The following is a 230,686-nucleotide window of genomic DNA, read 5'->3' as shown; positions in this document are numbered from 1 at the left end:
TAGGCGCCCAACAGTGCCCGGGCTTCGTCGCTTCGCAGTCCCTGTATTTTCACATCATCCGGTATGCGATTGCCCTGTCCTTGCTGATAAACATGCAGCGTGTCGGTATAAAGGTTGTAAACACCTTTGAAACCTTTGCCGTTACCCAAAGGCCAATAAACAGGCGCGCATTCAATATTCAGTACCGTCTCAATTTCATCCAGCAGCTCAATAGGGTCGCGTGTATCACGATCCAGCTTGTTCACAAATGTGAAAATTGGCGTGTCACGAAGTCGGCAGACGTCCATCAGTTTGATGGTTCGTTCTTCCACCCCTTTGGCCGCATCAACCACCATCAAGGCTGAGTCAACAGCAGTCAGAACCCGGTAGGTATCTTCTGAAAAGTCTTCGTGTCCCGGCGTATCGAGCAGGTTCACAATAGCGTCACGGTAAGGAAACTGCATTACCGACGATGTAACGGAGATACCACGCTGTTGCTCCATCGCCATCCAGTCCGAGGTAGCGTGTTTGTCATTACCCTTGCCTTTTACCGAGCCCGCCTTCTGAATGAGGCGTCCGAATAACAACAACTTCTCAGTGATCGTGGTTTTACCGGCATCCGGGTGACTGATAATGGCAAAGGTGCGGCGCGAGGCAACTTCCTGCGCGAGTAGTGAATTCGACATGAATGGTTTTCTGAGTCGTAAACTGAATAGGAAAATTAGACGCGTATTCTCGCTGATCTACCCTTTTTTAACAACGCATCATTGTTTTGGCTGGTTTCAGGCTCAACTTCCTGTGCTAGAATTGTCAACTTTTATTAATCGTAACAGTTAACAGAGTTGCGCAGTATGGGTTTGCTGGTTTTTGTCACACTGCTTTGGGCTTTTTCATTCAGTCTTATAGGCGAGTTTTTGTCCGGCAATGTCGACAATGACTTTGCAGTACTGACGCGTGTATTGCTTGGCGGACTGCTGTTCCTGCCATTTACGATCTGGCGTGGCGTACCTGCCAGGCTGATCAGCGGCATTATGCTCTGCGGTGCTCTGCAGTTTGGGGTCACCTATGCCTTGCTGTACCGATCTTTCAGTCTGCTGACGGTGCCTGAAGTGCTGCTGTTTACGGTTTTCACTCCCCTGTACGTGACCCTGATCGATGACGCACTGCACCGACAATTCTCGCCAGGCGCATTGATTGCCGCCGCCGTCGCCACGCTGGGCGCGGTTATCATTCGTTATGACGGACTGAGTCAGGACTATCTGACCGGTTTTTTTATGCTGCAGATTGCCAACATCTGTTTTGCCGCCGGGCAGGTTGGTTATAAGCACCTGATGATGCATGCCACTGTAACGGTACCGGCGTGGCGCACCTTCGGGCATTTTTTCATCGGCGCTCTGTTGGTGGCCCTACCCTCCTTCCTGCTGTTCGGCGACACCACTATGCTGCCGACTGGTGGTTTGCAGTGGGGCATACTGATCTGGCTGGGCCTGGTGGCTTCTGGTTTAGGCATGTATCTCTGGAATCGCGGCGGCTGTCAGGTGGATGCGGGCACCCTGGCTGTCATGAACAATGCTCTGGTACCCGCCGGATTGGTGGTCAATCTGACACTCTGGAATCACGACGCCGCGCTTGTGCCGCTGGTGATTGGGGGCGCCGTCATTGCCTCTTCTCTCTGGATCAATCAGCGACTGCGACCTCAACCGGTCTTCGCGCATCCGTAATCCATTCACTCCAGGAGCCCGCGTACAAGCGCGGCAGCGGCAGACCAGCGACCGCTGCCGCCAATATATTATGGCAGGCCGTCACGCCTGATCCGCAATAACTGACGACATCTCTGACGTCCCCCTGTCTTGCGAAGCGTGCCCGCAATTTATCAGGCGACAGAAAGTGGCCTCCGTCATCTACATTGTCAGTGCAGGGCATGCAGAGTGCGCCGGGAATATGTCCGGCTACCGGGTCGATCGGTTCCTGTTCACCCCTGAAGCGTTCCGGGGACCTGGCATCTATCAATAACCAGGGCGCCTGACCCAGTTGCGCCGCAATGTCATCAGCACCAATCAACATACGACTATCCGGACTGGCAACAAAGTTACCTGGCCAGGCGGCCACCGACTGTTGCTGTGTCAGCTCGCCGCCTGCTCTCTTCCAGGCTGCCAGACCACCATCCAGCACCTGCACCTGAGGGTGGCCCATCCAGACCAGCAACCACCAGGCGCGCGCGGCAAAAAAACCGGGACCATCGTCGTAGACAACCACTCTGTCCGTGGATCGCAATCCCAGTTCACGTAACCTGGCTTCCAGCAACGCAGTATCCGGCAAAGGATGGCGACCTGTGACACCAGGCACAATTTCTGACGACAGATCCTCATTGAGGTCCAGATAAAAAGCACCGGGAATGTGCCCTTCAGCAAAAGCGCCGGCTCCATATTCCGGATCGTCCAACCTGAAGCGGGCATCAATAACAAATAACCCGTCATGTCCGCTCAGCGCTTTCAGTTCCGACACCGACAGTAATGGAGATTGAGGTTTTTTTTCCATATTACACCTGTAGTTAGCTAATTATTTGTCATGCAAATGTCATATTAAAGACACAGCTTTGTCGTAAACCAGTGCCACACTGGCTGCGAATTGATCAACGGGGTACCCGTCATGACTGATCGAACCGCTGGTAAACTGCAACGTCTGGCCGATATGGATGCACGTCTTTTTCTGGCTCTGAACAGTGTACACCGCCATGTTCGCCTGGAACGATTAGTTCGTGCCATTTCATTTACCGGCGATGGATACCTCTATCTGCTACTGGCCTTCATACTGCCCATGATGTATCCGGTTCAGGGTCTCAACTTTCTTGTTGCGGGGCTGGTGGCGTTCCTCATTGAACTGCCAGTCTATTGGGCCTTGAAAAACGCGTTCAAGCGTCGACGCCCTTTTCGCGTGGTGCAGGCCATGGCTCCGGCACTGAACCCCTCTGATGAATTCAGCTTTCCCTCCGGACACACCACTGCAGCTTTCATGATGGCAGCTCTGCTCAGTACCTTCTTCCCCGCCCTGTCACTGATAGGCTACTGCTGGGCCTGCCTCATAGGGCTGTCACGCATTATGCTGCGCGTTCATTTCCTGTCTGACGTACTCGCTGGTGCCCTGCTGGGCACACTGATTGCGTATTTGAGTGTAAGCGGATTGTTATCATTATCAATTCTGGGGTAATCTTCAAAGCTCTAATTCTGAGGATTCCGGAGTACCAGTCATGAGAATATCGTTAGCCAGGACACTCTTTTCATCGGCACTTGCTTTGACAGTCGGTCTGTTTGCTGCCAGCCAGGGTTTTGCACAGAACAACGGTGAATTGATGGCGGCCATTCACGGCGACCATCGATCCAAAGCCAACAAATCCCGCGATGTCTACCGCAGCCCATATGAAACACTGACCTTCTTTGGTGTGGAATCTCACCACACGGTTATCGAAGCCTGGCCAGGTGGCGGTTGGTATACAGAAATTCTGGCACCTTACCTGAAAGAGAACGGCAAGCTGGTCGGAGCGACTTACGACCGCAGCGACAACCCCCTGCAAGGCTGGATGCGCGGCTCAAACCAGGGATATGACCGGCTGCTGGCCAGCAATCCGGACATTTACGGCGAGGTTGAAATCGCTGAACAACTGACTCAGGCACAATCAACAATCGTACCTGCGGGCACAGCCGATGTTGTTCTGGATTTCAGAAACGCTCATAACTGGCTCGGTATGGGTGCCGAGAATGTGGTCAAAGCCTGGTATGCCGCGCTAAAACCAGGCGGAGTAGTTGGTATCGTGGATCACCGCTGGCCGGCTGATCAGGCAGCGGTGCCCGGAAACGGCTACATCCACGAGCAGCAGTTAATCGACCTGATGACAGCCCACGGCTTTTCCTTCGCGGGCAAATCCGAAATCAATGCCAATCCGAATGATCCCAAGGATCACCCGAACGGCGTCTGGATGCTGCCACCTAACCTGCGCGGTCTGACCGATGAGCAGCGCGCACGTAACCTGTCGATCGGCGAAAGTGATCGCATGACCCTGAAGTTCATCAAGAACTGAGACAGTGACGCGGGGGACGGAGACCGTCTCTGACCCCCGTGCTCAAGTTCAGTGGTTATCCGCGCGTCGGCCCCCAGCGGGGCGGCATCCGGCCACAGCTACGGCCGGGATTTCCGGCGCTGCGGAACTCACCCTCGCCGCTTCGCGGCTCGGAGTTCAGACAGTCCTCGCGCTTTATCGGAAATCCCGGCCTACGCTAAACGTGGCCTGAATGGATGCCGCCCCGCTGGGGGCCGACGCGCTCAGGCGCTGCAAGTGGAAGGGGGGTCAGAGACGGTCTCCGTCCCCCTCCAGAAAGCTCAGCATCTGTTCTCGTACCTTGAGCCATGCGGCCACGCCGAGTGAATCCGGCCCGATGATCAGGTGGTTCAGTACGTTGGCGGCATCGTCGCTTTTTTCTACGTTCACATACTGCCAGCGCGTCAGATTATTATTTGCGATAAAGCCCCGGATGCGATTGTCGGATACAAGTTCATCGCGTGAGTGCATAAACAGCAGCACAGGCATATTCAGTGATTGATCTACAGAGTCATTGAATCGGTCAATGCCTTCGTACAAGGCCAGATATGCAGATACCGGTGCAAAATCATTCGCCCGGTAACCGTCGGGTGAAGTGCTGGGCAGCACGACTTCAGGAAATGCCTGTAATGGATAAAGTAAATAGGAGGACCAGCGTAGACTGATGGCCGGCGCGAAAAGGACCATTCGGTCTATCACTACAGAGTCGTTTGCAGCAAAGTGCAGCTGGTAATCGGCACTGAGCAGACCACCCAGTGAGAATCCCACCAGGTACAACGGCAACCCTGCCTCATTGGCATAGGCGCTGGCCTCCAGCACCGCGTTACGCACGTCGTTCTGCCACACCGAAAAGTCGGCCTCACCAAGTTGCACCAGACGCCCCTGTTGGTCCAGTTCGTCGGCATGACCGCTGAGGGATACGCCAAGAACATCAATATTGGCAGAGCTAAGTGCGTCCGCAATATCATCCATCGCATCAGGCAAAAGATTAAGACCGTGCACCAGTACCGCCACTGCTTTGGGCTGATCCGTTGTTATCCACTCATAGGTGTAGCTATCCGACTCCAGCGCCGCCAACTGCTCTGCAGTCAACTGCTGCCGGTCAATCGAAGCCGGATAGCCCGCGCAGCCACTTACCAGCAGCAGCAATGCGACGAACCACCGGACTACGCCTGTTTTGCGTGGCGATAATCCATCCATAACAGAAATTGCAGTCCAAATATGAGAGAAGCGCTCAGCAAATGTGTGGGCTGCACCAGCGCCGGCATGCCCAGATGACCAAGGGTAGCTCCGGACAACACAGCCAGCCCGACAACCACCAACAAACCAATAGCCAGACGGGTCAGGCTATGCTGCAGCCCCAGTGAGCGAAACAGCATCCAAACCAGCCAGGCATTGGCAATCAGAACCACTGCGGAGAAGGAGCGATGCACATAAAATACCCAGGGCAAGGCCGATACCCAAGCTGAACGTTCCGCACCTTCAGTATGGTTCAGGTAGTCAACCATCTCACGAACCTGGGTACCCATGGTAATCTGCAGGATAGTCATGATAATTACTGCATACAACAGGGGTTGAAAATGAGAATTTAATCCCGCTATCGATTTGCCTGCCATAATGCCGCGACGCGATCTTGCCAGAGCGAATAACAAGACCCCCACAATTGCCAGGGCCATCAACATATGCAGTGTAATCATCCCTGGTTGCAGATTGGATGCCACCACCCGTGAGCCCAACCAACCCTGATATATCACCATTAGCAGGGCAGCAACCGAAGCGATTGAGATCCAGCGATCATGCTGCCGCAATCCCAGTGACTTGAGTGCGGTGGTCAGAATCAGCAAACCGATTGTGACGCCTACCAGACGATTGACGTACTCTGTCCAGGTCTTAACGGGATTAAAACGTGTTTCCGCATAACCACGGTCCGCATATATTTCCTGATAGTTCGCCGGCAGTTGCGCTTCACTGGTCGGCGGTATCCAGCTGCCAAAGCAGGTCGGCCAATCCGGGCATCCCATTCCCGCGCCGGAAGCTCGCACAGACGCCCCCACCAGAATCAGAAAGTACACCGCACAAATCGTTATTACAGCAAGCCGGCGCCAGGACTTCAGGGCAGCCGTATCAGCAATCAGGCCAGAATCAGTCATCGTCTCTAGTGATCTCAAATAAAGAAATAGTCAGGAAGGTGTCAGGCGACACCTGATGCGGGCAAGTCTTGTTTGTTCCCGATTTTACTCCCCTTGCGGCTGGCTGGCAAAGGACTGTTGGCCCTTTGATGACCGCCAGACTGAGGGTGTGACTCCGTGAATATCCTTAAAAGCCTTATTAAATGATGAAAGAGAAAGATAACCAACATCCAGAGCAATGCTGGATATTGGGATATGCTCCTCTGCCGGATCAAGTAACCGTATGGCGGCCTCTTCGATCCGGTAATGATTCAGAAATTGATTAAAATTCCGATAATGCATGGTCTGGTTGATCAGCCGCCGCAGACGGTATTCCTGCAGCGACACACGCGCCGACAGATCACCGATAGTCAGACCCGCCTCTGCATAGAGTCTTTCTTGTTGCATCGCCTTCAGTACACGATCAATGAGTTGCTGATCCTGTCGACTGATCGTAGCAGGCAGGCCGGCGGCCGGCGCAACCGGGCCAGGTTGCTCAGCCGCCGTCTGTATGAGCTGGGGCGCATCTTTCTGCAATCTGAACATGGCCAGATTAACAAACAGGATGAGCGCAAAAATTACCAGAAAATAGAGGCTGTCCAATTGCGGGTTGCCAATCCAGAAAAACCCGGAGCCGATAATCAAGCCAACAATACTGCCCATACCAATAGCAAAGGGAACCCGAACCTGCCGCCGTGATTCAACCAGGTCACCATCGCGACCCTGATAGGCCATATAGACGACATGACAGGCAAGCAACAGCATGATCAACTGAGGCAGATAAAAATAAAACAGAAAAAACACACTGCCTCTTGGAACTGATCCGTCGTACATCAACAAACCCACTGTCCGTATAGCAATGTAAAACAGTATTAGCCCGCCCATCACGGGATGGATGCGAGCCTGATCCTCAAACAGGTTTCTGGCAATGACCCACAGGACAGCAGGAGCCAGGGTTGCCAGAATTGAAAAAACCGTCCGCAACTCCTGAGGCATGCTGGCTGAGGAACGAGACAATATGTAAGCGGTTATGCAGATACTGAACAGGATAATCAAACGCGACAGCAGTTTGCGCGGGAAATAAACCGCGTACAGGCAGGACAAAAATACCAGTTGAGAAATAGCCAAAAAACTACTGGCAGTGTGAATCCAGGGCATGATCGATAAGCTCTCCGTATGCCCACGGAACAATAAATGAGCACGTTCAACTATGCAAGCGCCATAAAAAAACCCCGGGCAGAGTACTCTGATCCGGGGTTAAAGACCACCTGAAGGCCCGTCGGGTCCCTCAGGTGACCACCACAACATCATTTCATACGTTGTGGTTTGTATTATGGATTAACATTTACTGTGACATATTGGTCATGGAACAGACCGCCGTCATCAGCTCGGGCCCAGAGTATATACTGACCGGGTTTGTCGAAGCTGACCTGGACTTCATAGATACCGTCCTCAGGAATGGCAGGCGGGACCCAGTAAGCTCCCCACGGCGAATTGGCACTGGCGCGGGTATCTTCCCAGGGTTTAACCTGCGGAGGGTAGAATTTGGCATTGCCATCTCCACTGCCTTCCGCACCCCGGTAAACATTCCAGGATAAAAACAGTCCATTGGTTTTACCGACAGTAATACGCGAGGGTGCTCGCATGAAGCGACGAATTTCACTGGTCGCCGTGCGGTTATCCAATCGCGTAAACCCGCCCTGACCCGCCGGGCCTGGGCGTGGCAGGCCATCGTCCTCAACCTGCGCACGCAACACCAAAGGTTCTCCGACCCGGACTGTGCGAACCGTATCTCCTAACACGGTGATGGTGGGAGGCGTGTTGGCCCGCGACTCGGGAGTACTGGTACCAGCCCCCAAAGAACCAGTTTCTGAGGCGATAACCACATTGTCGATAACATAGTCCTTCGCCAGAGTTGCATAGGCTGTCCTTGTCACGCCATTAGCCGTCACTGTCCATGCCAGCTCTTTGTCACCCCAGTCTGCCGGTACCTGCACCTTGAACGTAAACCGGTTACGCCGCGGTAAAAAATGCGTAGGCTGGCCACGGTCCGCTTCACCCGGGGAAAAGCGATTGTTTTCCCCAATTGGTATATCCAGCTTCTCTTCCCAGTTTTCATTATGGTAACCGAAAATAAAATTGTAAGAACCGTCCGGGTTTTGCTCCCAGCCTTCATAGGCCGGCTCAATGTGCTGGCCACGATGGTAGGTCTGAGCCTGCAGGGGCAATGATGCCCCCAGCAGACCAATACTCAGGATAATGGCAGTCAGCGCTGCCACACGTCGTTTTACTGCAAGTAACAACATCAGTTTGCCTCCGACTGGCTGACCATAATGTTTGATCCGGTCAGACCACTACGTTGTTTTTCTTCTTCTGTAAGCGTCAGGTAGTTGATCATGGCCTCAGACATCGTTTCTTTTTCTTCGTCAGTCAGTTCGACAGGCGCGACCAGCGGAGCCAGACACAATGGACAGCCGATCTGATGATCATTTGGTCCCAGACCCAACTTTTGACGGCGATTAGTCATTTCCTCGTAGAACTGATCTTCTGTCAGCGCCACCCGCATGCCCAGATCAATAAACATGTTGGTCACTGAGCGGTTGCCGGAACCCTGCCAGTTACGCGCATCAGGCACGTTCGGGTTGGAGTCGGTATTGTTCATGTAACCAACAATGTGCAGCACTGTGCCTTCGGGCAATAATGGCGCGGAGTCATTTTCAAAGGTATATCCGCGTACCCAGTTGTGGTCGTACCCCACACAGGACAAAGTCTCGACGGTATACCCCCAGATTGCCTCCAGACACATACGCTCACCGGGAGCATGCAGGTGCGGCTCAAACGTCACTATCTTGGTCGGCTGATGCAGCACGGCATAAGCATGCAACTCCTGCTGATCCTTATTGCCGGTAATAGAGATGTCTACTCCGTTGCCCAGACCGATGAATGCTGGTGGGTACTTTGGCTCATAGCCTCTGGGATGGAAGCGAAAACCAATCTCCAGATGACCTGTCGTATCGACGCCCGTTGAGTGCAAATGCACGGAGTTGGACACCAGATAGGAATTCGCGCGCAGCAAGCGACCTGAGTCCTCATCAAAAATATCCGGGTTACGGGCAATTTCGTGCACCGGCCAGGATACCTGTTGACCATCAGATGTGCCGTCTTCATTAAAGACCTGCGTGCTCCAGATCATGTGGTGAACGATGTTACGTGCACCGACCGTGCCACCAGCGGCACTGGTATCCACATCATTAATTTCCCGAATCTCGACCGATTTCACATAACGGTCTTCAGTCAATCCCGTCGGCACTGACGGGATATCACCCCACCAGTCAGGAGCTCCACCCGCCACAAAGATATCTTCGGTACGAATGATCAGATCCGGCTCACCGGCAGTCCACACGGCACCGCTGCCGAAATCCAGCGGCTCCGGGGCATCAGCTATATTGCCCTTTGGCACACCGCCTCGCGCCCATGAAGCCACCTTTTCAAGCTCTTCATCAGTCAGCGAAGGATCCTGCTTGTAGCTCTGAATCCCTACATCCTTTTCTGCATACCACGGAGGCATCGCACCGGCGCGATCACGCAGATGTGTTCTGTACTCAATAAGTCCCGCCCATGGCACCACTTCGTCGTAGGTCACCAGAGACATCGGTGCCACGCCTTCAGGACGGTGACAATTCTGGCAACTGCGCTGCAGAATGGGCTCGATATCTTTATGGAAAGTGACCTCTGAATTGCCTGACTGGGCATGGGCACTTAGCGGGAGGGCCAGTCCGATGACAGCTAACGCGCGTAACGCATAGTCGCCAAAAGGCACGGCCTTGCGGGGGAAATTCAGCATCCTCACAGGACACCTCCTATTTGTTGTTGTTAATATTGACGGAGCTATTGGAGCATGAAAACACACAAGCGTCTTGCTGATTCATAACAATAACTGACGGATTTCAAAAATCCAATGCAATTTGTCAAAAATTCACCAGACGTCGTGATATAAATCGGATATCGTTTTTTACAATAAAACTGACAACATAAGGCGACACGTTTGAAACTTTTTACCGCAATTTCTGGCGCACTGATAATATTTACTGTCAGTTCCATGGCGCATGCGCAACACTATTCGCACACCTATCGCTATACCGGCGATGTGGAAATAGAGCATATTCCTGACCATGATGAGGTGCTGCCTGCACTCCCGGAAAACCTGATACTCAGATTCAGCAATTTTGTCACACTGGTCAAATTAACGGTCAAAACTGCGGATGAAAAATTGGTCAATATCGATTTCCGCTACAACCCGGTAGCCAATCGGGTGTATATCTGGCCACTGCCGACGCTGCCACCTTCCGACTACTATATCGTGGACTGGGGAGTTGTGGATCCGGAGCGAAAGCTGATGCAGGGGCAGTTTCTGTTTTCGGCCGGCCCCGACGCCAAAGTACCGTCAAGCCTGGTGACCGAGGAAGACTTCGAACATATCATGGTTCCGGACTATCGCTTGGTGGATCCGTCAAGTTTTCGTCCGGTTCAATAGGAAAATGACAGGCCACAAAGTGATCTGAATCCTTTGCGCCTGCGTTTACTGCCCTCATCAGCGGTTCCTGCTCAGCGCAGATGGCAGATGCTTTGGGACAACGCGTCCGGAAGCGACATCCCGATGGTGGACTGGCTGGTGAAGGCAACTCTCCCTGTAATAGAGGAATGCTGCCACCGGCATTGTCATGACGACTGTCAATCTCGGGGATGGACGCCAGTAACGCCCGCGTGTAAGGATGAGATGGTCGGCTGTATACTGCATTGGTTTCGCCAATCTCGCACAGTTTACCCAGATACATCACGGCCACCCGGTCGCTGATGTTTTTGACCACCGCCAGATTATGCGCCACAAAAATCATGGTCAATTGGTAGCGCTGCTTCATATCCTCCAACAAATTCAATATCTGCGCCTGCACACTCACATCCAATGCTGACACAGGCTCGTCGCAGATGAGCACCTGCGGATCCAGCGCCAGCGAGCGGGCAATACAGATGCGCTGACACTGACCACCGGAGAACTGGTGCGGCCTGCGGTCACCCGCCGTTTCAGGATCAAGTCCAACAGCCTCCATTACCTCATCAACGCGCGCCGCCTGATCAGCGTGTTTCCAGATTTGCAGCCCTTCAGCAATGATTTCTTTGACCTTGCGCCTGGGATTCAGCGAAGAAATGGGATCCTGAAAGATCATCTGCAAACCAGTACGGGTCTGGCGTAATTGCTCACCCTTAAGCTCAGTGAGATCCTGGTCATCAAACAGGACACGACCACCGACAGGGGGTGGTAGCTGCATGATCGCCCGACCGACTGTCGACTTTCCACAGCCAGACTCTCCGACCAAACCCAGGGTTTCTCCGCGTGCCACATCAAAGCTGACCTCTGATACCGCCTGTATCTGCTTGTCACCGACCTCAAAAGTAACCAGCAGATTTTCCACACGCAGAACTATGTCTTCACGGTCACGCAACTGAGGCAGCTTACTGCAACTCATACCCACACCTCATTTGACTGCATTCCTGTCTGCTCAGATACCGGATAGAAACAGGCAAAGCGATGATTATCAGCCGCCGATGTCACCGGGGGCGTCTCCCGATGACAACGCTGACGAGCATAAGGACAACGGGGTGCAAAAGCACAACCAGGTGAGGGATTGATCAATTGTGGCGGGCGCCCGGAAATCGCCTGCAGACGGGTATGCGGCGGATCACTCAAGCGCGGAACAGATTTCAGCAGGGCCTGGGTGTAGGGATGTTGCATAGCACTGAACAATGTTTGCACCGGCGCATACTCAACAATTCGCCCTGCATACATGACCGCAATGTTATCAGCGCGATTGGCCACCACTCCCAGATCGTGGCTTATCAGAATCATGCCCATTTGCCGCTGCTGCTGCAGACCTGTCAGCAGATCCAGAATCTGTCGCTGTACTGTGACATCCAGGGCCGTGGTCGGCTCATCGGCGATCAGCAAACGCGGATTACAGGCCAGCGCAATTGCAATTACCACACGCTGCCGCATTCCTCCCGACAATTGATGTGGATACTGATTGATCCGGCTGGTCGGGTCAGGTAATCCCACCAAAGACAGCAGTTCAACGGCTCGTTCTGTCGCCTTTGCCCGATTCATTCGCAAATGCTGACGCAAGGGCTCAGTAATCTGAACGCCCAGGGTCAGCACTGGATTCAAAGCGGTCATCGGGTCCTGAAATACCATGGCCATATCACGTCCTCGCATTTCCCGCAGGGTCCGCTCAGACAAGGTCAGTATGTCAGTATTGCCAGCATCTGTTGCCAATAGAATCTGGCCATTTTTTTCGCGGGTCGCCCGGCGTGGCAACAGTCCCATCAATGCCCTGGCCATAACACTTTTGCCGGAACCTGACTCACCCACAACGCCCAGCGTTTGTCCGCGCTGCAGTGAAAATGATACATCCGACACGGCGTGTACCGTGCCAGTTTCTCCGCGCAGGCGAACACTCAGATCTTTGACCTGCAATAGCGAAACATCCGCATTCTCAATCTGTAAACTCACAGATTCGACTCCCTGACTTCAAAGCGGCTGCGCAAGCGGTCACCGACATAGTTCAATGACAGAACCGTCAGAAACATGGTTATCGAGGGCACCAGAGCCACATGCACTGCCGTGGCCAGGTGGCGTTTACCCTCTGAGATCATCCCGCCCCAGGTCGGTTGCGGCGCTTCCACACTCAAGCCCAGAAACGCCAGCGCACTTTCCACAATGATCACCAAGCCCATGGCCACCAGGCCATAGGCGAGCACCGGCAGGATCACATTGGGCAGCACTTCGCGCCACAGAATGCGCAGCGTGCTGGCACCCATTGCCCGCGCCGCCAGCACATACTCACGCTGAACCACGGACAGGGTATTGGCCCGCGCGACCCGCGCGTAAGCCGGTATCCACAATAAACCAATTGCCACAGAGATCGCGGTCAGACTCTGCCCGATAAACGCCACCAGCGCGAGCAACAATACCAGCCAGGGAAACGCCAGAATGACATCCAGCACAGCCATCAATGCCCGCTCAAAATGCCCCCGGAAAAAACCCGCCAGAATTCCCAGCGTGCCTCCGATAACCATGCCGATACTGACGGCCGTCAGAGATATGACAACAGACACTCGGGCACCATGCACCAGCCTGGCCAGCATATCCCTGCCAAGGCCATCTGCACCCAGCCAATTAGTGGTGAGAGGGGGATTCAAACGATTGGCAATAACAGGATCCAATGGGTCACGGACGGGCAGGAAATCAGCAAAAATCGCACAGCACAAGACAATTAACAGCCATGCTGCTGCCAGCCAGAACCCGGCACCGAAGCCACTGCCAAACACCTGTCTGACCGCCACCGAGAAGCTCAGCGCCCGACTGGTGCGCGCTGCAGACCCTCCGGACGATCGCCGTGGTGACAGAGGCTCAGCCGGTACGCGGGGGCTCCTGGAACGATCAACCGGCATGTCTCACCCTCGGATCAAGCAATGAATAACCCAGATCAACCAGGAAATTCACCACGACGTAAGCCGTCGCAATGAATAACACGATACCCTGCACCATCAGCAGATCACGCTGCAGGATTGATTGATAAAGCAAACGGCCAACGCCGGGCAACGCGAATATCTCTTCGATGATAATCGCACCGCTGATCACACCACCTAGCTGCAAACCTACCACCGTCATCAGAGAAAACGACGATGGTCGTAAAGCATGACGGAACATGATCAACCAGTTCGGCAAACCCTTGGACCGCGCCAGTGTGATGTAATCCTGTTGCAGTGTTGTAATCAGATCAGTGCGCAGCAGACGCATATAAAGCGCCAGCTCTATCATGGCCAGGGACAGCGCGGGTAACATGGCGCTTCGCAGATTTCCGGCAGGCGAAACCGAAAACGGTATCCAGCCAGTGGCGGGAAAAATATTCAGGGATACGGCAAAAATAAGAATCAGAAAAATTGCCATCATGAAACTGGGAATGGACATCAGGGCAAAACCCAGGCCACTGATCGCCCGGTCAAAGCGGCTGCCTGCAAAATAGGCGGACATCATGGCCAATGGGACGGCGAGCAGCAAGGCGATAATAATTGCCATCACGCCCAACTGAATCGTCACCGGCAAGCGGCTGAGAATGGCATCGGTCACCGCCTGACCGGTCATGGGAGATCGGCCCAGGTCACCGCTCAGGGCGCTGCCCAGCCAATCGAAGTACCGCACCAGAAGTGGCCGATCCAGCCCCATTTCAGCCCTTAAAGCCGCTACTGCTTCTGGCGACACGCCCCCGGCACCCAGAATCATGACTGCCGGATCACCGGGCAGCAGGCTGACCAGCAAAAAAGTAAAGAATGAGACTGCCAGCAAAGTCCCTGCCAACCATGGCAACTTACGCAGCAGCAATCCGCTCACTCACCAGCCTCCTCTGCTGCGGCACTGACAGCCGCCTGTTCCGCCAGCCAGCTCTCTTCATCGAGCATCCACACCTGCGCCCAGCTTACCTGAGCCACTGGCATGCCGTCGCCAAGACGACCGTCCGGAAAAGTCCAGTCCTTGATATTTCGTACACGGGGCTGGGTGGCGACGGCCGAAGGCGTGGATCCGGTCCAGGTATTGGGTACCTGCTCGGTGAGCAACATCATGACCTCTTCAACGGCAGCCTTGCGCTTGTCGAAATCCGGCTCCGTGCGCAGCACAGTCAACTTTTCATCGATCAAAGGGTGCGTAAAATTGGTGTAGTTCAGCGGCTGAACATCCGGCGGGCCAAAATCGTTGTTCAGAATAATATAGGGATCCTGCTCGTTACTGGTTCGCCAGCAGGTGGTCATATAGTCGCCGCTGATCACGCTCTGAATCTGTGTTGCCTGCTCAACCTGCCGCAGTCGCACATCAAATCCTACCGCATTCCAGAGCGCCTGATACATCTGCGCCAGGTCCACCAGACTCTGCTCCGGCAGGCACATAAGCTCCAGAGCAATTGGCTCGCCTACTGCCAGCCCATCTGAGCGCTGCGGATCATTAATGTACTCACTGACCAGCTCCCTGGCACGTTGCTGATCCTTTTGCGGCCAGGCCGCCGCAACCCTTGGCGAGTACCAGACGCTGTCTTCATTAAAGTACTGCGTCTGCACCGGGGAAATCCCCCGGCCACCCAACACTTCCACAAGCGCTTCCGGATCTACCGCCCAGGCCAGCGCCTGTCTGACCCTGTAATCATCCACCGGCGGGCGGTGGGCGTTAAAGATGGCACTGCCGCTGCTGTTGCCCAATTGCTCGTAGAGATAGATGCCGGACATACGTCGCAAGCGATCAACAATATGCTGGCGAAGTGTCTGCACAACATCCATGTCGCCGGAAATCAGACTGGCTACGCGGGCATCTTCATCTGGCAGCGGCCTGAAGGTGATGGCATCCAGATAAGGCAAACCCTCACGCCAGTAATTATCATTACGCCGCAGTTCCAGCCGGTCATCGCGGCGCCACTCAACCAGTTGAAAGGGGCCTGTGCCAACCGGATACAGCCCGGCTTCTTCGCCGTAACGCTGCACGGCCGTGGGTGATACCGGCCAGCCGACAGCCCGCGTGAGCATATCGGGAAACGGCACCACGCTGCGCGTCAGGAAATAATTAACGGTCAGGTCGTCAACAATCTCCATGCGATCGATATCACGAATCGACCCGAAAGTAACAGACCCTTGCCGTTTGTGCAGATTGTCGAAGTTCCACTTCAGGGCTTCCGCATCCAGCGCAGTTCCGTCGTGAAACTGCACACCTGGCCGCAGCCTGACAGTCCAGACATCAAAGTTTTCATTGGGGGTAACGGATTCTGCCAGATAGGGCTGAAAACGACCTTCATGATCCAGTCGGACAAGCGGATCGAACAAAGCCATGGCCACCGTCAAAGCGGCAGGTGCCACATGATTACCTCGCCCGGGCAGCCAGTTATTGGTTTCGCCTTCCAGCGCAACACGCAGATGGCCGCCATAGACAGGTTGACCAGGATCTGCTGGTGGCGCGTTGTCAACATATCCACCGCCCCCGGGGGAGCAGGCAGACAATAATAAAGTGATGGAAGTCAGACAGAGCAAAACGAAATATCGCGACAAGCTCCATGTCTGCAAATGCCTGAAGGCTGGCCTTTTGCCGGTCAAGCCTGTTAAGTCCGTCACCCGTCCCCCTTGGCAGAGTTATTAAACTGCAGGAATCCAGTGCCAGACGTTATCAGTAAATCTGTGATCGAGACAAGCGCTAAGCGACGAAACGAGTTAGCTGACGATCAGTGCAGTGTTGCACCTGGCGGGCGGATCAGCTGGCTGGCGAAATCAGGGTGAAGCAGATCAGTCTGTTTGACCATTAACAGATCGTGCCTGCTCAGCCGGTCATACTCACCGACTGAAACCACATCAACTTCCTCCAGCAGCACGCAGATAGCATCTTCACCATCTATGTCGACCACCACACAACGTTTAAATCCATCAACCGTGTTGAGTGCCGCGAAACTGCCAATGTCACAGGCATGCGGTGGGTAGCGTCCCACAGAATTTTGCAGAATGCCGTGAGACGAATAAGCTGTGCCGAATCCGGCGGCGGCCACAACATGAATGATTTCTATAATCTCCGGATCGGTCAGATCAACCCTGACAGATTCGGCGACCGGCGCATGCTCGCCCTGCTGTTGACTGGTAACCAGCTTGAGGAAGAGATTCATATCGTCCTGGTTCCACTCCAGGGTTTCTTCGGTCTCTGCCCGCATGCTGTCAGCGGAGAAACTGACCACGCTGGTCTCAATGGTCAGATCGCGGCGTTCCTGTTGCTCATCCTCGGGCTCAAACGGAACCACCATGGACACCATGCAAAATCCATCGCTGGATTCCGGACTGAGGCGCCAAAGAAAAGGGATATTGCTGGAGAGTTCTACCATGATGAGAAAGACCTGCGAGAATCATGTGGACTTACAATAGCATTTGTCTTAATTCAGCACCAGAAAAAAGACAGCTCTGATGCTTCTTATGGTAACTGTATGTGGGCACAACCGTAACAATTCAAGCCAGCATGAGTACGAGACTGAAAATAGTCTGATATTCCGGAAGACGGTTGTCCACAGAATCTGTGGATAAGTCAGTTGATAACTCGAAAAGAACGGCCTTAAACGCCTGAAATATGGCAGCTCAAGACAGATTGGTTATTTTTTAACCAACAAACATATCTATAAATATCAATGTTTTATGTGTTTTTTATAGCATAAAAATGGCTTTGCCATTATTTGACACATTCTGTTGACAGCTTTGACAACGATGTGCATAAAAAAGCAACTTTTTACGGAAAGCTGCAGTTTCGACTGATTTCTATATGATTTTTATTGGAATTTTATTTGTCCTATAATCAGCGTTCTGCTTCTTAATCTGACGGATTAAATCATGGCTCGCTGGCTTGGCATTTTTCTTCTGATTTGCATGCTCGCGACAGCTGGGTTTGCACTGTTCAATTCACTCCGCCATCAGCAACAGAAAACTGTTGCCGACACACTGGTCGTGGACGTCACCAGCACCTCACTGCGGCAATGGGATCCAGCACCGGTAATAGCCAGGACTCATCCGGACTTTTACCTTCAAAACTCAAACGAAGCCTTGATCAATCTGTTTGACGCCCTGCGCAGACTGGGAGATCTATCAGAGCTGAGAGACATTACCTTTGTCCAGGACGAACTTCGATGGTGGCAGTCCGTAACCGGCATGACTATTCATTACACGATGCAGGCGAACTTTGAGCGAGGCAATGCGGAAGTTCGAATCAGCATGATTTTCGATCAGGGTGAGTGGAAGATCGCCAACTACCAGGTACTTTCATCCATTATGGCTGCCTGAACCTGGCCACCAGGATCACGTCCGTCAGTCACGAGATGAACCGTTGAATAAGACGCCGCACCAAGGCAAGACTCAACTTGATAACAACTATCAGGAGAATGCCCCCCAGGGCGGCTCCGACCAATAGCATCAGGCTACCGGCCAAAAAACGCAGCAACTCCGCCTGCGGAATATCATAGGACACGGTCAACGCATAAAGTGATCCCACTGCGATAGCGACTCCGCCCAGCGTCGCCCGGGTCTTCACTGACAATAGTCGACGCCTGGCCATACTCAATTCCGTCCTGCAGACGTTTCAATTGCCTGTCTTAGCTGTTGTATTAATGCATCATTCTGCTCGGGCGTACCAACAGTGATTCGCAATTTGTCGCGCAATCTGGGTTGATCAAAATAACGTACGAGTATGCCCTGCTCTTTCAATTCAAGGTAGAACTCCCGGGCCTGATTTTCAGGATTTTCAGTGGAAGGCACTGTGACCAGCAGAAAATTGCTCTGACTCGGGATTACCGCAAATCCCAAAGCAGAAAGTTGCTCTGTCAGTCGGCTCCGCTCTCGCCGCACCTTTAACCAGGTTTCTGCCGCCTCCTCCCGAGCCGCCAGCGCTGCGGTCGCCAAACGCTGAGACAACAGGTCTGTGTTATAGCTGTCACGAGTCTTGTACAACATAGGTGCCAGTAATGATGCCGACCCGATACCGTAGGCGAAACGCAGCCCCGCTAATGAATAGCCCTTGCTCATTGTCCTTAACAGCAGCACGTTGTCGAACTCCCGGATCAATGGAACCGCATCGTAAGCCTGCTCCGGATCGATAAAATCCACATAAGCTTCATCAATGACCAGCACACCATTGAATGCGGCGGCCAGTGATCGCAAACGCTCAACCGGCAATAGCTGGCCGGTCGGCGCATGAGGATTGACCACAAATGCCAGCTGCGCCCCGGCAGTATTCAATTGTTCTGCAAAATCATCTGGCAATGACCAGTCATCGCGCAGTTCAACACGCGCCACATGGCAGCCCTGAATAGCCGCCAGCACCGGATAGAGTGAGTAACTCGGCTCAGCCATGCCCAGAGTATGCCCGGGTTCGACAAAGGTGGTAATGGCCAATCGCAGCAGTTCGTCTCCACCGTTGGTGGCGATTATGTTATCGCTGCTGACACCATGCGCTCTGGCGGCAACGTCACGAAACGAATCCGCAAACGGCTGTGGGTAACGTCGCAGCTCATCCACCGTCAATGCCGCCAGGGCCTTGCTGACAGAGGGGCCGGCCGGATAAGGGTTTTCGTTGGTATTCAGCTTTATCACCTGCTCGCGACTGGGTTGTTCACCCCAGCTGTAACCTTGCATATCGCGAATATTTTTGCGTTCGTAACTCATTTTGGTCTCGATTAATCGGGGATGTAGGTATATGTGCGATTATTCCAGCCGTCGCGCCAGCGCTCCTCACCTCGTTCGGGCGGGGCGTTGTCTATACGCCGCGCCAGCACGGCACGGGCCGCCGCAGCAAAACGCTCCAGCAGTTCTGGTTGAGATGGCACTCTGGGGGGATGATCAAGCATAAACTCAAGCACCTGCAACAGACCCCATCCTTCGCCCTGATAGCGCTCGTCTATTGAAGTCCCTTCGCCTTTGAAGTTCACATAATCAATGAGCGCATACATGCCATAAGGCAGATCCGCACCGGCAATCTGGTAGAACAGATTCTCGATCTGCTGCGGACGATCACTGGCCGCCATCAAACCTGGCAGACTCTGCGCCATCCGCCGGATAATATACTGCGCCTGCACCGCACGGGTCTGATACAAAAATTCCCGTAGTCCCTGAAGTCGCTCACCATCATAATCAGCCATAAATGCCGCCCGGTCGGGCCAGGGAGAATCCCATTCCGGCAAACCGGCCAGCCAGCCCGGCAAGTCCACTCCCTGCGCCACGTAAAAAGCCAGCAATCCGGGGAAGCTCTCCACAAATGGCTCCTGCTGTGCCTGTCGATACCATATAAAATGGCCAATACCCAGGGACGGAAAATCTTCACCGGCATTCCAGCTGGTCAGGCAGGACACCTGCTGTGCACACTCATTCTGAAAAATACGCTCCGCGACCCACTCGGCCCGCTCTTCGTCAAGCATCGGCAAACGGTCAGATGAGCTTTGGTTCTGAGCCTGCAAATGCGGCATGCCTGCGAGCATCAAGAATCCTGCAAGCAGAGCACCACTGAGCTGATACGTCATGATTCGCAACCACCTTCTCCTGTATGTCTGGTCACCTGATCCAGTCGGCAGGACAGGATCAATGCGTTTTCACGATCTGTACTGCCCTTCTCTGAAGGATAATAGTGCCGTCGCTCACCTACCTGTACAAAGCCAGCCGAGTAGTACAAGCTGCGCGCCGCCTGGTTGGAGGGACGAACCTCCAGGAAACAGGAATCAGCGCCCAGCCGACTTGCCTCTGCCAACAGATGCATCAACATTCTCCGCCCAAACGCTTGGCGCCGTGCCGATGGATGTACACACAAGGTCAGCAGATGACTTTCACCCAACGCAGCGCTCAGCACGCCGTGTGCCAGCACCTGATCCCGGGTAGCCAATACCCAGCATTCGTAACCAGCCCTCAGACAATCCAGGAAAATGCGCTTGCTCCAGGGATTGGCGTAGGAAATCTCTTCATTGTGCACAACCTGATCAAGATCGCTGGGTCTCATCCGGCGACAAACAAGCTGGCTGGTGTCCGGTTTATTCTGAAACATCAATGCTGCTATAACCGTGGAATAAGTATCTGCATGGCTTTCCAGGCGGTCCGTTTCAGTGCCGGCTGTTCTTGCATACTGTGCAAGGCATGCGTGCAAAGCACGCTAAAACCAAATTGTTCATCGGTATACAGACCGGCAACCTGGCTCTCCTCCTGACCACCAAGAAAAAAGGGTGGCTGCTCACTCAATACCAGCACATTTGCCACCGTCTGTTCTCGCATTCGACGGGCGATAAAGCCCCGCACCGTGTGGCGGGCGGCATCTCGATCCGCTGGCAAACCCAGATCATCCGGCAACGGCCAGTGAAAATTGTGCTCATTTAGCCGCAGAGTCCGGTAATCCTGACTGAGAGCTGCCAAAATCTTTTGTAACATATCACGACTACTGCCCGACAGGCGTGGCTGCCCTGCAGGCAACATAACCAGCACCGCCAGCCGATAATCCAGCGTGAACCAACTGAATGCAAATGCCTCCTGCTCCTGGCTGTCTGACTGATGGCTTTCAGCAACATCAGCATCATTGTCTGCCCGATCTGTATGTCCAACGGCAGGTGGCTTGACCGGTTGTGGCGCTTCGCTGACCGCTTCTTCTGTCTCCTGAAGAATCTGGCGGGTCATCGACAGAGCTTCTGCTTTGACCACTGGTCCGGCGCTCGACAAATCCGCACTGACTGGGCGTGCTTTCACACCAATCTCATCAGACGCCTGCAGTGGCAAAAAAATCTGCGGGTGAGATGGTCCAGCGCCAGGCAAGCGGCGACGCGCGAACAGACAGTGAATACCCATTTCAGCCAGCAGCTGACGGCGACACTGCTCGCGATGTGCTGACGTTTCTGGCGAACTCTGATTAACTGGTTTTTGCATGCGCCCATTATAGGGCAGGCCACCCTGTCAATACCAAAGCAATATTGTCTGACTCGGGTAAACATGATTGAATCACGCTCAAAGTTCACTTTTTAAGCTGCGAGGAAGTCATGAAAGCCCTGTTATGCAAATCTTACGGACCACCCGAGAATCTGGTCATCGAAGAAGTCAGCAACCTGGAACCTGATGCAGGCGAAGCTGTGGTAGATGTGTACGCGGCTTCACTGAACTTTCCTGATACCTTGCAGATTCAGGGCAAATATCAGTTCCAGCCACCCATGCCTTTTTCGCCGGGTTCTGAAGTGGGCGGAATCATCAGCAAAGTCGGCCCGGGTCTGGAAGGTTTCAAGGTGGGCGACCGGGTCATGGCAACGCCCTCGATAGGTGGTATGGCCGAGCAGGTTAAGTGTGCTGCGGCAGGTCTGCGAAAAATTCCAGACAACATGGACTTTAAAACTGCGGCGGGTTTCGCCATGGTCTATACGACCTCCTATCATGCACTCAAACAACGCGCCAATATCCAGCCCGGTGAAACCCTGCTGGTGCTGGGTGCCAGCGGAGGCGTGGGCATGGCGGCCGTGGAACTGGGCAAGATCATGGGTGCGCGCGTTATCGCGGCGGCCAGCAGCGACGAGAAGCTGGCCTTTGTGAAACAGGCCGGTCCGGACGAACTGCTGAATTATGGTGATGGTGAGCTGAAAGAGAAAGTGAAGGCTCTAACCGATGGCAAAGGTGCGGATGTCATTTACGATCCGGTTGGCGGCGATCTGTTTGATCAGGCTACCCGCTGCATTAACTGGAATGGCCGCCTGCTGGTGGTTGGTTTTACCAGTGGTCGTATTCCTTCATATCCGGCCAACCTGGCCCTGCTCAAAGGCAGCTCGATGGTGGGCGTATTCCTGGGACGCTTCCGCAAAGAGGAACCTGAAGCCTATGAGCAGAACTTCCGGGAGCTGCTTGATATGTACAAGTCCGGAAAAATCAAACCCATCGTCACTGAATCATTTGCTTTCGACGATTACGTTAATGCTTTTAATGTGTTCCGTGAGCGCCGCGTAATGGGCAAAGTGACCTTTGAGATCCGTTCTGAATAATATCTGCTGGACACACCGGGCGACTCAGAAATCTTGATTCCGCGTCGTCCGGACGTATAATGCTGCCATTTCGAGCGGACGATCGGTTCGCATTTCACCATATCAAAGACACCATAACGCTATGCTAACTGCCGAACAGATTACCGAGGACCTGATCGCCCTCAGAGATATTGTTATTCAACTGAAAGCGCCGGGCTCGCCACTTGCAACCAAAAAAGCCATCGTTAATGGCGTCGAAATCAATGTGTTTGCCAATGTTCCCGAGAATCTGAGAGGTGTCTACAAGCTGGGTCTGCAGGCTGCCGACAAGGACTTTCTGGTTTATGAGGACGAGCGATATACCTTTGCCGAAACCCTGAAGACGGCTGAATCCATGGCGCAGGTTTTGCTGAGCCGCTACCAGATCTGGAAAGGCGATCGCGTAGGCATTTGCTCAAGAAACTATCCTGAGTGGTGCCTTGCCTATATGGCGGTCACAATGATCGGAGCTGTAGTTGTGCCAATGAATTCCTGGTGGCAGAGCAGTGAGTTGGTATACGGCATTCAGGACAGTGGCACCCGCGTCCTGTTTGCTGACCAGGAGCGCATTGAGCAGCTTGCACCGGTCATGGATCAGGTTGACGTACAGATAATTGCCATTAAGCCAGCCGCTGGCGATGACCGCTTTCCAGAGTTTCATCAGCTGCTCAACGAGGCTAAAAATCTGCCACAGCAGGATCTGGATGCGATCAAGGTATCAGCAGATGACAATGCTTCCATCATGTACACCTCCGGATCTACCGGCCACCCCAAAGGCGTTCTCTCTACGCACCTGAACATTGTTAACGCCCTGTATAGCTGGATCTTTGGCAAAGCCGCGAATGACACGTTAAGGCCGGAACTGGTCGAGGATAATCCAGAGTTCGACCCGGCCATTCTGTCAAACGTCCCTCTTTTCCACGTGACCGGATGCCACGCCCAATTCCTGGTCAGCTTCATCATGTTGCGAAAATTCGTCATGATGTACAAATGGAATGCTGAAAAAGCACTGGAACTGATAGAGAAGGAGCGGCTGTCTGTTTTGCATGGCGTCCCGACCATGACATGGGAAGTCATGAACTCACCGATGTTCGACAAAACGGATCTGCGCAGCCTGCGCATCGTTCAGAGCGGTGGAGCGGCACGACCGCCTGGTCACCTGGCGATGATGGCCAAAAAATTCGACCCTGTTATTCAGCCCGGACTTGGCTACGGCCTGACCGAAACTAACGCCATTGGAGCCACCATTACCGGCGCCTTTTATCTGGCCAAACCGGAAAGCACCGGCCGCCCCACCCAACCTGTAACAGAAATTCGCATTGAAGATGAGCAGGGCAATGTTCTGGAAAACGGACAGATTGGCGAAATCTGCATCAAGGGCGCGACTATCATGAAAGCTTATTGGAACCGCCCCGAAGACACCGCCAAAGTCATCAATGACGGTTGGTTCCATACGGGCGATATCGGCCTGCTGGACGAGCATGGCTTTCTGGTCATTAAAGATCGCGCCAAGGATATTGTGATTCGCGGCGGCGAAAATGTGGCCTGCGCAGAAGTTGAATATGCGCTGTCAGAACACCCGGATGTATTTGAAGCGGCTGTATACGGTCTGCCGGATGAGCGACTTGGCGAAATCGTTGGCGCTTCAGTCATGATCAGGCCCGGTACAGCGCTGACTGAAGCAGATTTGCAGGTTTTTTTGCGCGATAAAATCGCCCATTACAAAGTTCCCAGTCATATTTTTTTGCAAACTGAGCAACTGGAACGCATCGCCAGCGGCAAAATTGCCAAAAAAATACTGAAAGAACAGTCGATTAGGGCGCTAAATCTAGCTTAAAATTTTTTTTCCACAGACTCTTGCATATTTAGCTTTAATCACGATAATTCGCAACTTGAACACCTTGTTCTCGTTGCAATTCCGGTGACGGAGTTTTTGAGAGAGTATTCATATGAAGAGTCATCCGTGGGACGAATTAAACGATAGTTCGAAAGACTTCTTTGATGCTGGTGGTTTTGTTTCTGAGGCTGATTTTGACGAAGAGCCGCAGGATAAACATATGCAACGACGTCGGCTGACCGAGTTGCGACGACGCACTGAAGAGCGTCTGGACTGGAAGCGCATGTATGGCGATCTCCAGTTTGACGACATGGACGACGACCGCTTCTTCCGCGACGACATTAACAGCGTCGACGATTACTACGACACAGACGATATTTCCGACGACTGAGGCGCGCCTGGCGCGCTCCATCGTCCAAGGCATCCTATGACATACTGCGTTGCCATTGCGGTCGACGCCGGCTTGGTATTCTGTTCTGATTCACGGACCAACGCCGGCATTGACCAGGTCAGCACTTACAGCAAAATGTACCGCTTTGGTGTTGAAGGACAGCGCCAGTTTGTCATCATGTCGGCGGGAAACTTGGGCACCACTCAGGCCACCATCAGCCGCATAAAACGGGATATAAAGGAGCGCGCAGCTACCAGTCTGCTGACTGTAGAATCGGTCAGTGAGGCGGCAGAATATCTTGGCGGCATCAGCCGTGAAGAGCAGGATAAACACGCTTCACGCGGCAGCGGCTTTGAAGCCAGCTTTATTATCGGCGGGCAGATTGCCGGTAAAAAACATCGCATCATGATGGTGTATCCTGAAGGCAATCACATCACCAGTTCACACGACACACCCTATTTGCAGATCGGCGAAAGCAAGTACGGAAAACCCATTCTTGACCGTATTCTGACACGCGATCTCGAACTGGATACCTGTGCACTGTGCGCCTTGGTCTCCATGGATTCGACCATGCGCAGCAATCTGAGCGTGGGCCCTCCTATCGAGGTGCTGGTGTATCGGACTGATACCTTGACCCTGGATGCGCCACTCAGGTTCGATGAGGACAGTGAGTTTCTACGCGAAGTCAAACGCAGCTGGGATCAGCGACTGAAAGAAGCCTTTCGGCAGATGCCGCGCTTTGCCTGGGCAGGTCAGTGGGACAGCCAGGCCCGTCTGGCCGCCGTCAATGACGACGACCGCGACTGACCGGCAATCCCTGACAGCAGCTATTAACGTGAGTTACGCAAAGCAGCGATCCGCTCTTCCAGCGGTGGATGGCTCATAAACAACTTTGAATAAACATCACGCGCCTTGTTATTGATACCAAAGGCCACCAGCTCATCCGGCAGATGCGTAGGCTGTCCTGCCTTGAGGCGCTCCAGCGCAGCAATCATGTTCTGCCGTCCCGCCAGCGATGCTCCACCGGCATCAGCGCGGAACTCGCGCTGCCGACTGAACCACATCACAATGACCGAGGCCAAAATGCCAAGCACCAGCTGCGCAATGATAGAGGTTATCCAGAAGGCAGGGCCATGACCCTGCTCTGTCTTGAATACCACCCGGTCGATAAAATGACCAATCACGCGAGAGAAGAAAATCACAAAGGTATTAACCACGCCTTGAATCAGCGTTAGTGTCACCATATCGCCATTGGCAACATGACTGATCTCATGCGCCAGCACTGCCTCGGCTTCCTGCTGCGTCATGGTATTCAGCAAACCGGCACTGACAGCGACCAGAGAACTGTTCTTTGTCGCCCCCGTAGCAAACGCATTAACTTCGGGTGACGGAAAAATAGCGACTTCCGGCATGGCAATGCCTGCCCGTTTTGCCTGATCGGCCACCGTCTTCAACAGCCACTGCTCGGTCGCATTACGCGGCTGTTTGATGACCTGAGCCCCCGTGGAGCGTTTGGCTACCCATTTGGACATGGCCAGCGACATAAACGAACCACCAAAGCCGATCACCGCAGAAAAAATCAACAAAGCATTCAGATCCAGTCCGCTGCCGGATTCATCCAGAATCCTTTCCACCCCCAGCAGGCGCAGCACGATGCTGAGCACCAACACAATGGCAATGTTCGTCAACAAAAACAGCGCTATTCGTTTCATAATGCAAAACCCTCAATCAACTGCGGAGTCAATAACCTTGTCATACAAAGGCGCTACTTTCGGTATATCACTGAACAGCTTGTGGAAATGTTTCTGTACACGCGCCATATTGATGACAGAAATTCCACTGGCAAATCCAAACCAGACATAGAGACCGTTTAAATCGCGAAACATCGCAGGGATATAATGGGGTCCCTCGATCGTTCCTTCAAGATAGTGCTCGTACAAAACCGGAATATCATCCAGGGTCACCTTGCCGACAAACAACATGGGCAGGATTTCCGGCACACCCGAGTGAATGCTGCTGCGAATGAAATTCACATTTTCAACAAAACCACGCAGATAGGACAGATCCTTGGTAAACACCGATCCACCGCGCAACGTCCCTCCCCGAAAAACGCGCTGCGTGATTTTATAGCTATCCGCAGGCGGAAGTCCACGCTCACAAAAAAAACGATAAACCTCTATAAAATCAGCACCTTGCTCAGCCATATCAACAGCTACCACCCGATCACTGACCTTCAGCGCGCGCCGCGGATAGGAGCTGAAAGTCAGCGTTTCCATCAACACAGCCAGACCTTCCTGACAGGCAGTGACCCGTGGTGAACCGACACTCAGCCAGCTGGCCCAGGGTTGCCGTCTGCCATTGATGGTGGTGCCTACATGCACCCAGCCCTCATGCACTTCCAGCACCTGCAGATCAAACTCGGTGAAGTCCACATCCTGATTGATCTTGATATAGTCACCGCCCGCCGCCGCATCAGAAACGATGCCATCGCTCAGAATGACGCGAATGTCACCCGGTTGAAAGTATTGGCCGAGCCGCTGACTGAGGATAGAGACCGCCTCAGTGGCTGGGATATTCTTCTCATAGGGTCGTGTCAGGTGACCAGCACCCGGTAAAGAAAAAATCTCACACAGTTTCTCACCCAACTGTCGCAATGATTTTCGGTCACCGCGCAGGTGATCGCGCGCCGAACCGTATAATTGTTGGCTATAGCGACCAAAGTCTGCAGAGCCGCGGGTACGAAGCAACTCAATGACCAGCAGATACTGATCGATGGTGCTGCACAGGATGCCTCCCAGACCATCATTGCGTCCCAGCTTGCGGCGCACCTCGCCACGCAGATTCAGAAACCGGTCACGCAGGATATCGGGGTCGAAACCCAGATCAATACCCTGATAATACCTCAGATCAGCAGGCGGCAAACTTGTACCGCCACTTGCCAGAAAGTCACGTTCAAAACGAGCCGGCCATTTAATGGCATCAAGAATACGGATGGGTTTCTGGAGCTCAATCAAACGATCAGAAAGGTGTTTTACCTGCCCCTGATAATTGGCCTTTGCCATATGTGTTTTCCGTCTAGGGGCTTAAAAGCAGGGACTTGATATTGGTAAATTCGCGGATACCGAACTCTGCCAGTTCACGTCCGTAGCCAGACGCCTTGACTCCACCAAATGGCATTCCGGGCTCTGATTTTACAAAGTCGTTAACAGCGCAGGCGCCGGCCTCCAGAGCCAATGCCACACGGTGCCCCCGTTCCGTATCACGTGTGAATACGGCCGCACCCAATCCGAACATTGACGCGTTGGCCAACTCGATGGCTTCCTGCTCGTTGCGGGCACGAATCAACGCCGCCACCGGTCCGAACAGCTCTTGATCAAAAGCCGGCATACCCGGTCGTACTTCACCCAGTACAGTTGGCCAGTAAGTGCTGCCTTCGCGCCGACCGCCGGTAACGAGCACAGCCCCCAGGCGAATACTTTCTTCAACCTGCGCGGCCAGCTCATCACACAAATCGGGCCGCGCCTGCGGACCGATGTCAGTGCCCTCCAGCATCGGATCGCCAACCACTTTTTTCGCCATGGCTGCCGTCATGGCCGCTGCAAATTCACCGTAAAGGCTGTCATGGACAATAAAGCGCTTGGCGGCAATACAGCTTTGCCCATTATTGAGCAGGCGACTGGTCACACACTTTTCAGCGGCCAGCGCGACATCGGCATCATCCAGAATCAGATAGGGGTCGCTGCCGCCCAGTTCCAGCACGGTCTTCTTAAGTTGCCCACCAGCAACAGATGCAATTTTGCGCCCTGCATCAGTGCTGCCAGTAAAGGTCACTGCCTTGATCAACGGGTGTTCGATCAAGACATTGGCCTGCTTACCCGAAACCAGTAATGTACGAAACAGATCATCAGGCACTCCCGCCTGCTGACAGACCGACTCAATCGCCAGCGCACAGCCAGGGACATTTGAAGCATGTTTCAGGATGGCACCATTGCCGGCCATCAGCGCCGGCGCCAGAAACCTGAATACCTGCCAGAAGGGAAAATTCCATGGCATGATCGCCAGCACCAGCCCCAGCGGCTGAAAACACACCAGCCGGGTATTGCCATCATCACTGTCAACCGCCTGATCAGCCAGCATCTGCTCACCATGCTCAGCATAGTATTCACACACCCAGGCACATTTTTCGACCTCGGCTTTTGCACTTGGCCGTGTCTTGCCCATTTCCTGACAAGCCAGGCTCGCCAATTCATCACTACGCTCGCTGAGCACCTGCGCCAGTTTATGCAACAGGGCCGCACGCTGGGACAACGAAGTCTGCCGCCAGCGCTGCTGAGCTAGATCACAACTGTGTAAAGTGGCATCCAGAAGTTTTAAATCAAAGGCCGGCCAGGTTTTTATAGTTTTACCGGTATAAGGGTTGATACTGCTGACTTCACTCATCTCGGTTTCACTCCTCAGCCGGGGCTGATCATATCCCTCGGGTTGATGTGCGCATCATACTCGGCAGCTTCCATCAGCTCCAGCGCCAACACAGCCTCTTTAAGACTGCAGGATTGTTCATCGGCATATTTGGCGGCACGAGCCGCATTTTCATATCCAATCAACGGACTCAAGGCCGTCACCAGCATCAGCGATCGCTTAACATATTGCTCAAGCTGAGTGGTATTGGCCTGAAGACCCTGCAGACAGCGGCTGTCGAAACTGCTCATGGCACCCGTCAATAACTGCAGGGACTCCATCAGCGAATGAATAATAACCGGCTTGAAGACGTTAAGCTGAAAATGTCCCTGACTGCCGGCCACACTGACTGTGGTCTGATTGCCCATGACACGCGTGCAAACCATGGTCAGGGCTTCCGACTGTGTGGGATTAACTTTGCCGGGCATGATGGAGCTGCCTGGTTCGTTTGCCGGGATTCTGACCTCCGCCAGGCCACAGCGCGGACCGCTGTTCATTAAACGGATATCATTGGCCATTTTGAACAGTGCTGTTGCCAGCGTATTGAGATGACCATGCAGGTTGACCAGCCCATCATGCGCGGCCAGGGCCATAAATTTATTGCTGGCTGGCATGAAACTCAGCCCGGTTTGTTCGCTGATTTGTGCAACGACTGTCTCTGCCCATTGCGGATGCGTATTCAGTCCAGTGCCCACGGCACTGCCACCGATAGCCAACTCTCTTACTCCAGCTCGGGCATTGATCAGTTGCTGCCCGGCAAAGTCCAGTTGTGCAAGATAGGCGGAAAACTCCTGCCCCAGAGTCATGGGCGTGGCATCCATCATATGAGTGCGCCCGCTTTTCAGGATATTCTTGAACTCATCGATTTTGGCCGCCAGGGTTTGACGAAGATCATCCAGTGACAACAACAGCTCTTCCAGCATTGCAGCACAAACCACATTCATTACGGTCGGAAAAACATCATTCGATGACTGCGACATGTTCACATGATCATTGGGGTGCAGGGGTCGGTAACTGCCCCGGGCATTCCCTGCCAGTTCATTACCGCGATTGGCTATCACTTCATTCAGATTCATGTTGGTCTGAGTACCGCTGCCAGTCTGCCAGACGCTGAGCGGAAACTGCTCAGCGTGTCGCCCCGCAATGATTTCGTCGCACACCGCAGCGATCAGCGCAGCGTTTTCGGGCGACAGTTTGCCAAGTTTTTGATTGGACAGAGCAGCGGCTTTTTTGACCTGTGCAAACGCCTTGATAAAGGGGCGCGGAAAGCGATGCTCGCCGATTGCAAAATTGATCAGGGAGCGCTGCGTTTGCGCACCCCAAAGACAATCAGCGGCAACCTCCACAGGCCCAAGGCTGTCTCTTTCTATGCGAAACGGCTGACTCATGCCTTCAGCAACTTATCTACAACAAAGGGCATAATGCCGCCGCTCTGGTAGTAGCTGACCTCGTCACCGGTATCCAGACGACACAGCAGATCCACTGTCTCCACCTGGCCATCAGCATGATGCACCTGCATGGTAACGGTCATGCCGGCCGTGACCTTGTCCAGCCCATGCAGATCTATGGTTTCACTTCCATCCAGCCCTAACGTGTGACGAGTGACCCCTTCAGGAAACTGCAGCGGCAACACGCCCATGCCGGCCAGATTGGAGCGATGAATGCGCTCGAAACTCTCGGCGATTACTGCCTGTATACCTAATAGCCGGGTGCCTTTGGCTGCCCAGTCGCGACTGGAACCGGTACCGTATTCCTTGCCGGCAATTACGACCAGCGGTGTCGCATTCTCATGATAAGTCATTGCCGCATCATAAATACTTATCTGCTCACCATCCGGCATCAGTCGCGTGTAGCCACCTTCGACATCATTAAGCATTTCATTGCGGATACGCACATTGGCAAATGTGCCACGCATCATGACTTCATGGTTGCCTCGACGTGATCCGTAAGAGTTGAAGTCCTTCGGGTCGACCCCTTTATCAACAAGATACTGACCGGCAGGCGTTGAGCGACCGATGGCACCGGCTGGCGAAATATGATCAGTGGTCACCGAATCGCCCAACAGGGCAAGTATGCGTGCACCGCTGATGTCGCCGGCAACCGGCGCCATATCCGGCGCAAAAAAAGGCGGATTCTGGATATAGGTTGAATTGTCATTCCAGGTGTACGTGGCACCTTCAGCGACCGGCATGGCATTCCAGGCTTCATTACCACTGAATACATCAGCATAGTCTTTGGTAAACATCTCTCGACTGACCAGAGCCACTGCCGCTTTGATCTGCTCTGTTGACGGCCATATATCTTTCAGAAACACGGGGTTGCCCTGCTGATCTTTGCCAATGGCATCTTGGGTCATATCAATTTCTGTGGTGCCGGCCAGCGCAAATGCCACAACCAACGGCGGAGACGCCAGCCAGTTGGCTCTGACTTTAGGGTGAATGCGGCCTTCGAAATTGCGGTTGCCTGACAATACCGAGCAGACTGTCAGTTTGCCCTTATCAATCGCGTGCTCAATCTCATCGGGCAACGGACCGGAGTTACCGATACAGGTCGTACAGCCGTATCCGACCAGATTAAAACCCAACTGATCAAGCGCAGCCTGCAGGCCGGCTTTCTCCAGATAATGCGTCACCACTTTTGATCCGGGTGCCAGTGAAGTTTTCACCCACGGTTTAACTTCCAGGCCTTTGGCCAGGGCATTACGAGCCAGCAGACCGGCCGCCATCATGACAGCCGGATTGGATGTGTTGGTGCAGGAAGTGATGGCGGCGATGACAACATCGCCGTTTTCAAGTGTCCAGTGCCCATGATCCATGGCAACCACATGTTTCTTGTGATCCGGGTATTGCTGTCGTGTCGCCTCTGCCATGTCCGGGAGAGCCACTCTGTCCTGCGGACGCCCCGGCCCGGCCAGGCTCGGCTCAACTGAACCAAGATCCAGGGCAACTTCGCTGCTGTAAACGGCCTGCGAATCACTCTGCCGCCACAGCCCCTGCGTCTTGCTGTACTCCCGGGTCAGTTCGATGGTTGTCGCATCACGCCCGCTCAGTTCCAGGTAGCGCAGAGTTTCCTCGTCTACCGCAAAAAAACAGCAGGTTGCCCCGTATTCCGGGGACATATTGGCGATAGTGGCACGATCAGCCAGAGTCAGATCATCCAGACCCTCGCCATAAAACTCCACAAACTTACCTACCACGCCGTGTTTACGCAGCATCTGTGCGACGGTCAGAACCAGATCTGTTGCCGTCACACCTTCTTTCAAACGCCCCTGCAAACGAACACCGACCACTTCGGGGATGCGCATTGAGATAGGCTGTCCAAGCATGGCTGCTTCCGCCTCGATACCACCCACACCCCAGCCAAGCACGGCCAGACCATTGACCATGGTGGTGTGACTGTCGGTGCCCACCAGTGTGTCAGGATAAGCTCTGAGCACACCCTCACTGTCCGACGACCAGACACACTTTGAAAGATATTCAAGATTGACCTGATGACAAATACCAGTGCCCGGCGGAACCACCCGGAAGTTATCAAAGGCTTCCTGCCCCCAGCGCAGAAATTCGTAACGCTCATTATTGCGCTCCATCTCAATTCGGACGTTGTCCTCGTAAGCGCTGTCAGATGCAAACCTGTCCACCATGACTGAGTGATCAATCACCAGGTCTACCGGATTCAAGGGATTGACGCGCTCCGGGTCACCGCCGCGGGCGGCAACCGCATCGCGCATGGCGGCCAGGTCCACAACCGCCGGCACGCCGGTAAAATCCTGCATCAGTACCCGCGCTGGCATAAATGAAATTTCATGATCGGATTGCCGCGTCTCAGCCCACTGCAGCAGTGTTTTAATGTCATTGGCCGTCGCGAAACCCTTTTCGACATGGCGAAGCAAATTCTCTAACAGAATCTTCAGGGTTACCGGCAGCCTCTCGGTCGACCCGAACCCGGCTTCTTGCAGTGCGGCAAGGCTGAAATATTCAAATGTCTGCTTGCCAATGGTCAACTGACGGCGGGTATCGGGGAGTGTTTCACGTGCAGTCATTGCGCTGATCTCCTTCATCCGAAGAATTGTGAAGTTACGTAGCATCATAACAGAGCCGGTTTAGCAGTCTACCCCGGCGTTCTGTCGCAGCCAGACAGCTAGCGGCTGGTATCAGTCAGCCGTTCGCGATAAGCTGTGCCATTGAATACTCGCCTCGCGCGGCCCAGATATCCAGACAATGTGGTTTGATTACAAGTTAAGCAGTACAGCAGTCATCCTGGCTTTGGTCATGGTTGTAATCCCTGCAGCCGGGAGCGCTCAGGAAACAGCGGCGGATAGCCCTGCGGATGCTGCCCCGAGAATTGATATTGTGGGCGCCAGCGGCACGCTGGTCGATAATATACGGGCGCATATCGGTGTCCCTGATGAACGCTGCAATGCCTCCCAGCGACGTTTAAACCGGCTTGTGCCGGGAATACGTAATGATGTCAGGCGGGCAGCACAGGCACTTGGTTTCTATCGGCTACAACAGCAGATTACAATAACCGCGGCACAGGCTTCGCAAACTTCAGCAGACACCAACGGCGCAGACACAGTCAACACCTGCTGGAACCTGACCATCACCCTGGTGCCCGGTGAGCCAGTGCGCTTTGGCGAGGTCAACATTGCCCTCAGTAACCCTGATTATCGTGAGCTGTTCGTACCAGTAATGAATAATTTGCCTGTCCGGCAAGGTGAGCAGCTTAACCACGGCAATTACGAGCGACTCAAAGCCAATCTGAGCAGTCACGCAGTCGAACTGGGCTTCTTTCAGGCTCGCTTTGTCAAGTCAGAACTGGCAATCAATATGAACAGCAATCTGGCAACTGTTGATATCGAGTTTGACCCGGGTGACCGCTATCGATTCGGCGACATTACCATCAACACACCTGATGCATTGTCTGAGGATTTTGTCGGGCGATTTCTTACATTTCAATCCGGCGAAAGTTACGCCAGTGAGACTCTGATTGAGCAGCGCAGACAGTTTAACGACAGCCAGTATTTTTCCAGAGTCGCGGTCACACCGCAGTTAACTGCCGCTGTGGATAATGCCGTACCGGTGACCATAGATCTGAGCATGCGCCCGCGCAAAGCCTATTCAGCAGGTATTGGTGTTAACACAGACACTGGACCACGGATGCGCTTAAATTACGAAGATCGGTACTTCAACAGGCGTGGACATCGCTTGTCGGGCGACCTGAGTCTTTCACCCTTGCAACAGGAACCCAGTCTCAGTTACGTCATTCCATTGCAGGATCCCGTCAATGACAGCCTTCGCTTCTCTGGCGGCTTTCAACGGCAGGAAAGCGACAGCTTCATTACCAGTACCTATCGGGTTGGCGTCACTTACCAGACGCTGCTCGACAATAACTGGGTGCAAAATATCTTCACCAACTACGAGCGGGAAGACTCGGAATTGACAGCCGTGGCTGATCGCTCAGAATTCATTGAACAGACCAATTCACTTATTTCCGGGATCAACTGGTCACGTACCCGCAGCAACGACGCCATATATCCTACCAACGGCTGGCGGCTTTTTGGCCAACTGAGCGGTGCCCACAACAATCTGTTATCCGATATGACCTTTGCACAGGTTTATGGTTCGGCCAAATACGTGCGCCAAACCGGCCCTGGTCGATTTTTGCTGCGAGCAGAAATGGCAACAACTTTTGCCGATGAGGTATTGGAACTGCCAATATCAGTCCGATTCTTCACGGGCGGCGATACCAGCGTGCGCGGATACCAGTTCGGTGAACTGGGTGCGACCAATGATCAAAACGAAGTGGTAGGTGGCAAACATATGCTGGTCGGCAGCATTGAGTATGACATGCGGGTGACGGGTAACTGGTTCGCAGCCGCTTTTATCGACAGCGGTAATTCCTTTGCAGCATTTAATGAGATGAACTTGAAACAGAGTGCTGGCCTGGGCGTGCGCTGGTTGTCTCCGATCGGCCCCATCAGGCTGGATATCGCCAAAGCGCTGGAAAGCGGTGGCCAATACCGACTGCATATAACCATGGGACCGGATCTGTGATGCGCTGGGCACTTAGAATTCTGGCGGGCCTGTTTTTGCTCATACTGCTCACAGTCAGCAGTGTAAGCGCCTTGCTGGCCACAGTTTCAGGCAGCGAGTGGCTGCTGGCCAGAATCAGTACAATACTGAATACCGACTCCCGACATTTCAGTTTCCGCCAATCGGAAGGCACCTTTCTGCGTGGCCTGAACCTGCAGGGTGTCCAGTGGCGTGATGCAGGCACTGAACTGCAGATCGCCCAATTACACAGCCGCTGGAATCCGCTTACCCTGTTGGAAGGAGAGTTTTATCTGGAGTCATTGCGACTATCTGCGTTCCAACTCAACATAATCGCCGCCGAACAGCCGGTCGAGGCCACTGCCCCCCTGGTGCTGGATGATCTGCTCGATAGTTTTTTGCCACTGCCGGTTGCCATTCGCGTGTCTAACGCCCGAATTGACGGCGCACGTATCACAACGGCCGACACTGAGTTCAATATCGACCTCCTGGCACTGAGCGCCCGACTGCAGGGACGTTCGCTGGTCATCGACCAACTGGAATTTGGCAGCACTCCGCTGAGCCTGAATGCTTCGCTGCAAATGCAATTGCAACGCCCCTACCCACTCCAGTTGACCGCTGACTGGCGCTATGACGAAATTCTGCTGGAAGGCACCGAGGCACCGCATGGACAACTCAGCCTTGATGGCAGTCTGGATCAATTTAATCTGCAGCACAGTCTGCATGGCCTGGCGGAACTGAGCAGCGCAGGCGAGATAACACTCAAGCTCGCCCAGCTCCTGAACGCCGACATCAATGCACTTGAACCGCAATTTAATCTGGAGCACACGCTGGCAACCCAGCCCCTGCCTGGCATGGAGAATTACGAGGTTCTTGCTCTGCGACTTCGAACTCAGGGTACGCCCGATGATCTGGGCCTGTTTGCTGCCGCGCAACTGGATATGGCGCTATCACATCAAATTCGTCTGGATGCGGATCTAAACCTGCGCGCCTATCTCAGAGGATCGGTTCTCGATGTACGGGAACTGGCATTCCGCACCGGCGAAGGCCAGATCGTTTTGCAGGGCCTGGTGGACTGGACCGATGAGCTAGAACTGAATCTGGACTATCAGCTGACAGATCCGGCTCCTGACAGCTACCTGGCAGGCGTACCGGACAGTCTTCGCTTACAGGACCTGAGTTCTGACGGATCGCTGTCATTGGCTTTGACAGAAGGACAATTACAGTCCATCAATTTCAACATGAACTCACTGACTGCCATGTTGAATGATTTTCCTGTCAACGGCGCAGGCGGGGTGAGATTTATCGACAACACCTGGCATCTGGAAAATTTACAACTGCGCAATGGCAACAATAGTCTTGCCGCCACCGCTACAGTGACAGCAGAGCAGGTAATTGAGGCAGCACTGTCAATTGATGCGCCGACTTTGAGTGTCCTCTATCCGGGCCTGGAAGGAAGGCTGCATGCTGACGCCTCCATTTCCGGGAGCTTTAGTGAACCTGTTATCGATATGGATCTGTCAGCTCAGCAAATCAGCTATGGAGACTATGTCATTCCGGAACTGACCGTCACCGGTCAGAATCGCGCCGGCATGAATGAGCTGGAACTGCTCAGTGGGAACATCGTTCTGCCTATTGCCGGCAGCGAGGAGACCATCAAGTCCATCCAATTGAGGCTGCGTGGTCAACCCGACGCTCATAATCTGCTGCTGCTCGCCGACGGCACGCCGGGTGCCCTGCGCATTAACGCCGACGGTGCTCTCGACGCTGGTGGATGGCGAGGCAGACTGCTCAGCAGCGAAGTCAACTCTGCCTATGGAAACTGGGTTCAGGAACAGTCCGGCAATATGAATTTTTCTGCCGAGACACTGTCAATCTCGCCGGTGTGCTGGATGATGGTTGACACTCGCTTGTGCCTTGACGCAAGTCTGGACAATCAAGAGCTGCTTGCAGCATCCATATCTGTCCAAAACTTTCCTCTCGACAGTGGCAATCTGCCTCAGACCGAGGCTCTGATCAGTCGGGACTCGGATATCCGGTTCCCGGACAATAACTCCTTCAGACTTCCTCAGACCTTGCCGGCAGACGTGGCGTTGTCTGGCTTGCTGTCTGCCAGCGCCACTATCAATGGTCCCATTACGACACCTGAGCTGATGGATGTCCAGGCCTCGGTTCAGAGCACGGCCGGCAACCTTTATTACATAGGTGAAGCACTTGGCGATGATGCCGATATCAATGACCCGGGCTCCATGACTCTGGAACCGGTCATCAACCATTTCACCTGGCCCGTATTACGTCTGACGGCGAATCAGTCGGCCGGCAGCTGGGCTGTGGATGGCGAATTGCAGTTTGCCCAGCAATATGACGAGACACCATCTACCATGCAGGGCACTGCGATGCTGGCCGCTACCGTTAACCCGGACCGGGAGCTGGCGGGTGGTTTACGTATCGACTTCGACAATCTTGGCTGGCTGGAGGCTCTTACACCGCAGTTGACACAGGTCAGTGGCGGACTGACGGGTCGCTTATCGCTGGCGGGCACACTGCAGTCGCCTCAAGTTGGTGGAGACATCATGCTGAGTCAGGCGGCGTTTAACATGCCGGCACTGAATCTCTCACTGTCCGGGATAGAGCTTACCCTCACCAGCGAAAACAGCGACCTGCTGGAGCTGTCCGGTTATGCCGAATCAGGTGCGGGCAGTCTGAATTTTATCAGCCGTATATCGGACCCGTTCTCTGGGGATCCGTCATTTAATGTACGCCTGGCAGGCAGTGAGTTTACCATTGCTGACCTGCCAGAACTGCAAGTCGCTATCTCTCCGGATCTGCAACTGCAAGGCAGTCAACAGGGCATCGACTTAAACGGGCAGCTTCATATCCCGTTGGTCAGCGCCACAATCAGCACACTGCCTGAATCAGCGGTTGACGTATCCAGCGACACCATTCTGATTACTGAGCCCGGTTCAGAAAACACCGTGCGTAACGCCGCTATCCGTGATGCCGGCCCATTAGGGAATATACCGCTATCCGGGGATCTGACGATCAGTCTGGGTGAGCAGGTGCGCATTGCCGGCTTCGGGCTGAATGCACGATTGCGCGGTGAACTCGACATAACACAACGACCAGGCGCAACACCGCTCAGTTATGGCGAGCTGGAAGTCGCCGAAGGAAACTTTGAAATCTATGGCCGGGTACTGACCATTGAGCAAGGCAAATTGTTGTTTATGGGCAGCTATGACAACCCGGCTATCGATATCCGAGCAGTGCGCGAGGTTGAGAATATGCGCGTCGGTGTGCAGATGAACGGCACAGTCCGCAATATGCGCAGCAGCCTGTTTTCAACACCCAGCCTCGCTGATGGAGACATTCTGTCTGTGATGATCACTGGCCGTCCCTTGTCAGAAATCGGTACGCAACAGGATGGCAATGCTCTGGTGGGTGCGGCAACATCGCTGGGTATCAGCCAAAGCGAGGGGATTGTTAATCAGATTCAGGGACAGCTCGGTCTGGACACTTTGAGTATAGACAGTCGCGGCGATGTTAATGACAGCAGCCTGATGCTGGGAAAATACATCACACCACGGATTTTTGTGCGCTACGCGGTCGGATTGTTTGAGACTGAAAATAGCCTGGCCATTGATTACAGTGTTAATGATCGTGTCAAATTACACGCCACCTCGGGCCAGAGCCAGAGCATTGATCTGACCTACACGGTTGAACAATAAAGCCGTCAGGAGCAACACGCTGTCGACCTGGAATCAGACGCCGACAACATCAACGGCCACAGTGAGCTCATGCTCGCCACCACCGGTCATAACACCTTTCAGCGGTGTCACATCGGCATAGTCCCGACCCCAGCCCAATACGATATAGCGCTCATCGGCCATACAGCCATTGGTCGGATCCAGCTCCAGCCAGCCCCAACCCGGTATAAAAGCGGCCACCCAGGCGTGAGTGGCATCAGCACCAAGTAGTTTACTCTGCCCCGGCGGTGGCAGGGTTTCCATGTAACCACTGACATATCGGGCCGGCAGCCCCAGAGTCCGTAAACTGGCAATCATCAAGTGAGCAAAGTCCTGGCACACGCCACGTTTATCTGCCAGCACCTCATGGACCGGAGTGGCTACTGTGGTCACATCAGGGTCATAGGTAAAGTCTGTAAAAATGCGCTGATTAAGGTCTGTTAGTGCCGTCACCAGATCGCAGCTGACTGAAAAACTTTCGTGAGCAAATTCCAGCAGCGAGTGTTGATGACGAATGAACGGAGACTCCAGGGCAAACAACCGGGCTTCAATACACTCCTCATCGCCCCTGATCATCCCGGCCTTTATCTCTGATACAGCCGCCTCCCAACTGATACTGGAAAAAATATCCTGTACAGGACGCGGCTGAATATCCACCTCGCTCTGCACAAGCACCTCCAGACTGTCATGAATTGTCTCGGTTGCAAAATATACAACCCGATTGCCAAAAAAATCCGTACGTTCACGCATGCGCACCGGGGCCGGAGTGATCTGCCACTGGTTACTCAGATTAAATTGCCAGGGAAGGTTGCGCGGCAGCATACGTGCTTCATTGTGACTGAGCGTAGCCTGCCCGCTATAGTCATAGCGAGTAAGGTGCCGGATCTGATACTTCATCGACGCTCCCCCCGACCAGGCACCCTGCCATCATCCAGGCCCGGACTGATCTGCATGGTCACCAACTGTCTGGGCGCCTCCACGTGACTGAAATGACTATGGGAGACAGCATTTGACAATGCCGACATTGGCGCAATCAGCCTGTCCAGCAAGTCATTGAGAGCCTCACGAGCTGATTCAGAATTCTCCAGGCCTGCCAATGAATCGATGTCAGCCAGGTGCAGTGTACTGCTGGCCTCGATAATCAGTCGATTCTCCTGGTTCCTGTACGATGTATTATCCTGATCCGGTAAGCGGGCCACCTGGCGCCCAATACGTTTCAGCATATAACCAACTGAACGCGGATTGGTTTCATCAAACAACAACAGATCCAGGATGGCCGAGGGATGCAACTGCGAGCGGAAGCGTCGGCGATAGACAGTAAAATTATCCGTTGTTGCCAGCACCACTTCCCATAGGGCAACGCCGGGTTGACGGGCCGTCAACAACGCCAGCTTCAGAAGCTCAAGTGTCGCCAGCACCCGCTCAATAAACCGGCCGATGTCCAGAAATCGCCAGCCGTAATGATGCGGCATGGTCTCGTTGCATAAACTGAAAAACGCTGCCAGATCCAGCACAACGGCTTCCAGTTCTCTCTGCCCGGCAACAACGCCTTTGCTGCGTGACATGGCATTGCAACGCTGTCGTACCTTGCTGATCGCACGCCAGCTATCATCACCCAGGTGATCACGCACCGCGCGACTGTTACGCTGGAAGCTGGCGAAAATTCCGGGCATGCCGCCCTGCCCCTGATCACTCAGAAGATTCAGCAATCGATCCCGCGCCAGCACGTGATACCTGGAAAAGCGCGGATGTTCCGCAATGTCTTGAAGAGCAGCGGCCAGCTTCTTTTCTTCTGGCGCAATGCCAAGCGCCGTCAACAGGTCAGGCAATAGACTGCTGGTTTCCGTTTGTGGGTCTTCCTGCAACAATTTGCTCAGTGACTCGCGCAGCAGGCGCGCGCGGATATCCAGACGCTCACCGTACCGTCCCAACCAGAACAGACTTTCTGCAACACGGCAGGGCAGATCCTTGCCGTCACGGGTAAACAATATGGGCCCGCCGGCCTGTCGCAGCATACTGATATGTGGCTGCGGCACTGGCGCCAGGACCCAGATATCTTTGACCACCGGGCTTTTCATCAGTGCCGAACCCGGCTCGCCAACCCATGCCACGCCACCCGGCATGGTCCGATAGTGCTGCTCGGTAACCGGACGTTGACAGTCGTCCGGTTCCAGGAGACTGAAAAATCGCATGGAGACCTGTTGCTTCTCAAATAACCCGGTCTGCGGACTGAAACCGGGCGTCGTGGCGGCTTTTAGCGGTCTCTGGGCCGTAAACAGATGCGGTCGGGCGTCAAGATCCATCCGCAGATGCCGGGCAGGTTCAAGCCCCATCTGATCCACATGAAACACTTTGCCAGGTTTGGTAATGTCTTTGATTACCCACTCCTCTGGTGCCTGTCGAACCCTCTTTAACGATGCATCATCACCGCACCAGAGTGTTTCGCGGCATGGTAACCGCAATGACTCGCCCAGTAAGCGTTCACACAGTTGTGGTAAAAATGCCATCAAGGCAGGATGTTCAAGCACACCGGCACCCAGCGCATTAACAATGTGCACCTCGCCATTACGAGCGGCCTGCAGCAGGCCCGGCACACCCAATAGAGAGTCCGGGCGCAGCTCAAGCGGATCACACCAGGGGTCGTTGATCTGTCTGAGGATCACATCAACTTTATCCAGGCCGCCAAGCGTCCGCACAGACACTTGCCCTTCCCGAACCAGCAGGTCATCACCCTCCACCAGTGGAATATTCATGTAATTGGCCAGCCAGGCATGTTCAAAATAACCCGCACTGCCCGGGCCGGGAGTCAGCAAGACGATATTGGCCTGATCCCGCTGCTTGGGCGCCAGGCTGGCCAGACAGCGATGCTGCGCCTGCAGGAAACCGGCCAGGCGCTGCAAAGGAGCGTCACGATATAAGCCCGGCAATGCCCGGGACAAAGTGATGCGGTTTTCCAGAGCATAACCAACGCCAGAAGGCGATTGTGTCCAGTCAGCCAGCGCTTGCCACTGCCCGGCTTCATCGCGCACAACATCGGTGCCATGGAAAATCAGCAGAGGCCGTTCGATCAGCGATGGCGAATCAGCTGCAGAAAACAGGAAACCCGGATGCGTGTAGACCAATTCAGGTGGCAGCCATCCTTCACGGATCAGGCGACGCTCCCCATACAGATCATCCAGCAGATGAGCCAGCAGGCGGCTGCGCTGCTGTAGCCCCTGCTCCAGACTCGCCCACTCCTGGGTATTGATGACCCAGGGCACACAATCGAGTCGCCAGGAGCGCAGCTGCCCGGGATCATCTTCATAAGGATTAAAAGTCACGCCGTTTTCATGCAGTCGACTTTGTGCTTCATCGCTGCGCTGCACAAGGATTTCCGGACCCAGCGCGGCATATTCACTCAGCAGATGTTGCCAGTGGGCTCGCGGTCGGCCCTCATCAAAAAGCTCATCAAAGCTTTGGCTGCCGGCATAGTCCCGCAGCAGGGCTTTAACGGAATCTGGCGATGAATCAGCTTGCATGGATGTCGAATTCAGTTGCGATGAAAGAGGCCGCTGATCTTGTCATGCCCGCTCAATTGAAACAAGCCCGAACCATCACAGGCCTCCCGCAGGCACATCGGCACGCCGCAGATCCAGTGTATGGGGGTATTCCTGCCCGGGAGCATTTTCAATGCGACAAACGTCGCCCTGAGTATGACCATGTGCCCAGAACCTGGCCATTCGTCGGGCCTCGGCTTCATTGGCATTGACAGGGAATGTTTCGTAGTTGCGCCCCGCCGGGTGCGAAACATGGTAGGTACAGCCGCCCAGCGATCGCGCATTCCAGGTATCGATCAGATCAAAAACCAGGGGCGCATGCACTTTGATCATCGGATGCAGGGCCGAGGGTGGTTGCCAGGCTCGAAAACGCACTGCCGCCACGGCCTCTCCCGGCACGCCGGTGGGCTGTAAAGGCACTCGATAACCGTTACAACTCAGCAAGTGACGGGCCGGATTGTAATCGATCAGTTTGACTTCTATCCGCTCAACGGAGGAGTCAACATAACGTGCCGTGCCACCCCCGCTGGCTTCCTCCCCCAATACATGCCAGGGTTCGATAGCCTGACGCAGCTGAAGATGCACGCCGTTGTAGCGCACCTCGCCGGCCAGTGGGAATCTGAACTCCTGAAACGGCGCAAACCACTCTGGCTCGAATTGAAAACCATGGTCACGCAGGTCTGCCAGCACATCACACAAGTCCTGCCAAATGAAGTGTGGCATCATCCATTTATCGTGCAGGGCCGTGCCCCAGCGCACCAGCGGCTTGCGGTAGGGCGAGGCGTAGAAACGCGCGACCAATGCACGAATCAGTAGTTGCTGCATCAGACTCATCTCGGCATGAGGCGGCATTTCAAAACCTCTCAGCTCCAGCAATCCCAACCGCCCCGTGGCTGAATCCGGCGAGTACAGCTTATCAATGCAGAACTCTGCCCGGTGGGTATTGCCCGTAATGTCAGTCAGCAAATGCCTGAGCAGGCGATCGACCAGCCAGGGCTCCGGAACCTCGCCAACAGGCATCTGGGACAGCGCGATCTCCAGCTCATAGAGAGCCTCATGTCTTGCTTCATCAACTCTGGGTGCCTGACTGGTCGGCCCCAGAAACATACCGGAAAACAGATACGACAGACTGGGATGGTGTTGCCAGAAAATCAGCATACTGGCCAGTAAATCGGGTCGGCGCAAAAAGGGTGAATCTGAGGGAGTGGCGCCGCCCAGCGTGACGTGATTGCCACCGCCGGTGCCGGTGTGACGGCCATCGAGCATAAATTTCTCTGTGCCCAGCCGGCTTTGCCGCGCCTCCTCATAAAGAATTCGCGTATTGGACACCAGATCATTCCAGCTGGACGCCGGCATCACATTGACTTCAATCACACCCGGATCCGGTGTAATCATGAATTTCTGCAGGCGCGGATCAGAAGGGGGCGGGTAGCCCTCTACACAGACTGGCAGTTGTCTGTCCGCTGCAGTCTGTTCAATAGCGCCCAGCAATGCCAGATAGTCTTCCAGTTTTGGCAGCGGCGGCATAAAAACGAATAATTTTCCATCACGTGGCTCTAGGCAAAGCGCCGTCCCGATCGCCTCTTCCTTGTCAGGCTCGGCGAACTGTTCCTGCCACTCCTGACTGCGCCCATGCACATGCAGCCCACCGGGAGTAACACCAGGCTGCAGGCGCGGCACCTCGCTGTACCATTGAGCGACCTGGCCATTATCCTCAGCCAACGGCGGAAGCTCTTCAAACCAGGATGGAGGCTGTTCTTCTTCGCGTTTATTAACCGGCAAGGCGCTCAACGGCAATCGCAGTCCCATGGGAGAATCGCCCGGGATAAGATACAGATGATCGCGCCGCACCGGCCAGCGACCGCTCAACCAGCCTCTGATGTCTTTGCGGCCATTCTCCGCCTTCTTGCCACCAGCGACAGACAGCGACTGTGCAGTCAGCGGCAAGGCCAGGCCCACCAGTTTATCCATGCCGCGCTCCAGCAACCTGGCCAGGCGAACACGATCTTCATCCTTGCCCAAATCCTCGCCGCGCAGATCGATATCGACGGGCTGCTGACGCTCCAGCCACAGATAGTAATAAGCATCCTCGTAGCAGGGAATCAGATACTTCTCATCCACCGCCAGCCGTTTGACCAGCGACCTCGCAAATGCCTGCAATTCGGTTTCTCCGACCGCATGATGCTCATCCATCTTCGCCAACCAGCGCTCATCGTGCCACATGGGCTTGCCATCAGTCCGCCAGTAGCAGGCCAGCGCCCAGCGCGGCAGTGGTTCTCCCGGATACCATTTGCCCTGTTGATAGTGAAGCAGTGAATTCGGTGCGTAATGCGGGCGCAATCGATGTAAAAGTGATTCCGCCAGTTTTCGTTTGGTAGGCCCCTGCGCGGCGATGGTCCATTCTGGTGCATCCATATCATCGATGGATACAAAAGTGGGCTCACCGCCCATGGTCAGCCGCACATCCAGCGCCTGCAGTTGCTCATCAACCTGCTGACCCAGCGCGTCAATCTGCTGCCATTGCGCTTCGGTATAAGGTTTGGTGACCCGCGGATCCTCATGGATACGCGTGACACTCATGGAGAAGTCAAATTCAACTTCACAGGGTGCTGTCGTCCCGGTTATAGCCGCCGCCGTTGACGGCTCCGGCGTTGCCGCCAGCGGCAGGTGCCCTTCCCCGGCAAACAGGCCGGAGGTCGGATCCAGACCGATCCAGCCAGCTCCCGGAATAAAAACTTCAGTCCAGGCATGCAGATCGGTGAAATCCACTTCAGTGCCGGAAGGCCCATCCAGTGCTTTGACATCGGCGGTCAACTGCACCAGATAACCGGACACAAAACGTGCCGCCAGCCCCAGGCGGCGCAGAATGTGCACCAGCAACCAGGCCGAATCACGGCAGGAGCCTTTGGCCCGCGCCAGTGTCTCTTCGGGCGTCTGCACACCCGGCTCCATGCGGATAAGGTACTCAATATCCTGACTCAATTGCTGATTCAGAACCACCAGAGCACTGGCGATTAACAGCTTGTCGCCGCTCAGCAGCTCCTTACGGGCGCGCTCCAACCAGGCCTGCAGCAATGGCCCGTCCTGTCCCTGCGAGTCCGGCTGGCCAGTTTCCAGATAGGGTGCCAGATCCTTCTTTAAAGCCTCCGGATAATTGAAGGGGAAATGCTCTGCGTACTCTTCCACAAAAAAATCGAAGGGGTTTATCACCGTCATCGGCGCGATGACTTCAACATCCACCTGCAGACTGGAGATTTTCTCCGGAAACACCAGCCGCGCAACGTGATTGCCAAACGGATCCTGTTGCCAGTTGATGAAGTACTCACCACCCGTGATCTTCATGCTGTAGGCCTCGACGGGCGTACGGCAATGAGGCGCGGGTTTCAGGCGAATGTGGTGAGGAAAAACCTGAACGGGTTTATCAAACTGATAACGGGTTGAATGTCTCAGTGCAACACGAATCGTCATAACAGAGTTCCGGCACGGGATAGTGCTTGGAGCATAGCAAGGGGAGTGCCAATTGCAATAGCTTTTCACGGGCCAGTTGCCGAATGTTCAGGCGCATGATACAAACAGGTAACACTGATACAAGGATTGCTGCTGATTTATGGCCGTTGCACCGTTGTCTGTTTTGGGCATACTGGCAAGGCTGGCAGCCTTAGGGCGGGCACACTCACCAATGATGGATACCTGACACTGAATGAGTAATGTTAACTGGGACGCTTATAATTTTGACGGATTCTATGATGAGTTGATTGCCTCGCCAGGCAAGCCTCGCCGGGAAGCGGCCATGCTGTGTGACTACCTGGCCCGACTGGACGCCAAAGAGCTCACAGAGCACAAGGCGGCTGCCGAACTGGCCATTCAACTGATGGGTATTACGTTCACGGTTTATACCGAGGGCAGCATGATTGACCGTGCCTGGCCCTTCGACATTGTGCCGCGCATTATTCCCCTGAAAGAGTGGCAGAAGACAGAAGCCGGACTCAAACAGCGGGTCCAGGCGCTCAATATGTTCATCAATGACTTGTATCATGACCAAAAAATAGTCAAAGACGGGGTCTTTCCGGCAGAGCTGCTGGCCCACTCGGTCAATTTTCGGCCACAGTGTGTGGGCATCAACACGCCGCACAATGTCTGGGCGCATATCTGTGGCTCCGATCTGGTGCGCGACAAGGACGGCACTCTGTACGTGCTGGAAGACAACCTGCGGGTGCCATCGGGCGTTTCCTATATGCTGGAAAACCGCAACGTCACCAAACGCGTCATGCCAGATCTGTTTGCCACCGGATTCATCCAGCCGGTCGACGACTATACGTCGCAGCTATACGATATGCTGGCCTCAATGAGCCCGCGCCCGGGTGACGATCCTTCAATTGTGATTCTGACCCCCGGCATCTATAACAGCGCCTATTATGAACACGCCTACCTGGCCCAACAGATGGGCGTGCAGCTGGTGGAGGGCTCTGACCTGGTCGTCGGGGATGATGATTGTGTTTACATGAGAATGGTAAACGGACTGCAGCGGGTGGATGTGATTTATCGTCGGGTCGACGATATGTTCCTGGATCCGGAAGTCTTTAATCCCGAGTCAGCGCTGGGTGCACGTGGTCTGATGCGCGCCTGGCGCAAAGGCAATGTTGCACTGGCCAATGCGCCCGGTGCCGGCGTGGCAGATGACAAGGTTGTCTACGCCTTTGTGCCCAAAATCATCAAATACTATCTCGATCAGGAACCACTGATCCCCAATGTGCCAAGCTATCTGTGCATGTTCGAAGACGACCGCAATTACGTTCTGGAGAATCTGGACAAACTGGTTGTCAAACCTGCCAATGAATCGGGCGGCTACGGCATGATGATCGGCCCGCACGTCAACAAAAAAGAGCGCAAGAAATTTGCCGAACTGATCAAGGCTGACCCGCGCAACTATATGGCCCAGCCAACACTGGCGCTGTCGACCTCGCCCACCCTGATTGGCAATGACATGGAGCCCCGGCACGTCGATTTACGGCCCTTTATCCTGTCCGGCGAGTCAACCTATGTCACCACAGGTGGCCTGACCCGCGTTGCTCTGGTCAAAGGCTCTCTGGTCGTCAACTCCTCTCAAGGCGGCGGCAGCAAAGACACCTGGATTGTTGATCTGGAGGGCCAGTAGCCATGTTATCCAGAGTCGCCGAAAATATATACTGGCTGGCGCGCTACATTGAACGGGCAGAAGGCACGGCTCGACTGCTCAGCGTTAACAGTAACCTGCTGCTGGATTTGCCGAGATCCACAAAGCTGGGCTGGACAGAAATTATCGCCATCACCGGCAATGCCGACCTGTTTGATGAGCTTTACAGCAATCATGATGAAAGCAGTGTGCTGTCCTTTATCTGCGGTGATCAACGCTATCCTGGCTCTATCATTCGGTCACTGGCCGCGGCTCGCGAGAATCTGCGCACCACGCGGGATGTGATTCCCAGAGAAATCTGGGAAGAAATCAATCAACTCTACCTGTCCGTACGTGATCAGGTTGAATCCGGCATCACACCTCGCAAGCGAGACGCGTTTTTGACACGAGTCATTCGCAGTTGCCAGACCGTCAACGGGCTGATCGAAGGCACACTGAGTTACACCCAGGCACGCACCTTTCTGATGCTGGGTCGCCAACTGGAACGCGCCGACATGATTACCCGAATCATCGATGTGCGCTCCGGCAACCTGCTACCCCGTAGTCCGGGAGAACTGACTCCTTTTGAGAACATCCAGTGGATGAGTGTACTGAAATCACTCAGCGGTTATCAGATGTATCGCCAGCACGTTCGCCTGCGTATTCGCGGACCGGATGTATTGAGTTTCCTGCTACAGGATCGGCAGTTCCCGCGCGCAGTCGGCACCTGTCTGGAACGTTTTGCCAATGCCCTGTTGACACTGCCGCGTCATGATCGCGTGTTAAATGAAGTGGAGACCTGCCGTCAGCATCTAGCGGCCGCCGACATCCCCTTGCTTGCCAGCGAGCCGGAACGGCTGCACGCCTTTGTTGATGACATTCAACTGGACTTTATTGAACTGCATGATGCGTTGGCTGCAACTTATTTCGCAAGCGTTCATGAGAGCCCGGCCGACAATTCACAAAGTCAAACAGCATAAGCGATGACCCATTTCAGCTCATACAGTCACCGCCAGCACTGCCAGTGCGGACAAGTGGTTTTCTTTGATAACAGTGTCTGCCTGCGCTGTGGCTCAGCACTGGCTTTCCATCCGGAACACGGACGTATTCACAGCCTGTTGCCTGCCGAGGAAGCCGGGCGCTGGATTCTGCATGATGACAAAAGCAGCAGCCTTAGAATAATTGATACTTATCGGCGTTGTGCCAACGTCGATTCACCTGCACAGTGCAACTGGCTGGTTACCGGCAGCCTTGACCAGAACAGTGCGGTTGACCTGTGTCTGGCCTGCGCCACCAATGTGACCATCCCTGACCTGACTCAAGCGGGTAACGCAGATTATTGGCGCTTGTGCGAGATAGCCAAGCGCCGCCTGATTGCACAGCTCTTGATCCTGGGGCTGCCGGTGCAGACGCGCCAGATGGATCCGGCCCATGGGCTTGGATTTGAATTATTGCGCTGGCAGCCAGGCCAGGATGTGCCCGTCACGGGTCATCAGGGCGGAATCATCACGCTCGATATCGCAGAAGCCGATCCTGCTTTCCGTGAACAGATTCGTCAGCAGATGCGTGAACCCTATAGAACACTGCTCGGTCATTTTCGCCACGAGTCAGGCCACTATTACTGGGACAGGCTGGTGCTGCATACTGATTGGCTGCCCATTTATCGAAACCTGTTCGGCGATGAACGCATGGATTATACGGAGGCTCTGCAGAATCACTACAACGCCGGACCGCCGTCAGACTGGCAAAGCCACTACATCAGCAGTTATGCCGCATCCCACCCCTGGGAGGACTGGGCAGAAACCTGGGCGCACTACCTGCATATGACGGACACCCTGAGCGCAGCTGAACAGTTTGGCATTGACGCCGCGGCGCTCAGTATTCAGACCGATCCCTTTACGGCCCGTGATCTTGCGAACTGCCCTTTTCACTCTGCCAATCCACAATCAATGTTGACGTTTCTGGAACGCGCAAACCAATGGGTCAGACTCAGCAGTGTGCTGAACGTACTGGCCCGCAGCATGGGACAGCCGGACAGCTATCCCTTCGTGCTGACCGTAGACTCGCTTCGCAAAATGTATATGGTGCATCGGGTCATTGAGTAGGCTTATGAAACACTCCCCTTTGACGCAACCCTAAGACACCCATGTATGTGATAAAAGGTCACAAAGCCAACCCTTTTCATTGACAACCTTAACCTTCGAGCATCAACAAAAATTACAGAAACGGCGACAACATCGGCCTGCCAATGCGTAACCAGATTTCGGACTCCACCATAAACAGACGCAGAAAAAATACCAGGAAGACGGCAAAACTGATCAGGTAAACCCTATGAACATGACGGCGACGATAGAGGTCGAATGCCATTCCCGCCAACAACGGCGATACCCAGACGAAGAAAAACAGCCACGGCGCCTGAATTTCCATGCGCGCAACAGCGGCGAATGCCAGTGCTATGGTTGCCGCCAGCATCAGGCGTTTATGTGCCTCACGCTGGCTGCGCCTGACAACGGCAGCGCCGAAAAATCCTGCAAACAGAATCATATCGCCCAACGGAAAGATCAGAAATCCGGCAGCCTGATCCAGTGACCAGTTACCAGACTGAACGTGCAGAGCCGGCGCAATAAAACTGACGGCAACTCCCAGCAATAGTACTGCAATACCATAAGCTATGCCGAATGTACCGACATTGCGATGGAGATCAACCCTTCCCATAGCCACCAACCCGACCTGAAGCAGCAAAAGCAGCATCCAGCCAGTAAAAATGACACCATGTACATGCATAATCAGGGGTCTCGCGACAGGCTCGCCGAAGATCAGAGAAAAATAGCTGGGCCAGAACCCCACCAGCACCATCATAAAAAGCGCCAGTGCGACGCCCATGTAAAAACGACGCTCCGGTTTATGCCTGCCGCCGGAGTTACCATCGCGATGGGCAGGAGGAACCATTTCCGGCGCGACTGTATCCGAAGTATCCATAGCCATCTCCTTTTTATTCTTGTTCAGAGAGTGCTGAATATAACCTTAAAGTCAATAACCTAACAACTAAGTTAAGCCATCTCTCGTTCGAACAGTATCTAATCTCGACTCTGTTGGGCACTCATGGTGGCAACCGGGCGCCAACAAAGCAACTGATGCGCGGCTGAATACAAGGCAGTCAACTGTCTGGTCAAACCGGCAACTTGTAAGAAACCCTTCCAATCGACTGTGATTCAAGAGCGAAACCTGGAGCATAATGATTTAGACTGATCGTTACTTCAAGGCACTACAGGACCCACCATTAACAAACTACAAATCGACATCGTCGCCGACGTCAGCACGGTCGTCACTGAATATCTGCTCAATCGGCAGGCCGAACAACCGCGCGGCCCGGAATGCCAGCGGCAGACTGGGATCGAACTTGCCCTTTTCGATGGCGTTGACGGTCTGACGTGATACCTGCAAAGCTTCCGCCAGTTGCGCCTGGGTCCAGTCCCGTTCCGCGCGCAACACTTTCAGCCGATTTTTCATCGAAAACTCCCGACACGCCAGATCGTTGAGACCAGATAGGTAAGTCCCATGATAATGACCAGATGGGCAATTTCCGCATCAAACGCGATCACGTCGTAGGCATCCATCAGTGAATACGGAATGCTGACAATAAGACCCACCCCCAGCGTGATACCCATTGACTCCAGAGTAATTTGCTTGTGCATTTCATCCAGACTGGCAATGTGCTTTTTGTTGGCAAGCACCATGGCGATGCCAGCCAGACCATTCAGCAATACAGCGGCCAGAGTGATTGCAGTGCTTTCTGCCCAGAGGAATCTGGGGCCAAAAGCCAGAACGGCACAGCTTGCCACCCAGATGCCCGTCCAGACAGCCAGGGTGCGGGTCATTGTTGCGATGCGAGATTCATAGGAACTATTCTGATTTGAATTCATGTCATCATCCTTTGCCTTGATGTAAAACAACCTTTACATTGAGACTGTATTCAGGCGCGCAACTGATGTCAAGTATATTTGACTTAAGGTAAAGTTTTATTGATGACATATTGGCTGCTGGTCGTTAATGATGGCGCAGCAGCGTTTCGAGTTTGTGCCGAGCATCGCAGGACAGACGTGTCGCAAACGCGCTTTCTGCTGAACAACTCTCCACAGGTATTGCCTGTGAACGGTATTACCGTGACAATCGGCAGTGTCTGGTTTGGTCTGGAATGAGAACGTATGAGAGTCGACCGTCAGTGCGTGCTGAGCGGCACAGTGGAGCAGGCCATTGCAGCGGTGCGCACGCCACGCTTGTTCAGGCACATCTCCACCCCAATGATCACCTTCACTGCGGTCGACCCGCCCACCTTTCCCGACACCTGGTCTGAAGGTACATACTGGGTCAAGCTGAAACTGTTCGGCCTGATTCCGTTTGGACGCCAGGCCATTGTCATCTCGCTGATCCCCTCGGACGACGCCTTTGTTGTACGCGACAATGGTTACAGCGGTCTGATTAAAACCTGGGATCACCGCATCACCATCTCACAGAAAGAAAACGGTGTGCACTATCGCGATACCGTGGATATTGATGCCGGCATACTGACGCCCCTGATCTGGCTGTATGCTCAGGGGTTTTATTGGCACCGGCAGCGCAAGTGGCAGGCATTGGCGAGAGATGGATACGAAGCCATTTCATAATTTGGACCCGGGAAAAACATCCACTTGCATCACCCGCCTTCACGGCACGATCCCCAGGACTAAATACCCTCGACACACATATTGACATCCCCCCACCAGCCGGTAGACTGACGATTATCAGGAAAATTTAGTTTTTCTGATATTTTCCAAATAATCTCAGCAATACGGATCCTGTATAGATTAACGAGACAAGATCAAAAACCCGGCACGACACCCAAAACAGATAAAAAAAAACGCATAAGAACTTATAAGAACGCATAAAAAGGTCGGTACACAATGAAAACATCAATCCTGTCGTGGCTGGCCCGGCCACTGACCTTCAGTTTGCTCGCGTCGACCGCATTGACAGCGCCCTCGCTTGCCGCGGACACAGAGGCAAACACCGCCACGCAGCCGACCGACAACACCCTGGTTGTTGCCACTCGCCGGCTTTCCGAAGCGCAATATCGCCAGAGCATTGCCGACATCTTCGGTGACGATATCGTGATCAATGCCCGCTTTGAACCTGAACGCCGCGAGCAGGGTCTGCTGGCCCTGGGCAGCGCCACGCTGTCAATGACCGCCGCGGGCTTTGAACAATTTTTCAGCCTGTCCCAGGACATTGCTGCGCAGGCGCTGACGGAGGCCAGGCGCGATGAGCTAATGCCCTGCACCCCTGCGGCCAATACTGACTTTGATGAAGCCTGTGCGGCGACCTTTATCAACCAATACGGTGAACTGCTGTTCCGCCGCCCCGTGACGCCGGCTGAACTGGATGCTCGTCTGACAACAGCTGCCACAGGAACCCGACAGACCGGCGACTTCCACACCGGGCTGCAACTGGCACTGGCCAGTCTGCTGACCGCACCGGAGTTCCTGTTCCGAATGGAGCGTGCGGAGCCAGATCCGCAGCAGGCCGGACAATGGCGACTGGACGCCTATACGCGGGCGGCGCGCCTGTCATTTTTATTCTGGAATTCGACCCCGGATGCCGCCCTGCTGGCAGCCGCGCGCAGCGGTGAACTGTTCACCGAACAGGGTCTGCAGGCCCAGGTAGAGCGGCTGAGCTCATCACCGCGTGTGGAGGATGGCATCACGGCGTTTCTGGTCGACATGATGCAGATTGACGGTTTTGACAGCATGGTCAAGGACGCGTCCATCTACCCCAAATTCAATCAGCTTGTCGCCGATAGTGCACGAGAGCAAATGGTGAAAACGCTGGTGGAGCTGCTGGTGACCCGCGAGCGCGACTATCGAGAAATTTTCACCTCTAATGATACCTTCCTGAACCGGCCACTGGCTGCAGTCTATCAGGTGCCGTTTACCTCTAGCGAAGAATGGGCGCCCTATACGTTTCCGGATTCTGCCGAGCGCTCTGGCATTTTCTCCCAGGTCGGTTTTTTATCCCAATACGCCCACCCCGGCAGCTCCTCTCCGACATTACGGGGTATCAAGCTGCATGAGATATTCCTGTGTGAGCACACGCCTGAACCACCCGCCGATGTGGATTTTTCTGCGGTCGTTGACAGTGATGCAGCCACTTCACGGGAAAGGCTGCTGGATCACATGAGTAATCCAGGCTGCATCGTTTGCCATCAGCGCAGTGACCCGCCCGGCCTGGCGCTGGAACACTTTGATGGTCTGGGACAGATTCGCAAGTATGAAAATGGTCAACTGATAGACGTCAGCGCGGATCTGTTTGGTAATAAATTTGTGGGTGCGCAGGGTCTTGGTGAGTTTTTATATAACGATCCGCGTGCCTCCTCCTGCCTGGTCAGAAATGTTTATGCTTATGGGACCGCGCGGATGCCCGGCGGCTCACAACGCGCCTATATCAACGACCAGGTCGCACAGTTTGCGGAGAACGGTCATAAAGTACCGGCGTTATTCAAGCAGATCGCCAGTACGCCCGCATTCTTTGCGGTCACTCTGCCCGAAGGACTGCCTTCGCAGCCGACACAACTGGCCAGCGGCTCAGCCGCGCCTTAACCGAATCTGGGAGATACACTCATGAAACAGAAAATTGATCGTCGCTCGGTTCTGAAAGGCATGCTGGGTGGTGCAACAGTTGGCGTCGGGCTGCCAATGTTGAACTTGTTTTTGAACGAGAATGGCAACGCCTACGCCGATGGCAGCACTATTCCCACCCGTTTTGGCACCTATTTCTGGGGTTTGGGGCTGACCGATACGCCCACCGGCGGCACGCGCTGGGTACCGGAAACTGTCGGGCTCGATTATGAGATCACACCCGAACTACAGGCCATCGCCGCGTTCAAGCACAAGGTGTCGGTGTTCTCCGGTTTCCGCGCGATCCCTGACACCAGCCCGAACCTGGTGCACTGGAGCGGTCATGCCTCTATTCTGTCTGGCGTTGCCCCGGCCGCCAGCGGCAGCTTCGACGCCCCGACGCTGGACACGCGCATTGCCGACACCATCGGTGGCGCCACACGTTTCAAAGTGCTGGACATTGATGCCTCCATCTCAAGACGCCCTATCAGCTACTCCACACGGACTGGCACCACGTTTGCGTCGCCGGACCAGTCGCCGCTGGCACTCTACCAGCGTCTTTTTGGTGAAGGCTTTCAGGACCCCAATAGTGAACATTGGGCACCCGACCCGTCTATCATGCTGAGACAAAGCGTGTTGTCGGCTGTCACTGAACAGCGTCAGGCGCTGATGCGCAGCGTTGGTCACGAGGATCAGATCAAGCTGGAACAGTATTTCACCTCGTTGCGGGAAATGGAAAATCAACTGGCCGTGCAACTGCAGCGTCCCGAACCTCGCGAAGCCTGTATGATCCCGGATATGCCGCCGGAGCTGGCACGTGCCGGTTCGGTCGATGTCGTTAACAACAACACGCGTGTTATGGCGAGACTACTGGCCATGGGTCTGGCCTGTGATCAATCCCGTGTCTTCAACTTTGTGCACACTGGCGGCACGTCAGAGACCTACGTGCCGGGACAGAGCAAAATCTACCATCAGATTACGCACGACGAACCCACTGATGCTCAATTGGGTTATCAGCCAGAGACCAGCAAACTGGCAGGACTGGTAATGGAAGGTTTTGGTGCCTTTCTGGAAGAGCTGGACGCCATTCAGGAAGGTAACGGCACTCTGCTCGATAACTGTCTGGTGTTTGCGCTCAGTGATACCGGGTACGCCAAAATTCACTCACTCGAGAATATCCCCATGATGCTGGCCGGGGGTGCTGGTGGCCGACACAAGGCAGGCCACCATGTGCATGCGCCCGGCGAGTCAGTAACGCGGGTTTCTTTGACGGCCATGCAACTGGCCGGCGCACCGGTTGGTGAGTTTGGCAGTGGATCAATGCGCACAGCCCGCCCTCTCACCGATGTGATGGCATCCTGAAGGGGATAAAACATGACTGACTATCGATCTTCTCCTAAAGGCTCCCGAACTGGCTTTCACCGATGTCTGCGTGCAGCAACACTGGCAATGGCCCTGACCGGCCTGACAGCGACTGCGCAGGCGGACTGGCAACGCTCCTATGTCATCGAATGGAATGAACCGGCCATGTATTTCGGTGGCGAAAGCGGTATCGAGGGACCGGGCAGCGACTGCCCGCAAGGTGTCAACCCTGAGCAGGACTGGGTCGAAGTGCTCGTCCGGGCCGGCTACACGCGCGCAGAAGCCGAATGGCTACGCAATCCGGCCAACCCGACCCGAAGCCCGGTGCATGGGCAAAATCAGATGGCCTTCCGCGGCAAGGACCGGGCGAATATCTATACCAACCCGGAGTCTTATCCCGATCCTGGCCTGTATCCGATGACCGGTTCAATTGCTGAGGGCCTGAACCTGGACGGCAACCCCGATACCGGTTTTACCAGCCCCACAGGCGAGCCGGGCATCGACAACACCTTTTACAAGGCGCTGGGTTGCTGGAAGACCTACCGGGGACCAGAGCGCCTGTCCAGCGGTGCCATGCAGTTCAATGATGGTATGCGCAACGGCTCCTGGACCATGGTGATTGTTGTGTCCGGCGAGGGCGATGACCCGCGCAACGATAACAACGTCATGGTCGGCTTTTACATGAGTGACGACAATATGGTCAAAGGCGGCGACGGCAGTATTTCGCCCGACTACACCTATCGCATTGCCCCGCATGCCAAATATGAAGGTCTGTTTCCGGCCCGCACCGTCGATGGCGTGATCGAATCACGTGAGGCGGTAACGGCGACATTGCGTGACCCCGGCTACACACGTGACCTTGAACTGCTGGAGGCGCAGATTCGTCTGGAAATGAAGGAAGATGGCAGTCTGCGCGGATATGTAGGCGGATACCGGCCCTGGCGTGCTGTCTATGATGGCTGGGTAAACGCGCGCGGCCCTGTGATTGAATCACTGACCTGGGTGGAACTGCCCGCCGTGTATTACGCTTTGAAGCGTAGTGCCGACTATCACCCGGAACGTGGTCAGCAGTCCGGTGACAACATCCAGGGCAACACGCACATCTCATACGCCCTGCGCGTAGATGCCCTGCCTGCCTTTGTAGTCACACCCGATACCAGTGAGATTGCCAGTCAGGTGGTGTCCTACAAGGATCTGGCGCCACCGCTGCCGGAAGGATCAGGGCCGATGATCGGCCGCTCACGCATTGTGGGCGGCATTGTCATTGATCCCAATGCCGACTACCAGGCCGGGCCTGATGCGGTGATCCTGCCCCCTCGTTAAAGGGGGCAGACTGGACTATAATCAATGCCATGTCGACCAACCTCGCGTTCTCACAAAAGCTCAGCAGCCGCATCCAGGATGACGACAATGCCCGTATGGCCAATCGCATTGTGGAAGCCTTTGCGCGCAAGGCCCGTGTTCTGGGTATACGCTCCATATCAATGAGCGACCTGGCTCGCAGCCTGCGCATGAGCACTAAAACCCTGTACAAATATTTTGATACCAAAGAAGCCCTGGTCCACGAGTTGATCGTGCGTTGGGAGGCCCGGGTACATAAACCGATCACGGCGTATGGCACCAACGACCTGATGGAGATTCTGCGCTACCGCATCGGGGTCTGGGTTGAAAACGATGCACAATACTCCACCGCTTTCTGGCTGGATCTGAAAACCGGTTATCCCGAGCTGTACAAGGTTTACATCGATTCACTCTACGAGAGTATGCGCGCCATGCGCGAACATCTGTCACCCTATCTGCGCGACGACGTGAATGTGGAGTTTGCCTGGTCGTGTTATTTCACACTGATGACGGATGCAGCACGCCGCAAAACTTTCGAAAACGTGGGCATGACCCGCGAACAATCAGTCTTTGCCGCCTTTGATTTCTGGGTGAAGGCGGCTATTGATCCGGACAAGCTGGCAAGCGCCGAATGGCAGTCATGAAAGCCTCCGCCGAACAATAGCAGCCAGTTAATTACCCCTGATATCAGCGATGCCTGTATCAGAATACCTTCCAACAAAACCTCCCAAATAGTAATGATAATGATTCTTGTTTACATCGCTGGTAAACTTGGCTATCATGCTTCGCAACATTGCACTTAAGCCCACGGCAGGAGGAATACTGATGGCAGGAGACAGCTCCCGGCCGATTGCCAATAAACAGCTCGCCGCGGATCAGCCGCTGATCTCGGAACACCTGTTTAAGGGTCGGAAAACCATCTGCATTGATCATAATGGGGAGCGATACACGCTGCGAATAACATCGCAGGGCAAATTGATACTGACCAAATAGACCCACGAAATCATCGAGTCCAGCCAGCCAGATGACCACTTGTTGTGGTTGCCAGCCCGACTCTCTTTGCAATAAGGAGAGACGCATCCATGAACAGAATACATCCAGCTGTAACCATGCTTTCTGCTGTGACAGCTTTTCTCGGCCAGGCTGCCATAGCCAATGAGATCTCAGGCGCACCTGCGATGAGTGAAGTAATCGTCACTGCAACCTATCAGGACCGGCGCGCCGACGAGATTGCCGGCACCGTTTCTGTCATATCGGCCGAACAATTAACCCGCACACTGTCCGATGACCTGGGCGACGCGATTCGCTATCAGCCTGGCATCGTGATGGATACAGCCAATCGCGGCGGTAATGAAGGCATGCGCATCCGCGGTATAGGTGGTAACCGTGTGCTGACCGTGATCGATGGCATACGCAGCGCCGATATGTACGCGGCGGGGCCATCTTCATACGGTAAAGACAGCTACGAAGTGGATGATCTTAAAGCTGTCGAAATCATTCGCGGGCCGGCCTCGGTTCTTTATGGTGCAGATGCTCTGGGGGGCGTTGTCGCGCTGCGCACCAAAGATGCCAGCGATTATCTTGCCGGTTCCGACACGTTTTACAGCGCACTGCGAACATCCGGCAGCAGTATCAACAATCAGCTCAAGGCCGGTTTTACGCTTGCCAATCAAACAGGCAATTTTGGCAATGTATTACAACTGACTCGTCGTGATTTTGAAGAAACTGACATTAACGGCCCGGGACAACGAAACCCGCAGAAGGGTGATAATCAGAACCTGTTCGCAAAAAGCCGCTGGGACATTAATGACAGACACGCATTGACCTTGTCGGCAGAAAATTTCGACGAAAACATCAACACGGTTCTTGAAGACGAGCTGAGCAGCTCGGTCACTCTGTCAATGGGTCGCGATATGACTGAGCGGCAACGCATCAGTCTGCGACATGACTGGCAGTTGAATCACTGGCTGGCGGACTCGTTAAATACACATTTAAACTGGCAACGCAGCGATGCCGATCAGCAAACCACGCAGTTACGCACCAGTTTCTCGTTTGTGGACCCGCGCAGCCCGGCCAGCTTCCGCGGCACACAGGCCGAACGCTACACAAGTCTGGAATTTAACCAGACCACCCGCAGCGCCATGGTACTGGCACGTCGGCAGAATCTGATTTATGGAGCCAGCCTGGAGCAGACGGATACCGAACGACCACGCGACCGTTTCGATACCCGCACCGATACCGGCGCCATCAGCCAACAAATTGCCAGCTATCCGATGGCCGCCCCGGAAGTGTTTCCGAACAAAACTTTCCCCGATACGCGAACAAGGCGCCAGGGCGTGTTTGCGCAATATGAGATAACGTTACTGGACGATCGGCTGATGATTATGCCGGGACTGCGTTATGACCACTATCGTATGGATCCTGATGCCGACAGCACTTTTAGCAACAGTGGCAATATCAGCGACTGGGGCGGCTTCAGCGTTCAGCGTTTCTCAGAAGATAATATCTCTGCCAACCTTGGCGTGCTCTATGACATCAATTCGTCACTGTCATTGTTCGCACAATATGCCGAAGGCTTTCGTCCACCAAACTTCGATGAAGCCAATCAGGCCTTTGTAAACCTGGGTCACGGCTACGCGACCATCCCCAACCCCGACGTCCGTGCCGAGACCAGCCAGGCTTACGAAGCTGGCCTGCGTGTGAGTCTGAATAACGGCAGTCTGAGTGTTGCCGCTTTTGACAATCACTACAAAGACTTCATTGAAAGCAGTCTGCTGAGAGTCCAGAACGGCATTATGCTGTTCCAGGACAGCAATATCGGCAAGGCACGCATTTATGGTCTGGAAGCCAGCAGCGAATGGCAACTGTCCGATCAGCTGTCATGGCAAAGCGCCCTGTCATGGAGCCGTGGCCGCAACCAGGTTTCTAGTAAGGAGCTGAATTCCGTGGATCCGTTTACTGTCGTCACCGGCTTGCGCTACAGGATGAACGACCGCCTTTCCGTGGAGGGCATTGCCACCCTGGTCGCGGCCAAAACCCGCGTCGAATCAGATGATCAGGTACGCGGCAAAGCCTACCAGGTACTGGACCTGGTAGGCAGCTACCAACTGCTGTCATCCGCCAGTCTGCGATTCGGCATCTTCAACCTGCTGGACGAACAATACGCCCCCTGGAACCGCATCGCAGGGCTGACTCAGAGTGACACACAACTGTTGGCCAACAACCAGGCCGCCGGCATCAATGCCCGCCTGGCGCTGGACTTTACCTTCTGAGCGCCGGGGACGGAGGCGGTCTACGTCCCCAGTGCACTGGCGGTGATCAAGCGTCTTGGTGGAGAACGGCATTACGGTCAATCAGGCCACGTTTATCCCTTACGGGAAATTCCGATAAAGCGCGAAGCCTGTCTGAGTCCGGAGCGGCGCAGCCGCGACGTCGAGATTCTGCAGCGCCGGAATTTCCCGTAAGGGATGTGGCCGACCGTAATGTCGTGTACCATCAAGACGCGCAACCCAATTGCTTAAATGGGGACGTAGACCGCCTCCGTCCCCGGCGTACTTGCCTAATCATTCCAGCTGTGCTGCAATCAACCCTGTGAAATGGCCAAAAAAACTAATCGATAATCGGACCATTGCGAAGGAGTATGACCATGCAGTCCCGTTCTTTTGCACCACCTGTTCTTAAAAAAACACTGATCGCGCTCAGCCTGCCGCTGATCAGCCTGCCAGTCCTGGCAAATGATTACACTGCACCCCGCACAGAATGGGGTCACCCCGAGCTGAGGGGTGTCTGGAATTTCAGCTCGTCAGTGCCTATGCAAAGGCCGGAAGCACTGGGCGACAAAACCCACTATACGTTGGAGGAAGTGCAGGCTCAGGAGCAGGCCAGAATCCAGCGTGAAGCCGCCGGTATTGAGCTGACCGATATTATTGGCGGCACCATCGGCGGATACAATGATTTCTGGATTGAAACCAATCCACTGAATTACAACCTGCGCACATCGCTCATAATCGACCCACCCAACGGACGTTTGCCTCCTGTAGTCCCCGGTGCCCCGATGGCTTATGGTGGACTGGGTCCGGATTCTCCCGGCGAACGCCCTGTTCGCTTCACAGTAGGCGGCGTCGGCAAGGATGGTCCAGAGGATCGGGGCCTGTCTGAACGATGTATCATGGGATTCAACTCAGTTCCGCCGTTTGAACCAAGCCTCTATAACAACAATGTGCAGTTCTTTCAGACAGAAGATCACGTTGTTATTTTCAACGAGATGATCCACGAAGCACGCATCGTCAAACTGGATAACAGCCCGCATATTCCGGACCAGATCAGGCAGTGGAATGGCGACTCGCGCGGTTACTGGGATGGAGAAACGCTGGTCGTGGAAACACGCAACTTCAACGATAAAACTCAAAGCTTCTCAGGCGTAGGGGTCAGCGCAGACAAAATGCTGACCGAGCGTTTCACTCGAGTGTCAGACGATCGGGTTGATTATCAATTTACAGTTAATGACCCCAAAGCCTTCAGTGCTCCAGTGACTGCAGAGATTCCGATGTTCAGCGTTGATGGCATCCTCTACGAGTACGCCTGCCATGAAGGCAACTACGGCCTGGTCAATGTGCTGCAAGGCGCCCGCGTAGAGGAGGGTACCTGGGACTACGACAACCATCGAGCGGTCAGCCAGTAGGGCATGCGCTGGGGACGGAGGCGGTCTACGTCCCCATCCACAGGTAGTGATAAAGCGTCTTGGCGGAGAGCGGGACAACGGTCGACCCGCTCCCCGCCAAGACGCGACGAACCAATCGCTAAAATGGGGATGTAGACCGCCTCCGTCCCCAGCGTCACTCAAACCATCAACGCTCGTAGGTAATCCGCCCACCCACGATGGTCATCATATTATTGGCAGTCAGAATATCCGCCGGATCAGCTGTCATGAAGTCAGTATCAAAAATACTGAAATCAGCGCGCTTGCCCACTTCAACAGAACCACGCTCATTCTCCTGAAATGCGCCCCAGGCCGGCCAGATGGTAAACATTTTCAGTGCCGTTTCGCGAGACACGGCCAGTTCCGGGTGCCATCCGGCGTCGTCTGTACCGTCCAGACGTTTACGCGTGATTGCAGCGTAGAACTCAATACGCGGGTCCCCCGCCTCAACCGGCGCATCCGAGCCACCCAGGATCATCAGGCCGCGATCAACCAGTTGCTGCCAGGGATAAGCATACCCGAGCCGGTCTGCACCCAAACGATCCGGCGCAAAATTCAGATCTCCGATACCATGGCTGGGCTGCATGGACGGCAGCACGTTCATGGCCACAAACCGTTGCTGGTCACTCGGCGGAATAATCTGTGCGTGCTCCATGCGCCAGCGCAGATCCGTCGTCGCCCATTCTCTTTGCGGCACGGCATCCCAGGCTTCCTGGTACCAGTCCAGCAGGGTCCTGACAGCCCGATCGCCAATGACATGCGTAAAAATCTGGAAACCACGTCGCAGTGATTCATGCATCACTGGCATCAGCACTTCTTTGCTGGTGCGATTCATAAAACCATTATGATCGGCATCAGAATAATTTTCGATCAAGGCAGCACCGCGCGAACCCAGCGTACCGTCGATATACACTTTGATACCCTGCACTTCGAACATGCCGTCTGCGGTCGACTCCGTGCCGCGCCTGATCATCTCATCGGCTTCAGCAATCGGAATACCGGCATAAACCCGCTGCAGCATCTGTCCTTCGCTGTGCAGCTCCTTCATCAGGTCAACCAGGCGATAGGACATGCCCATGTCCTGAGTCTGCGTCCAGCCTAGAGCCGCATTAGCCTGCATGCCCCGCAGCAGATTGTCTTTCAGATAATCATCCGTTTCCGGCGGTAAGAAGTCACGCACCAGGTTCATGGCATTCGCCAGCAGATAACCCGTCGGGTTACCGTCGATATCCCTCTCAATGCGCCCGCCTTCCGGATCCGGCGTTTCCCGGGTAATACCGGCCAGCTCCAGCGCGCGCGAATTGGCCAGTGCCGACACCCCGTCGGCTCTGGGCATATACAAGGGTTTGTTGGCGGTAAAACGATCGACGTCGCCCTTGTTCAGAAAACGTTGCTGATCGGTCCATTCGCGCTCAATCCAGCCTCGACCCAGCACCCAGTCGCCTTCCGGAATATCAGCAGCCCATTGTTCAATTCGCGCAACAGTCTCCTGCAGCGTGGGAATGCCAAAAAGGCTCAGCGTTTTTGTGCGTCGCCCCACGCCTTCAAGGTGCTGATGACTGTCAGTGAACCCGGCGTAAACAGCGTTTCCGCTCATATCCAGCACCTGAGCGGCACCACACAGATAGGGCTCGATACCGTCATTGTCTCCGACGTAACTGATCAAACCATCCTTTATGGCGACCGCCTCAGCCTGCCACTGATTATCGTCGGCGGTATAGACAGTCGTATTGTGAATCACCAGATCCGCTTCCAGACAGGCAGCTTCTGCCGGGGATTGGCTGGCCGACGTTGGCGAGGATTGCGGCTGATCCGAACAGGCGCTGGCCAGCATACCAAGACTCAGCAGAAGTGTGAGGTGTTTCATGAGTAGCCCTTCTTGTGTTTTGTAATAGACGCATTCTAACCAATCAGGCGATGCCTGTGCGAACTGTCTGCAGACGCGATTTCCAAGTACAATACGCACGCTGCCTGAGGGCAGACTCAATATCCAATACCAGACCCGGAGCAAGACTTTGAAGGAAATCATTCTGATCAACATTACCGGACCTGACTGTCCGGGTCTGACGGCCGCCATCACCGGAATACTGGCTCGCTCTGATGTCAATATCCTGGACATCGGGCAAGCTGTAATACACGACACTCTCTCCTTTGGCATTCTGGTCGAGTTGGGAGATGCATCGGGCAAGGCGGATGTACTGAAGGATCTGCTGTTTAAAGCCTCTGAAATGGATCAGCAGCTTAAATTCACACCAGTCAGCGCGGACGAATATACCCAGTGGGTTAACGGACAGGGCAAGGCCCGTCATATTGTGACTCTGTTGGCGCGCCGCATTACCGCTGAACACATCGCCCGAGTCAGCACAATCACTGCCCGCCATGGCCTGAACATTGATCATATAGACAGGCTCTCGGGACGCATTCCGGAAGGCCTGCCGGATAACCAGAGCAAGGCCTGCATCGAGTTTTCTGTGCGTGGTGAGCCGACCGATGCCGAGGCGCTGCGCGCCGAATTCCTGACCATTGCCCAGGAGTTGAACGTTGATATAGCATTCCAGCAGGACAGTGTCTTTCGCCGCACCAGGCGACTGGTTGTCTTCGACATGGATTCCACACTGATCGACGCCGAAGTGATTGATGAGCTGGCCAAAGCGGCCGGCGTAGGTGATCAGGTGGCCGATATCACAGAGCGCGCCATGCGTGGCGAACTTGATTTCAAGGCCAGTTTCCGCGAGCGAGTTGCCTTGCTGAAAGGGCTACCGGAATCAACTCTCGAGCAAATAGCTGCCAGGCTGCAACTTAACGAAGGGGCCGAAACCCTGATCAGCCAACTGAGGCGGCATGGTTACAAAACCGCCATCGTATCCGGCGGATTCAACTATTTCGCCGAGAAACTTCAGCAGCGGCTGGGAATCGACTACGTGTTTGCCAATGCCCTGCCAATTAACGACGGGATTATCACCGGCGAGGTTCAGGAACCCATTGTCGACGGGCAGCGCAAAGCGGATCTCCTGCGCGAACTGGCGCAGCGCGAAGGCATCAGCCTGGAACAGACTATCGCTGTCGGTGACGGCGCCAATGACCTGCCCATGCTCTCTATTGCCGGTCTTGGTGTGGCATTCAGGGCCAAGCCATTGGTGAAACAATCAGCCAAGCAATCAATCTCAAATCTCGGATTGGACGGCATTCTCTATCTGCTGGGATTTCGCGATCGAGACGGCCTGTGAATACATTCACTTTACAAGTGAATTGAACAAGGCTACCGTTAGGTACAGTAAATACCGGTTAAAATCAGGAGACCTGTCATGAAAACGGCATTATCGCTGACATTGAAGTCAGCCACAGTGGGACTGTCTCTGGCCATCGCCTCTACCATGGGCGTGGCACAGAGCAATGAACGTCCTGACCTTGAAGGGTTGTGGACCAACGCCTCGCTGACCAACCTGCAGCGTCCGCAGAATGTCGACAAACTGGTGGTGACGCCTGAAGAAGCCGCGCAGATTGTGGCCAACACCTCTGTTGCCGGTCTGCCGATCAATGAAGTGGATGCACCCGAGGCGAGCACGCCCGGTCAGGCGCCACCCGCCGGCAGCTTTGACTTCGGCCTGCGTGGCTATAATGATTTCTGGATTGATCCGGGTTCCAATCTGGCGCTGGTCAAGGGTGAGTTCCGCAGCTCTTACATTATCGATCCCCCGGAAGGCAGAATTCCGCGTCTGGAAGAGCCCAAAGTGCGGATTCAGCGCAGTTTTGGTGCTCGCTATGTGACAGGCGAAGGCAATGCAGATGGCCCCGAAGCCCTGCCATTGGCTGAGCGCTGCTTCATCGGTTTCGGTAACACAGCGGGTCCGGGCATGATGGGCACCCTGTATAACAGCACCTATCAGTTTGTGCAGACAGATGACTACGTCGTGATTCTGGTGGAAATGAACCACGATGCCCGCATCATCCCAATCTACGACAACGCCGCAGAGGCTCGTGCCAATACACGTCCAGAAGAGCTTGACCAGTGGTTTGGTGATTCACGTGGCTGGTACGAAGATGGCTGGCTGGTCGTTGAAACTGTTAACATTAACCCGCAGCAGATGGCAGAAAGCTCGGTGCCGATCACGCAAAGCGGCAAAATTACCGAACGTTTTATGCGTTACTCGGATACTGAGATTGTTTATCAGTTCACGGTGGACGACGACAATCTGTACAGCCAGCCCTGGACAGCGGAGTTGAGCTACCACGCCACAGAAGGCCCGATGTACGAATATGCCTGTCACGAAGGTAACTACGCCATGCCGGGCATTCTGGCCGGCGCGCGACGCCTGGAAGCTGAACAGGCTGCCAATCAGTAATACCGCACGGCGTGCAGCCCGGCACTCGATCAAGTGAACGCCGGGCTGCACACATATGATCACATACACATGGCACAGTGTTTAATTTTCGACCTGAACATAACCGCCGATCAATATCTGCGACATTACCAGGGACAGGTCAATCAAGTTGTCTGCAGTACCCGCGACGGCCGGCGTATTCGCTTCCCCTCCTCGGTTCTGCAGCGCTTCGTTACCCATGACGGCGTAATGGGCACATTTGCAATCAGTTTTGATGACAATCATAAACTGACTGACATCAAACGCATGGCATGAGAGCGCCGGAAACCTTTTTGCTGCCTCAGATCCGGCACCTTGCCTGGATGCTGCAGGCGGCACAATTACACAGTGGTGCTGTGGTGTTCCAGCCATCACAATGGTGTCACACATCGGCCATGGACAAGCTTGCTGCCTGGGAGGCAGAACCGCTGACGGGTCCGTCAATTCTGCGGGAAACACCTCATTATCGGCTGGGCATTTATTTTGAAAGCCTTTATGAGTGCATGATGACTGAGTTGCTTGGGTGGACGCTTTTAACCCGTAATTTACCGGTCAGGGAAAATGGCAGTACGCTCGGAGAGCTGGACTTTGTGCTGCTGAATCCGGGAACGGGAGACATTGAGCACCATGAAATTGCTGTCAAATTCTATATGGCTTATCCCGACAGCAAAGCAGAGCACACACCCTGGTACGGGCCGAATCCGGATGATCGCCTGGACTTGAAAACCACTCACCTGCTTGAACGTCAATTACAGATGAGCTGCCTTGCGCAAACTCACGCCGCTCTTGCGAACATGGGTATTCCGCCACCACATAAACGCCGAATTTTTTTGCCGGGATATCTGTTTTACCCACTTGATACACCAGTTTCTGCGCCTGAGTCGGTGGCACTAAATCATGCCCGTGGCAGCTGGCAATACAGTAGTGAACTCAGAGATGACTGGATAAACTGGGTGCCGCTGGTCAAGCCGCACTGGCTTGGCCCGATGGTTCAAACAGTACCACCAGATGCGGCAGAAACCCACGCCGCACTTGAGCTGGTGAGCTCACGGCAGCAGGTCCGTTTGTTTGCTCAGCTACAGCAGCATCCTGACACTGGATTCTGGACGGAAACCAGGCGCTGCTTTGTCGTTCCGGACAGTTGGCCGGGTCAGGACTCATCCAGCACAACACGCAAGACCTGACCCACATTCAGCAGATCTCCTGCCAGTCCGTTTTCGTTGCGCAAGGCATCAACACTGGTCTGGTATCGATTGGCAATGCGCCACAACGTTTCACCGGGACGCACACGATGCTCAATTTCACGCGGCGTGCTGGCCTGGGCCTGCATCATCACAGGGGCCGATGCCGAAGCGCTGCCTGAACCGGGGATTGTTAAAGTCTGGCCAACACGGATCAGATCACCCCTGATGCCATTGGCAGCGCGAATCTGTGCCACGGTAGTATCCATTCGCGAAGCGATCGCCACCAGAGTATCTCCCCGACGAACGGTATAATCGCGCTGTTGTCCCATAATACCTGCCAGATATTGCTGATAGGGCTCCGGAAATACGGCCACATGATAGTGCGGAGGACGTCGCTCACGGGTCACATCCAGCACATTGTAGTCTTCGAGTGTCAGCAACGTTCGTTCCAGCCAGGACCGGCAACGTCCGTTGGACGGCACTCGCAGATCAAAGGCCATGCCCGTGGGATGAACAGATTCTTCTGAGGCATTGACCGGCTGGCGGGCGATGGGTCGCGTCATACTGGTGACGGTCAATTTCTCGCCACAGGCATTGTGATACTGGTTACTGAGCCTTTCCAGCAGGGTTTTTACCTGTGGACGAAGATAAGGGTAAGAAACATTATGAATAACCATGGTGCGGCTTTCATTGACTTTCACCAACTCCCCGGCACTCACCAGTTGACTGACATCACGCGAGGTGTGGGCAAATCCATAACCATTCACCACGGCATGGGTGTGCTGGTACTCAATAGAAGATCTTGACCCTCTGAGGCTGCTTTGAGCCACAACGGTCTGGGCAACAGAAAAAAAGATAATCGCTGCCACAAAAGATGCTGTCAGATGCCTCATAATCTCTGCCTCACCGCTTTAAATCCGATTTACGGCTTATTTTGCTGGCTTGTTTGCGCCATTTTTTCTTGCAGTCGACGATGATTCTCACGTTATTTATTCGATTTGTCCAGCACTACCATGATTTTATTGGTAAAAAAATAAAATTTTTCATATTTCGCGAAATTTGCATCCATTTGGTCTATTGCCTGCATCCATACAGAGTCATTAACACAATATAAGGAAACAATATGGAGCTGTTGATACCACTTGCACCCTTTTTAACCCTGTTCGGCATTGTCTGGATAGCCTACTGGTTTAACGCAGGCAACCGTAAACAGGTTCAGGAAACCTTGAGGACCGCGATTAACAGCGGTCAGCAGTTAACACCGGAAACGATCAAAGCGCTGGGCGCACCGGTGCGGAATGATGATCGCGATATGACCGTTGGCGCGGTGCTGATCGCAATTGCCGCCGCTTTCATCATATTGGGGCTGGTCATTTTCATAGTACAGGATCAGCCTGAAGTAGCTCTTATCATGACTGGCGTGGCGAGCTTTCCGGGGCTGGTCGGTGCTGTGTTATGCTGGCTCGCAAAAAAGCGGAAACCTGCACAGGACTGAGCTCTTTTGCCAGAAAGTCACGATGAAGATGTCAGATTGGCAGCATTGACCGCCGTCGGCGACATCAATGCCTACGGTGAACTGGTAAGGCACTATCAGTCCGCCGTTTTAGGCATGCTGATACAGCTAACTCGACATCGCGCCGTCGCTGAAGATATTGCCCAGGACAGCTTCGTGCGAGGATTTACGAGGATCAGTCAGTACAGCGGCACCGGTAGCTTTCGTAGCTGGATCTGTGCGGTCGCATACAGGGAATGGCTGATGTACCGACGACAAAACCGGCACGATCACCAATCTCTGGAACTGAATGATAATATTCAAGATGCTGACAACATGGATACAGCCACATCGCTTATTGATCAGATGGATCTGCAGCAGGCACTCAACTGCCTGCCAGCAGATGATCGTGAACTGTTGGTGTTAAACTATGTCGCAGAGTTCTCTCATGCAGATATTGCGTCGCTGACTGAACTGCCTCTGGGCACAATAAAATCCCGTATCAAACGGAGCAGAGAAAAACTAAAATCCCTGCTTGGTGGAGTTCACAATGACTGATACCGATGATCTGGACGTTGCACTGAAACAACTTCTCAGACCAGAAGGGTCGGCTGCAGACGAGCAATTTGTACCGCTTGTGCTGGGCCGTATTCAGCGACAACAACGGCGGCAATCCATTCTGATAGCCTGTCTGGCTCTGTGTTCCATTGCCCTGCTGTTGGCTCCCGCGTTTAAACTGTCACAGCTTTATGCCCCGTTTGCCATTCAATGGCAAAGCCTGACATTCCATCTGTCACCAGCGTTAATCAGCAGTACGCTCCTCGCACTCGCAGTTGGTGTCTGTGCTCTGCTGCTACAGCGACTTTTCCACTATTACAATTAACGTAATACACCAGCATTTGGTGAAAACGATCACCAGAAAGCCATTTGGCCAATATTTTTTATAATAATATCAATAAACTAAAATCGGCACGATGTCTGCATGATGTCAGTATATTGTTTATACGGATTGTTTTTCCGACGATCGACAAAACGCTGGATTATTTCCCGCAAAATGTCGGTCTTAACCTGTACACACGCTGAGAGGACAGTTATCGTGCATTTGCCCACACCGCACTTCCGACCATTACCACTGTACGCCAAAATCGCATCCATCTTTATAATCGGAGCATTCCTGGTGATAGGTGTGATTGGCCTGATACTGCCAGTAATCCCGGGTGTGCTGTTCCTCTTTCTGGCTGTATTGTTGACAACGCGAGTATCCCGGCGGGCGTCACAGGCCGCCCATTCCAGTGCCTGGTTCCGGCAGCACATGCATACCTGGCAGACCTCCTCCAGACTGCCTCTGGGACGCAAGCTGGCTTTGTCGGGCCTGTTGCTTGTCAAGGGCATGCTCAGCGCCGTGCGCGCAGCTGCTGGCCTACTAAAACGCTCCGTGACCCGGTAAGTCACGAATTGTGACCAGAATGGCGCCGCGATTCTCCTCCCGGTAACCGCGCACCACGCCACTTTGGTGCCGGAAGTACAACTCCGCCAGGACGGCATCACGTATAAGGCCGCCTCCCACGATGATTCGCAGCTCTGAAGCATAGGAGCCCTGCCAGGCGTCTTCCAGTGCCAGATTACACTTGGCGAGTGCTTCCGCGACAGTCTCCTTGTTGTGTGCAATATCCACAGTCACTGTTGAGCCATCTGACAGCTCCCAAAGTGACGCGTCACATTTGCTGCAGAACTGCTCATGGCAACGGTCAAGAATACTGCCAGGTGTCAGCCGGTGCTGCATACCGCAATTGAGACATTCACGTTGTTTACCGGGGACCGTCACTGCCTACCTCCGAATTCTGGCCGGTCAACATTGTAAAGCGTATACTTCCGTCACATCGACCTGTTTTATTGATGCAATGGAGAATTTGATCATGAAGCGCCTGGCCTGGCTGTTTGTATATCTGTTTAGTTCCTCTGTCGCCCTGGCGGCGCCCGCCGGCTGGTCACCGCTGCTGGAACCCGCTCAGCTACTTAACATCAGCTCAACAGATAAAAGTATCAGGATTGTCCAACTCACAGGTGACTATGCCTCAGGACACATACCCGGCTCGGTGCATGTACCCTACCCGAGATTCCGAGGTCCTCAGCAGAATGCCGGCGAACTGCCGTCACTGGATGTGCTGACTGACATTGTCCAGCAACTGGGTATCGATGAAGAGACACCGGTTGTACTGGTTCATGGCGGCGCCAATGCCGCCGACATGGGAGCGGCCACCCGTGTGTACTGGACTCTCAAATCACTGGGCGTCAAAGATCTGGCTGTACTCAACGGTGGGTTAGCGGCCTGGCAGGCTGCCGGATTCTCCTTGAGCACGGAGACGGTTCAGGTGGAGCGCTCAGACTTTCGACCGCAATGGAGCGATGAGTATCGTCTCAGCACAGAACAAATTGAACAGCTGGTGTCCAATGGCGACGCTCAGATCATTGATGCTCGACCGGCGGCATTTTTTACTGGCGACCAAACTGCAGCAGCCCGTGCCGGCACCCTGCCCGGCGCCAGTAACCTGAGCTTTGAAAACTGGTTTCAGGGCAATCGCATGCAACCGGTCAGTGACCTGACAGCCATGCTGAATGCGCAGGCCAACCCTGATGCAGAGCTCACTCTGACCTTCTGCAATACCGGTCACCTGGGCTCCATCAACTGGTTTGTCATCAGTGAACTGGGGGGCTACCAGAATACCCGCCTGTATGCAGAAAGCATTACGGAGTGGGCTATGGATGCTCAGCGACCAATGATGAATGAAAAATAACAGGACAGGCTCATCACTTTTCAGGGACATGATTCTTTGAATAACAATACCCTGCTTGGCCATCCCCGCGGGTTGGCCATACTTTTCCTGACAGAGATGTGGGAGCGCTTTTCGTATTATGGAATGCGCGCCCTGCTGATCATCTACCTGACCCAGCATTTTCTGTTTTCCGATGAAAGATCTACCGTCCTCTACGGTGCCTACACGGCCCTTGTGTTTGTGATGACAATTATCGGCGGCATACTCGCCGATCGCTATCTGGGCACTCGAAAAGCTGTGACATTTGGCGCTATATTGCTGGTATTGGGGCACACGGGCATGGCGTTTGAGGGCAACGGATCCCGTCAGATTATGTCGTACAATGGTGCCGAATACCAATTGACACTGGACGGTCGCGGAGGCGAAGCCAATCAGATACTGCTGTCCGACGACGGCAGTTCCCGCATCAGTTTTATTGATGATGCCCGCTTTATGCAAATTGCTGACCCGGCCGCTGTCGGACTGCCGGAACTGATTGCAGTCCAGGATTATTCAACACGTATTGAGTCCGAACCACTATACATCAACATCCTTTACCTCTCATTGGCTCTGATTATCACCGGCGTTGGTTTCCTGAAAGCTAATATCTCTGCCATGGTTGGGGACTTGTATGGCGTGGGTGACACCCGCCGGGATTCCGGTTTCACGATTTTTTACATGGGCATTAATCTGGGCTCATTTCTGTCTTCAATTGCCTGCGGCTATCTGGGCATTGTGTATGGCTGGAAGTACGGCTTTGGTCTGGCTGGCATCGGCATGCTCGCAGGGCTGGCCATTTTTATACGCTATCAGAGCTGGCTGGAGGGCAGAGGAGAACCGCCCGATGCGAAACGTCTGAAAGACAAAGTGCTTGGTCCGGTGAACCTGGAATGGACATGCTATCTGACCGGCATAGGCATCATTGCTGTTTCCATGATCATTGTCATGAACGCTCACCTGGTCGAACAGGGATATGTTGGTCTGCTGGGACTGATTATTCTGGCAGTAATGATCGGCTATGCGCTACTGGCTTGTCAGGGCACTGAGCGCAGCAAAATGTTTGCAGCCTTGTACTTTATTCTGGCACAAATCCCCTTCTGGGCATTGTTTGAACAGGCGGGCTCGTCGCTCAATCTGTTCACGGACCGCCTGGTCGACCGGACCATGTGGGGCATGACGGTACCCGCTCCGGTTTTTCAGTCTTTAAATGCCGCTTTCATCGTGATTTTTGCGCCTCTGCTGGCGTGGCTATGGGTCGCCCTGGCCAGGCGCAATCTTAACCCATCTACACCAGTCAAATTTGCAATGGGTGTTTTCCTGGCCGGTCTGGGATTTCTGGCCCTGGTTGCCGGCATGAAACTCTCCGGGGACGCCGGAATGACAGCCGTCTATTTCATCTTTCTGATTTACTGGATCCACACAATGGGAGAACTGATGATTTCGCCCGTCGGCCTGTCGGTAGTGACAAAACTGGCCCCGGTCAGGGCGGTTGGCATGACCATGGGCGCATGGTTTCTGTATAGTGGCCTGTCGAATTATCTGGCGGGCATCATTGCCGCCGGAACAGGTGCCGAAACGATTGGTGGCCAGTTGACCAATTCCGCTGCCGCCAAAGCAACCTACGTTGAGGTCTACACCAATGTTGGCAATGTCGCCATGGTCATTGCGCTTGTAATGTTGCTGATCGCCCCAATCATCAAGAGATTGATGCACGATGCGGAGTAAGTCCGCCTAAACACAATTCTACATATCGGAGTACTCGTGAAATTTCGCAAACTGGGCCTGGCCGTCGGTATCAGTGCCGCAATGGCAGCATGCTCTGACAATAGCAGCAGCACTGCAACTGACAACACCATGACTGACAACAATCTACAGGCTTCTGAGCAAGCCCCTAATCAAAGCAATCCTTTTTTTGCAGAAAGCACCCTGCCCTATGGGCTGCCGCCATTTGATCAGATCCGCGCGGAACATTTCCTGCCAGCTTTTGAACGTGCCATGCAGATTGAACTTCAGGAAATAGAGCGTATTGCGAACAATCAGGAAACTGCAAGTTTTGAAAACACCATTGTGGCGATGGAGCGCAGCGGTCGGGATATGGATCGTGTCAGGCGGGTTTTCTTTAATCTGGTCGGTGCCAACACCAGTGCCGAACTGCAGCAGATTCAGCGTGAAATCTCGCCGCGCCTGTCCGCGCATAATGACACCATCAATCTGAATGCAGAATTGTTTTCCCGTCTGCAACATGTCTACCAGCAGCGCAATGAATTAAACCTGGATGCCGAATCTATGCGACTGCTGGAGCGCTACCATACAAGATTTGTCCGCTCGGGTGCATTGCTGACCGAAGAACAAAAGACCCAGCTCAGAGACATCAACTCCGAACTGGCTTCTCTGGGCACTGCGTTCAGTCAGAACGTGCTTGCTGAAGTGAATGACTCAGCTTTGCTGGTCAATTCTAGAGAACAACTGGCCGGGTTGTCTGAATCGCAAATTCAGTCGGCTGCTCAGGCAGCGCAGATGCGCGGTCATGACGGTCAATATCTGATTACTCTGCTTAACACCAGCAATCAGCCGATCCTGAGCTCTCTCAGCAATCGCGACCTGCGAGAACAGATTCACACAGCGTCCCTGCAACGCGGCATTCGCGGCAACGACTATGATACACGCAAAATCGTTGCCCGCACGCTCAGGTTGCGCGCCGAACGGGCACGGCTGCTAGGTTACGATACGCACGCCGACTATATCCTGTCTGAGCAGACGGCCGGCAGTGCAGCTGCGGTCAACGAAATGCTCAATGACATAGTGCCTGTTGCCGTTGCCAACGCCCGCGCCGAAGGCGAAGCCATTCAGGAGATGATCAATGCATCAGAGTCTGAGCCTTTTGAGCTGGCGGCCTGGGACTGGTCCTATTATGCAGAAAAAGTTCGGGCAGAGCGCTACGCCTTTGACGAATCAGAAGTACGCCCCTACTTTGAACTGACTAACGTCTTGACCAACGGGGTATTCTACGCTGCCGAGCAGGTTTATGGTTTGACCTTCAAGCATCGAGATGATCTGCCCGCCTACCACGACGACGTCACTGTCTGGGAAGTATTCGATACTGATGGATCTCCGCTGGGACTGATGTTAACTGACTTCTACGCACGGTCCAGCAAACGCGGCGGCGCCTGGATGAACAGCTATGATCTGCCCAGCGAACTGAGCGGCGGACATCCGGTGATTGCCATGCATCAAAATATCACCAAGCCACCGGTCGGCGAACCAACCTTGCTTACTTTTGACGAAGTCACCACGATGTTCCACGAGTTCGGACATGTCTTACACGGCATTATGACACGGGTGAATTACCCGTTTTTTGCCGGCACGGCAGTACCACGCGACTTCGTTGAATTCCCTTCACAAGTCAATGAAATGTGGGCTTCCTGGCCGCAAGTCCTGCAAAACTATGCCCGGCACTATAAAACCGGAGAGCAGATACCCCTGGAGCTATTGGATAAGGTTCTGGACGCGGAGCAGTTCAACCAGGGCTACGGCACGACAGAATACATCGCCGCCTCAGTACTCGACCAGGCATTACACCAGTTACCTCTGGAACGGCTGCCGGAAGCCGATGAACTGATCAACTTTGAACAGCAGGTTTTACGTGAGCAGGGTCTGGACTACGCCCCGGTTCCACCTCGTTACCGCACAGCATACTTTTCTCACATCATGGGGGGGTACTCTGCCGGCTATTACTCTTATATCTGGTCAGAAGTGCTCGACGCTGATGCCGTGGAGTGGTTCCGTGAAAACGGTGGCATGCGTCGTGAAAATGGTCAGCATTTCCGGGATACTTTGCTCTCGCGCGGCGGCAGCGCCGATGCCATGCAGTTATATCTCGATTTCGCTGACCGTCAGCCCGACCCGGCACACATGTTACGCCGACGAGGCCTGGCTGACTGAAGCTACTCCGGGGCGGCTGTGCCGCTTGACACCAGCCCCGGATAACGTCCAAGCAATTCCTCCATGGTGCCGGGTGCCCCGAAAAGGTAGCCTTGCACGACATCGCAACCCAGAGAGCGCAGATAGTTAAATTGCGACACATGTTCGACGCCCTCGGCCACGATCTGCAGGCGCAGGCCCTGGGCCATGGATACAATCGCTCCGACAATACAGGCATCATCATTCTTTTGATGCAGCTTCTGTACAAAGCTGCGATCGATTTTCAATGTGCTGATCGGGAATTTCTGCAGATAGCTAAGCGAAGAAAAACCGGTTCCGAAATCATCGATGGCCAGACTGAGTCCCATTCTCGTGAGACTTTCCAGTTTCTCTACGATATCGCTGCGGTCGTTGAGCAGCAAACCTTCAGTGATCTCCAGTTGCAGGCAGTCGGACGGAAAACCGGTTATTTCAAGTGTTGCCGCAACGTGGTCAACAAAGTCATCGCGTTCAACCATGACCGGCGACAGATTAACTGATAACTTAAGACCCGGGTGGCCTGCATCATGCAAGGCTTTAACGTGCAGACAGGCATCGCGCAAAGTCTGTCGGTCAATATCTATTATCAATCGATTATCTTCTGCTATTGGTATAAATTCAGCGGGCGACAATCGTCCGTATCGCGGGTGATTCCAGCGAATCAGGGCCTCTACCCCATGCAGCGCCGTGCTTTCTGTATTAACCAACGGTTGGTAACAGATCTCCATCTCGTTATTCTGCAGAGCACGTCGCAAATCCTGCTCCAGCGCATGCCGCCTATTCACGCTGCCATTCATCTCTGCATTGAATAATATTGACCCGTTCTTACCGCTGTTTTTTATGCGATACATGGCAATATCAGCGTTTTTAATCAACGCTTCCAGATTGTCACCGGCATCCGGGTAAACAGCAATGCCTATGCTCGCACCGATGTAAATTTCATGATCCGCTATCATGAATGGCGACTTGATCGCATCGAGTATTTTTTCGGCAACCTGACTTGCTGCATCATCATGCGCAATATCGGGCAGCAGCAAAGTAAATTCATCTCCACCAAAGCGCGACAGTGTGTCGCCCTTTCTGACGCACTTGAGCAACCTTTGGGACACTGCCTGCAACAGGCGGTCGCCCATAGTGTGACCCAGCGAATCATTGATCAGCTTGAAGCGGTCCAGATCAATAAACATCACCGCCAGCTTTTCGTTATTGCGCTGGGCCTGAGTAATCGCCACACTCAGGCGATCTTTGAATAAGGAACGATTGGGCAGGCGGGTCAGGATGTCGTGGTAGGCCTGAAAGTTGATAAATTCCTCTGCTTCGACCTGCTCACTGATATCCCGTGCAGTACCGTAAATCTCGTACCGGTGTTCTGAGTGGCGCGCCAGCTCGCTATTTTCATCAATCCGTGACACGGTCAGTTCAAAGTGGCGCTGACGTGACAGCGCTGAGCGCCCGCACAAAACCAGATCAATGCTCCTTTCTGATTCGCCTGGCGCATGCATGGCGTCCAGAAAATAGATTGCTTTCTCACGGCTGTCCGGATGCACTATTGAGCTAAAAGGTTCTCCCAGGAGACTCTCGCTTGAGTATCCCAGCAACCCTTCAATTTTCTGATTCAAGAAACTGAAGTTACCACCGGCATCCAGAACAAAAATAATATCCGGTGAGTGCTCAACCATGAAGCGATGCAACTGCTCTGAGCGAATCAGTTTCTGCTGCACAACGTCATGACTGTCCTGCAATTTTTTCTTGTTGGCGGCATTATTGACAGTTGTCAGCAACTCATCAGTAGCAAACGGTTTGCGCAGATAATCATAGGCACCATTGCGCAAGGCCTGACTCACATCATTAAAGGAGCGCTCACCGCTGACCACTATGCACAGTGCGTTGCTGCCGTGTTGATTCATATGACGCAGCACGGTGTGCCCGTCCAGGTCAGGCATGGCCAGATCCAGCAGCACCAAGTCGTAGTTATCCTGACTGAGCTGGTGCAGAGCGGCCCGCCCCCCAAATACGGTATCAACATCATGGCCGTGCATGAGCAAAAGTTTCTGCAGGCTTTCGGCCATGCGCTGATCATCATCAACCACCAGAATCCGGCAGCCAGACGCCTTCACTTGCTGTGGCTGTAAAACGGCGCTCATTCCGACGAATACTCCATTTTAAAAAGAACTCTGAACTGTGTGCCTTCATCAGTCGGACTGCATTCAATATGTGCACCCATTGCATCCACCAGCTTTTTCACAATACTCAGACCGAGGCCCGAATTAGCCGTTTTTTTGGTACTCCGGCCAGGTTGAAACAAGTTCTGCAGCACTTCTTTATCCATGCCACCGCCGGTATCCTGAACGGTCACGGCAGCATACGCGCGGCCGTTAAACAGCACCTGAGCAGAGGATCTCACAGTTAATGTGCCACCCTGAGGCATTGCTTCGATCGCGTTTTTAATCAAATTGATCATGATCTGCTTGAACGCGCCTCGTTCCACTGACAAAGGTTTCAGCGTGGAATCTGCTCGCCAGGTCACCTGAACATTACGTGACTCACACATTGATCTGTTAAACAGCTCAAGTTGATCTGCGATCACCGAGTTAATATCCGTCAAACCAACAGGATCCGACAGTCCTGCATCACTCAGCTTAAGCAATAGGCTTCCAGCACGGTCTATTTCTTCCTTGATAAGCGTCAGCTCATTATCAAGCCCGTCATGCTCAGCCAGCCTGTGACGAAGCACCTCCAGATAGTTATTTACCACCGTCAGGGGATTACTGATCTCGTGTACCGCCTCTTTGATGCGCTGATTTAGCTGTTCCTGCACAACTGACTCGTCTTCCTTGCGCCTTAATATCGGCAGCATTGAGGTCATCACAGCATTCACGAAATACTGCCAGTAACGGAATTTTCGCTGGCACTCACTGATCAGAGGCTGACTGGCTCCGGCCACCAATACACCGCTGTGCAAGCTTGTCCTGAATGGCAAAACCAGCAATCCAGGCTGGGCGCAATAGCGCAGCAGCTGTTGCTCTACAACGCTCAGCGTGTTCTCAGAGCCCTCTGCCGCGGCCAACGGAGCGGACTGGTGAAAACAATCAGTCAGCAGATTGTGCTGATTCAGTGCCACCTTGAAAGCAGGATGCTCAGCGTCCGCTGTAGCAAAGGCCTCAAGGGATTCGTCGACAGCGTTGTGAATGAATAGCATATGTCTTTCGATGCCCAGCCCCATAGACAACGCGGCGGATATGCATTGACTGGTGTGCTCAGGGTCCTGAATCACCGAATCCGGCGGCTGCGACAAAAACTGAGTCTGGGTCAGCTCCGCCAGCCGATCCTTCAGCGCTCTGCTCGCGTCACTGTGACCCTGTCCTTTACTGATGTTCAGAGTCTGCGCCAGCCGATCTACGTCACGCCCAATACGCTGATACAACTCATTTACCAGTTCTGCGTTGAGCTCAAACAGCCGTGCTGCCTTATCGACAGCAGTGTCTGTGAGTATGTCTCCCTGTCTGAACTCGCTGGCCAGATTGACAATTTTGACCAGATGATGGGCACCGGCAATTTCAATGACTGAGTGGTGGTGGTAGCGGATAGCGTCGGCGATAAAATCATTCCATTGCCAGCCGGACAGCAAGTCCGCGCCGATCTCACAGTGCAGTCTGCCGGATTGATCATCCTGCCCGTTCATACGCAAAACCAGCTCACCAATATCCGCCAGCATACCTGCCAGGTAAGCTTCTGCCGGGGAGTGGTACCCTGTCAGGGTTGCGACCACTTGGGCACTTTGAGCGAGTCTGAGAGTCCGAAACCAGAAGCCCTGCATAAACTCATATTGCTTATCGGACAGTTCACTGAAATGCTGCTGAAGAGCAGCGGTAATCAAGAGTTTCCGGATATTGTGGATACCCAGGCACATAAGTGCTCTTTCAACCGTATTACAGTAGCGTCCCGGGTTGTAAAGTGTGGAATTGGCCATGGCCAGAAGGCGTGCGGTAATCACACCGTCCTGACGGACCAGGCGGGCAAGCTCCTGGATCTCAGTGTCATCTTGACAAACGGCATCCAGAATTTGCAGCAAGGCCTGCGGCATAGCCGGCAGTTTACTGATATTTCTGTGGGTGTGGCTTTGTTTTTGTACCACCGTCATACATTCAGCCGCTGCAGAGTGTCCGAAATGTGGCCTGAGTATACTTAAAGCACGCGCATCATGCCAAACGATAAAAGTCAGGAAACCCGATAAAATCGAACAAATTCAGTTATGATAGGCAAAAATGAATAAATATATGATACTTGTAATCCATGCGCCCTGAGCATACCTCTCACGTTATCGCCATCTGCAGCGGCAAAGGTGGTGTAGGCAAGTCCAGCATCGCCGTGAATCTGGGCCTTGCCCTGTCGCGCGCCAACCACAGGGTCTGCCTGTTTGATGCCGACGCCGGCATGGCTAACGTCAACATCCTGATGGGTCTGAAACCGACTTATGGATTGGAGCATGTTGTGCTTTCTGACATGAAAGTCAACGACATCATGTTATCCGCACCGCACGGGCTTAAAGTGATCCCTGGCGCTAACGGCATTGAGCAATGTGCAGATCTCAGCAGCAGGGCACAAGTAAAACTGGCAAAACAATTGGCAGACATCGAACGCCAGTTTGATTACCTGCTTATAGACACAGCCGCAGGTATGGCTGACAGTACCTTAAGCTTCATTCTGTCTGCTCAACACACCCTGCTGGTTATTACCACTGAACCTACTTCGTTGACTGATGCCTTTTCTCTGATCAAAGTGCTGCGCCGGAAAGGCCGACGTCGTAACTATCATGTTATCGTGAATATGTGCAGTCATGTTAAGCAGGCCCGGGAGGTTTATACGCGTTTTGCCGGGGCTGTCAGCAAATATATCGGCGTCAATGTCAGCTATGCGGGCTACATATTGCAGGACGAAAGTCTGCGCGCCGCAGTAACCATGCAGTCTCCGGTCGCGCTGTTTCCGGAGACTGATCCGTCATGCCGACACTTTTTGCGACTGGCGGACTCACTGACTGCAAAGCTGGCTGAGACACCCGCACAGCCAGCTTTGAGTCGTTATTGGTACCGACTGTCTCAGAACGCGCGCTCAAACAAATCTACCGATCTATCCTTCCACGTTCTGCAGGATCGACTGCTCGAGCTGATCGGCCAGGGAAAAATCCCGGTACACGATCTGACACGGTTACGTGATCAGCTAAACAAGGTCCTTGCGCCGCCCGTCGAAAAGCACCTTCCTCGTTTTGACAGTCATCGCTTTGGATCCCAGCAGCAGTTGATCAGTCACCTGCGCGCCAATCCGGACAAACCAATCAGCGAACTGATTCCTGATACGCACTAAAACCTGCACGCCACAGCAGCTGCCCCGGACAGATGCGACCGGGCAGCAGGTCGTCAAGGTACTGGCGTCTTCAATGCCTGATAGAAACCGTCAACATGCTCTCCATGCACATTCTGGTCTGACTGCGTCATCAATGACACCAGTGGTATCACAACAATCGGTACCAGTGTCGTGAAATACGCAGCAACATCTGTTTCCAGATGAAAGATGAAAGTATTGGCAGCCCAACCGACCAGGCCCAGACCGTATCCGCTGGCAATACCCCAGAACACTCCCTGCTCTGTCGTTTTACGCCAATAGAATATAAAGCCGATGGCTAATGCAGGAGGCACAACCATCGCGAAACCAAGCAGCAGCAGCTCCAGCACAGAACTGATTGGTAGCACACAGGCAAGCGCACCGGCAAACAGCCCGTAAATGATGCTGGTGATACGATAGTTTTTCAATTTGCGGGCAGGAGTATAGTCCTTTGAGCCCGGAATCCAGTCGTTTACAAACAATGTAGCGCTGGACAGCAGAATCGGGCCTCCTGAGGAGATAAGTGCCGCGAGTACCGCTGCCAACGCAATGCCGCCCACAATGGGTCCGGTGTCGGTTGCGATACGGGTTATGGTGGCATAGCTTGTAATACCACTATCGGTTCCGTACCTGGCCACTGCTTCTATGCCGATAATGGACGCCAATACCGGCATCAAAGCGGCCAGCAGACCGGCCAGCAGGAACGCGGGAACAAGCAAACTTTCTTTGCGCGCCGAACTTGAATAATTCACGTAAACAGATGCAGCCGGCGTATGAATCACTGCCGAAAAGAACATGGCGATAATGGGGAACCAGCCCAGACCAATAAAACTCCACCAACTGGCTGGTTCCACGTCCGAATTCATCAGAGCAGCGTCTACTTTCTGTTTGATTCCGCTGGGACCGCCCAGCTCAGCGCCGGCCAGAATCGCAACGGAAAGCAGACCGAAGGTTACCACGACAACGTGAATGACATTGGTGGCTGAGGCGCCGCGCAGCCCGGAAAGGGTTGTGGAGCTGATAATAATCAGCGCACCCAGCATGATGGCCACTTCCCGGTTTATACCAAACACAGCGCTGATAATGATGCCTATCAACAAGGGCTCCAGAATATTGATTATCAGATATTCGGTTTGCACGCACAGACTGGTGAGCCTGCCATTACGCAAGCTGCCATGACGACGCACAAACAGCTCGCCAATAGTGGTCAGGCGCAATCGCCGGTATGGCACCGCAAAAAAGACCCCCACCAGCGCCAACGCCAGAAAGGAATTGACGCCATACCACATATTCCAAACGCCTGTGCTCATGGTATCGCCGGCAACCCCGTATGTGCCGGCACCGCCGATACGCGTCCCGGCAATGCCCGCCGCGATAAGCCACAAGCCCATGCCACCGCCACCAATTGCCCAGTCATCCGAACTGTCGCTACGCCTGGTCAGATACATGCCAACCAATGTAACCACAACCAGGTAGGCGATGATCGTAATACCTGCCGAATCCATGCTGTTCCCCCCTCGGGACAATTCTTGTGTTCAAAACAGAGCGCGGATTCTAGCCTGAGCGGCTGTTCGAAGTTAACCAAAAATGTGTAGCAATACGAAACGAGGAGCAATCGTTCGGTTGAAATACTGCGGTTTGCCCGCTAGCGCAGTGCCTACCGGTTTTGGCGCCTTCCCGACGTAGCGCCGGGCGCGGCACTACAATCAAATCCAGGCGACGGGAGCAGCGGAGAAAGGAGCGACGAAAACTTGAGGAGGACGCCTCCGCTGCTCCCGTCGCCGACAAGTGCTGTCAGTGAAGCCAGGCTGTCAATACAACACGACGCTGCGGATTGACTTACCTTCGTGCATCAGATCGAAGGCGTCATTGATCTTTTCCAGCGGCATGGTATGCGTGATCAGATCGTCAATGTTGAGACGCCCTTCCATGTACCAGTCAACGATTGTGGGCACATCCGTACGGCCGCGTGCGCCACCAAATGCGCTGCCGCGCCAGACCCGACCGGTTACCAGCTGGAACGGCCGGGTGGAGATTTCCTGGCCTGCACCGGCGACACCAATGATGATGGATTCGCCCCAGCCCTTGTGGCAGGCTTCCAGCGCCTGGCGCATGGTGTTGACGTTACCGATGCATTCGAAGGTGTAATCAGCGCCTCCATGAGTCAGATCCACGATGGCTTCTACGACATTGTCGACCTCTTTGGGATTGATAAAATCAGTCATGCCAAACTTGCGCGCCAACTCCACTTTAGCCGGATTAATGTCAACGCCGATAATCTGTCGGGCACCCACCAGACGTGCCGCCTGTATTACATTGAGACCTATTCCGCCCAAACCGAATACAACAACGCGCGAGCCAGGCTCCACCTTGGCATCAAAAATGACAGCGCCAACCCCTGTGGTCACGCCGCAACCGATATAACACACCTTGTCCAGCGGTGCATCGCTGCGAATTTTTGCCAGGGCAATCTCCGGCAGTACCGTGTAGTTGGAGAAAGTCGAACAGCCCATGTAATGCAGAATGGGTTTACCATCCAGCGAGAATCGACTGGTGCCATCAGGCATCAGGCCCTGACCCTGGGTGCTGCGAATCGACTGACAGAGATTGGTTTTGGGATGCAGACAGTACTCGCATTCCCGACATTCTGGCGTATACAACGGGATCACCGTATCGCCGGGTTTCAGTGACTTGACGCCAGGACCGACTTCTACAACAACCCCCGCACCTTCGTGTCCCAGAATGGCCGGAAAGGCACCCTCGGGATCGTCGCCGGACAATGTGAATGCGTCGGTGTGACAGACGCCAGTGGCTTTTAACTCCACCAGGACTTCACCCGCCCGGGGTCCCTCCAGATCAACCTCGATGATTTCCAAAGGTTTGCCGGCTGCAAAAGCCACAGCTGCCCGTGTTTTCATGACAATATCTCCCAAGCTCGTTCAATTCAGTTTCATTCAGTTCAGCAAAGCCGAATTACCACCTATGCAGACAGATGCTGCGCATGAAAGCGCAAATGAGCTTCTATGAAGGTGGCAATAAAATAATAGCTATGATCATAACCAGTCTGCATACGAATCTGGACATGATCCAGATGTTTACTGACGGCGACCAGATTGTCCGTCAACAATTGCTCTTCTAAAAAACCATCAGCGCTGCCCTGATCGACCAGCAGAGGCAGATCCAGTCCCCTCGACCGAAGCAGCTCAACACTATCGTACTCTGCCCAGGTGCTTCGCTCGGCACCCAGATAGTGCGTAAAGGCCTTTTCGCCCCAGGGACAGACCATCGGGTTAACAATAGGCGAAAACGCGGATACTGAGCTGTATTGCTTTGGTAACTTGCATGCAATCGAAATAGCGCCGTGACCGCCCATGGAGTGACCACTGATGGCTTTCCGCTCTGTCACAGGAAAGTGAGCGTCGACCAGGGTTGGCAACTCCTCGGTGATATAGTCATACATGCGATAGTGTTCTGACCAGGGTGCCTGGGTCGCGTTCAAATAGAATCCGGCCCCCTGGCCCAGATCATAAGACTCATCATCGGCCACTGCATCTCCACGCGGACTGGTGTCCGGAATCACCAGTGCCAGCCCCAGCTCAGCCGCCACGCGCTGCGCCCCCGCCTTGGTGCTGAAGTTCTCGTCGCTGCAGGTCAAACCTGAGAGGAAATACACGCTTGGCACCTTTGTATCATCGGTTGCCGCCGGCGGCAGGAACACTGAAAAATGCATCTCACAGTTCAATACTGCAGATTGGTGCCGCACACGAATCTGACGTCCACCAAAGGTTTTAACGTCGCTGACACGTTCGAAAAGACTGGAATTTTCACTGGACATAAATTCGGATACCCTCATACTTCGAATCATTACAAGATAAACCATGGCGCCATAAAATGACACACACCAGCCAGGGCAGCTATAAAGCCAGCACCGCGATTGCCGTGGTGATCGCCAATATGATTGGCACCGGTGTTTTCACCAGTCTTGGCTATCAGATCATCGACATCAAGTCCACATTCGTGCTGCTTATGCTGTGGCTGGTCGGCGGTATTGCAGCACTTTGCGGAGCTCTGACCTATGCGGAACTGGCAGCGCGCCTGCCACGTTCGGGTGGCGAGTATAATTTTCTCAGCCGCATCTATCATCCGTCGATCGGCTTTGTGTCTGGCTGGGTATCACTGACCGTTGGATTTGCCGCACCCACCGCATTGGCCGCCATGACCTTTGCCGCCTACCTGGACTCGGCTTTGACCGGTGTTGAACTCAATCGCATGGCGCTGGCCCTGGCGCTGGTATTGGTGGTTGCCTATACCCATGGGCGCAATCACAAGGCCAGCGGCGGCCTTCAGAACTGGTTCACCCTCATCAAGATAATACTGATCATCGGTTTTGTGCTGATCGTCAGTGCTACCGTATCTGAGCCTCAGGCTGTCCACTTTCTGCCGGACGCAGGCGATGGCGCCTTGTTGACCAGCGGCGCATTTGCCGTCGCACTGATCTACGTCAACTACGCTTACACGGGCTGGAATGCGGCGACCTATATCACCGGCGAAGTCGACAACCCGGGGCGCTCGGTGCCGCTGGTGCTGATAGCCGGAACGAGTGTTGTTATTGTGTTGTATCTGGCCCTCAATGCCACATTTCTGTACGCCGTCCCCATGGAAATGCTGGAGGGACGCATTGAGGTCGGGGTCATTGTAGCGCAGCAGACATTCGGCCAGACCGGCGCATTGGTGATGGGCGGAGTCTTGTCGTTGCTGCTGATTTCCACGGTCAGTGCCATGCTGATGGCAGGTCCGCGGGTTCTGCAGGTCATGGGGGAGGACTTCCGCTTGTTCCATCGGCTGTCTATTCGTCACGCCGATGGTGTGCCGCGAATCGCAATCTATACTCAGGCAGCGCTGACTGTATTATTCATTATCACCTCAACATTTGAATCAATCCTGGTTTTCTCCGGCTTTATTCTGGGGCTGAGCTCACTGGCAACCGTACTGGGCGTGTTTGTGCTGCGTTTCCGACAAGGCAAAGATCAGCAGGAGGGCGACAGTGGCTACCGTACATGGCTGTACCCCATGCCACCACTGATCTACAGTACCATAGTCATCTGGACACTGACTTTCATTACGCTGAACCGGCCGCAGGAGGCCGCCATTGCATTGGCAGTCATTGTGCTGGGATTTATCAGTTACTGGCTTACTGAACGCGTCTCTCGCTGATGCACACTGAACTGACATAAATAAAAACACATATGACAACATGGAGCACCTATGCAACTGACACGACAGCTTTTTAACTTTATTACGCTGGCGGTGTTGCTTGTATTTCTGGCAGCCTGCTTACCGCAAACGGACGACTCAAATCCGGCACCATTGACCGAGCAGCAACGTCTGCAGGCCCGGGCCGAGCGGGTGGAGATTGTGCGGGATGACTTTGGCGTGGCACATATCTATGGCGCAACCGACGCCGATGTTGTGTTTGGTTTCCTCTACGCTCAGGCTGAAGATGATTTCCCCCGCATTGAACGCAATTACACCTGGGCGATCGGCCGGCTGGCAGAGGTTGAAGGTGAGTCAGCCCTGTACAGTGATCTTCGAGCACGTCTTTATATGAGTGAAGAAGAAGCCCGCCAGGCCTATGAACAGGCACCTGAATGGCTGCAACAATTAGCGGATGCCTTTGCCGACGGATTGAACTACTACCTGATGTCAAATCCACAGGTCGAACCAAAACTGTTGACACGTTTTGAAAACTGGATGCCGTTCTACTTTTTTGAAGGCTCCATCGGCGGCGATATTGAACAGATCCCGTTGCGTGGTATCGAGGCGTTTTACAGTCAGGCCGAGAGCCTGCAGTCCGTGCTACCGCCTGTACAGGACAGCGTTCCTGACCCAAATCTGATCATCCGGCATCATGCCGACGAGCCGCTGGCTAACGCCATCTTTGATGAGCCCGCCGGTTCCAACGGGTTTGCAATCAGCGGGGATGTCAGCGCCACCGGCAATGCCCTGCTGCTGGTCAATCCGCACACCAGCTTCTTCTTTCGCGGTGAGTATCACCTGGTCAGTGATGAAGGGTTAAACGCCTACGGCGCATCAACCTGGGGGCAGTTCTTCATCTATCAGGGATTTAACGAACACAACGGCTGGATGCACACCAGCACCGGCGCTGACTTTATGGATGAGTTCGTACAGCAGGTGGCCAATGACAATGGCGAGCTGAAATACCGCTACGGCGATGAATGGCGACCGTTGTCAGTATCACGTGTCAATCTGCGATACCGCGATGGTGATCAGATGTCAGTGCGCTCATTCCCGGTTTATCGCACTCATCAGGGCCCGGTCACGCACCTCAACAATGGTCAGTGGGTGACCACCCGAATTAACTGGAACCCGGTTGATGCATTGCGACAATCCTATCTTCGAATGAAAACCAGCAATCTGGATGAATTCCTGGACATGATGGACATTCGCACAAACTCCTCCAACAACACGGTCTATGCCGATGCTGACGGCAATATTGCCTATTTCCATGGCAATTTTATGCCCCGCCGCAATCCGCAAATTGACTATTCACAACCCGTTGACGGCAGCAATCCGGCCACTGACTGGAACGGTGTGCACGAGGTTGACGAAACCATTATGGTCGTCAATCCGCCCAATGGCTGGTTACAGAATACCAACAACACACCGTTCTCAGTTGCCGGTGAAAACAGTCCGGACCCCGATGATTATCCTGTTTACATGGCCCCTGATGCGGAAAATTTCCGTGGCGTACAGGCCGTGCGCCTGCTCTCTCAGGCTTCAGATCTTACCCTGGAGTCATTACTGGACCTTGCCTATGACCCCTACATCAATGGCTTTGAACAACTTGTTCCGGGACTGATCAGCGCCTGGCAGGCAAATGCCGCAGACTGGCCACAACTGGAGCAGCCGATACAGGCACTGGCCGATTGGGATTTTCGGGTCAGCACTGAAGCCGTCGGGATGACGCTGGCGCATTTTTACGGCATGAATGCAGCGCAACGCATCGATACACCTGATGGACTGAGCCAGATGCAGCAGATCAACTGGCTGGGCACTGACAGCCCGGCATCTGAACGTCTTCAGGTGTTCGCCGACACCGTGGCGGAGCTCGATGACAAATTCGGCTCATGGAACACTGCGTGGGGTGAGGTCAATCGCTTCCAGCGTCTCACCGGTGAAATTAATCACCCCTACAATGACAACGAACCCAGCCTGCCCGTTGGTATGGCATCATCACGCTGGGGTGCCCTGGCCTCTTTCGGGGCTCGCGCCTACCCTGGCACAAATCGTATTTATGGTTCATCCGGCAACAGCTTTGTTGCTGTGGTGGAATTTGGTGAGCGACTGCGCGCCAAATCCATATTGGCGGGCGGACAGAGCAATGATCCGCAGTCACCGCATTTTGATGACCAGGCGCAGCGTTACGTAGACAGAGATTTCAAGGACGTTGCCTTTTACCCGGAAGATGTAGAGCGCCGCACGCAGCGACGCTACCATCCGGGAGAATAAGCCAGACTTACCACACGGCCTGGGTTGCTTGCCCGGCAACAAGGTACCAAGCAACAAACAATGCATTGATCAGGGCACCCGGCAGATAACTGCCGGTGTGCCGCCAGGCGCAGGTGGAAATCACTGATACGATCAAAAGCAGGGGCACAAACTGAATCATCACGATGGTATTGAGCGGTTCAGCCGGGGTCAGCAAAACCCCGCGCAGAAACAGACTACCGTATTGCAGCAACAGAAAAATCAGGAAACCGCCTGCCATGATCGCCGCATTACTCAGATACTGCCGCGTGACAGAATCACCCGCAACAGACATACCACCATGCAGGGCGCGACCTGCCAGCACAAAAAATACAAACAGCGGAGGCAGATAGACAAGCGCAATCTGAAACTGTGTCAAATTCAGCAATTTCAGACCCACAAACCAGAAACGGAAGTCGACTTTAAAAAAGAAGTCAGCCAGCAATAGCGTCAGGTAACCCGCACTGACAACAAGCACCGCCAACAAGGCAGACTTGATCAATGGTATTTGTTGAAATGCTACTTTATCAGTCTTGATGACCAGGCCCAGACCACTCAACAACAGACCGTTAACCACTGCCCAGACAATCAACTGATTGCTGATAAGCTGTGGCAGCCAGCTATTGGCCGGTAGCCAGTTGCCAGCCAGCGAGAACAGCGGATAAAAGGTCGCCACCGGAATGATTGCACTGAGCACAGCAGCTCCCCACCACCTGGCTGATCGCTCAGGCCAGGCATTGCCCTGTGGCAATGCACGTAAGCCGGTAAATGCTGTGGTGTTCAGCAAAGCTGTCATGACACCGCACAGCAGAATAACCAGACCAATAAACGCCGTCAGAGTACCCAGCTCCTTAAAAAACCAGATCTGCCCGACAGCGGATCGACCACCCTCCAGGGTCCTGTCAAACCAGTCAATGGTGTGGCGGATAGACTGATGTGACAGGTGATTGCCCGGATGAGTCACCGGGGGATTGTGGAATATTCTGGCCGTGCCCTGTGCGATATTCCCATAAAGCCGGCCTTGCTCAATACGCTGATCCGTACCAAACAGAGTCTGTAGTTTGGCACTGTCAGCCGCCTGACTGCCCCGCTCTACTTCCCACATTAATGGCGAAAATTCGTCATACTGAGCAAACACCACCGCCACATTGCGTGGCCAGTCGGCAGTGCCGGGGGCGGAAAATCCGCTGCCGGTACTGGAGCCCTGCAAGACGATGGACTTATAGGCATCCGGCATGGCAGCCGCTGCGGCCAGGATGGTCCAGCCGCCCATGGAATGGCCTTCAAGGCCAATATTGTTGTTATCCACGATATCCAGCGAACGAAGATAGGCCAATGCCGCCGGACCACCGAAGCCGTTTGAAAACGCCGGACCGTCTGAATAGCCGTGACCACTCTGATCCAGCGCCAGCACTACATAACCACGCCGCGCCAGCTCAATGGCAAAACCAGCCTGTACCTCACGGGAATTGATATAACCATGCACCGCCAGGACGCCAGGTGCCGGCGTTTCAGCCGTTGCGCCCGGCGGAACATACAGCAGGCCGCTCAAGGTTTGGCCATTGCTGCCAGTAAACCGCAGATCCTTGATGCTGACATCGCCTGCTGTCTGAATCAGATGTCCCAGCAGTGAGCCTAGAAAAATCAACAGACTCCCCAGCATGATCAGGTTTTTTTGTGATGCCATTGGTCCATCCTCTGCACTCTGACTATCAGTTATTGTTTTTTAAGTCTGTTCTTGTCCCTGTACATGCGTGTATCCGCTGCCCCCAGCAACTGATCGGCTGTCACCCCGTCGTCAGGACAAAGCGCCGCGCCAATGCTGACCTCTACATGGTAAATGCCACTGGGCATGGTCAGAGGGCCATTCAGGTGACTGCGGATGCGTTCAATCAACAGATCCAGACTGTTATTGTTGTCAATATGGCGCGCCAGCACGACAAACTCATCACCACCAAGTCGACCGGCAAAATCGGACTCGCGAATCGCATTCTGCAATCGCAGCGCAACCTCGCGCAGCAGAAAATCACCCGCACTGTGACCAAAACTGTCATTGACCTGCTTGAAATCATTCACATCGATCATGATCACCGCAAAGCGCTCCTCGCTTCGCCTGTGGTCCGTCAAACTTTGACCAATCAGTTCATCGATACTGCGCCGGTTAGGCAATCCGGTTAGCGCATCCTCCCGCGCCAATTGCAGCACCTGCAGGCGCGAGCGGTAATAACAGGCCACACTGAGGCCAAAAATCCAGGCCACATGAGTCGTCACCCCACCAAACAGATACCATTGGGTTGCCGGAGACTCCACACCCAGCATTACCTGATGATTGCCGGTCACCGCCAATAGCCAGCGCCAGCCGATGGTTAACGTCAGCAGTAACCCACTAACGGAGGCCAGCAGATTGGCCGTGCGCTCCTCCCTGGATTTTGCACCACAAAGCAGAACCACGGCCGAAACCAGCGAGAAGGTCATCGTAAAAGAATCGTGGAAGATATAACGCGGTGCCGGATCCAGTCGATTAATCCAGGAGCCGATGATAAAGACAGGTATCAGCAACAACATGGCGTTCCAGCGCCGCCGCGAGCTGTAACCCATAAAACGCAGGGAGCCTTCCATGACCAGCAGATTGGCAGGCAGACTGATACTGTTGCTGACAAACGGTCCCCAGCCTTCAGCCCAACTTAGCTGAGCATTGAGCAGCAGGGTTATTGACGAAAAAATATTCAACAACGTGCCATACATCCAGAACTTGACACCGGGCAATTTGCTGTTGATACGCCAGATGAGGTAAATCACCAGAAATGACGTAAATCCCTGGGTGATGAACAATAATGATAGCGTGCTGATATCAAGCTGCATTGTTGTTATGTATCGTCCGGTGCAGTTTCTCGTGTGAAGTTTAGCGCAGCCAGCCCGGCAATACGACCACTGGCCAGACATGCAGTCAACAAGTATCCGCCAGTCGGCGCTTCCCAGTCCAGCATTTCACCGGCACAGAATACGCCCGGCAACCGTCGCAGCATCAAATGCCGGGTCATTTCCGACTCAGGAATACCGCCGGCTGTGCTGATCGCCTCGTCCACGGGGCGCGTCGCCCTGACCGTCATCGGCAGGTGTTTAATCGCCTGAGCAAGCAATACTCGATCACGCAAGGAGTCAGGTGCCAGCTCCCTCAGCAGGGCTATTTTCACTGCCGACAGTCCCAGACGTTTACGTAAAAAATTACTCATGGACATCTTGCCCTGAGGCAGACTGATCTGACGGCTGATCTTCTCATCAGTCCAGTCCGGCAACAGATCCCAGTGCAAAGTACATTGCCCGCGACTATCAATTTGATCACGGATTAATGCTGAAAAGTGATAGACCAGACTTCCTTCTATCCCCTGCCGGCTGATGGTTGCTTCGCCGATGCGGTGTCTGACACTGTCACCCGCGTCAACAGAAAGCCTGACCGCCTTCAATGCCGCACCTGCGAAACGCTCGTTAAAATGTTCTGTCCAGTTAAAATCAAATCCACAATTGGCAGGACGCAATGGCAGGGACTCAATACCTGCTTTGCTTAACAGTGCCCGCCACTGACCGTCTGAACCCAATCTGGACCAGCTGCCACCTCCCAGTGCCAGCACACATACACCGGTCCGAACAGTCAGCCCGCCATCCGGTGTGGTGAAGTGAAATCGATAGTCATCACCGTCACGTTGCAACCCTGTCCATCGGTGCCGGGTTCTGAACTGCACACCATTGTCCTGCAGCCGTCCCAGCCAGGCGCGCAGCAGAGGTGACGCCTTCATCTGCGTCGGGAAGATGCGACCGGAACTGCCCACAAACGTCTCCATACCGAGATCTGTCGCCCAATCCAGAACCTGCCGGGTGCCAAATTCATCCAGCCACGGGTTCACCGGCACGGAACCAGAGAAGTGAGCGCGAAATTTTTCTTCCGACTCACTGTGAGTCAGATTGAGGCCACCGATACCAGCCCGCAAGAATTTGCGCCCGATTGAAGGCATAGCGTCACATACCACAATCTGCCCGAGTTCCCGGGCCAGCTGCTGCGCCGCCATTAAACCGGCCGGACCACCGCCAATGACAAGGGCCGGCACACTGATTTCAGTCGCGTTCAAGCTGTCAGTTAACTCCATTGATCGGTGTACTCAATCATGCGGGCGCTGATCCCAGATTCAGACAGCGAATGCCCGGCATCCGCAACAATGTGCAAATGCGAGTCAGGTAATGCTTTATGCAGCTGCCAGGCATTTTCCACCGGGCAGATCACATCGTACCGGCCATGCACAATCACTGTGGGGATATGACGGATTGTAGCTGCATTCTCCAGCAGGTAATTGTCAGTGGGGAAAAAGCCCTTGTTAGTGAAATAATGACACTCAATTCGGGCAAAGGCCTCAGCAAAATGCGCATCACCAAATTGTTGTGCTGCACCAGAATCAAACATCAGCTTTGACGTAGAACCTTCCCAGATCGACCATGCCTGCGCTGCCTGCCGTCGCACCTGCGCATCATCCGAGGTCAGGCGACGATAATAGGCGGCGACCAGATCGGAGCGTTCATTTTCAGGAATCGGCGCCAGATACTGCTCCCACAAATCGGGAAACAGGCGTGAGCACCCCTGCTGGTAGAACCAGTCAATTTCCTGTTTGCGAAGCAAAAATATGCCTCTAAGAAACAGCTCGGTGCAAACCTGAGCGTGTTTGATGGCGTATGCCAGTGACAGGGTCGACCCCCAGGAGCCGCCAAACACCGCCCACCGGCGTATTTGTAAATGTTCACGCAGACGCTCGATGTCGTCCACCAGATCCCAGGTGGTGTTTTCCCTCAATTCGGCAAACGGCGTACTGCGTCCGCAGCCACGCTGATCAAACAGCACAATGCGCCATTTCTGCGGATCGAAATAACGTCGGTGATCGGCGGTACAGCCGCCACCTGGGCCCCCGTGCAGAAATACGACTGGTTTACCCTGAGGGTTACCGGCTTCTTCGAAATACAGAGTATGTAAAGGGGAAACAGCCAACATACCGCTGTTGGACGGTTCGATAGGAGGATACAGGCTTGTCATGACAGGTCCGTTCGGCTATTGCTTCAGCTGATGATAGTTCAACTGCTGAGAATACCCTGCAATGAAGTCTTCTGCACGGAGTGATTTACTGTACAGCCAGCCTTGCGCATACCGGACACCGTGTTCTCTCAAAAATTGGGCCTGACCTTCAGTCTCTACCCCCTCGGCCACTACGTTAAGGCCCAGGGCTGCCGCCATTTCAATAATATGCAGTACGACGCGGCTGGTAGCGGCCTGACGATCAATCGCTTCTACAAACAAGCGGTCTATCTTCAGGCAGTCAAATGGCATGGATTCCAGATAGGACAGACTGCTGTAGCCGGTACCAAAATCATCCACCGCCACCGGGATATTGTGATCATTCAATTGCCCCATCAACTGACGCGCCTTGTCCGGATCAACCAGCATCCGCTCGGTCAGTTCGACCATCAATTGTCCCGAGCCCAGCTTATTGCGCTCAATCATGTCGAACAGACGCCGGGCAGTTGTGTCTACCTGGATATCGCTGGCAGAGAAATTCATGGCAATCATCATCAGCGGGTGATCACCGAGGAATTGGGCCATGTCCTTTTCTATTATGGCAATGACCTGCTCTGACAGTCGACTGATCAGGCCGCTGTTTTCGGCCACAGGAATAAATACATCAGGATAGATGACTTCACCATTGCGGCGGCGCCAGCGCAACAGCGCCTCTGCACCTGTCCAGCGCCCGGTCGCCAGCTCAATGACCGGCTGGTACTCCAGATAGAATTCATTGCGCCGCAGACCCTGACGGATCTGCGAAGCCATAGACACCTGCTGCCTGGCCAGATAAAGCAGTCCCAGGGTCAAAATCAAGGCCGCCAGCAGAGAAAACGGGAGTAATCGCCAATTAATCTGACGCACCCGCTCGTCCAGATATCTTAAAGGCACTGCGGCGATCGCACCTGTCAGAGTTACCTGATCAGACAACAACGCAGCCACTACGTACCCATTATCAACAAACTCAGTGGAACGTCTGCCCTCAATCCGGTCAATCCAGCTTGCAGGCACATCCCCACTGGCAGTTCGTAATTCCCCGTTGAGGGGATTAAAGGTTGCCAGAATGGCACCGTCGATACCAAGCGCCATATCAACGGCCTGATTGCGATGCGCCATGGCGATAAATCCATTCCTGGCGATAGAGATATACGGCACGCCCTCGGCCTCAAGCAGAGGCGCTGTATAACGCAGAGCAGTACCCTGAACGGTAATTTCTGCAGGATCTCCCAGATCAATAGGTGGCTGATGCAAGCCCAGGGAAGAACATAACAAACGATTATCAGAAGAAGCACCAACCGCCTTCAGGAATTCCCCCCGGAGACTGAGTTGCCGCATGCGCAATATCATGGCATCTGAACAAACATCATCCGCATTAACCGCAATCAGCGTGTCAATAGCCTCCTGCATTTGCGAAACAGCCCGGTCGGAGCGCTGGGCTACCACATCGGCATAACCCCGAACCCTCTCCTGCTCGGCAGTGAGTCCCTGCTGGCGGGCCAGATACAACGATAGCAGTGGCGGCCCAAAGGCCGTCATTAAAGTAAGAACAGAGATGAGCAGAACAACTCTGAATCGGCGCATATTAACGATGAGTCATGCGGCAATTACTCCGGGTAAGTGCTCTTTATTATTTTATGAAACCATCCTAGGACAGTCTTAGCCAACTGTCACCCCCACGAAGGCTACAGCTTTTAATAATGTTAAGCAGTTAACAATTTTGATGTCAGCATTGTCAGCCATAGAGTAACTTGCTACATTCAACGCGATAACCACAACACACAGCGGTGAGTAATATGTTCGACAGAAACAAGGATAAACCCCAGGACAGAAACGACGCGCCCGCATCACAGGCCCCGCAGAGCACAGCTCCCGCCGGCTCCTACCAGGCACCTGCCGTCGGCGGCTCAGGCAAATCTGCCGTACTTGGCGCGACAATCAAGGTTAAAGGCGACATCAGTGGCGACGAGAATCTGCTCATTGAAGGCCAGGTCGATGGCTCAGTCAGTCTGGCCGCTCATGAGCTGACGGTTGGCAAAACAGGCAAACTGAATGCTGACATTACAGCCAAAGTCATTCGCATTGACGGAGAAGTTGACGGCGATATTACTGGCAAGGAAAAAGTAATCGTTACCAGCAGCAGCAAAATCAAGGGCAATATTGTCACACCTAAAATGACACTGGAAGAAGGCGCGCGCTTCAAGGGTACAATTGACATTGATCCCAGCCATGCAAACAGCAATGTCAGCGCATCATCTCTCAAGTCTACGAGTCAATCAGACAAACCCGCCTGATAGTGAACCTTGCAGAGCAGTTGTCAATGACGTCAACCGAGATACTGCCGTCACGCCTGATGCCGGACATCATTGAACGCCTGGAAAACAGGTCACCACTGATGGTGCTGGACGTCGGCATGGGCGTCAAAGAGACTGTCAGTTATTTCGGATCCCGTCGATGTCGCCTACACTTCAGCGCGTTCCATGAGGCCCTGTTTTCACCCCCAAAAATAAAGAACACCCAGCCCGTCGGGCAGGTCATCGACAAGAAAGCTGAGGAACAATCACTGTATGATGCCTGGCTGAAAACTTTTCAGTCAGCAATGAGTTTTGAAGCATCCACCCGGTTTGATGTCTGCCTGTTCTGGGATTTCTTTAACTATCTGGATGATATCCCACTGGCTGCGTTTTCAGAAGCCCTACGACCATTTATAAAACCGGAAACTCTGGCTCATGCCTACCTGCTGCTCAAACCATCACCCGATGTCATGAACAGGGAATACGGTATTCACAGTCCAGGCGAAATATCTGTGAGACCCGGAACATATTCAGCATTAACTTCCTTCCCACGCCCGCAGGCGCGTGTCACCGGCATGCTGAAAGGTTTTGCCGTCAACCACAGCGTACTCAGACGCGACGGCTTATTGGAAGTCTCTTTGAAGGCGGCGAGATAATCTTACTGAGCAGCAGGCGACTTTCATCGAACTGTTGGCGCCAGCGCGGACTGGTAAACATGCTCCGCCAGGCCGACACCTGCCTCTGACATGGTGAGATAGGTCTGGTCCGCACCCGCTGCAATAATTTTTTCAGCCTCGTCGCTGTGCATACTGTGCGAGACGATCTGACCCTCGAATCCACTTGACCGTAATTTCCTGGCGGCAATAATTTTGGCCTCCATATCATTGATTGTCAGGATCACTGCTGACACCTTGCCCAAGTCCAGGCTTTGCCAGAAAACCTGATCCTCAGCATCAGCAAAGAAGACGTTGTGACCCATCTGTTCGTGCATCTCTACGCGAGCGGGGTCGGAGTCCAGCGCGATCACACGGCATTTATCCTTAAGATGATCGTAGGCAGCCGTGCCAGTTCTGCCCAGCCCCATGATCAACACCTGTGCGTCGCCCAGCGATACCGGCTGTTCATCCGGATGACGGCTGTTTCGCTCAAATGGCAACAGGCGCGTCGCCAGACGCTCATAGAGCGGATGGGCCAATCGATTAAGCGGCGCACTGAACAAAAACGACAATGCCGCAGTCAGGGCTAATGGCACCAGCCACTCCGGCAGGACAATGCTCGCAACAATCAGGCCAAATTCACTGTAATTCGCCAGGCTCAGACTGCTCAGGAAGGCGCTGCGGGCACGCAACTTGAAGAACACCAGTAGTGCAAAAAACAACACCCATTTGAACGGCAGCAATGCAGTCATGACCACAGCAAACAGCCAGGCCTGTTGATCAGGTAAACCGCCGATGCCAATCTGCAGAAAGAACCCAACCAGGAAAAATTCTTTGATACTCCAAAGGGATTTCGACAACTCGCCGGCTCGCCTGTGTTTGGCCAGCAGCGCACCGAGCACCAGCGCACCCAACTCGGAACTCAGACCTACAAGCTCAAAACCGTAACCGCCAACCACCAGCGCAACCAGCAAGCCAAAAAGCACCAGTAGCTCGTCATGACCGCTGACATCGAGCAGGCGGTACAAAACAGGTCGGGCTAATGGCAGCAAAAATAATAACAACGCCCAGGGTGACGGTGTTGTACCGCTGGCAAGTGACATCACTACCAGGGCAATCAAGTCCTGAACAACCAGAATGCCTATAGCAATCCGGCCATGAAAAGCGCGCAACTCGCGCTTGTTTTCCAGCACCTTGGCTGCCAGTACGGTGCTGGAAAACGCCAACGCCACTGCCAGCATGACAGCAGTGTACAGTTCAACATCCATGACCCAGAACAGGGCTGGTGCCAGCAGCATCACTGACACAGCAAAATGAATCAGACCACTGCCAATCACCTCGACTTTGACCAGACTGCGCAGATTCAGCTTCAGACCAACAGAAAATAACAGCAGCAGCACACCAAGATGTGCTACATGGTCAAGCACTTCACCGGATTCGACCGGCAAACCCAGATCAGCTGCAAAAACTGACAGGGCGAAACCGGCAGCCAGGTAGCCAACCAGCGGAGGCAAACCAAAAACCCGCACCAGCAAACCAATGCTGAATGCAAAACCAATCCAGACCGCTTCTAACAACATGCAAAGACCAACCCGAGTAAATTTTCCGCTTTAAACCAGAAGCGCGCCAGCCGCCACAATAGCTCTGTTAATATGGTCAGGCATGTTGTAGATACCGGGACAAAGTCTTAACCCACCTGTTGCTGCACCGGCAATGCCAAAGTCATTGTAAAGTCGATCCGCAATAGCGCCAGCACGCCCATCTGGCACAGCAATAATGCACACACCAAAACTTAACTCCTGGGCCATCGGCGTAACCAGGGTCAAACCCGAGCCTGCAACACCTTGCTTGAGTTTTTGAGACAATTCTACAATCCGTCTTTCAATACGCTCAGGGCCAATTGCATCATGAATTGCAGCGGTCAGACCCAGTGCTGCCAGAGCGGCATCATCACGCTGCCCCAACGATTCAAATTTGCGGGCACCTGCCTGACGGGTCTGCACACCACTACCCCAACCGGAAGCCACGGTAAGCGGCCAAATGCGCTCGATGTTTTCGGCTTTCACGAACAGCAGACCCACTTCTTTGGGACCCATGTACCATTTATGCGCACTGGCCGTAAATGAATCCACAGCCAGTGCACTCAAATCGAGTGACATGGCACCCCAGGTCTGCGCGCCATCAACATGAACGTAAATACCCCGCGCGTGGGCAGCCGCTACCAGTTCTGCCAGCGGCAGTTTGATACCCGACACGTTGGACACATGCGTTAATGCGAGAACCCGGGTGCGGTCAGTAATCCTGGCCATGAAGGCGTCAACCAGATCCTGCGGCGAGCGCAACGGAGACGGCGTCTCAACAACTCGTACCGTATAGCCTTGTCTGGCCGCACGCACCTGCCAGGCAACGTGATTAGTCGGATGATTTTCCTGCCAGATCACCACCTCGTCACCAGCCTTCAGATCCAGACCACTGATGATGGTATTGTTGGCTTCACTGGTATTTCTGACCAGGGCGATCTCGTCTCCCGACACATTCAGCTGGCTGGCGATGCGCTCCCGCGCGAGCTCTTTCAATGAAGAAAATTTGGCGCGATTGTTAAACGAGCAATCACGATCGATATCAACCGTCAGCGCACTGACTTCGTCAGCAACCCGGCTGAAAGACGGACAGAGATTCGCCGCGTTCATCGGCACTTTTTCTTCAGTAAACAGAAACTGCTGTCGAACCTGATTCCAGAAAGACTCACCCGTCAATGTCGGATCAATCAACTGTTCCAGCGCCGTTTGTGCCCTGGCAAACCTGGCTGAGAGTGCGGTGGCGCTGGCAACAGCAACCACCGAGGCATTCAGAAAGCTGCGCCTGCTGAGCCCGCTCATTGCGCCGTCTCATGAATCAGACGACCGCCTACCCAGGTTTGTTCAGCACTCATCGTCCAGATATCTTCTGGCGGTATTTCGAAATAATCCTGATCCACAATAATAAAATCGGCTTGTTTGCCGGGCTCCAGAGTCCCCAGAATACCCTCTTGATGGGCAGCAAACGCGGCATCAACTGTAAAGCTCAATAATGCCTCTTCATGTGTCATGCGCTCCTCTGGGAACCAGCCACCGGGCGGTTCGTTATTACGATCCTGTCGGGTAACCGCGGCATGTAAACCGTAGAATGGGCTGGCCGGCTCTACAGGAAAGTCAGAACCGTTCGCAATGATCGTGCCGGCATCCAGCAGCTTGCGCCAGGCGTAAGCACCATGGATACGCACCTCACCCAGCCGGTCCTGCGCCATGTTTTTATCGCTGGTGGCGTGAGTCGCCTGCATGGACGGAATGACTCCGAGCTGACTGAATCGCAAAATATCTTCATAACGCAGTACCTGGGCATGTTCAATTCTGTGACGTTGCTGCTGGGTGTCGGTCGTCTGAATCAGCGCCTCATAGTTATCCATAACAATCATGTTGGCACCGTCGCCAATGGCGTGCACATTGACCTGAAAATCAGACAACATGGATTGGTTCATAAGCTGTGTCAGACGCTCCGGTGTAATCTGCAGCAGCCCGCGATGACCTGGCATGTCAGAGTAGTCATCATTCAGATAGGCACCGCGGCTGCCCAGGGCGCCATCAGCCGAGATCTTGACGCTGCGCACAACCAGGGTATTGTCGTCGCTCACAAAATGCCCTTCGGCCAGTCGGTCTGGCAATTGGGGATCAAGACCGGCCAGCATCGCGTAAACACGAATCGGCAATGGACCTTCTTCAAGCAGCTCCCTGTAAGCCTGCAAGGTCGTGCTGCTTACACCCGCGTCATGCACACTGGTCAGACCCTCTGCCGCCAGCGCCTGCATGGCGCTGCGCAAAGCCATTTTCTGGTCTTCCAGGCTGGGGGAAGGAATATGCTGCGTGATATAACGCATGGCGTTATTGACGAACGTGCCGGTCGGTCGGCCCTCCGAGTCACGAATGATCATGCCGCCGTCCGGGTCAGGTGTCGTCGCATCGACTCCGGCCAACTCCATTGCCGCCCGATTGGCCCAGCCGGCATGGCCATCGATACGGCTGAACCACATGGGTGTATCGGATTCGGCTGCGTCCAGAGCCGCTGCGGTCGGGAATTCATTGCTTTCCCAGAGGACTTGATTCCAGCCGCGTCCCTGTATCCATTGCATGCCAGGATTAGCCTGCTGAAACTCTATCACCCGCTGCACGGCTTCCCGCTCCGAGCGCACACCAGCCATATCGACACGCAGCAGACTCAAGCCATAATTCAGGATATGGCCATGCGCATCAATCAGACCAGGCAGAACTGTTTTCCCCTGACCATCGATCACAGTCAACCCATCAGGTTCAGGCAGTACTTCACCGGGTTCAAACACTCTGTCGATGGTATCACCAGTAAACTGGATGGCTTGAAAGCGTTGCAGTTCGCGATCGCTATTCATGGTATAGCCATTAACATTGGTAAGCAGGGTGGATTGCGCCCAGGCGGCAGCGCTTAAGGCGCCAAGACTGGTCACAAAAAGAGTACGAGACAACCAGGATTTTAATTTCATAACTTGAACTTCCGGCTAGATAAGACTCATAACAAGGGATAACATTGAGTTTACCCTAGTTAATTCAAATTCAATAATAACAGGCTATGAAAATGCACAGATCACCCAAATTGCTGCTGTCTCTCTCCTTATTGTTCTGCATCAATATCGCTCAGGCGGCCGAACTGACCCTGGTTCGCTTTGGCCAGCCCGGCATGGAGAGACCGGGACTTATTGATGATCAGGGGCAGATCCGTGATCTGTCAGGATTTGTCGAGGACATTACGCCGTCGCAGCTTTCTGACGAAAGCCTGCAGCGCATTGCCAGCATACCGCTGGATCAATTGCCTGCAGTGCGTGGTGAGCAGCGTCTGGCAGCGCCGGTTAATGGCGTGCGCAAGATCATCGCAATCGGCTTCAACTATATCGATCACGCCGCTGAGATGGCGGTAGAGGTCCCGACCGAACCGCTGGTGTTCATGAAGGCCATTACCGCGCTGGCCAACCCCTCAGATCCAATCATTTCTCCTCGAAGCGCTACCAAACTGGACTACGAGTCAGAGCTGGTTGTGGTCATTGGCAAAAAGGCCAAGTATGTGTCAGTCGAAGAGGCCCTTGACCATGTCGCCGGCTACACCACCGGAAACGATGTATCCGAGCGCGCCTTTCAACGTGAACGGGGCGGGCAATTTGTGAAGGGTAAAAGTGCCGATTCTTTTGCACCGTTTGGACCGCACCTGGTCAGCCGTGACAGCATTGATGACATCCAGAATCTTCAAATCTGGTCCGAAGTCAATGGTCAGATCCGACAAAACGGTAACACCAATCAGATGGTCTTTGGCGTTGCTGAAATCGTCAGTTATCTGAGTCAGTTTATGACGTTGGAACCGGGTGACCTCATTTACACCGGCACCCCGGAAGGCGTGGGCGATGGCATGAACCCGCCACAATATCTTCAACCGGGTGATTCGGTGCGGGTTGGCATTGATGGACTGGGTGAAATTCAGCAGCGTGTTGTTGCTTCGGAATAAGTGATTCTCCCGCACCATGACACCCGCCATTGAACTGCTGCGTAACCAGAGCATCCGTCACGTGATTCACGAGTATGCTCATGACCCGGAGCATCCGTCCTATGGGCTGGAGGCCGCGGAGAAATTGCGCGTATCACCGGAACGCGTTTTCAAGACCCTGGTTGCCAGCCTGGACGAAAAAGCATTGCTGGTTGCCATTGTGCCGGTGGCCACACATCTGGATCTTAAGGCCCTGGCGCGTGCCGCCGGTGGTAAAAAAACCCGCATGGCGGCCGCCGCCGATGTGCAACGTAGCACAGGCTATGTGCTGGGAGGTGTCAGCCCACTGGCGCAGAAGCGACAGTTGCGCAGCTTCATCGACCAGTCCGCACAACAGCACGAGACGATTTATATCAGTGCCGGTCGCCGCGGACTGGAAGTAGAGCTGGGATCCGAGGAGTTGCGCATCCTTCTGGACGCCAGCTTTGCAGCATTGAGTACCGATAAGTCAGCCTGACTACTGCCTCTGCAAAGACTCGTATACATCAGTCTTGAATTGTTCGCGGAAACCACCGCCACTGGCCGGCGACACTTGTGCCATAATGATGGTGATCATATTTTCAACCGGATCAATCCAGTAACGCGTACCGGCCGATCCGTCCCACCAGTATTCACCCGGGCTGACCGTATGATTGTAAGCGGACGGATCCATGACAACCGCCATGCCACCCAGACTCCAGCCGGAACCAGCCCAGTATCCGGAACCGCCCAGGGGCAGCAATTCGTCAGGCACAGCATTGACGGCCATCATCTGTGCGGCCTCGGCGCTTATAATCTGCTGCCCGTCAATCCTCCCCTCATTAAGCAGCATCAATGAGAATCTCAGGAAATCCGCAGTCGACGATACCAGACCTACGCCGGCGCTCTTCAGGGCACGCCGGTTAGTCACCGGGATGTTCTCCATTTCGTGGGCCCGCAAACTACCAGCATCATCTTTGCGGTAGACCGTCGCCAGCCGCGCTGCGCGCTGCTCATCCACATAAAAAACCGTGTCCGTCATCTTAAGCGGTTCGAATATCCATTGCTCAAAAAAGGCGTCAATCTCCATGCCCGAGACCTGTTCGATAACACGCCCCAGAATTTCTGCATGCATGCCGTACCGATACGCTGTGCCCGGGTCTTCGAACAGCGGCAATGCCGCCACATTATCAACCACCTGCTCCAGAGTCTGATCATAACGATGCACATTGTATTGGCGATAAAGAGCTGAACTGCGACTGCCAATGCCAGAAGTATGCGTGAGCAGTTGTGCCAGCGTGATCTCACCGCGACGCTCCCGGCTGGCCTTTACATCCATCGATCCGGCATTTGACAATACCCTTTGATTGCCGAACTCGGGCAGATACTTGATCAGCGGATCATTGACATTCAACAAGCCCCTGTCGTGTAACATGATAATGCCCAACGCGGTCACCGGGCGCGTCATGGAATAGGTTCTGAACAGCGAGTCAACCGTCATTGGCACCTCATTGTCCCGGTCCTGCAAGCCTAGTGCTTGCGCATATACCAGCCGCCCGTCTTTGATTACAGCCGCTACAGCACCGGCTATCTCGCCACGATCGATAAAATCCTGCAAACCGTCAGTGCTTGCCTGCAAGCGTTCCGCAGATATGCCCACTTGTTCCGGACTGCCGTGTACGAATCTGTCCCCCCAGGGAAGTTGTGCCTGAGCCTGTGACAGGCTGGATGCCAAACCCAGAAAAACTGGCAAGCTGATTGCGCTCAAGGTCATAAACTTCATTTGAAAACTCCGGAATTGATTAAGCTGGGCAGATCCAAGTGTAACAGTCTTACCATTAATTAACGCTTGTCCGTGAAAAAATTGACTCGCTTCATCTCCTTGGTTTATCCTTCGAACGATCGATCGCACAGAAATTGATTTGAAAACAAAGTGTTATGAAAGGTAACAAACTGATCATTCTGTGAAGATTGGTAACACTTCTGGAGCAGTACCTGCCGTCGGAAGTATTTGATTCACCCGATTCACCATAACAAAACAACAACAAAAGGCGAAACCAGGCCATTTATCGGTTTGACACTCGTGGCGAGTGGCAATTCGATTTTTTGCGTGTCTGTTTTGTGTATGTGGTGGACACTTAACTGCAGTTAAAAAATAAGTACTACAAAGGGGGGGAAACCCGATGAGATTAAAAGAACTGTACCGGTGTATCGCTTGTGCATCACTGGTTGCACCAACCCTGGTGTTTGCACAGCAGCAACCGGAAATCGAAGAAGTCGTTGTAACCGGTTCCTTGATTCGCGGCACGCCAGTTGACGCTGCCCTGCCGGTTGAGGTTTACAACGCGGAAGACCTGAAACTGTCCGGTTCACCTTCTGCGCTGGAATTCGCTAAAAGCCTGAGTATCTCCGGCGCCACGACCGGTGAATCACACTACTTTGGTGGTGCTGGCCTGACAGGTAGCGTTAGCTACAACCTGCGCGGCATTGGCTCTGACAAAACATTGTCACTGTTCAATGGTCGTCGAGTTACACAGAACACCTCTGTTATTCCATCAATCGCACTGGCACGTACCGAAATTCTGAAAGACGGTGCTGCTGTGACCTACGGTGCCGACGCGACCGGCGGTGTTGTTAACTTTATCAGCCGTGACAGTTTTGACGGCGTCGAGATCCAGTCTTCCTACAAGGCTATAGACGGTTCTGACGGTGATTACTCCTTCGGCATCATCGGCGGCTTCGGTGGCCCGACCACCGATGTAATCCTGGCCGCACAATGGGAGCATCGTTCACGCCTGGACGCAAAAGACCGCCCGTTCACAGATCTGTCTTATGGTGAAAACCCGGCTCCCTGGTCAACACTGACCAACCTGGCAGGCTACCTGCCTCGTGGACCTCTGCCGGCTAACCCGGTTTATAACCCTGCATCAAGCAATGGCGCTGGCGACTGGGGCAACCCGATCGGTGGTGTACTGTCTGATTTCACTCAAGACTCCTGTGAAGCCGTTGGTGGTGTTTACCGCGATTCATTTACCTGTCTGTACAACTACATTCCGTATTACAACGTAGTATCAGACAACGATATTTATCGTCTGTACGGCCAGGTAAAAACCGAAGTCAACGATCGTATGGATTTCTACGTGCGTGCTGCCTACTCAATGGTTGACACTCCGTACCAGTATGGTTCGCCTTCTCAGCCTGTGATTCGTGGCCCCGCTATTCATGGCGGCGCGACCTATCAGCTTCATGTGCCAATGAACAATCCGTATGCAGCTGAATTCGCACAGCGCACTGGTTGGGTAAACAGTCCTCTGTTTGGTCTGACTTCTGGTTTCACACCAATCACATACCGCGCCTTCGCACACGGTGGTCTGGATACTTTTGCTGAAGATGGCAAGTACTCCACACCCAGCAAGATCCGCAACAAGTTTGCGCACTTGGCAACCGGTTTCGAGGGCGAATTCGAAAGTGGTATCACTTACGACATCGCAGCGACCTATAACCATTCAATTCTGTATGCCGACAGCCCCGACATGATGCTGTACCGTGTACAGGAAGCCCTGAATGGTTTCGGTGGCGCCAACTGTAACGTACCGGATCTGGATCCAAACCGCTTTGGGACCCAGAACCCCGCCCTGGCAGGCAGTGCCGGATGCTCATGGTACAATCCGTTTGCAACCAACTTTGCGCAGCAGCCGGTTTACGGTCTGGCCAACCCTAACTACGTGCCAGGCTCCGAGAATCCCGATGAGTTGATTGAATGGCTGTTCAACCCGCGAGCTGCCGAGGACACCAACTGGAACGTGACATTCGACGCGGTCTTCAGTGGAGAAACTCCGCTGGAACTGCCTGGCGGCATCGTAGCATGGGCGGCTGGTGCTCAGTGGCGTAAAACTGAAAACACTGAAGCTGTCACAGATCCTCTGTACAATGGCAGCCAGCCGTGTCAGTGGCCGGAAACTGAAGGCCAGGTGCCACGTGACCCGACTGACCCACTGTACAATGGTTGTACACCTGACCGTCCCGGTCCCTTCCAGTTCTTCGGCACCAACCCCGCTGACAAGACATGGCAGGATCAGACCTCTGTATTTGGCGAGCTGAGCTTGCCGGTACTGGACAATGTATACCTGTCTGCTGCGGCTCGTTATGAGGAATTCTCAGGCGGTCTGGATTCGACAGTATACAAAGTGTCCGGTCAGTGGAGCATTACTGATAACATGTCTGTGCGTGGTTCTTATGGCACCAACTACCAGGCACCAGGCGCAGGTGTCATTCCTGGCGAAGTGACCAACGGCACCAACAGCTTCACCATTGCCGGTGGTAACTGGCGTGGTGCACAGACGGTCACCCGTTCTGACATTCAACCAGAAGAAGCAACCGTTTGGAGCTCTGGCTTCATCTGGCAATCCGAAGGTCTTACCGCCGGTAGCGACTTCCGCTTCATCATTGATTACTTCAATATTGAAACTGAAAACGAACTCGGCCTGTTGGCATCAGCCAACCAGGTAGCCAGTGCTGTATTCAGCATTCCGCCGGCTGGTTCTACCACAGTGCCGACCAACGGTTCTGCACTGGCAGACTGCTCGCATCCTCTGGCTGGCCGAATCGTGTTCAACGGTAGCTGTGTGCAAGGTGTGACAACTGCTAATGACTTTGCACAGGTTCGCACAGACTACGGTAACGGTCCGGGTCAGCTAACCGCTGGTTTTGATATTCAGACCACTTATGGCATGCCTGCCTTCTCTGGTGATCTGACATTCAGCGCCAATGCGACCAAGGTCAACAAGTTCCGTTACACAGAAACTGTACTTGATGGCTATCAGATTGATCCGGGCGCAAACCGTCTGGGCTTCCTGAACTTTGCCACCATTGCTAACGCGATTTCTGAATGGCGCGGCAATATCACTGCAAACTATGCGCAGGGTGATCACAACTTCCGTCTGACAGCACAATACATCAAGGGCGTGAAAGACGATCGTTACTTTAATGCTGACGGCTCTCGCGTGGGTGATGCAGCGCTGACCCCGGCCGGACGTCAACCAGGCACCACTACACCATTTGGCCCAAGCCTCTATGGTGTATACGGTGAAGATTGGATCTCCATGGACTTCCATTACACCCTGGACCTGGTTCGCTGGGACGCTACTCTGAACGCTTCTATCGTGAACATCGCCGACGAAATGCCGCCGGAATCACGTCAGGAGCTGGGTTACGATCCGCGTATCGGCAACCCGCTGGGTCGCACCTTCGAGGTTGGCCTGACCAAGCGATTCTGATCTGACATAGATCGCTTGAACAAAAAAGCCCCGGTCACATGACCGGGGCTTTTTTTATGTCTGGCATTTAGTCTGACAAAACACCAGACACAAAAAAAGCTGATCAAGGCAAACCCTGATCAGCTTTTTTGTTTTACGCAGGCTTACTCAGACTGAGCTTCCTGGAACTCAACGTGAACTTCCAGCTCGATGTCATCACCGATGCCAAAAGCCACCATATTATCCAGACCGAACTCTGATCGCTTGAATTCAGCAGTCGCGGCGAACCCCAGCGTATAACGACGGGTCAGGAAGTTTCTGCCACCCCCGTTGAAGTCCACTGTAATATTCACTGGTGCTGTTGTTCCCAGCAAAGTCAACTCACCCGCAAACACAAATGTGTCCTCGTCAACAGTTTCCAGCAAGGAGGTTGTGCGATAAATTGCCTGCGGGTAGGTCTCCACATTAAACCAGGCATCACCACGCAGATCGTCAGCAAATGCAGGATTATTAACATCCAGCGACGCAGTATCGATAATCACTTCCAGGCTGGACGCCGCAACATTTTCAGCGTCAAAATCCAGAGTCGCATCAAAATCATTAAAACGGCCTACATAGTTGGAAAAACCAAGGTGATTGATCTTCCATACCAGTGAGGCATGATCTTTATCCAGGGTGTAGGCACCACCGCGCAGCTCCTGAACGCTGGTCTCAAAGTCGGGTGTGATCAATCGATCACAGGACACCAGCAAAACTGATGATGCCGCAACAGCGACAACGTGGCGATATTGACTAAAGAATGTAGCAAACATTTTGTTATCCTATAAATAGTCGTCTTGGCGCTTTTACTGCTTTACAGCGTAAACGTCGACGGCAATAGTCACCTCATTTGGAATGGCTGATGTGTTGGCCCAGTATCCCAGACCGACACCATAATCCAGACGCTGGATAGTGACTTCACTGGTCAAATTAAAGCGCAAACCGCCATCAATATTCACATTCAGGTCGAACGGAAAACTGATTGGTTGAGTCTGATCGCGGATAGTTAGCATGCCATCAGCTACAAACGCGCTGCCCGCTTCCAACCGACACTGGGTTGCCTCAAAACGGGCATACGGAAACTGATCCACATCGAACAGTTCCACATCCAGCAAGTAACTCAACGTCTCTTCATCATCAACATAGGTGTCAATAATAGGGATAGTCACTTCAAATTTACAGTCACCGGGGCTGAGCGGGTCAATTTCAAAAACCGCTTCGACATTTCTAAACTCACCTTCATATGGCGTTCCCGAATACGAATACTTGAACACCACACTCGAGTCTTCCGGATCCATCACCCAGGTAGCGGCATTGGCTGAAAGACTGCTGGCCATCAGGAGCGGCGCAATCGCCGCTCCGAGAATTTTCTTACGCATAGCAAAACTACTCCTGATATTTCAAATTACGGCAAGGCGTAGGCAACCAACTCTGAGGGCTGACCGCGAGCACTGACAACCATTGCCACGTACTGCTTGCCATTGTGCTCATAGGTAAACGGCTGACCGGTCTGAGTGCCGGGCATTTCAATCTCGGCAATGATTTCACCGGTTTCTTTATCGTGAGCACGCAGCATCGGACCGCCGCCTGTACCTTCACCTGCAAACAGCAGAGTCTTGGTCAGCAGTACACCTGAGCGCGTTTCAACACCAGTGCGCGGCAGATCCACGCCTTCCAGAGCCGGGTTGTTGGCAATATTGGGTGGCGTATCGGCGTTCGCAATCATCCATACATGATCACCACTATTCATATCAATGGCTGTAATACGGCCATATGGCGGCTTGACGATAGGAAGGCCTTCGGCACGCGGCGGACGAACGCCCAAAGCCATGCTGAAGTCTATATCTGAACGCGGATCCTTATCGACTGAAAGCACAGCCACAACTGTGCGGGAAGGTACATACAGCATACCTGTCTCCGGATCCATCGCGGCACCTTCCCAGTTCGCGCCACCTGTTGCAGATGGCAAGCTCAGTGTTCCCTGCGTACCATCAGGTGCGTCTTTTTGTGACGGCGGCGAATACAGATTGGTACCCAGACGGAATGGCTTGATAGCTTCCAGGGCGGCTTCGCGCAGCTCAGGGGTAAAATCGATCAAGTCATCGATATTGATGCCCTGACGATCGAAACCAGCCGGCTTGGTCGGGAATGGCTGGGTTGCAGCATACCACTCGCCTGGCACATCTCCTGCCGGTACCGGCAGGTCTTCAATTGGCCAGATCGGCTCACCGGTTTCACGATCAAATGTATACACATAAGACTGCTTGGTGACCTGCATGACTATTTTGCGGCCATTTGGAAGGTCGGCCAGAATCGGGGCAGCCGGATTATCCCAGTCCCAGATATCGTGGCGAATGATCTGATAATGCCACTGACGCTCACCTGTGTTGACATCAACAGCGACCAGACTTGTGCCAAACAGGTTATCACCCGGGCGATCACCACCAAATCGGTCCCCAGTGGGCGCTTCTACTGGCAGATAGACATGTCCGAGCTCCGGATCACCGGACATTGGCGCCCAGACGCCGGTATTGCCTGTGAAGTCTGCACTGTTATTCAACCAGGTGTCATAACCGAACTCACCCGGACGGGGAATGGTGTGAAACGTCCAAAGGTGCTCACCGGTGCGCACGTCGTAGGCACGGACATCGCCTTTAACATTGGCTTTTGAGGGCGGACGCATGGACACAGCCATGGCAGGCCCCACCACCACGACATTGTTCATCACAAAGGGTGGCATGGAAGAACCGATATCGATATCTTCGCGACCTGGCCCGAGACGCAGGCCTTCCTGCATATCGATGATGCCATTATTACCGAACTCCGGATCCGGCAGGCCTGTATCAGCGTCAAGCGATACCAGGTAGAAACCAGGAGTAATGGTCAGAATGCGACGCTTGTCTCCGTCGCTCCAGAACGCTACACCACGGCCCGACCCTTTACGTGGCGCGGCGTCATAACGCTCACCTTCCTGGGGACGCCACAGCCACAGCAACTGTCCACTGGTGGCGTCAATCGCCGCGATATCCCGATGTGCGCCGACCGGCGTGTAGAGCACACCATCAACTTCCAGTGGCGTGAAAGTCGCGTTAAATTCTGGGTTCGGACCAAAATTTGCTGTTGAAAACCGCCACGCCAACTGTAATGACTCGACATTATCAGCATTGATCTGGTCAAGCGGCGAATAACGCTGAGCAGCCATATTGCCGTTATAGTCAGGCCAGTCGCCCTCGTAAACGCTGGTGCCGGACTGGCTTATCGCCAGCGGTGTACACATCAGGGCAGATGCTCCCAGTGCCAACGCTGAAATTAATCGTTTTGTTCTTATCATTCTCTACTCCCCGGAATCAGGTCCTCTGTTCATGCCTGCACAGATTTTGATTAGACTTTACCCAGCCCGACGACCTGATTACGGTCGTCGAAGCCCCCCCGACCACCAATAACGATGGTAATTGGAAATCATGAATGATTAGTTTACAGCCAGGAATCGGGTATCCGAAGAATAAGCGATCCCCTGTATGTAAGCAAGTTGAGGCAGCCCTGTTATAAGGCTATCTTGTCGCAAAATGTGACAGATCGGGCCTCAACACCATCCACTGTAACTGTGCGACAATGAACGCCCGCTGAACAGGACAAGAGTTGAAATGGACACTTCACAGCAAGGCACTGATTACGGACAGCCGCTCAGCGACAGTGATCAACGAAATAATCTATGGCGACTCACCCTGGCGCAGGCGTTATCCGGCGCCAACGCCGTGGTGGTCTATGCCACTGGTGCAATTGTCGGCAATAGCCTGGCGCCCAGCGCTGTGCTAGCCACACTGCCTATTTCAATATTTGTGGTTGGCATGGCCGTCTGCATACTGCCCTCGGGTGCCATTGCTCGCCGTTACGGCCGACGCGCCAACTTTATGGTCGGCACTTGCGCCGGTGTCGCGGCCGGGTTACTGGCTGCGGCCGCGATTGTCCAGCAATCATTCTGGCTGTTCTGTCTGGCAACCTTTGCGGGCGGAGCGTACGCTGCCGTGGTGCTGTCCTTTCGATTTGCTGCCGCTGACGGAGTCGCTCCGGCCCGCAAAGCAAAGGCCTTGTCGCTGGTCATGGCCGGTGGCGTAGCCGCTGGCGTGGTGGGTCCGCAACTGGTTACCTTCACGGCGGATATCTGGCCGGAGCATGTGTTTGCCGCCACATTTCTGGCGCAAGCCCTGGTAGCCGCCCTGGCAGCGCTGATTTTGATCGGGGTACGCCTGCCAAAACCCACCGAGGCCGAACTCTCAGGCGGCCGGCCTTTAGCCGTTGTCGCTTTACAACCAGCATTCATAATGGCCGCGACCTGCGGCGCCGTATCTTACATGCTGATGAACTTCCTGATGACCGCAGCCCCACTGGCCATGCACCTGCACGGCCACTCTCAGGCAACAGCCAATCTGGGACTGCAGTGGCATGTTATAGCCATGTACGCGCCCAGTTTTTTCACCGGGCAACTGGTAGCCCGGTTCGGTGCACCCCGGGTGACGGCGGCAGGACTGATTCTCACCGCCCTATCGGCCCTGATTGGCCTGAGCGGAACCGGTGTTCCGGAGTTCTGGCTGATGCTCATCATTCTGGGCATCGGCTGGAATTTTGGCTTTCTCGGTGCATCAGCCTGGGTACTGGAATGCCACCGCCCCGAAGAAAAGACGCGCGTGCAATCCCTGAATGACTTTATTGTGTTTGGACTGATGGCACTCGGTTCGTTTTCTTCCGGTGGCATTTTAGGTATCTATGGATGGATGACGGTACTCTGGGTGTCCTTTGTGCCGCTATCTCTGGCCGTTGCAGTGCTGATCCTGTTCAGAGCCAGGAGCAGCGGTCGCCGAATCGCCTGATATCAGCGCAAGGCCTCATCTGGTGGCACAAAGTCATAACCCAGCGCCTCGCAGACAGGTTGATTAGTCAGCTTGCCGCGGTGCACATTCAGACCCTCAAGAAAGCAGCTATCGCGAGTCAACGCCTGCACACCATGATTTGCCAGCGCCAGCACATAGGGTAGAGTCGCGTTGGTCAGCGCAAACGTCGAAGTGCGGGCGACCGCACCTGGCATATTGGCCACACAGTAGTGCACGATACCGTCCACTACATAGGTCGGATCGGCATGAGTCGTTGGCCTGGAAGTTTCAAAACAACCACCCTGATCGATTGCCACATCCACCAGCACAGATCCTTTGCGCATCTGCGCCAGCATGGCACGAGTCACCAACTTTGGAGCAGCCGCACCCGGCACCAGAACAGCGCCCACCACCAGGTCTGCAGCCTGAACCAGCCTTTCTATGCTCTCGGTAGTACTGAACACTGTTTTGATACGCTCACCAAATTGTTCATCAATCGCCGTCAAACGCGCCAGATTTTTATCCAGAATGGTAACGTCCGCACCCAGACCGACAGCCATGCGGGCCGCATTAAGGCCAACCATACCGCCGCCGATGACAACGACGTTGGCGCGCTCCACGCCGGGAACGCCTCCCAACAAAACTCCGCTGCCACCCTGCGCTTTTTCAAGACAATGGGCTCCGGCCTGAATTGACATACGTCCGGCGACTTCACTCATGGGTGCCAGCAGTGGTAAGCCACCACGACGGTCTGTGACCGTTTCATAAGCAATGGCAGTTACGCCGGAGGCAACTAAAAGCTCAGTCTGTTGTGGATCCGGGGCCAAGTGCAAATAGGTGAACAGAATCTGTCCTTGCCTCAATTGACGGCACTCATCCGGTTGCGGCTCCTTGACCTTGATAATCAACTCGGCGCGGGAATAGACCTCGGCAGCCGTGTCAACAATTTCAGCACCCGCACCATGGTATTGATCATCATCTATGCCGATGCCGCCACCACAACCTTTTTCAGCAAAGACCCGGTGACCATGAGTGACCAGCTCTCTGACACCGGCGGGTGTGAGACCGACACGGTATTCATGATTCTTGATTTCTTTGGGGACTCCAACGAGCATCAAAAAACTCCTGATTCAGAGTGACAGCGACAAGTATGCCCGAAATTCAGCCAACTCACATCGCTTTAACCCAAGCCACTGACAGGTGAAATGGTCCCTCGCATTTGTCAGCCAGAAGAAAACCGATCTGCTCGACAGCAGCAGGGTTAAATGTTGGGCCTGACAACGTGCGACCCCGGAATACTGGCTTGAGCTCTTTAAAGGCAAGCGGTAACTCCAGCCATCGCTTGCTCAAGGTGTCAAAACTAACACTATAGGCAACTTTTGAGCCCTGGTAGTCTGCGTCCGTGTAGAGGCGAAACTGGTAGCGACGGCCATCACCAAGAACGCGCAGCAACACACCACTGGCGTGGCTGAGATCGAGGCGTTGTTGAGATCGGATTGAGGCGAACCCACCATTGTTCTCGAGGGAAATGGAACCCGAGAAGCGCAGACAGCCATTGGCGATTTGAGGAGCGCTGCTGGATCGCCCACCCATGACGCCGTCATTGATGGCATGCCAGGGTGCGACGTCGGCAGGGTCGGAGAAGTCGATTAATGTTTTTGTTTCGCTGGTGTTTGTGTTCATTCGGGGGCGTCCAGTTGAGTGGGGCCAGTGTAGCATTATGTAGATGAGGAAATTCCCATTGAGCAGATAACACAAACAAAAAAGGCCCGCATAAAGCGGACCTTTTGTTGTTTGGCGCACCCGGAGAGATTGATTCGCAATCCGCTGTGGCGGATCGCTCACCCCTGCGGGGCGCCCTGACGGGCGTCCAAAACGCTGTGCGTTTTGTCGAACTGGGGAGTTCTCATCAGCCTCCGGATGGGCAAACAAAAAAGGCCCGCATAAAGCGGACCTTTTGTTGTTTGGCGCACCCGGAGAGATTCGAACTCCCGACCAAGTGGTTCGAAGCCACCTACTCTATCCAGCTGAGCTACGGGTGCATAACTGTTGATGTTTGATTTGTCACTGTCATCTCCAGTGATTGTGCCATCATTCCGGCAATCCGGAGAGATGGATTCGCAATCCGCTGTGGCGGATCACTCACCCCTGCGGGGCGCCCTGCGTGCGTCGAAGAGCGGCGATTATACAGTAGATCGAAGTCCATCGGCAAAGAAGAATTCGGTAAAATGCCCTCAGCCCGTAAGCTCAGGTTCTATGGGCTGTTTATGTCAGGGTAACCTGGCGCTCTGCACCGATATATCAACCCGCAGGGACTCCACTGGCAATTCAGCAGGCAGTATCAGATCGGTCTGGTAATCTCTCGAGTCACCGGCACCGAGGTTCTGGGCGTTGACACGCCTCACAGCGCTCTGATCCCCGGCTGCTGCACGAACTTCGAGGGTGGCCTGTTGCACATCAAGAGCGGCGGCATTGGTCACACGTACCATCAGTCTGCGGTTACTGTCCAGATAAGCTGAGGCCCTTACATAGCTGGCAGGGTTGTCGTTGATATCCAGGCGCTGGAAAGCCCGCAAGGCAGCGGCTCCCAGCTCACCCGGTGCCGAAGCCGCCTGCTGAAAGTATTGTTTGGCTCTGGCCGGTTCGTTATACGCCAGCGCCAGCGCACCCAGCTCATTAACTGCCACAGCCGTTGGCAGCAGGTTCACGCTGGTCTGCAGATCGCTCTGCGCCAGCGCCCGCTCACCCTGGCGCGAGTAGGCCAGGCCCCGTCCAAGATAGTAGTCGAAGTAGTTGTCATCGCGCACAATCGCCTGATTATAGTGCCCCACCGCGGCGTTATAGCGGCGCTGCATCAGGGCAATATCCCCTTTCAGACCATAGAACCGGGCCTCCTGCGGCACCATCGCCAGGGCCTCATCCAGTTTGGCTTCGGCGGCCTCCACCCGGTCTTCGCGCAACAAGACCATCGCTTCATCGAAAGCATCGTATGCCGGCCTGGTTTCGCGTAAAAATGCGGTGTGCTGCTGGTAGCGCTCAACACCCTGGTCGCCGCCAATAAAACCTTCCGCGCGGAGCTGCTGAACCAGTTGGCGATTGTTTTCAACGCGCTCCTGTGATGGCGGGTGACTGGCAAACAGGCCATCCAGCCAGCTCTGACGGCGACCTTCAGACAGGCGGACAAATGCCTGCTGCAAACTGACTGCCGCCTGTGGATCGTAACCCGCCTGTGCCAGATAACGTGTACCGTATAAATCGGATTCCCGTTCTGCATCACGTCCGTAACGCTGGGTGATCAATTGAGCGCCTAACTGGGCTCCACCTAAAATAAAACCAGCGTACTCACTGTCACTGCTGGCAATGGCCGTCGCCACCAGAGCGCCTTGCAGCAACATACCGCGCTCCATCGCCTGCGCACCATGGCGCGCCGCCGAATGGACGACTTCATGCCCCAATACCGCTGCCAACTCAGCCTCATTTTCAAGCTCGTATAAAAGGCCTCGATTAATAGCAATTTTGCCACCCGGTAACGCCCAGGCATTGGGCACCGAGCTGTTCAGTACAACAAACTCATAAGGCAAATCACGCGGGCTGAATGCTGCAATGCGCTGCCCCACCTCACTGACATAGGCAGTCAGCTCTGGGTCAGTGCGAAACTGCCCGCCCTGACTTTGTTGCGAGGGGCCATAGTGTTGAATCCCCATGGATATTTCTTCGCGCTCACTGATCAGTCCCAGTTCCCGCTGACCAGTAACCGGGTTAACGGCACAGGCCGCCAGCACCAGTGTCATCAACAGCGCCAACGTTAGCTGTTTAAGTCCCGAACATGTAGATACAAATTGGCACATGATCATTCGAATAATCCGATGAGTTTCCGGTCATTATAGACAGTCACCTCTGTTAGTGACAGACATCCCGGGTGAGGCTGGGATAACAATAACAACTTGCGCTGTAACTTTCTGTAACAGCCCTTAGCTTCTTGAAGTGCCGAAAATAACTTAACATGCGCTCCCCGGCTGGAAAACCCAGAATTAAATGCAACAAATGAGGAGATACCGCGTGATCAGAGTTCTGCTGCTCATGTTAATACCCCTGTTCATGTCTGTTAATGCCCAGGCACAGACAGCATCCGTCGAGCGTGGGGCCACCCTGTTTCAGTCGGAATGTGCCCGCTGTCACGTGCGGGCTGATATTGAAATGCGAATCTCCAACGACTGGATTGGCAAACCGGCCAGCGAGCTTTACCAGGCCATTATGGCCACCATGCCCGCCGAAACACCCGGCTCGCTTAGTCCGGACCAGTATCTGGACCTGACTGCCCATGTTATGCAAATGGGTGGCGTCAACGCTTCAGTGGCAGGATTATCAGCCAATGAGCTGGCTGAGCTGACTATCCAGCAGGGCGCATCTGGCGACAACGGCCCGGACTACTACGCGTGGACCACCATGAGCGGTGGCCTGAATGCCAACCGTTATGCGCCACTGGAGCAGATCAATGCCAGTAATGTGCAAGATCTTCAAATTGCCTGGCGCTGGAAAGCGGACAACTTTGGACCCCGGCCGGAAGGGCTGAACGTCACAACCCCGCTGATGGTGAATGGTGTGCTGTATGCAACCGCCGGCACAACACGAAATGTTGTCGCCATCGACGCGGAGTCAGGTCAGACCCTGTGGATGTGGCGCCCGATGGAAGGCGACCGGTTTGAGGACTCGCCCCGAAAAAATTCCGGCAAAGGCGTTGCCTATTGGGCTGACGGCGACCAGGAAGTGATTTTTGTGGTCACTCCCGGCTACTACCTGGCCGCTCTTGACGCTAAAACAGGCAACCTGCTGAAAAGCTTCGGCAACGACGGCATGCTCGACCTGATGGATGGCATGCGCTTCAGCGACACCCGCGACGATCGAGACATCACGCTGACCTTCCCGGCCACAGTCGTCAATGACGTACTGGTTGTCGGTGCCGCTCACCAGGTGAGTATGCGCCCCCCTCATGCGGATAACGTCAAGGGCGATGTGCGTGGTTTCGACGCCCGCACCGGCAAATTGCTGTGGACCCATCGCAATATCCCGATGCCTGGTGAGGACGGTTATGAGACCTGGCTGAACGACTCAGCCAGCCGCTCCGGTAATGGTGGCGTTTGGGCCAATATCTCCGCAGACCCTGAGCTGGGGCTGGTCTATCTGCCAGTTGAATCAGGTACCGGTGACCGCTTTGGCGGTGGCCGGCCAGGCACCAACCTGTTTACCGGCTCAGTAGTTGCGGTTGACTACCGAACCGGGGAGCGCAAATGGTTCTTCCAGCACCTGCGTCATGATATCTGGGACTACGACACCCCCACAGTACCAATACTGGCGGATCTGCCAGACGGTCGCAAAGTATTGGTGCAACTGACCAAGCAGGCTTTTGCCTACGTGCTGGACCGTGAGACCGGCGAACCCATCTGGGAAATGGAAGAGCGTCCGGTTCCTCAGACCGACGTGCCCGGTGAGTGGACATCCCCTACACAACCCTTCCCCACCAGGCCACCGGCGTACGATCGCCAGGGCATTTCGGAAAAGGACCTGGTCAACTTTACGCCCGAAATCTACGAGCAGGCTAAAGAAGCCGTTAAACCTTATCGCATGGGGCCGTTGTACCAGCCACCGTCGCTGGCTAATGCAGAAGATGGCACACTGGGCACACTCAGCCTGCCAGGCACACTGGGCGGCACTAACTGGGAGGGCGGTGTCTATGATCCCGAAACCGGCATGCTGTACGTGGCTTCCCGCACCGAAGTTGCTGTGCTGTCGCTGGTACCTGGCGAACAGTTCTCAACAACCGACTGGATCCAGGGGCCGGCCAGAACGCCTAATGTTGATGGCATTCCCATTGTGCAACCACCATGGGGTCGCATTACCGCCATCGATCTGAACAAGGGTGATATCGCCTGGCAGATGGCTAATGCCGACACCCCGGAGCGCATCAAGAATCACCCGCTGTTGAGAGGCGTTGAGCTTGACCGCACGGGTATTCCGACGCGCTCTGGCTTGCTGGTCACCAAATCCTTGCTGTTTGCCGGCGAGGGTCAGGGCGGCAACCCGATTTTCCGTGCGCACGACAAAGCCACAGGTGAAATCCTGGCAGAAATCGATCTACCAGCCTCGCAAACAGGCCTGCCCATGACGTATGTGCAGAACGGCAAGCAATACATTGTCATGGCTGTCAGCGGCAGCGGCCCCGCTGAAATCATTGCGCTGACCCTGCCTAATTGACAGGTTACACAAACGTGCTGCAAAAGGCGGCTCTTCTGAAACGGATGAGCCGCCTTTTTTCGCCAGCAATTTCTTGCCTGCCAATTTTTTACCTGATAATTGGCTAAACCCCCCGTCATTCGCACAAACGGACTGCGTTTAGACATCATCGCATCGTTTTGTTATACTTATCGCGTTTCGAAAATCAATAACAAAAACCTATCGAGACTTCGCCATTAAATTCGAGATTCAAAAACGAGATACAAAGACTTGTTATGAATACTTTTCAAGAAGCGCCAGCGCTTCAAGAAAGACCCGATACAAATCAAGACATACAACTCCGTTCACCCACAGCCACCGACGGTGCGCCTGTCCATAATCTGATTCGCAAAAGCGCGTTCCTGGACGATAACTCGCTGTATTGTTATCTGGCCATCTGCACACATTTTTCAAAAACCAGCGTGGTCGCCACCATGGGCGATGATCTGGTGGGTGTGGTGACTGCCTACATACCGCCCGAACAGCCTGACACGCTGTTTGTATGGCAGGTTGCAGTGGATACCGTTGCGCAAAAACGCGGTCTGGCGAGCAAAATGCTCAACTACATTCTGGAACAGAATGGCTGTAAATCAGTCCAATACGTAGAGACGACCGTAACGAAGGACAACGACGCTTCCAGGGCCATGTTTGCATCACTGGCCCGGCGCAGAAACTGCAACATTGATGAATCAGTCATGTTTGACCGTGAAGAACACTTTCTGAATCTTCACGACACCGAATACAAACTCAGAATCGGCCCGTTTGCAGCGGCCGAATAACCAGGGAGAAACACTATGACGACCATTTTCGACGATATCGAGTCAGAAGTTCAAAGCTATGCACGAGCTTTCCCGGTCATATTCGAGCGCGCCAAAGGCTCTTATCTGTATGACACTGACGGCAAGGCCTATCTGGATTTTCTGGCCGGCGCAGGCACGCTGAACTACGGTCACAACAACGACATTCTGAAAGCCGCTTTGCTTGAATACATCCAGAACGACGGCATTACGCATGGTCTGGATATGCATACCAAAGCCAAGCAGGAGTTTCTGGAAAATCTGAACAATTACATTTTCAAACCTCGAAGCCTGGAATATGTTGTTCAATTCACTGGCCCAACCGGCACCAATGCTGTTGAGGCAGCCATGAAGATCGCCCGCAATGTGACAGGCCGACACAATATTGTTGCCTTTACTAACGGCTTCCATGGTGTGTCACTTGGCTCCATGGCGGCCACCGGCAACTCGCACCACAGAGATGCCGCAGGCATTCCGCTCTCAGGTGTGACACATGTCCCCTATGCCGGCTATATGGGCGAGGAACTGGACACCATTAAACTACTTGAAAATATGCTGGAAGATTCCTCCAGTGGCCTGGACACCCCGGCTGCCATCATGCTGGAAACCATTCAGGGCGAAGGTGGCCTGAATACAGCCAGCAACGAATGGCTGCAGGCTGTTGAAAAATTATGCCGCAAACATGACATTCTGCTCATCGTGGATGACATCCAGGCCGGCTGCGGCCGTTCAGGCAAATTTTTCAGCTTTGAAGAGTCAGGCATCAAGCCTGATCTGGTCACCATGTCCAAGTCTTTGAGTGGCTATGGTCTGCCCTTTGCTGTCACGCTGATCAAGCCAGAATACGACACCTGGAAACCAGGCGAGCACAACGGAACCTTCCGCGGCAACAATCACGCCTTTGTCACAGCGGCTGCCGCATTGAAGGCATTCTGGTCAGATGACAAGTTCGAGAAAGAACTGAAGGCCAAGATCGACCATCTGTCCATGCGTCTGCGCAAAATTGCCGGTGGATACGAAAAGAACCTGATCAAATCAAAAGGCCGTGGCTTCATGCAAGGCCTGGAATGCCGTGATGGTGAGCTGGCTGGCAAAATCTGTCGATATGCTTTCGACAAAGGCCTGGTCATTGAGACCAGCGGCGCCGACAGCCAGGTTGTAAAATGCCTGTGTCCACTGAGCATCTCACTGGATGAGCTCAACAAAGGCCTCGACATTCTGGAAGAGGCCGTGCACAAAACGCTGGCAAAAGAGCTCAGCGCAGCTTCTTAACGTAATGTGATAAATCGCGACGGCTTGCTTGAGTGCAGGCCGTCGTATTTTTATAAGATCCCCGATTCTGAAAACCTTTGATCAGGTAGGGAATATTCAATGATCATAAGACAATTGCAGGACTGTGAAAATTCAGAACGTTGCGTCAAAGCCGAAACCTGGCAGAGCGTTCGCATGCTGCTGGCCGATGACAAGATGGGTTTTTCTTTCCATATCACCACCATCTACGCTGGCACAGAAACACCGATTCACTACAAGAACCACCTGGAATCTGTTTACTGCATGTCAGGCAATGGTTCAATCAAGGATCTTGCAACTGGCGAAGTACACCAGATCAAACCGGGCACTCTTTACGTACTGGATCAGCATGACAAACATATCCTCATGGGCGGCACCGAAGATATGCATCTCGCCTGTGTCTTTAATCCGCCGGTCACCGGGCGGGAAGTACACGATGCCGACGGCGCTTACCCCGCCTCAGATTAAGTAGTCAGAATGCAGTCAGGCCTATCACCGGAATCACGCTGGATACCAGCGCCAGATAGGCCAGATTGACCCACATCAGACCGATATGTATCCAGCGATTATTGGTAAACAATAGCCACACGACCGAACTGGTCACCAACAAGGTACCGATCATGCGGCGAAGCCATGTTTCGTCGTAATCCGGTAGCAGTGGGTCAGACGCCCTGGCCAGCAGCAGAAAAATGATCACCATGCTGAAAAACCAGTTCTTGGTTTGAAAATAGTGTTCTTCCAGGTCCATTTTCTGAAAATGCCGCAAGTCCGGCGTCAACACAAAAGTTAGCAGCACCATCATGATCGGGGCGGCCAGAAACAAAAGCATGGGCGCAACCTTGGTGAAGTCATAGGCCTGATACTCCCAGAAACCCATGTAGTGGTACGTGATAATGAAAAGCAGCCACACTGACCAGCCGGCCAGTAAACCGGGCCGGGTCAGACGATGACGGGCACGAATCAACTTACCCCAGCCCATCAGCAACTCGGCCATCGCGAATGCCACCACAACCGAGACAAACATCATGATGAATTCAAATTTTGACACCGCGGCTTACTCCTCAGCGACTTCAGCTTCGAAGGCTTGCCTGGCGTTACGATTGAGCTCCCTGACTTGCTCAGGGTCGGTTATTTTCTCCAGCAGGCGAGCCAGCTCAGTGCGAAAATCGTCGGCATGCAGGTAAGCACAAACATTGCCATCCTGAGGATCCAGGGCGCGCCGTTTAAGATCCGGCCGATGATCTTCAGTAACCAGGATAACAGGGGTCGGGCCACGTAAAGGGCTGCTCCGCTCCTGCTCACGCAAACGATACAGAAACTGATCCCTGGGCTTCTTATGGTTGTTCCATCCGGTGATGATACAGGCCAGCTTATTGGTTAGCAGACCAAAGCCTCGATTATATTGCCGCACGGCATCGTTGGCATTTATTTCATTATATGTGTTGATGCTGGTAAAACGGCCCGTCTGTCCTATAACGGTTGCGACCTCATCCACCAGCTTGTTGTTTATGTCATAGACCAGAATAACGGGCTTGGCTTGCATAATGTCCTCTGTGACAACATCGTTTTTATTCTAATTTTTTTTCAGCCGACCGACTTACGACGAGCGAAACTGCACGCTGGCCGATACCGGATCCCGGCTTGTGCGGGTCCGGTTAGCCGCCACCGCCGTATCCTCGTACCCAAACGCAAGACCGAACAGGATACGGTCTTCTTCACTCAATTCAAATGCCTCTCGCACCAGATCCGGATAATCGCGCATCGTCCCCATCGGGCAACTGTGCAGGCCATGTGCAACCAACGACAGCATCAGGTTCTGGGCATACATACCCACATCGATAGCTACAGTGGTTCCGAAGGCCTGATTCATGCCGATAAAGGCCATGTAGGGCGCGTCGAAAAATTCATAGTTGCGCAGCACCGCGCGCATACGGCCTTCGCGGTCATGACGTTCAATGCCCATTTCACTGTACAGCGCCACGGCACATTCGACCTGACGTGTGCGGTACTCTCCGGCAAAATCGCCCCGATATTCGTAATCCGGATTGGACGGCACCCCAGACAGCACTCTGCGCTGCATCTCCGCGCTAAGTCGGTCACGCAATTCCCCACTGGCCACATAGACCTTCCAGGGCTGCACATTACAGTTGGATGGTGCCCATTGTGCCAATTCAAAGATCTGCTGCAAAACGTCGTCGGGAATTCTTTTGTCCAGATAACCTCGCACTGAGTGTCTTTGGCGAATAGCATCAACCAGCGTCATCGTCGGCTCAGATTGTGCATTTTTATTAGTATCCACAGAATCAGAAATCATAATCAACTCAACAGTTGTCCACCATCCACGTCTACAGTAGTGCCCGTCGCATAGCCATTCAGCATCAGATAGATCAGCGCACTGGCCACTTCCTCAGGTTTACCGATACGTTTAACCAGCTGACCCTGAGTCATGGCGGCCACTCTTTCGTTTTTCTCATTGCCCATCCAGTCAAACAGGGCCGTATCAATGATGCCTGGGGACACCACATTCACCCGCACCGGACTGAGCTCCACCGCCAGGCAGCGCACCATATTCTCCACTGCGCCGCCCACACAGCTAAGCGCGGACATATTGGGTTTGAAGCGACGTGCGGGCGCCCCACTGACAAACGTCAGAGAGCCGTCTTTGGGGATATAAGGCGCTCCGACTCGGGCCACTTTGGCGTAACCCCAGAGCTTGCCGAAGGCCGCCTGAAACTGCTCTTCACTCTGTTCCACAAACGGTTTCAGAGTCCGTGTGCCGCCGGTTGCTGCCGAGACCAGATGATCGATGCTGCCTGCTTGCTCAAACAGGGCTTTCAGCCCCTGATCATCGTGCGTGTCCACCTGCACCAGTTCCACCTTGCCAGCCGCGACCGCGCGTGCCTTCTCCAGATGTTCAGCGGAGCGACCGCCCGCCCATACACGGGCACCTTCATCTGCGGCCGCTATGGCCGTGGCCAGCCCAATGCCCGATGTTCCGCCAATGACCACAACAGTTTTGCCGGCCAGGCGGCCAGTCCGGGATGTAGAACTCATGATGACTCTCCTGCGTTTTTTCGAAATGCTGCGATAGTAACACAGCCGATATCTGATAACGTGATCCACTGCACAAGATCAGATACAGTTCACAGTTGAATACCCGCACGAAACAGCCATAATACGGGATTAAATAAAAAGCGCCCTCAATCCATCAGAGGCGCATCGGGAGCACGTTATGAAGATTATCAATGCACTTACTCTGGCAGGCCTGCTAACGGCATGCAGCTCAGCCTGGGTTCAACTCAGTCCGGCCGGGGAACAGGTCAGTCTGGCCACCGCTGCCGAAGTGCGCAACTGCACGCGGCTGGGTACGGCCAATGTCAGTGGTGCCGACAATATCGGCTTCGTGCAGCGGGGAGCCAACCGTTTGCAGGAGGAACTGGTGACCCTGGCGCGCAACGAGGCTGGTGCCCTGGGTGGCAACCGAGTCACTCCCGAATCCGCAATTGAGGACGGTCGCCAGACGTTTGGCATTTTCCGTTGCTGATTTAGTTAAAACATCCTATTGACCCGTCGTGCCTGTTTAAAAGCGGTAGCAGCACGTCCTGGAGCTTATGTTATGGAAAGCAAGCTTCTGATGCTTAGCCGCTTTTTTGCAGCCACACCTTTTTTTGTCGTCAGACACCGGCTGATCGTCCTGATGCTGCTGACATCTATCAGCATCTTTGCCATTTTCAGCATGTCCACCCGGACCAGCATGGACATGAGCATAGACAGCTTTCTGGATCAGACTGACCCGGCTATTACCGCCCTCAATGCTTATCGCAGCCAGTTTGGCAGTGATGACTCCGTATTTCTGGTGTATGAAGCACGCGATGGCGACGTCTTTTCACAGGCGTCACTGCAGGCTGTCAGGCAATTGACCGAGAATCTGCGCCAGTGGCAGGATCTGGATCCGGCCAACTATGATGCCGACCTGCAGGAACTTGGCCAGATCCGGCGAGTACAATCAATCACCACCTTGCGGGTACAGCGAGTTGACGGCGACACGCTGTTATCTGAACGCCTGGTACCTGAGATCATCCCCTCTGACCCTGCACAGTTGCAACAGATTCGTGAACGCGCTCTGGCCGAGGACGATTATCGGCTGGCGTTTTACTCCGAAGACGGCCGCTTTGGCGCCCTGATGCTGCAAACAACCTTTGGAGCCCAGCCAGAAGAAAGTTATGTCCCGGCAGTCAACGCCGACAACATCGAGCTAGGCGATTTTTTTACCGATTTTGCCGACGACGCCAGCAGTTTCGACCTGCATTTTGATGAATCAGCCCAGATTGACGAGATTCCCTTCCAGACCGTTGACATGCTGGAATATCACAGTTTTTATGCCGCGCTCCGTGCTGTCTACGCCGATGTTGAAGACCGACTGACCTTCTATTCAGCCGGTAACCCACCACTGATGTCCTGGGTCTATGAAGTCCTGCAGCAGATGATCTGGATAGGTCTGGGCATGATCGGCATTTTTGTGTATCTATTGCGCTCCCTGTTTCACTCCTTCAGCGCCGTTGCCTGGTCTATTGTGACTATTGCACTGAGCCTGGTCTGGACCTGGGGATTTACAGTCTGGTTCGGAATAACTCTATCGACCATGTTGACGCTTACCGTCATGCTGATTTTTGCCGTCGGCATTGCCGATTGCGTGCATGTAATGAGTGCTTATTTTGTCAAACGCAAACAGGGCAATGATCACCCGACAGCACTCAGCCACGCCTATGCCAAAACCGGCCTGGCCATCATGGTGACTACTTTGACAACCATGGCCGGCGTGCTGGCCCTGACCACCTCTAACCTGGTCCCCATCCGGGTGTTCGGAGCCATGTCTGCACTCGGCGTATTTATGGCATTTTTCTTTACCCTGGTATTGCTGCCTATCCTGCTTAGTCTCTGGCACCCGGGCCAGCCTGAAGAAACTACACCCGGCGGCACACCAGCGCGTACAATTCGGCAGCGTCTCCAGGAGATGCCTGGCTACGTGCGCTGGGTAGCCTTGATTACGCTGGGTATTGCGCTTGTGCAGATTCTGAGCCCGGGCATGACACTCTACATCATGGCAATTGTACTGATCACGGCAACCGTGCTGCGTTATCAGGATGCACTGCTGAATTATTGTCCGAGCCTGGTTGCAAGGCGACCAATGACTATTCTGGCGGTCTTTGCAGTGATCTTCCTCTCATCAGTTTATGGCACCAGCCAGGTCAGAATCGACAGCAACATCGCCGAGCTGACCCGTTCATGGTCAGAGCCCCGAATTGCCTATGAGGTCGTGGATGAACACATGGCAGGCGCGCAAAACATAGCCATCATGATTGATATCGGCATCAGCGACGGCATGATGGAGCCAGATGTCCTTAATGCCGTAGATGAATTACAGCAGCGAGTCAGCAAGCGTTACCCTGACCAGATTTCCCGCAGCTATTCGCTGGCCAATATCGTCAAGGACACCAACCAGGTCATGAACCGTGACGATCAGGCATTTTTCCGCATCCCTGACTCGGCAGTGACTATCTCCCAGCTACTCTATCTGTTCAACAGCGCCAATCCTGAAGAGCGCCGCAGCCTGGTGTCCGATGATTACAGCCGCAGCAATATTACGCTGAACGCCTACAATGCCGGCTCTTATCAGTACCAGGTATTTTTTGAGGAGCTCAGCAACGAAATCGATCAGATATTCGCTCCCCTGTACGATTCTTATCCGGATATGGAAGTCACCGTAACCGGTTCAGTGCCATTGATGATGAGGGCCATGGACGAAATCGCCCAGTCACAATACAGCAGTTTTTTGTTGGCGTTGGCGGTAATCAGCATCATCATGATTCTGACACTCGGCTCAGTTCAGGCTGGTCTGATTGCCATTATTCCCAATCTTATCCCCGCCTTGCTGGCATTCGGCTCCATGGGTCTATTGAACATCCCGCTTGACACCGATACCCTGCTGATTGCCCCGGTGATTATTGGCATAGCGGTTGATGATACCATCCACTTCATGACGCACTACCGGGTGGAACTCATCAAAGAACGTGATATGCAAAAAGCCCTGAACAGCACTATTCGGGAAGTCGGACGGGCCGTGCTGTTCACCACCATGGTATTAGGCCTGGGTTTTGCCCTGCTGTCCTTCTCGGAATACCTGGGCATGGCCAAAATCGGCGCCTTCGGAGCCATGGCTATTTTTGTTGCCCTTTTGTGCGATTTATTGCTGCTGCCCGCACTGTTGATGTTGTTCAAGCCACGATTCGGCCTGAAAGGCGACATCGCCGGATTCCGCAGAATTGCCCCCTCAAACGGAGACGTACACGCATGAAGACTAACTCTACAATAATGCGACTGACCCAGTATGCAGGCCTGGCATGTTCCCTCCTGATCTCTTTTTCTTCACTGGCTCAAACTGATGGCAGAGCCATTCTGGAGCAGGTCGAGGAAAATCAGCGCGCAACAACTGACTCCGCTTTTAATCGGATTCAACTATCCAGTTGTCGCTTTGGTTTACAGAACAATCAGATCACCTGCGCAGAGCGCCCCAGAATCAAGGCGATAGAATCGGTAGGCATCAATACCGGCACAAGTCAGCGTGATACACAAAGCATTTCAATCGTGCTTGAGCCGTCCGCTGAGCGCGGCGTTGGCATGCTCAATTACAATTATGACGACCCGGCCATGGACAATGAGACCTGGCTCTATCTGTCCGCTCTGGGTCAGGTAAAACGCATAGCCAGTGGCAATTCGGACGACGACTCCGAAGCAGCTTCGATTTTCGGATCCGAGTTCACAACAGAAGATCAGGACACCGGCAAGCTCGATGACTATCAGATCAGCATTATTGAAGAAACCACAGAGGCCGGTCGGGACGTCTGGAAAATTGAAACCATCCCCAATGCCGAAAGAGCGCGCAAAACCCGCTATGCACGCACCGTGCACTACATCGACAAAGAACGATACGTTGTGCTGCGAGCGGACATGTATGACAGTCAGGGGCGGGAAATCAAGCGTCTGCTGGCGTCTCGCGTGGAGCAGATTAACGGCACCTGGATTGCGAGGTCATTGACCATGATGAATCTGGTGGCGAATCGGCTGTCCAATATGGCGATTCTGGAAATCAACACCGGTCTGGATATCCCGGAGCAGTTTCTGACACCCAGAACACTGACAGATGTGGCCTTTCGGGAGGCTGAATTGAGTCGCCTGCGTGCGCAAGTGGATTGATGAAAACACTGTCAAAACTTGGATTGGCGTTCTGCGCCTGCAGCCTGTCATTGCCTGCATTGGCGCAGTTTGATGACTCGTTTGTGTTTGACGACAGTATGTTTGATGACAGTAGCCTGTTTGAGACTGCAGATTCACAGCCGGGACATTTTCGTTTCCGGCTCAGCCACCAGAGCGTCGCGCACATCAATCGTCATACGCGGGCTGCGGTTGGCGGAGGCACTGAAACTCGCGCCCGCGGCCTGGAAAACAACCGCAGCGCCCTGAATATCCGCTATCAGAATCCATTTCGCGAGGGCTGGCTGCTGCAGGCCAGCGGTCAGCTACGAGGCTATCTGCCGGGCGACTACGAATACAACAACCCTACACGGGAAGATTGGGAGTGGCGCCTGAACGAACTGTTTGTGCAGCGCAGCGGTCAGCGAAACAGCCTGGCATTCGGTCGCCAGACCATTGTGTGGGGCGAAACCATCGGAAACTCCGTACTCGACGTGATCAACACCACCGAGTATCGCGACCTCACAATTATCGATATTGAAGATGCCCGATTGAATCAGTGGCTGCTTGTCTGGGACCATTTTTCTGACCATGGCACCTGGTCAAGCTTTGTCAATCTATACCCGGAATTCGATCCCCTGCCCGTCGACAACAGTCCGCTGTTTCCGGGCTCGCCTCTCCGGTTGCCGCACTATCATCGGGACAAACCCCTGTTTGAGCTGGGCACACGCTGGAGCCGGTCATTCACAGGCAGCGATGTTGCAGTCATGGCGGCCAGACTCTACGAAAATGGCCTGCGCTTTACACCGCCAACTGATGGCAGCAACCGTGCCATTGCACACATTAATGACTACATGCTTTTGGGATTAAGCGCCAATCGCGCAATCGACCGACTACTGTTGACTCTGGATATGAGTTACTCGCAAGGCGTGCTGGTCGACAGCCTGACAAACGCGTTTCCAACATTAAACAAAGGTGATTTACTGGGTATCTCGGCTGGTTTTGAGTACGGCATCAGCGCCACCCGCCTGATCAGTGTTGGCTTGCGATTTGAAAGATTACAGAACATTGAGCGCGGCGCTGCGGAACGGATCAATGATCTGCGACTGGATACCCGTGGTGATCTGCTGGTTCGCTACAGCCACAGCATCATGAATGAAGAAGTCATGCTCTCGGCAACATTCCAGGGACAACTGGATGGCGAAGCCGGCCTGCTGAATCTGGCCGCCGACTACCGCATTAATGACGACTGGGAACTGCGCAGCCAGATTATACTGACCCGCGCCGACCCAGCCTCCACACTGTATTTCCTTGATCAGGACATCCGACTGGGACTCACCCTGTCTTACTCTTTCTGACCTCCGCGGCCCTGATTCTCACCGGCCTGATTAAAACGGTTTGTAAACATATCTTCGTCGAACTCATTCTCCCAGCGCGCCACGGCCGTCGCCACAGACAGGTCACCTGTCACATTCACCGCAGTGCGCATCATGTCCAGTGGCCGGTCAAATGGCAGTACAAAGCCAACCACCAGCGCGATCTGCGTTGGGTTCAAACCGATCGTTTCCATGACCGCTGCCATCAGAAAGATTGACGCCCCGGGCACGGCAGCCGTCCCTATAGACACAAGCGTAGTGCTGGCAGCCACCAGCAAATAATCCATAAAAGTCAGATCTACGCCGAAGGCCTGCGCAGCAAAAACTGACACGATACCGACGTACAGAGCTGAGCCGTCCATATTAATAGTGGCACCAATCGGCAACACAGTAGACGCCACCACCGGCTTGATGCCCAGATTGGTTTCGGCAACCGACATGCTGACAGGCAGTGTCGCTGAACTGGACGATGTCGAAAATGCCACCAGCATGGCATTCTTGGCACCTTTGAAAAAATCCAGAGGATTAAGATTCAGCACAAACCTCATGAGGCTGCCGTGCACAACGATAACATGAATGAAACAGCCCAGCGTGACCGTCAATGCCAGCGCCACAACCTGCAATAGTGCCGCCGCGCCCTGCGTGCCGGCCACCCAGGCAATCAGTGCAAACACACCGAACGGCGCCACCTCCATAACCCAATGGGTCAGCTTGAGCATGACAGATGAACCGGCTTCCATCAGGTGTGCCAGCGGATCCGCCTGTTTGCCGACTGTTAAAATGCCAACACCAAACAACAAGGCAAAAAAGATAACCGCCAGGATATTACCCTCAGCCAAAGCCGCAATTGGGTTGCTGGGCACGATGGACATCAGTCGCTCTCCCAGCGGCATGGCTTCCTGAATCGTCCCGGGATCAGCGCCTGACAGATCAACACCGGCACCTGGTTGAATAACTACCGCAAGAATCAAGCCGATGCTGATCGCCAGGCCGGTTGTCAGCATGTAAATTGCCAGGGTTTTTATTCCCAAAGAACCCAGCTTGTGGGGGTCACCCATGGAAACAATGCCAGCCACAATAGTGATAAAGACCAGTGGCACCACGACCATCTGGATAAGTCGGATGAATACATCCCCGATCCAGCGGATCGACTGGGCACCTTCACCCCAGATTGCCCCGACAACCACGCCCAGCACCAGCGCCAGCATTATTCGCTTCCAAAGCGGAATCTCAAACCACACCTGCATTTTATTTTTGAATTTGCCCGCCAATTTACCCACCTCATCTGAATCAGTGCAATGCTCGTATCAAGCGTTCAAGACTATAGAATTAAACGGGCAAGTGCCAATAAATTTCGAAATGTGCGACAATGCGCGCCCGCTTATTAATCATTCATCTCAAAGATTCACTGCAGGCAGTTCCCGATGACAGACTGGGTCAAAGGCACAGTGGCAGACGTGGCCCACTGGACCAGCAATTTATTCTCCCTGAAAATTCAGGCCGATATCAGGCCCTTCATTGCCGGGCAATACACCAACCTGGCTCTGGACATTGATGGCCAGCGGATTGCTCAGCCCTACTCAATCCTTAGCGCTCCGGGTGCGCAACCGCTGGAGTTCTTTTTCTACACACAGTTGGAGGGTGATTTGTCTCGCCGACTGTCGCAAGCTCAGCCTGGTGACACTGTGTGGGTCGACAAGAATCCCGCCGGCACGCTGACACTGAACAATGTGCCGGATACTGCCACTTTATGCCTGATGGCTACCGGCACGGGTGTTGCACCCTTTATATCGATGCTGCAAAGCGATGATATCTGGCAACGCTTTCAGACCGTGGTGCTTGTCTACGCGGCGCGCACGCAAGAGGATTTTCAGTATCGGGCGCTGTTCGATGAGCTGAAACTGCACCACCCCGGACGCTTCGCCCTGCTGCCGTTTATCAGCCGCGAAACCGTACCCGGCGCAATCAGAGGCCATATCCCGGCCAGCATTCGCAGTGGCGAGCTGGAGCGGGCGCTGGGACTGGCTTTCAGCCCGGACAACACTCACATCATGTTATGTGGCAACCCCGGCATGGTGCAGGATGCCATTCGTGAACTGGAGCCCCGTGGCTTTCGCCAGAACACCGCGACACAGAAAGGACAATTGAGCTACGAAAGCTACTGGTAAAACGCATCCATCAAGCTGACCATTTGACCTGAACTACCCGCACTTTATCGACGTATACTTGCCTGGCAGTGGAATTATTCGCAGATTGCTATACATTAGCCATATCAGCAGTTGAGTTCCGGAGAGTCGGTCATGTTCCAGTCAGCTTCGCTCACGCGACGTTTATTCACCACCATCACGGCAATTTGCGCCTTGCTGATCGTGGCCTGTTCGCCACAACAGTCACAAACACCAGTTGGCGACAGCGCCGAGCCAGAGCGAGCGCAGTACACACGCATCTACCCGCCCAACCCGGATGATCCGCTGGGCGCTCACATTTTTGAACTGAACAACGGGCTGCGCGTTTATTTGAGCCGCAACCCTGAAGAACCGCGTTTTTACGCTGAAATCGCAGTGCGTGCCGGCAGCAAACACGACCCGGCAGACGCTACCGGTCTGGCACACTATCTTGAACACCTGCTGTTCAAGGGCAATACCGAACTCGGCACCCTGGATTTCGAAGCAGAAAAAGTCTATCTGGACCAGATAGTTGAGCTGTATGAGAGACATTTCAACAGCACTGATCCTGCTGAACGAGCTGAAATCTACGCGCAGATAAACGCCACCGCCCAGCAGGCTGCCGAGTACGCGATCCCTAATGAGTTCGACAAGCTCTACAGCAGCATGGGTGCAAGCGGCCTGAATGCGCACACCTGGCACGAAGAAACCGTGTACAAGGTTGGGCTCCCGGCCAACCGCCTGGCCCAGTGGGCTGCTATCGAGTCCGATCGTTTTATCAACCCGGTCTTCCGCCTTTTCCACACCGAACTGGAGGTGGTTTATGAGGAGAAAAACCGCACCCTGGACAACCGTGACCGGATTTCTTACTACGCCCTGGCCGACCTGCTTTACAAAAACCACCCCTATGGTCAGCAGACCACTATCGGCGATGCCGAACACCTGAAAAATCCATCGCTGGTTTACATACAGGAATACTTCGATACCTATTATGTGCCCAACAACATGGCCATCTTTATCAGTGGCGATATCGACATTGACCAGACTATCCAACTGATCGCTGACAATTTCTCCAGGTGGCAGGCCAAGCCACTGCCACCCGCACAAAGCTGGGACGAAGAGCCTATTGCCGATATCGAACGGGTGACCGTGACCTACCCGGGGCAGGAAGAGGTGCAGATGGCCTTCCGCACGGTGCCTAATGGCCATGCTGACAAAGAAGCCTTGATGCTGCTGGACATGATTCTGGACAATCGCACCGCTGGCCTGATCAATCTGAACCTGAACCAGCGCCAACGCGTTCAGGCCGCCGGCAGTTCTCCTGAGTTTCATAACGATTACGGCTCACAACGCCTTTGGGGTGTGCCACGCGAGGGCCAGACACTGGAAGAGGTCGAGGGTCTGCTGCTGGAACAACTTGAGATAATCAAGCGCGGCGAATTTGAGGACTGGATTCTGCCGGCCATCGTCAATGATTTCAAAGCCATGGACAAACGGGCTCTGGAATCCAACACGGCCCGCGTTGCCGCCATGCGCCAGGCCTTTCTGCAGCACAGTGACTGGAACACGGCCATCAACCAGATTCGTCGTTTAGAGCGTGTGACTAAGCAGGATGTCATCGATGTTGCCAACAAATACTTTACCAGCAACAACTACGTGGCTGTGCACCGACTGAACGGTCCGGCTGACATTCCGCCAGTGGAAAAACCACAGATTGATCCCATACAGGTCGACCCCAGCCGGCAGTCTGAATATGCTGCAGCGATACTTGCCATGCCCTACGACGACATAGAGCCGCGCTTTCTGCAGGCAGGCGTCGACTATCAGATCGCTGAATTCAGCACGCAGGTTCCGCTGTATTACGCCCGCAACCAGCTAAACGATTTATTCACCTTCAGCATCAATATTGATGTCGGCACGGAAGAGTACGATCTGCTAAGCCTGGTCTCTGCACTGATCGACAAAGCCGGCACACCTGATTACCCGGCAGAAGAGTTGCAAAAACAATGGTACCGCCTGGGTAGCAACTTCAGCTTCAACGTCGGCGCCAACGAGATGTCCATCAGTATTTCCGGCATGGATCCACAGTTTGAAGAGTCTTTGGCCCTGATGCTGTCATTGTTGCGGGATCCGCAAAGTGATGAGCAAACCCTGCGTGAGCTGAAGAGCACTATCCTGCAGTCACGCCGTGACCAGCGGGAGAATCCGCAGGCTATCAGTCAGGCGCTGTATCTCTTCAATCGTTATGGCGATGAATCACCGATGTTGCGTACCATGAGCAGCGCACAGATACAGGCCGTTGAACTGGATCAACTGCTGGAGATCATCCCGCAGTTGCTTGGCTACAGACATACACTGAGTTATACCGGTTCCATGCCCCTATCACGGGTCAATGACATTCTCGCTCGCCATCACCAGCTACCTGAACAGCTGAATGAGCCGCCTGCCCACCGTAATCAGTTCGCGCGCCAGATCGCTGAAAATGAAATCTACCTCATCCATCGTGAGACCGCGCAGGCGCAAGTGCGAATCGAATTCCCGGATGAGCTCTATGATGAATCACTGACTGTGCCCGCCTCGTTATACAACAGCTACTTTGGTTCAGGCATGTCCAGCGTGGTGTTTCAGGAGCTGCGAGAGGCAAGAGCTTTGGCCTATTCGGCGGCTGCCAGATACGCCCAGGGCAGCCGCACGGATTCCGAGACCCTTATGCTGGGAGTGATCGGCACACAGAACGACAAGGCTGTTGATGCGCTGCAGGCGTTTGTTGATCTGATTGACAACATGCCCCAGTCGGCCGAACGTTTTAATGATGCGCTGGGTTCGCAGATTAATCTTTACCGCACATCAACAGCCAGTGCTCGACAGATTCCGGGCATGGTTCGCTCCTGGGAACGTCTGGGCATGTCGGGCGACCCGCGCCCGCAGCGTTTTGAGCAATTGCAGCAAATGAGTTTTGAAGATGTGCTGCAGTTCCAGCGCAATCGGGTAGCGGATCGCCCCAAGCTCATTTCCATCGTCGGCGACACCAGCCGCATGGACATCGAATCGCTGGAGCAGCTGGGCACGGTGAGAGAGCTCCGCGTGGATGATGTATTTGTTGACTGAGACACTGCGGAGACCGACTCCTTGGCAACATCAGTTCTGTCAATAAACGGCCTGCGCAAACGCTTCGGAGCAACAGAGGTACTGAAAGGCCTGAATCTGGAAGTGATACCCGGCGCCATTCATGGTCTGGTAGGGCTGAACGGCTCCGGGAAAACGACCACCATGGAGTGCGTACTGGGCATGCAGACCTTCCATGATGGAGAAATCCGCATCATGGGGCGCGATCCGTTGCAGCTGTGGCAAGGTGGCGGTGATGTCGTGGGCATTTTTGACAACCCGGCTATCCATCAGCATCTGACCGTCCGTCAGGTACTGGAACACGCCCGCCTGCTTTGCCCGCAGCCCTGCCGTTCAGCCTCCGAAGTCGAACGCCTGCTGGGCATATCCTCTTACAGCAATTATCGGATAAAGCAGCTGTCTTTGGGCAACCGGCGCCGGGTCTCCATCGCCCACGCCCTGCTGGGTCAACCCGCCTTTATTGTGATGGACGAACCGTTCAATGGCCTGGATGCCGGCGGAGTGGAGGACGTACTGGCGCTGATTCTCAAACTCAATCGCGAAGAAGGCAGCAGCTTTCTGCTGTCCAGCCACCAATTGGCTTACCTGGAAAGAATCTGCACGCACATTTCCATCTTACACCAAGGGCGCATATCACGCAGCGGCCAGCTCAAGGAACTGGTATCAACACAACAACTACAGCTGACCATCGTTTGCGACCGGCCGGAAGCTGCCCAAGCGTTCCTGGCGCATCATACAAAGGCAGAGGATCTGACCATCGATTCTGCCGGTCGCCTGACACTCAAACTCGAAAACATGCAAGCTGCCGAGATTAACCGGTTGCTGGTCAATGGTGGCTTTGCCGTTTCCGAACTGGGCGCCAAGACACAGGACCTCAGCCAGATATTTCACGACAGCCTGACGGGGCGAGCCTTATGAACGCCTTTGTTATCGCCCTGCGCGCAGAGCTGTTTGTTGCGCTGCGCAGCAATTCAGCCCGGCTGGTGGTGATCGCCCCGGCGCTTATTGCCTGCGCACAATTGATTCTGGGCAAGCTGATCAGTTCATCGCAGCAAGCCAGCGATGCGCTGATGGGTGCCAGCAGTTTTGGTCAGATTGACGGCGCGGATGCCTGGGGCTCGCTGGTCGATGCCTACCTGACCGGACTCACCGTCAGTGGCCTGATCCTGGTCGCCTACGCCGCATGGAACCAGGCGGCTGATCAGGACAGTGGCGTGTTACGGCATATTCTTATCCGCCGAGTCAGTCGCCGCACCACTGTCATGGCAAAACTGGCCCTGTCGCATATTATTGGCGTCCTGGCACTCTTGTTGTTGCTGGTGCTGAGCACATTCTGTGCCTGGTTGCTATGGGATTTTGTGCCGGTCGCAGAAGACGGTTATGTCTTGATTGCCACAAATGAAATCATCGATGAAATACGTCTGGGTCTGACGCTGGCCATAATTCCCCTGCCCGCTGCCATCGCCCTGGGCATCGCCATCTCTGTATTAGCCAACAATGGCACGCAGGCAATCGTTGCGGCGCTGGGCATCACACTGGCCATGGACATCTTGAAAGGTCTGGTCGGCAATCTGGCCGATTATCTTTACATCAGTTATCTGCCCTCACTGCTCAATGAGTCCTATCTGCAGGATGTCAGCCGATTAGTGAGGGGTTTTTCCGATGTCATGATCAACCCTGGTGCCATACAGCTTAACTATTGGGTACCGTGGCCACAACTGCTGATTTTTGTCATGATCGCTCTATTGGCCATCAGCCGGAAGCGACTATGAAATTAAGCCCTGTCACCAGCCTGTATAATGTCAGGCCAATTCGCAGTATGGCGATCACCCTGTGCCTGTTCGCAATCAGCGCCTGTGTCAGTACCGAACCTCGTCAGTTGGCGCCCAGCGTCTCCATGTCTGCTGAGCAGTCTGACTTCACGGGCAACCCGACAAGCGCGGGCACCCCTGCAGTGGATTTTGGTCTGAGCGCAACGATCAACGAAAGTGATTCCCTGACCAACATCAGCATATTACCCGGAATCCGCGTTCGCACCGTCAGCCCGGGCGGAGCCGCTGACCGGGCCGGCATCCGGGCCGGTGATGTGATCCTGAGTATTGATGGTGCGCCCAGTAATGAACCCGATGTTCTGGACGCGCTGGCTCTGGAAACCAGCTCAGATCGTCGCTTCGAGTTTGAGGTCAGACGCAACACCACTGTCTTCACAGCGCATGTCAATGTTCAGGCTTCTTCACTGGTACAACTGCCCCCTGTCGAATTATACCGGGCGGACCCGGTGCTGCTCAGAGCCGGCTTTACAAGCACGCGCACCACTGACAGCCAGCAACAACCCGTATTTGGTGCCCAACTGATTCGCTGGTTCGAGCACAGTCCGCTGCCTGATGCCGGTCTGCAATCCGGTGATATTATTTTGTCGCTGGATCAGCAGGCAATTACATCGGCTCAGGATCTGATCTCCCGTATCAACAGTGGCTACAATCCGGGCGATAAAGTGACACTGCAAATAAGACGCGGGTCCCGTGTGATGTCAGAGCAGATCACGCTCTGGCATCCGGGTCGACGCCTCAGCCAGTTGAGCCTTTGGCCCCTATTCAGGTATGAATCTTCACTCAATCCCGATCAGACCCGTCTGCGCATCGGGGATCTGCTAATGTTCTCGATTTTTCAATATCAGCGCACCGGAGCTGAGCAGCAATACGATGTACTGGGACTATTCCGGGCAAGCACCGGTTTCGGGGAGCTGATCGAAGAATGAAGCAACGGCGCTTTGTAACGGCAGCCCTGCTTGCCACCTTGTTTTCAGGAAGCGCGATAGCGCAAGGCAACTACATTGCATCTGAAATTCCGGCTCCTGAATGGCCAAATAATATCCGCCTTGCGGATGTCGACGGCGACGGGCTGATCGATCTCATCGTACCGCACTGGGCGGCTGGTGTGGGTCGACAGTTACTGATTTTCCAGCAACAGGCAGATCATCGCTTTCCGGCACAGCCAAGCCGCATTGTGGATATCCGCCCGGAAATTGTCGCCGTGACCTTTGCTGATGTAAGACCTGAACCGGGTGTGGAACTATTGCTGTTCACTGGCAATTCAGTCTTCAGTCTGAGCACAGCACAGGCAACTTATGCCGGCAATATACGGCATCTGTTCGACTGGCCATTTCTGGCATCAGTACCTGAGCGCCGGATAACCTACTTTCTGCCAGAGCCCCGGGATCTGACGGGTAACGGCTTTGTCGACCTGCTGCTGCCTGGCACTGATGGCTACGGATATTTCAGCGCCACCGACCATGAGAGCTTTGAATTAATTCGTCAGATTAGAACTGAAAATACTGACATCGACCCCAGCCGGCTACCGCCAGCAGCCGGCCGCTTCTCCACCGAAGTATCCTTCAACGAACAGGACGGACTGGTTGTCCGGGTTATCCCCCGTTCAGCCTCTGACTTTCAGGACTTTGTGGTCGACGCCAAAGCCAATGCTTCACAAACACTTCTGGAAACCGAGCGCTGGCTGCCGCCCGCCGTACTCAGCGATATGACCGCCCGGGATGCAGCCGACATTGTTTTTCTGAATGTCGGTAATGACTTGTTCGGACAGATCAACATCGTAAGTCGCGATCGAGTTGGCGAGGCGGATTCACCCGTCACCTGGCAGGGTCCTGTCGTTATGGAGGGGGATATTCAACTGCTGGAGCTAAATGGCGACGGGCTGACCGACATCGTTCGCATTGTCGAACGAGGTGAAAACTGGGATGTCTTCCTGTATCTGAATCAGGGAGGACATTTTGATCTGCAACAACCCAGTCAGGTCATGCGCTTCAGTGGGTATGACCTGCGTATCAGCACAAGCGATCTTTTGCAAAATGGACAACGCCAGCTCAGTGTCACCTACTATACCATCCCGCTGGTAAATGCCATTCGCAATGCCAGCATCGTAAGAACCCAGCTCTTGTATGGCCCGGGCAGCAACGGTCTGGTGTTCAACAATAGACCGGATTTTCGTCAGGACGACAGCTTCTCCGCATCCAGCATTCGCGGCCTGACCAGTCCAATCCAGCTCCATAGTGACATAAACGGTGATGGCCGGATTGACGCCCTGTACCTGACGGAGGAAGGCACCCTGGCCGCCAGGAACATTTCCGACAATCTGCAGTTTTCGGCCGAGCCTTTCTGGCAATATGTGCCAGGTCGCACAATATTGGACTTTGAGGTTCATGATATCAATAGCGATCAAGTGCCGGACATTCTACTTTTCCATTCCAACACCATTACTGCACTAATCTCACAACCATGAATCTCTTTCCAGGACAAGTCGCGTTATTTGCCGCCCTCGTCGTCGCCGGGAATTTCGCAACGGTAAACGCCAACACCATTGAAGGTTATACGCGCATCGATTTTACACTGCCGCCGGATACAGAGAAGTTGATCATCGTTGATGCCAATCAGGATGGCTTGAGCGACGTGCTGACTCAGAATGGCAATACCATCAATTTATTTTACCAACAGGATGGTCTGTTCGACTTTAATGCCCCACAAACCAGCGTGACCCTGCCCGGACAGGCCACGGGCTGGGATATCAGCGATGATTTCGCGTTGATTGCTCTTATTGATGGTCAGCAGGTGCAGCGCTGGCAGTTGCAACAGGACCAGTTTGGTGAGGCAGAAACGCTGCTGGACAATGTCAGCGGTTTTCTTCCACAGGGTGTGCATCAGTTGAGTCTGAGTCGGGACCTGAACGATGATGGTCGGCCGGATCTGATCATACCGGGCGCCGGCGAACTCAGTATTTTTATCCGGTCCACCGACGGCAGCTATCAACAGCCACTGCGGGTAGTGTCCGACATGCAATTGCGTTCAGTGTTGCATCCGGGACGGGAGCTGGGCCGCGAGGTTGGCCAGGCACTGCGCATTCCGCTGATGACCCTGCGTGATGTCAACGGTGACGGGCTGCCTGATCTGATTTCCGATACCGAGGAACGGCTGGATGTGTTTCTTGCTCGCTCAAACGAAGCCGTCTGGTTCAACAGCGAACCGGACATATCGGTGGACCGGTTGGCGATTCGCGAACGGCTGGGAGACTTCGACTTCGATCAACTCGATTTCGCCAATCTGACCGGCGTGCTGGCGCTCACCCACGAAGAAATCCTTTCCGACATGAATGGTGATGGCTTTGACGATCTGATCTTGCGTGAAGGGGGGCGGGTCGCACTGCACCTGGGAACTGATCAGGGCGTGGATCTGCAGCAGGCTGACCAGATTCTGCGTTCCGGCGGCAATGTGCTGTCAGTATTTCTTTATGATGAGAACGAAGACGACCAGCCTGACCTGTGGTTATGGCGGGTCGAACAGGTATCGCTGAGCGACGTTTTTCTATGGCTGGCTATTTCCGGCACCATCAATCTTGAAGCCTACATCTACCCAAACGAGGGCGACAGCTTTGCGCGTCGTCCCTCCCGGCGGATCAATGTTGCCTTGCGTTTTCCGTCTGTGTTACGCCTGATCGGGTCGGTCAACGAAGTCCGCGAACGGGCCAGTTCGATGGAAGCTGTCATACCTGCTGCACGGGTAAATGGCACACAACAGGCCATGTCCGACCTGCTGGTACTGATGAGCGATCAACTGCAGCTTTTCAACCAGGCTCTGCAACCCGAAGCCGATCCCTCTGATGATCGTTTTCTGGCATCACTGAACTACAGTCGTAGTGTCGACAGCTATGAAATCGATATCCGCCGCATCATTGATCAGTTCGATATCGAAATTAATCGGGACGTTCGGGCTGTCAGTGACCGTGCCCCGGACACGATTGTCCCGCTGGACGAAAGTGCCGCCAGGGGCGATCTGGCACTGCGCGATTTAAATGATGACGGGCGCGATGATATTTTTGTACTGCTACAGCGCAATGAGGAGTCTGTCACCGGCATTCTGTTTCTGTCACACTGACACAATACAATAAAGCACAAACTGATCCGGAGTAACAGAATAATGAAAAAGCTGATCTGGATAGTCTTCTTCACCGCCCTGGTGGTTGTTAATCTGCTCGCCATGGCCGCCGAGTATTTTGGCGGTGTCTATATTGCCATTCCCTATCGACTGGTGGTTGTGCTCGCCATCAGCATGATCAGTTCCATATTTATCGGTGCCTGGATGCTGCTGAAGACGGCCGAGAAAGAGGAACCCCGATCCTGACAAGACTGCTCGCTACAAGGGCCAGATCCACAGCAGAGTCGGCACGCTGACAACAACAACTACAATCTCTACCGGCAAACCCAGCCGCCAATAGTCACCAAACTTGAATCCGCCGGGACCCAGAATCAGGGTATTGTTCTGGTGGCCGATAGGCGTCAGAAAAGCACAGGATGCACCGATTGCAACTGCCATCAGGAATGAGTCCGGATTTACACCCAATTGTGAAGCGACGCTGATTGCCAATGGACACATAACCGCCGCTGTTGCCGCATTGTTCATAAAATCAGAAAGGGTCATTGTCACAACCAGGATCAACACCAGCGCAATTACGGCATTGCCCTGCGCCAGCCAGTCCAGTAAAGCACCTGCCAACACATCAGCAGTGCCGGTGCTCGCCATCGCCCCGGCCACTGGCAGCAGGGCTCCCAGGAGCACGATCACGGGCCAGTCAATTGAGTCGTACACTGAACGAGGCGGCACAATGCGCAGAGCCATATAGGCGAGCACCGCCGCAGAAAAAGCTATCGATACCGGCAGAATACCGAAGGCGGTTGCCAATATAGCCGACATGAATATGCCAACGGCCAGCAACGCCTGGCCTTTCACGGGCACGCGGATATCGCGTTGCGCCAGAGGAACACAGCGAAAATCATTGGCGAATCCGGAAACCGCCTCTGGAACTCCCTGCATCAACAAGACATCGCCACCCCGGATGGGAGTGGAGCGCAAGCGCTTGATTGAACGCCGCCCCTGTCGGGACACTGCCAACAGATTAATGCCGTAACGCGTTCTCAATTCAATATCCGACGCCGTGCGACCTGCCAGATTGGAGTCGGGCATGACCACCAGTTCCTGTATGACCAGTTCATCTGATTTGCTGGGTGTTTTTTTCTCTTCAGACTGACTGGTTTCTGCAGTTTCACTGCTTTCTGACAGCTTCTCTGATTTAACGGCTACTTTGCGACCACGTTTATTAATCAGATCCTTGCGCTGTGATTTATCCGCTGACTTTTCTTTTTCCGCCTTGCTGTCGCCACTGTCTTTCTCTTCATCAGACGCCTTTTTCGAAATGACCTCCTCTTCCAGCTTCAGCCCCAGGCTGCCCAATGCGCTTCCCAAAGACTCTGGCTCAGCTTCAATAACCAGAATGTCGTCTTCCCGGATCACCCGCCTGGAGTAAGGGGCGATGACCCGCACATCGCCACGCACCATGCCAACAATTTGCGCATCCTCTTTTTCCAGGGTGGCTTCGACTTCGCGCAGTGTCTTGCCGACCGCCTTGCTGTCCGCCACTATGCGCACTTCGGTCAGATACGTGCCGGTTTCAAAACTGGCGCTTTCCGCCTGTTTACGTCCGGGTACCAGTCGCCAGCCAATCAGCCCGACAAACAGAATGCCCACCACCGTGATCGACACACCTACCGGTGAGAAATCAAACATGCTGTAGTGGCCCAAGCCGGACTCTGCCCTGAAACCGGATACAATCAGGTTGGGGGGCGTCCCGATCAAAGTGGTCGTACCTCCCAAGATGGAACCAAAAGCCAGAGGCATCAGGACGCGGCCAGTGGGAATGCCCTGTTTGGCAGCCATCTGAATAGCAACAGGCATCAGCAGCGCCAGAGCACCCACATTATTCATGAAACCGGAAAGCACCGCTGCCAGAGCAGTCAACGAGAAGATACTGAGTGTCGGACCCGCCGATGAGGGCAAAATCCGCTGCGAAAGCACGTCCACCGCCCCGGTTATCTGCAGGCCGTAGCTAAGCACCAGAACGCATGCCACAGTAATGACAGCCGGGTGACCGAATCCGGTAAAGGCATCTGCCGAGGGCACCAGGCCGGTCAGGATACAGGCCAATAATGCGCCCCCAGCGACCATATCATGACGCCAGCGCCCCCACATGAACATCACCATGCTCAGCAGCAGGATGGCGATAATAATGAATTGATCCTGACTCATGAAAAACCCTCTGGCGACGTCCTGTGCAAACTATTAGACACCATGCATCTGTCAGGCGGCAACCTCATCTATTGCTGCATTCAGCGCCAGTCTGCTAATCTCAGTCCGAACCCGCTTATCATCGAGGATCAGATCTTGAAATCAATCATAAAAACATCAGCAATGATGCTGACTATTGCCTTCACGCTGGCGTTGTCGCCACTGTCACTGGCTCAAAGTGGCCCGGTATACGAACTCAGGACCTACACTTCCACACCCGGCAATCTCGATAAACTACTGGCACGTTTTCGTGACCACACCATGCGTATTTTTGAAAAACACGGCATGAGCAATATCGGGTACTGGGTTCCAGTTGACCCTGAAAAGTCCGGCAACACACTGATCTACATATTGAAACACGACAGCATGGAAGCAGCGACAGCCTCCTGGCGAGCCTTTGGCAGCGATCCGGAGTGGGCTCAGGTTGCTGAAGCATCGAATCGTGACGGCCAGATTCTGCAGAGTGTCGTGCGCGAATATATGACGGCTACTGATTTTTCACAGATGCAGTAATTTCTTAGAGCGGCCATACCAAGGGCATCAACACGGCGCCTACAGCAAACACCACCAACGTCAGTGGCAGGCCCAACTTCAGAAAGTCAACAAACCGGTAACCGCCCGGCCCCATCACCAGCACGTTGGTGGGGTGGGCGACCGGACTTGCCACGCTTGCCGAAGCCGCCAGGGCAATGGCCATCATGGCCGCATGCGGGTCGACACCCAGACTCAGACTGAGTGACAGACCAATCGGCGCCATCAGCACCACAAGCACCACCACCGGAATAATCAAGGTCCCGATGACAGACAGAAAATAAAGACCAGCAACGGTCAACCAGGGGTTGTATGCACCGGTCAGAGTCAGCAACTGAGCCGCCAGAAAATCCGCAGCGCCGCTGCCCTGCATGGCTGTCCCCAGGGGCATCATGCCCACCAGCAGTACGATAGAACGCCAATGTATGGCCTTGTAGGCCTGTTCCATGGTCAGACATCGCCCCAATACCATGGCTGTCGCCCCCATCAGAGCGGCAATGTAAATCGGCAACCAGCCGGACAGTGCAATCAACACCACCGCCAGCATGCTGCCCAGAGCAATCGGCGCGCGAGACTTGTCAACCTCTGGTGCTGATACCGGATTCAGAATGATCAGGTCTTTATTGCGGTTAAGATCCGCCAGTTGTTTTACCGGCGCGACCAGCAACAGCGCGTCACCGCGCTGTAGTTCCATATCTTTTAATCCAGATCGATACGGGCGACCGCCCCGCCACAAAGCAGCAACCTCCACCTGCCAAGCCTCGCGCAGCTTGAGATCGGCGATGGTCTTGTTATTGATCCATTTATGCGGGTGCATAATGGCCTCAACCATCGCCAGTTTGCCTTGCTCAAAAACCTTCAGATAGGGGGTGGCATCATCCAGCATCTTTAACTGCTGTAAGCCGCGCAGCAGATCAAAGTCCTCCAGCCGTCCCTGCACCAGCAACAAATCGCCGCCATGAATTTCCAGCTCAGCCGGAATCGGACGCATGAACTCGCCCTCGCGGAATAACGCCATCAGGCGCAGATCGAAGGCCTTGCCCAGACGCATATCAGTTATATGCTTGCCGTCCAGTGCCGCATCTTTGGGCACCCTGAGTACCAGCAGACGTTCATCGAGCTGATATCGATGCTGCACCTGTTCCTTGTCCAGGGCTTGCAGCTTATCGAACTCATATCGTGACTCGACGGACTTACGGGCTTTCTCGCCAGCCTGCACCAGAATGCGGTCACCGGCCTTTAACTCGTAATCTGCCAGGTGGGTACGCCGCACGGTGTCACCGCGCAGAACGGCCAACAGCCAGCCACCGGTCTGTTCGTTGAAGTCCAGCGGATTGAGTGTGCGCCCGATAAGGGGATTTTCTTCTGTCAGGGCCACCTCATAGAGCGCCGCATCCTCCAGCAAACGGTCATGCAAAACCGGCGCTTCGCGCTCGATGGCCAACTCACTCCAGTGACGGAGCAGCTTGAACCGATCCAGTCGCCCCTGCGCCAGCAGAATATCACCTGCCTGCAAGCGGGTGACTGACGAGGGTAAAGCCTGCGTCTGGCCTGACCGACTCAGGGCAATAATCATCAGGCCTGCCGCCGCCGTCAAACCGGTCTCACCCAGACGCTTGCCGACCAGCAAGGAGTCTTCCGGCACCTGCACAGCAAAAATGCGCTCCTGCAAACTGTACAGCTCACGAAGATCCCGGCTGCTGCCAGTCTCGGCCACCGGATCGCGGGCCGGTAACCAGTGACGCCCCACCAGCGCCACAAAGGCTGTGCCGGCTAACAACACTGGCACGGCAATAGGTGTGAAATCGAAAAATCCGAAACCCTGAAAGCCGGACTCTTCCAGCGCGGTGCTGACCAGCAAATTGGGTGGCGTGCCAATCAGGGTCAACGCGCCGCCAAGCAGACAGCCGAAGGCCATGGGCATCAAAAGACGTGAAGGTGTCGCTCCAACCTGACGTGCAACACTGACAACCACCGGCAATAGCAGGGCCGTGACGCCGATATTGTTCATAAACCCGGACAGCAGTCCGGCCAGCAGCATAAAGGTGGCAACCAGCTTCATTTCACTGTCACCCGCCACCCGTATGACCCGCCGACCCAGTGCGTCGGCTATACCGGCCCGGGTCAGGCCATCGCTCAATATGAACATCGCCCAGATAGTCACCACTGCCGGATGACTGAAGCCGGAAATCGCCTGATCGGGTGACACCAGACCCGTGACCGCCAGCGCACTGAGCACCAGCAGAGCAACCACATCCATGCGGAGCTTCTCTGTGGCAAAAAACACCACTGCTATCAGCAGTATTCCCAGAACCAGCGCTATATCAACTGTCAATCCGTTTTCCTCGACACACCTAAGGCAGCACAACCTCTATAGTAACAAACGATACTTCAAAAGCACGGCTAAAGCCTAAATGCCCCGGCCAAGTAGCCGATATAGCAGAATGTCGACCGTTTTTTATGCCGCTTGGGGATGATAAAGGGAACAATTTGTCGTCATTGCATCACTTAAAGTCCTTAACTGGCTATAATCTTCGGTGGAAATTCGTAAACATGAGAACACAGGATCGAAAAGGGACAAATTATGCTAAGCAAACGTCTGATCGCGGGCATGGCCCTGCTGAGCCTTGCAGCCTGTCAGAGCGGTTATACACCACAACCGCGTGCCACCCTGTTTCCGGCGTCTGAACAATCCTACATGCGCTCGGCAGCGCACTGGGACATACTGGCCGCCAATGAAGCCAGCGCGATCAGCCAGGCAGTGGATGACAGTAATCTGCTCAGTATCCGGTCTGCCGATGTCGGTGACAGCCCCTTTGAACAGGCCTATCGCAATATGTTGCTGGCCCACCTGGTAGGAAATAATGTTCAGGTAGCCCTGGATCCTGCATCGGCCTCTCACCATATCGACTACGATATTCAGGTCGTCAGACATGAGAATCGCAGATCGCTGCGACCGCGACCCGGCACAGCCTCAGCGGCTTTTGCCATTGGTGTGTTTGGCGCCAATGTCCGCAACTGGACCGACCAGGAGCTGGCTCTCATCCCTGTTGGACTTGGACTGGATCTACTCAATGTGGTCTGGCGTGATACCGAAGAATCAGTAACTGAGGTCGTGGTCAATTCCAGACTACATGATGGCAATCGCATCATCGCGGCCGACTCTCGCGTGTATTACTTCAATGCACAGGATGAACACAACTATCAGGGACAGGGTCGCCAGTTCCAGGTAGTCAGCAGCGAACAGGGGGAATAATACATGTCACGAACAGGCGTTCTTGTATTGCTTTGTCTGGCGCTGACTGTGTCAGCCTGCAGCAGCGGTAAAATCAAAACATCCAACAACAGGGTTATCGCCTCTCATCACGATGCCGCCAGATACCTGATCCAGATGGCGGGCAGTAACCTGCAGCCTGGCGGACGCATGATTGCTGCCAGTTTTGCCGACGTAAATAATCTGACCACTTCCTCAACTTTCGGGCGTATGGCCTCACAGCAACTGGTGTCCCAGTTTGTCATCGAAGGTTACTCCTTTGTGGAAGTGCTGATGCGCGACAATATTTACATTGACAGCCAGCAGGGTGAATTTCTCCTGTCACGCGCGGTGAGCGATATCAGCGACACACATAACGCGCCTGTAGTGCTGGTCGGCACCTACGCACCCGCTGATGACAACGTATTTGTCACCGCCAAACTGATCAGAACCACGGATAATGTAATTGTCGCCTCCTACGACTATGCCGTGCCGTATACCCGGGATATGCGCAATCTGCTCAGACCCATGCGCTGATTGAGATTCAGGCCGAAATATGCTTATATCAGCGCCCATGAAGATGCGCCTGATAATCATACTAACCGGCCTGCTTGCACTGACCTCCTGCTCCGACCAACTGGCCGGCAACAGGCCGTATATTCTGACAACTGCCACTACCGGCGGTGCTTACTACCCTATTGGCGTTGCCATCGCGACCATTACCAAATCTCAGCTCGGACCAACTGAAGGCATTACGCTGTCGGCCATCAGCTCGGCCGGCTCGCTGGAAAACATCAAACTACTGCGCGATAACCAGGCACAATTTGCCCTGTTGCAGGGGCCGTTTGCAGCGTGGGGCTGGAATGGCGAAGGCCCCATCAGTCGCCCGCAAACTCATCTGCGATCGGTGGCGGCGGTCTGGCTTAATGTTGAACATTTTGTGCTGATGAGTGACCTGGTGCAAAACGGCACCATTCGTGATCTGGATACACTTGATGGTCAACGTTTTGTGCTGGGCGCCCGTAATTCCGGTGCCGAGCAGACAGGCCGCTATATTCTCGAGTCTCTTGGCATCGACTACGAAAGCAAGATGAATTTTGCCTGGATGGGTTACGGTGGCGCAGCCAATGCCATTCAGGACGGCAATGTTGTAGGCATGAACGTGCCGGCCGGTGCGCCGGTGAGCGCTATTACCCAGGCCTTTGCACAAATGGGTGATCGCATCAGTCTGCTTAATTTCACTGAGCAGGACCTGGTTGACATCAACCGGCGTTACGATCTGTGGGACTGGTACGACTTTGCGCCGGGTACCTACCCGAATCAGGATGAACCCGTACGTTCCATTGCCAGCCCCAATGTTCTGGCAGTCCGCGATGATGTACCTGAAGAGGTGGTTTATCACATTACCAAAACCATCTGGGAGAATCTTGGCGCCCTGCAGGATATTCATGCTGCCACCCGGGACATGCAATTGCAGCGCGCGGTGCGTGGACTGGGTGCGCCTCTGCATCCCGGTGCCATACGTTATTATCTGGAGAGAGGCCTGGAAATTCCGGATCGGCTGCTGCCTCCCAACTACAACAGACCTGAATCATGAGATCACCGGTGCTGCAATGGGCAGCTTTCCTGTTCGCCCTCTTTCATATTTACGCGAACGTCTTTGCAACCATCCCGGAACTATGGTTCTCGGTAATCCACTTCGGCGGCTTTGTCGCCCTGTGCGCCCTGTCCGGCAATGAAACCATTCCCGATCATCAACCACCACCGCTGTGGTTAAAGCTGATTAACGTGACTCTGGCCGTGCTGGCCGTGCTGGTGACGGCCTACATGATATTCTTTGAAGACGCCCTCTACGCCAGAGAGGCCGAGTTCATCCTGTCCGACTATGTGATTACCAGCATCGCCGTTCTGCTGGCCATAGAGTTCACCCGTCGCACCACTGGCTGGTTCATGCCAGTGCTGATTCTGATTTCCCTGAGTTATATCCTCTTTATGGGGCGCTATATCAGTGGTGTTTTCTCATTCCCCGGCTTGAGCCTGGAGACCGTTCTGTACCGAAGTTACTTCAGTGAAGAAGGCATGTTTGGTATGACGGCCAATATATCAGCCACTTATGTTTTCATGTTCATTTTATTCGGCTCATTTCTGCTGAAATCCGGAGCTGGTGATTTTATTGTCAGTTTTGCCCGCTGCCTGGCCGGTCGTTTTACCGGTGGCGCGGGTTTTGTCGCGGTCATCGGATCAGGTTTAATGGGGTCAGTTTCAGGCTCTGCTGTCGCCAATACAGTATCCACTGGCGTGATCACCATACCCATGATGAAACGCTCCGGTTTCAATTCTCAGTTTTCGGCCGGCGTGGTAGCCGCTTCGTCAACTGGCGGAGCGCTGATGCCTCCCATCATGGGGGCCGGTGCCTTTGTCATGGCCAGCTATACCCAGATACCCTATCTGCATATCATTGCCATGTCGGTGCTGCCGGCAATGCTGTTCTATCTGACCGTCATGTTTTTTGTGCGCATTGAGGCCAAACGGCTGGGCCTGCACGCCGACAAAGCGGGCGATCACGAAAGTATCCTGTCGGTCTTACGGGGTGGGTGGCACTTTATTATTCCTCTGGGCGTACTGGTGGGACTCTTGATTGCCGGCTATACGCCAATACGAGCGGCTGCTGTGGCAATAATTGCGGTGATTGCCTCTTCCTGGCTGTCGCCAACGCCGATGAAGTGGCAGGGTATCTTTGATGCAACCGTTGATGGCGTCCGCACCATGGTATCGACTGCACTGCTGCTGGTGGCGGTCGGTCTCATCATTAATGTGGTGACAACCACCGGCGTCGGTAATGCCTTTTCGCTGATGATCGTAGAATGGGCTGACGGCAGTCTGCTGATCAGCCTGTTGCTGGTTGCCATCGCGTCTCTCGTGCTCGGCATGGGCTTGCCAGTGACCGCTTCCTACATCGTGCTGGCAACACTGTCAGCGCCGATTCTGTTTGACCTGATTGCACAGGATCAGATGCTGGCGGCCTTGAGCGCGCCGGACCTTCCAGCCAGCGTGACAGCCACCATCAACCTGTTTGGTGGTGATCCACTGGTAGCATTGCGCGAAATGCCCCTGGAGATGCGCCAGATTCTGCGCGCCGAGCTATTGAGTCCGGAGCTGCTAACCGGCATGTTGCTCAGCGCCCACCTGATCATTTTCTGGTTGTCGCAGGACAGCAATGTGACACCGCCGGTGTGTCTGGCAGCATTCGCGGCTGCTGGAATAGCCGGCACCCGCCCAATGGCTACCGGTATCACCTCATGGAAGGTTGCTAAAGGCCTGTATCTTGTGCCCTTGCTGTTTGCCTATTCACCCCTGATCTCAGGCACCTGGCCTGAACGATTTTATACGTTCTTCTGGTCGTGTCTGGGACTCTATGCGGCTGCCGGACTACTGCAGTGGCGACTGGATCGTCCATTAAACCTGGCATCAGCCGCCATGCTGCTGGTTGCAGCCGTGTTGCTGCTGTGGGCGCCGCTGACGATTTACCATCATCTGGTCGGCGCCGGCTTATTGCTTGCTGTCATTTTATGGCAACGCAATCAGGATAAGCTGGCCAAGCTGATACAGAACTGACACAGATGGCATACGCGTCATTGTTAACGCTTGAGGCGATTAATGTTCTCGGAAAAAGAGCTCAATCTTGAGGAACATGAAATCCGCGACGTGGTTCGTGCGCTGCCGGCAACCAGGCAATACCGCTACCATCAACTCGAAGTCCGGCTGTTAAAGCGCCCCTCCACCTACAAAGCGCTCAACTGGCTTTTCCCGATGGGCATACACCACTTCTACCTTGGCCGGTGGATCAGGGGCCTGATTACTCTCAGCCTGACCTTATCTGGTGTTTTCATGATCGTGGCCATGCAGATGACCGCTTATGGCCTCATGCTATTGCTGGCCACCGTACTGATTGAAATCCCGCAGTTGCTGAATGCCAGGCTGCTGGTGCACAGCCGTAATAATCGCATAATGGCCGCATGCCTGAAACAGGTGCAATCCGAATGAGTTATCTTGCCGTGCAGACACAGATACGCCACTACGCTGAGCGGCTGCGCACACACTTTCCGCTGAGCATGGCCGGGCTGCTTATTCTGCTGCTGGCTTTAGCTTCCCTGCAGGGTTTCGGTTATCAGCGCATGGACCTGGTGGTATTTGCGTTGACCGTGTGTGCGCTGAGTATCGTGCTGATCAGCTCTATAATGGTCATCACCACCGGACTGATCATCAGAAAACGTCTGCGACTGGCACTGAATTCCGCGCAGGCACCGTTAAAAGCCGAAGCGTCATATCCCAATGACACGCAATTCATGATCCCCGGGCACAGTTGGTTGCCAATGATGACCCTGGAATGGCGTGTTGTGGCGCCTGACGCCATGCATACCCGCATTCGCTTTAATACCGATGAGGATCTGCTGGAAGAGACCATTGTGCCCGAGCAGCGCTGTCTCGGCGGACACATCACACGACTGTTTACTGTGCGGGATGTCATGGGTCTGTGCCGCTTCAGTTGGCGCATGAGTCAGGCCGCACAGATTATGATTCTGCCGAAAATCGGCCAATTACGGGCACTGCCATTGTTACGCTCAATGGATGCTGAGGATGGTATTCCGGATTTTCGGGGCGCACCGCAGGGGGATCGTATGGATATTCGCCGCTACGCGCCGGGTGATTCCGTTCGCGATATTATGTGGCGAGTGTATGCCCGCAACCGCCATCTGAATGTGCGACTGCCAGAAAAGAGTATGTTTCAGTCAGAACGAACCCTGGCTTACCTGGTCAGTGGTCCGGCGGACGAAGCGGCGGCAGGTGTCGCCAGATTTGCAGTGGCTGAGGGTGCACTGGGGGAGCCCTGGCTATTCAGCGCCGATGGCAGCAGCGATGTCGCCCGCACAACGGCCAGCGCACTGCCACTGATTGCCGGGTCGAGACAACCGGGACGCACGCTTGAGTTCGGGCTTGATGCATTTTTACAACAGCAGGGTGGTCAGTATTCAGCCTGTATCGTCTTTGTCCCTGCCACAAAAGGTTCATGGACCCGGTCACTGCTGGAAACGCTCGCGCGTTTCCCGGGGCCATTCACTATTGTCATCGGCATTGATGGGAGCACTGAATCATCATCGCCCCCCCATTATTGGCAACGGATGCTGTTCAGCGCCGATAAGCAGGCCAGCCGCTCTGCAGCAGCTGATTTACGGGAGCTGATCGCACTGTTCGGCAAGGTCGGCACGCAGGTGCTTGTTGTAGACCGGCAAAGCGGTCAGTGCTTTGACCATCGACTTAAAAGAGTTTAATGTCAAACAAATGACCAGTCCCGCCAACAAACTATCTTATTCTTTCCAACGCAGCCTGATGCGGGCATTTGTGCTGGCTGCGGCCTGTTGGGTTCTAAGCGCCCCGGTCACTACCGTGGTTGGCTCGTTCGCGGCATTCGCGGGAGCTTTCGCCGGTGTATTATGGATGGACTCCAGGCACAGAAATCATCTGCTGTTCAGCCTCAGACTAGTGATTGTGGTGCTGGCTGTCACCGTTGGTGTGAGCCTGACGGCCTTGTTGTCACGCTTGCTGGTTGGCAATTCCATTATCGCAGGCTCCATTGGCGCCATGCTTGCCTATCAGAGCGGCCAACTGCTTTTCTGGGCAGTTCTGGCCTGCTGTATCGGCATCGTGCTGCGACTTTATGCCCGGCGCTATAGCTGGGGCAATGTCCCGGAGTTACTGTTTGTCACTGCCGCGTTTGTGATCACTCTGGCTGCCCACCAGCGCGGCATGATTGATCGTCCCTACTTCATAGGGGACTTTGCCCTGATTCGCGGCATCGATCCTTCGTATGTACTGATGGGCATTGGTGTTGCTGCCGTGCTCACCCTGACAGTGCTGCTGATGCTGGAGGGCGGCCAGCACAGATTGCCTTATCATTTTTCCGTTTTGGCCGTGTTGTGTTTTTCGTTGCTGCTATATGTCCAGCTGTTTGGCATGCCCACGCCCACTATGACCGATAACCTGGGCCTGACCGGACAGGGCGCCGGGGGCAGCGGGTCGCAATCCGAGAATCCTTTCCGCGACGGCGATAATGACGCGAATGACCGCGAGGCTCCCGTTGCCATAGTCCTGTTCCGGGATGATTACGAACCACAGGGCGGTGCCTATTATTTCCGCGAGTCAGCCTATTCCGAGTTCAATGGAACCTTGCTGTGGACCGCAGAGAGTGACGACCTGGATCTTGACCTGGTAGAAAATTTCCCGTCCAGTCCGGTGTCTGTCACAGAACATGTGCCGGCTCAGGACAGACGCCGCAGCGTTACTACCACCATAGGATTGCTGACACCTCACCGCAGCCCGTTTGGGCTGGACGCACCGGTACGATTCGAACCAGCTCCCAACCCCAACAGCCTGCGATTCCGCCAGACCTATACGGTCGAATCCATGGTGCCGGAATTTGAATTCCCGGATCTGATTGGCCGTACCGCCGGCTCACCGGACTGGACCATTGCCCAGTGGGAACGCTACCTGGAAATGCCGGATGATCCCCGCTATGGGGAATTCGCCGAACACCTGGTCAGCAATATTCAGGCAGAATTTGCCGACGACCCCTACGCCAAGGCACTGGCTGTCAAAGCCTGGCTGGACGATAACGGCATATACAGCCTGAAAAATCAGCATGCTTACGCGGATGATCCCGCTGCCTCTTTCCTGTTCGGAGACGTTACCGGCTACTGCATTCACTTCTCCTATGCTGCCACCTACATGTATCGCAGCCTGGGCATTCCGGCCCGGGTAGCGGTCGGTTACTCCGTGCCTGCCGCCAATCGGGCCGGCGGTTCAGCGCTGCTGATACAGGCCATCCATGGTCACGCCTGGCCGGAAATTTACCTGGACGGTCTGGGCTGGGTCATCGTTGATCCTGCGCCGTCACGCACACTGGTTGATATGTCTTCCGATCCACAGGATTCGTTGCAGCAGATGCTCGGTGACATGCTGCGCGACGACGCCAGCTTTCAGGCCTTTCTGGACAGCCAGACGGACAGCAGTCTGCCATCGCTGCGCCAGGTCGCACTCGCTATTTTCTGGTCTGCACTGTTGCTGTTGGTGTTTGCCTATCTGATCCGTTTCTGGCGCCAGTTCAGCCCCTTGTGGTCGACGCCTGAATCCTTGTATCGCACACAATACCGGGCAGCGCTGGATATGCTGAGCGCTTACGGTATCCGGCGTCGGCCCGGTGAAAGCCGCGAAGCTTTTGCCCGCCGTACAGTCAATCAACTACCCTCTTTCGGGCAAATGACTGAGTTACACCTGAGTTGCACTCCTGGTTACGCTTATTCCCTGCACACAGCTGCGGGTACCCTGGCGACAATACCTGAAGCGCACTGGTATCAACTCAGGCACCAATTACGTCAAGAAATCAAACGCAGTCAGCCAGGCTGGCGACACTTGCTGGCCGCCATCCACCCAATGGCCTGGATGGCAACACACTGACATTATTCGGTATTGCATAGTGAGGCATTGAATGGAAACGCAAGGTTCCGGCACCCACAGTGTCGATCAGCTGACGACGGCTCAGGCTGTTCTGCAGCGCCTTAAACAGGCCGTACAGGCCAAAGTGATTGGCCGCGATGAGGTTGTTGAACTGACTCTGATCGCGCTGATTGCTGATGGCCACGTTCTGCTTGAGGACTTTCCCGGCTCAGGAAAAACCACTCTCGCCAAGGCTCTGGGCGAAGCCATCGTGGATGATCAAGAAAGACACGCTGGCTCGGACAATCCACCCATCGCCGCGTTCCGTCGCATTCAGTTTACGCCGGATCTGTTGCCTTCCGATGTGACAGGCAGCGCTATATTCGATGCCAGTACCAATGCCTTCCACTTTCGCCATGGTCCGATATTTGCGCATGTGGTGCTGGCCGATGAAATCAATCGCACCTCCCCCAAAGTGCAATCCGCCATGCTGGAGGCAATGGGTGAAAAGCAGGTAACTGTCGACAACCGGACCTACGCGCTGGACCCGTTGTTTTTTGTGATTGCTACCCAGAACCCGCTTGATCTGGTCGGCACCTACCCGCTGCCGACGCCGCAACTCGACCGATTTCTGTTCAAAATCATCATGCGTCATATTGACCGTGACGCCGAGCTGCAAGTGCTGGACACCTGGCAGCAGCGGCGGGACCAGAGTAGCAGCACGATCAAAGTGGGGCGCAATGAAATTTTGGCAGCGCGCGCCGCAATAGATGAGCATGTTTATATCTCTGACAGCATCAAGTCTGCGCTGGTCGATATTTCTCGCAATCTGCGTCATGACGAGCGTGTTTTGCAAGGCAACTCAACACGTAGCCTGGTCTTGAGCCTGCCTGCATTGCAGGTGCTGGCTTCTTTGCGCGGTCGACCTTATGTGAGTGCCGATGACCTGGAGAGCCTGTTGCCACACATACTGGGCCATCGCGTCGAGCTGGCTCCGGGCGTGTCCGATTTCAACAAGGTGCTCCGCGATTGTATGCGTGAGCCCATCGAACAACTGGCACGCAGCACATTAAAAGCCAGCGCCTGAGCCTCTGTATGCAATCACCCCGGCCAGGTCACACGCAATCAAAGTCATTAATCAGTAGCGCATGCAAGCTGCTGTGTCTGCTGGGTGTTTGCTGCTCTGTCCTGATTCACGCCCAGGACAGCAGTGAACTGGACAGCACGCAATTTTCTCGAGCCCAGCGCCTGTGCTTCGGCCTCAGTGGAATCAGTGAACCCCGGGCGCTGGCGGTTTGTGACGCTCTGGCACTGGGTCAGAATGTACGCGCCAGAGAGCTGGCACAGCAATGGATCAGTGAGCAGCCTGACTCCCCCGCCGCACAATACGCTCTTGCCGAGGTCCTGTTTCGGGTAGAAGGTAATCTGCCCAGAGCGCTTTTTCATCTGAATCAAGCTGAAGCATTAACCAACTATACGTCGCTGGGCAGAGCACTGGAATCAGGCAACCTGGAATGGCATTACCTGACCCTCAGCCAGCTGTCCTATGCCCACCAATTGATCGGTAATCAGGAAAAATCGCTGGAGTACCTGGACAAGATCAGTGACATCTACGGACAGGACACCGAGTCCTTCCGCGGCTGGCCGCTGATCAAAATGAAACGTTATGACGAAGCCAGAGCCAGCGCTGAGCGGGTCCTCAACAGCAGTGATAATCCTCGCGATCGCAGCCGGGCTTGGAACACTTTATGCGCGGTAGAACTGGCCGATCTGCGCCCTAACGAATCTCTTCAGGCCTGCGAAAACGCCATGAATGAAGATCAGAGTCTGGCTGCCGCACAGGGCTTTGAAGATCTCGATACCGTGCACTTGCTCAATTCAGCCGAGGTTTCGCTGAATCTGTTGCGCTTTGACGAAGCCGAAAACTATCTGGACCGTGCCTCTGCACAACTGGATCCCGACAGCGTAGGCAACCCCTGGGTTTACAAGTTATACCTGTACATGAACCAGGGTCGCTTTGATGAGGCCAGGCAGGCGCTGGATCGCATGATGGTGTGGCGCGACAATCAGTCGCCGCTGGTCGGTGTCATGAACAGGGCCGACCACTTTATGGTTAGCGCTGTCTTTCTCAATCTGGCTGGTTATCCTGACGATGCAGCAAGACTTACCCAAGCCGCCCTGAATCAACCAGACCGCACCGGTTCCTACACCGCTGATGAAGCACAGAAAGACTCCTATTCGGCACTGGTCAACAGCATCGCCCATCACATGCGTTACGAAAGGCTGCGCGAAACCATGGCCACTCGGCCCTTGCTGAGCAACTGGCGATTATGGATTGAAGCACAGGCCGCCCGCTTTCGGGCCTGGCGAGCCGGGCGACATGCGGCCTCTCTGTTTGCTGACGAAGAAACCCTGATCAATCGCATGCGCCCATACGCGCCGCTGGATGTTCACATTCCTGAATGGATAGAACCGGAAATCATCCGCCTGATTGGACCCGGCGTGATGCAGAAACTGCTCGAAAATACCGCAGCACAAGGCGCCTTCGCACTGAATAACGGTTACCTATACAGCTATCGTACAGAAATTGCTGCGCAACAGGGAAAACACGGCGAAACCCGCCAGATGGCCGAGATGGCCTTGCGTGATCTGCCCTCACAGGAGGTCATGCTGAGGGCAAGAGTCAGTGCGCGCCTGGCGCAGGCATTATGGTCAGAGCGTCAATATGATCAGGCGCTACCCTATTATACGTATGCGCTGCGCCGTGATCCCAGCCTGTTTCGACGCCTGGGAATCGCTTTGCCAGTCAGATTTACAGCGAACAACACTGACTTTTCGCAGGAATTGCAATCCTATCTGCGCCGCTCGCCCCGTTTCGCCAGTCATGTTCAGGGACTGCCTTTGGCGCTGCCTCAATCGGTAAGCGATGTGCTTTGCCTGCGCGACCAGCAGGGTGATGCGCTGTCCTGTATTGAGCTGACCGAAGAGGTGACAGAAGACAATATAAATGACCCTGGCGACAGCGATGCACAATTGCTTGCCAATCAATTTCAACATCACACCTTCCGTCTGCCGTATAATATCAGCCGCACTCAACGTCTGGGCCTGCTGGGCACCAGCGTAATCATCAGTTCTCAGAGTAACAGCAGCCAACAAGAACAACGAGAGCGCGTGTTGCAGCCCTGACTAATCACGGATCCCACAGCCATGCCTGAATCACCGCGAGAGTTTTCACGCGGCATGATTGTTCTGTTGGCCGCCGCCTCAGCATTGGGGCCTGTTGCCATGCAAATTATGCTGCCAGCCATACCCATTGTCAGAGAAACTTTTGACATTTCCACCGGCACCGCGCAATTGACGCTGAGCCTGTCGATGTTTTCAATTGCCGTCGCCACACTGATTTATGGACCGCTGTCAGACCGCTATGGCCGGCGACCGATCATGTTGCTCGGCATTGCCATTACAGTATTCGGTTCTGCATTGTGCATGATGGCAGCTTCCATCGAGTGGCTGATTTTTGGCCGCATCGTCCAGGCGGCCGGAGGTGCTGTCGGACTGGTGCTGGCACGTGCAATTGTCCGTGATGTCTACCCGGCAGATCAGGCGGCCGGCGTCATCGCCACATTGGTGATGGTGATGGTTATCATGCCCATGTTGGCACCCCTGGCGGGTGGTGAGCTGATGATTCGCTTTGATTGGCACAGCATTTTCTATCTGGTTGCTGCGATCAGTTTATTCTTGCTGCTGGCCATGAGCCGTTCACTGCCTGAAACCCTGCAAAAGCAGACGCCGTTTTCGGGCGTACTCAGTATGCTGGGCGGCTTTGTCACTTTAATGCGCTCTCGGGTTTTTGCCGCTTATGCACTTAATGTCGCATTTGTCTCGGTCATGTTCTTCAGCTTTATTTCAGCGGCACCGGAGATCATGGTCTCGGTGCTCAAGCGACCGCCCAACGAATACGGATACTATTTCATTATGGTGCCCGCGGCCTTTATGGCAGGCAACTACGTCACACGTTGGTATTCAAAAAGCGCAGGAGTCAATACTCTGATTTCCAGAGGAGCCTGGCTGAGCATCAGTGGCATCAGCATTGCGCTGTTACTGCACCTGTCCGGCGTTCACCACCCTCTGGCACTGTTTATGCCGGTGGCTCTGACAACGTTTGGCAATGGTATTTCCCTGCCCAACGCTCAGGCGGCTGCCATTAATGAATTTCCGGACATGGCCGGCAGTGCGTCAGGGCTGACAGGATTTTTACAGATGGGGTTTTCAGCCGTGGCTGCGCAGTTGGTGGCGCTGCTGTTTAATGGCACAGTCTATCCGATGTTGTTGTTGATGTTGGCGGCAGCTCTGATTTCAATGGGCTGTTTTTATCTGGCACGATCCGCCTGAGGATGCTGATGCGGGATTACAATCCCGCATAAGCCTCAACATAATTCACCGAATGATTCTTGATATGTTGCAGGGACATAAACATGTCACTGAACGTTTGCGCTGTCACCGCCGGATATTGACCGGCACGCAGGCGATCAAGGTGACGGTCGCGCATTTCTTTACCCAGTTTCTTGATCTGTTTTGACTCTTTGATCATGGACTTGATATCACTGGCGTCCATGTCATTCTGGCGGGCACACATCAGGCGATTAAAGTAGGCTTCAACTTCATTAAAGAACACCATGATGTCCTGCCAGGCTTCTTCGCCAATGTCTTCATTGCGCTTGAACAAACGGCTTCGGTAAATACTGAAGGCCTGCAAAGAGTCAGCAATACTTTCAATCTCATCCGCCATTCGCATCAAACCGTAGGAACGTGTGGATTGATCCTGACTGACTGAGCCGGTCAGTACAATGGTGATGAACTTGATCATTTCCTCTTCGATATTGTCTGTAATATCTTCAAGGTGATTGATGCGTTCAAATAATTTCTTGTCGTGGCCGTTGCCCAGCACATATTCACGCGTGGTGGTGAACATTTCACGGGTGATCTCGACCATATTATCCATTTCCAGATCAGCCTGCTGCAGGGCCACCTCCGGCGCCATGGTGGTACGGCTGCCCAGGTATCTCAGTTTGTGCTTTTCTTTTTCGCTGCGCTGCGGTACCAGCCAGATCACTGTCCTGGTCAAAAAGCCGATAAATGGAATCCAGATCAACACATTGATCACGTTAAACATGGTGTGCGCCACAGCGATGTGAAAACCAATATTCGGACGCATACCATCGGCGTCCAGCAGATCAGCTTCACCGGCGACCATCAGATCAACCAGATTGACGTACCAGGGGAAAACCGCAATCAGCACCATGGCACCAAGAATATTAAATATGGCGTGTGCCCGGGCCGCGCGGATTGCCGAGGTATTGGCACCGATGGCGGCCAATTGAGCGGTAATGGTTGTGCCGATATTTTCACCGATGATCAGAGCGACGGCGGTATTGAAGTCAATGACACCGGTTGTAGCCAGAGTGATAGTAATGCCCAGCATGGCGGAACTGCTTTGCACAATGACAGTCAGCAGACAGGCCAGCACCACACATGCCAGCAGGCTGATCAGGGAGTCAGCATCAAACAAATACAGGTAAGAAATGAATGTTTCGTCGGAACGCAGCGGCACAAAGGCCCCGCTCATAAATTCCAGACCGGTGAATACCATGCCCAGGGCCACTGACGTCTTACCCAGTGTAGCCAACCACTGGCGCTCGGCCGCAAACATCGGATACATGCCCAGTGCTATCAGCAGCAGACCATACTTACCTACTTTGATGGATATGATCCAACCGGTGACAGTAGTGCCGATATTGGCGCCCAGAATGACTCCGATTGCCTGCTTGAGCTCCATCAAGCCGGCGTTGACCAGACTGACGGTCATAACAGTCGAGATAGAACTGGACTGCACAAATACGGTAATCCCTACCCCGGCCAGAACTGCCATGACCCGATTGCGCGTCAATGATGCCAGGATACGCCTGATGGCTTCCTGACCGCTGGATTGTAAGGACTCAGACAGGTATTTCAGGCCCAGGAAGAAAATCGCCAGGCCACCCAGAGCGGTGTAAGAAATTTCGAAGTAATTCATTTGGGGCGAAGTCTAGACAATGCCATCAAATATTACAATTTCTTTGCACTTTGATGACAAAAATATTTACCTTGAATCAAGGCATAATTTGTTCTAGCGGCCAGGGCCAATAAGGGTTGTCATAACGCTGGTGACGGCAACAACCAGCAGTACCAAACCGATCTCTGCCGTGATGACTCCTTGTAACTTCCGCGTAACCTCCCCCGGCCCGCTCGATTGCCAGCGTGATAACAGTAAAAACTTGTTGAAGGCACCCGCCAGCATCATCACCAGTACCAGCCCGATCTTGAGCATCAGCAAGCGACCATACTGGCTACCTGATAACTCACTGAGCTCATCAAGCAGATAGACCATCATGACGATGCCTGACAACAGCATCAGTGACAGGAAAAACCAGCCTGCGTGGCTGAACTGTAACAACGTCCTGTGAAGAGATTGCGTCTGCAACGACGAGTTGGCATCAAAGGACCGACAGGCCACCAGCAACGGAAGTAGCGCGCCTGCCCACAGTGATACCGCCATAAAATGCAGCATGACAGCCAGTCGAGCAGTCAGATCAAGTGTATTGACGTGCCCCAGCACGGCCAATGACATCGCCAGCGCCAGCACACCCGCGATTCCAAGCACAAATCCGGGGGTTGCCAGCCGTGCAAAGCGTGTCGATGAGTCGGCCAGCAGCATCGCCAGACCTGACAGTAAAATCAGCATGAACCCACTGATTCGCCAGCGCATCCCGTCGCCCAGCACAGTAGTAGCCAGAATCTGCCCCATCTGCAGATCGAGCATACCCGCCAGGCCACCCTGATTTACCTGGCCGATCTGCACCAGAAAATACAGGCAAACCGATACCAGACCGACAAGCGATGCTGGAATGAGATACCGCCGCCACAACCAGAGTTGTGGGTAATAAAAAGCAACAAACAATCCGCCGACCGTGGTCAGCATTGCCAGATACATCAGTCCTTTGCTGACAGTACTGAGCCAATCCCAGGCAGTCATGTCATCAAGACTCAGTGATGGTGGTGCTCGTCGTGTGAATGGTGTTGCATGTGAGCCTCGCCAGCCTGAGGGTTGACTGAGAATCCAAAGCTGTTGCTAACCGTATGGCCGTCAGAGCCAATGACGGTCCAGGTGACCGTGTGTGCACCGACCATGAGCTCGGGGAGATCAAACACGAACTCTGCCTGAGCCGCTGTAACTGCCTGGAACCCAAAATCGATCTGGTGGTTTTCGCCATGAACCAGAGACAGACGCAGCAATCTGACCGGTTCGTTAAAGGTCAGCGCCAGTTGCTGCGGGCTGACGACCTCGGCACCATTGCCCGGCAATGATGCGGTCAGCGAGCTATGAGCAACTGCCTGCGCGCTGAACAGCGCCACCAGCAGAGCGCACAGCATAATTTTAATTGTTTCTGGTTTGATCATTTGCGAGTCCTCCGAAAGGTTATTGCGACAGATTCTACCTTAATGAGAACAACTTGCGACATGCCAAACTGCGGTATTTTGTCGCAGCTCACTCAACAAGCGAGCCAAGACGCCCAATACCCCCGTTAATCCATGCTGAAACAAACCACGTAGTCCGTTACAATAGTTTCCCTTAAATCCAGCACGGAGATCTGTTATGAAAAGAAGTAACTGGTTAGGCGCAATGGCACTGTCATTGGGTGTTTCAGCCCTGGCGATGACGTTTACAGATCACTCACAGGCACAGGGCTTGCCGGAATTCACGCTGCAAGACGTCAGCAGTGATGTACAGATGCCCTGGGGCATGGCCTGGTTGCCCGATGGCGACATGCTGGTCACCGATCGCAATGGCGAGCTATACCGGCTGAGCGATGGCCAGGCTGGCTCTCCGATCGCCGGTTTGCCCGAAATCCACGTGAATGGTCAAGGCGGCCTGCTGGATATTGTGTTGCACCCCGAATATGAAACTAACGGCTGGCTTTATATCAGCTATTCAGACCCGGAAGGCGATGGGGAAGGCAGCAATACCTCCATCATGCGCGCCAAACTGGACGGCAACCGACTGAGCAATCAAGAAGTTATTTACCGCGCCGAAATCAATTCCACCCGCGGTCAGCACTATGGCGGCCGAATGATTTTTAATGACGGCTACCTGTTCTTCACCATTGGTGATCGGGGCGACCATTTCACCAATGTCCAGGATCTGAGCCGCGACGGCGGAAAAACTTACCGCATTAACGACGACGGCAGCATTCCGCAGGACAACCCTTTTATTAACGTGCCGAATGCCAAACCAGCCATCTGGTCCTATGGCCACCGTAACCAGCAGGGCATCGCCATCAACCCGCTGACTGGCCAGATCTGGACCAGCGAGCACGGCCCGCGCGGCGGCGATGAAATCAATATCCCGGAAGCTGGCAAGAACTATGGCTGGCCTTATGTCGGTTATGGGATCAATTACAACGGCGAAGTTCTGGCCGAGGCGACTCACGGCGCTGGCATGGAACAACCCATCTGGTACTGGGATCCCTCTATTGCAACAGCCGGCATTGAGTTTGTCAGCAGCGATCGCTACCCGGAACTGAAGAATCACCTGTTGGTTGGCGGACTTCGTGGCTCCAAGCTGGAATTGCTGGAAATTTCCGATGATCGGGTAATCCGTTCAACCGACCTGATTACAGACAGTGGCCGTATCCGCGCCATTCGGCAGGGACCAGATGGTTATATTTACCTGGGTATTGAAGGTGAAGGCATCAAGCGTCTGATTCCGGCTAATTGAGCACTCAGGCCGCAACAGTCAAGTAGTACCAAAGATAAAAAGAAAGTGAGTTAGGGAATGACCGATAAACTACTGGAAGGCTACAAGCGCTTCAAACAGGGCTATTTCTCTGAAAATAAAGAGAAAATCAGAGAGCTAGCCAAAAACCAGACGCCATCGTATGTGTTGATCACATGCTGCGATGCGCGTCTGGAACCTTCATTGATTTTTGATACAGAACCTGGCGACTTGTTTGTTATCCGCAATGTCGCCAATCTGGTACCACCCTACGAGGAGCAGGGCTCTTATCACGGCACCAGTGCCGCATTGCAATTTGCCATTACCGTGCTGGAAGTGCCCGAAATAATTGTACTGGGCCACTCACGTTGCGGTGGCATACGCGCACTGGTCGAGCAGGGCGATAAACTGGACAAGTCCACGTTTATCGGCAAATGGATGTCCATTGTCGCGCCAGTGGCTCAACTGGCTGATGGCTCGCAACTGGATGATCCACAAATCTACAACCAGTGTGAACAGGCCGCAGTGGGATATTCACTGTGCAATCTGATGACTTTTCCCTGGATTGCCAGCCGCGTAAAAGAAGGCAGGCTTAAATTGACCGGCTGGCACTACAACATCTACAGCGGTTCACTGAAAAAAGTGCACGACCAGGACACCATCACCACGATCATTGAAGCGTCTGACGATATTCAGCCTGGGCAGCTTTGACGGGTGGTTGCGCTCGCCTTCCGGGTAATCTGACGGCCAACCACTGCTGCAAAACATTGGCTGACACATATACGACAGGAATCAGGACCAGAGTAATCAGAGTGGATGCAATCAAACCACCTACGACCACTCTGGCGAGTGCCGCCTGCATTTCCGCACCGGCACCGATTCCCAACGCCAGAGGCAATAAGCCCAGCACCGTCGTCATGGTTGTCATCAGAATTGGGCGAAGTCTTAACCGGCCAGCCTTCATGACCGCCGGCACGATATCCAGTTTTTCTTCACGTCGCATGATATTGATGTAATCGACCAGCAGAATAGCATTGTTCACCACAATGCCGATCAGCATCACCATGCCCATGAAACTCTGCATATTAAGAGTAGTCCCGGTCATGATCAGGGTCGGCACAACCCCAACTATCGCCAACGGTACCGAGGCCATCACGATTAATGGGTCCAGGAAACGTTCAAATTGCGCCGCCATGACCATATAAATCAACACCAATGCCATCACAATAGCCAGCACAAAATCTCTCTGAGCCTTGATCTGCTCCTCGTATTCCCCGCCATAAACAATCGAGAAACCCGCCGGCAGATCCATGGTCGCAAGATCACTGCGAATAGTATCCACAGCATCCCCCAGAGCCACACCACTTTCCAGGTTGGCGTTGATGTATGTTACCCGCTGCCCATTGATTCGCCGGATATCTGTGGGACCACGGTCATATAAGGTTGTTACCAGAGAAGAAACGGGCACGACCTGTCCGTCGGCAGCCCTGACTGAGATATTGTCGATGTCCTGAACATTCAGACGGTCCTCCGGTCGCAGGCGAACGATGATGTCGATTTCATCACCGCGGTCACGGAATACGCCGGCGCGTGATCCACCAATACTGGCCTGAATAGCGCGGCTGATATCGGTTGCACCAATGCCCAGTGCGGCCATACGTTCACGATCAAAACTGATACGCTGCTCCGGACGACCTTCCAGCCTGCTCAGGTTAACATCGGCAATACCCGGCAACACCTCAACACGTTCGCGAATAGCCTGCGCCACATCTTCCGCCTGACTCAGATCGTAACCACGCAACTGAATCTGGATTGCGTCGTCGCCGCCAGAACCGAAAATACGCCGCATGATCCACAGCCCGGACTGTGCCCGGACCCAGACCCGCATACCCGGAATAGCCGACTCTACACGGGCCCGAATATAGTCCGCCAACTCATTGGCATTCATGGTGCGCTGATTAAGATCTACCAGCGTGAGCTCCAATTCAGCATTACTGTTGCTGACATCGCGCGTGTAATGCACAACATTTTCCCAGGGTACAATATTGCGAATGATGTTGTTCATTTCCATCATATAGGCATGCAAGATGGCGATATTGGTGCCCTCATCCATCCGCATGCGGACAGAAATGGTATCCGCCTCTGCCTGGGGAGTCAGTTCATAAGATACAAAACGCAGACTGTAGACGGAGCCCAGCAGCAGGGCCGCGGTGATCCCGACCACGATCAGTTTGTGCGTCAGCGCCCAGCCGACCAGCTTTTCATATCGACCCTCTACCGCCAACAGTACACGTTCGTTTGTACTAATTTCAGTGCGCTCAGTGTCCGGGACTACCGACAGGAAACGACTGGACAGCATGGGAACCAGAGTCAGTGCAACCAACAGGGAACACATCAGCGCGAAAACAACAACCAGCGCCAGCTCCTGAAACATGGTCCCGGTCAGGGTCTGCATAAACACAACGGGCAGAAATATGACCGAGGTCGTGATGGTAGACGCAACAATGGCACCGGTGACCTGCTTGGTCCCCCGCTGCGACGCGCGCTTGAGAGATGCCCCGCCCTGCCGGTGCCGGACAATGTTCTCGATCACCACTATGGCATTATCGACAATTAACCCCACGCCCAGCGCCAGCCCGCCAAAGCTCATCTGATTCAGGGTCAGTCCACCAAAATACAGCAGCGCGAAAGTGGCAATTATCGCTATCGGAATCGAAATGGAAATAATGGAGGTAATCGAGCCGTTTCTGAAGAACGACATCAGTACGATGACTGCCAGAATGCCGCCCCAGACCGCTGAGTTACGGACGCTGTCGATTGACTCCTGAATAAACTCACTCTGGTCAGTGACCAGCAGAATGCTCAGATCACTGCGCTCCTGATTCACGCGCTGCATCTCGGTGCGGATCGCTTCGGCAACCGCTACAGTATTGGCACCACTTTGCTTGCGAATGCCCATACGCAGCATGGGCACTTCATCGATCTCGATATAGCGGCCGATATCCGCGCGCGCCAGACTGACATCAGCCACATCACCGACCCGCACAGGCACGCCGCCTATATTCCGGATCACAACATCACGGATTTCATCAACGTCCGTGAACTCGCCCATGGAGCGCACATAAAGGTCTGACAGGCCCCGCTGCACATTGCCCCCGGGCGCATTGCTGCCCTCGCGGCCTATAGCAGCAGAAATATCATTCATGGTCAGACCGCTGGCCAGCAGGCGATCCCGGCGCACCTCAACCCGGATTTCGCGATCAATTCCACCCCAAACGTCAACCGCACCCACACCACCAATTTGCTCAAAACGTCGTGCCAGTTCGCGCTCCATGATGGTGGTCAGATCCATCAGGTCCATATCTGACTGCACACCCAGCACCACAATAGCCTGGTCATCCGGGTTAAAGCGATTGATACGTGGCGGATCGGCATCTTCGGGCAGACTGCGGCGGGCCCGATCCAGCGCTTCCCGCACGTCATTGGTGACCACGTCGATATTAACGCCCTGCGCAAATCTCAGCGTCACTGACCCATTACCTTCGCGCGAGGCAGAGGTCATCTGCTCCACATCAGGCACAATGGACAACACGTTCTCCAGCGGCTCAGTGACCAACAGCTCAATGTCTTCCGGTCCCACGTTGGGATAACTAACCTGTACGGACAACTCTGGTAATTCTACCGGCGGCAGCAGGTCCACCGGCAGAAAGCGGAACCCCATCATGCCAAGCGTGATGATGATCAGAAAGATCATTGATGTGGCGATGGGTCGCCTGATAGATTGAGTTGTCAGTGCCATGTGTTAATCGCCATGAGCCATAAAGAGGTTTTGCGGATCAACTATCCTTCAGGGTCTGCCGTGAGTCGCGGGCTGCGTCGATAATTTCAAACATATCCCGGCTCTGCATGCGCTGCATCCGCATCATCTGATCCCACTCGATAACACGGGCTCGCGCTTCGGAAACATTACCCATCAGCAGATTCTGACCGACGGTCACTACCCAGTCACCCTCACGGACCCCGCGCACACCCGAGGCCATACGTCCGCTGGCAACAATTTCAATGGGCACAAATTGTATTGGTGCCGGTGGTGAGACGGCGGGAGCGCCGTCAACATCAGCGACCGGCCTGAACTCCGAGCCGGGCGGTGACATCACGTACACGCCCTCCACGCCAGTGCGCGGGTCGCGATACAGGGCACTGTTGGGAATCAGCACGGCTTCGGCGGATTCGCCATAAAAAACGTCCACATTCAGGAACATCCCCGGACGCATCAGCCCCTGAGCATTACTCATTTCGATGTAAGCCTGAGTGCGGGAGGTATTCACATCAAGAAAGGGCGAAATACGCGAAATTTGCGATTCGAGAACCGTACCCGGCCAGTTTTCCGAATACAGGTTAACGGTCATGCCTTCGCGGATATATGTCAGTTGGCGCTCGGTTATAAGCACCTCGATACGCACCTCATCGAGATCACCAATTAAGAACAGTTGTGAGTTGCTGGTCGCCATCTGACCACGTTCGGCGTTCCGCTGCCCAACAATGCCACTGATGGGCGCTCTGACGCTTGTGTTAAGCAACTGCAGTCGGCGTTCTTCTAGAACGGATCTAGCCTGATTTTCCTGCGCCATGCGTAAATCCACGTTGGCGCGGGCTACAGCCACTTCAACTTCGATGTTTTCCAGTGTCGAGGCAGTTTCCAGCTGACGTGCGGTCAGCTCGCGAACGCGTTCAAGCTGATTCTGCAGCACCTGCAGGTTGGCCTCTGCCTGGCGCGTCTGTGCCCGGGCGATTTCCAGACCCGACTGCGCCTGCTGATAGCGCTCCACGTATTCCGCGTCACGCAGCTGAACCAGAGGGTCACCTTCGTTCACATAATCACCGTTATCAACATAGATTTCAGTGATGGGTGCAGAAACTTCCGGATAGATTGCCGTCTGATTACGTGCATTGACCCGACCTGTGAGTCGCTCCTCCAGCGGCAACGCTCCAAGCTGTGCTTCAACCACCTCAACAGCAGGAATAACCGCTCTCGGCCCGCCGGGACCGCCACCGCCCGGGCCACCAAAACCACCTCTCGATGGCACCGCTGCGGACTCCTCACTTCCACCACCACAGGCCGCAAGCAGACCGAAAGCGGCGAGCAAGACTGAAGTGTTGAACAATCGCGATATTTGCAAGGCAGTTTTCATTAGCTCAACTCTGAAGCTTAACTCTGATAATGTCAGTACATGACTACGCACGCATCGACTCTGTAGACCAATGTTACGCTCATTCGCGCATTATCCTACGGCGACTGCCGCAATAAAGCGGCAACTCGTAGAAAGTTGTAACAACTCTTTTCAAAAACAGCCGCTTGGCATTGCCCTGCGGGTAGTTTACCTTTGCATCTAACACAGGCAGATGACATGTTCAGACAGGAGCATCGATGGGCAGTTGGGACAATGCAATAACAGGTCAGCCAGGCGGCGGCGCAGTCAACTCGCACAGCTTTGGCGGTGCGGTCAGTTTTTTCCGCACACCGTTCGGGCGCAATCTGGACAATATCGACGTTGCCGTGATGGGCATCCCGCTGGATATTGCCACCACTAACCGCTCAGGCGCCCGGCTGGGCCCCCGGGCCATCCGCAATGCCTCCATGTCGCTGGCATGGGAACGCCCCTGGCCCTGGAAAAATGACCCTCTGTCAGTGCTGAAAGTGATCGACTACGGTGACTGCGAAAACGACCAGGGCGGCGGCCTGACCAGCGTCAAACACATTGAATCCTGGGTCAGCCGTATTCTGGACGCCGGCGCGGCGACATTACTGCTGGGCGGTGATCATTTCATCTCCTATCCCAGCTTGCGTGCGCACTTTAAAAAACACGGCCCGATGGCTCTGATCCACTTCGATGCGCATACCGACACATGGCCATCTTCGGGAGAAGGCATTAACCACGGCACCATGTTCTATCAGGCAGCTAAAGAAGGCATTGTTCTGCCAGAACACTCTGTTCAGATTGGTATACGAACAACCAACGATGACACCCTGGGTTATGACATTGTTTTCGCACCGGATGTATTGGAGCATAGTCCGGCCAGCATTGCCGAGCGTATCAGGCAGCGGGTTGGCGACCTGCCAGCCTATGTCACATTTGATATTGACTGCCTGGACCCGGCTTTTGCACCCGGGACCGGCACACCGGTGCCGGGTGGGCTGTCATCCCTGCAGGCGCTTAGCATTATTCGCCACCTGACGGGCATTAATATGGTTGGCATGGACGTTGTCGAGGTTGCGCCTGCCTATGACCACGCAGAAATGACGGCGCTGGCTGGCGCCCAGATCGCCATTGAATTGCTGGCTTTATATGCCGAATGCAAGAAACGCTGAGGACTGATTTTGATGATTGAACAACAAACCCCCTGGAGTATTCGCGACGCTCATGACCTGTATGCACTGGACGTCTGGGGCGATGGATTTTTCTCGATTAATGAGCAAGGACACGTCTGTGTCAAACCCATCGAAGGCCAGGATATCACCATCGATGTCAATGACGTGGTCGCCGAAGCCCTGGACAGTGGTTCATCACTGCCTCTGATCATTCGTTTCCAGGACATCATCAGCTCTCGGGTGCGAAGACTGAACCGAAAATTCCGCGATGCCATTACTGAAGCCGGATATGAGGGTCAATATCGCAGCATCTTCCCGATCAAGGTCAACCAGTTACAGGAAGTGGTCGTTGAGGTGATGGAGACCGGCCGGGAATATGACATCGGTATCGAGTGCGGCTCCAAGGCAGAACTGATGGCCGCCCTGCCACTGATTGGCGCGGACACGCTGTTGTTGTGTAACGGCGTCAAGGATCATGTCATGCTGACCATGATGTTGAATGCCCAACAGCTTGGCCAGCAGGTCATTCCGATCATTGAAAAATACTCCGAATTTGAACAGTTGATGATTCTCGCGGGTCAGCGCGACGCTGCAGCGCGCCTTGGAGTGCGCGTCAAACTGAACACCCGCGGTGCCGGTCGCTGGTATGAATCGGGCGGCGCACGTTCCAAATTCGGACTGACAGTGCCCGAGTTACTGCGCCTGGTGAAAACCCTGGAGAAGGCGGGACAGGCAGGCTCTCTTGAACTGCTGCACTTCCATCTGGGCAGCCAGATTTCCGACATTCAGGTACTGCGCAGCGCCGTCAAGGAAATCACCCAGATCTACGCGGATCTGGTGCTGCGCGGCGTCAATGTTCGCTTTCTGGACGTTGGCGGGGGCCTGGGCGTCAACTATGGTGGCGACTACGACAATCCTGACTCATCAATCAACTACGGCCTGCGTGAGTATGCCAACGTTGTCGTCTACGCCGTTCAGGAAATATGTGAGGAGCGCGGTGTACCGGTACCCACACTGTTGTCTGAAAGTGGCCGTGCGCTGACTGCACATCATTCAATGCTGGTCATCCCTGTTCTGGGCGTTCACCGTCCGGACAGCCCGCCCATGAACGATGAAACACCACCCGACTCACCCACACTGATCTCGCGGATAGAGACAGCCTACCAGGAAGCCTGCGCAACAGAGGTCACCGGCATACTGCTGGAGTGTTATCACGATGCCCGCGAGATCCGTGAGGAAGCCGATCAATTAATGCGGCTCGGGTACTTGACGCTGGATCAGCTGGCACACACTGACAGTCTGTACTGGAGTATATGTCGCGAAGTACTGCGCAAACTTTCTGACGCGCAGCTCACACCACCGCCTACCGAGCAACTGGAGCTGGAAGAACAACTCACCGATCTGTACTTGTGCGATTTTTCAGTATTTCATTCAATTATTGACCACTGGGCGATACAGCAGGTTTTCCCGGTAATGCCGCTGCATCGCCTGAACGAAAAACCCGAGAGGCGGGCCCAGGTTGTCGATCTGACCTGCGACTCGGATGGCAAAATTGATCAGTATGTCTGTGGTCATGCCAACACCAGTTGGCTGCCCCTGCACAAACACAATCACGGTGAAGCCTACCATCTGGGAATATTTCTGGTTGGCGCCTATCAGGAAATTCTGGGCGACGCACACAACCTGCTGGGCAGGGTCGATGAAGTTCACGTCTACGCCCGCGAAGATGAAAGCGGTAACTTCTGGATTGAGGAAACACTCAAGGGCCTGAGTGTCAAAGAAATGCTCAGCCAGGTTCAGTATTTCCCCAACGATCTGGACCGACGCATGACGGAGCTGGTGCGCAAGCAGATCAATGCCGGCGTGATCAAGGCTGCTGAAGGGTCACGCATACTCAACAACTACACGCGCCGGCTGGAGGAATCGACCTACTGCACGACCGAGGTGGTGCGCTGACGCAATCAGCTACTAACTGACGAAGAGTCGGCGATCACACGATTTCTCCCATCACGTTTGGCTGCGTAGAGACAGCTGTCTGCCCGTGACATCACTGAATCCAGCGATTCTCCGGGCAGATAACTCGTCACACCAATGCTGGTGGTCAATTGAAATCGAACGCCATTTGCGCCAGCGAACTGCAATGCACGGATATCATCGCGCAACTGAATTGCCAAATCCTCGGCAGATTCGAGTGAGCATGATTCCAGCAGCACACAAAACTCTTCCCCTCCCAGCCTTGCCAGCGTATCGGACTGTCGAACACGACTGCGCATCAATGCGGCAACTCGAATCAGCACTTCATCACCCTTGGCATGTCCATAAGTGTCATTAACTTTCTTGAAATGATCCAGATCCAACATCAATACCGACAGTGGTCGGCTCTGCCGCCGGGCGCGTTCCAGAGCCTGGCTGCCGGCCTGCATAAAAAAGCGGCGGTTGGAAACCTGGGTGAGTGCATCAGTCGTGGATAATTGCCGCAATTCCAGCTCCAGTTCCTTGGTGTCGGTGATATCCCGTACTGTACCGTACAGAACATCTCGGCCATCTGCGGTACGCTCACGTCGAGCAAGCTCATGCACCCATAAAACAGCTCCATCCGGGCGCACGATTCGGTGTTCCACATCATGAACACCCGTCAATTCTGCGCGGCGCTCGCTTGCCCGCACAGCATCCAGATCCTCAGGATGCACACAATTTGAAAATAACTCGACCGAAGGTGTCGTGGTGGCGCTGTCGAAACCGAATATTTCATAAATGATATCAGACCAGAACAGCTCGCCTGTCACCATGTCAGCCTCCCAATGTCCAGTCCGGGCTATACGCTGAGCCCGCTCAAGACGCTGTTTGGCATCTGCCAGTTCAACTTCAATCCGTTTTTGACGGCTTATGTCCATGATCATGCCGAACCATGATATGGCGCCGTCATTATCTCTGAACGGCAAGGCGTCTCCGTGTAGCCAGCGCTGCTCACCAGAGGGCATCTGCATTCGGTAATCCAGGCTCCAGCGCCTGAGCTGTTCGGCGGATTGCTCAATAGAAAGAGTCACCATTTCCAGGTCTTCGGGATGGATCCGCTCGAATACACCACTGGCGTCAACACGCGCCTGTTCTGGCGAGACGCCATAAATTTCCAACATTTTTCTGCTGGAATACGGAAAACTGTAATGACCGTCAGACGAGCGCCTGAATTGATAAATGACACCCGGCACTACATCAACCACGTTTTCCAGGAGTCTTTCACGGCTGACAGATTCAGTCATATCTATAAGCGAACCAACAAGCTCACTGAGCTCGCCGTCGAGATAGACCTTGCGGCACAGGTCTTCGAGCCACCGCACCTCTCCATTGTTTCCGACAATTCGATATCGCTGACTAAGCGTATCGTCGCCGGTACTCTCAAGCCACTGCTCAAATGCTGCCCAGACCGAATCGCGGTCATCTGCATGGATAATCTCCATCCAGCCTCCGCGGGCAATCAGTTCGTCAACTGACAGCTCAAACACACTCCGGGCATTGGGTGACAGATAACGCATAGTGTGAGGCGACTCAGGCGTGGCCGCGTAAATGACAGCAGGCGAGGTCTGCAAAATGCTGTCGAGACGTTTACTGACCTGCGTTTCCACCTCCACCAACCCCATCAGTTCACTCACATCAAGGTGAATGCCGGTCATTCGCACCGGTGTACCATCATCCCCGGTTTCGCTGACCTGGCCCCGCGCCTTAATCCAGCGCCAGCTATTGTTCGCGGCTCGCATTCTGAAACGAAAGACAAAATACTCGGTATTACCCTCAATATGATCATTCAAAGCCTTCTGCAAGGCAGGCATATCATGTTCGTGCACTAATTCTGCGAATGATCGAAACGTAACCGGTTCCAGTTGCTCAGGGGTATAACCCAGCATCGTAGCCCAACGGCGGTTGATAATTGTCTGGCCGCTGTTAATGTCCCATTCCCATACGCCTACCTGAGCGCTATCGAGAATATTATCCAGGCTCCTGCCACTGAATTTGCTGTTTTCAGACAACTGACTACCCCGCTCTAGCTGAAAATTATCGAATTCGTTCACTTTGACACTACTGTATCTGCGCGTTTTGCAGTATAACCAAGTCCTGTTTCGTGGAAAAAATAACAATCACACGGGGGACTACCTAACCATGCCTTTCCTGCAAAAAAATGCCTTACGCTGCCTGATAGCGGCCGGTGCCATGAGTTGCGCTGCAGCTTCACTGGCTCAGGGGCCAGCGCTCGACCTGCGCCCAGTCACTGACGACATGCTCGCCAACCCACCCGCCGAAAACTGGCTAATGTGGAGACGCACCTGGGACGCTTACGGTTTCAGCCCCCTGGACCAGATCAACACCAATAATGTTGGCACGCTGCAGGAAGCCTACCGAGTGCCACTGGAACCCGGTTCGAATACACCAACACCGCTTGTGCACGACGGCGTTCTTTTCCTGCTCAATGGCAACGACACACTGATGGCCATGGACGCCGCCAGCGGCAAGCTGCTGTGGCAATACAGCCACCCCACTGCCGAAGGTGCTCCACCCAGCTCCAAATTCGGCCCTGCCCTGCACGGCCACAAAATCATCATGCCGACCAACGATATGCGCATGGTGGCCCTGGACATTCGCAGCGGCGAAGTCATCTGGAATACCGCCATTGCCGATTCACGTATCGGCCGACGCGGCCACACCTTAAGAGCCACACCGATCATTGCCAATGGCAAGATTATCCAGGGTGTCAATGCCACCATGGTGCCAGAAGGCGGTTTCATTGTTGCACTGGATCTGGAAACCGGCCAGGAGGCCTGGCGTTTCTATACCATTCCGCGCCCCGGTGAGTTCGGCGACAACTCCTGGAATGGTCTTGAACTGAGTGCGCGCAGTGGCGGCTCTGTATGGATGCCCCCTACTTACGACGCCGACCTGGATCTGGTTTATTTTGGCACCGCGCCCACCTATGACACGGCACCGCTGCTGAATCCCAGTGGTGCCCCCGGCACAACGTCAGATGCGCTGTATACCAACTCGACACTGGCGCTGCGCGTCTCAACCGGCGAATTGGCGTGGCACTACCAGCATGTGTCCAATGATCAGTGGGACCTGGATTGGGTCTACGAGCGCCAGTTGATGGACGTTCCCTTTAATGGTGAGACCCGCAAAGCCGTGGTGACGGCCGGCAAAATGGCACTGTTTGATGTTCTTGACGCGGCAAGTGGACAGTATCTGTACTCCATGGACCTGGGCCTGCAAAACCTGATTGCCTCAATCGATCCGGAAACCGGTATCAAAACCATGAAACCCAATGCCAGACCCAGCATAGAATCAACGCAGCTGGTCTGTCCATTTGCGGCAGGCGGCCGAAACTGGCAGGTCAGCTCGATAAACCCTGAAAGCGGCATTCTCTTTCTGCCCATCACGCAGATGTGCATGAACGGCGGGCCCGTGGGCGGCGACAGCATTCTGTCGACGGGCGCTGCGCTGATACCGGCCCCGGTGCCAGGCGGGGAAGGCGAGTTTGGTCGTCTGCAGGCTGTCGATATCAGGTCAAAGGAGCTACTGTGGGATTTTAGAGAAATGGCGCCACCAACATCCGCCATTGTAGCTACCGCGGGCGGCGTCATTTTCAGTGGCACACTGGATCATCAGTTCAAGGCACTGGATCAACGCAATGGTGATGTGCTGTGGAAAACCAATCTGGGTGATATTCCGGCTTCCTTCCCGATCACCTATATGGCTGACGGCAAACAGTACGTGGCTGTCGCAATCGGCCAGCCCACTATCCATGCCGGAACTTTTATGGGAGCGGTCATGGCGATGACCGGAGGACCGGCGGGACCCATGGGACAGTTGCAAAATCAGGGCGCCGCTCTGGTGGTTTATGCCTTGCCGGATTAAGCCGGCAAACCCACAGTCCACGCTCTGATCGGTTGTTCAGAACGTGGACTGTACCCTCAGGGTCAATCGACGAAAGCGGCTGCTGCAGGATTCTTCAATCCTGTCCAGGAAACCGTTAACCGTGGTCGGCTCAAAACGTTGCCGCTGACGGCATTCATAGTCATCCAGCGTATTGTCTGACTCCAGACGCACCGTCAGGTCATCAAAAAACACTTTGGAAACAAACAGATTCAGCGATGGCTGTCTATCATTGCGAGTGATTGTACGTATATCAATATCATACTCCCCACCATGGAAGGGATAACGGTAGTCAAAACCGTAGCTCAAACGCAGCGCTGTGACATCATGCCGAAAACCCAACTCAGCCTCGCCGCGGCGATTAATACGTTCTTTGCTGCCCAAAAACGGGTTAGTGATCTCTGAATCGAATATATTCAGCTCAGCCGAAACAATAGCGTCCGGCAAACCCACAAACCCCAGCCGCAGACTGGCATCATTAAAGATTCCCCAGCGCGTGGCCGGCCCCACATTACCCTCGGCCGAGAGCGGTTGCGCTGGATTAGTTGTTGCGTTGATCTTGCCAATATAGTTTTTAATATCCCGAAAGAAGATCCGCGAATTGACCACACCGCTGTCTGCCGGCAATCGATACTCAAGCCCAACCTCGAAGCGGGTTTCTTCCTGCGGTTCCAGCTCGGGGTTGCCGGCATTGGCATTTTGTTCCCTATCATTGTTATTGGCTGTGGCCGCAAATGCCGAAAAACTTAACTGTGATACTCCTTTGGAAACAGTGGCACGCAATTGCATTGAGTCCGTAAAGTTAAACCGATAATCCAGCGAAGGTCTCAGAAAGTCAAAGCGGCGACTATTAGTCACATTGCCGCTCTGCGCGATTTCGGAATTTTCGTACAGCAGACTGCTCTCCAGTGTCATACGATCATTGAGCGTCCAGTTATGAAACACAAATGCCTCGTAACGTGTCTCTTCCACCGTTGTACCCGGATTGGACAACAGAGGGCGGGGACTCAGCCCACCATATCGATCAGAGACCGGTTCGTCTGTTGAACGTGACCCAATGAAAAGACTGGAGTCCAGTCGGGTGACTGCACGTTCCAGCCCCAGACGAATATCCTGCGCGTCAGTCAAAGGCATGTTGTAATTGCCCTGCACAATGCGCTCGCGGGTCCGCTGATTGGACTCGGTATACAAAGACTTATTACGATTATCAGCCGCGTCAACATCAAAACGTTCGCGTATGTAATCCCGGGACTGATCAGTGGCTACAAAAAGTAATTGGGCACGATGCCCGTTCTCGAATGCAATGCCGTAGTCACCGCCCACTTCCCAATTTTCAAAGTCGTAATCGGTATCCTCATCCTCCAGCCTGTCATCGAACTGACGGCTGATATAACGCGGATGGCTGAAGTCACTGAACAACACATTAAACTGCATGCTCTGCTCGCCGATACGATAACTCATATTGCCACTGAATTCGTAGATATCCTGATCGCGAATATTGGTCTCTGACAAGGTACCGATCTGATTCCGCAATGCATCGTACTGAGTTTCGTTGTACTGCCGATTTTCATAATTGGGTCGGGATTCCAGATTGAACAAAGCCTGCAATCCACCGATTTGGCGACTATGCGACAGTGACGCGCCAGCCTCAGCCGTATCATCATGATTAAGCCTGCCAACCAGCTCTATCTGTGTGCTGGAGCGACTGTCAGACTCGGTCAACACCACATTGACCACTTGACCAGAGCCGCGCACATCCAACTCAGCCGAGGTACCACGAATAATTTCTATGCGTTCTACTTCTCGTGCCGCTATCCGGTCCAACTGCTCACGCGGTGAATTGTCTTTACCGGCAATGCGTTGACCGTTGATCAGTAAATCCCCGCCGGTGCCCAGCCCGCGGCCGCCACCGCCGCCACCCACAGACACACCGGGGATACGGTCCAGCATATCCGTGACCGACACAGGACTGTAGGGGGCGAAAAAAGCGGCCGGATAGATCACGGTGGAACCATCGGCACTGGTGAAGGTTTGATCAGGGCTGTTTATCTGCCCGGGCTCCTGAGCATGAAGCAGTGCTTCAGGGACAGACAGGCTCAGCAGCGTAAGTAATGTGTGACGACTGGTCCATGCTGCAATCATTAAAGCTCCACAGAAATACGAATGATAGCGACGTTATGCTAACGTAAATTCCAATATGCAACGTGTGACAAATTGTCAGAGTTTGATGGCATCCTTGTCATTTTTCGCTTGGCTTACTGTATGTTTTGGGCAATCAACAAAATCACCGCATAGCGCGCACCCTTGCCAAGCACCACCAACGTTACAAAAAGACTGAACCTGACCTTCAATATACCGGCCATGAAGGTTAATGGATCACCCACTACAGGCAACCAGGCAAACAGCAGACTCCAGCTTCCATATCGGGCAAAGTGTTGCTCGGCTTTACGCAACTGCGCCTGGCTGACCGGAAACCATCGTCGATTCTGGAATCGTCTGATTTCTTTGCCCAGCCACCAATTGACGCATGATCCCAATGAGTTGCCGAGCGTCGCGACTATCCACAGGCCCGCCGCACTGCCGCCCTGTTGATACAGGGTAAGCAGCAGAACTTCTGATGATGCGGGCAGCAGGGTGGCAGCCAGAAAGCCGACCACAAACAGAATCAGGTAGCTCACGGGCTATGACTACCTCTGGCGGAGTCAGTGATCATCCGAAAGCGCAAACAATGAGGCGTTGCCGCCTGCAGCAGTGGTATCAATGCTAATGCTCTGTTCATTGGTGAAACGGGTCAGATACAGGGGGCCGCCAGCTTTAGGACCAGTGCCGGACAAGCCACTGCCACCAAAGGGTTGTACACCCACCACAGCACCGATCATATTGCGGTTAACATACACATTACCGGCGTTAATGCGGGACGCAATAGTCTGGGCGCGACTGCTGATTCGGCTATGAATGCCGAATGTCAGACCATACCCTGTTGCATTAATCTGATCGATGACACGATCCAGATCAGAGGCCCTGAAGCGCAGCAGATGGACGATCGGCCCAAACACTTCACGGGAAAGCTGTTCTATACGGCTGATCTCATACAAGCGAGGTGCGAAGTACAAGGTGTCTGACAAGCTATCTGAAAGCTCACAGCATTTGAGCAACCGGGCATTACCTTCCAGGTAATCAATGTGTTCATACAGTGACGCCAGCGCGTTTTCATCGATGACCGGTCCCACATCAGTCGCCAGATCGGCCGGATCTCCGATAATCAGTTCATCCATAGCACCTCGCAGCAGTTCGATCAGCGCTGGCGCCACATCCTCCTGCACCAGCAGAATTCGCAAAGCGGAGCAACGCTGCCCTGCACTCTGAAAACCGGAGCGCAGAACGTCGACCACGACCTGCTCCAGCAACGCCGATGAATCTACCAGCATGGCATTGAGACCACCTGTTTCGGCAATCAATGTCGCTATAGCAGCCTCTCGAGAGGCCAGTGCCTGATTGATGCGACGGGCGGTCAGCTCTGATCCGGTGAATGCCACCCCTGCTACACGGGAATCTTTCACAAGGCGTGCGCCTGTGCCGGCATCACCGGCAAGCAAATAAAGCGCCTGCTCCGGAATACCTGCCTGATACATCAACTGTGTCGCCATCCAGGCAATTGCCGGCGTCTGTTCAGCGGGTTTGGCGATCACCGTGTTGCCAGCCACCAGCGCTGCACTGATCTGCCCCAGAAATATCGCCAGTGGGAAATTCCACGGGCTGATACAAACAAACACGCCCCGCCCTCTTAGTCGCCATTGATTCGACTCCCCGGTAGGTCCGGGTAATGCCTGAGGATCAAATAACTGACGCGCCTGCGCAGCGTAATATCGGCAAAAATCGACGGCTTCGCGAACTTCAGCCACACCGTCAGGGATACTCTTGCGACCTTCCTGACAACACAGCGCAATCAGATGCGGCATGCGCTCCTCAAGCAGATCTGCCAAAGCCTCCAGACAGCCTGCACGAAAGTTCACATCAGTCAGGCGCCATTGTTCTGTGTAGTGAAAGGCACCCTCCAGTGCTGACTCAATCGACGCGTCTGTCACCGGTGGAATCGACGGACCAGACAACACCTGCCACTGTTCATCCAGGGCAGACAAGGCCCGAACATCGCTCAAATCCATCCCTCTGGAGTTTCGCCTGTCCGGATACAGATCAGCCGGTAGTGGTATGCGTGGATGAGGAATCTGAGCCAGGGTCTTAAGTTGCTCCTGCGGGTGCGCAGTAAGTGATTCAAGCGGCGCCTGATCGTCCATAATCCGATTGACAAAAGACGTGTTCGCCCCGTTCTCCAGCAGGCGGCGGACCAGATAGGGGAGCAGATCTTCGTGACTGCCAACCGGTGCATAAACCCGACAATTCAGTTCTGGATTGTTGGTCACCAGTTGATCATATAAAGGTTCACCCATGCCATGCAGGCGCTGGAATTCAAATGCCTGCTGTGGATCGGCAAGCTCCAGAATGGCCGCTACGGTATACGCGTTGTGGGTAGCAAATTGCGGATAGATGCAGTCCTGATACGAAAAAAGTTTCTGTGCGCAGGCCAGATAGGATATATCGGTATTCTGTTTGCGGGTGAACACCGGATAATCATCCAGACCGTCCTCCTGAGCACGCTTGATTTCTGTATCCCAGTAAGCACCTTTTACCAGCCGGATCATAACTGATCGTTGGTTTTGCCGGGCCTGCGACGCGATCCAGTCCAGCAGATCATAAGCCCGCTTTTGATAAGCCTGGACGGCCAGACCCAGCCCCTGCCACTGTGCGAGCTGCGGTTGCCGAAGCAGTTCGTCGAACACGGCCATCGTCAGCTCCAGGCGATCCGCCTCCTCGGCATCGATTGTCAACCCGATATCATAGTGACAGGCCAGTCTGGCCAGCGAGACCATCTTTCGCGTCAACGCGGGTAGCGCGCGGTCCGCCTGCGACATTTCAAAACGTGGGTAGAGCGCCGAGAGTTTCACAGATATGCCCGGTGCATCCAACGGGCCCATATCACCAGACTGCCTGCCAACGGCGTTGATGGCATGCACATAGGCATCAAAGTAGCGCTCGCTGTCCGACTGCGTGCGAGCGGCCTCGCCAAGCATGTCGAATGAATATCGATAGGCCCGATTGGCTCGGCCTTGCGAACGCTGTAGTGCCTCTTCAATGCTTCTGCCCGTGACAAAGTGGCGAGCCATGACGCGCATGGCCTGCCGCACAGCCTGTCGCACCACAGGTTCACCGCAGCGCTGCACCCATTGCCTGAATACTTTTTTTCCGTGCCCATCGTGCAGAGACTGGCGCAGCAATCTGCCTGACAAAACCAGCCCCCAGGTTGACGCGTTAACAAACAAGGACTCACTGTGACCCAGATGCCCTTCCCAATCGGCGGCAGTCAACTTGTCTTCAATCAGCCGGTCAGCTGTGGCGCCATCCGGGACGCGCAGCAGAGCCTCCGCCAGACACATCAGTACCACGCCTTCCTCGCTGGATAACTGATACTCATGCATCAGGGCATCAACACCTGAACCTTTGCGACGCTCTGCGCGCACGGCTGTCACCAGTTTTCCGGCACGGTCGCGGATTGCATCAGCGGTTGACGACGGCCACTGCAGGGTCTGACTCAGGCGAATAACCTGCGACTCCTCGTCCACCCGGTATGCCGCTCTGACGGCATCAAGCGTGTCGGAGTCCTGCAATGGCAGTCGTGCATACTTCATTCTCAGGTCCTGTAACCCGGATCCCTGGCGTCCAGCGTTCTGATCAGGCCCGGCCAAAGCAATGGTGCCACCTTGGGCAAAGTGGCCGACTGCTGACGAGTGGTCTCAATGGCCTGCTCCGAAGGAAAGTACAACTCTCCACCGGCCTGAGCGCGAATCTGCTTTTCACAGGCATTTTCCAGAAAGTACATCAAGGTAAACGCCTCGGCCACCGTGCGGCCCAGCGTCAAGGTGCCATGGTTGCGAAGAATCATGATGTCTTTGTCACCCAGGTCCTGAACAATACGTTCACGCTCATCCAGATTCAGGGCCACGCCCTCATAGTCATGGTAGGCAATGCGCGGATAAACCAGCATGGCAGTCTGGGTGATTGGCAGCAAGCCGCCTTTCTGCGCCGACACGGCCGTGCCGGCATGATTATGCAGGTGCATGACGCTGCCGGCCTCCGGTCGGGCCATGTGCACGGCGCTATGAATGGTGAACCCGGCAGGATTGACGCCATATCCGTTTTCTTCAACGACCTGACCCTCATGGTCCACCTTGACCAGCGATGAGGCGGTAATCTCATGAAACATCATGCCATAGGGATTGATCAGGAAATGGTGTGAGTTGCCCGGCACCCGGGCGGACAGATGGGTAAAGATCAGATCATCCCAGCCAAAGTGTGCCACCAGCCGGTAGGCCGCCGCCAGGTCGATACGCACCTGCCACTCTTCGGCAGTCATGTTGTCAGGTTTGGCACTCATAGATCATCTCCGCTACTGATTTCCGGAACCGGCAGTTCCAGTGTTTCTTTGATTTCTTCCATCACGATATAACTTTTTGATTCCCGCACACCGGGCAGCTTCAGCAGGATATCACCAAGCAGCTTGCGATAGGAGGCCATCTCGGAAATGCGCGCCTTGACCAGATAGTCAAAGTCTCCGGATACCAGATGGCACTCCAGAACATGGGGCAGGTTAATGGCCGCGCGACGGAATTCGTCGAAAATGCTGGCCGACTTGGTATTCAGGCTGATTTCAACAAACACCAACAGGTTTGCCTGTAATTTGTGCGGGTTCAGACGGGCACCATAGGACAGGATGAATTTTTCGCGTTCCAGCCGCCGCACCCGCTCCATGCAGGGCGTGGTCGATAAACCAACCCGTTCGCCAAGTTCCACATAAGAGATGCGCCCCTCACGTTGCAGGATGCGCAGAATATGTCGATCTATCTGATCCAGCTCCTTGCTGGAGGCGCGGCGAGTTTTCATAAATAATCACCATAATTTTTATTTAATACAGAAATATATACTGCATTTCAACAATAAAACAGAAAATACACTCTGCCATCTGATCTTACAATACGCCTTTGAAACCTAATCGGAGAGAAGGCTCTTCGGGAGATCAGCAATGCACACAATCGTACTTGGCAGCGGCGTTATCGGCATCACCAGCGCATGGTATCTGGCCCAGGCTGGCCATGAGGTTACAGTGATCGACCGCCAAAACAGTGCCGCCATGGAAACAAGCTTTGCCAATGCGGGCATGGTCTCGGCCGGTTACTCATCGCCCTGGGCCGCTCCAGGAGTGCCGCTGAAAGCCATCAAATGGATGCTGTCCAGACATGCGCCGCTGGCCATCAGACCGACAGCGGATCTGAGCCAATACCGCTGGATGTGGCAAATGCTGACGCAATGTACCCCGATCCGGTATCGCATCAACAAGGAGCGCATGATGCGCCTGTCTGAGCACAGTCGTGTCTGCCTGAACGAACTGCGCCAAGAGACCGGCATTCACTATGAGCAGCGCCAGCAAGGCACACTGCAACTGTTCCGTACCCAGGCGCAGTTCGATGCGGCGCAACAGGATATTGCCGTGCTGCAGGAGCTGGGCGTGCCCTTCGAGCTGCTGGATCAATACGCTTGTCTGAGGGCCGAACCCGGGCTGGCCGACAGTATCGGAAAAATCGTTGGCGGCCTGCGTCTGCCGCTGGACGAAACCGGTGACTGCCATCTGTTCACTCGCGAACTGGCTGAGCGATGCCAGGCCATGGGTGTGCGCTTTTTGTTTAATCATCAGGTTGATGCATTAAAAAGCGACGGCCATCGTTTAACGGGTGTACGCACCACCAATGCCAATGGTGAACAGCAGACCTTTACCGCCGATCACTATGTATTGGCCGCCGGCAGTTATTCACCGGCCTTGCTGGAACCACTGGGCATTGATCTGCCAGTCTATCCGGTCAAGGGTTATTCTCTTACTCTGCCAGTAACAGATGACAAACGCGCACCGCAATCGACAATCATGGATGAGACTTATAAGGTCGCTATTACACGTTTTGCGGACCGCATCCGGGTTGGCGGGATGGCCGAACTGGCCGGCCACAATCTGTCGCTTCGCAAGCGTCCATTGCAGACCCTGCGCATGGTGGTCAGCGACCTGTTCCCGCGCGGTGGTGCCCTGGCACAGGCGGAATACTGGACCGGTCTGCGTCCCATGACACCTGACGGCACGCCCGTTGTTGGCAAGACAGATCTGCATGGGCTGTACCTGAACACAGGTCATGGCACCCTGGGCTGGACCATGGCCTGCGGATCTGCCGACATTCTGACTCGGATGATTACCGGTCAACGACCAGCAATCCGCACGGATGGCCTGGACATCAGTCGGTACGGCCAGCGCCAAGCTTTCGGATTATCGCATCCGCTTGCGACTGGCTGACCGGCATCACTGAAAGACGATTGCCTTTTTTAACCAGCGCCATGTCACACAATTCTGGCATGAGTTTTAGTTCGTCCAGGGGAATGAGCCGCGGCAGTTTACTGACAAACACCAGATCGACGGTGTCCCAACGGGGCTGGTTCAGGCTGCTTTTACTATCAAAATAGATTGATTGGGTATTAAACTGTGAAGGGTCCGGATAAGCGCCACGAGTCACTTTAACAATACCCGCCACGCCAATATGTTTGCAGCTTGAGTGATAGATAAATACCTCATCGCCCTCTGCCATCTGGCGCATGAAATTGCGTGCCTGGTAATTGCGCACGCCTTCCCAGACGATGGGTTTGTCAGGCGCTGCTGCAAAATCATCAATGCTGCATTCATCGGGTTCGGTTTTCATCAGCCACTTTGCCATCCGGACTCCTCGGGCTTCAGCCTTGTATGACAGTTCGCAGCATCTGCAGCGCCAGCAGTATAACCAGACCAGCAAACAATTTCTTGAGTGTGGCCACCGGCAACCGGTGCGCCAGTTTAGCGCCAATCGGAGCGGTGAAGAAGCTCGCGGCGGCCATGGCAATCACGGCAGGCCAATAGACAAATCCCAGCGTCAACTCTGGCAGGCCAGTTATACCCCAGCCGTTCAGAATGTAACCCATAGAGCCGGCCAGGGCGATGGGCAAACCCACGGCTGCCGAGGTGCCGATGGCCGTCTGCAGACGCACATTGCACCAGGACAGAAATGGCACGGTCATGGTGCCGCCGCCTATCGCCACCAGTGCTGATATGCCACCGATGCCAGCACCCACGGCAGACAGTCCGGCGAATCCGGGTAGCTCGCGTGATGGGCTTGGTTTGCGATTCAATATCATCTGTGCTGCCACATAGCTCATGAAAATACAGAAAAAGATTGCCAGTGGTCGCGGCGACAAGTATGCCGCCAGGAACGTCGCGGCAAATGTGCCCAGCAAAATACCGGGCGCCAACCCCTGCACGGCAGTCCAGAGCACAGCGCCATGTTGATGATGCGCACGCAGGCTGGCGACAGAGGTCGGCACAATGGCAGCCATGGAAGTACCCAAAGCCAGATGCACCACATAGTCTGGCGTAAATCCCTGAGCGGCAAACAGGACCGTCAGCACGGGCACCATGACGGCCCCGCCGCCGATGCCAAACAGTCCAGCGAGCATACCGGTCAGAGCGCCAAGCAAGATATAACTGCTTATCCAGATCAGCATGACAACGCCTCGCGGTGGAAAGTCCGATACATTAGCAGCAAGCATCCTTCGCATCAAAGATCGCCTGCCATTTTGTCACTGACCTGTCGCTAAAAAGTACTAGGATGCCCCTGAATCTGGATGCCTGGGATGGGTATCCGGCCGACCGCGAGCGCGTGCTGGATCTGTTTCGCCAGCATGCCAACAACGCGGTCGTGCTGGCCGGAGACACGCACAGCTCCTGGGCCTTTGATCTGCACGATGATGAAGGCGACGCGATTGCCGTTGAGTTTGGCACGCCCAGCGTCAGCTCACCGGGCTTTGAAACATTTCTGCCACTGCCTGAACGCGAGCTTGTTGCGGCCTTTATGCGCAATAGTCCGGAAATGCGTTATATGCGCGGCCTGGGCCGCGGCTGGATTGAGCTGGATATCACACGCGAGCAAGTGGCAGCGCAATTTCTGTACGTCTCCACCGTGATGGAACAGGAGTATCAGGTAGGAGAAACCCAGCCACTGATCAGCCGGGCCGGGGAGCATGTGATTGCGTGATGACGCTGTTTTTTGCTCCTGCAAAAACGGCATTTCCGCCATCCATGGCGGTCACATATTCCGTCGGTACTGCCCGCCGACCTCGAAGAAGGCCTCGGTGATCTGACCCAGTGAGCACGACTGCACGGCGTCCATCAGTACAGCAAAGACGTTGTCGTTGTTGATGACAGCCTGCTTCAGCCGCGCAATGGCTTCCACCGATTGCTCGGCATGTCGAGCCTGGAACTCGCGCAGCCTGCGGATCTGGCTCTGTTTTTCTTCGTCGGTGGAGCGCGCCAGCTCCAGGGTGAACTCACCGTCGTGATCATCGCCGTGCGGATTGAGGAAGGTGTTCACGCCCACGATGGGCAAGGAGCCATCGTGCTTTTTGTGCTCGTAGTACATGGACTCATCCTGAATCTTGCCGCGCTGGTAACCGGTTTCCATGGCACCCAGTACACCGCCGCGCTCGGCGATGCGTTCGAATTCCTGCAATACGGCTTCTTCTACCAGGTCGGTCAGTTCATCAATGATAAACGCACCCTGATTGGGATTTTCGTTTTTAGCCAGCCCCCACTCCTTGTTGATCACCAGTTGAATGGCCATGGCACGACGCACGGACTCCTCGGTCGGCGTGGTGATGGCCTCATCATAGGCGTTGGTATGCAGGCTGTTGCAGTTATCGTAAATGGCAATCAAGGCTTGCAAGGTGGTACGAATGTCATTGAAGGACATTTCCTGGGCATGCAATGAGCGACCCGAGGTCTGAATATGGTATTTCAGTTTTTGACTGCGATCGTTAGCGCCATATTTTTCGCGCAGCGTGGTGGACCAGATGCGTCGTGCCACCCGACCCAGCACCGTGTACTCCGGATCCATGCCGTTTGAGAAAAAGAAAGAGAGATTGGGCGCAAAGTCATCCACATGCATGCCTCGCGCCAGCCAGGCTTCTACAAAGGTAAAGCCATTGGAGAGTGTGAACGCCAATTGAGAAATCGGGTTCGCACCGGCTTCGGCAATGTGATAACCGGAAATCGACACTGAATAAAAATTGCGCACTTTATTGGCGATGAAATACTCCTGGATATCGCCCATCAGTTTCAGACTGAATTCAGTCGAGAAAATACAGGTATTCTGCCCCTGATCCTCTTTCAGAATATCGGCCTGCACCGTGCCGCGCACAGCGGCCAGCGTCTGCGCTCTTATCTGCAAGGCTTCGTCAGCCGATGGCTCCCGTCCCTGCTCGGCAACAAACCGGCTCATCTGCTGAGCAATCGCCGTATTCAGGAACATAGCCAGAATGGTGGGCGCCGGCCCATTAATGGTCATCGACACTGACGTCGTTGGATGGCACAGATCAAAACCATCGTACAGCGCTTTCATATCGTCCAACGTAGCGATGGATACACCGGAATTGCCCACTTTGCCGTAAATATCCGGACGCTCATCCGGATCAAAACCATACAGCGTGACCGAATCGAAAGCGGTTGATAGACGCTTGGCCTCTGAATGCTCAGACAGGGCTTTGAAACGCCGGTTGGTCCGGAAGGCATCACCTTCTCCGGCAAACATTCGTGTGGGGTCTTCTCCTTCTCGCTTGAAGGCAAAAACACCGGCCGTATAAGGAAAGCGACCTGGCACATTTTCCAGCATCAACCAGCGCAGCACATCACCATGATCGTTAAACCGTGGCAATGAGACCTTGGGTATACGTGTACCGGACATACTGGTCCAGGTAAGCTGAGTGCGCAGCTCTTTATCTCGAACCCGGGTCACCAGCTCGTCGGCAGTGTACTCCTGTTGCATCGCTGGCCACTGCTCCAGCAGCGCCGCACACTCACCATCCAGTTTCTGCTGTCGGGCCTTGATCAGCCCCTGCAGATTGTCGGTAACGGAATCAGAGCCGTCAGCACGCGACAGCATCTGCGCTGAACATTGTAATTGTTGAATTTCCCTCGCCAGCACAGCCTGCTGCTCAACATGCTGGCGATAGCCGCGCACAGACTCGGCAATCTCAGCCAGATAGCGTTGCCGCTGCGGCGGCACAATGGCGGTTTGGCGGGTTGAAGTGCGGGTGCGCACTATTGGCAAGCTACTTTCAAAGGCGACCAGCCCCCTGTCGCGCAACACCGGCAGCAAAGCCTGATACAGAGCAGTCACTCCGTCATCGTTAAAGCGCGAGGCAATAGTACCGAATACCGGCATCTCCTCCACCGATCGATCAAAGGCCGTGCGGTTGCGCTGTACCTGCTTGCTGACATCGCGCAGGGCATCATCGCCACCCTTACGATCAAATTTATTGATGGCAATCACATCGGCATAGTCCAGCATGTCAATTTTTTCCAACTGACTGGCGGCACCAAACTCCGGCGTCATCACATACAGCGATGAATCCACATAAGGCACAATGCCTGCATCCCCCTGGCCAATACCGGGGGTCTCCACTACCACCAGATCAAAGCCGGATATGCGCACGGCATTAATAATGTCGCGCATATATGACGGTACTTCTGTTTCAGAACGCCGGGTCGCAATAGAGCGCATGTAAACTGATGGGTGGTAGATGGAGTTCATGCGCACCCGGTCACCCAGCAGTGCACCACCGGTGCGACGCCGCGTGGGATCAATGGCCAGCACGGCGATTCGCAAGGCATTATTACTGTCCTGCCGACAGCGCAGTATCAATTCATCGGTCAGCGAGGACTTTCCCGCACCGCCGGTGCCGGTAATGCCCAGCACAGGCACGACGCTCGCCTGCTCAGCCTGCTCTTGCAACATCGCCCGTGAGGCGTCATCCAGCGATCCGTTCTCAAGCGCACTGATCACCCGCGACAGTGCAATTCGGTCGCCATTTTGTATGGCCTGCAGATCAGCGTCAGGAGAGTCAACATCCTGTTCTCTCACCTTGGCCATGATGTCATCAATCATGCCCTGCAACCCCATCTTCTGGCCATCTTCCGGCGAATAGATGCGGCACACACCATAGGCGTGCAACTCTTTTATTTCGGAGGGAATAATCACCCCGCCGCCGCCGCCAAACACCTTGATATGTCCGGCGCCGCGCTCGCGCAGCATATCGACCATGTATTTGAAGTACTCAATGTGTCCGCCCTGGTAAGAGCTGATGGCAATGCCTTGCACATCCTCCTGCACGGCAGCTTCAACTACTTCCTGCACTGAACGGTTATGAGCCAGGTGGATCACCTCGGCGCCGGACGCTTGCAGCATTCGGCGCATGATGTTGATGGCGGCATCGTGACCGTCAAACAGACTGGCTGCGGTTACAAAACGGGGAAATTCGAGGGACACGCGGGAACTCCTGTGGAATCGCTGTGGCGATGCTATTGTTATAAATCGGCCCGCCGGTGTTAAAAATTGAACTGCCGACAATGCTCGTTTATTATATTGACGTTAACGTCAACGTCAATCAAAGAAAAACACCACAATGCCAGATATCACGGATGTACTCAGCGACACCTTTTTACGCTCCAATGCACTGGATCCGCGCGATACCGGAAGCCGCACCTATACAATCTCGCAACTTGCCAAAGAATTTGACATCACTACCCGGGCCATCCGCTTTTACGAAAGCGAGGGTCTGCTCAATCCGGAACGCGAAGGTCGAAACCGGCTCTACAGCCAACGTGACCATACCCGATTGAAGCTGATCCTGCGCGGCAAGCGCCTGGGGTTCTCGCTGGACGAAATCGGTGAAATGTTTGAATTATATGACTCCCCGATCGGAGAGCTGGCCCAGCTACGGCACGTTCTGGATAAAATTGACGAACGTAAGCAGATTCTCAAGCAGCAGCTGGAAGACATTCAGCTCAGCCTGCATGAATTAAAGGAATTTGAATCGCAGTGCAAGCATCGTTTAAGACAGATGCGCAGCAGTCACTGATCAATTTTTCTACCTGACCCATTTCCTTTTAAGGACAGATCATGAGCAAAGATCACGTTGTAATCCTGGGCGGCGCCCGTACGCCTATTGGTGGCTTTCAGGGCGTTTTCAGCAACACAGCGGCCCCTGCACTGGGCGTGGCTGCTGCGCGCGCAGCACTTGAGCGCGCCGGCCTTAATCCATCAGACAATGACAGCTGTATAGACGATGTATTGATGGGATGTGTATTGCCCGCCGGACTGGCGCAGGCGCCGGCCCGCCAGGTCGCCCTTGGTGCGGGACTGGCTGTGACAACGCCCTGTACAACCGTCAACAAAATGTGCGGTTCTGGCATGAAAACGGTCATGATGGGCGTTGACCAGATTCTGGCAGGCAACGCAGACACTGTGCTCGCCGGTGGTATCGAAAACATGACCCTGGCACCCTACCTGATCCCCAAGGCTCGCGGGGGCCTGCGCCTTGGCCACGGCGAGCTCAAGGACCACATGTTCCTCGACGGCCTGGAAGATGCCTACACCGGACGATTGATGGGCAGCTTCGCACAAGAAACAGCCGACAAACACGGCCTGACTCGCAAGGACATGGATGATTATGCCATCGCCTCACTGAGCCGCGCCCAGACAGCGATTAAAGAAGGCTGGTTCGATGCCGAATCTGTCTCCCTTGACGTAAAAGCCGGTCGCAACGACATCACGGTGACACACGATGAACAGCCTGGCAAAGCCAGTGTTGACAAGATCCCCACCCTGCGCCCGGCCTTCGCCGCCGATGGAACTGTGACAGCAGCCAATTCTTCATCCATCTCGGATGGAGCAGCTGCAGTCGTTCTGATGCGCGAAAGTGTTGCCAGAGACAATAATCTCAAGCCCATGGCCCGAATCCTGGCCCAGGCCAGCCATGCCCGTCACCCCAGCGAATTCACTGTGGCCCCGATCGGTGCCATCGAAAAAGTGCTGACCAAAACCGGATGGAGCGCCGCCGATGTCGATCTGTTTGAGATCAACGAGGCCTTTGCCATGGTGCCGCTGCTGGCGATGCGTGAACTTGGCCTGCCGCATGATAAAGTCAATATCCACGGCGGAGCCTGCGCGCTGGGACATCCGGTCGGCGCATCCGGCACCCGTATCATTGTCACGCTGATGTACGCGCTGCAAAAGCTGGGTAAAAAGCGCGGCATTGCCAGTCTTTGTATTGGCGGTGGTGAAGCAGTAGCTATAGCCATTGAAATGATTGACCAATAACGCGTTTCTTGACGGAGCACAGTGATGCGAATCTTGACAGCCGCATTGATAATGGCATGCATCGGGTCTAGTGTCTCGACGCATGCTCAGGAACGCGCACTGGATGAAGCCCTTGCCGATACCAAAATCCTGCAAGGCCTTGCCATTATCGATGAAAGCTCAGGACTTTCAGCACAGACGCTTGTGCAGATCGGCGGGATCATTTCGCCATCCGGCCAGGAGCACGAGCGCGCCGCGGCCGTGGCGGAGCTGATGCGCAGCATCGGGTTGGAGGATGTGCAGATCTCTGAAGCACCCAACGTCACAGGCAGAATTCCGGGGCGATCCGGCAAAGCGCTGGTCTTTGTGTCAACGCTGGATGACCTGGCCACGGTTGCTGAACACCAGCGCGCTGCCGGGACGCCGCCTGTCATTGATGGCAACCGGGTTGTTGGGCCAGGCACCAACACCTCGCTGACTACAGTTGCCATGCTTTCCGCCGCCCGCGCCTTGCTGGAAACCGGCATAACTCCCGAACATGACCTGGTGTTTGCCTCGGTCGCTGAAGAAGAAACCGGCCTTCGGGGCATGCATGCGCTGTATGCGGACTACCGCGATCAGGCTCTCGCCTTTGTGGATATTCTGGGCGAAGGCAGCACCCTCAGTTACGGTGCGCTGGGCATTCATTGGTGGCGTATCCATGCCCATGGCCCTGCCGGCCATACGCTCAACGGCGGCCTGCCGAATGTGAATCAGGCGATTGGCCGCGCCGTCGACCGTATTTTTCAGATCAGGGAACCTCAACTGTTTGAACATCGGCGCACCCGGCTTAATGTAGCCGTGCTGAACAGTGGCGCAGTCTTTAATCACAAACCGGAAACCGGCTGGTTCTCGCTGGACGTGCGCTCACTGGACCCTGAACATATCGAGTCCATGGAAAGCCAGGTAAGGCATATCCTGGATGAGGTCACGGCCGAACTGGGCATTACATTCAACATGGAAGAAGTCTCCAGAACACCGCCAGGCCAGATAGACGGTGCCCTGGACAGCTCGCTGGTGCAAACCTCCGTCGCGATCTCTGACTACCTTGGCAGCAGTCCGGCACTGTCAAATGCCGGATCAGCCAACCTGAATGTCTCCATTGCCGGTGGCACACTCTCGATAGGCATTTCGAGTGAACGTGGTGGGCGGCGCGGTTTCCCCGATGAATGGGCTGACATTGATGTAATGCAACGCACGGCAAAACACATCTTTTTGCTGGCCGTTACTCAGGCGAACGCAGACTGACCCCCCCCAATCGGGGGAGTTATGATAAAAATCGGCTCTGCTAGCATCGGGCTTCACTTCCGCTGCGACCCGGAGCTACCGCCGTGAAAACTGCTACCCGCCGCCCGTTCACACTCAACGCTCTCAAACCAATTGCCCTGGCCATCGTCCTGAACACCGCTTTTCCGGCTCTGGCAAACGATGACGACACTACCGTTATCGCGCGGCTCGCCGAGTTTGACTCATTGCTGCAACAAAACCAGGGGCAGCAGGCACTAAACCTGTTCAATCAACTTCAACAGCGTTTCCCGGATAACGTCCTGGTGCAGGTCACGCAGGCTCGCATCATGCTGATGCAGAACAATGTTCAGGGCGGCGTAAATCTGCTGCGCACAATCCTGCGCGAGCACCCGGATCATCCGGAAGCTTCCCTGTGGCTTGGCGATGTCGAGATCAAAACCGGGGAACGGGAAGCCGGGCTGAATCGCATTACGCAGGCCTCAGATGCTAACCCGTCTCATCCGCGCCTGGCAGAGTTTGCTGCAGAACTGATGTATAACGCGAGCCAGCTGGAACGCAGCGCCGATTACTTTTACCGCGCGGCGCAGGCCGACGGCCAGACCGAAGCCCGACGGGCGGAGTTACTGTTTAACGCCGGTCGCGTTTACGTCCAGTTGCAGCAACCCGAAAACGCGATCCCCCGCTTTAATCAGTCGTGGCGCAGTCAATTTACCCCACAGGCCTTCAATGCCGAAATGGAGCAACGCCTGCAGATGGGAGAGCCCGAAGCCGGGCTGAGAGAAATTCAGGCACTGAGAAATATTCAGCGTCCGGAGAACCTGGAGAATTTTGAACGCATTGTGGCACCTGCCTCGCAAATGTTGCAGCGAGCCTTCGCTGGCGAACCCATCGTTCCTGCAGCAATCGCCAATCCCTCCGACCCTGCCGTGCTGCAACAATTGCAGGCCAATCTGGAAACATTGAAAACCCGGCTGGCTGCTCTGAACAGCCAGCAGCTTCAACGCACTGAAGAAATAGCCGGGCTGGCTGGCAACCAGGTCACCGCATTCAAGTACCCCCTCTTTATTCGTGATGCTGCTGATGCCGGAGAGCGGGCCAAAGCGCAGGCCGCCCTGATCCTTGCCAAAGCAGGTCAGCTGGATTCAGCCGTCAGCACGGCAGAATCAATTCTGCTCCCCGAATTGAAATACGCTACTTATGCGCAGTTGACACGTCACATATTTGAACACGGCGGCCGGGAACGCTATCAGGCCTGGAAGAATTATCTGGATGATCAGCGCCGCTATCTGCCAAATCCCTACCCCTACGATGACTCCACCTTGTCCGACAGCTTTTTCGGGATTCCCGGACTGGATAATATTGATGACAATGAAATACCGCGCAGTTTCTGGACCAACGACGTCAGCGACGTGATGGCAACGGTACTGCTTGATACCGAAGACTTTCAGACTTTTTCGACTTTTGTTGAAACGAGCAGTGCCTGGGGCGCTTTTGTGCCAAACTGGCAGGCACGGGTTGACAGCCTGATGCTCGATCATGCTGAACGCATCGGCTCATCTGCCAACATCACCGGCAACAGACTCACCGGCTATGATTTTCAGGATGTCGTCCGTCTCGCGCAACTGCTGATTGCCGAAGGACGCACCCAGAACGCGGCCAACCTGATAAACACCGTGATCACCGACGTCGCGGCGGAAGACTATATCGGCGCCAACCAGACCGATCGTCTGAACATTGACCAGGAGGTGACCGGTGTCATTGATGTCCTGGTCGTCGCAGGCGAATTGGCTCTGGCCTCAGGACATCTGGATCGGGTCTCCCATATCGTCGGCGCACATCAGCAGGCCGAGAATAGCGGGTTATACCGCGCCCGCTACGCTGAATTGCTGACCGCGGTGGGTCGCAAAACAGACGCCGAACAATTGCGCGGTCAACTCACAGGCTCAGACCTGGAACAGCTTGAACTGGGCATCAGCATCGGCGAGCTGAGACACCTTGTCGCGCAGAATCAGCTCGACGCAGCCCTTGAAATGGCGATGAGCGACTCGTTCGTTGGGGAGCACATCCTGCATAGTCGTTCGCTGTACGATGCTCTGATTCAAAACGGCCGCTTCAATGATGCGCGCAGGCTGGTCGTAAAGGCAGGCAATCTGGCCGAGAATAATACCCCTGATCTGGCAGCCGGCCTATGGATTGACCTGATGCAAAAGCAGCTCGACGCAGCCCGCGACAGTGTTCTGGCCGCCATGTTTCTGGCGCCGATCTCCCTGGTAGAGCGCTACGACGGCGTGGAGAGCGAAAAAGGCCGGATCCGCACCCAGTATCTCTATCATCTGGCCACCATCGCCGGCCAGTTTGGCGATGATTCCACCCTGGATCGGGTGCGACAACTGGCCCGTGACGACCTGGACCAGATTTATGTGACGCTGGGCGAGGCAGGTGGTCGCTTGCAGGCACTGGACATGCAGGTCAGAACGAATGACTTCCTGCCCATGTCAGCCATATTGAAAACAAACCTGGTCATGTGAGCCTCAGTCGATCCAGCAGTTATTCATCTGCAGCTCCTGATTGCCATTCAGGGCTATCCGGGAGCCGTTCAGCAGAAACACTTGAGTGTATGAATCGCTGTGCGACTGTTTGAGCTCTTCAACCAGCTGAGCCAGCTGTTCCTCAGTGGGTGTAATCTCAAATATTTCCAGATCCTGCAGCATCTGCTCATGGATATCTTCCGGCAGTTCCGCCGGCAATTCAAAGGGCAGCAACACGTCCTCATAGGCCCACTCACCCCCGTTGCGAGCAATCACATGCCAGGGTGAATTGATCACTATTGAATTCAAATTGTTACGATACATCAGCATCCAGCCGTCTGAATCAGCCTGCCCCAGCTGTTGAGTGTCGGCAAGCGCCAGCTCCTGCCAGCTACTTGCATCCGGGTCATCGCGAAATTCTCTGATTCGTGCCTGTCCCATATTCACCACGCGGGCCCCCATCCGGCAATCCTGGCCTAACGCAAAATAGTTTTCTGGTTGCCCGTTCAGGGCGGCCAGCAATACTTCCCTCTGAGACGCCTTTTCAACCAGCACTGCACGTGCGAACTGTTCAGTTTCATTCAGAATGACCTGTACAATCGGCAACAAAGGCTCTGCTTCGGCAGGAACCGGACCACACCGCTCTGCCGTCAAATTCCGTTCACGACATATCAGTGGCAATGTGCGACCTGCTATGGATTCCAGCGGATTAAAGACTGCATAATACCCATAACCCTGCTGTGCCCGGATCTGCGCCACCTCCTCATCCAGCACGCTGCGTTCCTCTGGGCTGAAACTGATTGGCCGCTCCCAGTTTGAACCGGCAAACGCGTCTATATGCGCCACCATACGCCAGTACTGATCTTCGATCAGGGTTTCAAGCTGAGCGCGCTGCGGGACATCCTGGCCATCGGGACCCTGACAACTGAAGCTATTCGATTGCTCAACAGCCTGAGCAAGACCCGCGTCGATTTGCTGATGCGCCTGCGGATTTCCGAGCTGAGCCTTGAGATCAGCAATCTGTATATTCAACAGGGCGCCGCCTGCCATCCGATAAACTTCTTGAGACCATTCGCAACGCTCAGCTACAGCCAGTGACTGCGCGGTATTACGAAGACCGGCAAAGACCGTGTTCGGATCAGACTGCTGTGCTGCTGAGCCAGGACGCGGTGCCTGCGCCTCTACGTCGGTTAAGGCTAAAAGAAAAGCAAATAATAGTGTGAACTTTAAGCGCATCGCGACCACCCAATTGATATCAAATAGTATTTCCCCTAATTACCACCGAGCGGTTGCAAGTCGCCACCCCCTGTTTGGGGCACTTATTAATAAATTGGCAATCGCTGTGCCCCTGCGCTATAAACATGACAGGGAATAACAAGCGAGGTTGATAACCGTGCAACCATCAGATCAACGTATTGACGCGCTCGACGTACTCAGGGGTTTTGCCGTTCTGGGCATTCTGGTCATGAATATCCAGGCATTTTCAATGCCAATGGCCGCCTACCTCAACCCGACAGCCTACGGCTCACTGGAAGGCGTCAACGGTGCAGTCTGGGCGATCAGCCACCTGCTGACCGACCAGAAAATGATGGGGCTGTTTTCAATGCTCTTTGGTGCCGGCATTGTACTGTTTTGTGACCGGGCTGAAGAAAAAGGCACGTCTGTTGCCGGTTACCACTACCGGCGCAACGTCTGGTTATTGATTTTCGGCATGCTGCACGGTTATCTGCTCTGGCATGGTGACATTCTTTTCCTGTACGCCGTCTGTGCCTTTCTTATATATCCGTTGCGCAACAAAACAACACGCACATTGGTCAAGCTCTCTCTTGTTTTTCTCTCAGTGTCTTCAGTTGTGTATCTGCTGACAGCAATGGGACTGCCATCATTACCGCCGGAAGAAGTTGCGGAAGAAATCCTGCCAATGTGGCAACCTACTGCTGAACAAATTCAGTCTGAGCTTGCCGCCTATCAGGGAAATTGGGTAGAGCAGATGGCAGCGCGTGTGCCCATGACACAGGAAATGCAAGGCCTGGCACTGTTTCTATGGGGCTTCTGGCGCGCCAGCGGAATGATGCTGCTGGGCATGGCCCTTTACAAATCCGGCATACTGACGGGCAAGGCAGACATAGCTGTCTATAAGCGTTTTTTATTGCTCGGTCTGTTTATTGGCCTGCCCCTGGCTATATACGGCATTTTCTGGAATTCTAATAACAACTGGCAGTTAACGTCCATGTTCATGGGTTCCCAGTTTAATTACTGGGGCAGTGTATTGATCAGTCTCGGCTGGATGAGTGTTGTGCTGATGCTGTTGAAAAAACAATTGCTGCGACGCCTGACAGATCGTCTGGCAGCAACCGGCCGCATGGCCTTCACCAATTACATCATGCAGACAGTGATCTGCGGCCTGATATTCTATGGTCATGGCCTGGGGCTGTTTGGTCAGGTGGAGCGCTGGGGGCAATTGCTGATCGTACTGGGCGTCTGGGCACTGCAATTATGGTGGTCACCCATCTGGTTAAGGCATTTCCGTTTCGGGCCTCTGGAGTGGCTGTGGCGCTCGCTGACGTACTGGAAGCTGCAGCCGTTGAGGAGGTGATTGATAAATCCGCAAGGCACACATATATTTCCACATATATTTATGACCGTTTTGATACGGGGTGTGGGAATGGGACAAGTAACAATTTACCTTGAGGATGATATTGAGAAGAAAATGAATGCGGCGGCAAAATCTTCCCAGCTATCCAAGAGCAAGTGGATAGCACAGCTCATCAAAGAAAAAGTAGCCAACGAGTGGCCACCATCAATTGTTCAAATGGCTGGCTCCTGGGATAACTTCCCGACACTTGAAGAGATACGCAAAACGCAGAATGACGACTCACCCAGAGAACCATTCTGATGTTTATTCTGGATACGAACACCCTGATTTATTTTTTCAAAGGCATGGGAAACGTGGCGGAACGCTTGCTGAAAGTCTCTCCCAAGGATATCAGTATTCCCGCAATTGTCGTTTAGGAGTTCCTTGCCAGAACTCTGGCCAAGGACACAATCTTCCCATCCGGATCGGAAACCAATCCCTCAAAATAATCCTCCACCTCAAGTCCGGAAACCGCGGTCAGCAACTCCCCCGGTGCCGCACGAAAATCTGCGCTTTTTGGTCCGGCTACAGCCTCATCAGTCTGCAGATGCACTTCACAGACAAGATAGCCCCCGGGACTTAACCTTGTCGCCATCGATTCCAGCAATGCCAAATCCAGATAGCGCATCATGATAATCAGATCATAATCACAATACTGGCCGGGTAGCGGGTCATCCAGATCATGTTCTATCCAGTTAATACCCTGCGTGCCGGATGCCAATGCCGACTGCTGCGCACGCTGCAAGGCCACCTGTGAGACATCAACTGCATCCACCTCGTATCCTTTCGAAGCCAAATACAAGGTGTTGCGCCCTGCTCCGCAGGCCAGATCCAGCGCTCTGGCAGTCTCAGGTACCGGCCCAATCTGCTCCAGTGCAACTTTCAGATAATCCGACGCGTGCTTTCGGTCAGCATAGGCGCCTGCACGGTAGCGCGTATCCCACTTTTCTTTGTCTTGCTCGCTCATTGTTGTCATTCCCGTTCTGTTGAATCAATGCTTCGCCAGCCAATGCCATATACCTTACCATGCTGAGTGACGCATAATCGGATCCCAGTACATAACGCTCATACGCCTCTTCAGCTCAACAGGCTATTTTCTCGAAACACCGTTCTCAGGGTTTCTGAACAACACACGTTGAGAGACCTCTGGATTTTTTAATAAACGTTTGATGAAATGTTTTTTTGGCTGTCAGACTCTGACTGCTTGCCAAATGAAAGGCAGCCGCGAAATCCAGGTCCTGCTCGTACCAACTCAGCACCTGAGCAATCAGAAACTGATTGGATAAAAAAACGTTCGGCAGCCCAAACAATCTGCGTAAGGCATCACAGATTTGAGCTGACTAAAAATCGCAGGAATATCGGAGCCGTCAGGTTAGAAAATTGGCTTCAATTGCTATCACGCCACGTCTTCAAAGCAGGAGGGCTAAATGCCGCCTTTGGCTCTAACAAAACATCACCTTCAAATTCAACCACTTGAAACTCCATTCCTGGATCCCAGTGATGTGTCTCGCGAATATGTTTAGGGATAATTACCTGCCCTTTAGTGGATAACCTGGTCGTGTTCACAGCCTGCCCTTCTGAATAGTAAGATTGAGTTCAATTCAAGCGACACACTGTACATTGTCAAGAAACTCACTAAGACGCAGACAGCGGCCAGCACTTCATGAGATCAGGGCCCAAGATGACCAATTGGCACAACGATTACGCCATCGGGCCGCTGGTAACTATATCCGCCAGCAGTGACAACGACCAATGCGGCTGGCTGACCACAGCGTGATGTATCAACGCGCTCTGCAAATTTGAGTAGCTGTGCTGCCGCAGCATCAATCACATGTCCGGCAGAACTCATCTTGACCTCAAAGGCACCCCAGCGCATATCCGCTGTCGTGACGATGGCATCGATCTCCAGACCTGTATTGTCTCTGTAGTGCCGCACTTCGCCACCCAGTATCTGGCTGTAAATTCGCAGATCTCTGATAACCATGGATTCAAAAAGTAATCCGGTGGTGTTCAGGTCAGCTTGCAGGGATTGAGGGCTGGCGCCTAATGCAGCAGCCGCCAGCGAAGGGTCTACGAAGTGGAATTTTTTGCTGCTGCGAACACGGGAGCGCGAGCGCAGATGGACCGCCCAGGCCGGCTGCGGCTCAACAATCATCAGCCGTTCCAGCGCGTTCAAATAGGCGGCGACCGTGTCCTGGTCGGGTGCCCCTCCCGGCAAAGCCACATCGGAGGCGATCGATGCATGACTGACTTCGGTAGCAACATGCCGGGCAAGCGACTCAAACACGGCCTGTACACGGATGGGATCACGGCGAACACCATCCACCGTATGGATATCTGCACGATAAATATCTCGCACGTAATCCCTGACAGCCGTTAATGCAGCTGGCAAAGCCAGATTATTGTGCGCTGGCCATCCTCCTCGACAGAGCACCTCCAATAAGCCACTGAAATCCAGTGGCTGCTCTGGACAAGACTTATGTGCGCCGTTCAGCAACCCTGCAAGCGATACAGAGCCCGTGCTGCTGCCCATTTCGAATAGACTCATAGGGCGCATGCGCAGACGTGCAAATCGACCGGCTCCGGTATGCCGGGTTGCATCATCTGCAGGTGTCGCAGACCCCGTCAGGATGAACTGTCCGGGCAATTTGCGGGAATCGACCTCCCGACGCACCCCATTCCAGATAGCAGGTGCAACCTGCCATTCGTCAATCAACCGGGGAACCGGCCCGGCCAGCGGAAGACGGGGATCAATGTCGATACTGGCTCGCGCGGCACCGTCCAGATCCAGAAATATGCTGCTGGCTGCAAACTGCGCTGCGGTTTCTGTTTTCCCGCAGGCTTTCGGCCCCTCAAGCACGATGGCGCCCGCCGACCGCAGACGCTCAGTCAACTCTAGATCAATCACTCGCTGGAGATAAGCCACTGCAAAAACCCTTCAATCGGTAGTTTGCAACCAATATAATCGGTATTTTGCAATATTTCCAGTCGGTACTTTGCAATATTTACAATCGGGACTTTGCAATATTTCCAGTCGGTAATTTGCAATTCCTACTGCACAATCTCCCGCACCATCCCATCGTGTTTGTTCAGCACAAAAACCCGCTGATCCGGCCCCATATTGATGCGCATATCGGCGCGCTCGGCGGGGCTGCGGCCCTGCTGCTGGTTCTTTTGCTGAATCAGCTGCAGCAGGGTTTTGGCTTCGCCTGAGCTGTCACGCAGCAGCAGGCGGGCGATGCCGGTGTTGCCGCCCTGGGGTACGTTGTCGGCTTCAAAATGCAGGATCTCACCGCTGACAAAGTCACCAAAAAACACGCGGTCGTTCATGGCGGCTATCGGGCCATTACGATAAACCACGACGCCTGTGGCAGCCACGCGGCCCTGCAGCAGCGGATCGAAGCGGGTGAATTCCACAGCCGGGTAAACCACGTTGGGGTCGCTGCGTGGCGATTCGGTGGAGATCTGTCCGCGCCCCTCAAAACGGAAGCTGCCTTCCCAGGCATTCCAACCCAGGTTACCTCCCTTGGGCACCAGGCTGACCTTTTCCACCATGTTCTGGCCTATGTCGGCCATGTAGAGATTGCCGTTGGCCGGATCCCAGCCAAAACGCTGCGGATTACGCATACCGTAAGCGTAAATTTCGGGTACCACATTGGACTGCCCGACAAAGGGATTATCAGAGGGGATACCATACTGGCCATTAGCACTGTTGTTGCCCAGCGGATCTATGCGCAGCATCTTGCCAAAGGCTGAGGCCATGTTCAGCGACAGATTCAAGGGGTCACCACCGCTGCCACCGTCCGCCGAACCGATGTACAACATGCCGTAATCTGCATCTCCGGGCTGGGCCAGCGGATTAAACGCCAGGTGTCCCGCATTGTGATTGGCAAAGGGCTGTTCAAAACGCATCAAGACGCGCGGCGCACCCCCATCGTAAACAGGAGACGAGTGACTTTGTGCCACCCACTCATGCAGCACAGTGTGGTGTGCGTTATTGCCACCATCGGGCACAAAGTCGGGCGTGGTTATATTGTCACTGACGTCTGTCCAGGTGTAGAAACGTCCATAACCCGGTGCACCAGCGCGACCAAAATCGGGATGCAGGGTAAAGCTCTGAAAACCGCGCTCACGCCCGCCGTATTCCACACCGACGCCCCACTGGGCGTCGTTGATATTGACGTAAGGCGTCACTGTCTGCCCGTCGTAGCTGATCGTATGGATGGGGCCACGCATGTCGTTAACAAAGATACGCTGGCTGACCGCTTCATCGACCAGATTCATCATGCGTGCTGGTTCACCGTCACTGTCGGGCAGAGTCGCAAATTCAATAACATCCGCGACAATCAGATTGCGCTGCGTGTTGATATGGGCAGGCAACGGATCCTGCTGAGCACTCACCGCAGTGACTGTCCACAAGAACACAAGGGAGGAAATGCCTTTAATTGTCGTTTGCATGGTTCACCTCGTCTGATAGTGAGTAATCCGTGTGTGTCTGGATGTCGTATACCACCGTATATTCGCAGACAGTCACCCGTGAGTGTTTAACAAGGTACAGATGTCCACGAGGCTAACATGAAAGCAAAATTCGCGCTTATCGCTTTAACCTGCGCTACCGTAGCTTTGACGACACAGAACAGCATGGCGCAGGATCCGGCCAGCGGGTTTAACCCCCAGAACCCATGGACCGTCGAGCTGGAAACCGGGCCAGCCTGGTTCAAACGCAACAATGTACGTATTCCCAACGACATCGGCACCCGCTTTGACATGCTGAATCTGACCGACAACGGGCCCGATCCCTTTCTGCGCCTGTATGCCACCTATGAGTTTAACGAGCGCCACGCGCTGCGGCTGAATATTGCGCCATTGGAAGCATCCGGCAATGGCGTCCTGCCAAATCCTGTGCGCTTTCAGGATACTGACTTTGCTGCGGGTGCTGACACGCGGGGGCGCTACAAGTTCAACAACTACCGTCTGACCTATCGCTGGATGTTTCACCGCAGTGACACCTGGCATCTCGGCCTGGGCGGGGCACTGCTGGTACGGGATGCGGAAATAGCCCTGCGCCAGGGCAATCTGCAGGACTCTGATGATGACCTGGGTGTGGTGCCCTTATTGCACCTGTACGGGGCCTATCATCTGACACCTCGCACCTCAGTGATCGCTGAATTTGAAGGCGCCGCCGCCCCGCAGGGCCGCGCCATTGATCTGAACCTGAAAGTGCAGCACCACATCACGCCAGACTGGCATGTCTATGCAGGGTACCGAACGCTGGAAGGTGGTGCTGACAATGACAGTCTGTACACTTTTGCCTGGGTGCACTATGCCACGTTTGGAGTAGGAATTCGGTTTTAAATCAAGCCGAATTCCTGGCCGCGTTGATATTGCCAAACAGCGTTCGCACCACCATTTTTTCGTACATGGCCAGTTGCTCCGCGGCATCCTGCTCGCGGCATTCACGTATGCGGATCAGCGCATATTGCTGAATGGTCAGCAGTGGCAACACCACTTCTTCCCGCAGACGGATGCTCATGCGGCTGCGCGGGTTATCCTGCAAAAGCTGATCCTGACCGGAGATTTTTAGAACCATCTCCTTGCTGATCAGGTATTCCTGATAGATATCCTGCCAGAACTCGCCAAACTGCGGATCATTTTCCATGTAGCGGGTCAGCTCAAAATTGGTTTTGCTCATACTCTGCATGCTGTTGGAGATAAGCGCTCTGAAGAAGCGCGAATGCTCATAGAGCTCCAGACAGGCATCCAGGCGTCCCAGCTCTTCCTGAGCTTTAAGCGCCGAGCCCAGGCCATAAAATCCGGGTACGTTCTGCTTGAGCTGACTCCAGGCACCCACAAAAGGAATGGCGCGCAGATCTTCAAACTTCATGGCATCGCCACCGCCTCGTTTTGAGGGGCGACTGCCGATATTGGCCATGGCGTAGTATTTGAGCGTGCTCATTTCCTCCAGATAAGGCATAAACAGCTTATGATTCTTGAACGCTTCGTACTTCTGATAGCTGCGCTCTGCCAAATCACGAATCAGATTACGCTGCAGGTCATCCAGCTCACGATCCACACGATCCAGCAGGTTATTCTCCAGCCCCGCCGTCAGCAACTGCCCCAGATTATGCTTGGCCGCATCCTTGATGCCGTAATAAGAGCTGATGGTCTGACCCTGCACCGTCATCTGAATCTGATTGCTTTCGATGGTTCTGCCGTGCGCCGCATAAAAAAGATACGTGTCACCACCACCCCGGGCGGGTGGACCACCACGGCCGTCAAAGAAGATTACCTCAACACCCTGATCGCGCGACACCGCAGTCACGTCCTCCTTGGCAGTGTAAATACCCCAGTTGGCCATCAGGTAGCCACCATCTTTGGTGCCATCCGAGAAACCCAGCATCACCGTCTGGCGTTGACGGCGATGCGACAGGTGAACCTGGTATTGGGTATTGGCATAAAGCCGGGCCATCGACTCTCCGGCACGTTGCAGGTCATCGATGGTTTCAAACAGCGGCACGATATCGACGTTAATCGGACGGTCACGCCAGCCGCACAGGCGGAACAGGGTCAGTACGCGCACCACATCCACCGGACCTCGGCAGTTACTGATGATGTAGCGATGCGCACCGCGCTCACCATTGGTGAACTGAATGCGACGGATGACAGAGAATGATTCAATGGTATCGCGAATCACCGGGTCGTCGAATCGGCTGGCGTCCACCTCGCCCTTGCAGGCGAGCATGGCATTTATCTGCTGATCTTCGTTCAGGGAGTTGAAATCCATTGGAAGCAAACCGGGCTGTTGCTGAACGATGGACTCCAGCGTCCGGGCAATCACCCGGCTATCCTGCCGGATATCAATACTCGCAAAGTGGAAACCAAACAGAGTCACCTTGCGACGGAAAGATTGCAGTGAATCAATATACATGGACTGGTAACGTTCGCTTAGCAGTCGCTCAACCTGATCCAGCACCAGGTGAATATCGCTGAGTAACACGCCTTCGCGCCCCGGTTTCTCGCTGAGCTCATCGCGCAGCTGCTTTTCCAGCTTGTCCAGAGCTTCATAAACATCTCTGAAACTAAGACGACGCTTCAGTTGACGGATGTCATTGTGATAACACTGAATAATGCTCTGTCTGAGTCTGGCCGCAACCCGCAGTGTTGTGTCGGTGGTAACAAAAGGATTGCCATCACGATCCCCGCCTGGCCAGAAACCAATGCTGACCAACTCGGCATTGCTGTTAATCTGTTCTGGAAAGCGTTGTGCCAGTGGGTCTACCAATTCACCAATGGCCTGATAAAAAATATTGCTCAGATACCAGGTCAACAGCACTGCCTCATCATAAGGGGAAGGCTTTTGCTTCTGAAAGAACGGTGTATTGCCAAGCTGCTGTAAAAGATCCCGCACCTCGCCAGTGCGCGCGCCGGAAATCGCTTCTGTCAGGTCAGATATAATGGCTAGCACTTGCCCTGGGTAGAATTGTGTTGGATGCGCTGTGAGCACCACACGCACTCCAAAGTTTTTCAGTAACTGCGCCAGCTTATCGGTGCGTCCATCATCGGCCGCCCTTTCGGTCAGCCTGATCAGTGAGGTTTTGTTGTCGATCTGGTGAATTCGACTGTAAGCAGCATCTTCCAGGGCATCAATCAATACGACCTGGCGCTCTACGTACTGAATAATTTTGAACAGGAACTGGATCTGCTCGTGTTCGTTGAAATGCTCGCGGTGCTGCTCGAAAAATTCGCCAATTATGGATTTGGCATTCTTGCCCTCAGACAATCCGCGTTCGCAGGCTTCCGACAGCAACGGCAGCAAGGTGCCGGTCTGTTCGATAGCATCCAGCGGCAGCTTCAGAAACAGGCTGCTGTAGAGTTGGTAGTTCAGGGCCACCAGCTCTTCAAAAAGCCGGGCAGTTTCATTACTCATAGATCACCTGTGCGCCGTTCTGGCGTCAGCGGCTTTGAATTTGAGGGGTAGGATAATATCATCATCACCAATGCAATCAGCACATACAGGGCGCAACTGCCGTATAGCCACGCGGCACTGACTCCCCGGTCAATAAAATAGCCAAACAGCACTGGCGAGACGGAGGTTGCCATCACCATAATCGACATATTCATGGCGCGAATCGCGCCCAGGTTACGTGTACCATAGATTTCCGGCCACATAGAGCCGTTAATGGGCGGACTGCTGCCAGCCGCCATGCCCAACAGCGCCATCATCAGCGGTGCCACCCACTGCCCGTCAACAAATGCTGCAACCAGCATGCAGGCCAGCAGCGGCAGCAGATAATAGGGCATCAAGCGCACGCCTTTGAATCGATCAACCAGAGAGCCAGCCACCAGAGAACTGACCCAGTGCACAGCGCCATAGACGATGAAGCTGGTGGCCAGCCAGGACATGCTCCATCCCTTGCTGTCGACCAGGAAGTTCTGGTGGATGAATACGCCCGTGATTAAAAAGGGATTGGCCATCAAGCCGCCCAGCGCCAGCCAGAAACGATAATCTTTCAGAACATCGCGGCGGCTGCCGCCTTCCGCAGTCTGAGCTGAAGCCTGCGCCGCCTCTCTGTCCTGTTTGGCCTTCGCACCGCTGAGTCCGGCCGCACTCAACAACAAGATGATCAGTGGTATCAACACCAGCAACACACCGACCGCAATAACCTGTAATGTTGACTGCCATCCAATCACAGCAATCAGAGCCACCGCTGCTGCGGGCAACACGATTTCGCCAACGGGCACACCTGACATCGCCAGGCTCAAGGCCTTGCCGCGGCCATCGGTAAAGTAACGTGACATCGCTGTCATGCCGGTATGCGGCAGCAAAGACTGGCCGAACAATCGCAGCAGAAAAAATCCCAGTATCAAGGATAACAATCCCACCGCCTGTGACAGCACCAGCAAAGCCAGTGCCAGGCCAGCACTGATCACCAGGGAGTAACGGCGCAGCGACACCCGATCAATCAGGCTGCCAGCCCAGACAACTGTAATAGCGGCCCCGAGGGTTGCCAGTGAGTAAGCGCTTCCATAGGAACTGGCACTGAGCCCCAGGGACTGCTGTATTTCCGCACCAAACCAGGCAACAAAAAACGACTGCCCAAAATTACCCCAGAATACGGTGGTAAAACCGAACCCCAGTAAAGCCCAGTGCCTGCCGATAAAGCGCAGATAGTCGGTCATTTCAGTAACTCGTCCAGCGTCAGACCATAACTGGGTGCGAAGGTGTCCAGGAAATATTTCACCTCCGGCGCATCAATTTTGTCCAGTCGACCACGCACGTCCTGTTCAGCCTGACGAAATTCCGGATTGCCCGCCTGCACTTCAGCCTTGCATTTAAGGTAGGCGCAGATAGTGTCGGCGGCTTTGATAATGCGGTGATACTCTGGCGGAATTTCTGCTTCTACCAGTACCCGGCGAAAGTCATCCTGTAACTCTGCTGGCAAAAGGCTCAACAACTCGTGGTCAGCCTGATGCTCTATCGCCTTGTAGGCGCGGGTGATTTCAGGCGAGTGATATTTGATCGGAGAAGGCATGTCACCTGTAATCACCTCACTGCAATCGTGGTACAAAGCGGCAACTACAACCGCGTTGACATCGACAGACCCACCAAATTTGCGATTTTTCACCAGCGCCAGCACATGAGCAATAGTGGCGACTTCCCAGCTATGTTCCATGACATTTTCGTTGATGACATTGCGTTTCATGCCCCAACGCTGCAACCAGCGCAGCTTGCTGATATAGGCATAAAAATGACTTTTGACGTTATGCAGCATAAAAATTCCGGTTTAGATCAAACAAGCATTATACTCGCTTGCCCGACAGTTCGAAAAAACAGTATAAACTGCTTATGACTGACAACATCAAATCCGGTTCGTTTCGGCAACGCCTGTCGCAGGGCGAATACGCATTGGCTATCAAATACTGGTCGTTGTACTGGGTAGTGGCGATAGCATTTTTTATCGCTGGCAGTATGGCAGTAACGCGTGAGGCCTGGCAGGCTTACCTGATCATGCTGGTATTAACGGTAGTATGGACGTTTGTGCTGTTGTTCGGAATAAAGCGGGCCTACACTGGAGAAGATCCGGGCAAGGCACTGAGCCGCATTGCCATGTTGTTTCTTTTGCTGAACATGACTAACGCATTGGCTACGCTGAGCTTTATTTAGAGCGTTGTTTATCAGCAGCTGATGTATGCGCGCCGGAGTCATGCACCATAGGGCGCTGTTCGGACCCGACTGTCGGCCGGTGATACTGCTGAGCTGGTTTGACCACCGGAAACAACTCGCCCACATCCACCTTGAATGCCTGACACAATTGCTCCAGCGTCTTTATAGTCACGTTCTGCTCTTCGTTTTCTATGCGCATGATCGTTGATTGTGCCAGGCCGGTACGACGGGCAAACTCCCGCTGAGTGGCTGTACCACGGCGGTTTCTGACATAAACAGCTAATCTGGAGCGCAAGTGAACCATGTATGGTTTATACTGCCAATAACGAACCACATGCGGTTCAATCAGATCTGACAGTTCTGCCAGCTGGAAGCGACCGGCCTTGATCCGGCGGAAACCGGAGGGGCAGCAAGGGACTCAAAGAAGCCCGCTGCCCCTTCATCTTTTTTCCCTCTTGGCAGTCGTTCACATTGCCCCTGCAGCCGTGCTGAATTATTCTTGCCGGGACTTAAAAGATAATAATCTCAGATACAGGAACCCCGTATGTCCCAATCACCGTCAGATCAGACGCGTCAGGCTGGTATTTTAGGCTGGATTGAACACACCGGTAATCGCCTGCCGGATCCGGTATTCATTTTCCTCTGGTTGATTCTGTTCGTGGTCGCCATCAGCGTGATCGCTGCGATGACCGGGGTCTCTGCTGTGCATCCGACCCAGCTCATGGAAGATGGCAGCCCCCTGATTATCTCCGCCGCCAGTCTGCTGTCGGCCGACAATATACAACGCCTGCTGGTTGAGATGCCGACCACATTTACGCATTTCCATCCGCTCGGTTACGTGCTGGTAGTGATGCTGGGTGCCGGCGTAGCGGAGCGCAGTGGTCTATTTGGCAGTGTGATGAGCAGCGCCGTCAAGATGGCACCTGCCGCACTGCTGACACCCGTTGTGGCGCTGCTGGCCATGGTTGGCAATCTGGCGGCTGACGCCGCTTATGTCGTTCTGATTCCGCTGGCCGGGGTCGTGTTCGCTGCGGCTGGTCGCCATCCCATTGCCGGCATCGCCGCCGGTTTTGCCGGCGTATCGGGCGGTTTTTCTGCCAATCTGATGCCTGGACAGCTGGATGCGCTTTTGTTTGGCATCACCGAATCGGCGGTTGAAACACTGGACAGCAACTGGATCATGAATATCGCCGGCAACTGGTATTTTATCGCTGTCATGACACTGCTGTATCTGCCGGTGATCTGGTACATCACCGACCGCGTCATCGAACCACGCCTGGGCAAGCTCGTGACCAATGCCGAAAGCAGTACGGCAGGTATTATCAAAACCGCAGACGACGTGCTGAGCCATGAAGAGGCACAGGGCATGCGCCGCGCCGGGCTGGCGGCATTGGTGGTCATCGGTATCTGGGTACTATTGTGTGTGGCACCCGGCACACCATTAATTAATGAATCAGCACCAGAAGAAGCACGCATGCAGCCGTTCTATCAGTCACTGGTGGCTGGCTTCTTCATCCTGTTCCTGGCTTGTGGCTGGGCTTATGGCACCGCCACAGGTTCAGTAAAGTCACACCGGGACGTGGTCCGCATGATGTCAGAAGCGATGGCTGATCTGTCTTATTACCTGGTGCTGGCTTTTGCAGCCGCGCACTTTGTGGCCATGTTTAACTGGTCAAACCTGGGACTGATATTTGCCATCAATGGCGCGGCAGTCATTCAGGCCAGCAATATGCCAACTCCCATTCTGATCAGTGTTATCGTACTGCTGACAGGCATGATCAATCTGTTCATCGGCTCCGCCAGCTCCAAGTGGGCCCTGTTGGCACCTGTCATGGTACCCATGCTGATGCTGTTGGGCATCAGTCCGGAAATGGCCACCGCTGCCTACCGCGTAGGCGATGGCGCTACCAATATCATCACGCCGCTGATGCCCTACTTCCCGCTGATCCTGGCCTTCTGCCAGCGCTGGAACAAGGACTTTGGTCTGGGTTCACTGGCGGCCACCATGATTCCCTATAGTATCTGGATGCTGATTACAGGCCTGGTGCTGGCCATGATATGGATCGGTCTTGGATTGCCACTGGGCCCCGGAGCAGGGACAACGTATGCGCTATAAATCGCTGACTCAAACTGCTGCCGGGCATTGCCTGGCAGCGCTGGCACTAATGATTACAGCCAATTTTGCTTTCTCCGCCGAGCAGACTTACGAGGAATGGAGTGCAGAAACGCGCACGTCGCTAAACTTTCGCGTCAATGCCGACGTGGTCAACGCCCTGCTGCCAGCAGGCTGGCAAGTACCCGAGGTCGCGGAAAGCCCCGGCCGGGTGAACCTTGGACTCACCTTCATGGATCGTCACGTCGTGCTTAATGCCCATGGCGAAGCAATCGGCTCCGGCACCAGCCGCTACATGGTGATGTCCGTGCAGGCCCGCAATCAGGCCAGCGGACAAAGCAGCGTGATGATCATCAACGGCGTTTCCCCGGAAGGCACCGGATCCTACGAAGTCTATCAGCCTGCCACAGAAGCAAGCGCAAGCCGCAGTGTCTCTGGGCACGGCACCGAAACTGGCTTGGTAGAAGAAACCTGGCAAATGACCGCCATCAGCGGTGACAGCATCCGCCTGCACCTGCACTATGAACCTGCACCACCAACCAGGCGCCAGGCCACACTGGTGATCCGCTCCGCCAAAAACACCGACTACACCCGCACCTATAAAATAGACCAGGCCACCGACGCCCTCGGCACGCCAGGCGCGCCCAACAGCCGCCTGCACAGATACGAGTTCACCGCCGAAGGTCCGTTATTCTCCAAAATCTTCGACGGCACAGAACAACTCCAAAGCGTCACCTCAACCCCCTGGTACCACCGAGAGATCTACATCCCCTGAGAACCAAAACCGGAACTGGCGAAGCTGTCCATTCCGGGCGATGAGAGAGGCAAAGCAAGGAACGAGGGCGTACCCCCGCCGAACGGGTTGCCGTCAGACACTGAACTGCCGGACTGCCGGATCGGCACAGAGTGCCGGGCGGCGGGTAGCAACAGTCGCCCCAATCAGGCCGCGCTTATCTTTTTACCTTTGACCCGATCAGCGGGCGGGACTGTCCGAGTCCCGAGCCGCTTCGCGGCGAGGTCGAGTTCCCCCCCGCCGGGTCAAAGGTAAAAAGATGCGGCCGGGGCGACTGCTGCTACCCGCCGCCCGGCACGGACCCTGAACGAAAACACCTCAGTCAGCCGAAGCAAACGCAGGCGCCGCCGGCTCCACATACTGCCAGCTGATCGACCCAAAGAACATCTCATCCCAGCTCTGCTGCCCCCAAGGCACCAGACGATCCGGATCCGGATTAGCCTTATTCTGCGCCGAGTTATCGAAGGCCCCGGTGGCCGTAATTACTGTACCAGCCGGTACCAGCTTGGGTTCACGAAGCTGATAACGCAGTTGCCAGTTATAGTTGTAGTTGGCGATATTGATCAGATCTTCCTTGCTGCCATCCGGATAGGTCGCCTCAAAACGCATGTATTTGCCCCGGAAATGCATATGCGGCAAGAAAGCATGCAGATAGGCATCACGCGGAACAGTCACCGATTTCGATTGCTCAAAATTGGGATCATGAGGAGGAATCGGTGTCCAGTCCGGGGTAAAGATACACGCACACTGACCTGACATACGGTACTCGGGCACATACCCTTCGGGGTAAAACCAGATACCGATCTGGCTGGCATCGACAGTTTCCCGTCCGTTCGTTGTGTAATGCAGCTGCAATGCGAGCTGCGATCCGGCTCTGAGCAGGCCACCGGTATTCTCCGGCTCATGATAAGGTGCCGCACCCGGAATGTAGGCTGTGATACTCGGATCATCCGGACTGCCGCCACCCAGGAAGCGCTGACGCCCTGTAGCTTCCGGCGGGATGATGCTGTTCAGGGTATGGTGCAGAACCGTTCTGTCTCCCGCAATGTACTGACTGGCGCGAACCCAGCGATCCTCAGTCAAACCCTCGAAAGGCACAACAACGTTGATATAGTCCAGCACCCCTGTTGCAGGGATTGCCTGCGGAGGCACGTTTACAATCAGGTCGGGTTCACCAAAGGCCCATTCAGTCTCCGGCCAGGTTAACTGCGCCAGGGGATCTTCAGGACCATCAAACAGCGAGCCCTGCTCAATCCAGTGCACCAGCGTTTGCTGGTCAGCGGGTGAAAGCGTGTAGCTGTTAGTAAAATCACCAACGTGCGGATCAATCTGACCCGGCGGCATGCGTTTGGTCATCAGGACTTCTCTGATCATTGGCGACCAGCCCTGAGCCATGCGGTGGTTATTCAGCGCGAAGGGAGCAATACCCTCCTCCCTGTGGCATGCTGCACAGTTCTCCGCAAGAATCGGTGCGACTTCGCGAGTATAGGAAACCTGCCGGGTCAAGTTTTGCTGGCGGGCTGGATAGGCAATCGGGTCACCTGCAAAAGCCAATTGAGGCTGAGATACAGTCTGTCCTGCAGCCAGCTCAGTCAGAGCATCTTGCAGCCCGCCAACCGGTCCGCGATAGACAAGCTCAAAGCGTCGCGGATCATAGATCAGCGCCTCGCCGGCTGCCGTTATGCCCATGGACTCCGCAACTATCTGGGCGTCGTCTATAAGAACGGGCAAATCATCTGCGGCAGATCCCACGGACTGAGAGACAGAGGCTCGACTCTCGCCCAGCGGATTCAGCATAAAAAACTGGAAATCGGTGCCGTGCTGTTCCTGCAGACGCTGGAACTGCGGCAATGCATTACTGAATGAACGGGATTCATTGGTCTGGACGAGAAAAACGATCGCCTTGCGATTGTCATACCAGCTCATGTGATGGAAATAGCCGTTGTGATCAAGCAAGGCAAAATCACCCACTCGTTCACCTATGGTCGCAGCAGAGACAGTTGCAGAATCTGGCTGCGCAGATTGGGCATATCCATTGCCAGTCAGGACAGAGCACAACAACGCTGCTCCGCTGATTGCGGCCACTAAAGGCCCTCGCTTGAAGCTGATCGAGATCATGAAAACCTCCGGCACTGGGCCAAATGGTTAATTTTTATTGTTTTCGCCGCATAAGATTAACTCAATGAGCGCAGAGAGCAACAGACTTAGCGACGAATAATGAATAAACTCAGATATTCCGTTACACTTGGACTCCGAACAAACGCTCAGTATGACTTTTTAACGACGAACAAGAGAAGGACCAGAGATGAGAGAAGCCGTAATTGTAGCAACCGCCCGTACCCCGATTGGCAAGGCCTACCGGGGCGCATTCAACAATACCGAGGGGCCGACCCTGGGTGCCCACGCCATTCGGGAAGCTGTCAAGCGCTCCGGTGTGGCGCTGGATGAGATCGATGATGTGGTTATGGGCTGTGCGGTTCAGCAGGGCACAACCGGCTACAACATTGGTCGGCTCGCTTCAGTGGCTGCAGGATTGCCGAACACAGTTTCCGGCATGAGCATGGACCGCCAGTGCGCATCTGGCATGATGGCCATCTGTACCGCTGCCAAGCAGATCATTTCCGATAACATGGATGTCGTCGTCGGTGCCGGCCTGGAATCCATCAGCCTGGTCCAGAACGATCACCGAAACAAGTTCCGCACAGTTGACCAGAATGTACTGGCCATGTCAGAACACGCCTATATGCCAATGCTGCAGACTGCCGAAGTGGTTGCCAAGCGTTACGGTATCAGCCGTGAAGCTCAGGATGAATACAGCCTGCAAAGTCAGCAGCGCACCGCTGCCGCGCAGGCAGCCGGCAAGTTTGATGACGAAATAGTCCCCATGGAATCTGTCATGGGTGTCATGAACAAAGAGACCGGCGAAATCAGCTACAAGACCGTGAAGCTGGAAAAAGACGAAGGCAACCGTCCTGAAACCAACATCGAAGGTCTGTCCAGCCTCAAGCCGGTCATCGAAGGCGGCTGTATTACAGCCGGTAACGCCAGCCAGCTCTCAGACGGCGCCTCAGCCAGTGTTCTGATGGACAGCAAACTTGCCGAGCAGCGCGGCCTGACACCGCTGGGCGCCTACCGCGGTATGGCCGTCGCCGGTTGTGATCCGGACGAAATGGGCATCGGCCCGGTCTTTGCCATTCCCAAACTGCTGAAGCGTTTCGGCCTGAAAATGGACGATATCGGCCTGTGGGAACTGAACGAAGCCTTTGCCGTGCAGGTCATGTACTGCCGCGATAAGCTGGGTATCCCCAATGAGCTGCTGAACGTCAACGGCGGCGCCATCTCTATCGGCCACCCCTATGGCATGAGCGGCGCCCGCATGGTCGGCCACGCTTTGATCGAAGGCAAGCGACGCGGCGCCAAGTATGTCGTCTGCACCATGTGCGTCGGCGGCGGCATGGGTGCTGCAGGCCTGTTTGAGGTCTACTGATAGGTTAACGCGGGGGACGGAGGCGGTCTACGTCCCCATCCACTGGCAGTGATAAAGCGTCTTGGTGGTGAGCGGGGTGACGGCCGACCACATCCCTGGCGGGAATTTCCGGCGCTGTAGAACTCGACCTCGCGGCATAGCCGCTCGGGACTCAGACAGGCTTCGCGCTTTATCGGAAATTCCCGCCAGGGATAAACGTGGCCTGATTGGCCGTCACCCCGCTCACCACCAAGACGCGATTAACCAATCAATTAAATGGGGACGTAGACCGCCTCCGTCCCCCGCGTCAACTACACTGCAAAGAGCTGCGATTCAATATCTGCAAATGCCTTGAACTCCAGCGCGTTGCCTGACGGATCCAGAAAAAACAGTGTCGCCTGTTCACCCGGTTGTCCCTTGAAGCGTATGTACGGCTCAATAACAAACTGAGTCCCGAGCTTGCGCAGTTTCTCCGCAAACACCTCCCAATCATCCATTGTCAGCACCACGCCGAAATGCGGCACCGGCACTCCGTGACCATCCACATGGTTGGCATGCTGATTTACCTGCCCGTCCCTGCCAATATTCGGATTCAGGTGCACCACCAACTGGTGTCCGAACAGGTTGTAATCAATCCAGTGATCAGAGCTTCGCCCCTGGGGCAGACCCAACCGGTTTCCATAAAACTCACGGGCTTCTTCAAGGTCACGAACCTGTATTGCCAGATGAAACGGGGTCAGCATAAAGATTTCCTTCAAAGAAAAGTCAGTCAAGCGATGGTTTGGAACGCATGGATTTTATCGTAGCAACTTTACGCTTGCTATCCAGACGTTTACGTTTCGCTGCCCTGGGTATCTTTGTCGGAACACGGGGCGGCTGTTTTTCCCCCGCCTTGTCCACCAAAGCCTGCAGGCGGGCTAAAGCGTCTTCTCGATTTTTTTCCTGGGTGCGAAAGCGTTGCGCCTTGATAATCAGCACGCCATCCGATGAAATTCGGCGATCTTTCAATTCCAGAAGAGCCGTTTTCAGAGAGTCAGGCAGGGATGAACCCGGTATATCAAAACGTAAGTGAATAGCCGAAGCGACTTTGTTAACGTTCTGGCCGCCGGCACCCTGAGCCCTGATGGCAGTCAGCTCGACTTCCTGTTCATTTACTTTCATAGACATTACTTGCTGCACCAGAGCAGTGCAAAGATAATCATAAAAGAACTAAATAAGCCCACTTTATAAACAGCGCGCCCCCATCACCCATAACCGACAACTATTCATATATCCTTATAAAACAGCAACCTGAGAGAATAACAGAAAAGTTGGCACGCCTGATGCAATGTTCCTGTCAAGCATCAATACTTCCCCGTTTGATGTGGTAAATGGAACTGACTCTCCCCTTTTCCATTGATGGGTGATCTCGCCCACGTGTGTATCCCCGTACCACGTGGGCTTTTTTTTGGTCAACTGTCATGGTCACATGAAGACCTCATGATAAGATAAGTCCCTGACTTCTGCGACCCTGCTTTTCCGGAGCCCACCATGTTTCCCAACCGACTGGCGTCTTTGTTTTGCCTCGTGCTGCTCTTGCCGGTCAATGTGCAGGCCTGGGATGCGCTGGGCCACCGGCTGACAGCCTATCTGGCCTATGACCAGATGAACGACACAGAGCAGTCCCACTGGATCTCCATATTGCAGGCTCATCCCCGTTTCCAGCAAGATTTTGTCGACGCCATGCCCGCCGATATTGCCCGTCTGGGCCAGGCTGAACAACAGCGCTGGCAGTTTGGGCAGGCTGCCATCTGGCCGGATATAGCCCGAGGTTTTCAGGGTTTCGACCAGCGCCGCTTTCACTTTCCGAACCGCCACTGGATAGACGGCACCTGGGTGCGCGACGATGTCCCGCTGCAAGGCAATATTTACCTGAACATGGATGCTTTGCCTGAGCAAACCGGCCCGGCAAACGACGAAATCACTCAGCACAGTGATGCCGACAACGTGCTGACCGGACTTGTCTACGCCCGTTACGCTTTGATAACACAGACCAGCCCCGAAGAGCGCGCCATCGCATTAAGCTGGCTGTTGCATTTGATTGGCGATATCCACCAACCTCTGCATACCGGTGCGCTGTTTACCCCGAACCTGTTTCCTGAAGGCGATCGTGGTGGCAATCTGACCCGTGTCGACGGCAGTAATCTTCACGCCATCTGGGATCAGGCTTTACGCGGCCCCTCGCTGAACCGCAACCTCGCAGAGCTGCGCGCAATTGCAGCCCAGTTGGATGACAGCTTCGCATTCGAGCCCGGCCAGTGGATGCTGGAAAGCAGGGAGATACTTCACGCCGATGTCTACCCGGACAACGTAATCGCCAATATCCAGCGCAGCGATAATACCGGCAATCAGCTCGGTTCTATGCAACTACGGGACACCTACCGGGAAGCCATGCGCGAACAGGCCTTACAAAGAGTCGCAGAGGCCGGCCACAGAATACTGGGCACATTGTTGAACCTTCCGCGATAGATATCCGTATACAAGAACCAACCCGACCAACACGTGGGAAATCAATGAAACGCTTATTTCTGACTACCTTCGCTGCCTGCTCTGTTCTTTTTGCCGAAGCCAATGCAAACGAAACTGCGCCAGTCATGGTCGAAAAACCGTTATGGGAACTGGGATTCGGAGCCGGAGCTTTTATCTCCCAGCCCCAATACCCAAGCTCCTCAGAAACTCAGACGCGCGGGCTGGGATTGCCATACATCATCTACCGTGGCGATGTGCTCAGAATCGGCGATGGACAGGCCGCACGTGCTGTAACCGCCGAAAATGAATTTTACGAGGTGTCACTGTCCTTTGACGCCGCGTTTGATGCGGACAGCGAAGGCAATAAACTGCGCCAGGGCATGCCCGATCTGGATTTCATTTTCGAAGTTGGCCCTCAAGTCATGTTTAAGCTGCAAAACTTCACCTTCCGGGACAAAAGCCGCAGCGAGCTGCAATTATCCTTACAGGCACGGGCCGCCTTCTCTACCGACTTCAGTCGCATTGACCACCGCGGTTATGTCTTCGAGCCGATGCTGCGTTACCGGCACTATGGCCTGTTCCGACCAGAGTTCGAGGGCACTTTATCCATACGGCCAGTATGGGCTACCCGCGATCTGCACGCCTATATCTATGATGTGGCTCCGCAGTTTGTCAGCAACGAACGATCCGTGTATCGTTCGGAGGCCGGGTACTTTGGCACGGGTATCAACTTTACCGGCACCTGGCATTTGAATGAAAAAGCGCGTATTTTTACCGGCATTCAAACTACGTTTCACAATGGTGCGGTGAATCGCGACAGCCCTCTTTATGAAGAAGATTTTACTGTAGGCTTTGCGCTGGGTTTTATCTGGTCCTTCCTGGAGAGCAAGCAAACAGTCATGAGACCCTGATGGCAGAACCCTTAAAAAACCTATACGGCCCGGACATACCCCAACGCATTGCTGACATGATCAGCTCGATTCATCCACGCTTTTCTGCGCAGAAATTTCTGGATTTTGTACTGCCCGATTACGAATCACTGGAGTTGATGCCGCGTGGCTGGCACATGGCGGATGGCCTGAAGCACGCCCTGCCCGATAACTATGAACAAGCCGTGGATATTCTGCTGGAGTCGCTACCGCCGCCTCGCCCGCCAGAAGCGGAACGATCAGCAACCGCTGACCGCGAAGGCAACACCATGGCACCGTTCTTATTTATGCCGCACACATTTTTTGTCGCGCGTTACGGACTGCAACACCATGATGCATCCATGCGCGCGCAGTATGAATTGACCCAGCGTTTTACCGCCGAGTTCAGTATCCGGCCATTTCTGCAGTATCACCAGCAAGCCACATTAAAAACGCTGCAAAGCTGGATTGATGACCCCAGCGAGCACGTTCGCCGATTGATCTCGGAAGGCACGCGGCCGCGCCTGCCCTGGGCATCCAGGCTTCCAGCTTTTCAGAAAGATCCGCAACCGGTACTGGAATTACTGGACCAACTGAAAGATGACCGTTCTTTGTACGTGCGCCGCTCCGTTGCCAATAATCTGAACGATATCGGCAAGGACAATCCTGAGGTGATGCTGCTCACTGCCAGGCGCTGGCTTGAGAATGCCAGCCCGGACAGAGAATGGATTGTGCGTCATGCCCTGCGGGTAGCCATCAAGAATGCGGAACCAACAGCACTGGCACTGATGGGTTATGGTGCACACCCTGAAGTGGCTGTATCGAATATCTCAATAAGACCAGCGCAAATCAGAACCGGCGATGAAGTTGAATTTTCTGCCATCATCAAAAGCACCTCAGATCAACAGCAGCCATTACTGATTGACTATAAAGTGCACTTTGTAAAGGCGAATGGCGGCACCAGTGAAAAAGTGTTTAAACTGACCCGTCTTGATCTTGAAGCACATACTGAGATGCCAATCGCGAAAAAAATATCATTCAAGCCGATAAATACACGCCGTCATTACCCGGGGCGTCACCACGTTGACCTGCTGATTAACGGTCAGGTTTTCCCTTTGGGAAGTTTTGTATTCAAAGGCGATGACGCCGCATAAATTCCAGATCCAGATAATCCTTCCAGCGCCCCAGCAGCGGTCTTAGCCATGCAGTTCCCGCGGAAAAACGTCCGTAACTCATCAGTGCACCGCCATCGGCCGTTGCCAGCAAGGCCAGTGCCTGACGCTGAGGCTGAAACGTTTGCAAGGAATCTGCGCTGAACGAAGCCAGCACATTGTGGGCAATAACCGGTCCGTGACGCACTGCATATACACCAGAACGCGGGTGTGGTTTCGCCGTCGACATCAATGTAGCCGCATCCCCGCTGACAAACACATCTGGGTGATTCTTACTCTGTAACGTGTTGCCTACCGCAAGAAAGCCATCATCATCCTGCTGCAAACCGCTGTCGGCATACCACGGTAAGGCTCTGGCACCGGTGGCCAGCACCAAGGCACCAGTATCGGGCAGCGCCTGACCTTCTGCCCACAGTCGTCCCTGCTCGATGCGCGTGACACGTGTCTGTTCGTATACGGACACACCTCTGTTTCGCAACAGCCGCCCGGCCAGGGCCTGCAAGTGCCGGCTGTGACCATCCAGCAAGCGGCCGTTGAAAACCAGACTGGTCTTCGTATGCGGCAATGATTTCTGCAGCGCCAGCGTTAGCTCAAAGGCAGCCGCTCCTCCACCAACCACAGTCAGTCTGGACGGTGCCTCATGCATCCAGTACTGCCATTGCTCTTTAAATGCCGGAAACGGCTTGGCAGGCACCTGCTGAATACTGCCGTCGCTTGTCAGGGTGGGCGGCTGCGAGCCAGTATTGATCGACAGGACCTTATAGGACAGACTTGCCCCGTCTGTCAGCTCAAGCCGTTTTTCCGATGCATGGCAGGACGCAATACCCACGCTGATCAGTCGCAGTCCCACCTTCTTGCACAGCGGCTGCAAATCAATGGCACACGCTTCGGGAGTGAATCGCCCGGCGATCATGCCGGGCATCATTCCCGAGTACCATGCCTTTGAAGTTGGCGAGACCAGCACACTGCCTTCAGGCACCCGCAACCCAGCTTCTGCCCACACACGAATGGCGACCAGATGCGCATGGCCGGCACCTGCCAGCACCAGCGGTGCAGACAGGGAAGAAGAATTGATTTGTTGCTCGGGGATGGTCACAGAAAGGCGGCCGCAGTACACTCACAAGGCAAACATGATACCGGAAAACCAGCTTATGACCATGCCCAACGATCAGTACATTGATTTTCGCAGCGACACCGTGACCCGCCCGACACCTGCCATGCGCCAGGCGATGATGCAGGCCGACGTCGGCGACGATGTCTGGGGCGAAGATCCCACCGTAATCGAACTGGAGCAGGTACTGGCTGCCAGGGCAGGCATGCAGGCCGGTTTGTTTATGCCCTCAGGCACCCAGTCCAATCTGGTGGCCCTGCTGACTCACTGCGCACGCGGTGACGAATACATTGTGGGACAACAGGCACATACCTATAAATATGAAGGTGGTGGTGCGGCCGTGCTGGGCGGCATTCAGCCACAACCACTGAACATGACGGCGTTTGGCGGTCTGGATCTGGATGAGGTTGAACAGGCCATCAAACCCGACGATTGCCACTTTGCCAGAACCCGGCTGCTATGCCTGGAAAACACCGTACACGGCAAGGTCCTGCCGCTGGATTATATTGAACAGGCTCGCGAATTGACCGACGAGCACGGCCTTCTGCTGCATCTGGACGGCGCCCGTATTTTTAACGCCGTGGTGAAACTGGGCTGTGAGCTGCAAGAGATCACCCGTCATGTGCATACCATTTCCATTTGTTTGTCTAAGGGGTTGGGAGCACCAGTAGGATCGGTGTTGCTGGGTCCGCAGACTTTTATCAATCAGGCGCGCCGCTGGCGCAAGGTAACGGGTGGTGGCATGCGCCAGGCAGGCATTCTGGCGGCTGCAGGGCTTCATGCGCTGGATCATCACATCCAGCGACTGGCTGACGACCATCGACGGGCTGCTGATCTTGCCGGGCATCTCATGAAAGCAGGCTTTGAGCTGGACCAGCCACAAACCAATATGTTGTTTATCAATTCAGGGCAGCTACCCCGTCAGGCCCTGGCAAGCTGGCTGGACGACCATGGTATTAAAGCGGACTGTCTGGGACGCGACAGCATACGCCTGGTCACCCATCTTGACATCAGCGATGCCGATATCGCCAGAGCCGGCGAGGTGTTTACGGCATTTATGCGGGCTCACCGACTTTAATCGCTCTTTACCCGCATCTATTTTTTAGGCTAAGCTCCGTACACAAGGTGCTTTTACCCAAGGCACCGGACATAAACCGCAGGCCGCCAACTCAACACCCCGAGCAGCGCCGGTCTTGCATGCGACCTACAAGGTCAGACAGCGGTGGAGAGCTATTATGTTCGACAAAATCGAGCGCGCGCGCCTGGAATCCATTCATTTCCGGCACGACCCTGAATCCCGTCTTAACGCCATCATTGCCATACACAATACCCGCCTGGGCCCAGCTCTTGGTGGTTGCCGTTGCATTCGTTACAGTAACGATAACGAAGCTATTGATGATGTGATCAAACTGGCCCGCGGCATGAGCTACAAAGCCGCTCTGGCTGGCGTGCCGCAGGGCGGCGGCAAGGCTGTCATCATGCTGCCCGCCGATATGAACCTGAATCGCCATTCGCTCTATCAGGCCTTCGGCCAGTTTGTGCACAGCCTGGATGGCTACTATATCACCGCCGCCGACAGTGGCACGCAGCTCGCCGATCTGGATCAGGTGGCCACTGTCACGCCCTATGTATCTGGCACCAGCCACGATGGCTACAACCCCTCCCCCCTCACGGCACTGGGCGTATTCGCAGGCATAAAAGCCGCCGTCAGGCACCAGTTGCAACGCGACTCGTTAAAGGGACTGCACATAGCAATCCAGGGCGTCGGTAATGTGGGATTTGAGCTCGCCGGGTTGCTGCACAACGCCGGTGCCCGACTGACGATTGCCGATACCAACACCGAACGGGCGAGACTGTGTGCCGAGGCATTTCATGCTGATCAGGCCAGCACGGCAGAGATCATCGGTATCGACTGTGATGTCTTTTCACCCTGCGGGCTGGGTGGCATCCTGAACAATGAGACCATCCCCCGGCTGCGCTGCGCCATTGTCGCCGGTGCAGCCAATAATCAATTACAAAGCCCCACCCACGGTCTGCTTTTACAGCAGCGCGATATTCTCTACGCACCCGACTACGTCATCAATGCAGGGGGGCTCATCACCGTCTCGCTGGGCTTCCTCAAAAAACCTCTTGCCGAAATCCGCAACCGGACCCTGGGGCTTAAGCACACTTTGCTAAATTTGTTTGAGCGCAGTCGGGCGGAAAAAATTCCGCCAGGGCAGATTGCTGATCGCATGGCAGAGGATATTCTCTACGGCCAACTCACATAATTCGGGAGGTTTTGCACATGTCCAGACAACATGATTTTGATTGGCTGCGCCTGGCCTACCGACACATGGTCACCATCCGCGCCCTCGACAAAAAAGCCGTCGCTCTGCAGCGCACCGGGCAGATGCGCACTTATCCGTCCAGCCTGGGCCAGGAAGCCGTCGGCATTGGCATCGGTATGGCCATGCAAGATAAAGACGTGTATGCCCCTTACTATCGGGATCAGGCGACTTTGTACCTGCGAGGCGTCAGACTCAGCCAGATTCTGCAGCTCTGGGGCGGCGACGAACGCGGTCATCTTTTCGAAGGCCCGGCTGCTCGTGACCTGCCAATATGCGTCCCTATCGCAACGCAATTGACGCAGGCCGCAGGTGTCGCTGTGGCCCTTAAAAGTCGACATGAAAAACAGGCCGTCGTGACCAGTTGTGGCGATGGTGCCACCTCACGGGGTGACTTCTATGAGGCACTCAATCTCGCCGGCCTCTGGCAATTACCTCTGGTGACAGTCATCAACAATAACCAGTGGGCGATTTCAGTACCCCGCCATTTGCAAACCGGCACCGAAACACTGTCGCAAAAAGCCGTTGCCGCTGGCATCGAAGGCATACAGGTGGACGGCAACGATGTGGCCGCTGTTCATGACGCGGTGTCTGCCGCGCTGGAAAAAGCCCGCAGCGGCAAAGGCGCCACCTTGATCGAAGCGGTTACCTATCGCCTGGGCGATCACACCACGGCGGACGATGCCACCCGTTATCGCGACAAGCAGCAAGTCAGCGACGCGTGGCAAAACGAGCCAATCAAACGTCTGCAGACCTGGCTGCACGATAACAATGAATGGAGTGCCGGGCAGGAGCAGGCGCTGCAAAAAGAAGTACAGCAGCTCATCGAAAAAGCCGTCACTGACTACCTGGCAGCAGAAGCCCAGCCGGTTGATGAATTCCTGCAATTTCAATACGAAAAGATGACCCCGGCACTGTTGGAGCAGCAGGCGCTAATCAAGGCCCGCTCTGAGCAGGGGAGGGACAACTCATGAGCAATAAGCAGCCACAGGTACACGAGCTGACGATGGTGGAAGCTGTCAATCTGGCTTTGCGCCGCGCGTTAAATGACGATGAAAATGTCGTCATATTGGGCGAAGATGTTGGCACCAACGGCGGTGTTTTCCGCGCCACCGAGGGACTGAAACAGGACTTCGGTTTCAAGCGTGTGATGGACACGCCACTGGCAGAATCCATGATCGCCGGTATGAGTGTTGGCATGGCCACCCAGGGCATGCGCCCGGTGGCTGAAATTCAGTTTATGGGATTCATCTTTGCTGCCTTTGAACAGATAGTATGCCACGCGGCACGTATGAGAAATCGCACACGCGGCCGCTTGCAGTGTCCGCTGGTGATTCGCGCGCCCTTTGGTGGCGGCATTCAGGCACCGGAACATCATTCGGAGAGCACCGAAGCCCTGTTTGCGCATATACCCGGCCTTAAAGTGGTCATCCCCTCATCCCCTACCCGGGCCTACGGACTGCTGTTATCGGCCATTGCCAGTAACGATCCGGTGGTTTTTCTGGAACCCAAACGCATTTACCGAATGATCAGACATCGCGTAACCGATCATGGTCAGGGGCTGCCACTGGATACCTGTTTTACTCTCAAACAGGGAAGTGATGTCACCCTGGTAAGCTGGGGCGCCATGGTGCACGAAACCTTGCAGGCTGCACGCAAACTGGAAGCCGACGGCATTTCTGCGGAAGTCATCGACGTGGCCACCATCAGTCCGCTGGATTTTGAAACCATCAGACGTTCTGTCAGACATACCGGGCGCTGCGTCATCATTCAGGAAGCGGCAAGAAACGGCGGTGTCGCATCCGAGATCAGCGCCCGTATCGGCGAAAGCTGCCTGCCCTGGATGAAGGCACCGGTGCAACGCGTGACCGGTTTTGACGCCACCATGCCCTACCCAAGGCACGAGCATTTATATATGCCAACGACTGACGATATTGTTGCGGCTGCGCGCCAAACGCTGGAGGGAATATGAAATACTTTAAACTGCCTGATCTGGGTGAAGGATTGCAGGATGCCGAAATTGTCGAATGGCACATCAAAGCCGGCGAACAGGTCACCGAAGATCAGATCATCCTGTCGGTAGAAACCGCCAAAGCCATTGTCGAGCTACCGGCTCCCCAGGCTGGCACCGTATTAAAACTCTTTGGCGAGCCCGGCGATATTGTGCATGTGGGAGACCCGCTACTGGAGTACGACGCCGAGCAGGATGACAGTGGTACCGTCGTCGGCGAAGTCAGCAGCGCCTCGCGCGACAGCACAGCCGAGGACGATGATTTTATTATCGGCAGTCCTTACGATACTGACGCACCCGAGCCGCAAGGGCGCAGCAATGATTTATTTGAAGGCGGTCAGACGCTGAAGGGCGTGCAGCGGGTCATGGCTAAAAATATGTCCAAAGCCCATGCCGAAGTTGTCAGCGTTTCCATTCATGACGATGTGGATATCAATGCCTGGAAAAAGGGCGAAGATCCGACCATGCGACTGGTACGGGCTATTGCTATTGCTTGTCAGGCCGAGCCTGGCCTGAACGCCTGGTATGACGGAGAGCGGATGGCGGTCAAACGGCATGAACACATAGACCTGGGCATCGCCGTGGACACCCCGGAGGGACTCTTTGTGCCTGTCTTGCGAAATATCGCCGGGCGCGACCCAAAGGATTTACGCAAGGGTTTAAATGCGCTTCGAGAAGCGGTTCAGACCCGCAAGATTCCTCCGCAGGAAATGCGTGGGGCCACTATCACTTTGTCGAACTTTGGCACCATGGCCGGCCGTTACGCGAACCCGGTGATTGTACCGCCCATGGTGGCCATTCTGGGTGCGGGCAAGATTCGGCTGGAGGCAGTTGCGACAGAAGATGGCATTGCCGCACACCGGGTCATGCCGCTTTCATTGAGCTTTGATCATCGCAGCGTCAGCGGTGGCGAAGCAGCACGATTTCTGGCGGCAGTCATAAAGGATCTGGGAAGCTAGTGCAGCACGTCGCTGCGCTCCTGCAGTAACAGAGCCACTTCTGAGGCGTCGAACTGGTATTCGGTGCCACAGAATTCGCAGGCGATTTTTACTGCGCCCTGCTCGGCGACGATACTGTCAACTTCCTGCTTGCCTATCGAAATCAGGGCACGTGCTGTTCGCTCACGCGAGCAACTGCATTGATAGTGGAAATCACGCGGCTCAAAAAGTTGCACCTGTTCCTGGTGATAAAGTCGGTGCAACAGCTCGTTGTTATCAAGTTTAAGCATTTCTTCTGCTGTCAGTGTTTGCGCCAGCGTCATCAGATGCTGCCAGCCTGCTTCACGCTCTTCCGGATCCTTTTGCATGGCAGTTGGCAATTGTTGCAGCATGAAGCCGCAAGCGTGTTCGTTGTCGACAGCAAAAAAGAACCAACTGTGCAACTGTTCGGACTGTTCAAAATAGGCCTGCAGGGACGCTGCCAATGACCCACCCTGCAAGGACACGATGCCCTGATAGGGCTCTGTCTGCCGCGAGTCAACGGTAATGACCAGCACCCCGCTGCCTGCCAGCGCATCAAAATCGGTGTGGACGGGCATTTCATCAAAGCGCGCAATACCTCTTATCGCCCCCTCACTGGTACATTCGGCCATAATCAGACTCAGTTCACCATCGCCGCGCACCTGCAGCACCAGACGGCCGTCATATTTTATGGCAGAACCCAGCAAGACCCCGGCAGCCAGAAACTCACCCAACAACTGACTGACAGCTGGCGGGTAAGCCTGATTGCTGATCGTGTCTGTGTAACTTTTTGTTAACCGGACTATTTCACCACGCACATCGGCGTTGCTGAACAAAAAGCGCTGGCATTGATCCTGGGTCGACATGTGATCTCTCAACTTTTAAGATGGAGTCTATTTTACGCCCCCGACCGATGCTTTGCACGGCAGAATTTTGATACTGACCAGATCACAATGAAAATGACAAGAATAATCAAACTGTTGCTGATAACACTACTGACCGCTCCAGGCGCCCTGGCGCACGACATGACCGATATTGCCCGTGAACGCATGGCCTCCGGCGGTTATCTGGAAGTGATGTGGACCGGCGCGGAGCACATGCTTAGCGGATATGACCACCTGTTGTTTCTTCTGGGGGTCATGTTTTTTCTGACCCGGCTGATTGATATTCTGAAGTTTGTCACCGCCTTCACCCTGGGTCACACGCTGACGCTGATCTTTGCCACCTATGCGGGCATAACCGCCAACCACTACCTGATCGATGCAGTTATCGCCGTGACAGTCATGTACAAAGGCTTTGAAAACATCAATGGCTTTGAGCGCTGGCTGGGTTTCAGAGCCCCAAACCTGCTGTTGATGGTGTTTGCTTTCGGCCTTATCCACGGATTTGGTCTGTCAGCTCGCCTGCAGGAAGTCACCCTGGCGGACGACCCGGCATTGCTCGGCAAAATATTGCTGTTCAACGTCGGCGTGGAAGTTGGCCAGATAGTGGCCTTGTTGATCATGGCCGTGGCGATTCGTGCCTGGCAGCAGGTGCTGGTCTGGCCGCGTATTTCCGCATGGTGTAATGCCGGCCTGATCATCGCTGGCGCCATATTGCTGGTATTGCAGCTAAGCGGTTACGCCCGCGAGCAGGCCGCAAACAGCGGCGATCTGAGTATAACGGTGTTTTCTGACATCGAGCAGGCCATGGGTGTGGTGAGCCACCCGGATGACGGCGGGCTTGAGCAGTTGTCGGTTCAGGTCATTGCGCTGTCTTCAGGCCAGACACAGACCATAAACAGTGACGCCGATGGCTGGTTCAACTTTTCCGGCGCTGTCGGCGAACAATACCGGATCAGCGCCAGCAACGCACAGGGCGATCGGGCGACCACAGAATTGACCCTGGGTCAGGCGGCCGATGCTCACCAACATGAAGAGGGCATACACGTCCCCTTCTACGTGTTTATTGCCCTGTTGCTGCTGCTTTCAAGCCTGCTGGCGCGCAGGCTGCGGCCCACTGCATCACATTCTGCAGAATCCGCTCCCCTTGGCTGAGTCCGTTAAGTGTGTGGTTTTGCGACAGAATGGATTCGGGATGGAACTGCACAGCCATCCAGGACAGATGGCGGTGCCGGATGCTCATCAAACGCTGATCGGCATCATCAGTATAAGCGGTCGGCAGTAAATCAGCCGGAAGCTCTGTGCCAATCAGGGAGTGATAGCGGCCCGCCACGAATGACTTCAGACCGGCGTACAATTCGTCATCCGAATGCACGATACGGCTGGCCTTTCCATGCACCGGTTCGTTCATCTGCATCAGGCGACCGCCGCAATATTCCACCATCGCCTGTAACCCCAGACATACGCCAAACACTGGCACACCCGCCTGTTCGCATAATGCCAGAGTGGCCTGACAATCGAAGTCCCGTGGCAGCCCCGGACCCGGCGACAGGACCACCAGATCAAAAACCCGCTCAGCCAATAAGCGGCGTGCCTGAGCCGGGCGATAGGTTGCCAGCTCCGCGCCGTGCTGTCGCAGTCCTGCCGCCAGACTGTGCACAAACGAATCCTGATGATCGACCATCAGCACCCTCAGCGACGGCCTGGCAATGCACTTGGCTACCTCGCCATGAACAGGCCGGGCCGCCGGCGGCTGCAGCGCCTCCAACAGGGCTGAGGCCTTGAGCCGGGTTTCAGCTTCTTCCTGCTGCGGATCGGAATCGTGCAGCAGGGTCGCTCCGGCTCTGACATGGGCCTGCCCATCCAGCAGATGAATGGTGCGCAGCGTCAGTCCGGTGTCCAGACTGCCATCAAAACCGATGCTGCCAAAAGCACCTCCATACCAGCGGCGTGGTGACTTCTCGTGCTCTTCGATAAACTGCATGGCCGCGCGCTTGGGGGCGCCGGTAACGGTGACGGCCCAGGTGTGGCTCAAAAAGGCATCCAGAGCGTCGAATTCCGGTAACAGGCGCCCTTCAACATGATCAACGGTATGTATCAATTTTGAATAGAGTTCGACCTGACGCCTGCCAATCACTTTGACAGTACCTGGCACACAGACCCGGTTCTTGTCATTGCGATCGACGTCCGTGCACATGGACAATTCCGCTTCTTCTTTTGGGGAGTTCAGCAGTGTCCGGATCTGCTCCGCATCCTGAAGTGCATTGGCTCCACGCTTGATGGTGCCGGAAATCGGGCAGCTTTCCACACGATCGCCCGCCACGCGGACAAACATTTCCGGCGATGCCGCAATCAGAAACTCACCTGAGCCCAGATTCATCAGTGCCCCATAAGGCGCAGGATTGTTGCGGCGCAGGCGTTTATATATCGCGCTCGGTTGCTCACGGCAGGCCTGTGAGAACACTCTACCTGGCACAACCTCAAACAGTTCACCGCGCGCAAACTTCTCCCGGGCCTGTTTTATCACCGAGATATACTGCTCGGCACTGTGATCAGAAACCGGTAAGTCAGCATTGATCACACCCTCACATAGCGCTGCTGCCTGATATGTCGATAGCTGTTCCACCTGACGCCTCAGACCACCGGTCACCTGTTGATGACCTTGCTGATCGCGGCAGACAAACTCGTATCGATGCCGTTCGCCAGCACCGCTGAGCGGATCAATCGTCAGTATTTCATCGGGCAGATACAGCACCAGATCACGTTGATTGTCAGCGCGGGGCCGTCGCAACTGGCAGGCCTCAAACTGAAAAGCCAGATCATAGGCAAAGGCACCATAAAGCCCCAACAGCGCATCATCAGGACTGGCGAAATGTTTGACGATGATCCGGAGAATTCGCATCAGGCCGGGCTGGCGGGTACGTGTTTCCTCATTCTGATGATCCTGGTCAACCTGCGCCAGATCAGTCAGAACAAGCCTGGATTGATCTTCATTAAATTCACTTCGTAAATCCGCACATCCTGCGATTGCCAGTGCAAACTCAGGCAACATGATACGCCCACGTTGATTCAGGGCACACACGTCGAGTCGGCGATCTCGCCCGGTCAGTCGCACAGGCGGATTCACAAAGATCAGATCCTTACGGCGGTAGCGCCCGGGGTAATCGACGCCACAACTGAGCAGAATACCGGGCTGACTATCAAGTTGAGTCGTCAATTCGGCTAACGCCACGACGCCATCACAGGGCTGTACCTGGCGACTGACAGGCACACCTCCGGCACTGATATAGCGACTATGTTTTATGCTCACGAATACATCCTCCTGGATACAAGAGGCTGTCACCGCTCAGAGGGCTGACTTGAACTTTGCTGGGGAGAAATGAAACCGGGGGGATTATTTCAAGCATGACTCAGGCCGCCTTCCTGGTAGGGGGGCAGCCTGAAAACAAATTTACTGTTTGCTTTCCTGGCGGCCCGCGAAGCTAAACCACCAGAAATACACTGTCTGAATAATCATGAGCGCAATGATGCGCCCATCATTCTGTGCTGTCAAGCCATCAATCAGCCAACAACGGCATGGATATCAGGACAGATACAGTCGCTCGTAAACCTGCACAAGATATTCCATCTCTTCCGGCTTGGTGGTACTGATGCGGGCCCAGTCCCGGAAGGGCGGGAATGGCCGTCCGATCAATATGCCTGCATCACGCATAGCTTCGCTGACTTCAGCAATGTCTCGCCCGGTATGGATAAAGGTGAAATTGGCATGTGACTTGATATACGGAATATCATGTCGATCACACATTGCATTAATCATATCCAGCGATTTGCGGTTCTGTGCCAGAGTGTAATTCTGGAAATCCTGATCCAGGTAACTGGCGTGCGCCGCTTTGACGCCAACAATATTCAATTGTCCGGTCATCTTACTGTTCAGCTCGGCAATCAGATCCGGATGTGCATAGGCAAAACCAACTCTGAGCGCCGCCAGCCCATGAATCTTGGAGGCTGTCCGGGAAATAATAATATTTTTGTGCCCCGCCCTGATCAGATCCATCATCGACTCATAGGCCGGATCATCGACAAACTCATGGTAAGCCTCGTCAATAAATACCAGTCGATCCTGGGATACCTCGAGTACAAACTCACGCAGTGCGTTTTTCTCAATAAGGTTGGGAATCGGGTTATTAGGATTACAAAGATAAACCATGCCGGTTTCGGGCCGGATGGCTGCCTTGATAGCCGCCAGATCAGTTTCCATGGCGTCATTAACAGGCACACGAATCAGCTCGGTGCCCATGTTCTCGACATAGCTGATAAGACCGCCAAAGGTAGGATCAGGACAGACCACCGACTTACCGTTCAGACTGGCAAGCAGACCACCCACCCTGAGTATTTCACCCGAACCGGAACCGACCGCAATTGACTCGCGCGGCACATCTTCGATCCCGGATAGCAAATCCAGCAGATCGTTGGTCATGTTCATGTATTTATTGGCATCAACCAGAGCCTCATTGATCGCCTTGACGGCAACCGGCGAGGGCCCATAGGGATTTTCATTGCTGCTGGCCCGGATAATATAGTCGGGCCTGGCAATATCCGCCAATGCCATACGCATGCCGCCCGGCAATGTCTGCAACATGCCAGCACCCAACAGTGCCGCTCCGCCAAGTAGAATTCTGCGCCTGCTCATTACACCATTCATTTTTGCTCTCCGGTAAAAGGGCAGATATAAGTCACCAGAACTCGTTGATGCACTAAAGCAAGGCACAAAACCGGTGACGTGACCTACCAGGGAATACGTTTATTGTCATAGGCAATAAATGCGCCACTATCCACTGGTCTGGCTTGTTGTATCACAGAAAGCAGACCTTGCGCACTGGTTCTTGTATCAATCAATCCATTAGGTCCGCCCATGTCCGTGCGCACCCAACCCGGATGCAGGCTCAGCACGATAAACTGCTCTGGCTGCAGATCGATAGCCAGGCATTTGACGGCCTGATTCAAAGCGGATTTGGCGGTCCGGTAGATGTAGGAACCGCCACTGCCGTTATCTGCCACTGAGCCCATTTTGGAGCTCATAAAGGCGATGCGTTTATCGG

187 protein-coding genes and 1 tRNA gene (2 of these 188 running past the window's edge) are annotated in these 230,686 nt (G+C 54.3%); 97 read left to right on the top strand and 91 right to left on the bottom strand.

All coding sequences use genetic code 11. The features are described 5' to 3' along the window. On the bottom strand, positions 1-665 hold the 5' end (the start) of the coding sequence (locus tag PS2015_RS05055) for a peptide chain release factor 3 (protein WP_058021202.1). The gene continues 922 nt to the left of window position 1, outside the view; only the first 665 of its 1,587 coding nucleotides appear in the window; it begins with the start codon at positions 663-665; its stop codon lies beyond the left edge, outside the window. Between the two features lie 165 nt (positions 666-830). Between PS2015_RS05055 and PS2015_RS05050 the strand changes: the two genes are divergently transcribed. Continuing rightward, the gene (locus PS2015_RS05050) at positions 831-1,700 is read left to right on the top strand and encodes an EamA family transporter (protein ID WP_058021201.1); all 870 of its coding nucleotides are present in this window, start codon (positions 831-833) and stop codon (positions 1,698-1,700) included. Here the strand turns inward: PS2015_RS05050 and PS2015_RS05045 are convergent. After that, on the bottom strand, positions 1,657-2,517 hold the full coding sequence (locus tag PS2015_RS05045; RefSeq protein WP_058021200.1) for a sulfurtransferase: 861 nt from the start codon (positions 2,515-2,517) through the stop codon (positions 1,657-1,659). The two genes, PS2015_RS05050 and PS2015_RS05045, sit on opposite strands and share 44 nt — an antisense overlap. Positions 2,518-2,628: 111 nt before the next feature. On the opposite strand from PS2015_RS05045, the gene PS2015_RS05040 reads away from it, so the two are divergent. Next, a complete protein-coding gene (locus PS2015_RS05040) occupies positions 2,629-3,186 on the top strand; it encodes a phosphatase PAP2 family protein (RefSeq protein ID WP_082627970.1) in 558 nt (185 codons plus the stop codon). A 40-nt stretch (positions 3,187-3,226) separates the two neighbouring features. After that, complete coding sequence (locus PS2015_RS05035) at positions 3,227-4,054, top strand: class I SAM-dependent methyltransferase (RefSeq protein ID WP_082627969.1); 828 nt, start codon at positions 3,227-3,229, stop codon at positions 4,052-4,054. Between the two features lie 267 nt (positions 4,055-4,321). On the opposite strand, the gene PS2015_RS05030 is transcribed toward PS2015_RS05035, so the two are convergent. The 5 genes from PS2015_RS05030 to PS2015_RS05010 all read right to left on the bottom strand — a co-directional run bounded on the left by PS2015_RS05030 (position 4,322) and on the right by PS2015_RS05010 (position 10,084). After that, positions 4,322-5,272, bottom strand: a complete 951-nt coding sequence (locus tag PS2015_RS05030; protein ID WP_082627968.1) for an alpha/beta hydrolase — start codon at positions 5,270-5,272, stop codon at positions 4,322-4,324. Next, entirely contained in the window at positions 5,239-6,222 is a 984-nt protein-coding gene (locus PS2015_RS05025; RefSeq protein WP_058021197.1) for a COX15/CtaA family protein, read from the bottom strand. Before PS2015_RS05025 ends, PS2015_RS05030 begins: the two co-directional genes overlap by 34 nt. 84 nt (positions 6,223-6,306) lie before the next feature. Continuing rightward, positions 6,307-7,398, bottom strand: coding sequence for a helix-turn-helix domain-containing protein (locus tag PS2015_RS05020; RefSeq protein WP_058021196.1), 1,092 nt, complete (start codon positions 7,396-7,398; stop codon positions 6,307-6,309). A 173-nt stretch (positions 7,399-7,571) separates the two neighbouring features. Then, entirely contained in the window at positions 7,572-8,546 is a 975-nt protein-coding gene (locus PS2015_RS05015) for a hypothetical protein (RefSeq protein WP_058021195.1), read from the bottom strand. After that, positions 8,546-10,084, bottom strand: a complete 1,539-nt coding sequence (locus PS2015_RS05010) for a c-type cytochrome (RefSeq protein ID WP_058021194.1) — start codon at positions 10,082-10,084, stop codon at positions 8,546-8,548. The genes PS2015_RS05015 and PS2015_RS05010 overlap by 1 nt, the downstream gene beginning before the upstream one ends. A gap of 201 nt (positions 10,085-10,285) precedes the next feature. Here PS2015_RS05010 and PS2015_RS05005 point away from each other — a divergent pair, with 201 nt between their 5' ends. Further along, positions 10,286-10,774: a copper resistance CopC family protein gene (locus PS2015_RS05005; RefSeq protein WP_058021193.1), complete on the top strand. Its 489-nt coding sequence runs from the start codon at positions 10,286-10,288 to the stop codon at positions 10,772-10,774. On the opposite strand, the gene PS2015_RS05000 is transcribed toward PS2015_RS05005, so the two are convergent. The 6 genes from PS2015_RS05000 to PS2015_RS04975 form a co-directional block, all read right to left on the bottom strand. Continuing rightward, the gene (locus PS2015_RS05000; RefSeq protein ID WP_058021192.1) at positions 10,719-11,765 is read right to left on the bottom strand and encodes an ABC transporter ATP-binding protein; all 1,047 of its coding nucleotides are present in this window, start codon (positions 11,763-11,765) and stop codon (positions 10,719-10,721) included. The two genes, PS2015_RS05005 and PS2015_RS05000, sit on opposite strands and share 56 nt — an antisense overlap. Beyond that, a complete protein-coding gene (locus tag PS2015_RS04995) occupies positions 11,762-12,805 on the bottom strand; it encodes an ABC transporter ATP-binding protein (RefSeq protein WP_237113385.1) in 1,044 nt (347 codons plus the stop codon). Before PS2015_RS04995 ends, PS2015_RS05000 begins: the two co-directional genes overlap by 4 nt. After that, the gene (locus tag PS2015_RS04990; RefSeq protein WP_058021191.1) at positions 12,802-13,746 is read right to left on the bottom strand and encodes an ABC transporter permease; all 945 of its coding nucleotides are present in this window, start codon (positions 13,744-13,746) and stop codon (positions 12,802-12,804) included. Before PS2015_RS04990 ends, PS2015_RS04995 begins: the two co-directional genes overlap by 4 nt. Beyond that, positions 13,736-14,686, bottom strand: a complete 951-nt coding sequence (locus PS2015_RS04985; protein WP_058021190.1) for an ABC transporter permease — start codon at positions 14,684-14,686, stop codon at positions 13,736-13,738. The genes PS2015_RS04990 and PS2015_RS04985 overlap by 11 nt, the downstream gene beginning before the upstream one ends. Beyond that, positions 14,683-16,332, bottom strand: coding sequence for an ABC transporter substrate-binding protein (locus PS2015_RS04980; protein WP_156412662.1), 1,650 nt, complete (start codon positions 16,330-16,332; stop codon positions 14,683-14,685). Before PS2015_RS04980 ends, PS2015_RS04985 begins: the two co-directional genes overlap by 4 nt. A gap of 218 nt (positions 16,333-16,550) precedes the next feature. After that, positions 16,551-17,195: a hypothetical protein gene (locus tag PS2015_RS04975; protein WP_156412661.1), complete on the bottom strand. Its 645-nt coding sequence runs from the start codon at positions 17,193-17,195 to the stop codon at positions 16,551-16,553. Between the two features lie 496 nt (positions 17,196-17,691). Here PS2015_RS04975 and PS2015_RS04970 point away from each other — a divergent pair, with 496 nt between their 5' ends. Beyond that, positions 17,692-18,138 carry a hypothetical protein gene (locus PS2015_RS04970; RefSeq protein ID WP_058021187.1) on the top strand — a complete coding sequence of 149 codons (447 nt, stop codon included), beginning with the start codon at positions 17,692-17,694 and terminating at the stop codon, positions 18,136-18,138. 28 nt (positions 18,139-18,166) lie between these two features. On the opposite strand, the gene PS2015_RS04965 is transcribed toward PS2015_RS04970, so the two are convergent. From PS2015_RS04965 to PS2015_RS04945, 5 genes are read right to left on the bottom strand one after another with little or no spacing between them, the layout of a single operon-like run. After that, a complete protein-coding gene (locus PS2015_RS04965; RefSeq protein WP_058021186.1) occupies positions 18,167-18,409 on the bottom strand; it encodes a hypothetical protein in 243 nt (80 codons plus the stop codon). Positions 18,410-18,411: 2 nt separating this feature from the next. After that, positions 18,412-19,515, bottom strand: a complete 1,104-nt coding sequence (gene hisC, locus PS2015_RS04960; protein WP_058021185.1) for a histidinol-phosphate transaminase — start codon at positions 19,513-19,515, stop codon at positions 18,412-18,414. Positions 19,516-19,526: 11 nt separating this feature from the next. Beyond that, positions 19,527-20,375, bottom strand: a complete 849-nt coding sequence (locus PS2015_RS04955; protein WP_156412660.1) for a hypothetical protein — start codon at positions 20,373-20,375, stop codon at positions 19,527-19,529. After that, positions 20,363-20,881, bottom strand: coding sequence for a ribosomal protein S18-alanine N-acetyltransferase (rimI, locus tag PS2015_RS04950; RefSeq protein ID WP_058021183.1), 519 nt, complete (start codon positions 20,879-20,881; stop codon positions 20,363-20,365). Before rimI ends, PS2015_RS04955 begins: the two co-directional genes overlap by 13 nt. Before the next feature lie 8 nt (positions 20,882-20,889). Further along, positions 20,890-21,747, bottom strand: a complete 858-nt coding sequence (locus tag PS2015_RS04945; RefSeq protein WP_058021182.1) for a hypothetical protein — start codon at positions 21,745-21,747, stop codon at positions 20,890-20,892. 110 nt (positions 21,748-21,857) lie between these two features. Here PS2015_RS04945 and PS2015_RS04940 point away from each other — a divergent pair, with 110 nt between their 5' ends. The 4 genes from PS2015_RS04940 (at position 21,858) to PS2015_RS04925 (ending at position 25,894) form a co-directional block, all read left to right on the top strand. Further along, positions 21,858-22,841, top strand: a complete 984-nt coding sequence (locus tag PS2015_RS04940) for an NADPH:quinone oxidoreductase family protein (protein ID WP_058021181.1) — start codon at positions 21,858-21,860, stop codon at positions 22,839-22,841. Between the two features lie 121 nt (positions 22,842-22,962). Then, positions 22,963-24,696 (top strand): class I adenylate-forming enzyme family protein, encoded by a 1,734-nt coding sequence (locus PS2015_RS04935; RefSeq protein ID WP_058021180.1) that lies wholly within the window; start codon positions 22,963-22,965, stop codon positions 24,694-24,696. A 112-nt stretch (positions 24,697-24,808) separates the two neighbouring features. Then, positions 24,809-25,087, top strand: a complete 279-nt coding sequence (locus tag PS2015_RS04930; RefSeq protein ID WP_058021179.1) for a hypothetical protein — start codon at positions 24,809-24,811, stop codon at positions 25,085-25,087. A 36-nt stretch (positions 25,088-25,123) separates the two neighbouring features. Further along, complete coding sequence (locus tag PS2015_RS04925; RefSeq protein WP_058021178.1) at positions 25,124-25,894, top strand: proteasome-type protease; 771 nt, start codon at positions 25,124-25,126, stop codon at positions 25,892-25,894. Positions 25,895-25,917: 23 nt separating this feature from the next. On the opposite strand, the gene htpX is transcribed toward PS2015_RS04925, so the two are convergent. The 5 genes from htpX to acnA are packed head-to-tail and all read right to left on the bottom strand — an operon-like array spanning position 25,918 to position 33,584. Next, entirely contained in the window at positions 25,918-26,799 is an 882-nt protein-coding gene (htpX, locus tag PS2015_RS04920) for a protease HtpX (RefSeq protein WP_058021177.1), read from the bottom strand. 12 nt (positions 26,800-26,811) lie between these two features. After that, positions 26,812-28,149, bottom strand: a complete 1,338-nt coding sequence (locus PS2015_RS04915; RefSeq protein ID WP_058021176.1) for a flavohemoglobin expression-modulating QEGLA motif protein — start codon at positions 28,147-28,149, stop codon at positions 26,812-26,814. 13 nt (positions 28,150-28,162) lie between these two features. Further along, complete coding sequence (locus tag PS2015_RS04910; RefSeq protein WP_058021175.1) at positions 28,163-29,527, bottom strand: NAD-dependent succinate-semialdehyde dehydrogenase; 1,365 nt, start codon at positions 29,525-29,527, stop codon at positions 28,163-28,165. A 14-nt stretch (positions 29,528-29,541) separates the two neighbouring features. Next, positions 29,542-30,933, bottom strand: a complete 1,392-nt coding sequence (gene fumC, locus PS2015_RS04905) for a class II fumarate hydratase (RefSeq protein WP_058021174.1) — start codon at positions 30,931-30,933, stop codon at positions 29,542-29,544. Beyond that, entirely contained in the window at positions 30,930-33,584 is a 2,655-nt protein-coding gene (gene acnA / locus PS2015_RS04900; RefSeq protein WP_058021173.1) for an aconitate hydratase AcnA, read from the bottom strand. Before acnA ends, fumC begins: the two co-directional genes overlap by 4 nt. Before the next feature lie 178 nt (positions 33,585-33,762). On the opposite strand from acnA, the gene PS2015_RS04895 reads away from it, so the two are divergent. Both PS2015_RS04895 and PS2015_RS04890 read left to right on the top strand, forming a co-directional pair. Beyond that, positions 33,763-35,598: an autotransporter assembly complex protein TamA gene (locus PS2015_RS04895; protein ID WP_058021172.1), complete on the top strand. Its 1,836-nt coding sequence runs from the start codon at positions 33,763-33,765 to the stop codon at positions 35,596-35,598. Next, on the top strand, positions 35,598-39,320 hold the full coding sequence (locus PS2015_RS04890; RefSeq protein WP_058021171.1) for a translocation/assembly module TamB domain-containing protein: 3,723 nt from the start codon (positions 35,598-35,600) through the stop codon (positions 39,318-39,320). Before PS2015_RS04895 ends, PS2015_RS04890 begins: the two co-directional genes overlap by 1 nt. A gap of 33 nt (positions 39,321-39,353) precedes the next feature. Here the strand turns inward: PS2015_RS04890 and PS2015_RS04885 are convergent, their stop codons facing one another. From PS2015_RS04885 to PS2015_RS04875, 3 genes are all read right to left on the bottom strand, one after another. Further along, positions 39,354-40,235, bottom strand: coding sequence for a transglutaminase family protein (locus tag PS2015_RS04885; protein ID WP_058021170.1), 882 nt, complete (start codon positions 40,233-40,235; stop codon positions 39,354-39,356). Further along, positions 40,232-42,856 carry a circularly permuted type 2 ATP-grasp protein gene (locus PS2015_RS04880; protein WP_058021169.1) on the bottom strand — a complete coding sequence of 875 codons (2,625 nt, stop codon included), beginning with the start codon at positions 42,854-42,856 and terminating at the stop codon, positions 40,232-40,234. The genes PS2015_RS04885 and PS2015_RS04880 overlap by 4 nt, the downstream gene beginning before the upstream one ends. Positions 42,857-42,931: 75 nt before the next feature. Next, a complete protein-coding gene (locus tag PS2015_RS04875; protein WP_058021168.1) occupies positions 42,932-46,342 on the bottom strand; it encodes a transglutaminase family protein in 3,411 nt (1,136 codons plus the stop codon). Between the two features lie 232 nt (positions 46,343-46,574). On the opposite strand from PS2015_RS04875, the gene PS2015_RS04870 reads away from it, so the two are divergent. From PS2015_RS04870 to PS2015_RS04860, 3 genes are read left to right on the top strand one after another with little or no spacing between them, the layout of a single operon-like run. Then, complete coding sequence (locus tag PS2015_RS04870) at positions 46,575-48,029, top strand: circularly permuted type 2 ATP-grasp protein (protein WP_058021167.1); 1,455 nt, start codon at positions 46,575-46,577, stop codon at positions 48,027-48,029. A gap of 2 nt (positions 48,030-48,031) precedes the next feature. Next, complete coding sequence (locus PS2015_RS04865) at positions 48,032-49,006, top strand: alpha-E domain-containing protein (RefSeq protein ID WP_058021166.1); 975 nt, start codon at positions 48,032-48,034, stop codon at positions 49,004-49,006. 3 nt (positions 49,007-49,009) lie between these two features. Next, a complete protein-coding gene (locus tag PS2015_RS04860) occupies positions 49,010-50,131 on the top strand; it encodes a zinc-binding metallopeptidase family protein (protein WP_058021165.1) in 1,122 nt (373 codons plus the stop codon). 112 nt (positions 50,132-50,243) lie between these two features. Here the strand turns inward: PS2015_RS04860 and PS2015_RS04855 are convergent, their stop codons facing one another. From PS2015_RS04855 to PS2015_RS04845, 3 genes are all read right to left on the bottom strand, one after another. Next, positions 50,244-51,005: a hypothetical protein gene (locus PS2015_RS04855; protein ID WP_058021164.1), complete on the bottom strand. Its 762-nt coding sequence runs from the start codon at positions 51,003-51,005 to the stop codon at positions 50,244-50,246. A gap of 309 nt (positions 51,006-51,314) precedes the next feature. Further along, positions 51,315-51,536 (bottom strand): helix-turn-helix transcriptional regulator, encoded by a 222-nt coding sequence (locus PS2015_RS04850; protein WP_058021163.1) that lies wholly within the window; start codon positions 51,534-51,536, stop codon positions 51,315-51,317. Then, positions 51,533-51,949 carry a hypothetical protein gene (locus tag PS2015_RS04845; protein WP_058021162.1) on the bottom strand — a complete coding sequence of 139 codons (417 nt, stop codon included), beginning with the start codon at positions 51,947-51,949 and terminating at the stop codon, positions 51,533-51,535. The genes PS2015_RS04850 and PS2015_RS04845 overlap by 4 nt, the downstream gene beginning before the upstream one ends. A gap of 102 nt (positions 51,950-52,051) precedes the next feature. Here PS2015_RS04845 and PS2015_RS15580 point away from each other — a divergent pair, with 102 nt between their 5' ends. The 9 genes from PS2015_RS15580 (at position 52,052) to PS2015_RS04810 (ending at position 62,060) form a co-directional block, all read left to right on the top strand. Next, positions 52,052-52,225 (top strand): hypothetical protein, encoded by a 174-nt coding sequence (locus PS2015_RS15580; protein ID WP_156412659.1) that lies wholly within the window; start codon positions 52,052-52,054, stop codon positions 52,223-52,225. Between the two features lie 6 nt (positions 52,226-52,231). Then, positions 52,232-52,690 (top strand): Rv1443c family protein, encoded by a 459-nt coding sequence (locus PS2015_RS04840; protein WP_058021161.1) that lies wholly within the window; start codon positions 52,232-52,234, stop codon positions 52,688-52,690. A gap of 276 nt (positions 52,691-52,966) precedes the next feature. Continuing rightward, positions 52,967-54,658, top strand: a complete 1,692-nt coding sequence (locus PS2015_RS04835) for a DUF1592 domain-containing protein (protein ID WP_058021160.1) — start codon at positions 52,967-52,969, stop codon at positions 54,656-54,658. 21 nt (positions 54,659-54,679) lie between these two features. After that, positions 54,680-56,038 carry a DUF1552 domain-containing protein gene (locus PS2015_RS04830; RefSeq protein ID WP_058021159.1) on the top strand — a complete coding sequence of 453 codons (1,359 nt, stop codon included), beginning with the start codon at positions 54,680-54,682 and terminating at the stop codon, positions 56,036-56,038. A gap of 12 nt (positions 56,039-56,050) precedes the next feature. Then, complete coding sequence (locus PS2015_RS04825) at positions 56,051-57,361, top strand: hypothetical protein (protein ID WP_156412658.1); 1,311 nt, start codon at positions 56,051-56,053, stop codon at positions 57,359-57,361. A 29-nt stretch (positions 57,362-57,390) separates the two neighbouring features. Next, positions 57,391-58,023 (top strand): TetR/AcrR family transcriptional regulator, encoded by a 633-nt coding sequence (locus tag PS2015_RS04820; protein WP_058021157.1) that lies wholly within the window; start codon positions 57,391-57,393, stop codon positions 58,021-58,023. Between the two features lie 181 nt (positions 58,024-58,204). After that, positions 58,205-58,372 carry a hemin uptake protein HemP gene (gene hemP / locus PS2015_RS15430; protein WP_082627967.1) on the top strand — a complete coding sequence of 56 codons (168 nt, stop codon included), beginning with the start codon at positions 58,205-58,207 and terminating at the stop codon, positions 58,370-58,372. A gap of 89 nt (positions 58,373-58,461) precedes the next feature. Then, positions 58,462-60,651: a TonB-dependent hemoglobin/transferrin/lactoferrin family receptor gene (locus tag PS2015_RS04815; protein WP_058021156.1), complete on the top strand. Its 2,190-nt coding sequence runs from the start codon at positions 58,462-58,464 to the stop codon at positions 60,649-60,651. A 374-nt stretch (positions 60,652-61,025) separates the two neighbouring features. Then, on the top strand, positions 61,026-62,060 hold the full coding sequence (locus PS2015_RS04810) for a hypothetical protein (protein ID WP_058021155.1): 1,035 nt from the start codon (positions 61,026-61,028) through the stop codon (positions 62,058-62,060). 166 nt (positions 62,061-62,226) lie between these two features. Here PS2015_RS04810 and PS2015_RS04805 read toward each other — a convergent pair whose 3' ends face one another. After that, positions 62,227-63,945: an amidohydrolase gene (locus PS2015_RS04805; RefSeq protein WP_082627966.1), complete on the bottom strand. Its 1,719-nt coding sequence runs from the start codon at positions 63,943-63,945 to the stop codon at positions 62,227-62,229. A 148-nt stretch (positions 63,946-64,093) separates the two neighbouring features. Here PS2015_RS04805 and serB point away from each other — a divergent pair, with 148 nt between their 5' ends. From serB to PS2015_RS04785, 4 genes are all read left to right on the top strand, one after another. Then, the gene (serB, locus tag PS2015_RS04800; RefSeq protein WP_058021154.1) at positions 64,094-65,305 is read left to right on the top strand and encodes a phosphoserine phosphatase SerB; all 1,212 of its coding nucleotides are present in this window, start codon (positions 64,094-64,096) and stop codon (positions 65,303-65,305) included. A 78-nt stretch (positions 65,306-65,383) separates the two neighbouring features. Further along, positions 65,384-66,421, top strand: coding sequence for a hypothetical protein (locus PS2015_RS04795; RefSeq protein WP_058021153.1), 1,038 nt, complete (start codon positions 65,384-65,386; stop codon positions 66,419-66,421). Positions 66,422-66,490: 69 nt separating this feature from the next. Further along, on the top strand, positions 66,491-66,715 hold the full coding sequence (locus tag PS2015_RS04790; RefSeq protein ID WP_058023150.1) for a DUF2835 domain-containing protein: 225 nt from the start codon (positions 66,491-66,493) through the stop codon (positions 66,713-66,715). 17 nt (positions 66,716-66,732) lie between these two features. Further along, a complete protein-coding gene (locus PS2015_RS04785) occupies positions 66,733-67,623 on the top strand; it encodes a DUF1853 family protein (protein WP_237113384.1) in 891 nt (296 codons plus the stop codon). On the opposite strand, the gene PS2015_RS04780 is transcribed toward PS2015_RS04785, so the two are convergent. Then, positions 67,590-68,516: a DUF5715 family protein gene (locus tag PS2015_RS04780; RefSeq protein ID WP_058021151.1), complete on the bottom strand. Its 927-nt coding sequence runs from the start codon at positions 68,514-68,516 to the stop codon at positions 67,590-67,592. The two genes, PS2015_RS04785 and PS2015_RS04780, sit on opposite strands and share 34 nt — an antisense overlap. A gap of 230 nt (positions 68,517-68,746) precedes the next feature. On the opposite strand from PS2015_RS04780, the gene PS2015_RS04775 reads away from it, so the two are divergent. From PS2015_RS04775 to PS2015_RS04760, 4 genes are all read left to right on the top strand, one after another. Then, positions 68,747-69,118 carry a DUF6249 domain-containing protein gene (locus PS2015_RS04775; RefSeq protein ID WP_058021150.1) on the top strand — a complete coding sequence of 124 codons (372 nt, stop codon included), beginning with the start codon at positions 68,747-68,749 and terminating at the stop codon, positions 69,116-69,118. 6 nt (positions 69,119-69,124) lie between these two features. Beyond that, positions 69,125-69,673 carry an RNA polymerase sigma factor gene (locus PS2015_RS04770; protein WP_058021149.1) on the top strand — a complete coding sequence of 183 codons (549 nt, stop codon included), beginning with the start codon at positions 69,125-69,127 and terminating at the stop codon, positions 69,671-69,673. Then, positions 69,666-69,998 (top strand): hypothetical protein, encoded by a 333-nt coding sequence (locus tag PS2015_RS04765; protein WP_058021148.1) that lies wholly within the window; start codon positions 69,666-69,668, stop codon positions 69,996-69,998. The genes PS2015_RS04770 and PS2015_RS04765 overlap by 8 nt, the downstream gene beginning before the upstream one ends. Before the next feature lie 213 nt (positions 69,999-70,211). Beyond that, positions 70,212-70,562 carry a DUF454 family protein gene (locus tag PS2015_RS04760; protein WP_058021147.1) on the top strand — a complete coding sequence of 117 codons (351 nt, stop codon included), beginning with the start codon at positions 70,212-70,214 and terminating at the stop codon, positions 70,560-70,562. Here the strand turns inward: PS2015_RS04760 and PS2015_RS04755 are convergent. Beyond that, on the bottom strand, positions 70,539-70,940 hold the full coding sequence (locus PS2015_RS04755) for a hypothetical protein (RefSeq protein ID WP_156412656.1): 402 nt from the start codon (positions 70,938-70,940) through the stop codon (positions 70,539-70,541). The two genes, PS2015_RS04760 and PS2015_RS04755, sit on opposite strands and share 24 nt — an antisense overlap. Before the next feature lie 91 nt (positions 70,941-71,031). Here PS2015_RS04755 and PS2015_RS04750 point away from each other — a divergent pair, with 91 nt between their 5' ends. The 3 genes from PS2015_RS04750 to PS2015_RS04740 are packed head-to-tail and all read left to right on the top strand — an operon-like array spanning position 71,032 to position 75,870. Further along, positions 71,032-71,910 (top strand): sulfurtransferase, encoded by an 879-nt coding sequence (locus PS2015_RS04750; RefSeq protein WP_058021145.1) that lies wholly within the window; start codon positions 71,032-71,034, stop codon positions 71,908-71,910. Between the two features lie 36 nt (positions 71,911-71,946). Then, entirely contained in the window at positions 71,947-73,653 is a 1,707-nt protein-coding gene (locus PS2015_RS04745) for a peptide MFS transporter (protein WP_335338257.1), read from the top strand. A gap of 36 nt (positions 73,654-73,689) precedes the next feature. Then, on the top strand, positions 73,690-75,870 hold the full coding sequence (locus PS2015_RS04740) for a M3 family metallopeptidase (protein ID WP_335338256.1): 2,181 nt from the start codon (positions 73,690-73,692) through the stop codon (positions 75,868-75,870). A 2-nt stretch (positions 75,871-75,872) separates the two neighbouring features. Here the strand turns inward: PS2015_RS04740 and PS2015_RS04735 are convergent, their stop codons facing one another. Next, positions 75,873-78,032 (bottom strand): putative bifunctional diguanylate cyclase/phosphodiesterase, encoded by a 2,160-nt coding sequence (locus tag PS2015_RS04735; protein ID WP_058021143.1) that lies wholly within the window; start codon positions 78,030-78,032, stop codon positions 75,873-75,875. Further along, entirely contained in the window at positions 78,029-80,029 is a 2,001-nt protein-coding gene (locus PS2015_RS04730) for an HDOD domain-containing protein (RefSeq protein ID WP_058021142.1), read from the bottom strand. The genes PS2015_RS04735 and PS2015_RS04730 overlap by 4 nt, the downstream gene beginning before the upstream one ends. Before the next feature lie 152 nt (positions 80,030-80,181). Between PS2015_RS04730 and PS2015_RS04725 the strand changes: the two genes are divergently transcribed. Beyond that, on the top strand, positions 80,182-81,249 hold the full coding sequence (locus PS2015_RS04725; protein WP_058021141.1) for a MinD/ParA family protein: 1,068 nt from the start codon (positions 80,182-80,184) through the stop codon (positions 81,247-81,249). A 53-nt stretch (positions 81,250-81,302) separates the two neighbouring features. Here the strand turns inward: PS2015_RS04725 and PS2015_RS04720 are convergent, their stop codons facing one another. The 3 genes from PS2015_RS04720 to fghA form a co-directional block, all read right to left on the bottom strand. After that, the gene (locus tag PS2015_RS04720) at positions 81,303-82,772 is read right to left on the bottom strand and encodes a sodium:solute symporter family protein (protein WP_058021140.1); all 1,470 of its coding nucleotides are present in this window, start codon (positions 82,770-82,772) and stop codon (positions 81,303-81,305) included. Between the two features lie 306 nt (positions 82,773-83,078). After that, the gene (locus PS2015_RS04715; protein ID WP_058021139.1) at positions 83,079-84,185 is read right to left on the bottom strand and encodes an S-(hydroxymethyl)glutathione dehydrogenase/class III alcohol dehydrogenase; all 1,107 of its coding nucleotides are present in this window, start codon (positions 84,183-84,185) and stop codon (positions 83,079-83,081) included. Between the two features lie 62 nt (positions 84,186-84,247). Beyond that, entirely contained in the window at positions 84,248-85,120 is an 873-nt protein-coding gene (gene fghA / locus PS2015_RS04710) for an S-formylglutathione hydrolase (protein ID WP_237113383.1), read from the bottom strand. A gap of 38 nt (positions 85,121-85,158) precedes the next feature. Between fghA and PS2015_RS04705 the strand changes: the two genes are divergently transcribed. Together PS2015_RS04705 and PS2015_RS04700 are read left to right on the top strand one after the other, a co-directional pair. Beyond that, positions 85,159-86,481 carry an APC family permease gene (locus tag PS2015_RS04705; RefSeq protein WP_082627963.1) on the top strand — a complete coding sequence of 441 codons (1,323 nt, stop codon included), beginning with the start codon at positions 85,159-85,161 and terminating at the stop codon, positions 86,479-86,481. 51 nt (positions 86,482-86,532) lie between these two features. After that, a complete protein-coding gene (locus PS2015_RS04700) occupies positions 86,533-88,797 on the top strand; it encodes a penicillin acylase family protein (RefSeq protein ID WP_058021138.1) in 2,265 nt (754 codons plus the stop codon). A 7-nt stretch (positions 88,798-88,804) separates the two neighbouring features. On the opposite strand, the gene PS2015_RS04695 is transcribed toward PS2015_RS04700, so the two are convergent. The 5 genes from PS2015_RS04695 to PS2015_RS04675 are packed head-to-tail and all read right to left on the bottom strand — an operon-like array spanning position 88,805 to position 95,491. Continuing rightward, a complete protein-coding gene (locus tag PS2015_RS04695; RefSeq protein ID WP_237113382.1) occupies positions 88,805-90,502 on the bottom strand; it encodes an alpha/beta hydrolase family protein in 1,698 nt (565 codons plus the stop codon). Between the two features lie 29 nt (positions 90,503-90,531). Continuing rightward, positions 90,532-91,677: a GGDEF domain-containing protein gene (locus PS2015_RS04690; protein ID WP_058021137.1), complete on the bottom strand. Its 1,146-nt coding sequence runs from the start codon at positions 91,675-91,677 to the stop codon at positions 90,532-90,534. 5 nt (positions 91,678-91,682) lie between these two features. After that, positions 91,683-92,939: a BaiN/RdsA family NAD(P)/FAD-dependent oxidoreductase gene (locus tag PS2015_RS04685; protein WP_335338255.1), complete on the bottom strand. Its 1,257-nt coding sequence runs from the start codon at positions 92,937-92,939 to the stop codon at positions 91,683-91,685. A gap of 8 nt (positions 92,940-92,947) precedes the next feature. Beyond that, entirely contained in the window at positions 92,948-93,889 is a 942-nt protein-coding gene (gene pip, locus PS2015_RS04680; RefSeq protein ID WP_058021135.1) for a prolyl aminopeptidase, read from the bottom strand. A 15-nt stretch (positions 93,890-93,904) separates the two neighbouring features. Then, positions 93,905-95,491, bottom strand: coding sequence for an EAL domain-containing protein (locus PS2015_RS04675; RefSeq protein ID WP_058021134.1), 1,587 nt, complete (start codon positions 95,489-95,491; stop codon positions 93,905-93,907). Positions 95,492-95,703: 212 nt separating this feature from the next. On the opposite strand from PS2015_RS04675, the gene PS2015_RS04670 reads away from it, so the two are divergent. Next, on the top strand, positions 95,704-96,201 hold the full coding sequence (locus PS2015_RS04670) for a bactofilin family protein (protein ID WP_058021133.1): 498 nt from the start codon (positions 95,704-95,706) through the stop codon (positions 96,199-96,201). A 26-nt stretch (positions 96,202-96,227) separates the two neighbouring features. Continuing rightward, positions 96,228-96,857: a hypothetical protein gene (locus PS2015_RS04665; protein WP_058021132.1), complete on the top strand. Its 630-nt coding sequence runs from the start codon at positions 96,228-96,230 to the stop codon at positions 96,855-96,857. Positions 96,858-96,880: 23 nt separating this feature from the next. Here PS2015_RS04665 and PS2015_RS04660 read toward each other — a convergent pair whose 3' ends face one another. The 3 genes from PS2015_RS04660 to PS2015_RS04650 are packed head-to-tail and all read right to left on the bottom strand — an operon-like array spanning position 96,881 to position 101,406. Further along, positions 96,881-98,434, bottom strand: a complete 1,554-nt coding sequence (locus PS2015_RS04660; RefSeq protein WP_058023145.1) for a cation:proton antiporter family protein — start codon at positions 98,432-98,434, stop codon at positions 96,881-96,883. 33 nt (positions 98,435-98,467) lie between these two features. Then, the gene (locus PS2015_RS04655; protein WP_058021131.1) at positions 98,468-99,736 is read right to left on the bottom strand and encodes an aminotransferase class V-fold PLP-dependent enzyme; all 1,269 of its coding nucleotides are present in this window, start codon (positions 99,734-99,736) and stop codon (positions 98,468-98,470) included. Beyond that, positions 99,733-101,406 (bottom strand): amidohydrolase, encoded by a 1,674-nt coding sequence (locus PS2015_RS04650; protein WP_058021130.1) that lies wholly within the window; start codon positions 101,404-101,406, stop codon positions 99,733-99,735. The genes PS2015_RS04655 and PS2015_RS04650 overlap by 4 nt, the downstream gene beginning before the upstream one ends. 164 nt (positions 101,407-101,570) lie before the next feature. Between PS2015_RS04650 and PS2015_RS04645 the strand changes: the two genes are divergently transcribed. Further along, positions 101,571-102,416: a fumarylacetoacetate hydrolase family protein gene (locus tag PS2015_RS04645; protein ID WP_058023144.1), complete on the top strand. Its 846-nt coding sequence runs from the start codon at positions 101,571-101,573 to the stop codon at positions 102,414-102,416. A gap of 16 nt (positions 102,417-102,432) precedes the next feature. Then, complete coding sequence (gene ybaK, locus PS2015_RS04640) at positions 102,433-102,912, top strand: Cys-tRNA(Pro) deacylase (protein ID WP_058021129.1); 480 nt, start codon at positions 102,433-102,435, stop codon at positions 102,910-102,912. On the opposite strand, the gene PS2015_RS04635 is transcribed toward ybaK, so the two are convergent. Further along, positions 102,913-104,196 carry a serine hydrolase domain-containing protein gene (locus PS2015_RS04635; RefSeq protein WP_058021128.1) on the bottom strand — a complete coding sequence of 428 codons (1,284 nt, stop codon included), beginning with the start codon at positions 104,194-104,196 and terminating at the stop codon, positions 102,913-102,915. 400 nt (positions 104,197-104,596) lie between these two features. Between PS2015_RS04635 and PS2015_RS04630 the strand changes: the two genes are divergently transcribed. Beyond that, positions 104,597-107,689 carry a TonB-dependent receptor domain-containing protein gene (locus PS2015_RS04630; RefSeq protein WP_058021127.1) on the top strand — a complete coding sequence of 1,031 codons (3,093 nt, stop codon included), beginning with the start codon at positions 104,597-104,599 and terminating at the stop codon, positions 107,687-107,689. 143 nt (positions 107,690-107,832) lie between these two features. Here PS2015_RS04630 and PS2015_RS04625 read toward each other — a convergent pair whose 3' ends face one another. From PS2015_RS04625 to PS2015_RS04615, 3 genes are read right to left on the bottom strand one after another with little or no spacing between them, the layout of a single operon-like run. Beyond that, complete coding sequence (locus PS2015_RS04625; RefSeq protein WP_058021126.1) at positions 107,833-108,480, bottom strand: YceI family protein; 648 nt, start codon at positions 108,478-108,480, stop codon at positions 107,833-107,835. Positions 108,481-108,513: 33 nt separating this feature from the next. Next, complete coding sequence (locus PS2015_RS04620) at positions 108,514-109,086, bottom strand: YceI family protein (protein WP_058021125.1); 573 nt, start codon at positions 109,084-109,086, stop codon at positions 108,514-108,516. A 26-nt stretch (positions 109,087-109,112) separates the two neighbouring features. After that, positions 109,113-111,038, bottom strand: coding sequence for a PQQ-binding-like beta-propeller repeat protein (locus PS2015_RS04615; protein WP_058021124.1), 1,926 nt, complete (start codon positions 111,036-111,038; stop codon positions 109,113-109,115). A 313-nt stretch (positions 111,039-111,351) separates the two neighbouring features. Between PS2015_RS04615 and PS2015_RS04610 the strand changes: the two genes are divergently transcribed. Further along, a complete protein-coding gene (locus PS2015_RS04610; protein ID WP_058021123.1) occupies positions 111,352-112,575 on the top strand; it encodes an MFS transporter in 1,224 nt (407 codons plus the stop codon). 2 nt (positions 112,576-112,577) lie between these two features. Here the strand turns inward: PS2015_RS04610 and ald are convergent, their stop codons facing one another. From ald to PS2015_RS04590, 4 genes are all read right to left on the bottom strand, one after another. Further along, a complete protein-coding gene (ald, locus tag PS2015_RS04605; protein WP_058021122.1) occupies positions 112,578-113,690 on the bottom strand; it encodes an alanine dehydrogenase in 1,113 nt (370 codons plus the stop codon). Positions 113,691-113,745: 55 nt separating this feature from the next. Continuing rightward, positions 113,746-114,258, bottom strand: coding sequence for a CIA30 family protein (locus PS2015_RS04600; protein ID WP_058021121.1), 513 nt, complete (start codon positions 114,256-114,258; stop codon positions 113,746-113,748). Between the two features lie 282 nt (positions 114,259-114,540). Beyond that, positions 114,541-114,617 (bottom strand) — tRNA-Arg (locus PS2015_RS04595). Positions 114,618-114,845: 228 nt separating this feature from the next. Beyond that, on the bottom strand, positions 114,846-116,429 hold the full coding sequence (locus tag PS2015_RS04590) for a M48 family metalloprotease (RefSeq protein ID WP_058021120.1): 1,584 nt from the start codon (positions 116,427-116,429) through the stop codon (positions 114,846-114,848). A gap of 205 nt (positions 116,430-116,634) precedes the next feature. On the opposite strand from PS2015_RS04590, the gene PS2015_RS04585 reads away from it, so the two are divergent. The 4 genes from PS2015_RS04585 (at position 116,635) to PS2015_RS04570 (ending at position 121,400) form a co-directional block, all read left to right on the top strand. After that, on the top strand, positions 116,635-118,827 hold the full coding sequence (locus PS2015_RS04585; protein WP_169792269.1) for an outer membrane protein assembly factor BamB family protein: 2,193 nt from the start codon (positions 116,635-116,637) through the stop codon (positions 118,825-118,827). 254 nt (positions 118,828-119,081) lie between these two features. Then, a complete protein-coding gene (ectA, locus tag PS2015_RS04580; protein WP_058021119.1) occupies positions 119,082-119,624 on the top strand; it encodes a diaminobutyrate acetyltransferase in 543 nt (180 codons plus the stop codon). Between the two features lie 15 nt (positions 119,625-119,639). Beyond that, positions 119,640-120,914, top strand: a complete 1,275-nt coding sequence (gene ectB, locus PS2015_RS04575; protein WP_058021118.1) for a diaminobutyrate--2-oxoglutarate transaminase — start codon at positions 119,640-119,642, stop codon at positions 120,912-120,914. 99 nt (positions 120,915-121,013) lie between these two features. After that, positions 121,014-121,400, top strand: a complete 387-nt coding sequence (locus tag PS2015_RS04570; RefSeq protein WP_058021117.1) for an ectoine synthase — start codon at positions 121,014-121,016, stop codon at positions 121,398-121,400. Positions 121,401-121,404: 4 nt separating this feature from the next. Here PS2015_RS04570 and PS2015_RS04565 read toward each other — a convergent pair whose 3' ends face one another. From PS2015_RS04565 to PS2015_RS04550, 4 genes are read right to left on the bottom strand one after another with little or no spacing between them, the layout of a single operon-like run. Further along, positions 121,405-121,980, bottom strand: coding sequence for a hypothetical protein (locus tag PS2015_RS04565; RefSeq protein ID WP_058021116.1), 576 nt, complete (start codon positions 121,978-121,980; stop codon positions 121,405-121,407). Positions 121,981-121,986: 6 nt separating this feature from the next. Further along, the gene (locus PS2015_RS04560) at positions 121,987-122,475 is read right to left on the bottom strand and encodes a hypothetical protein (RefSeq protein WP_058021115.1); all 489 of its coding nucleotides are present in this window, start codon (positions 122,473-122,475) and stop codon (positions 121,987-121,989) included. Positions 122,476-122,529: 54 nt separating this feature from the next. After that, positions 122,530-123,246, bottom strand: coding sequence for a nitroreductase (locus PS2015_RS04555; protein ID WP_237113381.1), 717 nt, complete (start codon positions 123,244-123,246; stop codon positions 122,530-122,532). Between the two features lie 2 nt (positions 123,247-123,248). Beyond that, the gene (locus tag PS2015_RS04550; RefSeq protein ID WP_058021114.1) at positions 123,249-123,986 is read right to left on the bottom strand and encodes an SDR family oxidoreductase; all 738 of its coding nucleotides are present in this window, start codon (positions 123,984-123,986) and stop codon (positions 123,249-123,251) included. A gap of 178 nt (positions 123,987-124,164) precedes the next feature. Between PS2015_RS04550 and PS2015_RS04545 the strand changes: the two genes are divergently transcribed. The 4 genes from PS2015_RS04545 to PS2015_RS04530 all read left to right on the top strand — a co-directional run bounded on the left by PS2015_RS04545 (position 124,165) and on the right by PS2015_RS04530 (position 129,541). Continuing rightward, positions 124,165-124,476 (top strand): DUF4156 domain-containing protein, encoded by a 312-nt coding sequence (locus tag PS2015_RS04545; protein ID WP_058021113.1) that lies wholly within the window; start codon positions 124,165-124,167, stop codon positions 124,474-124,476. A 72-nt stretch (positions 124,477-124,548) separates the two neighbouring features. Next, positions 124,549-127,287: an efflux RND transporter permease subunit gene (locus PS2015_RS04540; RefSeq protein WP_058021112.1), complete on the top strand. Its 2,739-nt coding sequence runs from the start codon at positions 124,549-124,551 to the stop codon at positions 127,285-127,287. Continuing rightward, positions 127,284-128,186 carry an outer membrane lipoprotein-sorting protein gene (locus tag PS2015_RS04535; protein WP_237113379.1) on the top strand — a complete coding sequence of 301 codons (903 nt, stop codon included), beginning with the start codon at positions 127,284-127,286 and terminating at the stop codon, positions 128,184-128,186. The genes PS2015_RS04540 and PS2015_RS04535 overlap by 4 nt, the downstream gene beginning before the upstream one ends. Continuing rightward, positions 128,186-129,541: a DUF1302 family protein gene (locus tag PS2015_RS04530; RefSeq protein WP_058021110.1), complete on the top strand. Its 1,356-nt coding sequence runs from the start codon at positions 128,186-128,188 to the stop codon at positions 129,539-129,541. The genes PS2015_RS04535 and PS2015_RS04530 overlap by 1 nt, the downstream gene beginning before the upstream one ends. On the opposite strand, the gene PS2015_RS04525 is transcribed toward PS2015_RS04530, so the two are convergent. Then, a complete protein-coding gene (locus PS2015_RS04525) occupies positions 129,529-130,806 on the bottom strand; it encodes a dicarboxylate/amino acid:cation symporter (RefSeq protein WP_058023141.1) in 1,278 nt (425 codons plus the stop codon). The genes PS2015_RS04530 and PS2015_RS04525 overlap by 13 nt on opposite strands. 177 nt (positions 130,807-130,983) lie before the next feature. Between PS2015_RS04525 and PS2015_RS04520 the strand changes: the two genes are divergently transcribed. The 8 genes from PS2015_RS04520 (at position 130,984) to PS2015_RS04485 (ending at position 141,038) form a co-directional block, all read left to right on the top strand. Next, positions 130,984-131,727, top strand: coding sequence for a ferredoxin--NADP reductase (locus tag PS2015_RS04520; protein ID WP_058021109.1), 744 nt, complete (start codon positions 130,984-130,986; stop codon positions 131,725-131,727). A gap of 132 nt (positions 131,728-131,859) precedes the next feature. After that, positions 131,860-134,832, top strand: a complete 2,973-nt coding sequence (locus tag PS2015_RS04515; protein WP_058021108.1) for a M16 family metallopeptidase — start codon at positions 131,860-131,862, stop codon at positions 134,830-134,832. 21 nt (positions 134,833-134,853) lie between these two features. Next, entirely contained in the window at positions 134,854-135,768 is a 915-nt protein-coding gene (locus PS2015_RS04510) for an ABC transporter ATP-binding protein (RefSeq protein WP_058021107.1), read from the top strand. After that, positions 135,765-136,622 carry a hypothetical protein gene (locus tag PS2015_RS04505; protein ID WP_058021106.1) on the top strand — a complete coding sequence of 286 codons (858 nt, stop codon included), beginning with the start codon at positions 135,765-135,767 and terminating at the stop codon, positions 136,620-136,622. Before PS2015_RS04510 ends, PS2015_RS04505 begins: the two co-directional genes overlap by 4 nt. Further along, positions 136,619-137,608, top strand: coding sequence for a PDZ domain-containing protein (locus PS2015_RS04500; protein ID WP_058021105.1), 990 nt, complete (start codon positions 136,619-136,621; stop codon positions 137,606-137,608). The genes PS2015_RS04505 and PS2015_RS04500 overlap by 4 nt, the downstream gene beginning before the upstream one ends. After that, entirely contained in the window at positions 137,605-139,146 is a 1,542-nt protein-coding gene (locus tag PS2015_RS04495; protein ID WP_058021104.1) for an FG-GAP repeat domain-containing protein, read from the top strand. Before PS2015_RS04500 ends, PS2015_RS04495 begins: the two co-directional genes overlap by 4 nt. Further along, a complete protein-coding gene (locus PS2015_RS04490) occupies positions 139,143-140,792 on the top strand; it encodes an FG-GAP repeat domain-containing protein (protein WP_058021103.1) in 1,650 nt (549 codons plus the stop codon). Before PS2015_RS04495 ends, PS2015_RS04490 begins: the two co-directional genes overlap by 4 nt. 42 nt (positions 140,793-140,834) lie before the next feature. Beyond that, positions 140,835-141,038 carry a hypothetical protein gene (locus tag PS2015_RS04485; protein ID WP_058021102.1) on the top strand — a complete coding sequence of 68 codons (204 nt, stop codon included), beginning with the start codon at positions 140,835-140,837 and terminating at the stop codon, positions 141,036-141,038. 12 nt (positions 141,039-141,050) lie between these two features. Here PS2015_RS04485 and PS2015_RS04480 read toward each other — a convergent pair whose 3' ends face one another. Then, a complete protein-coding gene (locus PS2015_RS04480; protein WP_058021101.1) occupies positions 141,051-142,997 on the bottom strand; it encodes an SLC13 family permease in 1,947 nt (648 codons plus the stop codon). A gap of 135 nt (positions 142,998-143,132) precedes the next feature. Between PS2015_RS04480 and PS2015_RS04475 the strand changes: the two genes are divergently transcribed. Continuing rightward, positions 143,133-143,549, top strand: coding sequence for an NIPSNAP family protein (locus PS2015_RS04475; RefSeq protein WP_237113378.1), 417 nt, complete (start codon positions 143,133-143,135; stop codon positions 143,547-143,549). Between the two features lie 4 nt (positions 143,550-143,553). Here the strand turns inward: PS2015_RS04475 and PS2015_RS04470 are convergent, their stop codons facing one another. Then, the gene (locus PS2015_RS04470) at positions 143,554-145,902 is read right to left on the bottom strand and encodes a sodium:proton antiporter (RefSeq protein ID WP_058021100.1); all 2,349 of its coding nucleotides are present in this window, start codon (positions 145,900-145,902) and stop codon (positions 143,554-143,556) included. Positions 145,903-146,151: 249 nt separating this feature from the next. On the opposite strand from PS2015_RS04470, the gene PS2015_RS04465 reads away from it, so the two are divergent. Genes PS2015_RS04465 through PS2015_RS04420 form a run of 10 tightly spaced genes read left to right on the top strand, consistent with a single transcriptional unit; the run spans position 146,152 to position 158,703 of the window. Further along, positions 146,152-146,823, top strand: coding sequence for a hypothetical protein (locus PS2015_RS04465; RefSeq protein WP_058021099.1), 672 nt, complete (start codon positions 146,152-146,154; stop codon positions 146,821-146,823). A gap of 3 nt (positions 146,824-146,826) precedes the next feature. After that, positions 146,827-147,357, top strand: a complete 531-nt coding sequence (locus PS2015_RS04460) for a FlgO family outer membrane protein (RefSeq protein ID WP_058021098.1) — start codon at positions 146,827-146,829, stop codon at positions 147,355-147,357. Between the two features lie 19 nt (positions 147,358-147,376). After that, complete coding sequence (locus tag PS2015_RS04455; protein ID WP_058021097.1) at positions 147,377-148,417, top strand: TAXI family TRAP transporter solute-binding subunit; 1,041 nt, start codon at positions 147,377-147,379, stop codon at positions 148,415-148,417. After that, the gene (locus PS2015_RS04450; RefSeq protein ID WP_058021096.1) at positions 148,414-150,435 is read left to right on the top strand and encodes a TRAP transporter permease; all 2,022 of its coding nucleotides are present in this window, start codon (positions 148,414-148,416) and stop codon (positions 150,433-150,435) included. Before PS2015_RS04455 ends, PS2015_RS04450 begins: the two co-directional genes overlap by 4 nt. Before the next feature lie 42 nt (positions 150,436-150,477). Then, on the top strand, positions 150,478-150,864 hold the full coding sequence (locus PS2015_RS04445; protein WP_058021095.1) for a TM2 domain-containing protein: 387 nt from the start codon (positions 150,478-150,480) through the stop codon (positions 150,862-150,864). Next, positions 150,861-152,150, top strand: a complete 1,290-nt coding sequence (locus PS2015_RS04440; protein ID WP_058021094.1) for a DUF58 domain-containing protein — start codon at positions 150,861-150,863, stop codon at positions 152,148-152,150. The genes PS2015_RS04445 and PS2015_RS04440 overlap by 4 nt, the downstream gene beginning before the upstream one ends. After that, entirely contained in the window at positions 152,125-154,332 is a 2,208-nt protein-coding gene (locus PS2015_RS04435) for a transglutaminase-like domain-containing protein (RefSeq protein ID WP_058021093.1), read from the top strand. Before PS2015_RS04440 ends, PS2015_RS04435 begins: the two co-directional genes overlap by 26 nt. Positions 154,333-154,363: 31 nt before the next feature. Next, positions 154,364-155,398, top strand: coding sequence for an AAA family ATPase (locus PS2015_RS04430; protein ID WP_058021092.1), 1,035 nt, complete (start codon positions 154,364-154,366; stop codon positions 155,396-155,398). 8 nt (positions 155,399-155,406) lie between these two features. Beyond that, positions 155,407-157,497: a tetratricopeptide repeat protein gene (locus tag PS2015_RS04425; RefSeq protein WP_058021091.1), complete on the top strand. Its 2,091-nt coding sequence runs from the start codon at positions 155,407-155,409 to the stop codon at positions 157,495-157,497. A 21-nt stretch (positions 157,498-157,518) separates the two neighbouring features. Then, entirely contained in the window at positions 157,519-158,703 is a 1,185-nt protein-coding gene (locus tag PS2015_RS04420; RefSeq protein ID WP_058021090.1) for a multidrug effflux MFS transporter, read from the top strand. A 16-nt stretch (positions 158,704-158,719) separates the two neighbouring features. Here the strand turns inward: PS2015_RS04420 and PS2015_RS04415 are convergent, their stop codons facing one another. The 3 genes from PS2015_RS04415 to PS2015_RS04405 all read right to left on the bottom strand — a co-directional run bounded on the left by PS2015_RS04415 (position 158,720) and on the right by PS2015_RS04405 (position 161,808). Then, on the bottom strand, positions 158,720-160,384 hold the full coding sequence (locus tag PS2015_RS04415; RefSeq protein WP_058021089.1) for a Na/Pi cotransporter family protein: 1,665 nt from the start codon (positions 160,382-160,384) through the stop codon (positions 158,720-158,722). A 93-nt stretch (positions 160,385-160,477) separates the two neighbouring features. After that, positions 160,478-161,383: a copper resistance D family protein gene (locus tag PS2015_RS04410; RefSeq protein WP_082627959.1), complete on the bottom strand. Its 906-nt coding sequence runs from the start codon at positions 161,381-161,383 to the stop codon at positions 160,478-160,480. 11 nt (positions 161,384-161,394) lie between these two features. After that, positions 161,395-161,808, bottom strand: a complete 414-nt coding sequence (locus tag PS2015_RS04405) for a copper resistance CopC family protein (RefSeq protein ID WP_058021087.1) — start codon at positions 161,806-161,808, stop codon at positions 161,395-161,397. Between the two features lie 196 nt (positions 161,809-162,004). Between PS2015_RS04405 and PS2015_RS04400 the strand changes: the two genes are divergently transcribed. Beyond that, complete coding sequence (locus tag PS2015_RS04400; protein WP_237113377.1) at positions 162,005-163,126, top strand: PQQ-dependent sugar dehydrogenase; 1,122 nt, start codon at positions 162,005-162,007, stop codon at positions 163,124-163,126. A gap of 57 nt (positions 163,127-163,183) precedes the next feature. Beyond that, complete coding sequence (locus tag PS2015_RS04395) at positions 163,184-163,834, top strand: carbonic anhydrase (protein ID WP_058021085.1); 651 nt, start codon at positions 163,184-163,186, stop codon at positions 163,832-163,834. Here the strand turns inward: PS2015_RS04395 and PS2015_RS04390 are convergent. Beyond that, positions 163,794-166,922 carry an efflux RND transporter permease subunit gene (locus PS2015_RS04390; protein WP_082627958.1) on the bottom strand — a complete coding sequence of 1,043 codons (3,129 nt, stop codon included), beginning with the start codon at positions 166,920-166,922 and terminating at the stop codon, positions 163,794-163,796. The genes PS2015_RS04395 and PS2015_RS04390 overlap by 41 nt on opposite strands. Before the next feature lie 37 nt (positions 166,923-166,959). Next, positions 166,960-168,315: an efflux RND transporter periplasmic adaptor subunit gene (locus tag PS2015_RS04385; RefSeq protein ID WP_058021084.1), complete on the bottom strand. Its 1,356-nt coding sequence runs from the start codon at positions 168,313-168,315 to the stop codon at positions 166,960-166,962. Between the two features lie 236 nt (positions 168,316-168,551). Between PS2015_RS04385 and speB the strand changes: the two genes are divergently transcribed. Next, the gene (speB, locus tag PS2015_RS04380) at positions 168,552-169,493 is read left to right on the top strand and encodes an agmatinase (protein ID WP_058021083.1); all 942 of its coding nucleotides are present in this window, start codon (positions 168,552-168,554) and stop codon (positions 169,491-169,493) included. Between the two features lie 12 nt (positions 169,494-169,505). Next, the gene (gene speA, locus PS2015_RS04375; protein WP_058021082.1) at positions 169,506-171,449 is read left to right on the top strand and encodes a biosynthetic arginine decarboxylase; all 1,944 of its coding nucleotides are present in this window, start codon (positions 169,506-169,508) and stop codon (positions 171,447-171,449) included. A 5-nt stretch (positions 171,450-171,454) separates the two neighbouring features. Here the strand turns inward: speA and PS2015_RS04370 are convergent, their stop codons facing one another. After that, positions 171,455-173,560 (bottom strand): sensor domain-containing diguanylate cyclase, encoded by a 2,106-nt coding sequence (locus PS2015_RS04370; protein ID WP_058021081.1) that lies wholly within the window; start codon positions 173,558-173,560, stop codon positions 171,455-171,457. A gap of 88 nt (positions 173,561-173,648) precedes the next feature. On the opposite strand from PS2015_RS04370, the gene PS2015_RS04365 reads away from it, so the two are divergent. Beyond that, positions 173,649-175,394: a pyrroloquinoline quinone-dependent dehydrogenase gene (locus PS2015_RS04365; protein ID WP_082627956.1), complete on the top strand. Its 1,746-nt coding sequence runs from the start codon at positions 173,649-173,651 to the stop codon at positions 175,392-175,394. A gap of 36 nt (positions 175,395-175,430) precedes the next feature. On the opposite strand, the gene PS2015_RS04360 is transcribed toward PS2015_RS04365, so the two are convergent. From PS2015_RS04360 to PS2015_RS04340, 5 genes are all read right to left on the bottom strand, one after another. Further along, a complete protein-coding gene (locus tag PS2015_RS04360) occupies positions 175,431-177,554 on the bottom strand; it encodes a TonB-dependent receptor plug domain-containing protein (protein ID WP_058021079.1) in 2,124 nt (707 codons plus the stop codon). Positions 177,555-177,667: 113 nt separating this feature from the next. Next, positions 177,668-178,090, bottom strand: a complete 423-nt coding sequence (locus PS2015_RS04355) for a YqaA family protein (protein ID WP_058021078.1) — start codon at positions 178,088-178,090, stop codon at positions 177,668-177,670. A gap of 24 nt (positions 178,091-178,114) precedes the next feature. Continuing rightward, a complete protein-coding gene (putA, locus tag PS2015_RS04350) occupies positions 178,115-181,156 on the bottom strand; it encodes a bifunctional proline dehydrogenase/L-glutamate gamma-semialdehyde dehydrogenase PutA (protein ID WP_058021077.1) in 3,042 nt (1,013 codons plus the stop codon). Positions 181,157-181,158: 2 nt separating this feature from the next. Further along, positions 181,159-181,902: a class II aldolase/adducin family protein gene (locus tag PS2015_RS04345; RefSeq protein WP_058021076.1), complete on the bottom strand. Its 744-nt coding sequence runs from the start codon at positions 181,900-181,902 to the stop codon at positions 181,159-181,161. Then, complete coding sequence (locus tag PS2015_RS04340; RefSeq protein ID WP_058021075.1) at positions 181,899-182,408, bottom strand: Lrp/AsnC ligand binding domain-containing protein; 510 nt, start codon at positions 182,406-182,408, stop codon at positions 181,899-181,901. Before PS2015_RS04340 ends, PS2015_RS04345 begins: the two co-directional genes overlap by 4 nt. Positions 182,409-182,547: 139 nt before the next feature. On the opposite strand from PS2015_RS04340, the gene PS2015_RS04335 reads away from it, so the two are divergent. After that, on the top strand, positions 182,548-183,858 hold the full coding sequence (locus PS2015_RS04335) for a D-amino acid dehydrogenase (protein WP_058021074.1): 1,311 nt from the start codon (positions 182,548-182,550) through the stop codon (positions 183,856-183,858). Here PS2015_RS04335 and PS2015_RS04330 read toward each other — a convergent pair. After that, complete coding sequence (locus PS2015_RS04330) at positions 183,800-184,273, bottom strand: EVE domain-containing protein (RefSeq protein ID WP_058021073.1); 474 nt, start codon at positions 184,271-184,273, stop codon at positions 183,800-183,802. The genes PS2015_RS04335 and PS2015_RS04330 overlap by 59 nt on opposite strands. A 16-nt stretch (positions 184,274-184,289) precedes the next feature. Next, complete coding sequence (locus PS2015_RS04325) at positions 184,290-185,147, bottom strand: sulfite exporter TauE/SafE family protein (RefSeq protein WP_237113376.1); 858 nt, start codon at positions 185,145-185,147, stop codon at positions 184,290-184,292. A gap of 50 nt (positions 185,148-185,197) precedes the next feature. On the opposite strand from PS2015_RS04325, the gene PS2015_RS04320 reads away from it, so the two are divergent. Next, positions 185,198-185,623: an alkaline phosphatase D family protein gene (locus tag PS2015_RS04320; protein WP_058021071.1), complete on the top strand. Its 426-nt coding sequence runs from the start codon at positions 185,198-185,200 to the stop codon at positions 185,621-185,623. Between the two features lie 51 nt (positions 185,624-185,674). On the opposite strand, the gene icmF is transcribed toward PS2015_RS04320, so the two are convergent. Beyond that, on the bottom strand, positions 185,675-188,911 hold the full coding sequence (icmF, locus tag PS2015_RS04315) for a fused isobutyryl-CoA mutase/GTPase IcmF (RefSeq protein ID WP_237113375.1): 3,237 nt from the start codon (positions 188,909-188,911) through the stop codon (positions 185,675-185,677). Positions 188,912-189,047: 136 nt separating this feature from the next. Here icmF and PS2015_RS04310 point away from each other — a divergent pair, with 136 nt between their 5' ends. The 4 genes from PS2015_RS04310 to PS2015_RS04295 all read left to right on the top strand — a co-directional run bounded on the left by PS2015_RS04310 (position 189,048) and on the right by PS2015_RS04295 (position 194,538). Then, complete coding sequence (locus PS2015_RS04310) at positions 189,048-189,503, top strand: MerR family transcriptional regulator (RefSeq protein WP_058021070.1); 456 nt, start codon at positions 189,048-189,050, stop codon at positions 189,501-189,503. Positions 189,504-189,544: 41 nt separating this feature from the next. Beyond that, positions 189,545-190,744, top strand: a complete 1,200-nt coding sequence (locus tag PS2015_RS04305; RefSeq protein WP_058021069.1) for a thiolase family protein — start codon at positions 189,545-189,547, stop codon at positions 190,742-190,744. 24 nt (positions 190,745-190,768) lie between these two features. Further along, complete coding sequence (locus tag PS2015_RS04300; protein WP_156412655.1) at positions 190,769-192,010, top strand: M20/M25/M40 family metallo-hydrolase; 1,242 nt, start codon at positions 190,769-190,771, stop codon at positions 192,008-192,010. 83 nt (positions 192,011-192,093) lie between these two features. Continuing rightward, complete coding sequence (locus tag PS2015_RS04295; RefSeq protein ID WP_058021067.1) at positions 192,094-194,538, top strand: tetratricopeptide repeat protein; 2,445 nt, start codon at positions 192,094-192,096, stop codon at positions 194,536-194,538. Between the two features lie 3 nt (positions 194,539-194,541). On the opposite strand, the gene PS2015_RS04290 is transcribed toward PS2015_RS04295, so the two are convergent. After that, on the bottom strand, positions 194,542-195,774 hold the full coding sequence (locus PS2015_RS04290; RefSeq protein ID WP_058021066.1) for a hypothetical protein: 1,233 nt from the start codon (positions 195,772-195,774) through the stop codon (positions 194,542-194,544). Between the two features lie 157 nt (positions 195,775-195,931). Here PS2015_RS04290 and PS2015_RS04285 point away from each other — a divergent pair, with 157 nt between their 5' ends. Beyond that, positions 195,932-197,134: a DUF418 domain-containing protein gene (locus PS2015_RS04285; RefSeq protein WP_082627953.1), complete on the top strand. Its 1,203-nt coding sequence runs from the start codon at positions 195,932-195,934 to the stop codon at positions 197,132-197,134. 69 nt (positions 197,135-197,203) lie between these two features. Continuing rightward, positions 197,204-197,434: a ribbon-helix-helix domain-containing protein gene (locus tag PS2015_RS04280; RefSeq protein ID WP_058023138.1), complete on the top strand. Its 231-nt coding sequence runs from the start codon at positions 197,204-197,206 to the stop codon at positions 197,432-197,434. A 112-nt stretch (positions 197,435-197,546) separates the two neighbouring features. Here PS2015_RS04280 and PS2015_RS04275 read toward each other — a convergent pair whose 3' ends face one another. The 4 genes from PS2015_RS04275 to PS2015_RS04260 form a co-directional block, all read right to left on the bottom strand. Then, a complete protein-coding gene (locus PS2015_RS04275) occupies positions 197,547-198,140 on the bottom strand; it encodes a class I SAM-dependent methyltransferase (RefSeq protein ID WP_058021064.1) in 594 nt (197 codons plus the stop codon). Between the two features lie 419 nt (positions 198,141-198,559). Then, positions 198,560-198,739, bottom strand: coding sequence for an AbrB/MazE/SpoVT family DNA-binding domain-containing protein (locus PS2015_RS16020; RefSeq protein WP_082627951.1), 180 nt, complete (start codon positions 198,737-198,739; stop codon positions 198,560-198,562). A 103-nt stretch (positions 198,740-198,842) separates the two neighbouring features. Next, on the bottom strand, positions 198,843-200,099 hold the full coding sequence (locus tag PS2015_RS04265; protein ID WP_058021062.1) for an ATP-binding protein: 1,257 nt from the start codon (positions 200,097-200,099) through the stop codon (positions 198,843-198,845). Positions 200,100-200,224: 125 nt separating this feature from the next. Continuing rightward, positions 200,225-201,631 (bottom strand): PQQ-dependent sugar dehydrogenase, encoded by a 1,407-nt coding sequence (locus PS2015_RS04260; RefSeq protein ID WP_058021061.1) that lies wholly within the window; start codon positions 201,629-201,631, stop codon positions 200,225-200,227. Positions 201,632-201,748: 117 nt separating this feature from the next. Between PS2015_RS04260 and PS2015_RS04255 the strand changes: the two genes are divergently transcribed. After that, positions 201,749-202,528, top strand: a complete 780-nt coding sequence (locus PS2015_RS04255; protein ID WP_058021060.1) for a hypothetical protein — start codon at positions 201,749-201,751, stop codon at positions 202,526-202,528. A gap of 1 nt (position 202,529) precedes the next feature. Here PS2015_RS04255 and PS2015_RS04250 read toward each other — a convergent pair whose 3' ends face one another. Genes PS2015_RS04250 through yfbR form a run of 3 tightly spaced genes read right to left on the bottom strand, consistent with a single transcriptional unit; the run spans position 202,530 to position 206,946 of the window. Continuing rightward, a complete protein-coding gene (locus tag PS2015_RS04250) occupies positions 202,530-205,100 on the bottom strand; it encodes a phosphoenolpyruvate carboxylase (RefSeq protein WP_058021059.1) in 2,571 nt (856 codons plus the stop codon). Then, positions 205,097-206,353 (bottom strand): MFS transporter, encoded by a 1,257-nt coding sequence (locus PS2015_RS04245; protein WP_058021058.1) that lies wholly within the window; start codon positions 206,351-206,353, stop codon positions 205,097-205,099. The genes PS2015_RS04250 and PS2015_RS04245 overlap by 4 nt, the downstream gene beginning before the upstream one ends. Continuing rightward, entirely contained in the window at positions 206,350-206,946 is a 597-nt protein-coding gene (gene yfbR, locus PS2015_RS04240; RefSeq protein WP_058021057.1) for a 5'-deoxynucleotidase, read from the bottom strand. The genes PS2015_RS04245 and yfbR overlap by 4 nt, the downstream gene beginning before the upstream one ends. 74 nt (positions 206,947-207,020) lie before the next feature. Here yfbR and PS2015_RS04235 point away from each other — a divergent pair, with 74 nt between their 5' ends. Beyond that, entirely contained in the window at positions 207,021-207,338 is a 318-nt protein-coding gene (locus tag PS2015_RS04235; protein ID WP_156412654.1) for a hypothetical protein, read from the top strand. On the opposite strand, the gene PS2015_RS04230 is transcribed toward PS2015_RS04235, so the two are convergent. Further along, a complete protein-coding gene (locus PS2015_RS04230; protein ID WP_058021055.1) occupies positions 207,331-207,642 on the bottom strand; it encodes a helix-turn-helix domain-containing protein in 312 nt (103 codons plus the stop codon). The genes PS2015_RS04235 and PS2015_RS04230 overlap by 8 nt on opposite strands. A 240-nt stretch (positions 207,643-207,882) precedes the next feature. Here PS2015_RS04230 and PS2015_RS04225 point away from each other — a divergent pair, with 240 nt between their 5' ends. Both PS2015_RS04225 and PS2015_RS04220 read left to right on the top strand, forming a co-directional pair. Then, a complete protein-coding gene (locus PS2015_RS04225; RefSeq protein WP_058021054.1) occupies positions 207,883-209,454 on the top strand; it encodes an AbgT family transporter in 1,572 nt (523 codons plus the stop codon). Further along, entirely contained in the window at positions 209,444-210,226 is a 783-nt protein-coding gene (locus PS2015_RS04220; RefSeq protein WP_058021053.1) for a hypothetical protein, read from the top strand. Before PS2015_RS04225 ends, PS2015_RS04220 begins: the two co-directional genes overlap by 11 nt. A 336-nt stretch (positions 210,227-210,562) precedes the next feature. Here the strand turns inward: PS2015_RS04220 and PS2015_RS04215 are convergent, their stop codons facing one another. Further along, a complete protein-coding gene (locus PS2015_RS04215) occupies positions 210,563-212,362 on the bottom strand; it encodes a thioredoxin domain-containing protein (RefSeq protein ID WP_058021052.1) in 1,800 nt (599 codons plus the stop codon). 187 nt (positions 212,363-212,549) lie between these two features. Between PS2015_RS04215 and PS2015_RS04210 the strand changes: the two genes are divergently transcribed. Further along, positions 212,550-213,731 carry an acetyl-CoA C-acyltransferase gene (locus PS2015_RS04210; protein WP_058021051.1) on the top strand — a complete coding sequence of 394 codons (1,182 nt, stop codon included), beginning with the start codon at positions 212,550-212,552 and terminating at the stop codon, positions 213,729-213,731. Between the two features lie 290 nt (positions 213,732-214,021). Here PS2015_RS04210 and PS2015_RS04205 read toward each other — a convergent pair whose 3' ends face one another. Then, the gene (locus PS2015_RS04205; RefSeq protein WP_211271217.1) at positions 214,022-214,453 is read right to left on the bottom strand and encodes a VOC family protein; all 432 of its coding nucleotides are present in this window, start codon (positions 214,451-214,453) and stop codon (positions 214,022-214,024) included. Between the two features lie 22 nt (positions 214,454-214,475). Continuing rightward, a complete protein-coding gene (arfB, locus tag PS2015_RS04200; RefSeq protein ID WP_058021050.1) occupies positions 214,476-214,877 on the bottom strand; it encodes an alternative ribosome rescue aminoacyl-tRNA hydrolase ArfB in 402 nt (133 codons plus the stop codon). Positions 214,878-215,240: 363 nt separating this feature from the next. Here arfB and PS2015_RS04195 point away from each other — a divergent pair, with 363 nt between their 5' ends. Genes PS2015_RS04195 through PS2015_RS04185 form a run of 3 tightly spaced genes read left to right on the top strand, consistent with a single transcriptional unit; the run spans position 215,241 to position 218,280 of the window. After that, a complete protein-coding gene (locus PS2015_RS04195; RefSeq protein WP_058021049.1) occupies positions 215,241-216,218 on the top strand; it encodes a S1/P1 nuclease in 978 nt (325 codons plus the stop codon). Positions 216,219-216,262: 44 nt separating this feature from the next. Then, positions 216,263-217,129, top strand: coding sequence for a MipA/OmpV family protein (locus PS2015_RS04190; protein WP_058021048.1), 867 nt, complete (start codon positions 216,263-216,265; stop codon positions 217,127-217,129). Next, positions 217,129-218,280 carry a DNA alkylation repair protein gene (locus tag PS2015_RS04185; protein ID WP_058021047.1) on the top strand — a complete coding sequence of 384 codons (1,152 nt, stop codon included), beginning with the start codon at positions 217,129-217,131 and terminating at the stop codon, positions 218,278-218,280. Before PS2015_RS04190 ends, PS2015_RS04185 begins: the two co-directional genes overlap by 1 nt. Here PS2015_RS04185 and PS2015_RS04180 read toward each other — a convergent pair. Then, positions 218,258-219,394 (bottom strand): FAD-dependent oxidoreductase, encoded by a 1,137-nt coding sequence (locus PS2015_RS04180; RefSeq protein ID WP_237113374.1) that lies wholly within the window; start codon positions 219,392-219,394, stop codon positions 218,258-218,260. The genes PS2015_RS04185 and PS2015_RS04180 overlap by 23 nt on opposite strands. A gap of 55 nt (positions 219,395-219,449) precedes the next feature. On the opposite strand from PS2015_RS04180, the gene ltaE reads away from it, so the two are divergent. From ltaE to PS2015_RS04155, 5 genes are all read left to right on the top strand, one after another. After that, the gene (gene ltaE, locus PS2015_RS04175) at positions 219,450-220,487 is read left to right on the top strand and encodes a low-specificity L-threonine aldolase (RefSeq protein ID WP_058023135.1); all 1,038 of its coding nucleotides are present in this window, start codon (positions 219,450-219,452) and stop codon (positions 220,485-220,487) included. A 157-nt stretch (positions 220,488-220,644) separates the two neighbouring features. Beyond that, complete coding sequence (locus PS2015_RS04170) at positions 220,645-221,679, top strand: Glu/Leu/Phe/Val dehydrogenase family protein (protein ID WP_058021046.1); 1,035 nt, start codon at positions 220,645-220,647, stop codon at positions 221,677-221,679. Positions 221,680-221,696: 17 nt separating this feature from the next. Beyond that, positions 221,697-222,710 carry a pyruvate dehydrogenase (acetyl-transferring) E1 component subunit alpha gene (gene pdhA / locus PS2015_RS04165; RefSeq protein ID WP_058021045.1) on the top strand — a complete coding sequence of 338 codons (1,014 nt, stop codon included), beginning with the start codon at positions 221,697-221,699 and terminating at the stop codon, positions 222,708-222,710. Further along, entirely contained in the window at positions 222,707-223,708 is a 1,002-nt protein-coding gene (locus PS2015_RS04160; protein WP_058021044.1) for an alpha-ketoacid dehydrogenase subunit beta, read from the top strand. Before pdhA ends, PS2015_RS04160 begins: the two co-directional genes overlap by 4 nt. After that, positions 223,705-224,706, top strand: a complete 1,002-nt coding sequence (locus PS2015_RS04155; protein WP_058021043.1) for a dihydrolipoamide acetyltransferase family protein — start codon at positions 223,705-223,707, stop codon at positions 224,704-224,706. Before PS2015_RS04160 ends, PS2015_RS04155 begins: the two co-directional genes overlap by 4 nt. Here PS2015_RS04155 and hslO read toward each other — a convergent pair. Further along, positions 224,703-225,572, bottom strand: coding sequence for an Hsp33 family molecular chaperone HslO (gene hslO, locus PS2015_RS04150; protein WP_058021042.1), 870 nt, complete (start codon positions 225,570-225,572; stop codon positions 224,703-224,705). The two genes, PS2015_RS04155 and hslO, sit on opposite strands and share 4 nt — an antisense overlap. 93 nt (positions 225,573-225,665) lie before the next feature. Here hslO and PS2015_RS15415 point away from each other — a divergent pair, with 93 nt between their 5' ends. Continuing rightward, positions 225,666-226,742, top strand: a complete 1,077-nt coding sequence (locus tag PS2015_RS15415) for a HupE/UreJ family protein (RefSeq protein ID WP_237113373.1) — start codon at positions 225,666-225,668, stop codon at positions 226,740-226,742. On the opposite strand, the gene PS2015_RS04140 is transcribed toward PS2015_RS15415, so the two are convergent. The 3 genes from PS2015_RS04140 to PS2015_RS04130 form a co-directional block, all read right to left on the bottom strand. Beyond that, a complete protein-coding gene (locus PS2015_RS04140) occupies positions 226,651-228,897 on the bottom strand; it encodes an anthranilate synthase component I (protein WP_237113371.1) in 2,247 nt (748 codons plus the stop codon). The genes PS2015_RS15415 and PS2015_RS04140 overlap by 92 nt on opposite strands. Positions 228,898-229,170: 273 nt before the next feature. Then, positions 229,171-230,277 (bottom strand): pyridoxal phosphate-dependent aminotransferase, encoded by a 1,107-nt coding sequence (locus tag PS2015_RS04135; RefSeq protein WP_169792268.1) that lies wholly within the window; start codon positions 230,275-230,277, stop codon positions 229,171-229,173. A 95-nt stretch (positions 230,278-230,372) separates the two neighbouring features. Next, a protein-coding gene (locus PS2015_RS04130) for an SDR family oxidoreductase (RefSeq protein ID WP_058021039.1) crosses the window boundary here: on the bottom strand, positions 230,373-230,686 show its end. 379 nt of this gene lie beyond the right edge of the window; 314 of the gene's 693 nt are visible here — the last part of the coding sequence; the start codon falls outside the window, past its right edge; its stop codon occupies positions 230,373-230,375.

The sequence above is a fragment of the Pseudohongiella spirulinae genome, assembly GCF_001444425.1.
Lineage (GTDB): Bacteria > Pseudomonadota > Gammaproteobacteria > Pseudomonadales > Pseudohongiellaceae > Pseudohongiella > Pseudohongiella spirulinae.
This window is presented reverse-complemented; position numbering and strand designations above follow the sequence as displayed.

What these genes read in the sequence shown, in the direction of transcription:
- putA (WP_058021077.1), bottom strand. Translation starts at nt 181,156, where the DNA reads ATGAAGTATGCACGACTGCCATTGCAGGACTCCGACACGCTTGATGCC.
- PS2015_RS04495 (WP_058021104.1), top strand. Translation starts at nt 137,605, where the DNA reads ATGAAGCAACGGCGCTTTGTAACGGCAGCCCTGCTTGCCACCTTGTTT.
- PS2015_RS04185 (WP_058021047.1), top strand. Translation starts at nt 217,129, where the DNA reads ATGGCAGAACCCTTAAAAAACCTATACGGCCCGGACATACCCCAACGC.
- PS2015_RS04290 (WP_058021066.1), bottom strand. Translation starts at nt 195,774, where the DNA reads ATGCGCTTAAAGTTCACACTATTATTTGCTTTTCTTTTAGCCTTAACC.
- PS2015_RS04540 (WP_058021112.1), top strand. Translation starts at nt 124,549, where the DNA reads ATGGAAAGCAAGCTTCTGATGCTTAGCCGCTTTTTTGCAGCCACACCT.
- PS2015_RS04360 (WP_058021079.1), bottom strand. Translation starts at nt 177,554, where the DNA reads ATGATTGCAGCATGGACCAGTCGTCACACATTACTTACGCTGCTGAGC.
- PS2015_RS04250 (WP_058021059.1), bottom strand. Translation starts at nt 205,100, where the DNA reads ATGAGTAATGAAACTGCCCGGCTTTTTGAAGAGCTGGTGGCCCTGAAC.
- PS2015_RS04430 (WP_058021092.1), top strand. Translation starts at nt 154,364, where the DNA reads ATGGAAACGCAAGGTTCCGGCACCCACAGTGTCGATCAGCTGACGACG.
- PS2015_RS15580 (WP_156412659.1), top strand. Translation starts at nt 52,052, where the DNA reads ATGACATATTGGCTGCTGGTCGTTAATGATGGCGCAGCAGCGTTTCGA.
- PS2015_RS04215 (WP_058021052.1), bottom strand. Translation starts at nt 212,362, where the DNA reads ATGATCTCGATCAGCTTCAAGCGAGGGCCTTTAGTGGCCGCAATCAGC.
- ald (WP_058021122.1), bottom strand. Translation starts at nt 113,690, where the DNA reads ATGCTCGTTGGAGTCCCCAAAGAAATCAAGAATCATGAATACCGTGTC.
- PS2015_RS04170 (WP_058021046.1), top strand. Translation starts at nt 220,645, where the DNA reads ATGTTCGACAAAATCGAGCGCGCGCGCCTGGAATCCATTCATTTCCGG.
- PS2015_RS04525 (WP_058023141.1), bottom strand. Translation starts at nt 130,806, where the DNA reads ATGCAGGTGTGGTTTGAGATTCCGCTTTGGAAGCGAATAATGCTGGCG.
- PS2015_RS04325 (WP_237113376.1), bottom strand. Translation starts at nt 185,147, where the DNA reads ATGCGAAGGATGCTTGCTGCTAATGTATCGGACTTTCCACCGCGAGGC.
- PS2015_RS04815 (WP_058021156.1), top strand. Translation starts at nt 58,462, where the DNA reads ATGAACAGAATACATCCAGCTGTAACCATGCTTTCTGCTGTGACAGCT.
- PS2015_RS04830 (WP_058021159.1), top strand. Translation starts at nt 54,680, where the DNA reads ATGAAACAGAAAATTGATCGTCGCTCGGTTCTGAAAGGCATGCTGGGT.
- PS2015_RS04635 (WP_058021128.1), bottom strand. Translation starts at nt 104,196, where the DNA reads ATGAAGTTTATGACCTTGAGCGCAATCAGCTTGCCAGTTTTTCTGGGT.
- PS2015_RS04930 (WP_058021179.1), top strand. Translation starts at nt 24,809, where the DNA reads ATGAAGAGTCATCCGTGGGACGAATTAAACGATAGTTCGAAAGACTTC.
- PS2015_RS04845 (WP_058021162.1), bottom strand. Translation starts at nt 51,949, where the DNA reads ATGAATTCAAATCAGAATAGTTCCTATGAATCTCGCATCGCAACAATG.
- ectB (WP_058021118.1), top strand. Translation starts at nt 119,640, where the DNA reads ATGACGACCATTTTCGACGATATCGAGTCAGAAGTTCAAAGCTATGCA.
- PS2015_RS04445 (WP_058021095.1), top strand. Translation starts at nt 150,478, where the DNA reads ATGTTCTCGGAAAAAGAGCTCAATCTTGAGGAACATGAAATCCGCGAC.
- PS2015_RS04625 (WP_058021126.1), bottom strand. Translation starts at nt 108,480, where the DNA reads ATGTTTGCTACATTCTTTAGTCAATATCGCCACGTTGTCGCTGTTGCG.
- PS2015_RS04365 (WP_082627956.1), top strand. Translation starts at nt 173,649, where the DNA reads ATGCCTTTCCTGCAAAAAAATGCCTTACGCTGCCTGATAGCGGCCGGT.
- PS2015_RS04490 (WP_058021103.1), top strand. Translation starts at nt 139,143, where the DNA reads ATGAATCTCTTTCCAGGACAAGTCGCGTTATTTGCCGCCCTCGTCGTC.
- PS2015_RS04990 (WP_058021191.1), bottom strand. Translation starts at nt 13,746, where the DNA reads ATGCCGGTTGATCGTTCCAGGAGCCCCCGCGTACCGGCTGAGCCTCTG.
- PS2015_RS04280 (WP_058023138.1), top strand. Translation starts at nt 197,204, where the DNA reads ATGGGACAAGTAACAATTTACCTTGAGGATGATATTGAGAAGAAAATG.
- PS2015_RS04345 (WP_058021076.1), bottom strand. Translation starts at nt 181,902, where the DNA reads ATGAGTGCCAAACCTGACAACATGACTGCCGAAGAGTGGCAGGTGCGT.
- PS2015_RS04885 (WP_058021170.1), bottom strand. Translation starts at nt 40,235, where the DNA reads ATGAAGTATCAGATCCGGCACCTTACTCGCTATGACTATAGCGGGCAG.
- PS2015_RS04320 (WP_058021071.1), top strand. Translation starts at nt 185,198, where the DNA reads ATGCCCCTGAATCTGGATGCCTGGGATGGGTATCCGGCCGACCGCGAG.
- PS2015_RS04230 (WP_058021055.1), bottom strand. Translation starts at nt 207,642, where the DNA reads ATGGTTCACTTGCGCTCCAGATTAGCTGTTTATGTCAGAAACCGCCGT.
- PS2015_RS04820 (WP_058021157.1), top strand. Translation starts at nt 57,391, where the DNA reads ATGTCGACCAACCTCGCGTTCTCACAAAAGCTCAGCAGCCGCATCCAG.
- PS2015_RS04135 (WP_169792268.1), bottom strand. Translation starts at nt 230,277, where the DNA reads ATGAGCAGGCGCAGAATTCTACTTGGCGGAGCGGCACTGTTGGGTGCT.
- pdhA (WP_058021045.1), top strand. Translation starts at nt 221,697, where the DNA reads ATGTCCAGACAACATGATTTTGATTGGCTGCGCCTGGCCTACCGACAC.
- pip (WP_058021135.1), bottom strand. Translation starts at nt 93,889, where the DNA reads ATGACAAGCCTGTATCCTCCTATCGAACCGTCCAACAGCGGTATGTTG.
- PS2015_RS04385 (WP_058021084.1), bottom strand. Translation starts at nt 168,315, where the DNA reads ATGAAAACTGCCTTGCAAATATCGCGATTGTTCAACACTTCAGTCTTG.
- PS2015_RS04780 (WP_058021151.1), bottom strand. Translation starts at nt 68,516, where the DNA reads ATGAGGCATCTGACAGCATCTTTTGTGGCAGCGATTATCTTTTTTTCT.
- PS2015_RS04590 (WP_058021120.1), bottom strand. Translation starts at nt 116,429, where the DNA reads ATGATCATGTGCCAATTTGTATCTACATGTTCGGGACTTAAACAGCTA.
- PS2015_RS04425 (WP_058021091.1), top strand. Translation starts at nt 155,407, where the DNA reads ATGCAATCACCCCGGCCAGGTCACACGCAATCAAAGTCATTAATCAGT.
- PS2015_RS04705 (WP_082627963.1), top strand. Translation starts at nt 85,159, where the DNA reads ATGACACACACCAGCCAGGGCAGCTATAAAGCCAGCACCGCGATTGCC.
- PS2015_RS04620 (WP_058021125.1), bottom strand. Translation starts at nt 109,086, where the DNA reads ATGCGTAAGAAAATTCTCGGAGCGGCGATTGCGCCGCTCCTGATGGCC.
- PS2015_RS04725 (WP_058021141.1), top strand. Translation starts at nt 80,182, where the DNA reads ATGCGCCCTGAGCATACCTCTCACGTTATCGCCATCTGCAGCGGCAAA.
- PS2015_RS04235 (WP_156412654.1), top strand. Translation starts at nt 207,021, where the DNA reads ATGACTGACAACATCAAATCCGGTTCGTTTCGGCAACGCCTGTCGCAG.
- PS2015_RS04390 (WP_082627958.1), bottom strand. Translation starts at nt 166,922, where the DNA reads ATGGCACTGACAACTCAATCTATCAGGCGACCCATCGCCACATCAATG.
- arfB (WP_058021050.1), bottom strand. Translation starts at nt 214,877, where the DNA reads ATGTCTATGAAAGTAAATGAACAGGAAGTCGAGCTGACTGCCATCAGG.
- PS2015_RS04795 (WP_058021153.1), top strand. Translation starts at nt 65,384, where the DNA reads ATGAAAACGGCATTATCGCTGACATTGAAGTCAGCCACAGTGGGACTG.
- hslO (WP_058021042.1), bottom strand. Translation starts at nt 225,572, where the DNA reads ATGTCGACCCAGGATCAATGCCAGCGCTTTTTGTTCAGCAACGCCGAT.
- PS2015_RS04790 (WP_058023150.1), top strand. Translation starts at nt 66,491, where the DNA reads ATGGCACAGTGTTTAATTTTCGACCTGAACATAACCGCCGATCAATAT.
- PS2015_RS04860 (WP_058021165.1), top strand. Translation starts at nt 49,010, where the DNA reads ATGACCCATTTCAGCTCATACAGTCACCGCCAGCACTGCCAGTGCGGA.
- PS2015_RS04695 (WP_237113382.1), bottom strand. Translation starts at nt 90,502, where the DNA reads ATGGCATCACAAAAAAACCTGATCATGCTGGGGAGTCTGTTGATTTTT.
- ltaE (WP_058023135.1), top strand. Translation starts at nt 219,450, where the DNA reads ATGACCATGCCCAACGATCAGTACATTGATTTTCGCAGCGACACCGTG.
- hemP (WP_082627967.1), top strand. Translation starts at nt 58,205, where the DNA reads ATGGCAGGAGACAGCTCCCGGCCGATTGCCAATAAACAGCTCGCCGCG.
- PS2015_RS04545 (WP_058021113.1), top strand. Translation starts at nt 124,165, where the DNA reads ATGAAGATTATCAATGCACTTACTCTGGCAGGCCTGCTAACGGCATGC.
- PS2015_RS04535 (WP_237113379.1), top strand. Translation starts at nt 127,284, where the DNA reads ATGAAGACTAACTCTACAATAATGCGACTGACCCAGTATGCAGGCCTG.
- PS2015_RS04245 (WP_058021058.1), bottom strand. Translation starts at nt 206,353, where the DNA reads ATGACCGACTATCTGCGCTTTATCGGCAGGCACTGGGCTTTACTGGGG.
- fumC (WP_058021174.1), bottom strand. Translation starts at nt 30,933, where the DNA reads ATGAGTCAGCCGTTTCGCATAGAAAGAGACAGCCTTGGGCCTGTGGAG.
- PS2015_RS04720 (WP_058021140.1), bottom strand. Translation starts at nt 82,772, where the DNA reads ATGGATTCGGCAGGTATTACGATCATCGCCTACCTGGTTGTGGTTACA.
- PS2015_RS04750 (WP_058021145.1), top strand. Translation starts at nt 71,032, where the DNA reads ATGAAGCGCCTGGCCTGGCTGTTTGTATATCTGTTTAGTTCCTCTGTC.
- PS2015_RS04275 (WP_058021064.1), bottom strand. Translation starts at nt 198,140, where the DNA reads ATGAGCGAGCAAGACAAAGAAAAGTGGGATACGCGCTACCGTGCAGGC.
- acnA (WP_058021173.1), bottom strand. Translation starts at nt 33,584, where the DNA reads ATGACTGCACGTGAAACACTCCCCGATACCCGCCGTCAGTTGACCATT.
- PS2015_RS04155 (WP_058021043.1), top strand. Translation starts at nt 223,705, where the DNA reads ATGAAATACTTTAAACTGCCTGATCTGGGTGAAGGATTGCAGGATGCC.
- PS2015_RS04555 (WP_237113381.1), bottom strand. Translation starts at nt 123,246, where the DNA reads ATGATTTCTGATTCTGTGGATACTAATAAAAATGCACAATCTGAGCCG.
- PS2015_RS04600 (WP_058021121.1), bottom strand. Translation starts at nt 114,258, where the DNA reads ATGAACACAAACACCAGCGAAACAAAAACATTAATCGACTTCTCCGAC.
- speA (WP_058021082.1), top strand. Translation starts at nt 169,506, where the DNA reads ATGATTGAACAACAAACCCCCTGGAGTATTCGCGACGCTCATGACCTG.
- PS2015_RS04205 (WP_211271217.1), bottom strand. Translation starts at nt 214,453, where the DNA reads ATGCTGACCCCGTTTCATCTGGCAATACAGGTTCGTGACCTTGAAGAA.
- PS2015_RS04975 (WP_156412661.1), bottom strand. Translation starts at nt 17,195, where the DNA reads ATGGTAGAACTCTCCAGCAATATCCCTTTTCTTTGGCGCCTCAGTCCG.
- PS2015_RS04195 (WP_058021049.1), top strand. Translation starts at nt 215,241, where the DNA reads ATGTTTCCCAACCGACTGGCGTCTTTGTTTTGCCTCGTGCTGCTCTTG.
- PS2015_RS04420 (WP_058021090.1), top strand. Translation starts at nt 157,519, where the DNA reads ATGCCTGAATCACCGCGAGAGTTTTCACGCGGCATGATTGTTCTGTTG.
- PS2015_RS04500 (WP_058021105.1), top strand. Translation starts at nt 136,619, where the DNA reads ATGAAATTAAGCCCTGTCACCAGCCTGTATAATGTCAGGCCAATTCGC.
- PS2015_RS05040 (WP_082627970.1), top strand. Translation starts at nt 2,629, where the DNA reads ATGACTGATCGAACCGCTGGTAAACTGCAACGTCTGGCCGATATGGAT.
- PS2015_RS04330 (WP_058021073.1), bottom strand. Translation starts at nt 184,273, where the DNA reads ATGGCAAAGTGGCTGATGAAAACCGAACCCGATGAATGCAGCATTGAT.
- PS2015_RS04610 (WP_058021123.1), top strand. Translation starts at nt 111,352, where the DNA reads ATGGACACTTCACAGCAAGGCACTGATTACGGACAGCCGCTCAGCGAC.
- PS2015_RS04410 (WP_082627959.1), bottom strand. Translation starts at nt 161,383, where the DNA reads ATGACTGCCTGGGATTGGCTCAGTACTGTCAGCAAAGGACTGATGTAT.
- PS2015_RS04870 (WP_058021167.1), top strand. Translation starts at nt 46,575, where the DNA reads ATGAGTAATGTTAACTGGGACGCTTATAATTTTGACGGATTCTATGAT.
- PS2015_RS04840 (WP_058021161.1), top strand. Translation starts at nt 52,232, where the DNA reads ATGAGAGTCGACCGTCAGTGCGTGCTGAGCGGCACAGTGGAGCAGGCC.
- PS2015_RS04310 (WP_058021070.1), top strand. Translation starts at nt 189,048, where the DNA reads ATGCCAGATATCACGGATGTACTCAGCGACACCTTTTTACGCTCCAAT.
- PS2015_RS04865 (WP_058021166.1), top strand. Translation starts at nt 48,032, where the DNA reads ATGTTATCCAGAGTCGCCGAAAATATATACTGGCTGGCGCGCTACATT.
- PS2015_RS04895 (WP_058021172.1), top strand. Translation starts at nt 33,763, where the DNA reads ATGTGGTTTGATTACAAGTTAAGCAGTACAGCAGTCATCCTGGCTTTG.
- PS2015_RS04850 (WP_058021163.1), bottom strand. Translation starts at nt 51,536, where the DNA reads ATGAAAAATCGGCTGAAAGTGTTGCGCGCGGAACGGGACTGGACCCAG.
- PS2015_RS05020 (WP_058021196.1), bottom strand. Translation starts at nt 7,398, where the DNA reads ATGCCCTGGATTCACACTGCCAGTAGTTTTTTGGCTATTTCTCAACTG.
- PS2015_RS04260 (WP_058021061.1), bottom strand. Translation starts at nt 201,631, where the DNA reads ATGCAAACGACAATTAAAGGCATTTCCTCCCTTGTGTTCTTGTGGACA.
- PS2015_RS04715 (WP_058021139.1), bottom strand. Translation starts at nt 84,185, where the DNA reads ATGAAAACACGGGCAGCTGTGGCTTTTGCAGCCGGCAAACCTTTGGAA.
- PS2015_RS04465 (WP_058021099.1), top strand. Translation starts at nt 146,152, where the DNA reads ATGCTAAGCAAACGTCTGATCGCGGGCATGGCCCTGCTGAGCCTTGCA.
- ybaK (WP_058021129.1), top strand. Translation starts at nt 102,433, where the DNA reads ATGACACCCGCCATTGAACTGCTGCGTAACCAGAGCATCCGTCACGTG.
- PS2015_RS04855 (WP_058021164.1), bottom strand. Translation starts at nt 51,005, where the DNA reads ATGGATACTTCGGATACAGTCGCGCCGGAAATGGTTCCTCCTGCCCAT.
- PS2015_RS04925 (WP_058021178.1), top strand. Translation starts at nt 25,124, where the DNA reads ATGACATACTGCGTTGCCATTGCGGTCGACGCCGGCTTGGTATTCTGT.
- PS2015_RS04340 (WP_058021075.1), bottom strand. Translation starts at nt 182,408, where the DNA reads ATGAAAACTCGCCGCGCCTCCAGCAAGGAGCTGGATCAGATAGATCGA.
- PS2015_RS04765 (WP_058021148.1), top strand. Translation starts at nt 69,666, where the DNA reads ATGACTGATACCGATGATCTGGACGTTGCACTGAAACAACTTCTCAGA.
- PS2015_RS04515 (WP_058021108.1), top strand. Translation starts at nt 131,860, where the DNA reads ATGTTCCAGTCAGCTTCGCTCACGCGACGTTTATTCACCACCATCACG.
- PS2015_RS04915 (WP_058021176.1), bottom strand. Translation starts at nt 28,149, where the DNA reads ATGGCAAAGGCCAATTATCAGGGGCAGGTAAAACACCTTTCTGATCGT.
- PS2015_RS04670 (WP_058021133.1), top strand. Translation starts at nt 95,704, where the DNA reads ATGTTCGACAGAAACAAGGATAAACCCCAGGACAGAAACGACGCGCCC.
- PS2015_RS05010 (WP_058021194.1), bottom strand. Translation starts at nt 10,084, where the DNA reads ATGCTGAATTTCCCCCGCAAGGCCGTGCCTTTTGGCGACTATGCGTTA.
- PS2015_RS04675 (WP_058021134.1), bottom strand. Translation starts at nt 95,491, where the DNA reads ATGCGCCGATTCAGAGTTGTTCTGCTCATCTCTGTTCTTACTTTAATG.
- PS2015_RS04440 (WP_058021094.1), top strand. Translation starts at nt 150,861, where the DNA reads ATGAGTTATCTTGCCGTGCAGACACAGATACGCCACTACGCTGAGCGG.
- PS2015_RS04615 (WP_058021124.1), bottom strand. Translation starts at nt 111,038, where the DNA reads ATGATAAGAACAAAACGATTAATTTCAGCGTTGGCACTGGGAGCATCT.
- PS2015_RS05030 (WP_082627968.1), bottom strand. Translation starts at nt 5,272, where the DNA reads ATGGATGGATTATCGCCACGCAAAACAGGCGTAGTCCGGTGGTTCGTC.
- hisC (WP_058021185.1), bottom strand. Translation starts at nt 19,515, where the DNA reads ATGAGTTACGAACGCAAAAATATTCGCGATATGCAAGGTTACAGCTGG.
- PS2015_RS04160 (WP_058021044.1), top strand. Translation starts at nt 222,707, where the DNA reads ATGAGCAATAAGCAGCCACAGGTACACGAGCTGACGATGGTGGAAGCT.
- PS2015_RS04225 (WP_058021054.1), top strand. Translation starts at nt 207,883, where the DNA reads ATGTCCCAATCACCGTCAGATCAGACGCGTCAGGCTGGTATTTTAGGC.
- PS2015_RS04835 (WP_058021160.1), top strand. Translation starts at nt 52,967, where the DNA reads ATGAAAACATCAATCCTGTCGTGGCTGGCCCGGCCACTGACCTTCAGT.
- PS2015_RS04415 (WP_058021089.1), bottom strand. Translation starts at nt 160,384, where the DNA reads ATGAATTACTTCGAAATTTCTTACACCGCTCTGGGTGGCCTGGCGATT.
- PS2015_RS04400 (WP_237113377.1), top strand. Translation starts at nt 162,005, where the DNA reads ATGAAAAGAAGTAACTGGTTAGGCGCAATGGCACTGTCATTGGGTGTT.
- PS2015_RS05045 (WP_058021200.1), bottom strand. Translation starts at nt 2,517, where the DNA reads ATGGAAAAAAAACCTCAATCTCCATTACTGTCGGTGTCGGAACTGAAA.
- yfbR (WP_058021057.1), bottom strand. Translation starts at nt 206,946, where the DNA reads ATGCTGCATAACGTCAAAAGTCATTTTTATGCCTATATCAGCAAGCTG.
- speB (WP_058021083.1), top strand. Translation starts at nt 168,552, where the DNA reads ATGGGCAGTTGGGACAATGCAATAACAGGTCAGCCAGGCGGCGGCGCA.
- PS2015_RS04550 (WP_058021114.1), bottom strand. Translation starts at nt 123,986, where the DNA reads ATGAGTTCTACATCCCGGACTGGCCGCCTGGCCGGCAAAACTGTTGTG.
- PS2015_RS04665 (WP_058021132.1), top strand. Translation starts at nt 96,228, where the DNA reads ATGACGTCAACCGAGATACTGCCGTCACGCCTGATGCCGGACATCATT.
- PS2015_RS04970 (WP_058021187.1), top strand. Translation starts at nt 17,692, where the DNA reads ATGGCTCGCTGGCTTGGCATTTTTCTTCTGATTTGCATGCTCGCGACA.
- PS2015_RS05035 (WP_082627969.1), top strand. Translation starts at nt 3,227, where the DNA reads ATGAGAATATCGTTAGCCAGGACACTCTTTTCATCGGCACTTGCTTTG.
- PS2015_RS04335 (WP_058021074.1), top strand. Translation starts at nt 182,548, where the DNA reads ATGCACACAATCGTACTTGGCAGCGGCGTTATCGGCATCACCAGCGCA.
- PS2015_RS04405 (WP_058021087.1), bottom strand. Translation starts at nt 161,808, where the DNA reads ATGATCAAACCAGAAACAATTAAAATTATGCTGTGCGCTCTGCTGGTG.
- PS2015_RS04690 (WP_058021137.1), bottom strand. Translation starts at nt 91,677, where the DNA reads ATGCAGCTTGATATCAGCACGCTATCATTATTGTTCATCACCCAGGGA.
- ectA (WP_058021119.1), top strand. Translation starts at nt 119,082, where the DNA reads ATGAATACTTTTCAAGAAGCGCCAGCGCTTCAAGAAAGACCCGATACA.
- PS2015_RS15415 (WP_237113373.1), top strand. Translation starts at nt 225,666, where the DNA reads ATGACAAGAATAATCAAACTGTTGCTGATAACACTACTGACCGCTCCA.
- PS2015_RS04735 (WP_058021143.1), bottom strand. Translation starts at nt 78,032, where the DNA reads ATGAGCGCCGTTTTACAGCCACAGCAAGTGAAGGCGTCTGGCTGCCGG.
- PS2015_RS05000 (WP_058021192.1), bottom strand. Translation starts at nt 11,765, where the DNA reads ATGAGTTGCAGTAAGCTGCCTCAGTTGCGTGACCGTGAAGACATAGTT.
- PS2015_RS04655 (WP_058021131.1), bottom strand. Translation starts at nt 99,736, where the DNA reads ATGAGCGGGCTCAGCAGGCGCAGCTTTCTGAATGCCTCGGTGGTTGCT.
- PS2015_RS04880 (WP_058021169.1), bottom strand. Translation starts at nt 42,856, where the DNA reads ATGCAAGCTGATTCATCGCCAGATTCCGTTAAAGCCCTGCTGCGGGAC.
- PS2015_RS04650 (WP_058021130.1), bottom strand. Translation starts at nt 101,406, where the DNA reads ATGAAATTAAAATCCTGGTTGTCTCGTACTCTTTTTGTGACCAGTCTT.
- htpX (WP_058021177.1), bottom strand. Translation starts at nt 26,799, where the DNA reads ATGAAACGAATAGCGCTGTTTTTGTTGACGAACATTGCCATTGTGTTG.
- PS2015_RS04300 (WP_156412655.1), top strand. Translation starts at nt 190,769, where the DNA reads ATGCGAATCTTGACAGCCGCATTGATAATGGCATGCATCGGGTCTAGT.
- PS2015_RS04485 (WP_058021102.1), top strand. Translation starts at nt 140,835, where the DNA reads ATGAAAAAGCTGATCTGGATAGTCTTCTTCACCGCCCTGGTGGTTGTT.
- PS2015_RS04395 (WP_058021085.1), top strand. Translation starts at nt 163,184, where the DNA reads ATGACCGATAAACTACTGGAAGGCTACAAGCGCTTCAAACAGGGCTAT.
- PS2015_RS05025 (WP_058021197.1), bottom strand. Translation starts at nt 6,222, where the DNA reads ATGACTGATTCTGGCCTGATTGCTGATACGGCTGCCCTGAAGTCCTGG.
- PS2015_RS04945 (WP_058021182.1), bottom strand. Translation starts at nt 21,747, where the DNA reads ATGCAAAAACCAGTTAATCAGAGTTCGCCAGAAACGTCAGCACATCGC.
- rimI (WP_058021183.1), bottom strand. Translation starts at nt 20,881, where the DNA reads ATGTTTCAGAATAAACCGGACACCAGCCAGCTTGTTTGTCGCCGGATG.
- PS2015_RS04775 (WP_058021150.1), top strand. Translation starts at nt 68,747, where the DNA reads ATGGAGCTGTTGATACCACTTGCACCCTTTTTAACCCTGTTCGGCATT.
- PS2015_RS04460 (WP_058021098.1), top strand. Translation starts at nt 146,827, where the DNA reads ATGTCACGAACAGGCGTTCTTGTATTGCTTTGTCTGGCGCTGACTGTG.
- PS2015_RS04220 (WP_058021053.1), top strand. Translation starts at nt 209,444, where the DNA reads ATGCGCTATAAATCGCTGACTCAAACTGCTGCCGGGCATTGCCTGGCA.
- fghA (WP_237113383.1), bottom strand. Translation starts at nt 85,120, where the DNA reads ATGAGGGTATCCGAATTTATGTCCAGTGAAAATTCCAGTCTTTTCGAA.
- PS2015_RS04570 (WP_058021117.1), top strand. Translation starts at nt 121,014, where the DNA reads ATGATCATAAGACAATTGCAGGACTGTGAAAATTCAGAACGTTGCGTC.
- PS2015_RS04560 (WP_058021115.1), bottom strand. Translation starts at nt 122,475, where the DNA reads ATGCAAGCCAAGCCCGTTATTCTGGTCTATGACATAAACAACAAGCTG.
- PS2015_RS04935 (WP_058021180.1), top strand. Translation starts at nt 22,963, where the DNA reads ATGCTAACTGCCGAACAGATTACCGAGGACCTGATCGCCCTCAGAGAT.
- PS2015_RS04305 (WP_058021069.1), top strand. Translation starts at nt 189,545, where the DNA reads ATGAGCAAAGATCACGTTGTAATCCTGGGCGGCGCCCGTACGCCTATT.
- PS2015_RS04530 (WP_058021110.1), top strand. Translation starts at nt 128,186, where the DNA reads ATGAAAACACTGTCAAAACTTGGATTGGCGTTCTGCGCCTGCAGCCTG.
- PS2015_RS04480 (WP_058021101.1), bottom strand. Translation starts at nt 142,997, where the DNA reads ATGAGTCAGGATCAATTCATTATTATCGCCATCCTGCTGCTGAGCATG.
- PS2015_RS04825 (WP_156412658.1), top strand. Translation starts at nt 56,051, where the DNA reads ATGACTGACTATCGATCTTCTCCTAAAGGCTCCCGAACTGGCTTTCAC.
- PS2015_RS04505 (WP_058021106.1), top strand. Translation starts at nt 135,765, where the DNA reads ATGAACGCCTTTGTTATCGCCCTGCGCGCAGAGCTGTTTGTTGCGCTG.
- PS2015_RS04190 (WP_058021048.1), top strand. Translation starts at nt 216,263, where the DNA reads ATGAAACGCTTATTTCTGACTACCTTCGCTGCCTGCTCTGTTCTTTTT.
- PS2015_RS04520 (WP_058021109.1), top strand. Translation starts at nt 130,984, where the DNA reads ATGACAGACTGGGTCAAAGGCACAGTGGCAGACGTGGCCCACTGGACC.
- PS2015_RS04730 (WP_058021142.1), bottom strand. Translation starts at nt 80,029, where the DNA reads ATGACGGTGGTACAAAAACAAAGCCACACCCACAGAAATATCAGTAAA.
- PS2015_RS04455 (WP_058021097.1), top strand. Translation starts at nt 147,377, where the DNA reads ATGCTTATATCAGCGCCCATGAAGATGCGCCTGATAATCATACTAACC.
- PS2015_RS04890 (WP_058021171.1), top strand. Translation starts at nt 35,598, where the DNA reads ATGCGCTGGGCACTTAGAATTCTGGCGGGCCTGTTTTTGCTCATACTG.
- PS2015_RS04210 (WP_058021051.1), top strand. Translation starts at nt 212,550, where the DNA reads ATGAGAGAAGCCGTAATTGTAGCAACCGCCCGTACCCCGATTGGCAAG.
- PS2015_RS04450 (WP_058021096.1), top strand. Translation starts at nt 148,414, where the DNA reads ATGAGATCACCGGTGCTGCAATGGGCAGCTTTCCTGTTCGCCCTCTTT.
- PS2015_RS04630 (WP_058021127.1), top strand. Translation starts at nt 104,597, where the DNA reads ATGAGATTAAAAGAACTGTACCGGTGTATCGCTTGTGCATCACTGGTT.
- PS2015_RS05015 (WP_058021195.1), bottom strand. Translation starts at nt 8,546, where the DNA reads ATGTTGTTACTTGCAGTAAAACGACGTGTGGCAGCGCTGACTGCCATT.
- PS2015_RS04805 (WP_082627966.1), bottom strand. Translation starts at nt 63,945, where the DNA reads ATGAAACACCTCACACTTCTGCTGAGTCTTGGTATGCTGGCCAGCGCC.
- PS2015_RS04700 (WP_058021138.1), top strand. Translation starts at nt 86,533, where the DNA reads ATGCAACTGACACGACAGCTTTTTAACTTTATTACGCTGGCGGTGTTG.
- PS2015_RS04810 (WP_058021155.1), top strand. Translation starts at nt 61,026, where the DNA reads ATGCAGTCCCGTTCTTTTGCACCACCTGTTCTTAAAAAAACACTGATC.
- PS2015_RS05050 (WP_058021201.1), top strand. Translation starts at nt 831, where the DNA reads ATGGGTTTGCTGGTTTTTGTCACACTGCTTTGGGCTTTTTCATTCAGT.
- PS2015_RS04255 (WP_058021060.1), top strand. Translation starts at nt 201,749, where the DNA reads ATGAAAGCAAAATTCGCGCTTATCGCTTTAACCTGCGCTACCGTAGCT.
- PS2015_RS04875 (WP_058021168.1), bottom strand. Translation starts at nt 46,342, where the DNA reads ATGACGATTCGTGTTGCACTGAGACATTCAACCCGTTATCAGTTTGAT.
- PS2015_RS04940 (WP_058021181.1), top strand. Translation starts at nt 21,858, where the DNA reads ATGAAAGCCCTGTTATGCAAATCTTACGGACCACCCGAGAATCTGGTC.
- PS2015_RS04965 (WP_058021186.1), bottom strand. Translation starts at nt 18,409, where the DNA reads ATGGCCAGGCGTCGACTATTGTCAGTGAAGACCCGGGCGACGCTGGGC.
- PS2015_RS04910 (WP_058021175.1), bottom strand. Translation starts at nt 29,527, where the DNA reads ATGAGTGAAGTCAGCAGTATCAACCCTTATACCGGTAAAACTATAAAA.